Annotated in this window: 207 protein-coding genes, 1 tRNA gene and 3 riboswitches (1 of these 211 cut by a window edge); of the genes, 86 read left to right on the forward strand and 122 right to left on the reverse strand. The window is 62.2% G+C overall.

Annotation, left to right across the window (positions count from 1 at the left end; all coding sequences use genetic code 11):
- Positions 1–27 precede the first annotated feature (27 nt).
- The 4 genes from ACQ4LH_RS00005 to ACQ4LH_RS00020 all read left to right on the forward strand — a co-directional run bounded on the left by ACQ4LH_RS00005 (position 28) and on the right by ACQ4LH_RS00020 (position 4,545).
- Complete coding sequence (locus ACQ4LH_RS00005; RefSeq protein WP_430695742.1) at positions 28–315, forward strand: DUF3304 domain-containing protein; 288 nt, start codon at positions 28–30, stop codon at positions 313–315.
- Between the two features lie 97 nt (positions 316–412).
- The gene (locus ACQ4LH_RS00010; RefSeq protein WP_430695259.1) at positions 413–937 is read left to right on the forward strand and encodes a DUF3304 domain-containing protein; all 525 of its coding nucleotides are present in this window, start codon (positions 413–415) and stop codon (positions 935–937) included.
- Entirely contained in the window at positions 922–3,540 is a 2,619-nt protein-coding gene (locus tag ACQ4LH_RS00015; RefSeq protein WP_430695260.1) for a T6SS phospholipase effector Tle1-like catalytic domain-containing protein, read from the forward strand. The genes ACQ4LH_RS00010 and ACQ4LH_RS00015 overlap by 16 nt, the downstream gene beginning before the upstream one ends.
- A 159-nt stretch (positions 3,541–3,699) precedes the next feature.
- The gene (locus ACQ4LH_RS00020; RefSeq protein WP_430695261.1) at positions 3,700–4,545 is read left to right on the forward strand and encodes a hypothetical protein; all 846 of its coding nucleotides are present in this window, start codon (positions 3,700–3,702) and stop codon (positions 4,543–4,545) included.
- Positions 4,546–4,548: 3 nt separating this feature from the next.
- Here ACQ4LH_RS00020 and ACQ4LH_RS00025 read toward each other — a convergent pair whose 3' ends face one another.
- From ACQ4LH_RS00025 to purE, 5 genes are all read right to left on the reverse strand, one after another.
- Positions 4,549–5,082, reverse strand: coding sequence for a DUF3299 domain-containing protein (locus ACQ4LH_RS00025; protein WP_430695262.1), 534 nt, complete (start codon positions 5,080–5,082; stop codon positions 4,549–4,551).
- 33 nt (positions 5,083–5,115) lie between these two features.
- Positions 5,116–5,361: a GlsB/YeaQ/YmgE family stress response membrane protein gene (locus tag ACQ4LH_RS00030; RefSeq protein WP_304867435.1), complete on the reverse strand. Its 246-nt coding sequence runs from the start codon at positions 5,359–5,361 to the stop codon at positions 5,116–5,118.
- Between the two features lie 68 nt (positions 5,362–5,429).
- Positions 5,430–6,188, reverse strand: coding sequence for a substrate-binding periplasmic protein (locus ACQ4LH_RS00035; protein WP_430695264.1), 759 nt, complete (start codon positions 6,186–6,188; stop codon positions 5,430–5,432).
- A 51-nt stretch (positions 6,189–6,239) separates the two neighbouring features.
- Positions 6,240–7,325 (reverse strand): 5-(carboxyamino)imidazole ribonucleotide synthase, encoded by a 1,086-nt coding sequence (locus tag ACQ4LH_RS00040; protein WP_430695265.1) that lies wholly within the window; start codon positions 7,323–7,325, stop codon positions 6,240–6,242.
- A complete protein-coding gene (gene purE / locus ACQ4LH_RS00045; RefSeq protein WP_170049809.1) occupies positions 7,325–7,816 on the reverse strand; it encodes a 5-(carboxyamino)imidazole ribonucleotide mutase in 492 nt (163 codons plus the stop codon). The genes ACQ4LH_RS00040 and purE overlap by 1 nt, the downstream gene beginning before the upstream one ends.
- A 305-nt stretch (positions 7,817–8,121) precedes the next feature.
- Here purE and ACQ4LH_RS00050 point away from each other — a divergent pair, with 305 nt between their 5' ends.
- From ACQ4LH_RS00050 to ACQ4LH_RS00065, 4 genes are all read left to right on the forward strand, one after another.
- Positions 8,122–8,916, forward strand: coding sequence for a hypothetical protein (locus ACQ4LH_RS00050; RefSeq protein ID WP_430695266.1), 795 nt, complete (start codon positions 8,122–8,124; stop codon positions 8,914–8,916).
- 101 nt (positions 8,917–9,017) lie between these two features.
- On the forward strand, positions 9,018–10,010 hold the full coding sequence (locus ACQ4LH_RS00055; protein ID WP_430695267.1) for an AraC family transcriptional regulator: 993 nt from the start codon (positions 9,018–9,020) through the stop codon (positions 10,008–10,010).
- Positions 10,011–10,291: 281 nt separating this feature from the next.
- Positions 10,292–11,320, forward strand: coding sequence for a histone deacetylase family protein (locus tag ACQ4LH_RS00060; protein WP_430695268.1), 1,029 nt, complete (start codon positions 10,292–10,294; stop codon positions 11,318–11,320).
- A 31-nt stretch (positions 11,321–11,351) separates the two neighbouring features.
- Positions 11,352–12,464 carry a polyamine ABC transporter substrate-binding protein gene (locus ACQ4LH_RS00065; RefSeq protein ID WP_430695269.1) on the forward strand — a complete coding sequence of 371 codons (1,113 nt, stop codon included), beginning with the start codon at positions 11,352–11,354 and terminating at the stop codon, positions 12,462–12,464.
- A gap of 55 nt (positions 12,465–12,519) precedes the next feature.
- On the opposite strand, the gene ACQ4LH_RS00070 is transcribed toward ACQ4LH_RS00065, so the two are convergent.
- Positions 12,520–13,425, reverse strand: coding sequence for a LysR substrate-binding domain-containing protein (locus tag ACQ4LH_RS00070; protein ID WP_275960146.1), 906 nt, complete (start codon positions 13,423–13,425; stop codon positions 12,520–12,522).
- Positions 13,426–13,594: 169 nt separating this feature from the next.
- Here ACQ4LH_RS00070 and ACQ4LH_RS00075 point away from each other — a divergent pair, with 169 nt between their 5' ends.
- The 4 genes from ACQ4LH_RS00075 (at position 13,595) to ACQ4LH_RS00090 (ending at position 19,171) form a co-directional block, all read left to right on the forward strand.
- Positions 13,595–15,022 carry an aspartate ammonia-lyase gene (locus tag ACQ4LH_RS00075; protein ID WP_430695270.1) on the forward strand — a complete coding sequence of 476 codons (1,428 nt, stop codon included), beginning with the start codon at positions 13,595–13,597 and terminating at the stop codon, positions 15,020–15,022.
- A 158-nt stretch (positions 15,023–15,180) separates the two neighbouring features.
- Positions 15,181–16,434: a dicarboxylate/amino acid:cation symporter gene (locus ACQ4LH_RS00080; RefSeq protein WP_430695271.1), complete on the forward strand. Its 1,254-nt coding sequence runs from the start codon at positions 15,181–15,183 to the stop codon at positions 16,432–16,434.
- A gap of 450 nt (positions 16,435–16,884) precedes the next feature.
- Entirely contained in the window at positions 16,885–18,309 is a 1,425-nt protein-coding gene (locus ACQ4LH_RS00085; RefSeq protein ID WP_430695272.1) for an alanine/glycine:cation symporter family protein, read from the forward strand.
- Between the two features lie 106 nt (positions 18,310–18,415).
- Positions 18,416–19,171, forward strand: coding sequence for a substrate-binding periplasmic protein (locus ACQ4LH_RS00090; RefSeq protein WP_430695273.1), 756 nt, complete (start codon positions 18,416–18,418; stop codon positions 19,169–19,171).
- A gap of 19 nt (positions 19,172–19,190) precedes the next feature.
- Here ACQ4LH_RS00090 and ACQ4LH_RS00095 read toward each other — a convergent pair whose 3' ends face one another.
- Entirely contained in the window at positions 19,191–20,678 is a 1,488-nt protein-coding gene (locus ACQ4LH_RS00095; RefSeq protein ID WP_430695274.1) for a PLP-dependent aminotransferase family protein, read from the reverse strand.
- Positions 20,679–20,769: 91 nt separating this feature from the next.
- Here ACQ4LH_RS00095 and ACQ4LH_RS00100 point away from each other — a divergent pair, with 91 nt between their 5' ends.
- Genes ACQ4LH_RS00100 through ACQ4LH_RS00110 form a run of 3 tightly spaced genes read left to right on the forward strand, consistent with a single transcriptional unit; the run spans position 20,770 to position 22,555 of the window.
- Positions 20,770–21,402, forward strand: a complete 633-nt coding sequence (locus tag ACQ4LH_RS00100) for an FMN-binding negative transcriptional regulator (protein ID WP_430695275.1) — start codon at positions 20,770–20,772, stop codon at positions 21,400–21,402.
- A gap of 14 nt (positions 21,403–21,416) precedes the next feature.
- Entirely contained in the window at positions 21,417–21,860 is a 444-nt protein-coding gene (locus tag ACQ4LH_RS00105) for an N-acetyltransferase family protein (protein ID WP_430695276.1), read from the forward strand.
- Positions 21,861–21,874: 14 nt separating this feature from the next.
- Positions 21,875–22,555, forward strand: coding sequence for a GNAT family N-acetyltransferase (locus tag ACQ4LH_RS00110; RefSeq protein ID WP_430695278.1), 681 nt, complete (start codon positions 21,875–21,877; stop codon positions 22,553–22,555).
- A gap of 9 nt (positions 22,556–22,564) precedes the next feature.
- On the opposite strand, the gene ACQ4LH_RS00115 is transcribed toward ACQ4LH_RS00110, so the two are convergent.
- On the reverse strand, positions 22,565–23,383 hold the full coding sequence (locus ACQ4LH_RS00115; protein WP_430695280.1) for a helix-turn-helix domain-containing protein: 819 nt from the start codon (positions 23,381–23,383) through the stop codon (positions 22,565–22,567).
- A gap of 162 nt (positions 23,384–23,545) precedes the next feature.
- On the opposite strand from ACQ4LH_RS00115, the gene ACQ4LH_RS00120 reads away from it, so the two are divergent.
- From ACQ4LH_RS00120 to ACQ4LH_RS00140, 5 genes are all read left to right on the forward strand, one after another.
- On the forward strand, positions 23,546–24,988 hold the full coding sequence (locus ACQ4LH_RS00120) for an alanine/glycine:cation symporter family protein (protein WP_430695281.1): 1,443 nt from the start codon (positions 23,546–23,548) through the stop codon (positions 24,986–24,988).
- Between the two features lie 80 nt (positions 24,989–25,068).
- A complete protein-coding gene (locus tag ACQ4LH_RS00125; RefSeq protein ID WP_430695283.1) occupies positions 25,069–26,055 on the forward strand; it encodes an asparaginase in 987 nt (328 codons plus the stop codon).
- A gap of 65 nt (positions 26,056–26,120) precedes the next feature.
- Complete coding sequence (locus ACQ4LH_RS00130) at positions 26,121–26,576, forward strand: N-acetyltransferase family protein (protein WP_430695284.1); 456 nt, start codon at positions 26,121–26,123, stop codon at positions 26,574–26,576.
- 314 nt (positions 26,577–26,890) lie between these two features.
- Complete coding sequence (locus ACQ4LH_RS00135; RefSeq protein WP_430695285.1) at positions 26,891–28,246, forward strand: 8-oxoguanine deaminase; 1,356 nt, start codon at positions 26,891–26,893, stop codon at positions 28,244–28,246.
- Between the two features lie 130 nt (positions 28,247–28,376).
- A complete protein-coding gene (locus ACQ4LH_RS00140) occupies positions 28,377–28,727 on the forward strand; it encodes a hypothetical protein (RefSeq protein WP_430695286.1) in 351 nt (116 codons plus the stop codon).
- Positions 28,728–28,748: 21 nt separating this feature from the next.
- Here the strand turns inward: ACQ4LH_RS00140 and glsB are convergent, their stop codons facing one another.
- From glsB to ACQ4LH_RS00165, 5 genes are all read right to left on the reverse strand, one after another.
- The gene (gene glsB / locus ACQ4LH_RS00145) at positions 28,749–29,657 is read right to left on the reverse strand and encodes a glutaminase B (protein ID WP_430695287.1); all 909 of its coding nucleotides are present in this window, start codon (positions 29,655–29,657) and stop codon (positions 28,749–28,751) included.
- A gap of 78 nt (positions 29,658–29,735) precedes the next feature.
- The gene (locus tag ACQ4LH_RS00150) at positions 29,736–30,038 is read right to left on the reverse strand and encodes a P-II family nitrogen regulator (protein ID WP_430695288.1); all 303 of its coding nucleotides are present in this window, start codon (positions 30,036–30,038) and stop codon (positions 29,736–29,738) included.
- A 1-nt stretch (position 30,039) separates the two neighbouring features.
- The gene (locus tag ACQ4LH_RS00155; protein ID WP_430695289.1) at positions 30,040–30,981 is read right to left on the reverse strand and encodes a sodium-dependent bicarbonate transport family permease; all 942 of its coding nucleotides are present in this window, start codon (positions 30,979–30,981) and stop codon (positions 30,040–30,042) included.
- A gap of 447 nt (positions 30,982–31,428) precedes the next feature.
- Positions 31,429–33,237, reverse strand: a complete 1,809-nt coding sequence (gene oadA / locus ACQ4LH_RS00160) for a sodium-extruding oxaloacetate decarboxylase subunit alpha (RefSeq protein WP_430695290.1) — start codon at positions 33,235–33,237, stop codon at positions 31,429–31,431.
- A gap of 16 nt (positions 33,238–33,253) precedes the next feature.
- Positions 33,254–34,672 carry an acetyl-CoA carboxylase biotin carboxylase subunit gene (locus tag ACQ4LH_RS00165; protein WP_430695291.1) on the reverse strand — a complete coding sequence of 473 codons (1,419 nt, stop codon included), beginning with the start codon at positions 34,670–34,672 and terminating at the stop codon, positions 33,254–33,256.
- 189 nt (positions 34,673–34,861) lie between these two features.
- Between ACQ4LH_RS00165 and ACQ4LH_RS00170 the strand changes: the two genes are divergently transcribed.
- A complete protein-coding gene (locus ACQ4LH_RS00170) occupies positions 34,862–35,842 on the forward strand; it encodes a LysR family transcriptional regulator (RefSeq protein ID WP_430695293.1) in 981 nt (326 codons plus the stop codon).
- On the opposite strand, the gene ACQ4LH_RS00175 is transcribed toward ACQ4LH_RS00170, so the two are convergent.
- The gene (locus ACQ4LH_RS00175; protein ID WP_430695294.1) at positions 35,808–36,278 is read right to left on the reverse strand and encodes a hypothetical protein; all 471 of its coding nucleotides are present in this window, start codon (positions 36,276–36,278) and stop codon (positions 35,808–35,810) included. The genes ACQ4LH_RS00170 and ACQ4LH_RS00175 overlap by 35 nt on opposite strands.
- Before the next feature lie 330 nt (positions 36,279–36,608).
- Here ACQ4LH_RS00175 and ACQ4LH_RS00180 point away from each other — a divergent pair, with 330 nt between their 5' ends.
- Positions 36,609–38,798 (forward strand): M14 family zinc carboxypeptidase, encoded by a 2,190-nt coding sequence (locus tag ACQ4LH_RS00180; protein ID WP_430695295.1) that lies wholly within the window; start codon positions 36,609–36,611, stop codon positions 38,796–38,798.
- A 59-nt stretch (positions 38,799–38,857) separates the two neighbouring features.
- Here ACQ4LH_RS00180 and ACQ4LH_RS00185 read toward each other — a convergent pair whose 3' ends face one another.
- Positions 38,858–39,085, reverse strand: coding sequence for a PA3496 family putative envelope integrity protein (locus ACQ4LH_RS00185; RefSeq protein ID WP_430695296.1), 228 nt, complete (start codon positions 39,083–39,085; stop codon positions 38,858–38,860).
- A gap of 242 nt (positions 39,086–39,327) precedes the next feature.
- Complete coding sequence (gene hexR, locus ACQ4LH_RS00190) at positions 39,328–40,194, reverse strand: transcriptional regulator HexR (RefSeq protein WP_430695297.1); 867 nt, start codon at positions 40,192–40,194, stop codon at positions 39,328–39,330.
- 111 nt (positions 40,195–40,305) lie between these two features.
- On the opposite strand from hexR, the gene zwf reads away from it, so the two are divergent.
- Positions 40,306–41,793, forward strand: a complete 1,488-nt coding sequence (zwf, locus tag ACQ4LH_RS00195) for a glucose-6-phosphate dehydrogenase (RefSeq protein ID WP_430695298.1) — start codon at positions 40,306–40,308, stop codon at positions 41,791–41,793.
- Here zwf and ACQ4LH_RS00200 read toward each other — a convergent pair whose 3' ends face one another.
- From ACQ4LH_RS00200 to ACQ4LH_RS00210, 3 genes are all read right to left on the reverse strand, one after another.
- The gene (locus tag ACQ4LH_RS00200; protein WP_430695299.1) at positions 41,794–42,468 is read right to left on the reverse strand and encodes a hypothetical protein; all 675 of its coding nucleotides are present in this window, start codon (positions 42,466–42,468) and stop codon (positions 41,794–41,796) included.
- Positions 42,469–42,617: 149 nt separating this feature from the next.
- Positions 42,618–43,886: an MFS transporter gene (locus ACQ4LH_RS00205; protein ID WP_430695300.1), complete on the reverse strand. Its 1,269-nt coding sequence runs from the start codon at positions 43,884–43,886 to the stop codon at positions 42,618–42,620.
- A gap of 74 nt (positions 43,887–43,960) precedes the next feature.
- Positions 43,961–46,843, reverse strand: a complete 2,883-nt coding sequence (locus ACQ4LH_RS00210) for a putative bifunctional diguanylate cyclase/phosphodiesterase (protein ID WP_430695301.1) — start codon at positions 46,841–46,843, stop codon at positions 43,961–43,963.
- A gap of 235 nt (positions 46,844–47,078) precedes the next feature.
- On the opposite strand from ACQ4LH_RS00210, the gene uvrD reads away from it, so the two are divergent.
- The 5 genes from uvrD to ACQ4LH_RS00235 all read left to right on the forward strand — a co-directional run bounded on the left by uvrD (position 47,079) and on the right by ACQ4LH_RS00235 (position 52,561).
- Positions 47,079–49,283 (forward strand): DNA helicase II, encoded by a 2,205-nt coding sequence (uvrD, locus tag ACQ4LH_RS00215; RefSeq protein ID WP_430695302.1) that lies wholly within the window; start codon positions 47,079–47,081, stop codon positions 49,281–49,283.
- A gap of 32 nt (positions 49,284–49,315) precedes the next feature.
- Positions 49,316–50,422 carry a TRAP transporter substrate-binding protein gene (locus ACQ4LH_RS00220; protein ID WP_430695303.1) on the forward strand — a complete coding sequence of 369 codons (1,107 nt, stop codon included), beginning with the start codon at positions 49,316–49,318 and terminating at the stop codon, positions 50,420–50,422.
- A gap of 102 nt (positions 50,423–50,524) precedes the next feature.
- Positions 50,525–51,103, forward strand: coding sequence for a TetR/AcrR family transcriptional regulator (locus tag ACQ4LH_RS00225; protein ID WP_430695304.1), 579 nt, complete (start codon positions 50,525–50,527; stop codon positions 51,101–51,103).
- A 104-nt stretch (positions 51,104–51,207) separates the two neighbouring features.
- Positions 51,208–52,059, forward strand: a complete 852-nt coding sequence (locus ACQ4LH_RS00230) for a Tim44 domain-containing protein (RefSeq protein WP_305591086.1) — start codon at positions 51,208–51,210, stop codon at positions 52,057–52,059.
- Between the two features lie 133 nt (positions 52,060–52,192).
- The gene (locus ACQ4LH_RS00235) at positions 52,193–52,561 is read left to right on the forward strand and encodes a VOC family protein (RefSeq protein ID WP_430695305.1); all 369 of its coding nucleotides are present in this window, start codon (positions 52,193–52,195) and stop codon (positions 52,559–52,561) included.
- Positions 52,562–52,707: 146 nt separating this feature from the next.
- Here the strand turns inward: ACQ4LH_RS00235 and ACQ4LH_RS00240 are convergent, their stop codons facing one another.
- Positions 52,708–53,301, reverse strand: coding sequence for a hypothetical protein (locus ACQ4LH_RS00240; RefSeq protein ID WP_430695306.1), 594 nt, complete (start codon positions 53,299–53,301; stop codon positions 52,708–52,710).
- Positions 53,302–53,435: 134 nt separating this feature from the next.
- Here ACQ4LH_RS00240 and ACQ4LH_RS00245 point away from each other — a divergent pair, with 134 nt between their 5' ends.
- A complete protein-coding gene (locus ACQ4LH_RS00245; protein WP_296218922.1) occupies positions 53,436–53,846 on the forward strand; it encodes an SMI1/KNR4 family protein in 411 nt (136 codons plus the stop codon).
- Positions 53,847–54,013: 167 nt separating this feature from the next.
- Here ACQ4LH_RS00245 and ACQ4LH_RS00250 read toward each other — a convergent pair whose 3' ends face one another.
- The 4 genes from ACQ4LH_RS00250 to ACQ4LH_RS00265 all read right to left on the reverse strand — a co-directional run bounded on the left by ACQ4LH_RS00250 (position 54,014) and on the right by ACQ4LH_RS00265 (position 57,922).
- Positions 54,014–54,706 carry a sensor histidine kinase gene (locus ACQ4LH_RS00250; RefSeq protein ID WP_430695307.1) on the reverse strand — a complete coding sequence of 231 codons (693 nt, stop codon included), beginning with the start codon at positions 54,704–54,706 and terminating at the stop codon, positions 54,014–54,016.
- Positions 54,703–56,307, reverse strand: a complete 1,605-nt coding sequence (locus tag ACQ4LH_RS00255) for a response regulator (protein ID WP_430695308.1) — start codon at positions 56,305–56,307, stop codon at positions 54,703–54,705. Before ACQ4LH_RS00255 ends, ACQ4LH_RS00250 begins: the two co-directional genes overlap by 4 nt.
- Before the next feature lie 70 nt (positions 56,308–56,377).
- On the reverse strand, positions 56,378–57,031 hold the full coding sequence (locus ACQ4LH_RS00260; protein WP_430695309.1) for a GntR family transcriptional regulator: 654 nt from the start codon (positions 57,029–57,031) through the stop codon (positions 56,378–56,380).
- 120 nt (positions 57,032–57,151) lie between these two features.
- On the reverse strand, positions 57,152–57,922 hold the full coding sequence (locus ACQ4LH_RS00265; RefSeq protein WP_430695310.1) for an SDR family NAD(P)-dependent oxidoreductase: 771 nt from the start codon (positions 57,920–57,922) through the stop codon (positions 57,152–57,154).
- Between the two features lie 122 nt (positions 57,923–58,044).
- Between ACQ4LH_RS00265 and ACQ4LH_RS00270 the strand changes: the two genes are divergently transcribed.
- The 4 genes from ACQ4LH_RS00270 to ACQ4LH_RS00285 all read left to right on the forward strand — a co-directional run bounded on the left by ACQ4LH_RS00270 (position 58,045) and on the right by ACQ4LH_RS00285 (position 62,249).
- Positions 58,045–59,436 carry an aspartate aminotransferase family protein gene (locus tag ACQ4LH_RS00270; RefSeq protein WP_430695311.1) on the forward strand — a complete coding sequence of 464 codons (1,392 nt, stop codon included), beginning with the start codon at positions 58,045–58,047 and terminating at the stop codon, positions 59,434–59,436.
- A 90-nt stretch (positions 59,437–59,526) separates the two neighbouring features.
- Complete coding sequence (locus ACQ4LH_RS00275; protein WP_430695312.1) at positions 59,527–60,894, forward strand: glutamine synthetase family protein; 1,368 nt, start codon at positions 59,527–59,529, stop codon at positions 60,892–60,894.
- 56 nt (positions 60,895–60,950) lie between these two features.
- Positions 60,951–61,682, forward strand: a complete 732-nt coding sequence (locus ACQ4LH_RS00280) for a substrate-binding periplasmic protein (RefSeq protein ID WP_430695313.1) — start codon at positions 60,951–60,953, stop codon at positions 61,680–61,682.
- A gap of 81 nt (positions 61,683–61,763) precedes the next feature.
- Positions 61,764–62,249, forward strand: coding sequence for an acyl-CoA thioesterase (locus ACQ4LH_RS00285; RefSeq protein WP_392539189.1), 486 nt, complete (start codon positions 61,764–61,766; stop codon positions 62,247–62,249).
- A 133-nt stretch (positions 62,250–62,382) separates the two neighbouring features.
- Here ACQ4LH_RS00285 and ACQ4LH_RS00290 read toward each other — a convergent pair whose 3' ends face one another.
- Together ACQ4LH_RS00290 and ACQ4LH_RS00295 are read right to left on the reverse strand one after the other, a co-directional pair.
- A complete protein-coding gene (locus ACQ4LH_RS00290) occupies positions 62,383–63,594 on the reverse strand; it encodes a hypothetical protein (RefSeq protein WP_430695314.1) in 1,212 nt (403 codons plus the stop codon).
- Between the two features lie 60 nt (positions 63,595–63,654).
- Complete coding sequence (locus ACQ4LH_RS00295; protein WP_430695315.1) at positions 63,655–64,188, reverse strand: zf-TFIIB domain-containing protein; 534 nt, start codon at positions 64,186–64,188, stop codon at positions 63,655–63,657.
- 120 nt (positions 64,189–64,308) lie between these two features.
- Between ACQ4LH_RS00295 and ACQ4LH_RS00300 the strand changes: the two genes are divergently transcribed.
- On the forward strand, positions 64,309–64,710 hold the full coding sequence (locus ACQ4LH_RS00300; protein WP_430695316.1) for a DUF3301 domain-containing protein: 402 nt from the start codon (positions 64,309–64,311) through the stop codon (positions 64,708–64,710).
- Between the two features lie 6 nt (positions 64,711–64,716).
- On the opposite strand, the gene ACQ4LH_RS00305 is transcribed toward ACQ4LH_RS00300, so the two are convergent.
- The 3 genes from ACQ4LH_RS00305 to ACQ4LH_RS00315 all read right to left on the reverse strand — a co-directional run bounded on the left by ACQ4LH_RS00305 (position 64,717) and on the right by ACQ4LH_RS00315 (position 66,985).
- Positions 64,717–65,076 (reverse strand): DUF7079 family protein, encoded by a 360-nt coding sequence (locus ACQ4LH_RS00305; protein ID WP_430695317.1) that lies wholly within the window; start codon positions 65,074–65,076, stop codon positions 64,717–64,719.
- Between the two features lie 5 nt (positions 65,077–65,081).
- A complete protein-coding gene (locus ACQ4LH_RS00310) occupies positions 65,082–65,960 on the reverse strand; it encodes an alpha/beta fold hydrolase (protein WP_430695318.1) in 879 nt (292 codons plus the stop codon).
- Positions 65,961–66,202: 242 nt separating this feature from the next.
- A complete protein-coding gene (locus tag ACQ4LH_RS00315; RefSeq protein ID WP_430695319.1) occupies positions 66,203–66,985 on the reverse strand; it encodes an alpha/beta fold hydrolase in 783 nt (260 codons plus the stop codon).
- Between the two features lie 179 nt (positions 66,986–67,164).
- Here ACQ4LH_RS00315 and ACQ4LH_RS00320 point away from each other — a divergent pair, with 179 nt between their 5' ends.
- Positions 67,165–67,785: a TetR/AcrR family transcriptional regulator gene (locus ACQ4LH_RS00320; protein WP_430695320.1), complete on the forward strand. Its 621-nt coding sequence runs from the start codon at positions 67,165–67,167 to the stop codon at positions 67,783–67,785.
- On the opposite strand, the gene ACQ4LH_RS00325 is transcribed toward ACQ4LH_RS00320, so the two are convergent.
- Both ACQ4LH_RS00325 and ACQ4LH_RS00330 read right to left on the reverse strand, forming a co-directional pair.
- Positions 67,782–69,143: a DUF1329 domain-containing protein gene (locus tag ACQ4LH_RS00325; protein ID WP_430695321.1), complete on the reverse strand. Its 1,362-nt coding sequence runs from the start codon at positions 69,141–69,143 to the stop codon at positions 67,782–67,784. The two genes, ACQ4LH_RS00320 and ACQ4LH_RS00325, sit on opposite strands and share 4 nt — an antisense overlap.
- Before the next feature lie 12 nt (positions 69,144–69,155).
- Positions 69,156–70,910, reverse strand: coding sequence for a DUF1302 domain-containing protein (locus ACQ4LH_RS00330; protein WP_430695322.1), 1,755 nt, complete (start codon positions 70,908–70,910; stop codon positions 69,156–69,158).
- 352 nt (positions 70,911–71,262) lie between these two features.
- Here ACQ4LH_RS00330 and ACQ4LH_RS00335 point away from each other — a divergent pair, with 352 nt between their 5' ends.
- Together ACQ4LH_RS00335 and ACQ4LH_RS00340 are read left to right on the forward strand one after the other, a co-directional pair.
- On the forward strand, positions 71,263–72,120 hold the full coding sequence (locus tag ACQ4LH_RS00335) for an extracellular medium-chain-length polyhydroxyalkanoate depolymerase (RefSeq protein ID WP_430695324.1): 858 nt from the start codon (positions 71,263–71,265) through the stop codon (positions 72,118–72,120).
- A gap of 51 nt (positions 72,121–72,171) precedes the next feature.
- Positions 72,172–72,948: a hypothetical protein gene (locus ACQ4LH_RS00340; RefSeq protein ID WP_430695325.1), complete on the forward strand. Its 777-nt coding sequence runs from the start codon at positions 72,172–72,174 to the stop codon at positions 72,946–72,948.
- 22 nt (positions 72,949–72,970) lie between these two features.
- Here ACQ4LH_RS00340 and ACQ4LH_RS00345 read toward each other — a convergent pair whose 3' ends face one another.
- On the reverse strand, positions 72,971–73,933 hold the full coding sequence (locus ACQ4LH_RS00345; protein ID WP_430695326.1) for a CobW family GTP-binding protein: 963 nt from the start codon (positions 73,931–73,933) through the stop codon (positions 72,971–72,973).
- 144 nt (positions 73,934–74,077) lie between these two features.
- Between ACQ4LH_RS00345 and ACQ4LH_RS00350 the strand changes: the two genes are divergently transcribed.
- Positions 74,078–74,431, forward strand: a complete 354-nt coding sequence (locus ACQ4LH_RS00350) for an NADH:ubiquinone oxidoreductase (protein ID WP_430695327.1) — start codon at positions 74,078–74,080, stop codon at positions 74,429–74,431.
- A gap of 134 nt (positions 74,432–74,565) precedes the next feature.
- On the opposite strand, the gene ACQ4LH_RS00355 is transcribed toward ACQ4LH_RS00350, so the two are convergent.
- Positions 74,566–75,210, reverse strand: coding sequence for a DUF1826 domain-containing protein (locus tag ACQ4LH_RS00355; RefSeq protein WP_430695328.1), 645 nt, complete (start codon positions 75,208–75,210; stop codon positions 74,566–74,568).
- Positions 75,210–76,415 (reverse strand): zinc metallochaperone GTPase ZigA, encoded by a 1,206-nt coding sequence (gene zigA, locus ACQ4LH_RS00360; RefSeq protein ID WP_430695329.1) that lies wholly within the window; start codon positions 76,413–76,415, stop codon positions 75,210–75,212. The genes ACQ4LH_RS00355 and zigA overlap by 1 nt, the downstream gene beginning before the upstream one ends.
- A gap of 279 nt (positions 76,416–76,694) precedes the next feature.
- Between zigA and ACQ4LH_RS00365 the strand changes: the two genes are divergently transcribed.
- Positions 76,695–77,180, forward strand: a complete 486-nt coding sequence (locus ACQ4LH_RS00365) for a GNAT family N-acetyltransferase (RefSeq protein ID WP_430695330.1) — start codon at positions 76,695–76,697, stop codon at positions 77,178–77,180.
- On the forward strand, positions 77,177–77,413 hold the full coding sequence (locus ACQ4LH_RS00370) for a hypothetical protein (protein WP_430695331.1): 237 nt from the start codon (positions 77,177–77,179) through the stop codon (positions 77,411–77,413). The genes ACQ4LH_RS00365 and ACQ4LH_RS00370 overlap by 4 nt, the downstream gene beginning before the upstream one ends.
- A 138-nt stretch (positions 77,414–77,551) precedes the next feature.
- Here ACQ4LH_RS00370 and ACQ4LH_RS00375 read toward each other — a convergent pair whose 3' ends face one another.
- Positions 77,552–79,483, reverse strand: coding sequence for a DUF2207 domain-containing protein (locus ACQ4LH_RS00375; protein WP_430695332.1), 1,932 nt, complete (start codon positions 79,481–79,483; stop codon positions 77,552–77,554).
- A 1-nt stretch (position 79,484) separates the two neighbouring features.
- Positions 79,485–80,051 carry a LemA family protein gene (locus ACQ4LH_RS00380; protein WP_430695333.1) on the reverse strand — a complete coding sequence of 189 codons (567 nt, stop codon included), beginning with the start codon at positions 80,049–80,051 and terminating at the stop codon, positions 79,485–79,487.
- A 165-nt stretch (positions 80,052–80,216) separates the two neighbouring features.
- Between ACQ4LH_RS00380 and ACQ4LH_RS00385 the strand changes: the two genes are divergently transcribed.
- The 8 genes from ACQ4LH_RS00385 to ACQ4LH_RS00420 all read left to right on the forward strand — a co-directional run bounded on the left by ACQ4LH_RS00385 (position 80,217) and on the right by ACQ4LH_RS00420 (position 86,702).
- Positions 80,217–82,091, forward strand: coding sequence for a DUF294 nucleotidyltransferase-like domain-containing protein (locus tag ACQ4LH_RS00385; protein WP_430695334.1), 1,875 nt, complete (start codon positions 80,217–80,219; stop codon positions 82,089–82,091).
- Positions 82,088–82,798 (forward strand): 3'-5' exonuclease, encoded by a 711-nt coding sequence (locus ACQ4LH_RS00390; RefSeq protein ID WP_430695335.1) that lies wholly within the window; start codon positions 82,088–82,090, stop codon positions 82,796–82,798. The genes ACQ4LH_RS00385 and ACQ4LH_RS00390 overlap by 4 nt, the downstream gene beginning before the upstream one ends.
- A 633-nt stretch (positions 82,799–83,431) precedes the next feature.
- Complete coding sequence (locus tag ACQ4LH_RS00395) at positions 83,432–83,920, forward strand: YfbU family protein (RefSeq protein WP_430695336.1); 489 nt, start codon at positions 83,432–83,434, stop codon at positions 83,918–83,920.
- The gene (locus ACQ4LH_RS00400) at positions 83,921–84,421 is read left to right on the forward strand and encodes a hypothetical protein (RefSeq protein WP_430695337.1); all 501 of its coding nucleotides are present in this window, start codon (positions 83,921–83,923) and stop codon (positions 84,419–84,421) included. It abuts the gene before it with no gap.
- A gap of 90 nt (positions 84,422–84,511) precedes the next feature.
- Positions 84,512–85,381, forward strand: a complete 870-nt coding sequence (locus tag ACQ4LH_RS00405; protein ID WP_430695338.1) for a hypothetical protein — start codon at positions 84,512–84,514, stop codon at positions 85,379–85,381.
- Positions 85,382–85,472: 91 nt separating this feature from the next.
- Positions 85,473–85,721 carry a pentapeptide repeat-containing protein gene (locus tag ACQ4LH_RS00410; RefSeq protein WP_430695339.1) on the forward strand — a complete coding sequence of 83 codons (249 nt, stop codon included), beginning with the start codon at positions 85,473–85,475 and terminating at the stop codon, positions 85,719–85,721.
- 87 nt (positions 85,722–85,808) lie between these two features.
- On the forward strand, positions 85,809–86,366 hold the full coding sequence (locus ACQ4LH_RS00415) for a hypothetical protein (RefSeq protein WP_430695340.1): 558 nt from the start codon (positions 85,809–85,811) through the stop codon (positions 86,364–86,366).
- 75 nt (positions 86,367–86,441) lie between these two features.
- Positions 86,442–86,702: a hypothetical protein gene (locus ACQ4LH_RS00420; RefSeq protein ID WP_430695341.1), complete on the forward strand. Its 261-nt coding sequence runs from the start codon at positions 86,442–86,444 to the stop codon at positions 86,700–86,702.
- Between the two features lie 600 nt (positions 86,703–87,302).
- Here the strand turns inward: ACQ4LH_RS00420 and ACQ4LH_RS00425 are convergent.
- Positions 87,303–88,970 carry a BCCT family transporter gene (locus tag ACQ4LH_RS00425; protein WP_430695342.1) on the reverse strand — a complete coding sequence of 556 codons (1,668 nt, stop codon included), beginning with the start codon at positions 88,968–88,970 and terminating at the stop codon, positions 87,303–87,305.
- A 275-nt stretch (positions 88,971–89,245) separates the two neighbouring features.
- Between ACQ4LH_RS00425 and ACQ4LH_RS00430 the strand changes: the two genes are divergently transcribed.
- Positions 89,246–89,992, forward strand: coding sequence for a substrate-binding periplasmic protein (locus ACQ4LH_RS00430; protein WP_430695343.1), 747 nt, complete (start codon positions 89,246–89,248; stop codon positions 89,990–89,992).
- A 14-nt stretch (positions 89,993–90,006) separates the two neighbouring features.
- On the opposite strand, the gene ACQ4LH_RS00435 is transcribed toward ACQ4LH_RS00430, so the two are convergent.
- The 14 genes from ACQ4LH_RS00435 to cbiE all read right to left on the reverse strand — a co-directional run bounded on the left by ACQ4LH_RS00435 (position 90,007) and on the right by cbiE (position 106,527).
- On the reverse strand, positions 90,007–90,522 hold the full coding sequence (locus ACQ4LH_RS00435; protein ID WP_430695344.1) for a DUF3617 domain-containing protein: 516 nt from the start codon (positions 90,520–90,522) through the stop codon (positions 90,007–90,009).
- Between the two features lie 46 nt (positions 90,523–90,568).
- Positions 90,569–91,069, reverse strand: coding sequence for a GNAT family N-acetyltransferase (locus ACQ4LH_RS00440; RefSeq protein ID WP_430695345.1), 501 nt, complete (start codon positions 91,067–91,069; stop codon positions 90,569–90,571).
- 131 nt (positions 91,070–91,200) lie between these two features.
- On the reverse strand, positions 91,201–91,623 hold the full coding sequence (locus ACQ4LH_RS00445; protein WP_090250993.1) for a DUF1850 domain-containing protein: 423 nt from the start codon (positions 91,621–91,623) through the stop codon (positions 91,201–91,203).
- Complete coding sequence (locus ACQ4LH_RS00450) at positions 91,620–93,647, reverse strand: TRAP transporter permease (RefSeq protein ID WP_430695346.1); 2,028 nt, start codon at positions 93,645–93,647, stop codon at positions 91,620–91,622. Before ACQ4LH_RS00450 ends, ACQ4LH_RS00445 begins: the two co-directional genes overlap by 4 nt.
- Before the next feature lie 155 nt (positions 93,648–93,802).
- Complete coding sequence (locus ACQ4LH_RS00455; protein ID WP_430695347.1) at positions 93,803–94,756, reverse strand: TAXI family TRAP transporter solute-binding subunit; 954 nt, start codon at positions 94,754–94,756, stop codon at positions 93,803–93,805.
- Between the two features lie 402 nt (positions 94,757–95,158).
- Positions 95,159–96,511, reverse strand: coding sequence for a sigma-54-dependent transcriptional regulator (locus tag ACQ4LH_RS00460; protein WP_430695348.1), 1,353 nt, complete (start codon positions 96,509–96,511; stop codon positions 95,159–95,161).
- A gap of 60 nt (positions 96,512–96,571) precedes the next feature.
- A complete protein-coding gene (locus tag ACQ4LH_RS00465; protein WP_430695349.1) occupies positions 96,572–98,326 on the reverse strand; it encodes a sensor histidine kinase in 1,755 nt (584 codons plus the stop codon).
- 57 nt (positions 98,327–98,383) lie between these two features.
- Positions 98,384–99,403 carry a FecCD family ABC transporter permease gene (locus tag ACQ4LH_RS00470; protein WP_430695350.1) on the reverse strand — a complete coding sequence of 340 codons (1,020 nt, stop codon included), beginning with the start codon at positions 99,401–99,403 and terminating at the stop codon, positions 98,384–98,386.
- Complete coding sequence (locus tag ACQ4LH_RS00475; protein WP_430695351.1) at positions 99,400–100,353, reverse strand: ABC transporter substrate-binding protein; 954 nt, start codon at positions 100,351–100,353, stop codon at positions 99,400–99,402. The genes ACQ4LH_RS00470 and ACQ4LH_RS00475 overlap by 4 nt, the downstream gene beginning before the upstream one ends.
- Positions 100,350–101,120 carry an ABC transporter ATP-binding protein gene (locus ACQ4LH_RS00480; protein WP_430695352.1) on the reverse strand — a complete coding sequence of 257 codons (771 nt, stop codon included), beginning with the start codon at positions 101,118–101,120 and terminating at the stop codon, positions 100,350–100,352. The genes ACQ4LH_RS00475 and ACQ4LH_RS00480 overlap by 4 nt, the downstream gene beginning before the upstream one ends.
- Positions 101,120–103,231, reverse strand: coding sequence for a TonB-dependent receptor (locus ACQ4LH_RS00485; RefSeq protein WP_430695353.1), 2,112 nt, complete (start codon positions 103,229–103,231; stop codon positions 101,120–101,122). Before ACQ4LH_RS00485 ends, ACQ4LH_RS00480 begins: the two co-directional genes overlap by 1 nt.
- Before the next feature lie 315 nt (positions 103,232–103,546).
- Positions 103,547–103,751: riboswitch (cobalamin riboswitch) on the reverse strand.
- A gap of 62 nt (positions 103,752–103,813) precedes the next feature.
- Positions 103,814–104,530, reverse strand: coding sequence for a (2Fe-2S) ferredoxin domain-containing protein (locus tag ACQ4LH_RS00490; protein WP_430695354.1), 717 nt, complete (start codon positions 104,528–104,530; stop codon positions 103,814–103,816).
- A 78-nt stretch (positions 104,531–104,608) separates the two neighbouring features.
- Entirely contained in the window at positions 104,609–105,328 is a 720-nt protein-coding gene (locus tag ACQ4LH_RS00495; RefSeq protein ID WP_430695355.1) for a cobalt-precorrin-6A reductase, read from the reverse strand.
- Positions 105,325–106,527 carry a precorrin-6y C5,15-methyltransferase (decarboxylating) subunit CbiE gene (gene cbiE, locus ACQ4LH_RS00500; RefSeq protein WP_430695356.1) on the reverse strand — a complete coding sequence of 401 codons (1,203 nt, stop codon included), beginning with the start codon at positions 106,525–106,527 and terminating at the stop codon, positions 105,325–105,327. Before cbiE ends, ACQ4LH_RS00495 begins: the two co-directional genes overlap by 4 nt.
- Before the next feature lie 58 nt (positions 106,528–106,585).
- A riboswitch (cobalamin riboswitch) is annotated at positions 106,586–106,786 on the forward strand.
- Positions 106,787–106,881: 95 nt separating this feature from the next.
- Between cbiE and cobG the strand changes: the two genes are divergently transcribed.
- The 5 genes from cobG to ACQ4LH_RS00525 all read left to right on the forward strand — a co-directional run bounded on the left by cobG (position 106,882) and on the right by ACQ4LH_RS00525 (position 111,901).
- A complete protein-coding gene (cobG, locus tag ACQ4LH_RS00505) occupies positions 106,882–108,237 on the forward strand; it encodes a precorrin-3B synthase (protein WP_430695357.1) in 1,356 nt (451 codons plus the stop codon).
- Positions 108,230–108,856: a precorrin-8X methylmutase gene (locus ACQ4LH_RS00510; protein ID WP_090251038.1), complete on the forward strand. Its 627-nt coding sequence runs from the start codon at positions 108,230–108,232 to the stop codon at positions 108,854–108,856. The genes cobG and ACQ4LH_RS00510 overlap by 8 nt, the downstream gene beginning before the upstream one ends.
- Positions 108,853–109,605, forward strand: coding sequence for a precorrin-2 C(20)-methyltransferase (locus ACQ4LH_RS00515; protein WP_430695358.1), 753 nt, complete (start codon positions 108,853–108,855; stop codon positions 109,603–109,605). The genes ACQ4LH_RS00510 and ACQ4LH_RS00515 overlap by 4 nt, the downstream gene beginning before the upstream one ends.
- 37 nt (positions 109,606–109,642) lie before the next feature.
- Positions 109,643–111,304, forward strand: a complete 1,662-nt coding sequence (gene cobJ, locus ACQ4LH_RS00520) for a precorrin-3B C(17)-methyltransferase (protein ID WP_430695359.1) — start codon at positions 109,643–109,645, stop codon at positions 111,302–111,304.
- 153 nt (positions 111,305–111,457) lie between these two features.
- A complete protein-coding gene (locus ACQ4LH_RS00525; protein ID WP_430695360.1) occupies positions 111,458–111,901 on the forward strand; it encodes a DUF2846 domain-containing protein in 444 nt (147 codons plus the stop codon).
- A 151-nt stretch (positions 111,902–112,052) separates the two neighbouring features.
- Here ACQ4LH_RS00525 and ACQ4LH_RS00530 read toward each other — a convergent pair whose 3' ends face one another.
- From ACQ4LH_RS00530 to cobW, 7 genes are all read right to left on the reverse strand, one after another.
- The gene (locus ACQ4LH_RS00530; RefSeq protein ID WP_430695361.1) at positions 112,053–113,498 is read right to left on the reverse strand and encodes a SulP family inorganic anion transporter; all 1,446 of its coding nucleotides are present in this window, start codon (positions 113,496–113,498) and stop codon (positions 112,053–112,055) included.
- A 127-nt stretch (positions 113,499–113,625) separates the two neighbouring features.
- A complete protein-coding gene (cobF, locus tag ACQ4LH_RS00535) occupies positions 113,626–114,390 on the reverse strand; it encodes a precorrin-6A synthase (deacetylating) (RefSeq protein WP_430695362.1) in 765 nt (254 codons plus the stop codon).
- Entirely contained in the window at positions 114,387–115,073 is a 687-nt protein-coding gene (locus tag ACQ4LH_RS00540; RefSeq protein ID WP_430695743.1) for a vWA domain-containing protein, read from the reverse strand. The genes cobF and ACQ4LH_RS00540 overlap by 4 nt, the downstream gene beginning before the upstream one ends.
- A gap of 2 nt (positions 115,074–115,075) precedes the next feature.
- Positions 115,076–116,092, reverse strand: coding sequence for an ATP-binding protein (locus ACQ4LH_RS00545; protein ID WP_430695363.1), 1,017 nt, complete (start codon positions 116,090–116,092; stop codon positions 115,076–115,078).
- Between the two features lie 31 nt (positions 116,093–116,123).
- Entirely contained in the window at positions 116,124–116,426 is a 303-nt protein-coding gene (locus ACQ4LH_RS00550; protein ID WP_430695364.1) for a hypothetical protein, read from the reverse strand.
- On the reverse strand, positions 116,423–120,157 hold the full coding sequence (gene cobN, locus ACQ4LH_RS00555) for a cobaltochelatase subunit CobN (RefSeq protein WP_430695365.1): 3,735 nt from the start codon (positions 120,155–120,157) through the stop codon (positions 116,423–116,425). Before cobN ends, ACQ4LH_RS00550 begins: the two co-directional genes overlap by 4 nt.
- A 6-nt stretch (positions 120,158–120,163) precedes the next feature.
- Positions 120,164–121,219: a cobalamin biosynthesis protein CobW gene (cobW, locus tag ACQ4LH_RS00560; RefSeq protein ID WP_430695366.1), complete on the reverse strand. Its 1,056-nt coding sequence runs from the start codon at positions 121,217–121,219 to the stop codon at positions 120,164–120,166.
- A 99-nt stretch (positions 121,220–121,318) separates the two neighbouring features.
- A riboswitch (cobalamin riboswitch) is annotated at positions 121,319–121,555 on the reverse strand.
- On the opposite strand from cobW, the gene ACQ4LH_RS00565 reads away from it, so the two are divergent.
- Complete coding sequence (locus ACQ4LH_RS00565) at positions 121,522–122,085, forward strand: cobalamin biosynthesis protein (RefSeq protein ID WP_430695367.1); 564 nt, start codon at positions 121,522–121,524, stop codon at positions 122,083–122,085. (Overlaps the previous riboswitch by 34 nt.)
- Positions 122,082–122,837 carry a precorrin-4 C(11)-methyltransferase gene (gene cobM / locus ACQ4LH_RS00570; RefSeq protein ID WP_430695368.1) on the forward strand — a complete coding sequence of 252 codons (756 nt, stop codon included), beginning with the start codon at positions 122,082–122,084 and terminating at the stop codon, positions 122,835–122,837. The genes ACQ4LH_RS00565 and cobM overlap by 4 nt, the downstream gene beginning before the upstream one ends.
- An 8-nt stretch (positions 122,838–122,845) precedes the next feature.
- Here cobM and ACQ4LH_RS00575 read toward each other — a convergent pair whose 3' ends face one another.
- The 23 genes from ACQ4LH_RS00575 to rpmH form a co-directional block, all read right to left on the reverse strand.
- A complete protein-coding gene (locus tag ACQ4LH_RS00575) occupies positions 122,846–123,076 on the reverse strand; it encodes a hypothetical protein (RefSeq protein WP_275960039.1) in 231 nt (76 codons plus the stop codon).
- A gap of 14 nt (positions 123,077–123,090) precedes the next feature.
- Positions 123,091–124,941 carry a glutamine--fructose-6-phosphate transaminase (isomerizing) gene (gene glmS, locus ACQ4LH_RS00580; RefSeq protein ID WP_430695369.1) on the reverse strand — a complete coding sequence of 617 codons (1,851 nt, stop codon included), beginning with the start codon at positions 124,939–124,941 and terminating at the stop codon, positions 123,091–123,093.
- A gap of 10 nt (positions 124,942–124,951) precedes the next feature.
- Positions 124,952–125,719, reverse strand: a complete 768-nt coding sequence (locus ACQ4LH_RS00585; protein ID WP_430695371.1) for a DeoR/GlpR family DNA-binding transcription regulator — start codon at positions 125,717–125,719, stop codon at positions 124,952–124,954.
- Between the two features lie 98 nt (positions 125,720–125,817).
- The gene (locus ACQ4LH_RS00590; RefSeq protein ID WP_430695373.1) at positions 125,818–126,327 is read right to left on the reverse strand and encodes a M23 family metallopeptidase; all 510 of its coding nucleotides are present in this window, start codon (positions 126,325–126,327) and stop codon (positions 125,818–125,820) included.
- A 14-nt stretch (positions 126,328–126,341) separates the two neighbouring features.
- On the reverse strand, positions 126,342–127,703 hold the full coding sequence (gene glmU, locus ACQ4LH_RS00595) for a bifunctional UDP-N-acetylglucosamine diphosphorylase/glucosamine-1-phosphate N-acetyltransferase GlmU (protein WP_430695374.1): 1,362 nt from the start codon (positions 127,701–127,703) through the stop codon (positions 126,342–126,344).
- Between the two features lie 129 nt (positions 127,704–127,832).
- Positions 127,833–128,258 carry a F0F1 ATP synthase subunit epsilon gene (locus tag ACQ4LH_RS00600; RefSeq protein ID WP_090254171.1) on the reverse strand — a complete coding sequence of 142 codons (426 nt, stop codon included), beginning with the start codon at positions 128,256–128,258 and terminating at the stop codon, positions 127,833–127,835.
- An 82-nt stretch (positions 128,259–128,340) separates the two neighbouring features.
- Positions 128,341–129,717: a F0F1 ATP synthase subunit beta gene (gene atpD / locus ACQ4LH_RS00605; protein ID WP_304869722.1), complete on the reverse strand. Its 1,377-nt coding sequence runs from the start codon at positions 129,715–129,717 to the stop codon at positions 128,341–128,343.
- Between the two features lie 30 nt (positions 129,718–129,747).
- Entirely contained in the window at positions 129,748–130,608 is an 861-nt protein-coding gene (atpG, locus tag ACQ4LH_RS00610) for a F0F1 ATP synthase subunit gamma (RefSeq protein WP_430695376.1), read from the reverse strand.
- 50 nt (positions 130,609–130,658) lie between these two features.
- A complete protein-coding gene (gene atpA, locus ACQ4LH_RS00615) occupies positions 130,659–132,203 on the reverse strand; it encodes a F0F1 ATP synthase subunit alpha (protein WP_090254179.1) in 1,545 nt (514 codons plus the stop codon).
- 21 nt (positions 132,204–132,224) lie between these two features.
- Entirely contained in the window at positions 132,225–132,761 is a 537-nt protein-coding gene (locus tag ACQ4LH_RS00620) for a F0F1 ATP synthase subunit delta (protein ID WP_430695377.1), read from the reverse strand.
- A gap of 15 nt (positions 132,762–132,776) precedes the next feature.
- Entirely contained in the window at positions 132,777–133,247 is a 471-nt protein-coding gene (locus ACQ4LH_RS00625) for a F0F1 ATP synthase subunit B (protein WP_275960033.1), read from the reverse strand.
- 54 nt (positions 133,248–133,301) lie between these two features.
- Positions 133,302–133,559 (reverse strand): F0F1 ATP synthase subunit C, encoded by a 258-nt coding sequence (gene atpE, locus ACQ4LH_RS00630; protein WP_430695378.1) that lies wholly within the window; start codon positions 133,557–133,559, stop codon positions 133,302–133,304.
- Positions 133,560–133,675: 116 nt separating this feature from the next.
- Complete coding sequence (atpB, locus tag ACQ4LH_RS00635; RefSeq protein WP_430695379.1) at positions 133,676–134,545, reverse strand: F0F1 ATP synthase subunit A; 870 nt, start codon at positions 134,543–134,545, stop codon at positions 133,676–133,678.
- Positions 134,546–134,559: 14 nt separating this feature from the next.
- Positions 134,560–134,967 (reverse strand): F0F1 ATP synthase subunit I, encoded by a 408-nt coding sequence (locus ACQ4LH_RS00640; protein ID WP_275960031.1) that lies wholly within the window; start codon positions 134,965–134,967, stop codon positions 134,560–134,562.
- 157 nt (positions 134,968–135,124) lie between these two features.
- Positions 135,125–135,997, reverse strand: coding sequence for a ParB/RepB/Spo0J family partition protein (locus ACQ4LH_RS00645; RefSeq protein WP_090378678.1), 873 nt, complete (start codon positions 135,995–135,997; stop codon positions 135,125–135,127).
- A 10-nt stretch (positions 135,998–136,007) separates the two neighbouring features.
- Positions 136,008–136,796 carry a ParA family protein gene (locus tag ACQ4LH_RS00650; RefSeq protein ID WP_430695380.1) on the reverse strand — a complete coding sequence of 263 codons (789 nt, stop codon included), beginning with the start codon at positions 136,794–136,796 and terminating at the stop codon, positions 136,008–136,010.
- Between the two features lie 12 nt (positions 136,797–136,808).
- Positions 136,809–137,456 (reverse strand): 16S rRNA (guanine(527)-N(7))-methyltransferase RsmG, encoded by a 648-nt coding sequence (gene rsmG / locus ACQ4LH_RS00655; RefSeq protein WP_430695381.1) that lies wholly within the window; start codon positions 137,454–137,456, stop codon positions 136,809–136,811.
- Positions 137,456–139,348 (reverse strand): tRNA uridine-5-carboxymethylaminomethyl(34) synthesis enzyme MnmG, encoded by a 1,893-nt coding sequence (gene mnmG / locus ACQ4LH_RS00660; RefSeq protein ID WP_430695383.1) that lies wholly within the window; start codon positions 139,346–139,348, stop codon positions 137,456–137,458. Before mnmG ends, rsmG begins: the two co-directional genes overlap by 1 nt.
- Before the next feature lie 567 nt (positions 139,349–139,915).
- The gene (mnmE, locus tag ACQ4LH_RS00665) at positions 139,916–141,283 is read right to left on the reverse strand and encodes a tRNA uridine-5-carboxymethylaminomethyl(34) synthesis GTPase MnmE (RefSeq protein ID WP_430695385.1); all 1,368 of its coding nucleotides are present in this window, start codon (positions 141,281–141,283) and stop codon (positions 139,916–139,918) included.
- 75 nt (positions 141,284–141,358) lie between these two features.
- Positions 141,359–143,110, reverse strand: coding sequence for a membrane protein insertase YidC (gene yidC, locus ACQ4LH_RS00670; protein WP_430695386.1), 1,752 nt, complete (start codon positions 143,108–143,110; stop codon positions 141,359–141,361).
- A 2-nt stretch (positions 143,111–143,112) separates the two neighbouring features.
- The gene (yidD, locus tag ACQ4LH_RS00675; protein ID WP_430695387.1) at positions 143,113–143,358 is read right to left on the reverse strand and encodes a membrane protein insertion efficiency factor YidD; all 246 of its coding nucleotides are present in this window, start codon (positions 143,356–143,358) and stop codon (positions 143,113–143,115) included.
- Complete coding sequence (gene rnpA / locus ACQ4LH_RS00680; RefSeq protein ID WP_430695388.1) at positions 143,351–143,755, reverse strand: ribonuclease P protein component; 405 nt, start codon at positions 143,753–143,755, stop codon at positions 143,351–143,353. The genes yidD and rnpA overlap by 8 nt, the downstream gene beginning before the upstream one ends.
- Positions 143,756–143,766: 11 nt before the next feature.
- Complete coding sequence (gene rpmH / locus ACQ4LH_RS00685; RefSeq protein WP_002551315.1) at positions 143,767–143,901, reverse strand: 50S ribosomal protein L34; 135 nt, start codon at positions 143,899–143,901, stop codon at positions 143,767–143,769.
- Between the two features lie 522 nt (positions 143,902–144,423).
- On the opposite strand from rpmH, the gene dnaA reads away from it, so the two are divergent.
- Genes dnaA through gyrB form a run of 4 tightly spaced genes read left to right on the forward strand, consistent with a single transcriptional unit; the run spans position 144,424 to position 150,561 of the window.
- On the forward strand, positions 144,424–145,893 hold the full coding sequence (dnaA, locus tag ACQ4LH_RS00690; RefSeq protein WP_430695389.1) for a chromosomal replication initiator protein DnaA: 1,470 nt from the start codon (positions 144,424–144,426) through the stop codon (positions 145,891–145,893).
- Positions 145,894–145,924: 31 nt separating this feature from the next.
- Positions 145,925–147,028 (forward strand): DNA polymerase III subunit beta, encoded by a 1,104-nt coding sequence (dnaN, locus tag ACQ4LH_RS00695; RefSeq protein ID WP_090254206.1) that lies wholly within the window; start codon positions 145,925–145,927, stop codon positions 147,026–147,028.
- Positions 147,029–147,035: 7 nt separating this feature from the next.
- Positions 147,036–148,139, forward strand: a complete 1,104-nt coding sequence (gene recF / locus ACQ4LH_RS00700; RefSeq protein ID WP_160086338.1) for a DNA replication/repair protein RecF — start codon at positions 147,036–147,038, stop codon at positions 148,137–148,139.
- Positions 148,140–148,143: 4 nt separating this feature from the next.
- Positions 148,144–150,561 carry a DNA topoisomerase (ATP-hydrolyzing) subunit B gene (gene gyrB, locus ACQ4LH_RS00705; RefSeq protein WP_430695390.1) on the forward strand — a complete coding sequence of 806 codons (2,418 nt, stop codon included), beginning with the start codon at positions 148,144–148,146 and terminating at the stop codon, positions 150,559–150,561.
- Between the two features lie 67 nt (positions 150,562–150,628).
- Here the strand turns inward: gyrB and ACQ4LH_RS00710 are convergent, their stop codons facing one another.
- From ACQ4LH_RS00710 to glyQ, 10 genes are all read right to left on the reverse strand, one after another.
- Positions 150,629–151,570, reverse strand: a complete 942-nt coding sequence (locus ACQ4LH_RS00710) for a phosphatidate cytidylyltransferase (RefSeq protein ID WP_430695391.1) — start codon at positions 151,568–151,570, stop codon at positions 150,629–150,631.
- 1 nt (position 151,571) lies between these two features.
- Positions 151,572–152,192, reverse strand: coding sequence for a lysophospholipid acyltransferase family protein (locus ACQ4LH_RS00715; protein ID WP_430695392.1), 621 nt, complete (start codon positions 152,190–152,192; stop codon positions 151,572–151,574).
- Positions 152,193–152,202: 10 nt separating this feature from the next.
- Positions 152,203–152,658, reverse strand: a complete 456-nt coding sequence (locus tag ACQ4LH_RS00720) for a hypothetical protein (RefSeq protein ID WP_430695394.1) — start codon at positions 152,656–152,658, stop codon at positions 152,203–152,205.
- The gene (locus ACQ4LH_RS00725) at positions 152,648–154,003 is read right to left on the reverse strand and encodes a phosphatase PAP2/dual specificity phosphatase family protein (RefSeq protein ID WP_430695395.1); all 1,356 of its coding nucleotides are present in this window, start codon (positions 154,001–154,003) and stop codon (positions 152,648–152,650) included. The genes ACQ4LH_RS00720 and ACQ4LH_RS00725 overlap by 11 nt, the downstream gene beginning before the upstream one ends.
- Complete coding sequence (locus ACQ4LH_RS00730; protein ID WP_430695396.1) at positions 154,003–155,760, reverse strand: bifunctional alpha/beta hydrolase/class I SAM-dependent methyltransferase; 1,758 nt, start codon at positions 155,758–155,760, stop codon at positions 154,003–154,005. The genes ACQ4LH_RS00725 and ACQ4LH_RS00730 overlap by 1 nt, the downstream gene beginning before the upstream one ends.
- Positions 155,761–155,770: 10 nt before the next feature.
- Entirely contained in the window at positions 155,771–156,394 is a 624-nt protein-coding gene (locus ACQ4LH_RS00735; RefSeq protein ID WP_430695397.1) for a CDP-alcohol phosphatidyltransferase family protein, read from the reverse strand.
- 247 nt (positions 156,395–156,641) lie between these two features.
- Positions 156,642–157,415, reverse strand: a complete 774-nt coding sequence (locus ACQ4LH_RS00740) for a lysophospholipid acyltransferase family protein (protein WP_430695398.1) — start codon at positions 157,413–157,415, stop codon at positions 156,642–156,644.
- A gap of 32 nt (positions 157,416–157,447) precedes the next feature.
- A complete protein-coding gene (gmhB, locus tag ACQ4LH_RS00745; protein ID WP_430695399.1) occupies positions 157,448–157,981 on the reverse strand; it encodes a D-glycero-beta-D-manno-heptose 1,7-bisphosphate 7-phosphatase in 534 nt (177 codons plus the stop codon).
- A gap of 90 nt (positions 157,982–158,071) precedes the next feature.
- Complete coding sequence (gene glyS, locus ACQ4LH_RS00750; RefSeq protein WP_430695400.1) at positions 158,072–160,126, reverse strand: glycine--tRNA ligase subunit beta; 2,055 nt, start codon at positions 160,124–160,126, stop codon at positions 158,072–158,074.
- Positions 160,123–161,070 (reverse strand): glycine--tRNA ligase subunit alpha, encoded by a 948-nt coding sequence (glyQ, locus tag ACQ4LH_RS00755; protein WP_170050290.1) that lies wholly within the window; start codon positions 161,068–161,070, stop codon positions 160,123–160,125. The genes glyS and glyQ overlap by 4 nt, the downstream gene beginning before the upstream one ends.
- A gap of 66 nt (positions 161,071–161,136) precedes the next feature.
- Between glyQ and ACQ4LH_RS00760 the strand changes: the two genes are divergently transcribed.
- From ACQ4LH_RS00760 to ACQ4LH_RS00770, 3 genes are all read left to right on the forward strand, one after another.
- Positions 161,137–161,694 carry a DNA-3-methyladenine glycosylase I gene (locus ACQ4LH_RS00760; RefSeq protein ID WP_430695402.1) on the forward strand — a complete coding sequence of 186 codons (558 nt, stop codon included), beginning with the start codon at positions 161,137–161,139 and terminating at the stop codon, positions 161,692–161,694.
- 45 nt (positions 161,695–161,739) lie between these two features.
- On the forward strand, positions 161,740–162,627 hold the full coding sequence (locus tag ACQ4LH_RS00765) for a lysophospholipid acyltransferase (RefSeq protein ID WP_430695404.1): 888 nt from the start codon (positions 161,740–161,742) through the stop codon (positions 162,625–162,627).
- Positions 162,628–162,695: 68 nt separating this feature from the next.
- Positions 162,696–162,968 (forward strand): PilZ domain-containing protein, encoded by a 273-nt coding sequence (locus ACQ4LH_RS00770; protein WP_275960014.1) that lies wholly within the window; start codon positions 162,696–162,698, stop codon positions 162,966–162,968.
- 20 nt (positions 162,969–162,988) lie between these two features.
- Here the strand turns inward: ACQ4LH_RS00770 and ACQ4LH_RS00775 are convergent, their stop codons facing one another.
- The 5 genes from ACQ4LH_RS00775 to def are packed head-to-tail and all read right to left on the reverse strand — an operon-like array spanning position 162,989 to position 167,516.
- A complete protein-coding gene (locus ACQ4LH_RS00775) occupies positions 162,989–163,306 on the reverse strand; it encodes a hypothetical protein (RefSeq protein ID WP_304865019.1) in 318 nt (105 codons plus the stop codon).
- 9 nt (positions 163,307–163,315) lie between these two features.
- Positions 163,316–164,689 (reverse strand): Trk system potassium transporter TrkA, encoded by a 1,374-nt coding sequence (gene trkA, locus ACQ4LH_RS00780; protein WP_304865021.1) that lies wholly within the window; start codon positions 164,687–164,689, stop codon positions 163,316–163,318.
- A gap of 12 nt (positions 164,690–164,701) precedes the next feature.
- A complete protein-coding gene (gene rsmB / locus ACQ4LH_RS00785) occupies positions 164,702–166,015 on the reverse strand; it encodes a 16S rRNA (cytosine(967)-C(5))-methyltransferase RsmB (protein ID WP_430695406.1) in 1,314 nt (437 codons plus the stop codon).
- Positions 166,012–166,956, reverse strand: a complete 945-nt coding sequence (fmt, locus tag ACQ4LH_RS00790) for a methionyl-tRNA formyltransferase (protein ID WP_430695407.1) — start codon at positions 166,954–166,956, stop codon at positions 166,012–166,014. Before fmt ends, rsmB begins: the two co-directional genes overlap by 4 nt.
- 53 nt (positions 166,957–167,009) lie before the next feature.
- Positions 167,010–167,516 (reverse strand): peptide deformylase, encoded by a 507-nt coding sequence (def, locus tag ACQ4LH_RS00795; RefSeq protein WP_430695409.1) that lies wholly within the window; start codon positions 167,514–167,516, stop codon positions 167,010–167,012.
- A gap of 152 nt (positions 167,517–167,668) precedes the next feature.
- Between def and ACQ4LH_RS00800 the strand changes: the two genes are divergently transcribed.
- The 3 genes from ACQ4LH_RS00800 (at position 167,669) to ACQ4LH_RS00810 (ending at position 170,498) form a co-directional block, all read left to right on the forward strand.
- On the forward strand, positions 167,669–168,694 hold the full coding sequence (locus tag ACQ4LH_RS00800; RefSeq protein ID WP_430695410.1) for a LysM peptidoglycan-binding domain-containing protein: 1,026 nt from the start codon (positions 167,669–167,671) through the stop codon (positions 168,692–168,694).
- A gap of 89 nt (positions 168,695–168,783) precedes the next feature.
- Positions 168,784–169,899, forward strand: a complete 1,116-nt coding sequence (gene dprA / locus ACQ4LH_RS00805) for a DNA-processing protein DprA (RefSeq protein WP_430695411.1) — start codon at positions 168,784–168,786, stop codon at positions 169,897–169,899.
- A gap of 41 nt (positions 169,900–169,940) precedes the next feature.
- On the forward strand, positions 169,941–170,498 hold the full coding sequence (locus ACQ4LH_RS00810) for an L-threonylcarbamoyladenylate synthase (protein WP_430695412.1): 558 nt from the start codon (positions 169,941–169,943) through the stop codon (positions 170,496–170,498).
- Positions 170,499–170,513: 15 nt separating this feature from the next.
- Here the strand turns inward: ACQ4LH_RS00810 and ACQ4LH_RS00815 are convergent, their stop codons facing one another.
- The gene (locus tag ACQ4LH_RS00815; protein ID WP_430695414.1) at positions 170,514–171,491 is read right to left on the reverse strand and encodes an NADPH:quinone reductase; all 978 of its coding nucleotides are present in this window, start codon (positions 171,489–171,491) and stop codon (positions 170,514–170,516) included.
- A 217-nt stretch (positions 171,492–171,708) separates the two neighbouring features.
- On the opposite strand from ACQ4LH_RS00815, the gene hemF reads away from it, so the two are divergent.
- From hemF to ACQ4LH_RS00830, 3 genes are all read left to right on the forward strand, one after another.
- Positions 171,709–172,626: an oxygen-dependent coproporphyrinogen oxidase gene (gene hemF, locus ACQ4LH_RS00820; protein WP_430695416.1), complete on the forward strand. Its 918-nt coding sequence runs from the start codon at positions 171,709–171,711 to the stop codon at positions 172,624–172,626.
- A gap of 199 nt (positions 172,627–172,825) precedes the next feature.
- The gene (gene aroE, locus ACQ4LH_RS00825) at positions 172,826–173,650 is read left to right on the forward strand and encodes a shikimate dehydrogenase (RefSeq protein WP_430695417.1); all 825 of its coding nucleotides are present in this window, start codon (positions 172,826–172,828) and stop codon (positions 173,648–173,650) included.
- Between the two features lie 6 nt (positions 173,651–173,656).
- Positions 173,657–174,283 (forward strand): class I SAM-dependent methyltransferase, encoded by a 627-nt coding sequence (locus tag ACQ4LH_RS00830; protein WP_430695419.1) that lies wholly within the window; start codon positions 173,657–173,659, stop codon positions 174,281–174,283.
- A 4-nt stretch (positions 174,284–174,287) separates the two neighbouring features.
- On the opposite strand, the gene ACQ4LH_RS00835 is transcribed toward ACQ4LH_RS00830, so the two are convergent.
- Positions 174,288–178,358: a molybdopterin-dependent oxidoreductase gene (locus ACQ4LH_RS00835; RefSeq protein ID WP_430695420.1), complete on the reverse strand. Its 4,071-nt coding sequence runs from the start codon at positions 178,356–178,358 to the stop codon at positions 174,288–174,290.
- Between the two features lie 543 nt (positions 178,359–178,901).
- Between ACQ4LH_RS00835 and nirB the strand changes: the two genes are divergently transcribed.
- From nirB to modC, 5 genes are all read left to right on the forward strand, one after another.
- Positions 178,902–181,457 (forward strand): nitrite reductase large subunit NirB, encoded by a 2,556-nt coding sequence (gene nirB, locus ACQ4LH_RS00840; RefSeq protein WP_430695422.1) that lies wholly within the window; start codon positions 178,902–178,904, stop codon positions 181,455–181,457.
- Positions 181,457–181,834, forward strand: a complete 378-nt coding sequence (gene nirD / locus ACQ4LH_RS00845) for a nitrite reductase small subunit NirD (RefSeq protein ID WP_430695423.1) — start codon at positions 181,457–181,459, stop codon at positions 181,832–181,834. The genes nirB and nirD overlap by 1 nt, the downstream gene beginning before the upstream one ends.
- A gap of 286 nt (positions 181,835–182,120) precedes the next feature.
- Positions 182,121–182,867, forward strand: a complete 747-nt coding sequence (modA, locus tag ACQ4LH_RS00850; RefSeq protein ID WP_430695424.1) for a molybdate ABC transporter substrate-binding protein — start codon at positions 182,121–182,123, stop codon at positions 182,865–182,867.
- A gap of 13 nt (positions 182,868–182,880) precedes the next feature.
- The gene (modB, locus tag ACQ4LH_RS00855; RefSeq protein WP_430695425.1) at positions 182,881–183,561 is read left to right on the forward strand and encodes a molybdate ABC transporter permease subunit; all 681 of its coding nucleotides are present in this window, start codon (positions 182,881–182,883) and stop codon (positions 183,559–183,561) included.
- Positions 183,558–184,700, forward strand: a complete 1,143-nt coding sequence (modC, locus tag ACQ4LH_RS00860; RefSeq protein WP_430695426.1) for a molybdenum ABC transporter ATP-binding protein — start codon at positions 183,558–183,560, stop codon at positions 184,698–184,700. Before modB ends, modC begins: the two co-directional genes overlap by 4 nt.
- On the opposite strand, the gene ACQ4LH_RS00865 is transcribed toward modC, so the two are convergent.
- Positions 184,683–185,114: a hypothetical protein gene (locus ACQ4LH_RS00865; protein WP_430695427.1), complete on the reverse strand. Its 432-nt coding sequence runs from the start codon at positions 185,112–185,114 to the stop codon at positions 184,683–184,685. The two genes, modC and ACQ4LH_RS00865, sit on opposite strands and share 18 nt — an antisense overlap.
- 125 nt (positions 185,115–185,239) lie before the next feature.
- Between ACQ4LH_RS00865 and ACQ4LH_RS00870 the strand changes: the two genes are divergently transcribed.
- Together ACQ4LH_RS00870 and ACQ4LH_RS00875 are read left to right on the forward strand one after the other, a co-directional pair.
- Complete coding sequence (locus tag ACQ4LH_RS00870; protein WP_430695428.1) at positions 185,240–186,052, forward strand: helix-turn-helix domain-containing protein; 813 nt, start codon at positions 185,240–185,242, stop codon at positions 186,050–186,052.
- Between the two features lie 102 nt (positions 186,053–186,154).
- Positions 186,155–186,898 carry a hypothetical protein gene (locus ACQ4LH_RS00875; protein ID WP_430695429.1) on the forward strand — a complete coding sequence of 248 codons (744 nt, stop codon included), beginning with the start codon at positions 186,155–186,157 and terminating at the stop codon, positions 186,896–186,898.
- A gap of 194 nt (positions 186,899–187,092) precedes the next feature.
- On the opposite strand, the gene ACQ4LH_RS00880 is transcribed toward ACQ4LH_RS00875, so the two are convergent.
- Complete coding sequence (locus tag ACQ4LH_RS00880) at positions 187,093–187,617, reverse strand: DUF962 domain-containing protein (protein ID WP_430695430.1); 525 nt, start codon at positions 187,615–187,617, stop codon at positions 187,093–187,095.
- Between the two features lie 92 nt (positions 187,618–187,709).
- Between ACQ4LH_RS00880 and ACQ4LH_RS00885 the strand changes: the two genes are divergently transcribed.
- Positions 187,710–188,393, forward strand: coding sequence for a Crp/Fnr family transcriptional regulator (locus tag ACQ4LH_RS00885; protein ID WP_430695431.1), 684 nt, complete (start codon positions 187,710–187,712; stop codon positions 188,391–188,393).
- A 93-nt stretch (positions 188,394–188,486) separates the two neighbouring features.
- The gene (locus ACQ4LH_RS00890) at positions 188,487–190,481 is read left to right on the forward strand and encodes an alkaline phosphatase D family protein (protein WP_430695432.1); all 1,995 of its coding nucleotides are present in this window, start codon (positions 188,487–188,489) and stop codon (positions 190,479–190,481) included.
- Here the strand turns inward: ACQ4LH_RS00890 and ACQ4LH_RS00895 are convergent.
- From ACQ4LH_RS00895 to ACQ4LH_RS00910, 4 genes are all read right to left on the reverse strand, one after another.
- The gene (locus ACQ4LH_RS00895; RefSeq protein ID WP_430695433.1) at positions 190,478–191,791 is read right to left on the reverse strand and encodes an NAD(P)/FAD-dependent oxidoreductase; all 1,314 of its coding nucleotides are present in this window, start codon (positions 191,789–191,791) and stop codon (positions 190,478–190,480) included. The genes ACQ4LH_RS00890 and ACQ4LH_RS00895 overlap by 4 nt on opposite strands.
- 107 nt (positions 191,792–191,898) lie before the next feature.
- Complete coding sequence (locus ACQ4LH_RS00900; protein WP_430695434.1) at positions 191,899–192,072, reverse strand: hypothetical protein; 174 nt, start codon at positions 192,070–192,072, stop codon at positions 191,899–191,901.
- A gap of 95 nt (positions 192,073–192,167) precedes the next feature.
- A complete protein-coding gene (locus ACQ4LH_RS00905) occupies positions 192,168–193,139 on the reverse strand; it encodes a hypothetical protein (RefSeq protein WP_430695435.1) in 972 nt (323 codons plus the stop codon).
- A 124-nt stretch (positions 193,140–193,263) separates the two neighbouring features.
- Positions 193,264–193,680: a MerR family transcriptional regulator gene (locus ACQ4LH_RS00910; RefSeq protein ID WP_430695744.1), complete on the reverse strand. Its 417-nt coding sequence runs from the start codon at positions 193,678–193,680 to the stop codon at positions 193,264–193,266.
- Positions 193,681–193,757: 77 nt separating this feature from the next.
- On the opposite strand from ACQ4LH_RS00910, the gene ACQ4LH_RS00915 reads away from it, so the two are divergent.
- Positions 193,758–194,984, forward strand: a complete 1,227-nt coding sequence (locus tag ACQ4LH_RS00915; RefSeq protein ID WP_430695436.1) for an NADH:flavin oxidoreductase/NADH oxidase family protein — start codon at positions 193,758–193,760, stop codon at positions 194,982–194,984.
- A gap of 24 nt (positions 194,985–195,008) precedes the next feature.
- Here ACQ4LH_RS00915 and ACQ4LH_RS00920 read toward each other — a convergent pair whose 3' ends face one another.
- Positions 195,009–195,854, reverse strand: a complete 846-nt coding sequence (locus tag ACQ4LH_RS00920; RefSeq protein WP_430695437.1) for a type 1 glutamine amidotransferase domain-containing protein — start codon at positions 195,852–195,854, stop codon at positions 195,009–195,011.
- Between the two features lie 132 nt (positions 195,855–195,986).
- On the opposite strand from ACQ4LH_RS00920, the gene ACQ4LH_RS00925 reads away from it, so the two are divergent.
- Positions 195,987–196,928 carry a LysR substrate-binding domain-containing protein gene (locus tag ACQ4LH_RS00925; protein ID WP_430695438.1) on the forward strand — a complete coding sequence of 314 codons (942 nt, stop codon included), beginning with the start codon at positions 195,987–195,989 and terminating at the stop codon, positions 196,926–196,928.
- Here ACQ4LH_RS00925 and ACQ4LH_RS00930 read toward each other — a convergent pair.
- The 6 genes from ACQ4LH_RS00930 to speB form a co-directional block, all read right to left on the reverse strand.
- Positions 196,910–198,712, reverse strand: a complete 1,803-nt coding sequence (locus tag ACQ4LH_RS00930; RefSeq protein WP_430695439.1) for a methyl-accepting chemotaxis protein — start codon at positions 198,710–198,712, stop codon at positions 196,910–196,912. The two genes, ACQ4LH_RS00925 and ACQ4LH_RS00930, sit on opposite strands and share 19 nt — an antisense overlap.
- 27 nt (positions 198,713–198,739) lie before the next feature.
- Positions 198,740–199,813 (reverse strand): FAD-dependent oxidoreductase, encoded by a 1,074-nt coding sequence (locus ACQ4LH_RS00935; protein ID WP_430695440.1) that lies wholly within the window; start codon positions 199,811–199,813, stop codon positions 198,740–198,742.
- Positions 199,814–199,898: 85 nt separating this feature from the next.
- Positions 199,899–201,338 (reverse strand): aldehyde dehydrogenase family protein, encoded by a 1,440-nt coding sequence (locus ACQ4LH_RS00940; protein WP_430695441.1) that lies wholly within the window; start codon positions 201,336–201,338, stop codon positions 199,899–199,901.
- Positions 201,335–202,954 carry a 5-guanidino-2-oxopentanoate decarboxylase gene (locus ACQ4LH_RS00945; protein ID WP_430695442.1) on the reverse strand — a complete coding sequence of 540 codons (1,620 nt, stop codon included), beginning with the start codon at positions 202,952–202,954 and terminating at the stop codon, positions 201,335–201,337. Before ACQ4LH_RS00945 ends, ACQ4LH_RS00940 begins: the two co-directional genes overlap by 4 nt.
- Positions 202,955–203,067: 113 nt before the next feature.
- A complete protein-coding gene (locus tag ACQ4LH_RS00950; protein WP_430695443.1) occupies positions 203,068–204,462 on the reverse strand; it encodes a YjiH family protein in 1,395 nt (464 codons plus the stop codon).
- 77 nt (positions 204,463–204,539) lie between these two features.
- Positions 204,540–205,499: an agmatinase gene (speB, locus tag ACQ4LH_RS00955; RefSeq protein ID WP_430695444.1), complete on the reverse strand. Its 960-nt coding sequence runs from the start codon at positions 205,497–205,499 to the stop codon at positions 204,540–204,542.
- A gap of 188 nt (positions 205,500–205,687) precedes the next feature.
- Here speB and ACQ4LH_RS00960 point away from each other — a divergent pair, with 188 nt between their 5' ends.
- On the forward strand, positions 205,688–206,581 hold the full coding sequence (locus ACQ4LH_RS00960; RefSeq protein WP_170050257.1) for a LysR family transcriptional regulator: 894 nt from the start codon (positions 205,688–205,690) through the stop codon (positions 206,579–206,581).
- A 7-nt stretch (positions 206,582–206,588) separates the two neighbouring features.
- On the opposite strand, the gene ACQ4LH_RS00965 is transcribed toward ACQ4LH_RS00960, so the two are convergent.
- From ACQ4LH_RS00965 to arsS, 5 genes are read right to left on the reverse strand one after another with little or no spacing between them, the layout of a single operon-like run.
- Positions 206,589–207,302: a DUF3047 domain-containing protein gene (locus ACQ4LH_RS00965; protein WP_430695445.1), complete on the reverse strand. Its 714-nt coding sequence runs from the start codon at positions 207,300–207,302 to the stop codon at positions 206,589–206,591.
- Complete coding sequence (locus ACQ4LH_RS00970) at positions 207,302–209,443, reverse strand: FAD-dependent oxidoreductase (RefSeq protein WP_430695446.1); 2,142 nt, start codon at positions 209,441–209,443, stop codon at positions 207,302–207,304. The genes ACQ4LH_RS00965 and ACQ4LH_RS00970 overlap by 1 nt, the downstream gene beginning before the upstream one ends.
- Positions 209,436–210,404 carry a hypothetical protein gene (locus ACQ4LH_RS00975; RefSeq protein ID WP_430695447.1) on the reverse strand — a complete coding sequence of 323 codons (969 nt, stop codon included), beginning with the start codon at positions 210,402–210,404 and terminating at the stop codon, positions 209,436–209,438. The genes ACQ4LH_RS00970 and ACQ4LH_RS00975 overlap by 8 nt, the downstream gene beginning before the upstream one ends.
- Positions 210,404–211,795: a sodium:solute symporter gene (locus ACQ4LH_RS00980; RefSeq protein WP_430695448.1), complete on the reverse strand. Its 1,392-nt coding sequence runs from the start codon at positions 211,793–211,795 to the stop codon at positions 210,404–210,406. The genes ACQ4LH_RS00975 and ACQ4LH_RS00980 overlap by 1 nt, the downstream gene beginning before the upstream one ends.
- A gap of 10 nt (positions 211,796–211,805) precedes the next feature.
- Positions 211,806–212,771: an arsenosugar biosynthesis radical SAM (seleno)protein ArsS gene (gene arsS, locus ACQ4LH_RS00985; protein WP_186343828.1), complete on the reverse strand. Its 966-nt coding sequence runs from the start codon at positions 212,769–212,771 to the stop codon at positions 211,806–211,808.
- A gap of 200 nt (positions 212,772–212,971) precedes the next feature.
- Here arsS and ACQ4LH_RS00990 point away from each other — a divergent pair, with 200 nt between their 5' ends.
- Complete coding sequence (locus tag ACQ4LH_RS00990) at positions 212,972–213,406, forward strand: BLUF domain-containing protein (protein ID WP_430695449.1); 435 nt, start codon at positions 212,972–212,974, stop codon at positions 213,404–213,406.
- Positions 213,407–213,490: 84 nt separating this feature from the next.
- The gene (locus ACQ4LH_RS00995) at positions 213,491–216,382 is read left to right on the forward strand and encodes an EAL domain-containing protein (RefSeq protein ID WP_430695450.1); all 2,892 of its coding nucleotides are present in this window, start codon (positions 213,491–213,493) and stop codon (positions 216,380–216,382) included.
- A gap of 7 nt (positions 216,383–216,389) precedes the next feature.
- Here ACQ4LH_RS00995 and ACQ4LH_RS01000 read toward each other — a convergent pair whose 3' ends face one another.
- The 3 genes from ACQ4LH_RS01000 to ACQ4LH_RS01010 form a co-directional block, all read right to left on the reverse strand.
- A complete protein-coding gene (locus tag ACQ4LH_RS01000; RefSeq protein ID WP_430695451.1) occupies positions 216,390–216,881 on the reverse strand; it encodes a DUF4189 domain-containing protein in 492 nt (163 codons plus the stop codon).
- Positions 216,882–216,978: 97 nt separating this feature from the next.
- Entirely contained in the window at positions 216,979–217,353 is a 375-nt protein-coding gene (locus ACQ4LH_RS01005; RefSeq protein WP_430695452.1) for a hypothetical protein, read from the reverse strand.
- 96 nt (positions 217,354–217,449) lie between these two features.
- Positions 217,450–218,163: a class I SAM-dependent methyltransferase gene (locus tag ACQ4LH_RS01010; RefSeq protein ID WP_430695453.1), complete on the reverse strand. Its 714-nt coding sequence runs from the start codon at positions 218,161–218,163 to the stop codon at positions 217,450–217,452.
- A 112-nt stretch (positions 218,164–218,275) separates the two neighbouring features.
- Here ACQ4LH_RS01010 and ACQ4LH_RS01015 point away from each other — a divergent pair, with 112 nt between their 5' ends.
- Positions 218,276–219,148 carry a LysR family transcriptional regulator gene (locus ACQ4LH_RS01015; RefSeq protein ID WP_430695454.1) on the forward strand — a complete coding sequence of 291 codons (873 nt, stop codon included), beginning with the start codon at positions 218,276–218,278 and terminating at the stop codon, positions 219,146–219,148.
- Between the two features lie 22 nt (positions 219,149–219,170).
- On the opposite strand, the gene ACQ4LH_RS01020 is transcribed toward ACQ4LH_RS01015, so the two are convergent.
- The 3 genes from ACQ4LH_RS01020 to gabD all read right to left on the reverse strand — a co-directional run bounded on the left by ACQ4LH_RS01020 (position 219,171) and on the right by gabD (position 223,628).
- Positions 219,171–220,382, reverse strand: a complete 1,212-nt coding sequence (locus tag ACQ4LH_RS01020; RefSeq protein WP_430695455.1) for an HDOD domain-containing protein — start codon at positions 220,380–220,382, stop codon at positions 219,171–219,173.
- Positions 220,383–220,722: 340 nt separating this feature from the next.
- Positions 220,723–222,003: a 4-aminobutyrate--2-oxoglutarate transaminase gene (gabT, locus tag ACQ4LH_RS01025; protein ID WP_305588828.1), complete on the reverse strand. Its 1,281-nt coding sequence runs from the start codon at positions 222,001–222,003 to the stop codon at positions 220,723–220,725.
- A 176-nt stretch (positions 222,004–222,179) separates the two neighbouring features.
- Positions 222,180–223,628 (reverse strand): NADP-dependent succinate-semialdehyde dehydrogenase, encoded by a 1,449-nt coding sequence (gabD, locus tag ACQ4LH_RS01030; protein WP_430695456.1) that lies wholly within the window; start codon positions 223,626–223,628, stop codon positions 222,180–222,182.
- A gap of 348 nt (positions 223,629–223,976) precedes the next feature.
- Here gabD and ACQ4LH_RS01035 point away from each other — a divergent pair.
- Both ACQ4LH_RS01035 and ACQ4LH_RS01040 read left to right on the forward strand, forming a co-directional pair.
- Positions 223,977–224,053: transfer RNA gene (locus ACQ4LH_RS01035), tRNA-Arg, on the forward strand.
- Positions 224,054–224,847: 794 nt separating this feature from the next.
- Positions 224,848–226,321: the 5' portion of a M66 family metalloprotease gene (locus ACQ4LH_RS01040; protein ID WP_430695457.1), read on the forward strand. 1,109 nt of this gene lie beyond the right edge of the window; only the first 1,474 of its 2,583 coding nucleotides appear in the window; its start codon is at positions 224,848–224,850; its stop codon lies beyond the right edge, outside the window.

The raw sequence follows: 226,321 nt of genomic DNA on the forward strand, positions 1-226,321 counted from the left end.
TTAAAAAGACAGGGGATTAAAGASCWTTTGGGAAGMGGRAAAAGGCTNCCCACACCCCCCCCCCCCCCCCCCCCTCCCCCCCTCTGGCCCCGGAGGAKTAAAGAGCCKCCNWAAAAAAAACCCCCCCCANAACCYNCCCCCCGCCATAGCGCCACAGTGGCGATACCACGTTACGACGGGCCAGGCCCTATCGTTGTGCACTTTCTGCCCTGCAACCAGGTTCGTGTGGCTGCGTCAGGAATTGGCTTTGGTTACCCCGGCTACCCCTATAACCACCCACGGAGAATGGAGGATACGGAATGTCCGAAGCCCTAATAAAAAGATGTGACTCCACCCAGGCAAACGTACTGCCATTGGCCCGTTTTACCCGCACGGACCAATGGCAAAACTGCACTCAAAAAGGGCTTTAGCCATGACTAAACCACTCTATCGCCTATCTACCCTGCTACTTAGCCTGCTTTTAGTTAGCGGCTGCATGGCCAAGGAATCCGACATGCTTGGCGGCCCGGTAGAGGGCTATAACCACACTTCAGCCGCCATCAATCGCTTTACCATCAACGGTGCCGGCGGCCCACGCATCGGTCCATACGGAGAAGGGGGACAAGTCTGCTGCGGCTCGGTGCCACGTTACTGGCGACCGGGATTAAGGGCCATTGTGGAGTGGGAGAAAGACCCAAATCCTTCTCCATCAGTGCCATTAAAGCGAAACCAATACGGTTCTATTGATCCGGAAGACTATAAAAGGCACGCAGCCAACTACACCCGCCATAGCGCGACAGTGGAGATACCTCAGTACCAAACAGCCGGGACCATAAAAGTTCACTTCTTACCCTGCAATCAGGTTCGAGTCTCGGCCAACAATATGTTTATCGGCGATCCTCGCTACCCCTACAACTACCCCCGCAAGATGGAGGATACGGAATGTCCGAAGCCCTGATACAAGGATGTGATCCCACTCCGGCAAGCGTACTGCCAGCGCCCCGCTTTACTCGTACGGGCCTGCCACTCAGTACGGGGGAAGTTGCCGGCAATATTCGTAAGCAAAAGCGCGATGAGCGGCTTGCAGGTAGCCGCCTTACAGCGACTGCAGCAGCCAAGGGCGACGAAGCCCCCGCACCTTGCTGCAAGACCCTGCATCTCAGTCTGTGCTTTGACGGCACCAATAACCATGAGCCTTCAGATAAGGGGAATCCGCTCTCTACCAGCAATGTCGCAAGGCTTTTCCATGCGTCTATTAACAAGAGGGACGACGGATATTTCAGCTATTACAGTCCGGGCGTGGGTACTGTCTTCGAAGAGATTAAAGAATATCTGCCTAATGGCATGGGGCTGATTGGTGCCCAAGGCGGTGAGAACCGCATCAACTGGGGCCTAACTCGCTTGGTCGATGCCCTAAAAAACACTTTAAAGAGTTCAGGGCAAGAACCCCTATCTTTTGATCAAACATACTCCCTCGTCGAAGCCATGAGCACCAATTGGGCCGCCAATGTGCTTAGCGGTGGCCTGCTGGAAAATGGCGCACGCAAACGCGAGGCAGCGATACGCCCCTACGAGCTGGAACTAAAAACCCTGCTGGAGCAGCGTCAGGCAGCTGAAGAAAAGCCCGAACTTCTTGCTCTGCGTCTATATGTCTACGGCTTTTCTCGTGGTGCAGCCCAGGCCCGTACCTTTAGCAACTGGCTGGCCGAGCTGACCCGGAGCCAGGGCGACAACAGCAATGAATACCGCTTTGCCGGCCTGCCCATCACCATCGAATTTCTCGGCCTGTTCGACACCGTGGCCGCCGTCGGCTTAGCCGATAGCGCGCCCTTTGCCGCCGGCCATATGAGCTGGGCCGACGACACCATGCGCCTGCCTGATGAGGAAAGCATACAAGCCTGCATGCCCACAGAACTGCCGGAAGACCGTCATTTTCTCAAGCGTTGCGTGCACCTGGTGTCCGCCCATGAGCAACGCGCCAGCTTCCCGCTGGACTCTATCCGCCGCCGCGAGAAGACGGCTGATGGCAAGCGCAATAACCAGCTGCCCTCCCGTTATCGCGCCGGCACCAGAGAATATTTCTATCCTGGCATGCACTCGGATGTCGGCGGTGGCTATCCGGCAAAGGATCAGGGCAAGGCCATGGGCGGCCCGAATGAACTGCTATCGCAAGTGCCCCTGCATCATATGTATCGTGAAGCCTTTACTGTCGGAGCTCCCTTACAGGTGCCGGAAACGGTAATAGGCGAGCATGAGCCATGGCGGAAAATGGATCCGACAACAGAATTTGAATTTTCAATTTCTGAGGTACTCGTCTCCCGATTTAACGCTTGGCAGGCCAACGCCAAAGGCGGCCCACTGGAAACGGTAATCGAGCGCGAAACCGCCCTGATCACCGGCTGGCGTATCGACCGTTATGCCGGTGGTATCGACAAGCAAGGCTTCTATAGCCATGTTCGCGACCAGGACATGACCAAAGAGCAGCAGAAAGCTCACAAACGCCTGCACGAGAAAAAGACCAAGGACAACACCGCCGCTCGAGAGGGCAAGCCTCCACGCGAACTGACGGCAGCACAGCAGGCCCAATACGAGAAGGACCTTGAAACCATCGGCGGCCAGGATGCCTATCAACGCATCAATACCAACAAGGCTTTCGAACCCGCGCTGGACGACCAGCAACTGCGCCGTGCCGCAGCCGAGTTCGAACAGGATTACAAGCGTACCTGGGGCGTTACCGAAGACACCCTTTCCGTTGGCGGGATCATCAATATCCTGCTGGGCGGTACCGTCTTTCTAATCAACGAGGAAGACGAAGCAGAGGAATACGCGAAAGTCTACAAACATGGCACTGAGTGCTACAACCAGCTATTCGTCACACCCGGTGTGCCGGCACCAGGCAAAGAGCTGCTGGTAAAGCTGTTCGATGAGCAAATACATGACTCACGCGCCTGGTTTATGAATTCTTCAGGCCTTGGTGAACGCGAGCCTTTCACCGACTACTTCCGCTTTCGTTTGGCGCATTTCGACAATGAGTCGAATAAGAGCTTGTCCGTGCTGGCCACTGCCGGCCGCGTCGTTGGCGTAGGTATCGCCCTGGCCAGCGTTGGCTTGAGCATCAAAAAGCGCAACCCGCGCTACCTGCTAGGCCTGTTCTTGCCCTCTCTGGCCACTCCCGTACTGACTGGCAAGGTGGGTATGCCACAGCTACCTGAAATCAGTGCTTTCGACCCCCTTACCGGTATTGCCCTACCTATGCTGCAAGGTGTTGACGCGCTGCGCGCTTTTACCCGACAGCCCGGCGATATTGTCAGCCTGCTCAATGCCATGCCACTGCCCGAGCCACTCAACGAAGCAACCGCAAAAACTCCAGAACTGCAAAGCATCCTCAAAGCCGCAGATGCGGCCAAGGCCCTGCAAGAGGCGAAGGAGAGCAAGAACATCAGCGGCCTCTTAGGTCAGACCTTGGCGGCAGTAGATGCCGAAGACGGCAAGCGGCCAACAGACAAGCCAGGCTGGCTGGATATGGTCACCGAGGCAGTGGGAGAGGAAATCAGCAGCTAAGCCATACTCACGGAGGCTCCCGTGAACTCATATCTAGGCCAGAAAGCGGATCTACCCTGGCCCTGATGGATCGCACTGCCGATATACCAGCATTTCAGGCTATGTGGAGGAGCTTGAAAAACTACCTTTTGATAAATCGTTCGCTACCGAAGATGAAGCGTGCATAGCGCATTGAAACACGACATCGTTTTTGCTGATGGAGCCGTCGCTTTGCCCTACGTTATTCCAATAACCTTACTGCTAATGCTTGTGCTGGCCACCCCTGCACAAGCACAGGCAAAGCCCCTCACATTCGATAGAGGCGGCAGCATTGAAACCTACCGTGCGGATATGAAATTCGGTGAGTTGACGATCAGTTGGGGAACGGAAACCAAGGTAATCGCAGACATCGTTGGCTACGCAGGCCAGACCTCCAGAACTCTGATCTCGTTCAACGGTGCTCCCACGCTGACTTACAGAAACGCCGGATCAAACACATCTTTTGAGGTGTTCTATACCCTCACGATCAAGGACAACGTCCCGGTGATCAATTGCGTATACGGCAATATCCGCAATGGACAGAATGGCGCATCCATTCGCAAGGCCGTATGCAACCTGGATAAACCACTATCTGATTTCCAAGTACCCGGACAAGTGGATCGAAGCCTCCAATACCGTGTCTCTGCAGTCCGTGATGGCCGAGCCCTCTCAAGCGGCCGACGTCCCCCTTGCCGACTGGGCGAGGTTGACGTAGTGCTACGTTACGACTCGCTCGACGTACTGCTGGGTGCGACCCCGAAAACCATAGCGACTGCGAGTGGGAAAACTCATGAAGTGAGCAGCGGCAATGCCTATTTCGTGTATGACGCAGACGGCACCACGCCACTGGCGCTGGATGTGGAGACGGACCCCGCCACGCACACGCTGAAACGCCTGACAGCGGCGGAGCTGCTACGCGCCATCGAGGCCAACCAAAACGACTATCAGCTGGCGCGCGTGATGTGCCGGAAGACCGCCGGCACATGACCGTTAAAGATCGCTTTCCTCCACCACCCTCACCAACTCCGCCTCCAACGCATACGCAGCATCCGCCAGTTCGTTATTGACCTGTTCGATCTTCAGCGTGCCGCTGACCCAGAGTGGGGCGTAGATGTCTTCGAGTTCGATGCCTTTGGGGTAGCGCACCAGCACCAGCTGGTTCGGTGGTGGTGGTGGGACGTGGATGCAGGCGCCGGGGTAGGGAACCAGGAAGAACAGCGTGCTGCGGCCTTCTGCATCAGTTTCCAGCGGCACCGGATAGCCGCCGAGACGGATGGGTTTGCCGTCGAAGGCAGCAACGGTTTTCGTCGAGTACATCACCGCTGGCAGGTTTTGGTCCTGCTGCTTGAGGCCGCCGGGGTTGTAGAAACCGCTGTCCTGCTCGAGGCCCTGGTGGCTGATCTCGGGCATGTCTTCCAGGGCCTGGCGGTCTTCCGGGGGCATCAGCTCAAGCCAATCGGTTTCCGGCAGTTCGGCGTAGGCCATGGTGCTGATCAACAACAGGGGTAACAGCAGATAACGCATCGGGGGCTCACCAAGCAGCGGAGTGAAAGGACATCAGTCCTTTCTAACAGCGGCGTAGATTACCAGCAGCACCACTGCGCCGATCACTGCGCCGATAAAGCCAGCGGACTCGCCCACTTTGTAGATGCCCAGTGCCTGGCCGCCATAGGTAGCGGCAACTGAGCCGCCGACGCCCAGCAGGATGGTCATGATCCAACCCATGCTGTCGTTGCCAGGTTTGATAAAGCGCGCGATCAGACCGACGATCAGGCCGATAAAAATGATGCCAATAATGCTCATGCGAGCCTCCTGAATGGACGGTGGGATTTACGACCGTTGATCTGACCACGGGAAAAGCTGGCAGTTCGTTACTCTTCGGTCTCTGGCGGTGCGACGCCATAGCGGTGGTAGATGCGGGCAATCTCGCCGCTTTCGCGCATGCCACGCAGCGCCTGGCCTAGCTGCTCGTAGAGGGCCTTTTTCTCGCCCCGATAGTGGCGCATCGACGCACCGTAATAATTACCGACGGATTGCTCGTACTGGTATTCGGCATAGCTGTAGTCGCTGAAGCCAATCTTGTGGAACTGCGCCTCAATGGCTTCGGCGTCCAGCACTACCATCACATCCAGGCGCCCGGCGCGAAACATCCCGGCCAGCAGGTAGTCGTCAGTCGCCAGGCTTTTTGTCAGAGCACTGTCGCCGTCGAACTGATCGAAATAGGCGGTACCGCGTTTGACTCCGATCACCTTGCCCTGCAGATCGGCATAGTTGCGCAGGCTGGCCTGCTGACCGGTCTTGACGATAAAGCGGATGCTTTTGCGCTGGGTGCCGATCGACGGCAGAAAGTGCACGTAGTCCTTGCGCTCGGCGGTGAACAGCACGCGCGGCACCAAGTCGATACGTCCGGACTTGAGGTCTTCCAGGCTGCGCACAAAGGGCGCGTAACGCCATTCGATGCGCGCGCCGACGCGTTGCGCGGCGCTATCAAGCACCTCGATCAGCGGGCCGACGGGGAGTGAATCGAGGGCCTGCATCTCTGGCGGGCGCTCGCGGTAATCGGCGCGCAACACCTGGTCGGCATGGCAAAGCGGCAGGTACAGCAAAGACAGCAGCAACAGACACTTCATGACGAGGCTCTTGTGTATGGCCTACGCAAGAGCTTAGTCATAAAGCAGGCTTCAGGCCTTGGCGATCAGCGCCTCGACCACGGCGATCTGCTTATCCAAGGTGGCGCGATCCGCGCAGCGCAGAGTGGCGTGACCGACCTTGCGGCCAACCTTGAACGCCTTGCCGTAGTGATGCAGACGGCAATCGGCGACGGCGATAACCTGCTCCACCGGCGGAACCACACCGATAAAGTTGAGCATCGCGCTCTCACCTACCTTGGCAGTCGAACCCAGCGGCAGGCCGGCGACGGCGCGCAGGTGGTTTTCGAACTGGCTGCACTCGGCGCCTTCGATGGTCCAGTGCCCGGAGTTGTGCACGCGCGGAGCGATTTCGTTGGCTTTCAGGCCGCCATCGACTTCGAAGAACTCGAAGGCCAGCACGCCGACGTAATCGAGCTTGGTCAGCACGCGGCTGACGTAATCTTCTGCCAGTGCCTGCAGCGGGTGATCGGTGCTGGCGATGGACAGCGCCAACACACCGCTGTCGTGACGGTTATGCACCAGCGGGTAGAAGCGCGTTTCACCATCACGGGCACGCACCGCCACCAGCGACACTTCGCCGGTAAAGGGCACAAAGCCTTCGAGAATGCACGGCACGCTGCCCAGCTCGGCAAAGGCGCCGACGACATCTTCTGGCTTGCGCAGGACCTTCTGGCCCTTGCCGTCGTAACCCAGGGTGCGGGTCTTCATCACCGCCGGCAGGCCGATGCTGGCCACGGCTGCGTCGAGGTCAGCCTGCGACTGGATATCGGCGAAATCCGGGGTCGGAATGCCGAGGTCCTTGAACATGGATTTTTCGAACCAGCGATCACGAGCGATACGCAGGGCTTCGGCGCTCGGGTACACCGGGACGAACTGCGAGAGGAAGGCCACGGTCTCGGCCGGCACGCTTTCGAACTCGAAGGTCACCAGATCGACTTCATCGGCCAGCTGACGCAGGTGGTCCTGATCGCCGTAATCGGCGCGGATATGCTCGCCCAGCGCTTGCGCACAGGCATCCGGCGCCGGGTCGAGGAAGGCGAAATTCATCCCCAGCGGCGTGCCTGCCAGGGCCAACATGCGGCCCAGCTGGCCGCCACCGATTACGCCGATCTTCATTACGCGTCCCTCGGGTCCGGATTTTCCAGTACGGATTCAGTTTGCTCGGTACGGAACGCTTTCAAGCGCTCGTGAAACTGCGGGTGCTGGTGACCGAGGATGCTCGCCGCGAGCAGTGCGGCATTGATTGCGCCAGCCTTGCCGATGGCCAGGGTGGCGACCGGAATACCGGCCGGCATCTGCACGATCGACAGCAGCGAATCGACGCCCGAGAGCACCGCCGATTGCACGGGTACGCCGAGGACCGGAAGGTGGGTCTTGGCTGCACACATGCCCGGCAGATGCGCCGCGCCGCCGGCACCGGCGATGATCACCTGAATGCCGCGCTCTTCAGCCTGTTCGGCGTACTGGAACAGCAGGTCCGGGGTGCGGTGGGCGGAAACCACCTTCACTTCGTACGGAATGCCCAGCTTGTCCAGCATCTCGGCGGTGTGGCTAAGGGTGGACCAATCGGACTTGGAGCCCATGATCACGCCAACCAGTGCGCTCATCGTCGTGCCTCTTCTTCATCAAGTGCCCGTAGGCGCTGCAGAAACTAACAAGCCACGCTGGAAACCAGGCGTGGCTTGTTAGGGAATGAATTATGGCGGTGCGGACCGCCAAAGGCCGCGCAGTATACCGTAAAGCCTGGTCTGGCGTGCACACCGGCGCACCGTTTGTCGCGGACCGCCCGCCGCGATGCCAGGCGACACACCAACACGGCTCCAGGCCAACGTCACGAGCAGACCTGGCGCACAAATCGCAGCTTGTTGCCTGGCTATACTGGGCGTTCTTTTTATCCACCAAGGACACAACCATGACAAGGCTGTCACTGCTACTCGCCGCTTCACTGTTCACCCTCAACGCCAGCGCCCTCGAACTGGCCAAATACCCACAAGTGTTCAATGCCGGCAAAGGCATCAGCGTGACCGTCGCGCCCAGCAGCGACGGCAAGCAGGCGCTGATCCAGGTCAGCGGTATCAATCACCCGCTGGATGAAGTGGTGCTGCTGAGCACGGTCAACGAGCGCGGCAACGATGAGCGCGATTACACCACCAGCCTCGATGGCAGCGCCTACAACATGCTGATCAAGCGTCAGGGCTGGGGCGGCGAGCAATATCAGCTGTACCTGCCGAGCACCGACGGCTTCGAGCTGGGCTTCGATGAAACCAAGAGCAAAGAGACCAAACCGGCCAACCTGCTGGCGCTTTATGAGCAGCAGAAGAAAAAGGGCATTCAGGACAAGCTGAGCAGCTTTGACCGGGAAAAGCGCGTGGCCGACTTCACCCAGCAGCTGCAGCAGATCGACCAGGACGCCTCGAAAGCTTGTGACACACCGCTGGCCACTCAGGTCGAGTGGAGCGCCATCGACGACGACAAGCTCAAGCGCCTCAGCGTGCCGAGTTTCTGCGGTGAAGTGGTCAGCCAGCTGGCCAATCTGTGCCAGAACGGCGATGAGCATAAAGCTGCAGCCAAGGGCCTGAAAACCGTGCAGTGCAGCTTTGCGCAGAAGCTCCAGCTGCGCGAAAACGAGGCGAGCCTGACCTTCACCACTCATGAAGAAGCCCCCAATCAGGGCGACTTTATCAACGCCTTCCTGCGTAATCGCTAAATCTGCCTGGACCGCAGCGGCCTGGATCACGCCCGGCCGCTACGGGGCCGCGGCATAGTTCTTGCGTCACTCGGGCATTCTGAACTGTTGCGGTTGCCCCGATGTTGCACGCCCACCTGACCACCCTGCATGTGGTTTCACTGATCCTGGAAATCTTTGCCGCGCAACCCGAACTGACCGAGCAGCTATTGGCCGGCAGCGGCATTGCTGCGGCTGATCTGGACTGTGCCGACACGCGTATCACACGTACCCAGGAGTTGCAGGTCTGCGCCAATGCCCTGCAGCTACGCAGTGATCTGGGCCTGGAACTGGGCCGGCGCATGCATGTGTCGGCTTATGGCATGGTCGGTTACGCCGCACTCTCCAGTGCCACCTTTGGTGACGCCTGGCGGCTGATGCTGCAGTACCCGGCGCTGCTCGGTACCTACTTCAAACTTGATATGCACCTTGAGGGCGAGCTGGCCTGGGTCAGCGCCAGCGACTACCAGCACCGCCCAGAACTTGAGGTGTTCAACCTGGAGATGTGCCTGGCCTCGCTCAAGCTGATCAGCGATGACCTGCTCGGCCAGCCTCTGCCGCTCAGCGCCGCGCAGTTTCGCTATGGCGAACCCGACTACAGCGTGCGCTACCCGCACAGCTTCGCCTGCCCGCTGCAGTTTGATGCCGCGCGTAACGCCTTCGCCTTCCCCGCCAGCTGGCTGCAACAACCACTGCCGCTGGCCGATGCGGTGACCCACCGGGAAATGCTCGAACGCTGCCGCAAGCAGAATAGCGAGTTCAACAGCCGCCAAGCCTGGCTCGCGCGCATCCGCCAGCTCCTGGCCGACCAGCTGACCGCGCCACCCGGCCTGGAACAGCTGGCGCAGCAGATGCACTGCTCGCCGCGCACCCTGCGTCGGCACCTGCAGGAACTTGGCACCCACTACCAGGAACTGCTCGACGAGCTGCGTTTCGAGCGGGCTAAAACCCTGCTCGGCCAGGAAGACTGGCCGATCTGCCGGATTGCCGAATACCTCGGTTTTAGCGAAACGGCCAGTTTTCGCCATGCCTTCCAGCGCTGGAGCGGCGTACCGCCGAGCCGCTTTCGCGCTTGAGGCGCGGCATAGGCTTTTGTAGGAGCGGGCCATGCCCGCGAAACCCATCGCGGCCATGGGCCGCTCCTACAGGGTGTGGGCCTGCCAGATGGCGACCGGCCGCGCAATTTATGGCCCAGCCATCCCTGGCGGCCACCCCACGGGCCATCGCTGTGTGACATCAAAAATCGCTGTCGCCGATTTTTGGCCACTTCGATCCCCTTTTGGCCGTTGTCAGCGTTCTCCATCCGGGTGTGCAGGCGAACAATGCAGGCACAACAACACGCCTGGAGCCGCTTCACATGCTCACCTTTTACAGCGACGACCATCACCTGCACCACGGCAGCTGCGAGCTGATCGACGGCCAGCTGATGCCCTGTTTCGAGAAGCCACAACGCGCCGACCATATCCTCCAGCGGGTTAAAGATCGCCAGCTGGGTGAGATCCGCCCGCCTCAGGACTTTGGCCTGGCGCCAATCGAGCGCATTCACAGCGGCGCTTATCTGGACTTCTTCAAGGGCGCCTGGGATCGCTGGCTGGCGCAGAACGGCAGCGGCGATTTGCTGCCTTTCACTTGGCCGGCGCGGACGTTGCGTCAGGTCATCCCCAGGGATTTGCACGGCCAGCTCGGCTATTACAGCTTCGACGGTGGCGCACCGATCACCGCCGGCACCTGGCAGGCCGCTTACAGCGCTGCACAAGTGGCGCTTAGCGGCCAGGCCGTAATCTCTGCCGGCGCGCATAGCGCCTTTGCCCTGTGCCGCCCGCCGGGCCATCACGCCGCTGGCGAGCTGATGGGCGGTTACTGCTACCTGAACAATGCCGCCATCGCCGCCCAGGCGTTTCTCGACCAGGGCAAGCAGCGCGTGGCGATCCTCGATGTCGACTACCACCACGGCAACGGCACCCAGGACATCTTCTACACCCGCAATGACGTGCTGTTCGCCTCGATCCACGGCGACCCGGCCGACGAGTTTCCGTTCTTCCTCGGCTATGCCGATGAACGCGGCGAGGGTGCCGGCGAAGGCTGCAACTTCAACTACCCGCTGGCCATGGGCAGCCCCTGGGCGGTGTGGAGCGCGGCGCTGGGTGAGGCCTGCCAGCGCATCGCCGAATTTGATGCCGAAGTGATCGTGGTGTCGCTGGGCGTCGACACCTTCAAGGACGACCCAATTTCCCAGTTCAAGCTCGACAGCCCGGATTACCTGGCCATGGGCAAACGCATCGCCGCCCTCGGCAAGCCGACCCTGTTTGTGATGGAAGGCGGCTATGCGGTCGAGGCGATCGGCGTCAACGCGGTCAACGTGCTGGAAGGTTTCGAAGGCGCATAGGTTCTTTTTTAATCACTCAGGGTGAAGAACGATGAAAACAATCAAACACCTACTCGCCGTCGCCATCTGCGGCGCAACCCTGCTGGCCACTGCGGCCCAGGCGCAAACGTCAGAGAAGCCGCGCGAGCTGCGCGTGTACAACTGGGCCGACTATATGCTGCCGGCGGTGCCCAAGGAGTTTCAGGAAAAAAGCGGCATCAAGCTGACCTGGGACGTGTTCGACACCAACGAAGCGCTGGAAGCCAAGCTGCTTACCGGCAACTCCGGCTATGACCTGGTGGTGCCGACCAACACCTTCCTCGACACCCAGATCAAAGCCGGGGTGTTCCAGAAACTCGACAAGAGCAAGCTGCCCAACTGGCAGCACCTCGACCCCGGCCTGCTGCAGCTGATGACCGCCAACGACCCCGGCAACCAGTACGCCGTGCCCTACATGTACGGCACCGTGCTGATCGGCTTCAACCCGGACAAGGTCAAGGCCGTGCTGGGTGCCGATGCGCCGGTGGACAGCTGGGACCTGATTTTCAAGGAAGAGAACATCAGTAAGCTCAAGCAGTGCGGTGTGGCCATGCTGGATTCGCCCGGCGACATCCTGCCGATCGCCCTGCACTACCTGGGCCTCGACCCCAACAGCAGCAAGCCTGAAGACTATGAAAAGGCCAGCGCGCTGATGCTGAAGATTCGCCCCAACGTCGCCTACTTCCACTCCGCCAAGTACATGACCGATATCGCCAACGGCGACATCTGTGTGGCCATCGGCTACTCGGGCAGCTTCTACCAGTTCGCCAACCGCGCCAAGGAAGCCGGCAACGGTGTGGTGGTCGACTGGCGTCTGCCGAAGGAAGGCGCGCCGCTGTGGTACGACTCCTTCGCCATCCCGAAAAGCGCGCAGAACGTCGCTGAAGCCCATGAGTTCCTCAACAACCTGCTCGAACCTAAAGTGGTAGCGCCGATCAGCGACTTCCTCGGCTACCCCAACCCGAACAAGGACGCCATGCCACTGGTGGGCGCGGAAATCCGCGACAACCCCGGCCTGACCCCAACCGCCGAAGCGCAGAAGACCCTCTACGTGCTGCAACCGCTGCCGCAGAAGATCGAACGCGTGCGCACCCGGGTGTGGAACACCATCAAGTCGGGCACCTGATGGCAGCACGGCGCAGCGGGCAATCCGCTGCGCCGGTTTTATTCAACACAAGGCTTTAGCGGCCCACTTCGCCACTTTCCAGTTTGCGCCAGAGCAGGCGTACCGAGGCTTTGCGCACCAGGGCGCAGCGGTACAGGCGGATTTCCAGCGGCGCTTGCCACTGCTCATCGCCGCACACCACCAACTCGCCACGGGCCAGTTCGGCGGTCACGCTCAAGCGCGGTACCCAGGCCACACCCATGCCCTGCAAGGCCATGCTTTTCAGGCTGTCGGCCATCGCCGTTTCATACACCGTGGTCGAGCGCAGCGCGCGTTGGCGCAGCAGCAGATTGACCGAGCGACCGAGAAAAGCCCCGGCGCTGTAGGCCAGTAGCGGCACACTCTGGCCACTGTTGAGGTCGAACAGCGGCGCGCCGTCTTCGCCCACCGCGCACACCGGGAGCATTTCCGTGCGGCCCAGGTGCAGCGAGGGGAAGATTTCCGGGTCCATCTGCAGCGCAGCGTCCGGGTCGTAGTAAGCGAGGATCAGGTCGCAGGCGCCTTCACGCAGCGCATGCACCGCTTCGCCGACGTTGGTCGCCACCAGACGAGTGGTCAACGGCAGCCCTTCACGGCGCAGGCGGGCGATCCACTCGGGGAAAAAGCCCAGGGTCAGCGAGTGCGCGGCAGCAATCTGCATCACCTCGCCCTGCTGGCCTTCGAGGTTATGCAGGTGACGCACCACCTCGCCGAGCTGCTCGACCATGCTCCGTGCCGTGACCAGGAACAGCTGGCCGGATTCGGTCAGCTCAATGGGCGTGCAGGCGCGGTTGACCAGCGTCAGGCCGAGCATGTTCTCCAGGCTGCGGATCCGCCGACTAAACGCCGGCTGGGTAACAAAGCGCTTTTGCGCCGCCTGGGAGAAACTGCGGGTAGCGGCCAGGGTGACAAAGTCTTCCAGCCATTTGCTTTCGAGGTTCATGGATCAGCCCTTGTGCATGCGAACACGTCGGTCGACGTTGAGCGGTCACGCCAACGTTATGCCGATTATGCATGACCCAGTGCTTAACAGCATTGGCCAGTATCAAGCTGCAGCCCCTAATCTACGGGCCATCGCGGCATATGCCGTATTTCCTGAGATGACCTTGATCATGTCCGCTGCTGCATCCACTCGCCTCGAAAAAGACCTGCTCGGCACCCTCGACGTTCCTGCTGACGCCTATTACGGCATCCAGACCCTGCGCGCCGTGCAGAACTTCCGCCTGTCCGGCGTGACGCTGTCGCACTACCCGAAACTGGTGGTTGCCCTGGCCATGGTCAAGCAGGCCGCCGCCGACGCCAACCGCGAGCTGGGCCACCTGTCCGCCGCCAAGCACACGGCGATCAGCACCGCTTGCGCACGCATCATTCAGGGCGAATTCCACGACCAGTTCGTGGTCGACATGATTCAGGGCGGGGCCGGCACCTCGACCAATATGAATGCCAACGAAGTCATCGCCAATATTGCCCTCGAAGCCATGGGTTTCGAGAAGGGTGACTACAAGCACCTGCACCCGAACAACGACGTGAACATGGCGCAATCGACCAACGACGCCTACCCCACCGCCATCCGCCTGGGCCTGCTGCTCGGCCACGAGAGCCTGCTGACCGCGCTGGACAAACTGATTCAGTCGCTGTCGAAAAAACACCTGGAGTTCAGCCACGTGCTGAAGATGGGCCGCACCCAACTGCAGGACGCCGTGCCGATGACCCTAGGTCAGGAATTCCGCGCCTTCGCCACCACCCTTGGCGAAGACCTGCAGCACCTCAAACTGCTCGCCCCGACCCTGCTCACCGAAGTGAACCTGGGCGGCACCGCGATTGGCACCGGGATCAACGCCGACCCGCAGTACCAGCTGATGGCGGTCAAGCGCCTGGCGATTATCAGCGGCCAGCCGCTGACCCCGGCCGCCGACCTGATCGAAGCCACCAGTGACATGGGCGCCTTTGTGCTGTTCTCCGGCATGCTCAAGCGTACCGCAGTCAAGCTGTCTAAGATGTGCAACGACCTGCGCCTGCTGTCCAGCGGCCCACGCACCGGCATCAATGAAATCAACCTGCCGCCGCGCCAGCCGGGCAGCTCGATCATGCCCGGCAAGGTCAACCCGGTAATCCCGGAAGCGGTCAACCAGGTGGCCTTCGAAGTGATCGGCAACGATCTGGCGCTGACCATGGCAGCCGAAGGCGGCCAGCTGCAGTTGAACGTGATGGAGCCGCTGATCGCCTACAAGATCTTCGACTCGATCCGCCTGCTGACCCGCGCCATGGATATGCTGCGCGAGCTGTGCATCGACGGCATCACCGCCAACGAAGCGCGCTGCCGTGAACTGATGGAAAACTCCATCGGCCTGATCACCGCACTCAACCCCTATATCGGCTACGAAAACGCCACGCGCATCGCCAAGGTGGCGCTGGAAAGTGGCCGCGGCGTACTGGAGCTGGTGCGCGAGGAGAAGCTGCTGGGCGACGCCGAGCTGGCTGACATCCTGCGCCCCGAGAACATGATTGCGCCGCGCCTGGTGCCGCTGCTGCCGGGCTGATCCCGAAAAAACCATACGCGCCGTCTCCGCAAGGAACGGCGCGTTTTTTTCACCAGCACCCAGCTCATGGGTAGCTGGTTTTCCGCCCTCGCCTGCCGGGCGGCACCGCTCAAGGCCGCATAGACGGCCCCACAAAAACGATAATCCGGGTGATAACCATGAGTCAGAGCAGTACTTCTTCCCTAGGCTTTTTGCGGCGCATGCCGCTGTGGCAGCAAATCCTTATCGGCCTCGGCCTCGGCGTGCTCACCGGCGTGCTGTTCAAGGCCGACGCCCTGGTGCTGGCGCCCATCGGCACGCTGTTCCTCAACGCGATCAAGATGCTCATCGTGCCGCTGGTGTTCGTCTCCCTGGTGGCCGGTATTACCGCTATGAGCGACAGCGCCAAGCTCGGCCGCATCAGCGTCAAGACCATTGCCATCTACCTGATCACCACCGCCTTTGCGGTGAGTATCGGCCTGCTGTTCGGCGCCCTGTTCACCCCGGGTGAAGGCATGAACATGGTGGCCAGCGCCGCGCAGGAAACCAAGCAGGCACCATCGCTGGTGCAGATTCTGGTCGGCCTGGTGCCGACCAATCCGGTAGCTGCTTTTGCCGAGGGCAATATCCTGCAGATCATCGTGTTCGCCATTGCCCTGGGCGTGAGCATGAACCTGATCGGCGAAAAAGCCGCCCCGGCAGTCAAGCTGTTCGACAGCCTGGCCGAGGTGTTCTACAAGCTCACCGACCTGGTGATGCGCTGCGCGCCGATTGGCGTATTTGCGCTGATCGCCGGCGTGGTGGCCTCCCACGGCATCGAAGTACTGCTGCCGTTGGCGAGCGTGATCGGGGTGATCTACCTGGCCAGCATCACCCATATGCTGCTGGTGTATGGCGGCCTGGTCAGCGTGCTGGCACGGCTTAGCCCGCTGCGTTTCTTCAAGGGTGTGGCGCCGGCATTGGCCGTGGCCTTCAGTACTTCAAGCAGCGCCGGCACCCTGCCGGTGTCGATTGAGTGCGCGCGCAAGAACCTCGGCGTGTCCCAGGGCGTGGCCGGTTTCGTGCTGCCGGTGGGCGCCACCATCAATATGGACGGCACTGCCATCTACCAAGGCGTACTGGCGCTGTTTATCGCCCAGGCCTTCGGTATTGATCTGAATGCCGGCCAGTACCTGATGATCATCCTCACCGCGACCCTGGCCTCGATCGGCACCGCCGGTGTACCTGGCGCCGGCCTGATCATGCTCGGCCTGGTGCTGACGTCGGTCGGCCTGCCCCTGGAAGGCGTAGCGCTGATCGCCGGTATCGACCGCATTCTCGACATGGCGCGCACCACGGTGAACGTCGCCGGCGACCTGATGACCACCACGCTGGTGGGCAGCAGCGAGAAAGAGCTGGATCGCGACATCTACAACAGCGACAACGCGCAATAACGCGGCGCTGCTCACGGGCAACACCCGCACAAGGATGTGCGGGGCTTTTGCGCCAACCCGGCGCAGCGGCACTGCCGGCAGGACCCGGCAGCCAACGAGATGTCCATCGACATCCAGGGCATACCAATAAAAACAACCACACAGGGTGACCCCATGAACGCATTCGACCCCGGTCGTCTCTCTCCGCCAGGCAGCAGGCGATCCCCGCTGCCCTAGTGCCTGAATAGCCCGTTCAGTCGGTTCGGCGGCGAATCCTCCTGCGGCGGTTTATGGCATGCCATCAGCCATCGCAGGGTTTCTGTGTCGGCGCACAACCCTCGCCACCGACCGACTGCACAGGCTCCCAGCACACGGAACACCCGTGCCGTCCGCCAGCGTCGCCCTACCCGGGCGGCGCTGCGGCGTCATCACCATTAATCCCCCGATAAATACAAAAAAGGGAGAGACCCCATGCTCGATATTCTCAATGACCTGATCTGGAGCAAGCTGCTGATCGTGATGCTGATCGGCCTTGGTCTGTACTTCACCATCGCCTCGCGTTTCGTCCAGTTTCGCTACTTCGGCAGCATGTTCCGCATCTTCGCCGAAGCCTTTCAGCGCCAGCCTGGCCAGCTCAGCTCGTTCCAGGCGCTGATGCTGTCCGTCGCCGGGCGCGTCGGTGCCGGCAACATCGCCGGGGTCTCGGTGGCGATCATGCTCGGTGGCCCGGGCGCGATCTTCTGGATGTGGGTCGTGGCACTGGTCGGTATGGCCACCAGCTACTTCGAATGTTCCCTGGCGCAACTGTACAAGCGCCGTGAAGACGACGGCACCTACCGCGGTGGTCCGGCCTTCTATATTCAGCACGGCCTCGGCCAGCGCTGGCTGGGCATCGTCGTATCGATCCTGCTGCTGGTGACCTTCGGCTTCGGCTTCAACGCCGTGCAGTCGTTCACCGTGGCCAGCTCGATGCATGACACCTTTGGTCTGCCGACCTATGCCAGCGGCGCGATTCTGACCGTGGTAATGGGGCTGATCATCTTCGGTGGCATCAAACGCATCGCCAAGTTCGCCGACGTGCTGGTGCCAGTGATGGCCTTCTCTTATATCGGCATGGCGCTGTTCGTGATCGGCAGCAATGTCGATGCAATCCCGGCCACCCTGGTGCTGATCTTCAAGAGCGCTTTCGGTCTGGAACCTGCCTTTGCCGGCGGTATCGGCGCAGCGATCCTGATGGGCGTAAAACGCGGCCTGTTCTCCAACGAAGCCGGTCTGGGCAGTGCACCAAACGTCGCCGCCGTTGCCGAGGTCAAGCACCCGGTGGCTCAGGGTATCGTGCAGTCGCTCAGCGTGTTTATCGACACCATCATCCTGTGCAGCTGCACCGCGCTGATCATCCTGCTGTCGGGCGTGTATCAACCAGGCACCGAGATGGCCGGCGTAGTGCTGACCCAAACCGCCGTCGCCAGCGTGGTGGGTGAGTGGGGCCGGGTGTTCGTTACCGTGGCGCTGCTGCTGTTTGTGTTCACCACCCTGATCTACAACTACTACCTCGGCGAAAACGCCCTGGGCTTCTTCAGCAAGAAGCGCGGCCCAGTGGTGGTCTACCGTGTGCTGGTAGTGGCGCTGGTCCTCTGGGGCTCGGTGCAGGATCTCGGTACGGTGTTCGCCTTTGCCGACGTGACCATGGGCCTGCTGGCCATCTGCAACCTGATCGCCCTGGTGCTGCTGTTCAAGGTCGGCCTGCGTTTGATGCGCGACTACGACAGCCAGATCAAGGCCGGTGTGGAATCGCCGGTATTTGATGCGAAGAACTTCGCCGATCTGGATCTCGACCCCGCTGTATGGCAGCACACGCCAAACCAGCCCCCGATCAACGCGCAACAACAGCGCTGATCTGAATACGCCCAGGCCCTTGGCCTGGGCGTTGTTGTTTATGTCATAGGCCCCGCGCGGCCAGTTGGCAGGCGCGGGACTCTCCGTACAAGTGGAGTGCCAGACCATGCGTCATATTCTTTGCACCGCGCTGTTGTCCTGCCTGCTGTTCAGCCCCCTGAGCCAGGCGCAGTTGCCGCCTGACTACAAGGTGGTGCTGCTGACGGAAAACTTCCCACCCTTCAACATGGCCGACCACGGCAAGAACTTCGCGCGCGACGCCAATATCACCGGCATCAGCGCAGATATCGTGCGTGAGATGTTCAAGCGCGCCGCCATCGACTACAGCCTGACCCTGCGCTTCCCCTGGGATCGCATCTACCAACAGACCATGACCAAGGCCAACCACGGCCTGTTTTCCACCTCCATGAGCGAGGCGCGCAAGCCGCTGTTCAAGTGGGTCGGGCCTATCGCCCAGTACCAGAGCGTGCTGGTCGGCCGCAAAGGTAGCCACCCGCAACTGAGCACTCTGGAACAGGCCAAGGCCTACCGCATCGGCGCCTACCAGAGCGCGGCGGTCAGCCAGCATCTGGAGCGCCTGGGCTTTACCCCGCAAAACGCCCTGCGCGACCAGGAAAATATCCGCAAGCTGCAACGCGGGCAGATCGACCTGTGGGCCACCTCCGACCCGGTCTGGCGCTTCTATGCCAAAGCGCAGGGCGCCAATGATCTAGACACCGTACTCAGCTTCGAAACCTCGCAGCTGTACCTGGCGCTGAACAAGGACACCCCCGACGAGGTAGTCGAGCGCCTGCAGGCAGCACTGGAACAGATGCGCAGCGAAGGCTACGGCAGCTGCGCGAAAAACCCCGAGCTGTGTTGAAGCCAACCGCGCCTGGCGGTTATATCTGCCAGGCGCGACGCAACGCCTCCAGGGCTTGGGTGATTTGCGCTTCGGGCACCGCAGCAAAGCCCAGCACCAGCCCGGCGCGCTGATCTTCCGGCGTGCTGCTGTCGGGCAGCCAGTAACTGCTGAGCGCGGTCATCTCCACGCCAACCCGTTCGGCGGCGCTGATCAGCTCACGCTCGCGGGCCAGACTGTTCACCCGCACACACAGGTGCAAACCCGCCTCCACCACCGGCAGAGGCGCACAACCCGGCACCGACTCAGGCCAACCAGCCAGTAGTGCATCGCGACGACTGCGCGCAGCGCTGCGCATACGGCGGATATGCCGCTGGAAGTGCCCGGCGGCGATAAATTCGGCCATCACCGCCTGGGTGCCAATTTCCGAATGGCGCATATCCAGGGCGCGGCGTTGAGCGAAGGCTTCGGCCAACGCCGACGGCAATACCAGATAGCCCAGGCGCAGCGCCGGAAAGGCGATCTTGCAGAAGGTGCCGACGTAGAGCACCCGCCCCTGGCGGTCGAGGGCCGCCAGCGGCGCTAGCGGCGTGCCGCTGTAGCGGTACTCGCCGTCGTAATCGTCCTCGATAATCAGACCGCTATTGCGCTCGGCCCATTCCAATAACTGCAGGCGCCGCGCCAGCGACAGGGTGACGCCGGTCGGGTATTGATGCGATGGCGTCAGGTAAACCAGCCTACAGTCCTCAAGCTGCGCCAACGCCGGAACATCTAAGCCTTCGCCATCCACCGCCACGCCGCACAGTTGCGCTCCAGCTATCGCCAGCGCATGCCCGGCGGCGCGGTAGCCGGGGTTCTCCACGGCCACCCGCGCGCCAGGGGTAACCAGCAACTGCGCGCACAGGCTGATGGCCTGCTGCGCGCCATTGGTGACGACAATCTGCGCCGGATCGCAGTGCAGGCCACGGCTGTTGCGCAGGTAGGCGGCGATCAACTCGCGCAATTGCAGATCGCCGGCCGGGTCGCCATAGCCCAGGCGGGCCGGCGAGGGCTTGCGCCAGAAACGTGCGGACAAACGCGCCCAGGTCTCGAAGGGAAACAGATCAAAGGCCGGCACACCGACGCGAAACGCCCGCGGCGCGCCGCTCAATGGCGGGTTCAGATGGTGCGTCTGCAACAGCTGCAGAGCCGCACTCTGCGGGCTGACGGTCGGCTGCGTCAGGGACGCGGCCGTTGGGGCCGGCCGCGTCGCCCCGCTTAACTCGGCCACATAAGTGCCGGCACCGATGCGCCCCTCGATATAGCCCTCGGCGTACAGCTGATCGAAGGCGCGGGTCACGGTGTTGCGCGAGATGCCCAGCAGGCTGGCCAGATCACGGCTGGCCGGCAGCCGTGTGCGGCGTTGCAGGCGGCCATCGAGGATACGTTCGCGCAGCGCCTGATACAGCTGACGCGCCAGGCCCTGCTGCGGGTCGAGCTGGATGCCGGACAGATCGACCGGGAGCGGCGGAGCAGACGGAATGGCCATGCAGATTGGCTCCATAAAAGTCGCAGAAAGTGGATCTTACAACAGACCAATACGCTGCCTAGTATGGCTCCATCAGTTCAGGAGCCCGCCCATGTACACGCCCGCCGCCTTCCGCCAGGACGACCTCGTCACGCTGCACCAGCAGGTACTCGCCACCCGCCTGCCTACGCTGGTCAGCCACGGTACCCAGGGCCTGCTCGCCAGCCATCTGCCGTTGCTGCTGGATGCCGATGAAGGTCCCTACGGCACGCTGTACGGCCACTTCGCCCGGGCCAACCCGCAGTGGCGCGACCTCGCCGAAGGCAGCCCGGCGCTGGTGATTTTCCAGGGCGCGGAGGCCTATATCAGCCCGTCCTGGTACGCCGCCAAGGCCGAGCACGGCAAGGTGGTGCCGACCTGGAACTACATCAGCGTGCAGGCCCATGGCCGCGCCGAGGTGTTCGATGACGCCGAGCGCCTGCTGCAGCTGGTCAGCCGCCTCAGCGCGCTACACGAAGCCGAGCGCGCACAACCCTGGGCAGTCAGCGATGCACCGCGCGATTACATCGACAGCATGCTGCGTGCCATCGTCGGTTTCGCCCTGCCCATCGAACGCCTGGAGGGCAAATGGAAGCTCGGGCAGAACCGTAGCCAGGCCGATCAAACCGGCGTGCGCGAGGGCCTGCACGCCAGCCATGACCCACGCGACCGTGAACTGGCCACACGAATAAACGACAGTCACTAACCCAAGGAAGAACCATGTCTATCGACATCCGACCTGTCACTCCTGCCGATCACGCCGTCTGGTTACCGCTGTGGCAGGGCTATCTGCACTTTTACCAAAGCGAACTGCCCGCCGAGGTCAGCGCCATGACCTGGCAGCGCTTTCTCGACCCAAGCGAGCCAACCCATGCCGCCATCGCCTGGCGCGACGGCCAGGCCGTGGGGCTGGTGCAGTGGATCTTTCATCGCACTAATTGGTCGGTGGAGCACAGCTGCTACCTGCAGGATCTGTTTGTCGACGCCGATCAGCGCGGCGGCGGCATCGGGCGGCGGCTGATTGAGCACGTCTATGCCCAAGCCCAGGCGGCCGGCTGCAGCCGCGTGCATTGGCTGACCCAGGAAACCAACTACCCAGGCCGTCAGCTCTACGACCGCATCGCCGAGCGCTCGGGCTTTATCCAATACCGCAAACAGTTCTAAGCAGGAGCCGCAGCATGCCCCAACAACCGCTACTCGACTGGCAGCCCGTGCCTACACCTGCCCATCAACCCTTGGACGGCCAGTATGTGCGCCTCGAACCGCTCGACCCGGCGCTCCATGGCGACGACCTTTGGCAGGCGCTGCAAGGCCCGGCTAGCGACCCGGCACTCTGGGATTACCTGCCCTACGGCCCATTCAGCGAGCGAGCCGCGTTCGATAGCTGGTTAAGCGGCCATGCCGCCAGCCGCGACCCGCTGTTCTTTAGCGTGATCGACCTGCGCCAGCAGCGCGCAGTTGGCCTGTTGAGCTATCTGCGCATTGCGCCCAAGGATGGTTGTATCGAGATCGGCCATATCGCCTTTGGCCGCGCCATGCAGCGCAGCCCGGCGTCGACCGAGGCGGTGTATCTGCTGGCCAAGCTGGCCTTGGGCGAGCTCGGCTACCGCCGCCTGGAATGGAAGTGCAACGCCGACAATGCCCGCTCGATGCGCGCCGCCAAGCGCCTGGGCTTCAGCTACGAAGGGCTGTTTCGCCAGCATATGGTGGTCAAGGGCCGTAACCGCGACACCGCCTGGTTCTCCATCCTCGACAGCGAATGGCCGGCCTGCAACGCGGCCTTCGCGCTCTGGCTGGCGGCGGACAACTTCGATGCCGAAGGACGGCAGCAGCAGCGCCTGGAAGATTTGCGGCAATAGGCCTGCGGCTTATTCGATCTCGAACAGGCCGTTGCGGATCTGCGCGCCACTCAGGCGCTGGCGGATATCGGCGTCGATACGCGGGTCATCCGGGTTGTAGAGCATCACCTGGCGGTAGGCGTTGACCCGGTTGATGTCGTTGCCGAGAAACTCCCAGACCACCCGAGTGCAAGCCGGAGTGCGCAGATCGCCACTCGACACCCCGGTTTTCAGGCCGTTAAGCCGGCCGATACGGCTTTTGAAGCTGGGAATCAGGATGGTCTGGGTCATCTCGTTGCCGGTCAGCGACTCGTAGTCGATCAGAAACAGCCGGTCCTGCAGGTAGAACGCCGCCCCCAGGTAGCGGCAGCGCACCCAGTCTTCGGCCTTGCCGCTGTCGGCACGTGACGGCTCCTGACGCTCCTGGCGCTCGAACAGGTAGCTGCCGCGCTCCTCGCGCAGCTGCACCAGCGACAGCAGAACCTGCCCCGGTACCGACATGCAGTTGGCGTATTCGAAGTAGTAACCGCAGTAACGCGACAGGCTGCTGGAATGCTCGCCGAGGGGCTGGAACAGCTCAAGCAGCGGATCACCCTGTACCCGCGTCTCATGGCTGCCGCTGCGCGCACCGATCAGGTCGGCAAACTGCTCGCACGGCAGGCTCAGTTCGTAGGCTTCCACCCCAAAAAAATCGCAGATCCGCTTGAGGTTGTAGGCCGTCGGTCGGCTCTGTCCGCTCAGGTATTTATTGAACTGGGCGCGATTGATCGCGAGCTTGCGGCAAACCTCGGCGATCGACCGGTAATGGCTGCACAACAGCTTTAGATTGGGCCCTAGATGGTCGGACATGCGGATTTCCTGGTGATGCGAGCGGCGCGATTCTAGCATCAACTCGCATCAGTTCGCCGCCATCCGCGAAATTGCACGGCACGCGCGTCTGCTCAACCATGCCGGGGCCGCACGGTGGCGCGGTGTCAATCCGTCTAAAACAACAAGAGAGGCAACCTCATCATGCTCGATCTGCTCAATGACCTGCTCTGGAGCAAGGTCCTCATCGTCGCCCTGGTCGGGCTCGGTCTGTACTTCTCGATTCGCTCGCGTTTCGTCCAATTCCGTTACTTCGGCGACATGTTCCGCATCTTCGCCGAAGCCTTTGAGCGCCAGCCAGGCCAGCTCAGCTCGTTCCAGGCACTGATGCTCTCGGTCGCCGGCCGCGTGGGCGCCGGCAACATCGCCGGCGTCGCAGTAGCAATCATGCTCGGCGGCCCTGGCGCCGTATTCTGGATGTGGCTGGTGGCGCTGCTCGGTATGGCCACTAGCTATTTCGAATGTTCCCTGGCGCAGCTGTACAAACGCCGCGAGGCCGACGGCACCTACCGTGGTGGCCCGGCTTTCTACATCCTGCACGGCCTGGGCCAGCGCTGGATGGCGGTGGTGTTCTCGGTCCTGCTGCTGGTGACCTTCGGCTTCGGCTTTAACGCCGTACAGTCCTACACCGTCGCCACTTCGCTGCATGACACCTTCGGTCTGCCGACCTATGTCAGCGGCCTGGTACTGGTAGCGGTCATCGGCCTGATCATCTTCGGCGGCATCAAGCGCATCGCCAGCATGGCTGACGTGCTGGTACCAATCATGGCGTTCTCCTACATCGGCATGGCGCTGGTGGTACTGGGCATGAACATCACCGAAGTACCAGAAACCCTGGCCTTGATCGTGCGTAGCGCCTTCGGTCTGGAGCCAGCCTTCGCCGGTGGTATCGGCGCGGCCATCATCATGGGCGTGAAGCGTGGCCTGTTCTCCAACGAAGCAGGCCTGGGTAGTGCACCCAACGTTGCTGCCGTGGCGGAGGTCAAGCACCCGGCCGCTCAAGGTATCGTGCAGTCGCTCAGCGTGTTTATCGACACCATTTTGGTGTGCACCAGCACCGCGCTGATCATCCTGCTGTCCGGTGTGTATCAGCCGGGTAGCGAGATGGCGGGCGTAGTCCTGACCCAGACCGCTCTGGCCGCCGAAGTCGGCGAATGGGGCCGCGTGTTCGTGAGCATGGCGCTGCTGCTCTTCGTCTTCACCACCCTGGTGTACAACTACTACCTGGGTGAGAACGCCCTGAGCTTCTTCAGCAAGAAGCGCTGGTTGTTGCAGCTGTACCGTGTGATGGTGATTGCCTTGGTGCTGTGGGGCTCGATGCAGGACCTGTCGACCGTATTCGGCTTCGCCGACGTGACCATGGGTCTGCTGGCATTGGTCAACCTGACCGCCATGTTCCTGCTGTTCAAGACTGGCCTGCGCCTGATGCGCGACTATGACGACCAGCGCAAAGCCGGTGTAGAGTCCCCAGTATTCGATGCGAAAAACTTCGCCGACCTGGACCTCGACCCAGCCGCCTGGCCAAACGCGACGCAAAACGCCCCGGCCAACCATGCGGAAATCGGCAACAGTGTTCACCAGCGCTAAGCCGCTGCAATAGCTGTAATAAACAGGGGGCTTGGCCCCCTGTTTTCTTATAAGAACAATGAAAATACGGAGACCCTCTGATGGGTTGTAAAAAACTTCTGGTGCTCTACACCGGTGGCACCATCGGTATGCAAATGAGCGCCACGGGCCTGGCCCCGGCGTCCGGCTTCGATGAGCGCCTGCGCCGTCAGCAAGCGCTGGAGTCCCAGCCGCTGCCGCAATGGACCTTCAGCGAGCTGCTGCCGCCAATCGACAGCGCCAATATGAACCAGAGCAACTGGCTGGCGATGGTCGCGGCGATTCGCGCCGGCATCGAGCAGGATGGCTGCGACGGCGTACTGCTGCTGCACGGCACCGACACCCTGGCTTACAGCGCTGCCGCCCTAAGCTTTCTGCTGCTCGGTTTGCCAGTACCAGTGATTCTCAGCGGTTCGATGCTGCCGGCAGGCGCCGAGGGCAGCGATGCCTGGGGCAACCTGTTCGGTGCCATGCGCGCGCTGCAAGCCGGCGTCGCCACGGGTGTGCACCTGTATTTCAATGGCGCGCTGCTGCATGGCGCGCGGGTGAGCAAGCTGCGCAGCGATGCCTTCGACGCCTTCCACGTGCTGCCGCGCCAGCGCCAGAGCCCACGTGCCGAGAGCATCCCGGCAAGCATCGACTACCGCCAACCGCGCCAGCCGGTCAATCTGGCCGTGCTGCCGTTTTACCCCGGCATCCAGGCAAGCCACGTGCGCGCACTGCTGGACAGCGGCGTCCAGGGCCTGCTGCTGGAATGCTACGGCAGCGGCACGGGCCCGGCGGACGACACCGAACTGCTCGGCGTACTCAAGGCTGCGCATGAGCGTGGCGTGGTGCTGGCCGCGATCAGCCAGTGCCCGCACGGCCATGTCGAATTCGGCGTGTATGCCGCCGGTAGCCAATTGGCCAGCGCCGGGCTGGTTTCCGCCGGCGGCATGACCCGTGAAGCGGCTCTGGGCAAGCTGTTCGCCCTGCTCGGCGCCGGTCTGAGCCAGGCCGAGGTGGAACACTGGTTTGCCTTGGATGTCTGTGGTGAACGCGCAGATTGAAGGCTATTACCTTGCAGCTAGGCTGTAGGGGTTAAGGATGATTGACTGCCAGAGGAGATACCGCCATGCCCGTTCGCATTCCCGTCGAAATCCGCCCGATCAGCGACGCTGATCACGCTGCCTGGCTGCCGCTGTGGCAGGGCTATCAGCGTTTCTATATGACCGAGATTGCCGCCGCGACCAGCGACATCACCTGGCAGCGCTTCCTCGATCCTGCCGAGCCGATGCACGCGGCGCTGGCCTGGCATGAAGGCCAGGCGATTGGCCTGGTGCACTGGATCTACCACCGCTCGACCTGGACCACCGGCGACTACTGCTACCTGCAGGACCTGTTTATCGCCAAGGACATCCGCAGCAGCGGCGCCGGCCGTCAGCTGATCGAGCACGTCTACCGCGAAGCCCAGGCCCAGGGCTGCTCGCGCACCTACTGGCTGACCCACGAAAGCAATAGCAAGGCCATGCTGCTGTATGAGCGCCTCGCCGAGCGCTCGGGATTTGTGCAGTACCGTAAAGTCTTCTGAGAACCTGCTTACGATCTGCTGCGCGTCGGCCCTGCTGCGTTAAAAACCGGCTCGGAATGCTCATTTACAGCTCGTAAACTCCGCTTCCTCGCCAGTTTTTGCCTGGCATGGCTCTAGCTCGCGAGATCGTAAACAGGCTCTTCGCCCGCTGACCTTCTGGTCAGAAATTCCGCCCTGTGGTCTTGCCGCACGTACATTCCGGCGTTATCTTTTGCGCCACGCCCGGCCACCTGCGCCGGCCGCGCACCTGGATCAGCAGACAGGGTAAACACTGAGCTGGCTAACCTGAACCCAACTTCAGAGGAGCCAACTCAATGGCTGCTACACGTATCTGGATCAAAAGCCCCCTCGCCATCTTCACTGCCAACAACCTCGACGCCGCCGGCGGCCTGGTGATCGAAGACGGTGTAATCAGCGAACTGCTCAAGGCCGGCCAGCAGCCGAGCCAACCCTGCAATCGAGCCTTCGATGCCCGCGAGCATGTGGTGCTGCCGGGACTGATCAACACTCACCACCACTTCTATCAAACCCTCACCCGCGCCTGGGGCCCGGTGGTCAATCAGCCGTTGTTTCCCTGGCTGAAGACCCTGTACCCGGTATGGGCTCGCCTGACTCCAGAGAAGCTCGCCCTGGCCAGTAAAGTGGCCCTGGCCGAACTGCTGCTGTCCGGCTGCAGTACCGCAGCAGATCACCATTACCTGTTCCCCGGCGGCCTGGAAAACGCCATCGACGTGCAGGTCGAAGCAGTGCGCGAACTGGGCATGCGCGCCATGCTTACCCGCGGCTCGATGAGCCTGGGCGAAGCCGATGGCGGCCTGCCACCGCAACAGACCGTGCAACAGGGCGAGGTGATCCTGGCCGACAGCCAACGGCTGATCCATGACTACCACCAGCGCGGCGACGGCGCTCAGGTGCAGATCGCCCTGGCGCCCTGCTCGCCGTTCTCGGTGACTCAGGAAATCATGCGCCAGAGCGCCGAACTGGCCGAAGAGCTGGACGTGCGCCTGCACACCCACCTGGCGGAAACCCTCGACGAAGAAGACTTCTGCCTGCAGCGCTTCGGCCTGCGTACCGTGGATTATCTGGACAGTGTCGGCTGGCTCAGCTCGCGCACCTGGCTGGCCCACGGCATCCACTTCAACCCGGATGAAATCGCCCGCCTGGGCCAGGCCGGAACCGGCATCTGCCATTGCCCAAGTTCGAATATGCGCCTGGCCTCCGGCATCTGTCCGACCCTTGATCTAGAAGCCGCCGGCGCACCGATCGGCCTCGGCGTGGATGGCTCGGCCTCCAACGATGCCTCGAACATGATCCTCGAAGCGCGCCAGGCTTTGTATATCCAGCGCCTGCGCTACGGCGCCGAGAAGATCACCCCGGAACTGGTACTGGGCTGGGCCAGCAAAGGCTCGGCCAAACTGTTGGGGCGCAGCGATATTGGCGAACTGGCGGTGGGCAAGCAGGCCGACCTGGCCTTCTTCAAACTGGATGAGCTGCGCTTCTCCGGCAGCCACGACCCGATTTCCGCGCTGCTGCTGTGCGGCGCCGACAAGGCCGACCGGATGATGATCGGCGGCCAGTGGCGAGTCATCGACGGACAAATCGAAGGCCTGGATGTGGCCAAACTGATCGCCGATCACCGTCAGGCGGCCAAGGAACTGATAGCCGGGTGATAACTGGCTAGGCAGCTGATCGGGCAAACACCGCAACGGTTGGACAAGGCTACGGGCGGCTGCTTAGTTGATTATTCGGGTCGCCAGTGAACGAGGCGGCCCAGACCCGCCTCCCTGCCTGGAGCCACACATGAACAAACTGCCAATCACCATCGCCCTGTTAACCGCCAGCGGCATGGCCCACGCCGCCAATCTGCCGGCATTCGAGGTCACTTGCCCGACCGACCTGAGCGTGCGCGCCGAGGCCGGCGGCCCGGTTTATATCAACGACAAACCGATCGTCCTGCACAAGCTCAGCGAGCAGTTCTTCGAAGCCAAGGGCGAGGGAATAACCCTCTCCATCAGCCTGAATGCCGCCGGCGCGCCGACGGTGTCTTACACCGGCAAACAGGGCGCCAACGGCATCTGTGAAAAGACCGAGGAAGAGCCGCTGGAAGAAGAGCCGGCGACTGACGAATCAGCGGAGCCAATGGCCGATTGATCCGTCTTAGGCGTGGAGCTGTCAGAACACCGACCAGCCAATCCGCTCGCTCAGCAGTTCCAGCGCCTTGATCCCAGCCAGGGAGTTGCCGGCGGCGTTCAGCTCCGGCGACCACACGCACACGCTGAAACGTCCCGGCACCACGGCGACGATGCCACCACCGACGCCGCTCTTGCCTGGAAGGCCGACGCGGTAGGCGAAGTTGCCCGCCTCGTCGTACAGGCCGCTGGTGGCCATGATCGCGTTAACCTGCTTGCTCTGCCGCGCGCTGATAATCTGCGCGCCGCTGTGTTTGCAGAAGCCGTCGTTGGCCAGAAAGCAGAACGCCCGCGCCAGGTCGACGCAGCTCATGCGCAGCGCGCAGTAACTGAAGTAGCTGCGCAGCACCGCCTCCACGTCGTTGTGAAAATTGCCGAAGGACTGCATCAGATATGCCGCCGCGGCGTTACGCGCGCGATGCTGATACTCCGACTCGGCCACCCGGCGGTCCACCACCACCTCAAGGTTGCCAGCCAGACGGCGGACGAAATCGCGCATCGACAACACCGGCGCGGCAAAGCGCGACTGGTTGATATCGCAGATCACCAGGGCACCGGCGTTGATAAACGGATTGCGCGGGCGGCCACGCTCGAACTCCAACTGCACCAGCGAATTGAACGGCTGGCCAGACGGCTCGTGGCCCAGGCGCTGCCAGATATCCTCGCCGGAATGCTGAATCGCCTGCACCAGGCTGAACACCTTGGAAATGCTCTGCACGGAAAACGCCGTATCCGCATCACCGGCGCAGTACAGCTCGCCGTCGTTGCTGTACACCGCAATACCCAGTTGCTGCGCCGGCACATCGGCAAGCGCCGGGATGTAATCGGCCACTTTGCCCTGACCGATCAACGGGCGGACTTGATCAAGAATTTCATTCAACAACGCTTGCATGCTCAGGCTCACCCCAAGGCCCGAGCGCACCTCGGACGATGGCAGGTAGACGCTTGCCTGACGACGCTGATCACACCCTTAGAACTTTTCCGCGCGCAGCACTTCAACCTGGGCCAGGTAGCAGACCATGGCGAAGTTGGCGTAGTAGCGCGCCTGCAGATGGGTGGCGATGCGTTCGGCGACATCGCGGGTGCAGATGATCTCCACGCGGATATTGCCTTCGGTGTCCCAGCCGGCGCTGCGCACGCCGCGACCACCACGGCCGCGGGCGTCGGAGATGGTCCAGCCCGGCGCACCCAGCTGCTCCAGGTCAGCCACCAGCTTTTTCTCCAGCGCGGCTTCGCAGATCACGGTGAGCAGGGTGCGGATATGTGCGTCCATTTCAGAGCCCCCAGGTCATCAGCTGTTCAGCCAGCATCAGATATAACGGGATGCCGACGATGATATTGAAAGGAAAGGTGATGCCCAGTGACGCCGTCAGCGACAGCGACGGGTTGGCCTCGGGCAAGGCCAGGCGCAAGGCCGCCGGCACGGCGATATAGGACGCCGACGCCGCCAGCGTGGCCAGCACCGCCGTGCCGCCCAAGCTCAGGCCCATAAAGCGGCCGAGCAAGGCGCCGATCAGCGCACCCAGCAAGGGCATCAGTAAAGCAAAACCGAGCAAGCGCAGGCCGAACTGTTTGAGCGACCCCAGCTGGCCGGAGGCGATCAACCCCATCTCCAGCAGAAACAGCGCCAGCACCGGCTTGAACATGCTGGTGTAGAACGGCTCCAGCGGCTTGATCGCCTCCTTGCCGGCAATCGCACCGATGATCAGGCCACCGAGCAGCAGCATGATGCTTTTGCCGAGAAAGATCTCCCGGCCCAGTTCGCCCCAATCGGTATCGCGAGCAATACCCTTGGCCAATAAAATGCCGACCAGAATCGCCGGGATTTCCAGAATGGCGACAAACAGCGGCATATAGCTTTCGAACTCGATGCCCTTGGCCAGCATGTAAGCCACCACCACGGCGAAGGTCCCGGCGCTGACCGAACCATAGTGCGCCGCCACTGCCGCGGCGTTGACCCGGTCGAACCCCAGGCCGCGCAGCACAGCAAAAGCAAGCAGTGGCAACGCCACACCCAGACCCAGCACCCAGGCCGCCTGACCGAGCAACTGCCAGCTGGCTTGCTCGGCCAACTCCACACCACCGTGCAGACCAATTGCTAGCAGCAGAATGATCGAGAGGGTTTCATACAGCGCGGGCGGCAGTTTCAGTTCGCTTTTCAGCAGACCGGCCAACAGGCCGAACACAAAGAACAGCACCACCGGATCCAGACTCACCGCGCATTGCTCCCGTATTGAACTGCCATTAAGACGCCTGTCGCGTCACCACCTGCCCGAATAAAAGGTCATGCCCCCACCACGCGTTGTGCTGATACCCGCAGTTTTGCCCAGTCTCCTGCTGAGAACAGCAGAACCCTGCACAGCGGGGCATAACCGAAAAAAAGGAGCCGTACGGCTCCCAGGGGACTCAGGCACTAAGTACCTGGACAACGTCTGCTGCGCGTCGGCCCTGCTGCGTTGAAAGCAGGCTCGGATGCTCATGTACAACTCGTACAGTCCGCGTCCTCGCCTGCTTTCGCCTTGCATGGCTCTAGCTCGCGAGACTTGCTCAGGCACTTGGCCCAAAACCCTTGCCAGCGCGGCTAAAAAGCCGCGCCGGCGGTGTAAAAAGAAGCCCCAAAAAAGCCATTCAAATGCCTGTTCAAACAGCCGGGGCTTCCGAGGTTAACCTTCGATTTCCACCAGTACGTCGCCCGGGTTGACCCGGTCGCCCTTGGCCACGTGCACCGCTTTCACGGTGCCGGCAATCGGCGCCTGCACTTCGGTTTCCATCTTCATCGCTTCGCTGATCAGCACCGCCTGGCCGGCCTTGACCGTGTCGCCGACCTTGACCAGCACATCGACGATATTGCCCGGCATGCTGGTGCTGACATCGCCCGGCGCGCTGGCCTGTTTGCGCTTGCCACCGCTGCCGGCAACGAAGTCGTTAAGCGGCTCGAACACCACTTCTTCCGGCATGCCGTCGATCGACAGGTAGAAGTGACGCTTGCCGTCGCTCTTCACGCCGACACCGGTGATATCCACGCGGTAGCTCTCGCCGTGCACGTCCACCACAAACTCCGTGGGTACGCCTTCCCCACCCGCTGGGGCCACGCCGCCGGCCTCGGGAATCGGCAGCAGCACTTCCGGCGTCAGGGTGCCGGCAGCGCGCTCCTCAAGGAACTTGCGCCCGATATCAGGGAACATGGCGTAAGTCAGCACGTCTTCTTCGGACTTGGCCAGGCTGCCGATTTCCTCGCGCAGTTTGGCCATCTCCGGCTTGATCAGGTCGGCCGGACGCACTTCGATGACTTCTTCGCTGCCAATCGCCTGCTTGCGCAGCTGCTCGTTGACCTTGCCCGGCGCCAGACCGTAGCGGCCTTGCAGATACAGCTTCACCTCGTTGGTGATGGTCTTGTAGCGCTCACCGGCGAGCACGTTGAATACCGCCTGAGTGCCGACAATCTGCGAGGTCGGTGTGACCAGCGGCGGGAAGCCGAGGTCCTCACGCACCCGCGGGATTTCCGCAAACACTTCGTTGATGCGGTTCAGCGCGCCCTGCTCTTTCAGCTGGTTGGCCAGGTTAGACATCATCCCGCCCGGCACTTGGTTGACCTGCACGCGGGTATCCACAGCGGTGAACTCGCTTTCGAACTGGTGGTACTTCTTGCGCACGGCGTGGAAGTACAGGCCGATCTCCTGGATCAGCGCCAGGTCCAGGCCAGTGTCGTATTCACTGCCCTTGAGCGCGGCGACCATCGACTCGGTGCCCGGATGGCTGGTGCCCCAGGCGAAGCTGGAGATGGCGGTGTCGATATGGTCGGCGCCGGCTTCAATCGCCTTGAGCTGGCACATCGAACCCATGCCGGCGGTATCGTGGCTGTGGATAAACACCGGCAGATCGACTTCTGCCTTCAACGCCCGCACCAGGTCGGCGGTGGCGTACGGCGTCAGCAGGCCAGCCATGTCCTTGATCGCGATGGAGTCAATACCCATCGCTTGCATGGCCTTGGCCTGCTTCACGAAGGCCTCGACGGTGTGCACCGGGCTGGTGGTGTAGGCGATGGTGCCCTGGGCATGTTTGCCAGCAGCTTTCACCGCCTCGATGGACACACGCAGGTTACGCACATCGTTCATCGCATCGAAGATGCGGAACACGTCGATGCCGTTGACCGCCGCCTTGGCCACAAAGGCACGCACCACGTCATCGCTGTAATGGCGATAACCGAGCAGGTTCTGCCCGCGCAGGAGCATCTGCAGACGGGTATTGGGCAGGCCGGCCTTGAGTTTGCGCAGGCGCTCCCAGGGGTCTTCCTTCAAGAAGCGCACGCAGGAATCGAACGTCGCGCCGCCCCAGACTTCCAACGACCAGTAGCCAACCTGGTCGAGCTTGGCGCAGATCGGCAGCATGTCGTCCAGGCGCATGCGCGTGGCGATGATCGATTGGTGAGCATCGCGCAGGATTGTATCGGTGACGGTGATTTTCTTATTCATGATCTGAATCCTTCCCCTACAGGCCGGCGTGGGCAGCAATGGCGGTGGCGATGGCGATGGCCAGGTGCGACGGGTTGCGCTTGATCGAGTACTCGGTCAGTTCCGGGTGCGCCTCGACGAAGCTGGTGTTGAACTGACCGCTGCGAAACTCCGGGTTACGCAGAATTTCCTGGTAATAGGCGGCGGTGGTTTTCACCCCCTGCACGCGCATGTCGTCCAGGGCGCGCAGGCCGCGAGCCAGCGCCTCTTCCCAGGTCAGCGCCCAGACCACCAGCTTCAGGCACATGGAGTCGTAGTACGGCGGAATGGTGTAGCCGGTGTAGATCGCCGTGTCGGTGCGCACGCCGGGGCCGCCGGGGGCGTAGTAGCGGGTGATCTTGCCGAACGAGGGCAGGAAGTTGTTCTTCGGGTCTTCGGCGTTGATGCGGAACTGCAGGGCATAACCACGGTGGATGATGTCTTCCTGCTTGACCGACAGCTCCAGGCCCGAAGCGATGCGGATCTGCTCGCGAACGATATCGATACCGGTGATTTCCTCGGTGATGGTGTGCTCAACCTGCACCCGGGTGTTCATCTCCATAAAGTACAGCTCGCCATCCTCGGCCAGCAGAAACTCCACGGTTCCCGCATTCTCATAACCGACGGCCTTGGCCGCGCGCACCGACAGGTCGCCGATATAGGCACGCTGCTCAGGAGTCAGCTGCGGGCTGGGGGCGATCTCGATAAGTTTCTGGTTACGCCGCTGGATCGAGCAGTCGCGCTCGAACAGGTGCACGGTGTTGCCGAAGCTGTCGGCGAGAACCTGCGCCTCGATATGCTTGGGATTGACGATGCATTTTTCCAGAAACACTTCGGCGCGGCCAAAGGCCTTGGTCGCCTCGGAGATCACCCTTGGGTAGGCCTGTTCGAGCTCATCGCGGCTGTTGCAGCGGCGGATACCGCGACCGCCACCGCCATTGGTGGCCTTGAGCATCACCGGGTAGCCGATACGGTCACCCTCACTCAACGCTTCGGCGATATCCGCCACGTTGCCTTCGGTGCCGGGGGTGCAAGGCACGCCGGCGGCGATCATGCTGCGGCGCGCCTCGGTCTTGTCGCCCATGCGGCGGATCACTTCCGCCGACGGGCCGATAAACTTGATCCCGCGCTCGGCGCAGATATCCGCCAGCTCAGCGTTCTCGGAAAGAAAGCCATAACCGGGATGCAGCGCATCACAACCGGTTTCCACCGCCAGGTTGACCAGCTTACGCGGGTTCAGATAACCGGCCAGCGGATCGGCACCAATACCGTGGGCTTCGTCAGCGCGTTTGACGTGCAACGCATGGCGATCGGCATCGGAATACACCGCCACCGAGCGAATGCCCATTTCGGCACAGGCCCGCACGATGCGCACGGCAATCTCACCGCGGTTGGCTATCAGGATTTTCTTGATCACGAGCCAGCTTCCTCGATCACGTGAGCAGGCAACCGACAAAACCGGTCGACGTGTGACCGCAGCAGCAGAAGCGGTCAGGCACTCACGCTACGCCGGCTTGGTGATTAACCAAAATCAATAATTATTGGGCTATGTATTAGCTAGAGCTTATAGTTGAGCCTGAGCGACTCATAAACACAGGTGCAAATCGTGCGTAAGTCTTTGCTGCGTATGACATTTCGTCAGTTCCAGGTGTTTCGCTCGGTGTGCAGCCATCTCTCCTACAGCCGCGCGGCGGAGGAAATGGCCCTGACCCAACCGGCGGTCAGCCTGCAGATTCGCCAGCTGGAGGAGCTGATTGGCCAGCCGCTGTTCGACTATGTCGGCAAAAAGCTCTACCTGACCGAGGCCGCCGAAGCCCTGCTGCGCGCCAGCGCGGATATTTTCGGCCGCCTGGAAAGCCTCGATATGCAGCTCGCCGACCTGCAAGGCTCGCTGCAGGGGCAGCTAAGCCTGGCCATAGAATCCAGCGCCAAGTACTTCGTTCCGCACCTGTTTGCCGCTTTTCGCCAGCAATACCCAGAAGTCAACTTGCAGCTGGTGGTCACCAATCACAGCCAGGCGCTGAAACGCCTGAACGCCAATCGCGATGACCTGCTGATCATGTCGCGGGTGCCAACGGACATGAATCTGGAATTTTTGCCCTTCCTTAATAACCCGATTATCGCCGTCGCCCCACCCGATCACCCGTTGTGCACACAGGGCCCTCTGAGCCTGCAGGACCTCACAGCGTTCCCGCTGTTGATCCGCGAAGCGGGCTCCGGCACTCGCCAGGCCTGCGAGGACTATTGCCACCAGAAACGCGCGCACTTCGCCCAGACCCTGGAAGTCGGTTCCATGGAAGGCCAGTGCGAAGGGGTCATCGCCGGTCTCGGCCTGGCCCTGCTACCACGCCACGCCGTGCGCCGCGAGCTGGAGTGCGGCGCCTTGCGCGAACTGCCTGTGGCCGAGCTGCCGCTGCTGCGCAGCTGGTGCCTGGTGCACCCGCGCAGCAAATACCTGTCCCCGGTGGCCCAGGCGTTTTTCGCCTTCGTGCGCGATCAACGCAGCCTGATCAACTCCCTGGCTGAGCGTTTTGCCGAGCCCATCGGCGACACTACTCCCAGGCATATAACCAACCCACCGCACTGACCCGCCCCTCGCTGAATGCCACCAGCAGCTGATCATGCTGGCCGCGCCAGTGATAACTCCACAGCAGCGGCCCCGGACTGCCTTGCCAATCCGCGCGGCGCTGCCAGTCGGCGTAGTCCGCCTGATCGGCCGTGACCTTGGTATCCGGCTCGCCCAGCAGCGCCAGCACAGCCGACGTATCGCTATGCGTAGCCAGCACCTCTGCGGCCAGCCCCTGCATCAGCTGATGCTTGCGCCCCTGCCAGGCATCCAGATCCTGCTGCCACTCGCCACCGGCAAAATGCCCCTTGGCCTGCCTCAGCTGGGTCCACTCGGCCGCCATCGCGCGCCTCTCATCAGCGCTCTCCTGCTGCTGGGCTCCGCCTGAGGTACAGCCCAGAGCTAGCCCGAGGGTCAGCAGCAGCATGCCAACGCGCACCCCGTTGATCCCTTGCATAAATCCCTCCTTATAAGGTTGCCATACATAGCCAGTAGCCATCATTTAGGTCGGCATCGTGTCGGCTATATGTCGTGAAAATACGAAAAACGACAGCGATCTACGAAGAAATTGACAGGCTTTAAAGCGCCTTCTAAGTTCCTTTGCACTCTTGTACCAGATCGGCCTGCCTCTCATAACAAGATGTTCAGCGGCATGCAGTAGCGCCAACGCATTCGGCATCAAGAGCTTCCACTGCCAAACATCCCTCGCCCTCCACAAGGGGGCAAAAAACACACCGTTCCTTATCGGGGGCGGATAAACAATAAGTGAAGGATAGGAATCTCAAGAATGAGAAAGCGGAAGTTAACCCTCGCCATCAGTGCCAGCATCACCGCGCTTTGCATGCTCAACACGGTTCAGGCACAGGCCAACCCCCAAGAAGACTTTATGCTGCTGGAGCAGGAAAAAGCCGCCAACCAGGTGTACAAGGCGTTTTTCCCCAACGAAGACATTGCCCGCAAAGCGGCCATCAGCTTCCACGGTCAATTGCTTGAGTCGCACTATGAACAGGGCTACCTGATCATGGAGCTGACCGAAGAAGAGCAGGAAAAACTCGCGGCCTTTGGCTTTACCTTCGAAACCGCCAACGAGTTTATTGCCAAGCGCAATGAAGTCCTCACGCTGATCCAGAATCGCCTGCAACAGCGCAGCCTGAAAAGCGCGACAGCGATGAGCGACGCAAGCCTGGCCAGCATCCCCGGCTACGCCTGCTATGAAACCCTAGAAAGCACCTACAGCGTGGCCAGCGGCATGGCCAGCCAGTTCCCCGGTATTGCCGAATGGCTGCTGGTTGGCCAGTCCTGGGAAAAGCTCAACGGCCAGGGCGGGCACGACATCGGCGTGCTCAAGCTGACCAACAAAGCTATTACCGGCAATAAGCCCAAGCTGTTTATCAACAGCGCCATCCATGCCCGCGAGTACACCACGGCCCCACTGGTGCTGGATTTCGCCCGCTGGCTGGTCAACGGCTACGGCACCGATGCCGACGCCACCTGGATTCTCGATCACCACGAGGTCCATCTGATGCTGCAAACCAACCCAGACGGCCGCAAAAAAGCCGAAACCGGGCTGTCCTGGCGCAAGAATGCCAACCAGAGCTACTGCGGCGCCAACAGCAACAGCCGTGGTGCCGACCTCAACCGCAACTTCACCTTCGGCTGGAACAGCACCAACGGCCAAGGCTCCAGCGGCAGTGCCTGCAATGACACCTACCGCGGCCCAAGCGCGGGCTCCGAGCCGGAAATCCAGACCCTGGAAGCTTATGTGCGCAGCCTCTGGCCGGATCGTCGCGGCCCCGGCAAGAATGATGCAGCGCCAAGCGATACCAGCGGCATCCACCTGGATATCCACAGTTACAGCGAACTGGTGCTATGGCCGTGGGGCGATACCAGCCAGGCCGCGCCGAATGGCACCGCACTGCAGACCCTGGGACGCAAGTTCGCCCTGTTCAATGGCTACGCGCCGCAGCAGTCCATCGGGCTCTACCCGACCGACGGCACCAGTGATGGGGTCAGCTATGGCGAGCTGGGCGTTGCCGCTTACACCTTCGAGCTGGGCACACAGTTCTTCCAGACCTGTACGGTCTACCAGAACACCGTCAAACCGAAGAACCTGCCGGCCCTGATCTACGCGGCCAAGGTGGTGCGTACGCCCTACGTCACCCCAGGCGGCCCGGATATCAGCAACCTTGCGCTGAGTGGCAATGCGTCCAGCGGCGTGCCGGCCGGCACCCTGGTCACCCTGAGTGCCACCGCGAGTGACCTGCGCTTCAGCACCCGCAATGGCACCGAACCCACGCAAAACGTCACCGCCGCCGAGTACTACATCGACAAGGCGCCCTGGGAGTCAGGCGCTCAGGCGATGCCATTGCAGCCACTGGACGGCAGCTTCAATGGTAAGACCGAAGGTCTGACCGGCAGCATCGCCACCACCGGGCTACAGCCTGGCAAGCACACCGTGTATGTCCGCGCGCGGGATGCGTCCGGCACCTGGGGCGCAGTCTCGGCGGCATTTCTGGTGATCGGCACCGGTACGCCGCAGCCGAACTACTGCAGCGCAGCCAGCGGTAACGCCAACGATGAGTGGATCAGCCAGGTCAGCTTCGGCAGCTTCACCCGCAGCTCAGGCGCCAGCACCTACAGCGACTTCACTGAACCGCGCATTGGCCAGGTGGTTAACCTGCAACGGGGCAGCAACAGCCTGCGCCTGACGCCGCAGTTTGCCGGCTCGGCTTATAACGAGTACTGGAAGGTATGGGTCGACCTGAACAAAGACGGCGACTTCACCGACGCGGGTGAAGAGCTGTTCACCTCCGCGCGCGCGCTCAGCACGGCGGTGAATGGCAATCTGGTGCTCCCCGCTGGCGCCGCTACCGGGAAAACTCGCATGCGGGTGGCCATGCGCTACAACACCGCGCCCGTGCCGTGTGGCACCTTCAATTACGGTGAAGTGGAGGATTACACCGTCAATATCGAGTAAGGCCTAGCAGCCTGGAGCCGCCTTAAACGGCTCCAGGTTCGCTACCCACCCTCGCCTATTCAGCACGCAGCCGCTGATGCGTCTTTCTTGCTGGCAGCCTGCAGGCCGTGCAGGTAGCTGGTCGCGATCAACTCCGGAAAATCGATCAACTCATGCTGCAGCTGACGCCGCTCGGCATAGCTTTCAATCGCGCGGCGATATTCCATGCGGCGCTGATCCAGCAGCTTGCGCCGGGCCTTGGCGTCGCTGCTTTCGTGAGACTGCGGTTTATCCAGATAGCCAGACATAGGGTGCAACTCCCAAGCTGAATAAGGGGAGTACCAGCATCGACCCTGGATATGACGCTTTGATGGCCACGCGATAACGTGGCGATGAAATTAGCGGCGCAGAAACCTGATTCAAGATCTCGCGAGCTAGAGCGAGACAAGGCAAAAACGGCCGAGGACGCGGAGTTTACGGTTTGTAAATGAGCAGTTCGAGGCCGTTTTTAACGCAGGATCGCCGACGCGCAGCAGATCCTGAACAGGTTTCAGTCTTCGCTGCTCTTATGCGCTTTTGGCGACAGGCGCAGGCTGCGCAAACTGCGTTTGACGCTCTTAAGGTGGTTAACCAGGCCTGGGCCACGAGCCATGGCCACGCCCATGGCGAGCACGTCGATCACCACCAGGTGGGCGATACGCGAGGTCAGCGGGGTGTAGATCTCGGTGTCTTCCTGCACGTCGATGGCCAGGTTGACGGTGGCCAGGTCGGCCAGCGGCGTTTGGCTCGGGCACAGAGTGATCAGCGTCGCGCCGGCTTCACGCACCAGGTTGGCGGTGATCAGCAGGTCCTTGGAGCGACCGGATTGCGAGATGCAGATGGCCACGTCAGTGGGCTTCAAGGTCACCGCACTCATCGCCTGCATATGCGGGTCGGAATAGGCCGCTGCCGTGAGTAGCAGACGGAAGAACTTGTGCTGGGCATCCGCCGCCACCGCGCCGGATGCGCCAAAACCGTAAAACTCCACGCGCTGGGCGTTGGCGATGGCCGCAATGGCCTGCTGCAGGGCCTGGGTGTCGAGCTTCTCGCGCACCTCGATCAGGGTGTGCAGCGTGGTGTCGAAGATCTTCAGGCTGAAGTCCGCCACCGAATCGTCTTCATGAATCGCGAACTGGCCGAAACTGGCGCCTGCGGCCAAGCTCTGCGCCAGTTTCAGCTTGAGGTCCTGAAAGCCGGTGCAGCCAATCGCCCGACAGAAACGCACGATGGTCGGTTCGCTGATACCGACGCTGTGCGCCAGCTCGGCCATGGAGCTGTGCATGACCGACGCCGGGTCGAGCAGAACATGGTCGGCAACCTTGAGTTCCGATTTGCGGAGTAGATGACGCGACTGGGCAATGTGCTGCAACAGGTTCACAGGTTTAGGCTCGACATTTGGCTAACGAATCCATCTAGCACGCCGCATAGGAGTCATGACTCGGTTATGATCGGCGAAAGACAGGTTGTAGTGGTCTTGTAGTTATACTACATGGCCGCCGCCGCCGCACTGCTAAACCGAGTCGGAGTTCCCACCTTGAGCATTCCCTGCGACATGCTGGTGTTTGGCGGCACCGGCGACCTGGCACTGCATAAACTGCTGCCAGCACTCTATCACCTGCATCGCGCAGGTCGCCTGCATGGCGACACGCGCATTCTTGCCCTGGCGCGCAGCGCCCATAGCCGTACAGCCTTTCAGGCCCTGGCCGAGCGACACTGCCGCGCTCAGGTGGCGCGCAACGACTTCGACAACGACACCTGGGCCAGCTTCGCCGCGCGCCTCGATTACTTCGCCATGGACGCCAGCCAGAGCGCCGACTTCGGCCGCCTGGGCAAACGCCTGGGGGAAGACCATGAGCGGGTACGCATCTATTACCTGGCCACCGCGCCGGATCTGTTCGAAGACATCGCCTCGCACCTGAAGGTCGCCAGCCTGGCCGGGCCGAAGGCGCGCATCGTGCTGGAAAAGCCGATTGGCCATTCGCTGCAGTCGGCGCAGGCGATCAACGCCGCCATCGGCGCGGTGTTCGATGAGTCGCGGGTGTTCCGCATCGACCATTACCTCGGCAAGGAGACAGTGCAGAACCTGATGGCGCTGCGCTTCGCCAACGCGCTGTTCGAGCCGATCTGGCGCGCCGGGCATATCGACCACGTGCAGATCAGCGTGTGCGAAACCCTTGGCGTGGAAAACCGTGGCGCCTACTACGAAAAAGCCGGCGCCATGCGCGACATGATCCAGAACCACCTGCTGCAGCTGCTATGCCTGGTGGCCATGGAAGCGCCGGTACGTTTCGACGCCGAGGCGGTGCGCAACGAGAAGGTGAAAATCCTCGAAGCGCTGAAGCCCATCACCGGCCTCGACGTGCAGGACAAGACTGTGCGCGGCCAGTACACCGCCGGCAAGATCGGCGGCCAGGAAGTGCCGGCCTACTACTTCGAGAAGAACGTCGATAACGACAGCGACACCGAAACCTTTGTCGCCGTGCAGGCCGAGATCGACAACTGGCGCTGGGCCGGCGTGCCGTTCTACCTGCGCACCGGCAAACGCCTGGGGCACAAGACTTCGGAAATCCTGATCCAGTTCAAGCCGGTGCCGCACCAGCTGTTCGGCGGCGGCGAAGCCAATCGCCTGCTGATTCGCCTGCAGCCGGAAGAACGCATCAGCCTGCAATTGATGGGCAAGAGCCCAGGCAAGGGCATGCACCTGCAACCGGTGGAACTCGACCTAAACCTGGCCGATGCCTTCCACAAACAGCGCCGCTGGGACGCCTACGAGCGCCTGCTGCTCGACGTGATCGAAGGCGATTCGACGCTGTTTATGCGCCGCGACGAAGTCGAAGCGGCCTGGAACTGGGTCGACCCGATCATCAAGGGCTGGCACCAGCACTACCAGAGCCCGCGCCCCTACGCGGCCGGCAGCGATGGCCCGGAACAGGCCAGTAATCTGCTGGAACGCCACGAACGGCAGTGGATGGAATAACTAGGCCCACTGCTGCTCAAAAACCTGCAGCACCGCCTCCGGTAGCTGCTTGCGCAAGCCATCACCGCTGATCAGCAATAGCAGCGGTAACAGTTTGCGCAGGGTTACCGGTTCCAGGCCGGCGCAGACATCCGCCTGCCGCGCCAGTGACAAGCCACCCAACACCTGAGCGGCCACCGGCAGATTGCGATCCAGCACCGCAGCTTCGGTGAGTTTGCACAGGTAGCCGGTGGAGAAACTGCGCAGGCTCTCGCTGATCAGCGGCATATCGACGATATGCCGGGCAATCTGCAGCACATGGTCGACATCGTTGATGCCGTAGATCAGCACCTTGATCTGTTTGGCCGACAGGCATTCGGCATACAGCGCCGCCGTGGCAAACGCACCATCGGCGCAGAGCTGGCGCGCCACTTCCAGGTGCAGGCTATCCGGCAGGCTCAGGTAAGTATCGAGGATCAGCCGCGGGTCGAGGCGCGTGGTCACCGCCGCGGCAAATTCGATGGGCATGGCCATGATCAGCTCACGCAACTGCCCAGGCGGCATATGCGGCGCCAGCAGCGCGGCCTTCTCGGCCCCCAGTTGCTGCACCAGCCCCAGCTTGACGCTTAACGGGGCCATGGCCTGGGACGCCAACAGCAGGCGCAGGCCAACACTCAGGCTCGCGGGTTTGCGCATACGCACCTCTATTCAATCCGGACAGGCCCGCAGGATTGCCCGCGCGAGGCGCAAAGGCAGCCATCTTTGATCCGGTTGAGCGTCTGCCGGACAACTAGCGCCCGGCACAGGTGGGAATAGAGGAAACACCCTGGCGAAAAGCCGGCGACTTATACCGCGCTGACCGCCGGCCGTGCGCTACGCCAGAAGTACAACAGCACGATGGGCAGCGCCAGCAGCCCCAGCACGCCGGCACTGATAAACAGATTGGCAAAACCCAGCTGCTCGGCTAGCCAGCCGCTGGTGGCACCCACCAGCCCAGCCAGCAACAGTTGCACACTGGCCTGCAGGGTAAAGTCCGCACCCTCATGCTCGGGCCGGCACTGGCGCATCATCACCGCAAACAGCGCCACCGTAGACATGCTATCGGCGGTCTGCTCGAACAACGCCACCAGATAGACCAGACCGATGCTGCCGCCGGCATTCACCAGCACAGCCATGGCGGCGATCCCGCAAGCCTGCAACAGACCGAACAGCAACAGCGCGCGCAACGCGCCGATGCGCGCATACAACAGGCCGCCGAGAAACGCCCCGGCGATGCCGGCCAGGCTGCTGATCAGGGTCAGCTGGCCCAGCTCGGCATTGCTCCAGCCCTGATCCACCAGCATCGGTTTGATCATCGGCGAGCCCAGCGCATCGCCCAGCTTGAAACTCAGCAGCACCGCCAGCCAGAACAGCATGCCGGGCTGCAGCAGCAAACCGCGGTAATGCCGCAGCAGCAGCCCAGGTCCGGCCGGCTCCGCCTGCGCCGGCTGAAATGGCAGCTCGCGCCGCTCGTTAAAGCGCCAGATCGGCAGCGTCATCAGCACCAGCAACACCGCCACCAACGCCACACTCAGGTTCCAGCCCAGCGCATCCATCGCCAGCAGTAGACCACTGCCGCTGACCAGCATGCCGACCTTGTAGCCGCCCACCTGCAAGCTGTTGCCCAGCCCGCGCCAGCGCTCCGGCAAAAGGCGTACGGCCAGGCCATCGGTGGCAATGTCCTGGGTCGAGGCAGCCAGGTTGACCAGCAGCAACAGGCCGATCAGCAAGAGGAAGTGACTGTCGAACAGCCGCTCCGGATTCATCAGCGCCAAGGCCGCAACAACGCTAATAACGCCGAGCTGCAATGGCAGAATCCAGCCACGATGATGGCCCAGACGCGGTGATGCCAGCCGATCCACCCACGGCGCCCAGAGCACCTTGAGCAACCAGGGCAACGCCAGCAATTTGAGCAAGCCGATCAGCGCCAGATCAACGCCGTGCTGACGCAGCAACACCGGTAGCGAATGGGCCAGCAGCCCCGAGGGCAAGCCCTGGGCGCAATACAGCGAGGCCAGCAGGATCAGGGTGGCATTGGCCGGGCGAGCCGCGGCGGCGGAAGAAGTGGGCTGCATGGAGCATCCTGCGAATCAGCGAAAGCGCGACAGTAGCGGCCAGCCCGGCGGCAGACAAGCCGCCGGCCGGCCAATCAGAACTTGCTGGCCTGCTCGCGCAGCAACTGAGCGAACTGTTCGGCCGGCACCGGTTTGCTGATCAGGTAGCCCTGGATCTCGTCGCAGCGCTGGCTCTTGAGGAAGTCCATCTGCGCCTGGGTTTCCACACCCTCGGCGACCACCTTGAGCTCCAGGCTGTGGGCCATGGCGATAATCGCGCGGGTGATCGCGGCGTCTTCGCTGCCAGGGGTGAGGTCGCGGATAAAGGTCTGGTCGATCTTCACGTAGTCCACCGGGAAGCGCTTGAGGTAGCTCAGCGAGGAATAGCCGGTGCCAAAGTCATCGATCGCCAGTTTGACGCCCAGTTCGCGCAGTTGCTGGAAGGTGCTGATCACGCTTTCGACGTTATCCAGCAGCTGGCTTTCAGTCAGTTCCAGTTCGAGGAACTGCGCGGCCAGGCCGGTTTCATCAAGCACCTGGCGCACCAGGCTAAGCAGGTTGCCCTGACGCAGCTGATGCACCGAGAGGTTCACCGACACGCGAATCTGCGCCAGCCCCTGCACCTGCCACGCGCGCGCCTGCAGGCAGGCCTGACGCAGAACGAATTCGCCGATGGCGCCGATCAGCCCGGTTTCTTCGGCCAGGCCGATAAAGTCGCTCGGCGGCACCAGGCCCAGCTCCGGGTGGCGCCAACGCACCAGCGCCTCGGCGGCATTCAGGCTGTCGGAAACCAGGCACAGCTTGGGCTGGTAGAAGACTTCCAGCTGGCCTTCGTTGATGCCTTTGCGCAGCTGGTTTTCCAGTTGCAGGCGCTCCAGGGTGCAGGCCTGCAGGTTGTCGGTGAAGAATTGGAAGGTGTTGCCGCCCAGGTGTTTGGCGTGCTGCATGGCCATATTGGCCTGGCTGACCAGGGCGGAAATCTCCCTCGCGTTATCCGGCAGCAGGCTGATGCCCAGGGAGGCGCTGACCACCAACTCATGGCCGCCCACGGTCATCGGCACACGCAGTTTGCTCAGCAGACGGCTGGCCAGGCGCGCCAGGCTGGAGAGGCTGCCGTAGGAGTCGATCAGGATGGCGAACTCGTCACCGGACAGGCGCGCCAGAGTATCGGCTTCCGGCACCGCCTGGGTCAGACGGCGGCTGACCTGACGCAGCAGCTGGTCGGCCACTTCATGGCCGAGGCTGTCGTTAAGCAGTTTGAAGCGGTCCAGATCGACATGCAGCAGGGCAATGCTGCGCCCGCCCTGCCGCGCGCGCTGGCTGGCCTCGTGCAAACGCTCCTTGAACAGGCTGCGGTTGGCCAAGCCGGTGAGCTCGTCGTAATGCGACAGGTAGCGTAAACGCTCTTCGGCCTCGCGCCGCGACGACAGATCGGCGAAGAAGCCGACGATATGGCTAACGCTACCCCGCGCATCGCGCACCACGTTGAGCTGCAGCCACTGCGGGTACAGCTCGCCGTTCTTGCGCGTCTCGATCAGCTCGCCGCGCCAGGTGCCACTGTTTTCCAGCTCCAGGCGGATCATCTGGTACTGCCGGCGGCTGTCGCCACTGCTGATCAGGCTGATCACGCTTTTGCCGACCACTTCGTCCTGGCGATAACCAGTCACGTCGCTGAAGGCCTGGTTGACCGACAGTAGGCGGTAGTCGGGGTCGAGAATCACGATGCCTTCGCTGGCGGCCTCGAACACCGTGGCGGCCAGCTGTTGCTGCTGTTCCTGCACCTTGCGCGCACTGATATCGCGACGGGTGCCGAGCATGCGCAGCACGCGGCCCTCGGCGTCGCGCTCGACCGCACGGCCACGGTCTTCGATCCACACCCAGTGGCCGGCGGCGTGCTTGATGCGGTATTCGACCTGATAGTCGTCGCTGCGGCCCTTCATATGCTCGACCAAGGCGCGACGCAGCACCGGCAGATCATCCGGGTGCAGGCGCGGCTTGAGGTCGCGCAGCATCACCTGCACGGCCTGCGGCTCCAGGCCGAAAATTTCCTTGAGGCGCGAGTGATGCACTTCATCGCTCTGCAGGTCCCAGTCCCACAGGCCCAGCTCACTGGCTTCGATGGCCAAGGTCAGGCGCGCGCGGCTCTTGCTCAGGGCGTAGGTGGTTTCATCCAGTTCCAGGGTGCGTTCGGCCACGCGCATTTCCAGCTCGCCATGGGCCAGACGCAACTCGCGCTCGGCGCGGCGGCGCTGCTCCACTTCATGGGCCAGCTCACCGTTGAGCCCTTCGGCCTGCATCTTGGCGTGCTCCAGGTTGCTGATCAGCGCCTGGTTGTGAAAACGCTGCAGCAAGCTGCGCTGCACCAGGCGGTTGACCTGCCAGGCCACCACCAGCAGGGCCAGCAACAGAATGCTGCCAAGCAGGCCCCAGCCCTGTTGCAGGGGGTTATCGCTGAGCAGCAGATAGCCCACCGAAGGCAGCAGGCAGGGCAAGGCAAAACTGAGAAAGGCGGTAAAGCTGATGGCATAAGCCACGCTGGCCGAGAGGATCGCCGCAGCAATCAGGCCATAGACTACTGCCTGCAGGTAGAACACATCCGCCGGCACCAGAGCGATGGCGGCAAACGCCAGGGTCAGCCCGGAAGCGCTCGCGCCAAGCAGAAACAGGCGGCGCCAATGGCGTTCGGCCTGACGGCTGGGCAAGGCATTGTTGAAGGCGCGTACCTGCACCAGGCGCAGCACGGCGAGGATCACCAGCCAGACCGACCAGCTGACCAGCAGCACTGGTGGCAGCGCGCCCCACAACAGGAAGGCACACACCACGCCGCTGAGCAGCATAAACAGGGTCGGCACCTGCGAGCCCTGATAGAGCATGCGGGTGCGTTCGGCGGCGATGTCTGTCGCGAATAGCTGAGCCACTTCCCGCCCGGGAGTCGGCCTGAAGCCATTGGCGCCAGCGGATGAAGTCGATGCGGTCATAGGCGATTTTCTTATAAGTGGTTGCCTAAACGTCGGCGCAGCATACGCGAGCTAGACGCATCGCCCAAGCCAGATGTGCGCTAATTCACAGTACAAATACCTAACTTTCGGCGAGTGCAGGCGCGGCCCATCTGCGCCCGCAGGGCTGACTCACCAGTCGTCCACTAAAACCCCTGGGCCGACCCAGGTCATACCCTGGTTTGCCCTGCCTGGCGCAGCCCCCTAGAATGCCGCGATGCAAAATGACCCCGAACTCCTGATTGCCTCTCTTAATGATGCCCAACGCCAGGCTGTAGCCGCGCGCGTGGGCCGCCAACTGGTGCTGGCCGGCGCTGGCTCCGGTAAAACCCGCGTGCTGGTGCACCGCATCGCCTGGTTGATCCAGATCGAGAATGCCTCGCCGCACAGCATTCTGTCGGTGACCTTCACCAACAAGGCCGCTGCCGAAATGCGCCACCGCATCGAGCAGATGCTCGGGCAGAGCCCGGCCGGCATGTGGGTGGGCACCTTCCACGGTCTGGCCCATCGCCTGTTGCGCGCGCACTGGCAGGAGGCCGGCCTGGCCGAGAACTTCCAGATTCTCGATTCCGATGACCAGCAGCGCATCGTCAAACGGGTGATCCGCGACCTCGGCCTGGATGAACAGCGCTGGCCGCCTAAGCAGGCGCAGTGGTTTATCAACGGGCAGAAAGACGAAGGCCTGCGGCCGAAGAATATCCAGCCCGGCGGCGACCTGTTTCTCGCCACCATGCTGAAGATCTACGAAGCCTACGAAGCGGCCTGCGCCCGCGCCGGGGTGATCGACTTCTCCGAGCTGCTGCTGCGCGCCCTCGACTTGTGGCGTGATAAGCCCGGCCTGCTGGAGCATTACCAGCGGCGCTTCCGGCATATCCTGGTCGACGAGTTCCAGGACACCAACGCCGTGCAATACGCCTGGCTGCGCATGCTCGCCAAGGGCGGCGACAGCCTGATGGTGGTGGGCGACGACGATCAGTCGATCTACGGCTGGCGCGGGGCGAAGATCGAGAACATCCAGCAGTTCTCCGACGACTTTAGCGATGCCGAAGTGATCCGCCTGGAGCAGAACTACCGCTCCACCGCCGGCATCCTCAAGGCCGCCAACGCGCTGATCGCCAATAACCAGGGCCGTCTGGGCAAGGAACTGTGGACCGAAGATGGCGACGGCGAGCCGATCAACCTGTATTCGGCGTTCAACGAGCACGACGAAGCGCGCTACGTGGTCGAGACAATCGAGGACGCCCTGCGCAAGGACGGCCTCAAGCGCAGCGAAATCGCCATCCTCTACCGCTCCAACGCCCAGTCGCGGGTGCTCGAAGAAGCCCTGCTGCGCGAGAAGATTCCCTATCGCATCTACGGCGGCCAGCGCTTCTTCGAGCGCGCGGAAATCAAGAACGCCATGGCCTACCTGCGCCTGCTCGACGGCCGCGGCAACGACGCCGCGCTGGAGCGCGTGATCAACGTGCCGGCACGTGGCATCGGCGAGAAGAGCGTCGAGACCATCCGCGAATACGCCCGCGCCCATGATGTATCGATGTGGGAAGCCATTCGCCTGATGGTCGCCGCCAAGACCCTGCCTGGCCGGGCTTCGAGCGCGCTGGCCGGGTTTATCGAACTGATCGAAAACCTCGCCGCCAAGGCGCTGAGCATGTCGCTGCACCTGATGACCCAGACGGTGATCGAGCAAAGCGGCCTGATCGCCTATCACAAGGCCGAGAAAGGCGAAAAAGCCCAGGCACGCATCGAAAACTTGGAAGAACTGGTCAGCGCCGCGCGCACCTTCGAGAACAACGAAGACGACGAACTAAGCCCGCTGCAAGCCTTCCTCAGCCACGCCTCGCTGGAAGCCGGCGACACCCAGGCCGCGGAAAACGAAGACAGCGTGCAGCTGATGACCCTGCACAGCGCTAAGGGCCTGGAGTTCCCCCAGGTGTTTCTGGTGGGCATGGAAGAAGGCCTGTTCCCGCACAAGATGAGCCTGGAAGAGCCCGGCCGCCTGGAAGAAGAGCGCCGCCTGGCCTACGTCGGCATCACCCGCGCCATGAGCAAGCTGGTGATCACCTATGCCGAGACGCGCCGCCTGTACGGCAGCGAGACCTATAACAAGGTGTCGCGCTTCGTCCGCGAGATTCCGCCGCAGCTGATTCAGGAAGTGCGCCTGTCCAATAGCGTCAGCCGGCCGTTCGGTGCGGTCAGCCGCAATATGGGCGGCAACAGCATGAGCGGCGACAGCATGTTCGCCGGCAGCGCCGTACCAGACACCGGCTTCAACCTCGGCCAGCGCGTGCAGCATTCGCTGTTCGGCGAAGGCACCATCCTCAACTTCGAAGGCTCCGGCGCCCAGGCGCGGGTGCAGGTGAATTTCGAGAGCGAAGGCAGCAAGTGGCTGATGCTGAGTTACGCCAAGCTGCAGGCGCTGTGATCGACCGTCTATTCAAACAATAAGGAGCCTCCATGATCCGCCGCCCTCTGCTGCTTGCCAGCGCCCTGCTCGCCGCCATCGGTCTGAGCGGTTGCAAGGAAGAACCTGCCGCACCGCAGGCAACTGCCACGCCTGCTGCAGGAACGCCTGCCGCAGAAAGCTTTCACTGGAAGATGGTCACCGCCTGGCCGAAGAACTACCCCGGCCTGGGCACCGCGGCCGAACGCCTGGCCGAGCGGGTCAAGACCATGAGCAACGGCCGCCTGACCATCAAGGTGTATGCCGGTGGCGAACTGGTGCCGCCACTTGAAGTGTTTGACGCGGTGTCGCGCGGCACCGCCGAGCTGGGCCATGGCGCCGCCTATTACTGGAAGGGCAAGGTGCCGGCGGCACAGTTCTTCACCGCCGTGCCGTTCGGCCTGTCCACCAGCGAGATGAATGCCTGGCTGAGCAAGGGCGGCGGTCAGGCATTGTGGGACGAAGCCTATGCCCCCTATGGCGTAAAACCCATGGTGGTGGGCAACACCGGCATGCAGATGGGCGGCTGGTACAACAAGGAAATCAACTCGCTGGATGACCTCAAGGGTCTGAAAATCCGCATGCCGGGCCTGGGCGGCGAGGTGCTGAGCAAACTCGGCGCCACCACCGTCAACCTGCCCGGCGGCGAAGTGTTTACCGCGCTGCAGAGCAACGCCATCGACGCTACCGACTGGGTCAGCCCTTACAACGACCTGGCCTTCGGCCTGCATAAAGCCGCCAAGTTCTACTACTACCCCGGCTGGCAGGAACCCCAGGCGGTGCTCGAACTGCTGATCAACCAGAAGGCCCTCGACAGCCTGCCGGCCGATCTGCAGGCGATTCTCACGGAAGCCGCCCGCGCCGCCAGCCAGGATATGCTGGATGACTACGTCTATCACAACGCCATGGCCCTGGATGAGCTGAAGCAGCAGGGCACCCTGCTCAAGCGCTTCCCCGACGAAGTGCTGACCGCCATGCAGCGCGAATCGGAAGTGGTGCTCGGCGAACTGGCCGCGCAGAGCGAGCTGAACGGCCGCATCTGGGCCTCGATGCAGGCCTTCCAGGCTCAGGTCAGCCAGATGCACCAGCTGTCGGAGAAAGAGTTGTACAACTGGCGCTGACACCCGGCTGCAATCAGTACAAACGGAACCTTCGGGTTCCGTTTGTCGTTTCAGGCAGGCCCGACTGCGCTCGCCGCCCATACTGCTTGGCGAGGTGAGCCGATGAAACGCACAACTGTTTCCGCGTCACAGATACTCGATAGCGCCCTGCAACTGGCCGATGCTTGCGGCTGGGAGCGGCTGCATCTGTTCGATGTGGCCGCCGACCTGGGTGTGGGGCTGGATGCCATCGCCGCGCATTACCGCGAGAAGGATCAGCTGGTCGAAGCTTGGTTCGACCGCGCCGACCAGGCCCTGCTGGCCCGTGGCACTGGCGCAGACCTGCTGACGTTGGAGCCGGCCAAACGCCTGGAGGAGCTGCTGATCGCCTGGCTCGATAGCCTGGCCGCGCACCGTGCCGTCAGTGGGCAGATGCTGCTGTACAAGCTCGAACCGGGGCATATCCACCTGCAGATTGGCGGCCTGCTGCGCATCAGCCGCACCGTGCAGTGGTGGCGCGAGTCGGCCCGACGGGAAACCCTGCACCTGTGCCGCATCGCCGAGGAAAGCCTGCTGACCGGCGTGTACCTGCGCTGCTTTATCCACTGGTTGCGCCACCCCGAGGAAGACCCCGCCGACTTCCGCGCCTTGCTGCGCAGACAGTTACGCTGCGGCCCGCTGCTGGTGCTACTGCGCCGCTGACTCAGTCGCATGGGCAAAAGCCGGAAACATTCTATGTCTAGCCAGCGGCGGCTACGCCGGGCAAGATGCCGCGCGTAGATCCAATCACCAAGAGACAGCTAACCATGCAGCGTTTCCTTAGCATCGCCCTGGCCATGTTCCTCAGCCTGGGACTGACCACCATGAGTTTCGACGCCGAAGCCAAGCGACTGGGCGGCGGCAAATCCTTCGGTTCCGCGCCAAGCCACCAGGCTCGCCAGGCACCGGCCCAGCAAACCGCTGCACCGGCTACCGCCGGTCGTCAACCTGCCGCTGCCAGCGGCGCCTCGCGCTGGTTGGGCCCATTGGCCGGCCTGGCCGCGGGTGGTCTGCTGGCCTCGATGTTTATGGGTGACGGCTTCGAAGGCCTGCAGATCATGGACATGTTGATCTTCGGCCTGATCGCCTTCCTTCTGTTCCGCTTCCTCGCTGCACGTCGTCGCCAGGCCCAGCCGGCTGCCGCCGGTGGTGTGCCGTATCAGCGCGAAATGCCGACCCAGGCTGCACCTAGCTCGATTTTCGGTGGCAGCAGCGCCGCAGCCGTTATCAAGCCGGTGATCAACGCCCCAGCCTGGTTCAACGAGCAGAGCTTTATCAACGCCGGTCGTGAGCACTTCCTCAGTCTGCAACAGCACTGGGATGCCAACGAGATGGACAAGATCGGCGAGTTCGTCACCCCGCAGCTGCTGGAATTCCTCAGCCGCGAACGTGCCGACCTGGGTGATGGCTTCCAGTCCACCTACGTCGACAACCTCGATGTTCAGCTGGATGGCGTCGATGACCTCAGCGACAAGACCGTCGCCACCCTGACCTTTACCGGTGTGGCCAAGACCTCGCGCTTCGACCAAGGCGAAGTGTTCAGCGAAAGCTGGCGCCTGGAGCGTGCCGTTGGTGACAACCAGCCGTGGCTGGTTGCCGGCATCCGCCAGAACGGTTAATACCTGCTGCAATAAAGAAAACCCGGGCAAGCCCCGGGTTTTCTTTGTCCATCATTCAGCAAACGCATGGGCTGGCGCCCGCCCCACTCAAGGTGCAATCTGCCCCTAGCTTAACCACCACGAGGACTGAGCAATGATCGGATACACCACGGTTGGCACCACTGACATGGAAAAAGCCAAGGCGTTCTACACCCCTTTGCTGGCTGAAATGGGTGCCAAGATGGTCATGGATATGGGCCGCATCGCCTTCTACGGCATCGCCAAAGGTCAGCCGATGTTTGCCGTCTGCCTGCCCTATGACAAGCAAGCGCCTACCCCGGGCAATGGCCAAATGATCGCCCTGCCCGGCGGCTCACGCGAAGGTGTGGACAAGCTCTACGCCAAGGCCATCGAGCTCGGTGCAAGCTGCGAAGGCAAACCTGGCGAGCGCATACCGGGGTTCTACGGCGCCTATTTCCGCGATCTGGATGGCAACAAGCTGGCCTTCTACCAAATGGGCTAAGAACCTGCTTACGATCTGCTGCGCGTCGGCCCTGCTGCGTTAAAAACAGGCTCGGATGCTCATGTACAACTCGTACACTCCGCGTCCTCGCCTGTTTTAGCCTTGCATGGCTCTAGCTCGCAAGATCGTAAACAGATTCCAAGGCATTAGCCCGGATCTACGCTGGTACCCGGCGGTTTGGCCGCCGGGGCAGGCTGCTGGGCCTTGTCGCTCCATGCCTGGATATCCTCGCTGCGCTGCCGGCTGTTGAGCTGGGCGCGATCAATCGCTTCCTCGTAATGCGCCAGCCAGCTGCGCGAGCCCGGCAGCATATTGGCCAGATCACGCATACCGGCCTTCAGGCCCTGCATCACCTGCTGATAATCGCGCTCCTGGGCCTGCAGCACCTTGCTCACTTCGGCGATGCTGTCCGGGTTCTCCACGCGCTCGAACATTCCGGTCAGCTGCGATGCCTGCTGGCTGGCCAGCACTTCCTCCTGATTGCTCAACGCGGTCTGCTGCACCACCAGTTGCTGCTCAAGCCGTAGCACCTGCTTTTCTAGCGCCTGGATACGCGGCTCGTCGCCGGCGCTGAACGCGCTGTAGATATTCATCGCCACCGAGGCCAGCATCAGACTGCCCAGCACCCCGGCCAGCGCCAGGATAAACAGACGGTTGCGCTTGCCAGCGGTGGTCAGCAACTGCAGCCGCTCTTCCTCGCTGAGTGCACCACCTTCGGATTCTTGCGTTTGGCTTTTCATGACCCAACCACTTTATGACGTTCAAAAATTGACGCACTGCTCAGCTGCACAATAGCACTGTGCCGGCTTTTTGCTTAGACCCGTCTAGGGTATAAGACGCTCCCGTATACCCCGTAATAAATGAGGCAGACACCGTGGAAGAAGTCATCGAACAGTTGCGCGAACTCAACGAGCCGGTGCCCGTCCCGCTGGAGTTGCCGGAAGAAGAAACCCTGGTGGAGATTCAGGAGCAGATCCTTATCCATCTGCCCTTCGCCCTGCGTGAGTACCTGCTGCAGGTCAGCGATGTGGTTTACGGCCGCCTGGAGCCGGTTACCGCCAGCGACCCGCAATCGCACACCTACCTGCCGGAAGTCGCCGCTACCGCCTGGTCCCTGGGTGTACCGCGTGAATTTGTGCCGCTGTGCGAAGACCACGGCAACTACTACGTGGTGGAAGAAGACGGCACCGTGCTGCTGTGGGAAGCGGAAACCGGCGAAGTCAACGAAGACGAAACCTGGGAGTCGGTCTGGCACTGGGTGCGTGACGTCTGGCTGGAAAGCTAAAGACCTTTACGATCTGCTGCGCGTCGGCCCTGCGGCGTTAAAAACCGGCTCGGAATGCTCATGTACAACAGTACACTCCGCTTCCTCGCCGGTTTTTGCCTTGCAGGACTCTAGCTCGCGAGATCGTGAACACCTGATGAGCGACAACGCAGAGCCGCAGTAGCCCCTCAAGGCAGATAAATCCGAAACACCCCGCCACCCAGCGGCGCGCCGTTGGCCAGTTCGATATAGCCGCGCACACCGTGGCGTTCGTGCAGCTCGGCGATGCGACCGGCGAAGTAGAGGCCCAAGCCGGTGCTGCCGGTGCTGTGCTTGAGGCCAAGCACGTAGTTGGATTGCTGGCTGAGCATCTCTTGCGGGTAGCCCTGGCCATCGTCACAGATCGCCAGCACCAGTTTGCCGTTTTCCTCCCAGGCCCGAATCAACAGGGCGCTGTGGGCGTAGCGGATGGAGTTGGTAACGATATTGGCGACCACCGAGCCGAGCAGCTCCTCATCGAAAAAACCCATCAGGTCGAAGCTTTCCACCTCGCAGCGGGCGCTGATCTGCCGGCTTTGCAGCACCTCGAAATGCCGCGCCAGCTGGGCCTGGAGGAAATCCTCGACCTCGTGATAACCGGGGCGCATCGGCAGCTGGTTGACGCCGAGCTTATACAGGCCGAGCAGCTGCACCAGCATGCCGTTGAGGCGGGCGAACTCGTACTCGATCACCCCCTGCTCGCTGGCCTGCTGCTGTTCCGGCGGCAGCTGCGCCTGCCAATGCGCATGGGCGCGGGTGAGCATGGCCAGGGAGTTTTTCATGTCGTGCACGGTGGAGGCGATCACCGTGGAGAAATCCAGCCCGCCGGGGGAATCACTCATTGGCCGGACGCCCGACGCTGCAACTGCAAATAACGCGCATGCCGGGCATCGGTCTCGGGCATCTGGCTGACCACCTCCAGACAGCGCTGGCATTCTTCCAGCAGAGCCGCCGACATCTCTCCCCCAGCCGATTGCAGAAGCGATTGCACGGTATTGAGGGCGATGCTGATGTTCTTCGGCTGCAGAGCAAAGGCCTGACGGAATAGCTTGAGCGCCTCGTCGTACTGCTTCTGCTGATAGCAGCGTACGCCCTGACGGTTGAGCTCCACGGCCTCTTTGCCGCCGGAGAGAATCTCGGCGTTGTCGGTCTGCCGGGCCACGCCCTGCATCACCTGTGGGTCGTCGCCGTAAACCTCGACACAGGTTTTCAGCAGCGCATCGCTGGCTGCCGTCTGGCCCAGCGCGCGCAGCTGGCTGGCGACGCTGAGGGCGGTATCGGCGGCAAACAGCTGCGGCAGCTGTTCCATCGCAGCAGCGGCTTCGGCGGCCAGTTGCGCGGCGCGCTTGGGTTCCCCGGATTTATTCAGGCTGCTGGCCAGGGCCAGGCGTGAACGCACTTGCACATTGGGGTCATTGGCGTAGGTCTTATCCAGCTCACCGAGAGCCTGGCTGACTTCGATCTGCAGGCGCTTGTCCAGCGTGCCATCGCCGGCCTGGGCAGTGATCGCCTGGGCCAGGCCGAGGTAGTTTTCCGGGCTCTTGAACTTGGAGGTACGGCCCTGCTCCATGGCCTGTCGATAAGCCTTGCCGGCGCTGTCAAAGTCCTGGTTATCCAGCGCCAGCTTGCCCAGTTGCATCTGCCGGCGAATCGCCAGCGGAGCCAATTTGACCGCATCTTCCAACGCCTGCTGAGCGCGCTGGCTCTCGCCCTGAGCCAGCAGCACGGCGGCCAGGCCGTCGTACAGCGCCGGCATCATCGGGAACAGCTGCAAACCCTTCTCGTAGAGGCTCTGCGCGCGACTCAGCTCACCGCGTTTGTGCATCAGGCTGGCCAGCGCCACCTGCGCCCAGGGCAACGGTCGCTCGGCCAGTACGCCATTGAGCAGCTGCTCCAGCTCATCCAGCCGGCCCAACTCGCGCAGCGCCGTGGCCTGGTAGCGCTGGCACAAGGGCAGGTAGCGTTTGTCCTGCTGGCTGAGGCTCTTGCAGGCATCCAGCACGGCGGCCGGGTCCTGTTTGTCGAGGCCCTGGAGAATGCCCTTGAGCGCGCTCTTGCGCTCCACCAGCTTGTCCAGGCGCTGATCGAGGCTAGCGCGGTTGAACGGCTTGGTCAGGTAGGCATCAGGCTCGTGTTCGAGGGCGCTGAGCACCATGGCCTGGCTGCTTTCGGCGGTAACCATGACGAAGATGCACTGGTGGCTGATCAGCTTGCCGGCGATCAACTCTTCCAACACCTGCTGACCGTTCTTGCCGCCGCCCAGGTTGTAGTCATGCAGGATGATGTCGTAGCGCTTGTTGCGGCACATGCTCAGGGCTTCTTCGCCGCGGTCGGCGGTGTCCACATCACGCGCGCCCATATCGCGCAGCATGGCCTTCAACGAGCTGCGAAAGTCGGTGAAGTCATCGACGATCAGGATGCGCTTGCTGCCGTAATCCAGCATTGAAGAAGTCCTTGTACTGCAGCCTCAGAGTCGCATCAGTGTAGTTGTCGGCCATCGCGCTGCCAGTGCGTCAACGCTGGTCCGGCTCCAGGTCGAGCAGGTTGAGGAGAAAGCGCGCGAAGTAGGTCAGGTCCTGTTCCATCGCCTGGCGCGCGGCCTTGGCGTCACCGGCTTCGATGGCGGCAAAAGCATCCTCGTGGAAGTCGTTGAGGCGCAGCGACAGATCGGCGTCGGTGAACAGCCGGTTGAAAAACGGCCCGACCTGCAACCACAGCGACTCGATTGAACGCAGCAACACCGGGTTGCCGCAGGCGCTGTAGAGGTGCAGGTGGAACTGGCTGTTGGCATCCAGATAAGCCTGCACCTGGCGCTGCTCGATGGCCTGATCCATGCGCGCCAAGCAGTCGCGCAACTCGGCCAGATCGGCCAGGGTCAGGCGCGGCGTGGCCAATTCCACGGCGAGGCCTTCGAGGCCTAATCGCACCTGAAAGATATTCTGGTAACGCTCGCGGGTCATCGGCGGTACGCGCACCGAGCGCTGCGGCTCGCCTTCCAGCGCGCCTTCGGCCACCAGGCGCTGCAGAGCGGCGCGCACCGGCATCGGGCTGGTACCCCATTCGGCCGCCAGATCACGAATTTTCAAACGCTCGCCGGGCTGGAAGCGCCCCGCCAGCAGGCTTTCACGAATACGTTGGTAGAGCTGGTCCTGCAGGTTATCGGCCATGGTCGTTCAGCCCCGTAGCGGTGGCGCGGGGAGTTGGGCGAGGGTCAGCGAGCAGTTGCGCATGGACATTCCTTATATTGAAGAAGGCCGCTTTAGAGCGGCGCAATGAATTCAAATGGCTCACGGAGCCTTGTTCTCAATTAGGCAATTACCGCCATCCACCACCAGCACTTCGCCGGTGATATAGCTGGCCTCGGGCGACGCGAGAAAGGCCACGGCGGCCGCGACTTCTTCTGGCCGGCCGGCGCGGCGCATCGGCGTGTATTGCGCCGCATGGCGCTCTTCTTCGGTACTCGAACCCGTAGCAATCCAGCCCGGTGCCACGCTGTTGACCGTGATGCCTTGTTTGGCCACTTCCAGCGCCAGGCCCATGGACAGGCCGAGCATACCGGCCTTGGCTGCACTGTAGGCCGCCTCGCCGGGGTTACTGCCGCGGGTGCCGGTAGTCGAGCTGATATTGACGATGCGCCCGTAGCCGCGCGCACGCATACCCGGCAGCACCGCACGGGTGAGCAGGAAAGCGGTGCCGAGGTTGCGCGCGATGGACAGGTTCCAGGTCTCCAGGTCCATGTCCGCCAGCTCGGCGAACGGCTCGGGGCTGCCTTGCATGGCCATGCCGGCGTTGTTGACCAGAATGTCGATCTGCCCCCACTGCGCCTGCGCCCAGTCGAGCAATTCAGCGACCTGCTGTTCATCGGTCAGGTCAGCGGCGCGACCACGTGCTTGAATACCTTCAGCGCATAACTCGGCGACGCGTTGCTCAACCCGCGCACTGCTGGCAGTCAGCAGTACCCGCGCTCCGGCACGACCCAGACGACGGGCAATCGCCAGGCCGATACCCGATTCACTGCCCGCGCCGCTGATCAGAGCCACCTGCTGCTGAAATACCATTACGCAACATCCTGTGATCACAAATATGGCAATAATCTAGCAATAAAGCCGGATCAAACCAATGCTTGAGTTTTCTGTGATCACAAAATAGCATGTGCAGATATTCGAACGAGGTGTTCAACATGACTGCCAGTGGTATCAGCCCATCCGCCGTAGCAACCTTCGCCAGCCGCGAGCGCGAACGCTTTATTGCGCGCAACCCGAAATCCGTGGCCCTGGCCGAACGCGCACGCAACTCCCTATACGGCGGCGTACCGATGCACTGGATGGCCGACTGGTCTACCCCGGTGCCGCTGTTTGTCGAACGGGCCAAGGGCGCACGCTTCTATGACGTCGACGGCCACGAATATATCGACTTCTGCCTGGGCGACACCGGCACCATGTTCGGCCACTCGCCGGACCCGATCGCCAAGGCCATCGCCGAGCAGGGCAACAACGGCCTGACCACCATGCTGCCGGGCGAGGACGCGGTGATCTGCGGCGAGCTGCTGGCCGCGCGCTTTGGCCTGCCGTTCTGGCAGGTCACCGCCACAGCCACGGATTCGAACCGCTACGTGCTGCGCTGGGCCCGCGCGATTACTCAGCGCAAGACCCTGCTGGTGTTCGACGGCTGCTACCACGGCACCGTGGACGACGTGATGGTGCGCTGCATCGACGGCGAAACCGTGCCGCGTTCCGGCCTGGTCGGCCAGGCCTACGACCTGACCGAGTACAGCCGCTCGATCCCCTTCAACGACGTCGCCGCACTGGAAGCCGCGCTGGCTAAGGGCGACGTCTGCGCACTGCTGTGCGAGCCGGCAATGACCAATATCGGCATGGTCCTGCCCGAGCCGGGCTTTATGCAGCAATGCCGCGAGCTGACCCGTAAATACGGCGCACTGCTGATTATCGACGAGACCCACACCATCTCCACCGATATGGGTGGCTGCACTAAATTGTGGGACCTCGACCCGGACTTCTTTGTGGTCGGCAAGCCGATTGCCGGCGGCGTGCCGTGCGGCATCTTCGGTTGCAGCGCGGCGATGGCCGAGGCCATGACCGCAGCGCGCAAACGCGCCAGCGAAGGCAGCCATGGCCACGGTCACAGCGGCATGGGCACCACCCTGTCGGCCAACGCCTTGGCCATGCACTGCATGCGCGCCAACCTGGAACAGGTGATGACCGAGGCCGCCTACGCGCACATGCTGCCGCTGGCCAAGCGCCTGGCCGATGGCTTCCGCACGCTGATCGGCAAGCACGACCTCAAGTGGTCGGTGACCGAGCTGGGCGCGCGCAGCGAGTTCCAGTTCTGCCCGGTATCGCCGAAGACCGGCGCCGAGGCCGAGGCGGCGTTCCACGACGAGCTGCAGATGGCCCTGCACCTTTACCTGATCAACCGCGGCATCCTGATCACCCCGTTCCACAATATGACCCTGTGCTGCCCGAGCACCACGGCGGACGATGTGGACCAGCTGATCGGCATGCTCGACCAGGCCCTGACCGAGCTGCTGGCCATCCCCGGCGCCCGCGAATAACTCATCGATCAGCCTGTGGGAGGGGCTTCAGCCGCGAGAATCGCCGCTAAAGCGCCTCCCACGAAATGACGACTCACTGTGAGAATCACCATGCAATTTGCTAATCCCCAGGAAGCTCGCGACTTTCTTGAGCAGCACCCGGAAGTGCGCAGCATCGAACTGATGCTGATCGACGCCAACGGCATCCCACGCGGCAAGCTGCTGCACCGCGACGAGCTGCTGGCCATCTACGAGAACGGCCGGCCGCTGCCCAGCTCGATCCTGGCGCTGACCATCCAGGGCGAGGACGTGGAAGAAAGCGGTCTGGTCTGGGAAGTCGCCGACGCCGACTGCTGGACCTACCCGCTGCCCGGTAGCCTGACCCTGCAACCCTGGCGCACCACGCCTACCGGCCAGCTGCAGGTGAGCATGCACCCGACCCAGGGCCTGCCAGCCGCCCCGGCCGATCCGCGGCATGTACTGGTACGCGCCATCGACCGGCTCAAGGCCGACGGTTACCACCCGGTAATGGCGGTGGAGCTGGAGTTCTACCTGCTGGATAAACAGCGCGACGCCAACGGTCGCCCACAGCCGGCACTGCAGAGCAACGGCGTGCGCCCGCAGGCGCCGCAGGTGTATGGCGTGTACGAGTTGGAGCAGCTGCAGCCGTTCCTCGACGACCTCTACGCCGCCTGCGAAGTTCAGGGCCTGCCGGTGCGCACGGCGATTTCCGAATACGCCCCCGGCCAGGTCGAGTTGACCCTCGAGCACCGCTTCGACGCGCTGCAGGCCATCGACGAAGGCGTGCGCTACAAGCGCCTGGTCAAGGGCGTGGCCAACAAGCACGGGCTGCAGGCCTGCTTTATGGCCAAGCCGTTTGGCGATCTGGCCGGCAGCGGCCTGCATATGCACGTGAGTTTGGCGGATGAAAACGGCAACAACCTGATGGCCTCCGAAGACCCGCATGGCACGCCGCTGTTGAAATATGCGATTGGCGGGATGATGGCCACGCTGAATGACACCCTGGCGATCTTCTGCCCTAACGCCAACTCCTTCCGCCGCTTCCAAGCCAACAGCTACGCGCCGCTGGCCAAGAGCTGGGGAGTGAACAACCGCACCGTGTCGTTCCGCGTACCGGGCGGCCCGGCCAACAGCCGGCATGTGGAACACCGCATCTGCGGCGCCGACGCCAACCCTTATCTCGCAGCGGCGGCAATCCTCTCCGGTATCCATCACGGCATCAAAAACCAGATCGATCCGGGCGAGGAAATCATCGGCAACGGCTACGAGCAGGCCCGCGAGACCCTGCCCACCGACTGGCTGACCGCCCTGCGCGCCCTGGAAAACTCAACTTGGGCCAAGCAGGCCCTGGGCGAGGAGTTCCTCAAGGTGTTTCTGGCGATCAAATGGAACGAGTTCCGCCAGTTTATGGGCGAAGTCGGCGAGCAGGACTGGCGCTGGTACCTGACCCACGCCTGACGGTGCAGTGCGTAACCGGCTAAGCTGTACAAAATCTGCACACCCTGGAGTGGCCCATGCGCCTCTGCCTTATCCTGGCCTGCTGGCTGTACAGCACACTCGCAACGGCCGAACCGTTGCGCGTGGGCCTGGAAAATCACGACTACTACCCCTACTACAGCGCGGTAGAGGGCCAGGGTTTCGATGGTTACTGCATTGCCCTGCTGCAGGCCTTTGCCAAGCGCGAAGGCCTAGAGTTGGAACTACGCCCGCAACCGGTCAACCGCCTATACCGCAATTTGCTCAACGGGCAGAACCTCGACCTGCTGTTCCCCGATAACCTCGCCTGGGCGCGCGAAGCCCGCGACGGCCAGACGCTGTATTACAGCCAGCCGGTGGTGCAGGTTGTCGACGCCACCCTAGTCCGCCCTGAGCGACTGGGCAAGGGCCTGGCTGCGGTCAAACGCCTGGGCATCGTCCGTGGCTTTACCGCCGAGGCCTGGCAGCCTCTCCTGGCCAAGGGCGGCGTTGAACTGGTGGAAGTTCAGGATATTCACAGCCTGATCCGCATGCTCGAGCGCAGCCGCCTGGATGCCATCTACGCCAACCCGCAGGTGGTGCAGCACCAGCTGCGCCAACTGGGCCTCGACGCCACGCACGTACAGCTCGACCCACAGCTACCGCAGGTCAACACCAGCTTCCACCTGAGCAGCTACAAACACCCCGAACTGATCAAACGCTTTGACCGTTTTCTGCTTGAGGACGCCGCGCAGTTAAGCCAGCTGCGCCAGCAGTTCAACCTGCCCTAAAGCAGCGCCAAGCTGCCTTAAACGCAGCCAAGGGCCAGCGCCAGCTGCTATGGTTGGGCAAATCCCTGTACAGAGTCTGCTATGGAACCCGGAAACGCCCAGCTGTCGATGACCGTACTGATGACCCCGGACATGGCCAACTTCTCCGGCAATGTGCACGGCGGCACCCTGCTCAAATACCTCGACGAAGTCGCCTATGCCTGCGCAAGCCGCTATGCCGGCTGCTACGTGGTGACCCTGTCGGTGGACCAGGTGATCTTCCGCGAGCCGATCCACGTCGGCGAGCTGGTGACCTTTCTCGCCTCGGTCAACTACTCCGGGCGCACCTCAATGGAAGTCGGCATCAAAGTGATCACGGAAAACATCCGCGAACGCTCGGTGCGCCACACCAACAGCTGCTTCTTCACCATGGTCGCGGTGGATGAACAGGGCAAACCTGCGCCGATCCCTGCTCTGGAGCCAAGCACCGCCGACGCCGAACGCCGCCAGCGCCAGGCCCTGCAGCGCCGGCAGATCCGCCACGAACTGCAACAGCGCTACCAGGCCCTGAACGAAGAAAAAAGCTGAGCTAGCAGACACTCTCGGCATCGGCATGCGCCCAACCCGGACAAGCTACAACAGCTGCTGCAACGCGCGGACGCCCAGCTATACAACGCCAAAGCGCAGGGGCGGAACCGTATTTGCGTGGATGGGTGAGGCGCTAAAAGGGCTGGTTAGCGGGTAGACAACGTACCTGCTTAGCGTCCGGCAGCGGGCCGTTAAAGCACATACGTTGGTGCTTATCATCCCAAACCGGCTGCTCGTTGGGCTGGTAGGGATTACCGCCCACCCGTGCCGGCCGACCTAGGCGATTGAACAATACAAGCTTGGCGTCTAAGTCATGCAGTCGGGCCAGATAAGGCCTGAAATCAGGGATCGCCACACCAACCAGAATACGCCCCACAGGGTTGCGCACGCGCCGCCAAGTCGAAACGACAGAGGGCGCCGGCTCACTCAAAGCCCCGACAAAAGCCTCTGCATCCAAAAGAGAATCACGGGCCAAACGGGCATAGGCCGGCAAGCTGTCATTGATACTCATCTGTGGCTTGTAGACCCACTGCAGGCGCCAAGCACTGACACCCAACTCCTGCTCGAGATTTGCCTGATATCTGAGCTCCGTTAGACCAGTAGCCACCATGGCGAACTCACGCTGCATGGAGCGCAACAACGAGCGCTCCTCACCGCTCAAAGGCTGTTGAATGTCAGGCGGAGGAATCAGACCGGCTTGATACAGCACCGCTAACGCATCCAGGTTTTGCGCGATGAGCGTTACGGTGGTCATTTTCATGATCAGGTTATCGGCATTCGACAGCCACACGCGCAGCAGACGAACATCCTCCTGCAGCAAAGCCAGAGCATCTTCACCTTGGCCTTCTTCGGCCAATTGCAGCGCCTGCAACGCACGCAATCGATTACCCCACAGTACCGCTGCATAGTTGGGTATCGGCTCATCCAGACCAGGCCGTGCCACGGTATGCGGCGCATCAAGCATCAACAACTGCTGATAGCGCTGCAGCAGTTCACGGTGCTGGCTGAACCACGCTTGCCGTTGCGCAGGCTCTAGCCGCAACCGCTGCAAACAGCCCTGCGCACCGAGCACGCACAACGCCTGCCCCGGCATCGCCAGCGTGGATATGTCTGCACCAAGTTGTGGCTCCTGGCTAAGCAAACGCTGGTGATAGAGCGCCACACGCTTACGACCTTCAATCTGCGGGTCGCGACCAGCAAGCGCATCTATCCCCATAAGCTGGTAATAGGCGGGGCTTTCACCCGCATCGGCAGCCGCCTGCTCAAGCCAATCCTTGGCCTTTGGGCTTAACGCTTCATCGCGCGACCACAACCAACCAACGGTAACCAACAACGTCAGGCCCAACAGCGCCGAAACAGCCCACTTATTCATATGCAGCGTCCTGCTCCACGAACAGCCTCAGGGTTACTCGTGACCGATATAGAACAGCAGCTCGCGGCGCTGCGGATGATCTTTCAGCCAGCTGCGAATATCGTCCGCGCGGGCAATGGCTTCATCCCCGACCAGGCGGGTGAAGCGTTGCCGCCGTGCTTCCTCGGAAGCTTGCTGGCGTACCTTGCGCTGCCAGGCTTCGGTGAAGATGCTCGGCATCTTGTGACTGAGTTCCAGCGCCTTGAGCAGCTGCCACTCGCCGTTATCCAGCCAGGCTTCATCACAGCTGCCGCACAGATCCAGACGGTTACCGTGGGTGCCGCTGATCTGGAACTTGCTCATCAGCTTGGCGCATTTGGGGCAGCTCAGGGCCTGCTGGCTTTCGCTAGCGGCCTCAGCTGCAACCTGCGTCTGCGGCTCATCATTCTGCGGCTGGCGCTCAGCCCAGTCGCGGTAATACAACAAGGCCACCAAAGCGCCGGAACACTGCGGGCAGCCGTGAGCCAGCAGGCCGTCATCCAGCTTGGTTGGTTGCAACGTGGTGGTACGGCAGGCAGGACAATGCATAGGAATTCCTTTTCGGGTTGGAGTGCGCGGACGCTAAAGCAACTGCTCAACGGCGACAAGCCCAGCGCCAAGAACTGTGCGGCAATCGGTTAAGCTCTGCACTCTGCCGCCGGAGCCGCCATGATCGACCTCTTCGATATATTTCTGCTGATGCTGTTCGCCACCGCCTGTGCCTGGCTGTGGCATGCCCATGGCCTACGCGAACGTGCGTTGACCCTGGTACAGCAGCACTGCGCCAAGGCCGATGTGGAATTGCTCGATGGTAATGTCGCCCTGCGCCGGCTCGCCTTGCTACCCGATGCACGCGGGCGCAAGCGGCTGGCGCGGGTGTATGGCTTCGAATTCACGGTCACCGGCGAACAGCGGCATATCGGCAGCATCACCCTGTTTGGCAAACAGCTGGGGCGCATCGAGCTGGCTCCGCATCCTTTTCGCGAACCGCCGGCGCCCAGCGCTAAGGTGATTGAAATGCAGCAGTGGCGCAGTCAGCGTCAGGATTCGGATAACAGCACGCAGCATTAAGGCCGACTAGTCGACGTCCGGATCAGCCAGAAATGCCAGGATCTGCTGCCATTCGGCGCGGCAGCCGTAGGTCATCGGGCGGCGCAGCAAACGGCATTTCAACCGGTGCCAGCGCCCGCCCAACTGATTGCTCCGGCACCCGGCAAACAGCCATTGCGGCTCGAAACCTTCCCACACCCCGGCAACCGCCCAGTGGTTAAGCCAGACCTGCGGCGCCACCTCATAGCCGTAGATCTGCTGCAACTCATCCAGACTCAAGCCACTGACGCGCAGCCGCGTGGCGATATGCCGGAGCGCCAACTGATCCAGCTCAGTGTCCAGCCACAGCTCGGAGAGCGCCAGCCAGACATCCTCGCGGCAGCTCATCGGGCTTAGTCGCGCTGCAACAGAAAGTGCACCACACGTGCGGCGCTGTCAGCCGGGTGCTCCTGCATAAAACAGTGCCCGCCTGGCACCACATGGGCGCTGACCTGAGCATTGCTGGCGCACCAGCGCGCCACCGACTTGGCAACAAAGGGGTAGCTGCGCTGCCCGTAAAGTACCTGAGTCGGCGTGGTCACCTTGGCCAGCGACGGCCATAGGCGCTTGGGAAAGGAGCTGAAGATGTCGGCTTCACGGCTCGGCCGGCAACGCAGCTCGGCACCCTTGTCGCTGTCTTTCAGCGCGTGTTGGATATAGGCGGCAAACGCCTCTTCGGTCCAGCCGCGGAACATCCCACGGCCATGCAGTGCAGCGTGGGCGGCGGCGCGGTCCGGCCAGCTGCTGCGGCGCTTGAGCGCCTTGCTGGCCAGGGTGGTGCGGCGAATTAAACCGACCACATCGGACAGCGCCATCACTCCAATCATCGCCGGGCTGAACAGCACTGGATCGAGCAATACCGCGCGGCTAAACAGCTGCGGCTGCTGGGCCAACATCAGGCTGGTCAGCACCCCGCCAAAGCTGTGGCCCAGAGCAAACACCGGCGCATCGGCAAAGCGCTCACGGCCAGCAGCAAACGCCTCCAGCGCCAGCTCGGCACTGCGATTCCAGCCATGGAAGCGCCCGCCGTGATCACTCTCACCATGGCCTTGCACATCGCACAGCCACAGATCGAAATCCTCGGCCAACAGCGCCAGCATCGGCGTATACACCCGCCCGCAATAGCCGTTGCCATGCAGAAAATGCAACACGGGCTTGCCCGAAGGCGGCGTATGCCAGCCACGCAGGGTAAAGCCAGCGCTGCTGTCGTGGGACCAGGGTTGAAGATTCATAACCGGCTCGCTGTCATCTGGCTCGCCAGTTTACTGCGCGCGCACCACAAAAAATTGCCTGGCGTAATTTTTGACTTCGCTCAGCAATGGCCCGCAGGGGGCCCGCCAACAATGGCAGGGCACAAAAACGCCGGGAGCGTTTTTGCGCGTAAGCCCCAAAGGGGTGAAGCACATGGATGTGCTGAACACAAAAAAATGGGCACCTGTAGGTGCCCGAATGTCCACACTCACCTTTTGCCCGACTACTGGCCGCGAATAAAGCGCTCCAGCAGGGCATTCAATTGCTCTGGCTGATCCAGCGGCGTGGCGTGCCCGGAATCGCTCACCACCTGCAATTCGGCATTACGCAGCGCCGCGACATAAGCCTGTTTGTAGGCCAGGGGCGTGTAATCACGGTCGCCGGCCACAATCAACATCGGGGTGTCGACGCCATTAACGGCCGGCAACGCCGACCAGCCGAGAATCGCGCGGATCGCATGCAGGTAAGACACAGGATCGTTCGCGCCGATACGCATAGCAGTACGCCGGCGCAGCTCGCTCTGCTCGGCATAGGGGAACAACTTGCGCGCCAGCAGACGACCCATGGCCTTTAAGCCGAACAGGCGGATCAGCGCCAGACGCAACAGCACCTTGCCGCGCAACGCCCAGGAATCCAGGGGGAAACTCGGCGCACTGTTGATCGCCACCAGACGCCCGACCAACTCTGGCTGCTGCGCCAGTAACTGGAAGCCGACCATGCCGCCCATGGAGATACCCACCAGCACACAGCCCTGAATATTCTGAATGCGAATAAACTCGCCAACATCCTCCGCCAGCTCGGCCACGCTGACCGGCCCGCGTAGAGGTTCGCTGGCGCCATGACCACGCAGATCGAGAGCGAACACTTCAGCAAAGCGCGACAGCGCCTCGATTTGCGGCTGCCAGTCCTGCCAGGATGAACCCAGGCCATGCAGCAACAGCACTGGCATACCCTGGCCTTTGCGAATATAAGCACAACGACCACTTTTCAATTGAATATAGTGCACAACTAAACTCCCTTTAATAATAACTATGGGGCACTAATAAACCTGTCCTCCTGAACCGCCGTGGTAATCAGGAAACAACTAATAAATATATTCAGATTGCCAACTTAGTTATTGCGTTGGTGTTTGCCTTATCCTGCCGAAAAACCTAGAATCGGCCTGCTTCGTATAGAGAGCTCCTTATGTACAGCATTTCCAGCCCGACTCAGGCTCGTAGTAAAAAAGCCTTGGAACGCTTCCTCAACGCGGCTGCCGAACTGCTTGCGGACAATCGCTTCGAAGACACCGGCATTTCCCAGATTGCGCAACTGGCCGAATCCTCGGTCGGCACCTTCTATCGCCTGCTGGGCGACAAGGACGTGCTGCTCTACGCCGTGCATGAGCGCTTCGTCGAGGAAGGCCGCAGCGCCATTGATGCGCTGGTCGCCGACCTCAGCCACAGCAACCTGTCGCTGGCCGAGCAAATCGAGGTGTTTATCCAAGGCATGATCGATCTGTTCGCCGGTCGCGAAGGCCTGCTGCGCGCCCTGGTTCGCCGCAGCTCGGCTGACCTGCAATTTCGCCAGCGCTTCCACCAGCTCAATGCCTATATTGGCCAGACCTTCTGCCGCATCGTCCTGGCCCGCCAGAGCGAACTCGGCCACCCGCAACCGCAACATGCCGCCGATCTTTCCGCGCATATGCTGCTGGCCAGCATGAATTACTTCACCATGGTCGGCACACTTGGTGAAACTCCCCGGGAAGTTATTCCCGGAGAACTTTCCAAGCTCATCTGCAATTATCTGGAAGTTGCCAAGCATTAACGTCGGCTGTCCCGGCGTAATTGTGCTGGGGTGAAGTCAGACGGTTTCAAGGCAATATCAAACTGATTGGCCGGCTCTTCATTGGACAACACGCCGATGACATAGCGGCCGCCGATCAAGTCATATACCGCATCGCCTTTGGTCCAGATCAGCGGCTGGTCATACAGGTTGATGGTGTAGGACTCGCCGACCCGCCACAGGGTGTCGCGATTGTCGTAGTGATCGACCACCAGGATTTGATAGCTGTCTTCATCGAAATACATATCGCGCTGTTTGTACTGATGGCGCAGGCCCGTCTTCAGCGTGGCGCGTACATGCCAGACACGGTGCAGCTCGTAGCGCAGCAGATCCGGATTGATGTGCCCGCGTTTGACGATGTCGCTGTACTTGTTGCTCTTGGCCGCCAGGCGATAGCTGTTGTAGGGCACGATGAGTTCTTTCTTGCCCATCAGCTGCCAGTCGTACTTGTCCGGCGCGCCGGAAAACATGTCGAAGTTATCCGTGGTGCGCATGCCGTCCGACGAGGTGCCGGGGGAGTCATAGGCCACGTTCGGCGCGCGCCGCACACGGCGCTGACCCGAGGCGTAGAGCCAGGCCAGGCGTGGTTCTTTAACCTGGTTGACGGTCTCGTGCACCAGCAGCTCGGTGCCGGCCAGACGCGCAGGAGCCAGAACCGACTGACGGAAGTAGAACAGCACATTGCCGTTGCTCTGGCTGTGATCGCCAGCGGCTTCGTTGAACAGGAACAGGTCCTCGATCTTGGTCATAAAGTAATCGCCGCCCGCTTGTGGCACCGCCTGGGCGTAGTAGCGTTTGACGCTGTCACCGCGATACCGCACCAGGTGGTTCCACAGTACCTCCAGCCCCGATTGCGGCAGCGGGAACGGCGTGGCCAGCTTGAAGTCGGCGATGCCGTTGCCGCCTTCGATCAGCTTGGCCGACGTCGCATTGTGCTTGGCCGCGGCATACACCTTGTCCGGGTAGGAGGCCGAGCGCCGAGTCGGGTATACGTTGAGTTTCCAGCTGTCGCTAAAGCGCGTGAGCATGGCCAACTGGCCGGGGCTGAGCTGCTCACGGTACTGCTCGGCATTCGCCGCCGTGATGCTGAACAGCGGTTGATCGGCGGCGTAGGGGTCGCGATAGCCTAGGACCGGATCATAGGCATTGGCATCACGGGGCAGGCCACCGTCCCAGGCCGGGATGGTGCCGGCGGCATTGCCGGCTTTCTCGGCACCGATGGGGGTCAAGTTCTGGCCGAGCTGCGCAGCCTTGGCTGCATCCACCTCGGCCTGGGCTTGCGCAGCGGTCAGCAGCAGAGCGCCGAACAGGCTGGCGCGCAACAATCCTGAAGTCTTCATGATGATCTCGTCCTAGAAACTGTATTTGATGTTGAAGCCGAGGTAGTCGCGGTCGCTGAGCTTGTTGGCCAAATCGCCGCCGCTGTAGCCGACATATTTGACGCCGACGGTCAGGGACTCCTGATAGATCGCGTCGACACCCAGCGAATAGCTTTTACGCTCTTCCAGCAGGCCGTTGGTCAGCTGCGGCGCGACGCCATTGATGCCGTACTGATAGCTGACGCTGGGCACCAGATTGACCACGTTGAACACGTTGCTGTAGGTCAGCGACAGGCTGCTTTGCGCGCCCCAGGCACTGGACGTGGCGCCGTAGTAGTCGACATCCGACTCCAGCCCCTGCACCCGGCTGCCGACCACCTCGCTCATCAACGTGGCAGAGTCGGCACCGAGCAGACCGTTAAAGCTGTAAATACCAACCAGCGAGGCTTGCCACATGGCCTTCTCGCGGAAGCCATCGAGACGAGTGCCGGGGGCGATGCCTTGGGCCATGCCAGTCAATGCAGTCGGTAGATACTCACCCAGGCCCAGAGCAATCGGCGCATTCGGCCGATAGCTGAGTTCACCAGCTACCGAGAGACCGTTGAGGAAGCTGTCGCCGCCGATGCTGGTGTTAAAACTCATGCCATAGAGGTGGCGCTTTTCCAGATATTCAGCGTAATAGTTGGCGCTATTGGCCACGGGCAGAATCGTAGGGCCGAGCCCCGGCAGATTGACCAGCCCCAGCTGCGCTACGCTCATGCCAAGCATCGGCACGTTCATGTTGTAACGCAGATAATAGAAACCCAATTCGCTGTCGTTCAGCTCTGGCACCATCCAACGCATGGCCACGCCGAACTGCGCGGCATCATCGGCTTTTACATCTTTACCGCGAGGCATATAGGTGGTCGGCAAGTAAGCGCGTGCATCAGCAAAGATTGGCAGCGCTGGCAAGCCGTTGGCAAAGGCCTGAGCCGCTGCCGGGCTATCGAAAGCTATGCCACCGGTTAAGGGCTCCTGCAGCGGCGGCAACATCAGATAGTCACAACCGCCGCCCAGCACATCCAAGGTGGAGAAGTAGGTGCCGCAGGGGTCGATCTTGGTCTCTTCCCAGGCACTGCCCGGCTGCCAATAACCCTCAATCGACAGGCCTTCACTCAGCTCGAATGAGGCATAGCCCATCAGGGTCGGCATATAGGCTTCTTTCAGCTCGGAACCCGGCGCTCGCAGGGCGTTGAGGTCGACCGGGTTGGTTGCGCCGATACCGTTCTGATAGAACAGCCCTTCGCCCCAGTTGATCACCTGGCGGCCCAGGCGGACGTTGAGCGCGCGGTCGGCGACTGTCCAGCTGCCGTAGACGAATGCATCCAGCAGGTCGACGCTGGAGCCGGCATCGTCCAGGCCCTTGTTGGGAATCTCGCGGTGGCGGCGATCATCGTCCTTCAGCTCGAAATCGTAGAAGCCACGGGCGCGCAGAAAGATGCCGTAGTTGTCCTGAAAATTCAGGTCCATCTCGGTGACCACCTTAGTCACTTCCGAGAACAACTCACCTTTCTTGAAGTTGAGATTGCCGTCATCGGAGTTGATCAGGCCGCTGTTATCGCCCCTGCCACCGTTGGCGCGGGCGATCAGGCGGCGGTCCTGACTCTCCATGCGGTAATTCACCCCGTAAGACAGGGTGGTATCCAACGACAACGCCCAATCCCCCGAGCGCGCCTGAAAGGCATCTGCCTGGCTGGCCGCCAGCAATGCCAAGCAACCTGCCGTCCATGCTGATCTCTGTGTCGCCACGACGATCTCCTGCTGTATTGTCTTTATCGGAACCGGAACATCGGTTCCGATAAAGTAGTAGCAAACACGCCTTTTGGCAAGCCCAGAAAAAATTGTCTGGAGCAATTTTTAACCTCGCGCAGCGACGGCCCGCAGGGTGGCCGCCATGGATGGCAGGCCATAAAAGATTTTTTCTTCTCGTAGATGGCCTGCGCTAGACAGATCGCCGCGCTGCAGCAGGCAGATTGCGTGACTTCGTCAACTTGACGGAATCGGAATTCAGGTTTCTATTTACTTCGCGAATGCAGGGAATCACCCATCACCGTCAGGAGGACGCCCCTATAAAAAACCAATAAGAAACTGGAGAAAGCACATGTTTACTGCCAAGCAAAATGTGCGTCGGCTGGGCCTGATCGCCCTGTTGACGTGCCTGTTTACAAGCCCAAGCTGGGCAGACTCACCCTGCAGCGAGCGCAAGAAGACCCTGCTGCTGCCCGGCAAGATCAGCTGCAGCCACCAATCCACCTGGATCAATTCGGGCGTGCTGGCGACCCGCAAGGTGATCTACCAACGCCCTTCCGGCACCCCGCCGCCAGGTGGTTGGCCGGTAGTGGTGTTCTACCAGGGCTCGTTCTTTGCGCTAGATAATTTTGTTTATTACAGCAATGCCTGGCTGGGCAAGCTGTACAACGAAGGCAAGACCATCAAGACCCTGCTCGATAACGGCTACGCGGTGATTGCCCCCAGCGCGCCAGCAGACCTGTTCTGGCACACCAATATCCCCGGCCTGTCCGGGGCGCTCTATGAAACCAGCAGCGACTTCACCTTCCTGACCAACCTGTTTCAGGCCATCGACAACGGCCATTTCGGCCCCTTGAACGGCCAGCGCAAGTACGCCACCGGCATCTCCAGCGGCGGCTACAACACCAGCCGCATGGCCGTCAGTTTCCCCGGCCAGTTCAAGGCGCTGGTGGTGCACTCCGGCTCCTACGCGACGTGCAGCGGACCCATCTGTTCGGTGCCGGACAGCCTGCCAGCCGATCATCCACCGACCTACTTTATCCACGGTTTTGCCGATGCCGTGGTGCCTTGGTGGAGCATGGACATGTACTACGACCGCCTGCTTTATCAAGGCATCCCCACCGGTCGTTACACCGAGCCACTCGGCCAGCATGAGTGGTTCGACGCATCGCCCGGCAAGACGCTGGCCTGGTTCAATGCCTACCCCTGACCCCTCACCATGCGGCCGGGTAGATGCCCGGCCGCCCCTCAGGAAAACCCTATGAATCACCCATACCTGCGCCTGCTTTACGCGCTGGCAGGCCTGCTCGCCTGCTTCAACAGCTACGCGGCAAGCACCCAACCAGCCATACAACTGCAGCAGATACGCCTTGATCTCAGTGGCTCATTGGGCGACTTCTACCTGCTCTATGGAGTCGACAGCGACCCGGCGCACCTGGCGTCGGTGCAGCAGCGCGTGACCCAGACCGAACAACGGCTTAACCAGCTTGCTGCACCAGCGGACAGCGGCGGACTGAATACCCTGCAGCAGCTACGCCAGCAATGGCCGGCGTATCGCACGCTGCTGCAGGAGATGGCGCACAGCCTGCAGCAACAGCAGACCCCAAGCGGCGGGGCGATTGCCGAACTGATCCAGTTAAACCGCCTGCTGACGCGCCTGAGCGACACCTTGAGCGTCTATTACCCAGCGCCGTCAGACTCGCTGGCGACAACCAGCCAAGCGCTGGCCATGCAGCTGCAAACCCTTACTACCGATTACCTCGCACACAGTGTCGGAGCCAATGCCCTGGGCGGCGACAACCCGGCGCTGGATGTGCAGAGCAAGACCTTTAGCCAAGGTCTGCAGCAAGTGCAAAAGATGCACACAAGCCCCGAGGCACAGGCGCTGCTGCAGAGCATTGAACGCAAATGGCGTTATATCGAGCCGTCGCTGCAGCATTACCAGCAGGACAACGTGCCCACGCTGGTCAATCGCTACAGCCGGCGGATCATCGACGACCTGCAGCAGTTGCCCACACTTGGCAAAACCGCCCCCTAAGAATCTGACCAGCAGAGCCTTATCACAGCAGACAGGCCGCGAACCCAGCCTGCAACGCCGGCACATCCTGCGCCTCGCTGAAGATCAGCTCCAGCCGCGAGTCATTGCGCCATTCGCTGTTTTGCCAGTGCAGCGCCTGGCCATTCAGGGCATTGGCTGATAGCCAGCCGGCGTTGGTGTGCAGCACTAGCTTGGCGCGGCGCCAGGGCAAACTGCTCAGCCACTGTTGTACGCGCATCAGCTCGAACTGCTGGCTGGGATGCCAGCGCCAACCGATGCTCCAGCCTTCTGCCTGCTGTTGCACCTGGCAGATCGGCTCGCGTGGGCTGCGCCACAGTTGTGGCAATGGCGCAGCTGCCGTGGGCAGGTTATCCGGCGTAGCGTCGCCATCGGCCTGGGCGCTAAAGCCGGGCAGCGCTGCGAGCGGCAATGCACCCTGACTGGTCCAGTAAATCGGGCGCGCGGGCAGCTGCGCCTGAATGCGGGCCTTGGTTGCTTCATCCAGGTCTTCGGCCTTATTCAATAGAAGCAGCCCGGCGCGGCTAAGCGTCGCCTGCTGGCTCTCCGGCAGCGCTTCACCCGCAGCAAGGGCCTGAGAATCCAGCACCAGCAACGGCTCCTGCACCGCCAATACCCCGGCCCAGGGCATTTCGCGCAGCTGTTCGAGCAGTACCAGAGGATGGCCGAGGCCGGATGGTTCGATCAGCAGGCGATCGGGTTTGGCTTGGCGCAGCAGGCGGCTGAGGCCGACCTGGAACGGTACGCCGTTAACGCAACACAGGCAGCCACCCGCCACTTCGCCCAAGGCAATGCCGTCGTCATCAGTGGTCAGCAGCGCAGCGTCCAGGCCAACCAGGCCGAACTCGTTGATCAGCACTGCCCAGCGTTCATCAGCCGGGCGCTGCGCCAGCAGATTACGGATCAGGCTGGTCTTGCCGGCGCCGAGCGGCCCAGCAATTACATGGGTGGGGATATTTTTCAGCATGATCGGCGCTTGCCACTGTCCATCGAGAAGGAGATTTCGGCTGCGGCCATTCTAACGGCGTACAGCATCGGAGAATGCGGCCCTACACAGACTGATTAAAAACAGCATGCTAGAGTCGCCGACATATTTTCAGAGGGTCAATTGATGCGCGTTTTTCTGCTGCTAAGCCTGTTCACATTGTCCGGCCTGGCCTGGGGAGAAGCCTGTGTGGTTCATAGCCAGGCCGAGCGCCTGGATGTGAAGGTCTGCCAGCAGAACCGCAGCATTCCGCCCAACCTGTTCCGCACCGGCTTCTGCCAACCGCAGCTGAAAGGGCAGAAGGTCGAAGTGGAGTTTGTCGAGCAGTGCCCGATGGGCTCGTTTGGCGTATGCCGCAACGCCACGGTCGGCGGCACACCCTATAAGCAGGATGTGCACTACTACGGCGTTGCCAGCGACGCCACCTACCTCAAGCCCTTCTGCGAGCAGCAGAGCAAGGGTGTATGGATGGCGCGCTAACCGTCATCAAAGCGTAACCCTGTCTATGTTCTAGTGGCCTTGGGTACCTCACCCCTGCATACCGGGTCACGCGCCGGTGTGCCTTTCTGGTGCTTAAGGCTGCTTTCCCCGCAGCCTATTTTTTTGCCTGAAATTCAAGCCAGCCAGTCCAGGGTCAAGAGCAATCGACGCTCACCGGCCGGTGGTTGCGGCGAGCGGTGGATCAAGCCGCCGCCCTCATTGCCGATCCATTTCTCGCCCTTGGCCAGCAGTACATGGCCGGCTTGGGCGCGTTCGATCAGCGCGGCATCGCTGGGTTCGGCGGCCGGGTCGCCGAGACGACGACGCGCCATTACGCCCTCCTGCAGCCACTCACTGCCAACCCCGGCGTAGCTGGTAATCAGCCGTACCGGCACATGATCAACGTGAAAACGCGGGCATATGGCCTTGTCGAGAATGCGTAGGCGCAGGCCGATGCGTTTGGCGTCGAACAGGCAGGCAAAAGCGCTGACCAGCCAGCTGACATCCTGCAGAAAGGCCGCCTGGCCTGGCAGATCGCTGTAGCCATCGACCAGGCCACTGAGGTTCGCCTCGCTCTCCGGACTGGCCAATTCCAGCACCATGGACTGGCCCAGCGGCCCGCCCTGAGCTAACAGAACGTTGGCGAAATCGCTGATCTGCGCCGGCAACTGACGCTGCCAGACAGCCAAATTGACCTCGTCGCGCAGCACCTCGCCGAGCACATCGATCTGCTCGCTGCTGACCTGTTGCAATGGCTGACGCAGCAAAGGCGCCAGCATCAGGCGGCCTCCTCATGCCAGGGGCCGAAGGGGTCGGGCAGCGCCTGCCAGGCGTCCACGCCCAGTGCCATTTCCGCATCGGTCAGCAGGCAGGCATCCAGTTCGGCGGTCAGCTGGGTGAAGTCGATGTTCTGGCCGATAAACACCAACTCCTGGCGGCAGTCACCGGTCTGCGTCTGCCAGTTTTTCATGATCGCCTGCAGGCCTTCCTCATCCTGCGGCCACTGACTTTTCGGCACGAAGCGCCACCAGCGCCCGGCAAAACCGTGGCGCATCAAACCGCCAGCCTGAGACCAGCTGCCGGCCTCCTGGTACTTGCTGGCCAGCCAGAAGAAGCCCTTGCTGCGCAGCAAGCGGCCATTGGTCCATTCGCGATTAATAAAGTTGAAGAAGCGCTCGGGGTGCAGCGGCTTGCGCGCTCGGTAAGCCGTGGAAGCAATGCCGTATTCCTCGGTTTCCGGGATGTGCTCGCCGCGCAGCTCCTTGAGCCAACCCGGTGCCTGGGCGGCGCGTTCGAAGTCGAAGCGGCCGGTGTTGAGGATTTTCTCCAGCGGCACGGCGCCCATGGCCATCGGCACGATTTCGGCGTGGGTATTGAGGCCCTTGAGGATGGCCATCAACTCTTCGCGCTCGTGGCTGCTGATCAGGTCGATCTTGCTCACCAGCAGCACATCGGCGAATTCCACCTGCTCGATCAGCAGGTCGGTGATTGAGCGCTCATCTTCTTCGCCGAGGGTTTCGCCACGGCTGGCCAGGCTTTCGGCTTCGTGGAAATCGCGCAGAAAGTTCACCCCGTCGACCACCGTCACCATGCAGTCCAGACGCGCCACATCGGCCAGGCTCTGGCCGTCTTCGCCGCGAAAGGTGAAGGTCTCGGCCACCGGCAGCGGTTCGGAAATGCCGGTGGATTCGATCAGCAGATAGTCGAAGCGGCCATCGCGGGCCAGGCGGCCGACTTCTTCCAGCAGGTCTTCGCGCAAGGTGCAGCAGATGCAACCGTTGCTCATCTCCACGAGTTTTTCTTCGGCGCGATTCAGGCTGACATCACGCTGAACTTCGCTGCCATCGATATTGATCTCGCTCATATCGTTGACGATTACCGCCACTTTCAATCCCTGACGGTTTTTCAGGATGGCGTTGAGCAGGGTGCTTTTACCGGCACCGAGAAAGCCGGACAGCACAGTGACAGGAAGACGGTTGGGCATAACAGGTGACTCCAGCATTGATCAGACACGGCAAGCAATGCGTTATAACATAACACTTAATTTGTTTAACGGAAGATCGGTTGCCGCTGAATGACCTGCCCTGCTCACGCACCAAGCGTGCGAAAACAGGCTGAGAGCCAGCATCCATAGGGGTTTCACGTGGAACCGCTGAATATGCCTGGGCATTTCCGCCTGCCTAGCTGGCAGTGGCTTAGTCGCAACAGCCTGGCGAACCTGGCAAGCTTGTCGGCATAGCTCACTGCCTTTTCGATGCCAGCCATGCCAACGCCAAACCTTAGCTTGCGCGCCTACCAAGCCCAGGACCTGCCAGCCATAGTTGCGCTGTTTCAGGCCTCGGTAAGCCAACTGACCGCGCAGCACTACGACGCAACGCAGCGACAAGCATGGGCGCCGGCGACTGCGGATATGCCTGCCTGGCAAACACGTTTAGCGTCACTTGAACTGCTTATCGCCGAAGATGGCCAAGCTATCGCCGGTTTTATCGGCTTTAGTTTTGATGGTCATATCGATCTGCTATTCACCGCACCCGGCTTTGCCCGCCAAGGTGTCGCCAGCGCCTTGTATGCCGCAGCCGAACAGCGTCTGCAGATGGCGGGTGTGCGTGAGCTGCATACCGAGGCCAGCCTGGTGGCCCAGGCGTTTTTTGCTCGTCAGGGATTTTCTGTGCTGCAGGCACAGACGGTGACGCGCGGCGCTGTTAACTTGCCGCGCATGCTGATGCGCAAAACTCTGGAGCCGCGATGAACACCCTGACGATTATCGTGCTGGTAGCCGTGGTGCTGGCCGCCTGCGCCCTGGCCCTGTGGAGCTGGCACAACCAGCGCAAGCTGGAGAAGCTGGATGAACGGATCAACCGGCAGAGCGAGCTGATCGAACAGCTCGACAGCGTGCTGGAAAACCCGCAACTCAGCGAAGCCGAGCAGCTGGCGAAAAGCGAAGCCTTGCTGGCCAAGCTGCAGGAAACTCGCAAGCCGTAAGCCCGAACGCTTGGCCGCGATCAGACGACGCTAATCCATCCTCGTAGGAGCGGCCTTGGCCGCGATGTTGTTGCATTGACCGTGATCGCGGGCAAGCCCGCTCCTACAAAAGCATGCGCCACCGAGCCGAACCGCGCTCTACCAACCACCGCCCCCCCCGCCACCACCGCCTCCGCCGGACGAACCTCCCCCGGATGAACCACCGCCACCGCCCGATGAACTGCTCGATGGCGGCGATGAGGCCAGTGCCGTGGCGCTGCTCAGGCCAGCCGCCAGAGCGGCGCTCATGGCCAGCGGGGTGCTGAAGCTACTGCGGCTGTGGTACCACTCCGGTTGATAGTCACGCTGCGCCGGGTCGATCAGGCCGCTGGCCAGCGCCGCGCTAAAGCGTGCACTCCACTTGTCTTCCACACCCAAAGCCATGGCGTAAGGCAGGTGTTTTTCGTACAGCGCGATGCTCATCGCCGGGGCATTGCCGGCCAGCGCCAGGGCATCGCTTTCCGCCAGTTGCAGGTAGTCGCGATAGCCTTCCAGCTGATCGAGCAAACGCCGCCCTTCGACCGATGGCGCCGGCAGCAGGTAATAAAACAGCACCACCACCAGCACATACATGCAGAGCAGCAGCAAGGCCGGCACGGACGCCGCCTCGCTGAGCATCCACAAGCCAATCGGTACCGGCCAGATAAACATCAAACCTGCCAGGCTCAGGCCGATCTTCTTACCCCAAGTGGGTTGTTGCCAGGCCATGCGCAGCACAAACAGCGACGGCACGCCAAAGCCCAAGGTAAACATCACACCCGCAAATCCGCCGGCCATCTCGTCCGCGCCGCGGGCCCCGGCAAACACCATCAACAGACAGGCGACAATCGCCCAGAACAGCCCCCAAGCCCAGATGCCGCGGTTATGGCTGAACCAGTGCTTGCCCTCGCTCTTAAGGTGGTTGATCACATGCTCTTGAGCCGCCACCAGTCGGCGCTCGTAGCGAGCGCCAAGGACCAGTGGCTTGCTGTCCTGACCTTTGGGAAACAACAAAGCCAAAGGCTCACGCTCATTGGCCGGCGGCTGATCAGGCTGCGCAGCGCCCAGGGTGACCACAAAGCCATCGGCCCTGGGCCTGTCCTTCAGTTGAATCAGCCGGCGTATGGCCCAATCGGTGAAGCACACACTGAGCACTCGCGCCGAGTCGTAGTCGCCACGCAACCCGCGATGCCAGAGGTAGCCAGCCTGCACCGCGCTCATGCCCTGCGGCGCATCGAACAGTGGAATGATCAGACCTTTTTTAGGGTCGCGGCCAACCCGATCCCAGGCGCGCAGATAGAAAATCACCAGGCCGACCAACAGCAGCGCGCCCAGGCACAGACCGAGGTTATCCAGCAGCAGATAACCCAGGCGCTGCACCGCACCTGGCCGCGCTACCAGGCCCGCCGGCCAATCCACGGCAACCGTCAGGCCGTTATAGGCCGGCAAGGCTTGCGTAGTGACCAGGCGCAGGTAGTCGTCGCGCTGCTCGACCACCTCGTACGCCTTGCCCTGCTCACCGTCTGCTCCGGTATAGGCGGCCAAATCGCCAATCCGCGCGCCCGGCGGCAGCTGGACCTCCACCGAGGCCTGAAGAATCGGGAACACCCACTGATTACCGGTGACGTTCCAGTACAGCTCGTCTCTGTTGGCGTGATGCAACAGCTGCCGTTCGACCCGATAACGCAGCTCGTACTGATAGCGCCCCGGCTGCAGCAGGTGGTCCGCCGAACCAATGTAATAGCGCACCCAGGCGCCGTTGCGCTCGGTGGTCACGTTCTCCACCTGGCCGTCACGGGTCACGCCCAGCAACGTGATCGGCCCACTCTTGTGCAAGCCCAGCGCCATCTCATAACTGACCGGCAGATCACGGTAGATACCGCGCTTGATCTGCTCGCCCTCGGCCTGCACGGTAAGCCGCTCGGTCACCAACAGATTTCCATCCGCCTGCACCTGCAGGGTCACGGCAAAGTCTTCAATCACCTCGGCGGCAGTTGCCCACAGCGGCAGCAAGCACAGACTCAAAAGGGCAAAACGCAGCACTCGCAGCATGTCAAAACTCCATTTTTGGCGACTGGGCGTCACGCGGGTCATCCAGGCTGAAGTACTCCGCCTGGGTAAAAGCAAAGGGCCGCGCCACCAGATTGCTCGGCACCGACTCAACCAGCACATTCAGCTCGCGCACTGCGCCGTTGTAGTAACGCCGGGCCATCTGGATATGGTTCTCGACGTCAGTGATATTGCGCTGCAGGTCGAGGAACTGGCCGTCGGCCTTGAGCGCCGGGTAATCCTCGACCAGGGCAAACAGCTGGCGCAGTTGAGTGCCCAGATGCGCCTCCACCGGTGCCCGCTCGCCCAGTGGCGAATCGGCCAGCTGCACCGCGCGCATGCGCTCCTGCACCAACGCCTGCAGGGTGTCCTGCTCGTAGTTCATGTACCCGCGCACGCACTCGACCAACGCCGGAATCAGGCTGGCGCGGCGCTTGAGCTGCACGTCGATACCGCTCCAGGCCTCGGCCACCCGCGCGCGGTTGAACACCAGGCGGTTGTAGTAATAAATCGTCAAACCAGCGAGCGCCAACAGCAGCGCCAGCACTGCCCAGAATCCCACCCCTTGCATAGCCACTCCTTGATAAAAACCCGCTGATCGCCTGCGCTATCCGCTTACCACCTCACACCATAGCCGCCACCGACCGCGCCTGCCGGCACACCCAGTAACGCCAGCAGGGCGGACAGCCCCTGGCAATCGCCGTATCCTCTAGTGCCTGTTACTGCGAGGCACCCCATGCAAATCGAGTTACTGGAGATCCGCGACCACCTGCAGCGCTTCCCGCCCTTCGATGCGCTGCCCGAGGACAACCTCGACGCCATCGCCCGGCAGGTCGAGGTGGCCTACTTCAAGGCCGGCAGCGACATTCTCCAGTACGGTGCGGCGATTCATGAGCTGCACTATGTGCGCAGCGGCGCGGTGGAAATCTACCGGCGCAACGGCGAGCTGTACAACCGCCTGAGCGAGGGCGATATCTTCGGCCAGGCCGGCCTGCTGCGCAGCAACAAGGTGCGCTTTCCGGCGCGGGCGATTGAAGACAGTCTGATCTACTTTATCCCCGCCACCCTGTTCGCCCAGCTGTGCGAAGAGCACGACGGCTTTGCCGAATTCGTAGAGGCCGAAGGCCAGTCGCGGCTGAAATCCGCGGTGGAAAGCCAGGGCCAGGCCAGCGAGCTGATCCAGCTCAAGGTGCGCAAACTGATCTCGCGTCCGCCGGTCTGCGTCAGCCTGGATACACCGGTGCAGCAGGCGGCCCAGCTGATGACCGAACAGAGCGTGTCCTCGCTGGTGATTGTCGAAGGCGATGCGCCCGGTGCGGCGATGGTCGGCATCCTCACCGACCGCGACCTGCGCACCCGCGTGCTCGCCGCCGGGCTTGCAAGCAGCACCGCGGTCAGCCAGGTGATGACCCCCGAGCCCTTCACCGTGCAGGCCGATGACAGCGTGTTCGAGGCCATGCTGTGCATGCTGCGCCACAACATCCATCACCTGCCGGTGGTGCAGCGCCGCCGGCCGATTGGCCTGATCAACCTCAGCGACATCATCCGCTACGAGTCGCAGAGCAGCCTGTACCTGGTCAACTCGATCTTCAACCAGCCGAATGTCGCCGGCCTGCAGAGCCTGCTGGCGGATCTGCGCGGAACCTTTGTGCGCATGGTCAACGAGCACGCCACCGCGCATATGGTCGGCAGCGCCATGGCCGGCATCGGCCGCGCCTTTACCCAACGCCTGCTGGAACTGGCCGAACAGAAACTCGGCCCGCCGCCGGTGCCCTACTGCTTTATGGTCGCCGGCTCCATGGCCCGCGACGAACAGCTGCTGGTCACCGATCAGGACAACGCTCTGGTGCTCGATGACCGCTTCGACCCGGCGCAGCATGACGGCTACTTCGCCGCCCTCGCCCAATTTGTCAGCGACGGCCTGGCCGCCTGCGGCTACAGCTACTGCAAGGGCGGCATCATGGCCAGCAACGCCCAGTGGCGGCAGCCGCTGAGCGTCTGGCGCGGCTATTTCAGCCAGTGGATCGACCAGCCCAAGCCGCAAACCCTGCTGCACAGCTGCATCTTCTTCGACCTCGACGGCGTGTATGGCGAGATCGAACTGGTGGAAAACCTCAAAGACCTGCTCGCGCAGAAGGCCAGCAGCAACCCGGCCTTCCTCGCCGCCCTGGCGCGCAACGCCCTCAACCGCACGCCTCCGCTGGGCTTCTTCCGCACCTTTGTGATGGAAACCGACGGCCAGCAGAAGAACATCATCAACCTCAAGGGCCGTGGCACCGCGACGCTCACCGACCTGATCCGCGTGCACGCCCTGGCCTGCGGCAGCAAGGCGCAGAACTCCCTGGAGCGCCTCGACGCCATCGGCAAAACCAAACTGCTGCAGCCCGAAGCCATCAGCCAGCTGCGCTACGCCCTGGAATTTCTCAGCCTGGTACGCGCCCGCCACCAGGCCATGGCCGCCGCCGACGGCGCGCAGCCAAACAACTACATCGAGCCGGAAAAAGTCTCCGCCAGTGATCGGCACAACCTCAAGGAAGCCTTTCAGGTGATTAGCAATGCGCAGAAATTCCTGCGTTTCCGCTACCCCGCGCAACCGGGCCAAAGCCTGTGACGGCGCCCACCGCGCCACTGGACTGGGCCGCGCGCTTTACTGAACTTGCCGCCAACGCCCGCGACCCACGCCTGCAAGCCTTCTACCAGGCCGGCTGCGTAACCGCCGATACCCCGCTGGAGCAGGTGCCGCTGCTGGCCCTGGACGTGGAAACCACCGGCCTGGACGCCAATCAGCACGCCATCGTCAGCCTCGGCCTGCTGCCTTTCAGCCTGCAACGCATCCGCTGCGGCGCCGCGCGCTACTGGGTGGTCAAACCGGCCAGCGAGCTGAGCGGCGAATCGGTGACCTTCCACCACATCACCCACTCGGACATCCGCCATGCGCCGCGCCTGGGGCAGATACTCGACGAGCTGCTGACCGCCATGGCCGGCAAGGTGATGGTGGTGCATTACCGCAATATCGAGCGCAGCTTTCTCGACCAGGCGCTGCGTCAGCAATTGGGTGAGGGTTTGCAGTTCCCGGTGATCGACACCATGCAGCTAGAGGCGCGCCTGTATCCCAAGCGCCAGCCGGGCTGGTTGGGCCGCTTGTTGGGCCGCCAGCCGGTGTCGATCCGTTTGGCTGACAGTCGCCTGCGTTACAACCTGCCGATGTACCAGGCGCACCATGCGTTGACTGATGCGCTGGCAACGGCTGAGTTGCTGCAGGCGCAGGTGGCGACACGGTATTCGGGGGATACGCCGGTGGGGGAATTGTGGAGTTGAGGCCGCTTTGCTCCCCTCTCCCGTTCACGGGGCGAAAGCGGGAAAAGCGAAGCACTGCTTCGCCCGCTAGAGCGGGGGCCGGGGGAGAGGGCGCTTTTCGTGTTCGGCATTACAGCGCGTGTGCTGATGGTTCGTGTTGCGCCCCCTCGGGCGCGTCACTTTCTCTTGCTGCGCACAAGAGAAAGTAACCAAAGAGAATGCGCCCCTGCATCCGGGTTTCGCTGCGCTCAACTTCCCTCTCTCCGGTGCCGCTCCGGGGGCCGGCGTACATGGACCATCCTTGGCCCATTACGCCTCTCGCCGCATCCATGCGGCTCGTCCCCCTACGCAACACCTCCGCTCGGCCTCCTGACGGGGACTTGGCGCGCGGCTGGTGTTTTGGTGGGTGACGGAAAAAGCCAAGGCAAAGCGTGTCCGCATTCCCGCCATGGACAGCCTCAGCATGAATGAACTAGCTTCTGGCTCATGCCTGCCAGCATTTCGCCAGTAGCTCGGGCTGTCGCGTTTACCTCTAAGTACTGTCGCGTTGCTAAGAACACCCAGCACAGAATCAGCAGATGACCAAGAAATTTATGCGAAACATACCGCGACATGCGCGTCGCATAATTACTATTTAAATTATCAAGAGAAACCATGGACAAGCTTAAGAGATACGAATTAATAAATCAGTTGCTTATCTTAGAAAAATTATACCCTGAAGAGGCTGACTACTATTCAAGAAATAGAAAAGCTCTTGAGAATGGGTATGAGCTTCATTATTCCTGGCTAACAGAAAATATCAATGACGGATTGTCAGAAGAGCAATGTAAGGAAGTTCTGGACATCCTTGATATGTATCGGTCAATCACTTTTTCATGGCAACGATTGCATGACGGCGAAGAAATTCCTGAAAATCTTAAGTTCCGCGGCTTCGATGGAAATAATGAAACAGAGTTAATGGGGTACGTTCAATACTTTATTATAGAGCTTGATCGATTTGAAGAGCTAAAGTATGGAAAAGAACACCCTTACTTTAATAGCCACCACCCCACACTTGAAATGTACAGAAGAATGCTCACGATTTGGAAGGAATATGATTTCGACCTAACGAATGAGCAAATCGCCTCAATAATGGAGGCATAAATGGATATTGCAATGGCAGCACTGTCCATAATAGGAACAATTGCATCTTTCTATGGCGCATGGATCGCGTGGAAACAAGCAGGTATATCTAAGTCAGCAGCTGAGTTGGCGAAAAGAATCAAAGACCAGCTAATAAATCATCGCAAAACTTCAGAGCTTTCTGAGCTTCAAGTTTACATAGAGTCGACTAAAAGAACATTCCTCAAGTACGGCTCATCCAAACCGTCTAGCCTTGCAGGAATAAATCATAGCGCTGATGCTGAAGTGGCTTTAGAATTTATTCATAAGCTAAAGTCACTGCGAGATTACTTTTCCGCCACAGAAGGAAACGCCGCAGACGATGCATTTGAAGAAATTAACAGCGAACTCGTTAGTTTCCGCTCTGCGAAAAGCACAAGAGACATTTCGGATATTGGCGCATCTATATTAAACAAGGTTGTAGCATTTTCACCAATACTGAAAAAAGAATTTACTGAGCAGAAGGAAAGCTCGGTTGATTGAATGTAACAACTGGTTCAAACCAGCTCGCTGGGACGGGCTAAAGCCCGGCCCTTAACCAAACGCTATGAACACAATCAAAATTGGTGAATCATGATCCTCTCCACCAAAACACTCGAAAACCTGAGAGACATGATCAATGAACGCACTGAATATCGATCAGGGCCAAAGATAGTTCAATTTTTCAATCAATTCGGTTTCAGCGACACCTATGGCCAAGGTTTCCCATCTCGCTGGATGTATACCGACGAGCGACTGTCTAGAATCAATGGAACACCGGAGCTTGATAAGTGCATTAAGCAGCTTTTTGCGCCAATAAATTTTATCGACCGCATTCAGGAGCTGAACGACCTTATAAATGAATTCAACAAGTACCTTGCCTTCGACAAATGGCGCATCATCCGAGATGGCGCAGAAATCTCATTCAAACGCTTAGATAAAGTAGAAGTCGAAGAACCCGCAGCGCCAGACCAAGAAAACACTTTTCTTAACCGAGAATTTTCAAATATATCTGTCCAAGGCCTAGGACTGGAAGGCCCAGTAGTAACTGTACTAGAACACAGAGTTAGAGAAATCGAAAAATGCTTTTCGGCCTCATCACCGCTTGCCGTTATCCTTTTAGCAGGCAGCTCGTTAGAAGGTATTCTTCTTGGCTTGGCAATTCAATATCCACGTCACTTCAATATTTCTAAGGCTGCGCCAAAAGATAGCTCAGGAAAGGTAAAGCAGTTCCAGGATTGGAGCCTAAGCAACTTTATTTATGTTGCAAAAGAGCTATCCATTCTGCAGCATGACACTTATAAATTTAGCCATTGCCTTCGAGACTTCCGGAACTACATTCACCCTTTTGAGCAAATGTCATCTGGCTTCACTCCGCGCGAAAACACTGCAAAAATTTGCCTACAGGTACTAAAAGCAGCAATACACGATATACATGAAAATATCGGCGTGCTGCGCACATAACAACTTATTCAAATAGTTCGCTTCGCTCACTGGGACGGGCTAAAGCCCGGCCAATAATCAAACGTTAAACACCAAGCATGGAGAGCTAACAGTGACTATAAACTCATCGAAATTTGAGGCCTCTTCACTAACGGAGGCGAGCTTTAAAGACGTCAACCTGGAACTTGCTAAATTCACTGACGTTAACCTTGCCGGTTCGTCGTTCGCCGACGTTTCGTTAGCAGGGGCCACATTCCACAATGTCGACTTAAGCAACGTTGCAATCACTGACGCCAATCTAGATGGCATGCTGATTAACGGTATTCTTGTGACTGAATTGCTTCGCGTATATGGCGCATAACAAGTCGTATAGGCTTTATCGCCCTGGCCATTCTGTAGTTCACGCAGCGGGGGCCAACCAAACGTTAGGCATCACTGGAGCGTGCTGATGCATAGAGGCCTTGCTAAGGGCATAAAAACTTCATTGTCTATTAAGCTTGGGCTGGCCTTTGTGGCTGGACTTCTTGCCTGGGCAGTTGGTCCGTTAGGCCTTCTTGATAAAGATGTTGTATCGGAAATTCCTGCCTGGATCTTGCCGGGGATTATCTTCGGTGCCTTGCTTCTCGTTCCCCATAGTCGTTGGGTCAGTCCCGGTCGCGCAGTGGCTGCGCTCGGCATAGGCGTGTTCGCGTGGGTTGCTGCATTCGCTGTCGGAGGCTTTGGCTGGTGGATCGGCGGTTGGCTTTCCTTTGTCGCCGCGGGATCGATAAGCGGGGCGATACTTGGGCTTCTCGTTCCACGCCTCATCCAGCCTCGGCAATATTTTCGCTACTTCATGCTGCTTTCTTTTGCAGGGTTTCTAGGCAGCATTCCGTTCGCAATGTGCTTCAGAACAATGGACTGGAAAGACGCACTGTTCGCGCCACAGTGGGTTATCCCGTCGTACATTTTCTGGAACATGGTCATCGCAATAGCACTACACCTCAGTGCCACTCGAGACGACTAACCATTCCATCGAGCGTATGCCCAACCAGCGGTGCCGTTCACGTCAACATTATGTGTAATTCGAGGCTTGAGGGTTATGCCAAGAAACAGAAGAGAATATGGTTTAAGCCCTGAAGATAGAGACTGGGTAATCAATAAAAAATTTGGCCCTCTCTATAGAGAAAAGGCAGAAGAGATCCTGCAAAAATCGACGGATAAATCGGACAAAATTCTGGGCGCTATTCTGTTTTTGTCCCGGCCAGGAAATCTGGACGATCTCGCGAGCAACGTAGACTTAGCGAATGAGAGCCTACAAAAGCTACTTGATGCCGCGACTGTAAAAGATGAGCGCACGTAAAGAAGGCCGTTAAGGGACGGATTTGCTTTTGTTCTGCGAATAACAATAAACGTCTCTTTCCCGTTCGCTTTTTAGTTCTTTCCAGCTCAGAAACCACACACTTTCAGCCGCGCGCACAATCCCCCGTCAGGAGGGTGAACAGAATCATTGCGGAGGGGGTTGAGCGACATGGATGCCGCGAGAGCTGAGATGGGCCAGGGATGGCCCTTCGTCAGTGGGCCGCATCCGGTCGGGCCCCTGGAGCAATGATGGCGTGAACGTACCCTGCCGCAGGCGGGGCCGGATGCCGGGGCGTGTTTCTTTTGCTTACTTTTCTTTGTACCGGCCGGCGCTCCGGGAGCAAAGAAAAGTGAGGCGCCCGAGGGGGCGCAACACAAGCCATCAGCGCATGCGGTGCAATGCCGAACAGCAAAGCATCGCGGCTAAAGCGGAGTGCCGCCCAGCCCCTCCCACAAATATGCCGCGCACACGATATGTGGGATGCGGAAAAGCATCGCGGGCAAGCCCGCTCCTACAAGTGGCCAGCGTAAGCCCACCTAAACTCCGCGCATAAAAAAAGCGCGCCCAAAGGCGCGCTCTTGTCCTACTCAAAAGCAATGGTCAGCGCGGTTCGCTCATCAAGCCTTTGACGATCGACACACAACCCACCAACAACACGATGGTAAACGGCAAGCCGGTCGACACCGCCATGGCCTGCAAGGCCACCAGCCCGCCGCCAAGCAGCAGGGCGATGGCGATGATGCCCTCGATAATCACCCAGAACACCCGCTGCGGCACGGGCGCATTGACCTTGCCGCCGGCGGTGATGGTATCGATCACCAGCGAGCCGGAGTCCGACGAGGTGACGAAGAACACGATCACCAGCACGATGCCGATAAACGAACTGAGCTCCGCCAATGGCAGTTCCGCCAGCATGGCAAACAGCTTCAGCTCCAGCGCGGCGTCCTGCACGCCGGTAAAGCCATCGCCGACCAGCTGACTGATGCCGGTGCCACCGAAGGCGGTCATCCACAGCACCGACACCAGCGACGGCACCAGCAGCACGGCAATCAGAAACTCACGCACGGTGCGGCCACGGCTGACGCGGGCGATAAACATGCCCACGAACGGCGACCAGCTGATCCACCAGGCCCAGTAGAAGGCCGTCCAGCCTTGGCTGAAGTTGGCGTCTTCACGGGCAATCGGGTTGGACAGCGCCGGCAGATGCTGCAGGTAGGCGCCGAGGTTGCTGAAGAAGCCGGTGAGGATGGCCAGGGTCGGCCCGGCGATGATCACGAACAGCAACAGCAGAATGGCCAGGCCCATGTTCAGCTCGGACAGGCGTTTGACGCCCTTGTCCAAACCCGCCAGCACCGACAGCAGGGCGATGGCGGTGATGCCGATAATCAGCAGCACCTTGCTCGCGTCCGTGGCGGCGATGCCGAACAGTTTGTCCAGGCCGGCCGCTGCCTGTTCCGCACCCAGGCCGAGGGAGGTGGCCAGGCCGAACAGGGTGGCGAACACCGCGAGGATATCGATGATATGCCCCGGCCAGCCCCACACCCGTTCACCGAGAATCGGGTAGAAAATCGAGCGGATCGACAGCGGCAGGCCCTTGTTGAAGGAGAACAGCGCCAGCGCCAAAGCGACGATGGCGTAGATCGCCCAGGGGTGCAGGCCCCAGTGGAAGATGGTCGCAGCCATGCCCAAACGCGCAGCGGCTTCGGCATCACCGGCAGCGCCAGCCAGAGGCGCCCAGTCGGTGCGTATGCCGTCTTCACCCACGCTAACCCCGCCCATGGCCGCCGAGAAGTGCGACATCGGCTCGGCCACGCCGTAGAACATCAGGCCGATGCCCATACCGGCGGCGAACAACATGGAGAACCAGCCGGTATAGCTGTAGTCCGCGGTGGCATCCATACCACCGAGGCGCACCTTGCCTAGCGGCGAGACGATCAGGCCGAGGCAGAGCAGTACGAAGATGTTGGCCGAGCCGAGAAAGAACCAGGCCAGGTGATGGGTGAGCCAGCCGCGCATGGCACTGAACAACGGCTCTACATGGTTTTGCAAGGCCAGGGTCAGCACCACAAACAGCACGATGGTCAGTGCGGAAATGCTGAAGACTTTGCCGTGAATGTCGAGGGCGAAAGAGAACTGCCCTTTGATGTTGTCCTGACCGATCACGTAGTCGGTATCGATCAAATTTGCCTCGCCCGAGGGGGCGGGGATGCCGTCCAGAATTACCGCTTCTGGTTGCGGGGTCGTGTCAGACGAAGGGTCTTTTCCCATATGGAATGCTCCTTTGGCGTGTGGCACGCATTACGCGCACGAGGACGGATTGCCCTACTCGTACAGCCGCCCAAACCGGCGGCTGCGGGGCATAGGGTAACAGCCATAGCCCATGCGTGCAGGCGCAAGGCCAGTATTGGCGGCCATTGCAGCCTTTTTATGGGCGAGTTTTTTGCGTATCTGGTCAGATTTTCTCTGCGCTAAAACTCCCGCTTTGCCGAGCTATTAGCTATGGTTTGGCTAAGGCCTTAGGGTCGCTGTACGAGATGTCGTCCATGAGACTCCTGCTGCCCTTGCTGGCATGCCTGTTACTCCAGCTGTTGTCGCCGGCACAGGCTGAGACCTTCAAGATCGGGGTCGAACTGCAGCCCTATATGCCCTACTCCAACGTGCAGGATGGCCAATACCTGGGTTATGGCCGCGACCTGCTCGACGCCTTTGCGGCGCACCAGGGCCATGAATTTATCTACCAGCCACTGCCGGTGCGGCGCCTGCTCAGCGACTTTCTCAACGGCCGTGTGGATTTCAAATACCCGGACAACCCGCGCTGGAATGCCGACATCAAGCGCAACTACAAACTGCACTTCAGCCAGGCAGCGGCGCCGGCCATCGATGGTGTGCTGGTCAAACCGCAATTTCTCGGCAAAGGCAAAGAACGCCTGCGCCGCCTCGGCACCCAGCGCGGCTTTACCCCCTGGCCTTACTTGAACGACATCAAGGCCGGCAAGATCCTGCTGATCCAGGCCAACCAGATCGACTCGCTGCTGGCCATGGCCATGAGTGACCGGGTCGACGGCGTTTACCTCAACCCGCAAGTAGTGCGTCATCAGCTCTACAACAGCGCGGGAAGCGGCCTGGTGTTCGACCCCAGCCTGGCCTATCAGGATGATCACTACTTCCTCTCGAGCATCAAACACCCCGAAGTGATCAAACAGTTCGACGCCTTCCTCACCAGCCAAGCCGAGCTGGTGCAAACACTAAAAGACCGCCACGGCATCAGTGACCCGCTTAACGGGCAGTGACTCACCTAGGCTGCTTATTGCGGCTGCAACGTCCCGCAATCCGCCGCCACCCAGCGCGCGTGGCTTTGCATGCTGCTGCTCTGGCCGTCGAAGGTGCCGTTGACCGTTGAGGTGAACTCCTTGTCGCTGACAAAGCGCGTCTCGCCTTCGCCCTCACCGTTGGGGCAGCTAAAGCGGAATTTCCACAGTTCGTCGCTGCGTTCGGTGACTTCATTGCTGCAGCCGGACTCGGGGTCTTGCATGGGGATCTGTTGGGCCTTGATCTGCGCTTCGCTCATGCAGATACGCACGCCCTTGTCGCCCAGCTGAACGCCCTGCTGGGCCATCATCTGCTCCATCATTTGCCGCTGCTCAGGCGGCAGATTTTTCATCTGTTCAAGCATCTGTTCCATCCCCGGCACCGCCTGGCCGCCGACCTGCATATTGTTCGAGCTGATTTCCCAGAGGCCGGGCTGGATATCCACCGCGCTGGCCAGGGCGGGCAGCAGGCAGAGGCTGAGTAACAGGGGTTTGCTAAGAACGCGGCGCATAAGCGGCTCCTGAAATAAGTGGGCGACCCTGCAAGCGTAGACCCTCTTAGGAAGCGTCCGCCTCGACCTCTTCACGATAGATACGCAGGCCGCGCGCCTGGTAGTTGGCCAGGGCGCTGGGGTGATCCAGGCTGCAGGTATGCACCCAGACCCGCGTGGTGCCGGGCCAGGCCCAGGCGGATTGCAGCGCGTGAGTCAGCAGCGGGCCGCCAAAGCCCTGACCGAAGAACGCCTCGGCCAGGCCGAAATAGAGAATCTCCACCGCACCGTCAGCATCGCGCAGCAGCTCGTAATACCCGGCGATGGCGCCCTGGTGATAGGCCACCCAGGTGCGGTGATTGGGCTGCTCGATCAGCTCGCGCCACTGCGCGTCCGTCCAGCTGAGTTTGTCGGTCCACTGCCAGGGCTCGCCGACTAGCTGGTAGAGAAAACGGTTGAGCTGAAACTGCTTGAGCTCACATTCGACCACTCTCAAATCCGTTGGCATCGGCTTGGCGCGGATCTGCTCGGGGTGCTGCATGTCCAGGTAATAGGTGATGGTGCTCATAACATCCTGCTTGTCAGTCAATTTGCTGAAGCTAACCGTTACTGCAAACGAACAAAACCCCCACCGGCCGGGCCAAATGGGGGTTCTCCTCTACAACAACCAAGGCTTGTGGCCCGGGAGCAGACGCAGCCTTAGCCGTCGTCCTGGCCTGCCGCCGAGGCGGCCGGGGAGCTTTGCTCACAGCTCCAGAGTTCCAACGCCGGCTGGGTCGCTTGTGGCGGGCCGAGCCATTCACTCATCGAGTGGCAACGCTGGTTGAAACACAGTTGATAATCCCCTGCCTCGGGGGTTCGCCCCAAACGCAGTGGCTGCAAGGGTGGTAGCTGACGCTGGTAATGCCAGCTGCCCTCGCGCAGTTCGGCGCCGTCTGGAATCTCCATACCGGCCCCGGAACCCTTGACCCGCGCCTCGCCGAGGAGCAATCCCTCAGGCGTCACGCGGTAATCCTCTTCCCAACGAATCTTCTCAATCGTGTGTGTCCAGGCCAGGGTAAAGCTGGGCGTGGGCACTTCTGCCCACACCGCGCCCGCCAGACCCAGGCACAGGCCGATCACGCAGTGGCCAGCTGAGCGCGACGAGCACGCCAGACGTGCTGGGCGATAAACAGCGCCGCCAGGGCGAAGCCGATTTCGTCACTCATCGGCGTGGCCAGAATCAGGCTGGCACCGGCGGCAAAGCCCAGCGCGCGCTCCCACCAGCTCAGTTTGGCCTGCAGGTAACCGGTAAACACCGCGCCCCAGATGCCGATGGCCAGCAGCGCTTTAGCCACCACATAGAGCGTGGCCAGCAGGCTATCGCCCTGCAGCATCAGCGCTGGTTCGTACACCGCCATAAACGGCACCACGAACCCGGCCACCGCGATGCGAATCGCCCACAGGCTGATCTTCAGGCCACTCTCCTTGGCAATCGGTGCGGCCGCGAAACAGGCCAGCGCCACCGGCGGCGTGAGGTCGGCCATGATGCCGAAATAGAACACGAACATATGTGACACGATCAGCGGCACGCCCAGCTCCAGCAACGCCGGCGCGGCAATCGAGCTGGTGATGATGTAGTTGGGAATGGTCGGAATGCCCATGCCCAGCACCAGGCAGGTGAGCATGGTCAGCACCAGCGAAAGGAACAGGTTGTCCTGGCCGATGGCAAGGATGTAACCGGCGAAGGTCGAGGCCACCCCGGTCAGCGAGACCACGCCGATGATCACCCCCACCAAGGCGCAGGCGATGCCCACCGGCACGGCATGCCGTGCACCTTCCACCAGCGCGTGCAGGCAAATCACCAGGGTGTCGCGGCCGCCTTTGATAAACCAGCACACCGCCACCAGCAGCGCCACCACGCCGAACACCACGCCGATGCCGAGCTGGAAGAAGCCGGCGCAGAGCACGCCCAGGGCAATCCAGAAGGCGAAACGCATGACCTTGGACGACACCCGCAGGATGATCGCCGAGCCGAGAATCACGATGGCGGTCAGGGCCAGACCAACCATGCCGGAGAACAGCGGCGTGCGCCCGGAGAACAGCAGGTAGATGAGGATGAACAGCGGAATCAGCAGGTACCAGCGCTCTTTGATCGCCGTCCAGGGATTCGGGCACTGGTCTTTCGGCAGGCCCTGCAGGTTGGCGCGCTTGGCTTCCAGGTGAACCATCCAGAACACCGAGCCGAAGTACAGCAGCGCCGGAATCAACGCGGCCTTGGCCACCTCGAAGAACGGCACGTTGATCGTCTCGGCCATGATAAAGGCCACCGCGCCCATGATCGGCGGCATGATCTGGCTGCCCATCGACGAGGTCGCTTCCACGCCGCCGGCAAACGCCGGTTTGTAGCCGAAGCGCTTCATCAGCGGGATGGTGAACTGGCCGGTGGTGACCACGTTGGCCACGCCCGAACCGGTGATGGTGCCCATCAGCGCCGACGACACCACGGACACCTTGGCCGGGCCGCCGAGCTTGTGGCCGAACAGGCCCATGGCGAAATCGGTAAACAGCTTGATCATGCCGGCCTGTTCGAGGAACGCGCCAAACAGGATAAACAGGAAGATATAGGTGGCCGATACGTAGGTCGGCGTGCCGTACAGCCCCTCGGTGCCGAAGGCCAACTGGTTGACCAGCTGATCGATGGCGTAGCCACGGTGCATCAGGTCGCCCGGCAGGTACTGGCCGAACAGACCGTAGACCAGAAACAGCGCGCAGATCAGCGGCAGGGCAATGCCCATCACCCGCCGTGCGGCTTCGAACACCAGCACGATCAGCACCAGGCCGACGACCATGTCGCTCTGAGTCAGATCACCGGAACGTTGAATCAGATCGGCTTCGAAATACCACTGGTAGAACGCCGTGGCCATGCCGGCCAGGCCCAGTAACCAGGCCAGCGGCTGCCAGGGCTGCTCCTTGCCACGGGCGGGAAAGCAGAGAAACACCACCAGCAGCAGAAAGCCCACATGCACCGCACGCAGAATCTGGCTGGATACCGGGTGGAAGGCCGCGGTGATGATCTGGAAAATCGAAAACAGCAGCGCGACATAAAACAGCGCTTTCGGCCAATCGCTGGGGTTAGCGGCGAGGCCTTGGTTTTGCTCACTCATGAAGGTCACACCCTCGTTACAACGTCGATAGCGCAAGAGTCGCCAACAAAACCTGCCGTGCCCTGCACGCCGGTTTTATTCGCAGCTCTAGCTCGTGTCCGGAGAGGTTGGCGCTGCGCACAGCGCCAACCTACACCTGCAACCCTTCAGCAGCCTTACAGTGCGCCGGCTTCCTTGTAGAAGCGCTCGGCACCTGGATGCAGCGGAATCGGCAGGCCCTTGGCGGCGCCTTCCAGCTTGATGTCCTTGGCCGCCGAGTGGGCGTTGCCCAGGCGCTCGAGGTTGTCGAACATCAGTTTGGTCATCTGGTAGGCCACTTCCTCGGACACGCCGTCATGGCTGACCAGGATGTTGTTGATGGCCACGGTCGCTACATCGCTGTCCTGACCGTCGTAGGTGCCGGCCGGGATCGCGGCAGCCTGGTAGGCGGCGTTGTCGATCTTCGCGGTGATCTCCGCCGGGATGGCGACGAAGGTGATCGGCAGGGTCGCGGCCAGGTCGCGAATCGCTGCCATGCCCAGGCCCGAAGACTGCAGGGTGGCATCCAGCTGACGGTTCTTGATCAGCTCGACCGACTCGGCGTACGGCAGAAACTCGACCTTGCCCATGTCTTCATAACTCAGACCGGCGGCCTTGAAGATGGCGCGGGCGTTCAGCTCGGTACCGGATTTCGGCGCGCCGACGGAGATGCGCTTGCCCTTCAGGTCAGCCAGGGTGGTGATGCCGGATTCCTTGCTGGCGACGATCTGGATGTAGTTCGGGTAGGTGCCGGCAATCGCCCGCAGCTTTTTCAGCGGCGCCTTGAAGCCGGCGTCTTCCACGCCATTCCAGGCATCGGCCACAGAGTCGCCCAGGGCCAGGGCCAGCTCACCACGACCGGCTTGCAGCAGGTTGAGGTTTTCCACCGAGGCTTTGGTCGCTTGTACCGAGGTCTTCGAGCCTTCGATGCCGTTGCTGTACAGCTGCGACAGGCCCACACCAATCGGGTAGTACACACCGCTGGTGCCGCCAGTGAGGATATTGATAAAGGTCGGGGCGGCGAGTACCGCGGTGCTCGCGGTAAAGGCTGCGGCAGCAGCAAACAGGCTGAATCGTTTGGTCATTCGCATGGAAGAATCTCCGTCGTTGTTATGGCTTTATGCAGAGGTTTTCACTGTAGACGCTGCGCGCCACCCAGGCAGCGGTGCAGCGCCGGGACTAACGCAATGGCGAAAAGGAGCAGAGGCTCACGCGAGGCCTGAGCCGAGCGCACAGAGATGGGCGGTTGATGCCGGACGCGGCAAGCGCGCAGATGATGCTGGGCAGTGCATGGGATTCACCTCTTGTCTTTCTTATAGAGACCGAGGCAATCGAGTGCCCGGCTGACAAGAGCTATAGCAGATGCCGTGCCAGTGAGAGAAAAGCCCGCGCTAGAGCCTTTACTCCAATCAGCACTGCCAGCCTGGCGGCTGTAGTAAGCGGAAATCCGCCAGTGAAAAAACTCAGATAAGCGAAATTCCGCCGACTAGTTCTCACTCGTCATCAGCACTGCCGGCCGGCCGATAGCTGCTGCGCTGCAAGCCGTGGCGCTGCATCTTCTCGTTGAGGGTGCGGCGCGGCAGCTGCAGCAGTGCCATCACCTCGGCGATATTGCCCTGGCAGTGCTGCAGGGCGCGATGCAGGCATTGCGCCTCGAAGGCTTCCATCTGCTCGGCCAGCGATTGCACCGGCAGCCCCTCGCCACGCTCCACTTCGCCACTCAAGCCCAGGGCATGGCGTTCGGCGGCGTTGATCAGCTCGCGCACGTTGCCCGGCCAGTCATGCCCGAGCAGCCGGGTCAGCTCGCTGGGTGGCAGGCTCGGCGTCTCACGGCCATGGCGTTGCGCGGCCTGGTTGGCGAAGTGTTCGAACAGCAGCGGAATGTCTTCACGGCGTTCACGCAGCGGCGGAATCCGCAGGGTGGCGACATTCAGCCGGTAGTACAGATCCTCACGGAAACGCCCCGCCTTGACCTCATCGAGCAGGTCCGGCTTGACCGCGCTGATCACCCGCAGGTCGACCTGAATGCTGCGATTGGAACCGAGGCGCTCGAGGGTTTTCTCCTGCAGCACGCGCAGCAGTTTGACCTGCTGGGCCAACGGCAGGCTTTCCACCTCATCGAGAAACAGCGTGCCGCCGTCGGCATGTTCGATGCGACCGATACGCTTGCCCTGGGCGCCGGTAAAGGCGCCGCTTTCATGGCCGAACAGCTCGCTTTCGAACAGGTGCTCGGGAATCGCCGCGCAGTTCAGCGCGACAAACGGCTTGCCGGCGCGGTTGCTGAAATCATGCAGGCAACGGGCAACCCGCTCCTTGCCGCTGCCGGTGTCGCCACGCAGGAGGATATTCACCGAGGTGCCGGCCAGTTCGAGGATCTGCCGACGCAAGGTTTCCATCGGCCGCGAGACGCCGAGCAGCTGCGCCTCGATATGGTCCTTGAGGGCGAACTGCTGACGCAGCTGGCGGTTCTCACAAACTAGGCGGCGCTTGTCCAACGCGCGGCGCACGCTGTCGAGCAGGCGTTCGGGGGTAAAGGGCTTTTCGATAAAGTCATACGCGCCCTGGCGCAGCGCCTGCACCGCCATCGGCACATCGCCATGCCCGGTGATCAGAATCACCGGCAGGTCGCGGTCGCGCTCCAGCACGCTGTCGAGCAGCTGCAGGCCATCGGTGCCGGGCATGCGCACATCGCTGATGATGATGCCGGGGTAGTCACGGTCGACCAGCGCCAGCGCGGCCTGCGCCGTGGCGCAGCTGTGCACGCGAAAGCCGGACAGCTCCAGCCACTGCTGCACCGCCTCGCGGATGGCTGCTTCATCGTCGACGACTATTACGTGCCCGGTCATATCACCTCCTGATCAATCGGCGGCAGTGTAGCCCGGATAAAATCCGGGAAATAACCCGCACTACGCATTCGGCGCTGTCGGCAGGCGCAGGGTAAATACCGCGCCCTGCTCGCCATTGGCCGCCTCCAGGCTGCCGCCCAGTTCACGGACGATGCCGTAGGACACCGCCAAGCCGAGGCCCAATCCGGCACCCACCGGCTTGGTGGTAAAGAACGGCTCGAACACATGGCCCAGCGCCTCGCTGGCGATCCCGCCGCCGCTGTCGGCGATGCTTAGCAGGCACTGTTCAGCCTGGCGCTCGATGCGGATCTGCAACTGCCGCGACTCGCTGGAGGCCATGGCATCCAGGGCGTTATTCAGCAAATTGAGCAGCACCTGCTCCAGGCGAATCGCATCACCCAGCACCCGCGCCTCGGTGTCGATCTCGCTGTGCAGCTGCACCTGTTCGCTGCGCAGGCGCGGCGCCAGCAGCTGCAGCGCCTGCTCCAGCACATCGCTCAAACGCAGGCGCTCACTGAGGCCCGCCGGGCTTTTGCGGGCAAAGGTTTTCAGGTGGCCGGTGAGCCCGGCGATACGTTGCAGCAGGCCATCGATGCGTTGCAGCCCCTCGCGCACATCGTCCTGGCGACCGCTATCGAGCAGCAGACGCAAGCTGCCCAACTGCATCTGCATGGCAGTCAGCGGCTGGTTGATTTCATGGGCCATGGCCGCCGACATCTGCCCCAGCGCGGCCATCTTTGCCGCGTGCACCAGGCCTTCCTGAGCCTCGCGCAATTCGGCGGTACGCAGCGCCACTTCACGCTCCAGGCGTTCACGAATGCCGGCCTGCAGACGCTGAGTCTTACGCCGCTGGGCCAGGTAGAGCAGCAGAAACGCCAGGGTCATCCACACCCCGGCGGCGGCCAGGCGGTAGCTGCGTACGCTGTCGACCAGGGTTTTCGGCTCGTGCAGCAGGTGCAGGGTCCAGCCTTCATCACCCAGGGCCTGGCGCTGCCAGAGGTAGTCACGCGGGCCATCCGGGCCTTCCACTCGGCGCCACTGGCTGTCGCTGTCGATCTGCCGACGCAGCGTGCTGGGCAGCGGCTGCAGCGCCTGTTCGGCGTATTTGCGCACCTCCACCAGCTCGGCGCGGGCCTGCTCGCTCAAGCTGTCGAGGGCGAGAAAGCGCCAGGCCGGGCGGTTGCTGAGGATCACCACCGAGTAGCTGTCCGCCACCAGCAGCACGCCGGGCTGGCTGGCCCATTCGCGTTGCAGCTCTTCCAGCTCCAGCTTGACCACCAGTACGCCGAGCACCGCGCCGTTGTCGTCGCGCACCGCGTGGGAGAGGAAGTAACCGGGGATGCCGGTGGTCACCCCCACCGCAAAATAACGCCCGGAGGACTGGCGTACGGCATCCTGAAAATACGGGCGGAAGGCGTAGTTGTTGCCGACGAAACTGCTCCAGTCGCGCCAGTTACTGGCCACCAGGGTTTCGCCTTGGTCGTTGAGCAGATACAGCACGTTGGAACCGGCGGCGCTGTTGAGTTGTTCCAACCGTTCATTGAGTTTGCTGCGCAGAAGGCTGTCAGTTGGCGCACGCAGCAGCGACTTGATATCGCTGTCCAGCGCCAGCACCTCGGGCACCGAACGGAAGCGCTCGACCAGGGTGTGGATCGACTGCGCATACAGCTGCAACTGCCCACGCGCCTCCACACTGCGCTCCTGCCAGGCACGCTGCTCGGCATAGCGCCCAGCCAGCCAGATGCTCGCCAGCAGGCCGAGTAGAATCAGCAGGACGATCAGGGCAACGCGGTAACGCAGCAGAAAGGCAGACATGCGCGGCTCGCAATGGGGCAGAGCCGGCATGGTAAGACAAAAGCCTGGGGGATGGGCTCAACGCCGCCTCAAGAGCATGACGAAAAACACCCCGCCAATCGCCGCCGTGGCGATGCCGATGGGCAGGTCCTGCGGCGCCAGCAGGGTGCGCGCGGCGACATCCACCCAGACCAGAAACAGCGCGCCAAGCAGCGCACTTACCGGCAGCAGGCGGCGGTGTTCGGCGCCCACCAGAAAGCGCGCGACATGCGGCAGGATCAGCCCGACAAAACCGATAGCGCCACTGAGCGACACCAGCACCCCGGTCAGCAGCGAAGAGCAGACAAACACCAGCAAACGCACCCGCCGTGGCTCCAGGCCGAGGCTGACCGCACTGTGCTCGCCAGCCATCAGCGCATTCAACGCCCGCGCCAAACCGAGCAACAGCAGCAAGGCCAGCGCCAGGCACAGCGCCGGCAGCCATAGCAGTTCCCAGCGCGCCAGACCGAGGCCGCCGAGCATCCAGAAAATCACCGAACTGGCGGCATGGTGATCGCCAAGAAACAGCAACAGGTTGCTCGCCGCCATCATCACAAACGACACCGCCACCCCGGCCAGCAGCAGGCGGTCGCTCTCCAGCCGACCGCCGCGACTGGCAATCGCCAGCACCAGCAGCATGCTCACCAGCGCGCCGACAAAAGCCGCAAGCGGCAGGCTGAGCAGGCCGATAAATTCACCGAGGTACAGCACCACAATCACCGCACCCAGCGCCGCGCCAGAACTCACACCGAGCAGATGTGGGTCGGCCAGCGGGTTGCGGGTGACCGCCTGCAGCGCCGTGCCGACCAGCGCCAACCCGGTACCGACCAGCGCGCCGAGCACCACCCGTGGCGCGCGGATCAGCCAGACGATGCTGTCCTGAGCGCTGCTTACTGCCTGCGCCGGCTGCAGATCAAACAGGCGCTTACCAAGAATCTCCAGCACGCGCGGCAAGGGCACTGGCGCAGCGCCAAAACCCAGCGAAGCAGCGCAGGACAACGCCAAAGCCAAGGCCAGCAACAGCAGCAACAGGCGGTAGGCGCGCGGGCTGCGAATCATCGGGCAAACGCCTGCGGATGCAGCGCGGCGGCCAGGGTTTCGATGGCGGCGGCGTTGTCCAGGCTCGGCGTGACAGCCAGGTACGGCAGCACCACAAAGCGCTGTTCACGAATCGCCGTCAGCCCCTGCAAGGCCGGATGCTGCAGCAGAAAGTCACGCTTCTGCGCCGCGCTGCGCTCGCCGTAATCGACGATCAGAATCACCTCGGGGTCGCTGCTGATCACCGCCTCCCAGCCCACCCGCACCCAACTCGCGGCCAGCTCATCCATCACATTGCGTCCACCCGCGGCCTCGATCAGCGCCTGTGGCATGGCCAGGCGGCCGGCGGTAAACGGGCTTTCCTCGCCGCTGTCGTAGAGAAACACCCGTGGCGCCGGGCCACTGTCGGCCAGGCGCTCACGCACCGCCGCCACCCGTTGTTGCATGCCCTGCACCAGCGCTTCGGCGCGCGGCTCAACGGCGAAGATGCGGCCGAGGTTGTGCAGGTCGTTGTAGACATCCTCCAGGCTGGCCACCCGGCGTGGCATGACATGGGCACAGGACTCGCTCAGCTCGTACACCGGGATGTCGAATCGCGCGAGGCTCGCCGGGGTGACTTCACCGCCGACGCGCATGCCGTAGTTCCAGCCGGCAAAGAAGAAATCCGCCTCGGCGTTGAGCAGGTTTTCCAGCGACGGGTGCCGCGCGGCCAGCTCAGGCAAATCAGCCAGCTGCGCCATCAGCTCGGGGTTGGGGGTTTTCCAGGCGCTGATGCCGCTGTAACCGACCATCCGCGATTTCAGCCCAAGGGCCAGCAGCATGCCGGTCAGGTTGATGTCCTGACTGACTGCGCGCTGCGGCGGTTGCTCGATGGTCAGCTGACGGTCGCAGCTGGTGACGGTAACCGCCTGGGCGGACAGGGCCGCGCCCAGCAACGGCAGGCACAGGGCGTAACGCAGAAGACTGTTCATGGATTGATCCAGGTAATACGCGGGTGCCCCGCGAGGGGATGACGGTCGACCAGCGCCTGCACGCCATACACCTCGGCCAGCAGCGCTTCAGTCAGCACTTCGGCGGGGGTGCCGCTGGCCACTACGCGGCCGTGGTCGAGCACATACAGGCGGTCGCAGAAGGCCGCCGCCAAATTGAGGTCGTGGAAGCTGGCCAGAGTCGCCAGGCCGAGGGTCTTGATCAGCCGCAGCAGCTCCAGCTGATAACGCGGGTCGAGGTGGTTGGTCGGCTCGTCGAGGATCAACAGCGTCGGCTGCTGCACCAGGGCGCGGGCCAAAAGCACGCGCTGCTTCTCGCCGCCAGAGAGATGGGCGAAAGCCTGGCGCTTGTGATCAGTCAGGCCGACCCGCGCCAGGGCCTGCTCGACCAGAGCAAAATCGGCCTGGTCATCACCATCGAACAGGCCCTTGTGCGGCGTGCGGCCCATGGCGGCGACTTCGGCCACGGTCAGGCCGAAGTCCTGGGGAAACTCCTGCAGCACCACCGCCACCCGTTGCGCACACCAGCGCGGCGAACGGCTCCACAGCGCTTCGCCGTCCAGCTCGACACGGCCCTGATCGGGCCGCTGAAAGCGATAGGCGCAGCGCAGCAGGCTGGTCTTGCCGCTGCCATTGGGGCCAATCAGGCCGACCAACTGGCCATCGCCGACCGCCAGTTCGATGCCTGCGAGCAGCGCCTGCTCGCCATTGGGCGACCAGGCCAGCTCGCTGATCTGCAAGCGCGGCATCAGAAACGGTAATCAGCAGTGACGAACAACGAACGCGGTGCGCCCAGGTACCACTGCTGGCCATCGCTGCTGCTGGTAGTGGCGTACTGGCGGTCGAACAGGTTGTTCAGCTCCAGGCCCAGACGCACATCCGCCTGCACCTGCCAGCCGATATTGGCATCGACCACGGTGTAGCTCGGCAGCGCCACGGTGTTCGCCGTGTCGGCGTAGCGCGAATCGACATAACGCGCGCCGATCCCGGCCTGCACCTGCTCGCTCAGCGCTTTGCTCAGCCACAGGTTGGCGGTGCGCCGTGGCACATTGGTCGGCCGATTGCCGCTGCGGTCACCCCCGGCCTCGCGGAAGTCGTCGTACTCGGCGCGCACCAACGCGGCGTTGGCCGACACCTGCCAACCATGCCCCAGCGCTAGCTCCAATGTGGCTTCCAGACCATCGGAAGACTGCTGGCCGATCTGTTCGGTCGGCGCGGTCAGGGTGGCGCGGCTGAGCAGCTTCTCCTTGACGATATGGTAAGCGGCTAGTGTCCATTCGCCCTGGCCATTCCAGAACGCCTGCTTGAGGCCGATCTCGGTCTGCTTGGCCTCGCTCAGGTCGAACTGCTGCTGACTCGGATTGAGCGTGAGCAGGTTGCTGACGCCCTCGGTGCTGGTGGCGTACTGGCCGTACAGTGACAGCTCGGGCGTGACCTCGAAGACCAACCCGGCGCGCCAGTTATCGCCGCTCAGGCTGCGGTCCGTACGCGAGTCATCGACCAGGTTGCTGCGGTCGATATGTACCTGATCGCGGCGCAAGCCAGTGACCAGCGACAGGCGCTCAGTCAGCTGAGTACGGTTCTCGGCGAACAGCGAGAACTGCCGGGCCAGATTGCGCTCACGCGGGCCGTAACCCAATGGATCGGTGCTCTGGTACTGACCGCCACCTGAGCCGGCGAGCGGCACGCTGTCGCTGAAACTGCTACCGAAATCATGCGGGCGGGCGAAGTGAATGCGGTTGTAGTCGGCACCGACTACGGTGCGGCTATCCAGGCCGAACAGGGCGTGCTCAAGGGTGAAGATCTGGCGGTCGCCGACCTGCTCCTGGGTGTGCTTGATCTCGTAGAAGTCGCTGCGCTCGACCTGATCACCCGGCTGCCAGCGGTAGGTCTCGGCATTGCGCCAGTAGCGCTGGGTTTTGATGTAGTACAGCTGGTTGCTGGCGGTCAGTGCGTCGTTGATCCGCCAGTCACTGACCAGCCGGGTGATCTGGTCGTTGTAGCGAATATCGGCGTTATCGACGTTGTAATTGCGCTCGCGCAGGCTTTCGCGGTACTTGCCGGCGACCAGCGGCGTGCCCAGGTAACGCTGCGGGTCCTGATCACCCTGATCATGGGACAGGGTAAAACTTAGCGCATCGCTGGCATCCCAGCGCAGGGCCGCGCTCAGCGCCTGGCTCTGCGACTCGCCGTGATCGACCCAGCCATTGCTGGCCTGCTGATTGAGGTTGAGGCGGTAGCTCAGCGTATCGCTTAGCGAACCACCGCTGTCCAGCGCGGCCTGGCGGCGGTCGTCGCTGCCGTAGCCGAAGCGCAGCTGGTTGCTGATGGCGCCGCTGAACGGCTTTTTCGGCACCACGTTGATCACCGCGCCGGTCGCGCCTTCACCGTAAAGCACCGAGGCCGGGCCGCGCAGCACGTCAACGCGCTCCACCGACCAGGTGTCGACCGGGAAGGTCACCGTGCCGGCACCGATGTACTGGCGGGTGCCGTCGTACAGCTGCATGACGGCCGAGTGCCCGGTAAAGCCGCGCGCCGACAGTGCGGTGCCGCCATTGCCAGGGCTGCCGATGCTGCTGATGCCGGGGGTGCGGGTGACCGCGTCCTGCACGCTGAGGTTGTTGCGCCCGCGCACCTGCGCGCCGCTCAGGCTACTGGTGCTGGCCGGGGTTTGCAGGGCGCTCAGGCCCAGGCGCGAACCACTGCTGGTGGGCGTATGCAGATCGCTTTCGCCCTCCGCAGCCGCCTTGGCCTGCACGGTCGTGGCCGGCAGATTGACCGGAGACTCGCCCGCCACAGCCGTACCGGCCAGGCACAGGGCAAGGGAAACAGAGAGTTGAGACAGGGGATAGCGCGCCATGATGCTTCCATCGCAAAAGGGATAGGCACGGCAATCCCGATGGAAACGCGCAACAGCAAAACACGGGCGCGCAGGCACCCACGATCGGCGTCAACGCCCGCCCACCGCGGGTTGCCAAACAGTTGGGGGTTGCCGCAGCGTGGTAAACGCAGCGGCCAACATCCCTAAGAACCTGTTTACGATTCCGCGAGCTAGAGCAATGCAAGGCAAAAAGAGGCAAGGAAGCGGACTGGGCTCGCACACGAGTGTACTTTTGTACATGAGCATTCCGAGCCTGTTTTTAACGCAGCAGTGCCGACGCGCAGCAGATCGTAAACAGGTTCTAAGAATCAGGCCGGTCTCCGGGCTTGCGAGGGTCATGAAGCCATCGCCTTCCCATGCAGAAACTGCACAGTGGCATCGTGATGACTTCGCTCGCTTACCGTTGCGGGGGCAGCGTCGGACTGGCCAAAAGGGCGCACCGACTTCCCGTTTAATCTTACGCACGGCGGCGTAAGACACCTGAAACGGCGCGGATATGACCATTCAGGCCGATCCGCGTCAAGTTTTTAGCTGTTACCGAATGGCTCTACAGCGGTCTTTTCAGCCCTGATCGATACGCAGCTCGGGCACGGCGCGGCCGGCCACCAGACGCTCGTCGACCAGGCGGATCAGCTCGGCTTCGTCGCGCACGCGAAACCACTCGCCGGCCGGGTAGAGACTGGCGGTCGGACCCAGATCACAGGGGAACTGGCACTGCGTACGGGTGATATGCACCCCGCCTTCGCACTCCAGTTTGCCGGCGGCCTTGAGGCGTTGGCGCAGGGTTTTCCACAGGTCCAGCGCGCCACGCCGGGTGCAGCGCGGGCCGTTGCACAGCAGCAGGCGCTGCGCGTGCGGCGGAATCTGCGACCAGGCGTGATGCCCGGGCACAGGGGCCACACCGACACAGGGCAGGTGCAGCTCAGGGCGCTCGATCAGCGCGCAGGCGGCCTCCACCGGCAAGCCCTCGGCCTGGCCAATCGCGCTGGCGACAAACAACTGCTCAGGGTTGGCCTGCTGGCAAAGTTCGCTGCGCAGCCAATCGAGATGCGGGCTGCTGCTCTGCGGCTCCAGGTCGATGACCAGCAACGGCCGCTCGCCCTCGGCCACACGCTGCCAGAGCGGCGCATAGCCTGCGCTGGTATCAACGATATCGGCCAGCGCCGCTTCCCCGCGCAGCTCAGCCAGGCGCCTGCGCAGCAGCTCGGCAAACGAGCCCTCGGCCAGGTCGGGGCCGACAAACAGAATGCGGGCGTAGGGCGAAACGGGCGTGGTCATGGCGGCCTCCAAAGCGGGGCGGCAGTCTAACAGGGGATTTTTTGCCTTGGGGGGCAACCGCTCGGCGGCCAACTCGCCCTACAACTGCAGCGCCTCGGCCAGCGCTTCAAGACTGAGAAACTCGCGCTCCACACTCGGTAAACTCGGCCGGCGCAGCAGCAGCACCGGTAGGCCCAGCTCCCGCGCCACCTGCAATTTCGGCTCGGTGGACTGGCTGCCGCTGTTCTTGCTGATCAGCACATCGGTGCCCAGACGAACGAATAACGCGCGTTCCTCATCCAGCGCGAATGGCCCGCGCGCACCGATAATCTCCGCACGCGGCACGCCTTGCTGGGCCGTCAGGCAGCGCACGGTCCAGTGCTGATGCAGGGGAATCTCGTGCAAGTGCTCCAGCGGCTCGCGGCCCAGGGTAAACAGCGGGCGCTGGAAGTCGTTTAGCGCGGCAATCAGACCGGCCCAATCGTCCACTTCGCGCCAGTCATCGCCGGCGCCGGCCTGCCAACCAGGGCGGCGCAGCGCCCAGCAGGCAATCCCGCTCAACTCGGCGGCTCGGGCGGCATTGGTGCTGATCTGCGCGGCATAGGGGTGGGTCAGATCGAGCAGCAGTTCGATGCCCTGCTCGCGGATATACCCCGCCAATCCTTCCGCCCCGCCAAAGCCGCCAACGCGCACCTGGCAGGGCAAGTCATCCGGCACCCGGCCCAGCCCGGCCAGGCTGTAGATGGCTTCGGAGCTTAAACGGCGCGCCAGACGCAGGGCCTCGGTGGTGCCGCCGAGCAGCAAGATGCGCGGGCTCACGGCTTGCGCACCGCCAGCAGAGTGATCGGCAAGGCGCTGCGCCAGGTGTCGAAACCGCCCAGCGGCTGCGCCTGGGCCACGCTGATACGGGTCAGCTCGCCACCCACCTGCTCGCGCCAGGCCACCAGCGCCGCTTCGCTTTGCAGGGTCACGGCATTGGCCACCAAACGCCCGCCCGGTTTCAGGCTGGTCCAGCACTGTTCCAGCACACCGGGGATGGTCACCCCGCCGCCAATAAAGATCGCATCCGGCGCAGCCAATCCGGCCAAGGCTTCAGGCGCGCGGCCGGCCACCAATTGCAAGCTGGGTACGCCGAGGGCATCGCGGTTGTGCTGAATATGCGCCTGACGACCGGCATCGGCCTCGATGGCCAGCGCCCGGCAGCTGGGGTGTGCGCGCATCCACTCGATACCGATGGAGCCACAGCCCGCGCCGACATCCCAGAGCAGCTCATCGGGTTGCGGGGCCAGACGGGCCAGGGTGATGGCGCGCACGTCGCGCTTGGTCAGCTGGCCATCGTGCTGATAGGCGTCGTCCGGCAAACCCGGCGTCAGCGGCAGCAGGCGCGCATCGGCGCCCGCCACACAGTCGATTGCCAGCAGATTGAGATCGGCCGCGCGCGGCAATGCCCAATCGCTGGCCAGACCATCAATGCGCCGTTCCTGATCTCCGCCCAAATGTTCCAAAACGGTCAAACGGCTGGGACCAAAACCGCGTTCACGCAGCAGCTCGGCCACCACCGCCGGGCTGTCGCCGTCATTGCTCAACACCAGCAGCCGCGCACCGGGGAAAATCTGCGCCTGCAGCGCCGCCAACGGCCGCGCCACCAGCGACAACACCGTCACCTCCTGCAGCGGCCAGCCCAGGCAAGCGGCAGCCAGCGACACCGACGAAGGCGACGAAAACACCCGCAATTGCTCGGCCGGCAGCTGCCGCGCCAGGCTTGCGCCAACCCCGTAGAACAGCGGGTCGCCGCTGGCCAGCACGCACACCGGCGTACCGCGCCGCTCCAGTACCGGCTCCAGGTTAAAGGGGCTGGGCCACAGCTCGTGCTGCCCCGGCAGATCGCTGGGCAATAGCGCCAGCTGCCGTGGGCTACCAACGATCCACTGCGCCTCGCCCAGCGCCCGGCGCGCCGCCTCACCCAGGCCGGCATAGCCGTCTTCACCGATACCCACCAGGGTTAACCAGGCCGTCATACCTACTCCTCTGCGCCCGCCCGACGAGCAAGGGTGTCTGCACGTCAAACAAAGCGGGCATAATAGCGCCTTCGTCGGTGCCCGCCGCCATTGTGCATAGGGCCTAAGAGGGAATCCGGAGCGATCCGCTGATCGTGACCGAGCTGCCCCCGCAACTGTAAACAGCGAGTCTGCCGCAACTGTGCCACTGGGTAACCGGGAAGGCCGCGGCAGATAACGACCTGTCAGCCAGGAGACCTGCCGACGACGCTAGTCGCGAGTGCCAACATCGGGCGGGGTGTACCGATGCCATGAAATCCCCTGTGGGCGGATTTCGCTGGTTCGGTCGCCGCGTCTTTGTTGCTGGTGAAACCGTTGCGCGACCTTGCCACCACTGTCGAGATACCTGCCCCACGCCCCGAAAAACCGGGATCGGCGTGCCCTGGCCTGCTGCGTATCGTTCCGGCGCTGGACGGTGGCATCTGCCGGGTCAAGCTGGCCGGCGGCGTACTTAGCAGCCAACAGGCTCGAGCCATCGCCGAGGCCGCCGAGCGCTGCGCCAGCGGCGTGCTGGAGCTGACCAACCGCAGCAATCTGCAGATTCGTGGCGTACTGCCAGGCCAGCAGGCCGAGTTGATCGAGCGCCTGCTGGCCGCCGGCCTGGGCCCGAGCAACCCGGCTGCCGACGATGTGCGCAACCTGCTGCTTAGCCCCGCCGCCGGCCTCGACCCGCACGCACGGCTCGACACCCGCCCGCTGGCCGCCGCGCTGCTCGACCTGCTGCAAACCACCCCGGCGCTGCATGGTTTGTCGGCCAAGTTCGCCATTCAGCTGGACGGCGGCGAAACCCTGGCCATGCTCGAACATCCCCACGATATCTGGCTTAGCGCCCTACCCGGCTCGCCAGCCCGACTGGCCTTTGGCCTGGCCGGTTGCCCGGGTGATCAACCGCTGGGGGTGGTCGACGTTGAGCAAGCCGTGCCGCTGGTGGAACAGCTGCTGCAGCTGTTTCTCCAGCTGGCGGGTAATGAACATAGCCGGATGCGCCAACTGCTCGCCGTAATTGCCCCCAACCAACTGCTGCAACAACTGCAAGCGCGCCTGCCCTTTGCCGTGCAAGCGCCGCCGACCGACTGGCAACGCAAACCAGTCAGCCAACGCGCACCCATTGGTATTTATCCGCAGCAGCAAAGCGGCCTGCGCATGGTCGCCGCCGCCTCGCGCCTCGGGCGAATCGACGCCACGCAACTCAAAGCACTGGCCGATCTAGCTGAGCACCACGGCGATACCAGCCTGCGTCTAACGCCCTGGCAGGGTCTGTTGCTGCCGAATATCCCCGCGCACTCGGCCGACCGGCTGCTGCACGCGTTGGTCGAACTCGGCCTGCTGACCGATGCGCAGGAACCCTTGAGTAATCTGATCGCCTGCACCGGCTCAGCCGCCTGCGGCAAAGGCCTGGCAGACAGCAAGGCTGACGCTCTGCGCTTGGCCGAGCGCCTGCGCGCCAGCACGGCGCGCCCGCATGTACACCTAAGCGCCTGCCCACGCTCCTGCGCCGCCGCACATACCGCGCCCTTTACCCTGCTGGCCAGCAGCGCCGGGCATTACCAGCTTTATCAACGCACGCCCGAGGCGGCCGGTTTCGGTCAACTGCAGGCCAGCGCCATGACCATCGACGAGGCCGGCGACTGGTTCGCCGCCCACTGCGCAACAGGAAACAGCGATGCTTGAGTACATCCGCGACGGCCAGGAAATCTACCGCCAGTCGTTTGCCACCATCCGCGCCGAGGCTGACCTAAGCGCCATTCCGGCAGATCTGGAAAAGCTCGCCGTGCGGGTTATCCACGCCTGCGGCATGGTCGATGTGGTGCAGGACCTGCGCTTCTCCCCCGGTGCCGGTGCCGCCGGCCGCGCCGCGCTGGCCAAGGGCGCGGCGATTCTCTGCGATGCGCGGATGGTCGCCGAAGGCATCACCCGTCCGCGCCTGGCAGCCAACAACCCGGTGATCTGCACCCTGCATAACGACGGCGTGATTGAGCAGGCCCGCGCACTGGGTAATACCCGTTCGGCAGTCGCATTGGAACATTGGCGCGAGCATCTGGAAGGCAGCGTGGTGGTGATCGGCAACGCCCCTACCGCGCTGTTTTACCTACTGGAAATGCTCGACGCCGGCGCGCCAAAACCGGCGCTGATTATCGGCATGCCGGTGGGCTTTATCGGCGCGGCGGAATCCAAGGACGCCCTCGCTGCCGACAGCCGCGGCGTGCCCTATGTGATCGTGCGCGGCCGCCGCGGCGGCAGCGCCATGGCGGTGGCGGCGGTCAACGCCCTGGCCACGGAGGTGGAGTGATGAGTGTGCAAAAAGGCCGCTTGCTCGGCATCGGCGTCGGCCCTGGCGACCCCGAACTGATCACCCTCAAGGCCCTGCGCCTACTGCAATCGGCGGCGGTGGTTGGCTACTTTGTCGCCAAGGCCAAAGCCAACAAAGGCCAGGGCGGCAACGCCTTCGGCATTATCGAACAGCACCTGACCGACACCCAGCAGCGCCTGCCGCTGGTGTACCCGGTGACCACGGAAAAACTCGCCGCGCCGCTTTCCTATGAAGATGTGATCAGCGATTTCTACGACACCTGCGCGGTGCAGATCGCCGCCCGGCTCGACGCCGGCCAGGACGTGGCGGTGATCTGCGAGGGCGACCCGTTCTTCTACGGCTCCTATATGTACCTGCACGACCGCCTGGCCGCGCAGTACCAGGTGGAAGTGGTGCCCGGCGTCTGCTCCATGCTCGGCTGCGCCTCGGTGCTCGGCACCCCGCTGGTGTACCGAAACCAGAGCTTGAGCGTGCTCTCCGGCGTGCTGCCCGAAGCCGAACTCAAGCAGCGCCTGCACAGCGCCGAGGCCGCCGTGATCATGAAACTCGGGCGCAACTTCGAGAAAGTCCGCCGCGTGCTGCAGGAACTGGGCATCGACCAGCGCGCCCACTACGTCGAACGCGCAACCATGGGCAACCAACGCATTGTGCCGCTGGATGAAGTGGAGCCAATGTCTTCGCCGTACTTCTCGATGATCGTAATTCCCGGCGAGAAATGGCGCGGTTGATCCGCCAACCGCGCCCCCTCCCACTATGGAACACCTTATGACCGCCGCTCCCGCCATCATCATCCTCGGCCCCTCCGCCCTGCCCTGCGCCCGGCGCATCCAGACGCTGTATTCACAGGCCGACATCCACGGTCTGGGCAGCCGAGTGACGGACGTTGAGCGCACTTATGAGGACTTTGGCGACACCCTGCGCACGCTGTACCGCGCCGGCACGCCGCTGATCGTGCTGTGCGCCGCCGGCATAGCCATTCGCAGCTTGGCCGCCGTGCTCGGCGAGAAAGACAGCGAACCGCCCGTACTGGCCGTGGCCGAAGACGGCAGCGCCGTGGTGCCGCTGCTTGGCGGCCTGGGCGGGGTCAACCGGATGGCGCGGGAGCTGGCTGCGCACCTGGGCGTCAACGCCGCGATTACCACCAGCGGTGAATTGCGTTTTGGCACCTGCCTGCTGGAGCCACCGGCCGGCTATGTGCTGGCCGATCTTGAGCAGGGCAAAGGTTTTGTCAGCGACCTGCTCGGCGGCCAGGCGGTACGTATCGAGGGTGACGCGCCCTGGTTGGCCCAGGCCAAACTGCCGGTGGATAACCACGCCAATCGGGTGATCCATATCAGCCCACATAGCCGCGCGGCCAACGCCGATGAACTGCTGATCCACCCACAACAAGTGGCCGTTTGGGTCGAGCGCGCCAGCGCCGATTTACTCAGCGAACTGCAACAGGCGCTAGATAGCAGCAGCCTTGCTCCGCAGAGCCTGGCCTGCCTGCTGGCCGCGCCAGCGCTGATGGCCAACGCCGACCTGCACCACGCCGCTGCACAGCTCAAATTGCCGCTGCGCTTTGTCGACGACACCCAGCAACTGCCGCCGCTGCACAGCCAGCATGCCAACCTGCGCCTGCTACTGGGCGCTGCGCCGATCGATGCCAGCCAGCTCGGCCGCCCCCGTGGCCGCCTGACGGTGATTGGCCTCGGCCCCGGTGCTGCCGAATTTATGGTGCCCGCCGCGCGCCAGGCGCTGGATGAAGCGCAGGACCTGCTCGGCTACGAAGCCTATATCAATATGGCCGGCCCACTGCGCCCGGAGCAGGTGCGCCACTGCACCGATAACCGTGAAGAAATGCAGCGCGCCCGCCATGCCTTTGAGCTGGCCGCCAGCGGTCGGCGCGTGGTGGTGGTGTCGTCCGGCGACCCCGGCGTATTTGCCATGGCCGCCGCCGTGCTGGAAGCCCTGCACGAGTCCACCGACGCCGAATGGCAACGGGTCGATCTACAGGTATTCCCCGGCGTTTCCGCCGCACTGGCCACCGCCGCCAAGGCTGGCGCGCCGCTGGGCCACGACTTCTGCCTGATCTCCCTGTCGGACAACCTCAAGCCCTGGGCCATTATCGAAAAGCGCCTGGCCCACGCCGCCGCCGCCGACCTGGTAATGGCCTTCTACAACCCCATCTCCAAAGCCCGCCCCTGGCAGCTCGGCTCTGCCCTGGACATCGTCCGCCAGCAACGCATGCCGGAAACTCTGGTGGTCCTAGGCCGCGATATCGGCCGCCCCGGCGAAACCCTGCGCAGCCTTACCCTAGGCGAACTCACCCCGGAAATGGTCGATATGCGCACCCTGGTCATCATCGGCTCCAGCCAGACCTGCCGCTTCCCCCGTGCCGAAGGTGGGGAGTGGGTATATACGCCGCGGAGTTATCCACAGGAGTGAAACTCCGGGTGCGCCCATGGCGTGCGAAGCGCTTAAACAGGTGCCCTTAACTGACATCGCAAACAATGATGGCTATCTGACATAATCGCGCCGCCAAGGCCTATAGGCCTGGTTGTCTAAAGCTATTCACTCTGACCCTGAAAAGGATTTCCCATGCAAAACCGCTTCAAGCTGTTTATCGCCGCACTCGGCATTGCCGTTCTTTCCGGTTGCGCTTCCGTGCCGATGGACACCCCTTCGGCAGACGCCGCACTGAAGTCCTTCCCCGCACCACCAGCGGATCAAGCCGGGCTGTATATCTATCGCGACAGCTTTGCCGGCCAAGGGCTGAAAAAAACCCTCAAGATCGATGGCGAAGTGATTGGTGAAACGGCCAACCGCACCTACTTCTACCGCCTGGTCAACCCAGGTAACCGCGTTCTCGCCACCGAGTCCGAGTTCAGCGACAACACCATCAACCTGATGGCCGTCGCCGGGCAGAACCACTATGTGCGTCAGTCCATCAAGATGGGTCTATTCGTAGGTGGCGCCAAGCTGGAAGTGATCCCGGAAGCAACCGCCCAAGCGCACCTGCAGAAGTGCGAACTGGCGAAGTAATCGAAACTGTCAGCACCTCGTAGCCTGTGCGGTTAACCAACCTGCAGGCTACTCATCTAAGCGTTAAAGGTGGATAAGGCTCTGCTTGTCCCCCTCAGATCAAACGTACTTCCCCTCTTGCACCGCCCCACCACAACCCCTTGCTTCGCCCTCAATCGTGATGCGCACCCGAGCGTTTAAGCAGTTGTTTGCAGCGCTCGGACAGGTGCAGCACGCGCAGGTGTTTGCCGGCTTTGCTGTAGCGCTCGCGCAGGGTTTTTAGCGCGGCGATGGCCGAGTAGTCGACGAAGCTCAGATGGCGGCAGTCGAGGGTCACGTGGGCGGGGTCGCCAGCCGGGTCGAACTGGTTGAGAAAGGGCGTGGTCGAGGCGAAGAACAGCGTGCCATGCAGGCTGTAGAGCTTGCTGCCGTCGTCCTGCAGATGGCTCTCGGCGTACAGCTCGCGGGCGTGCTGCCAGGCGAAGTTGAGCGCGGCGATGATGATGCCGCAGAGCACGGCGGTGGCCAGGTCGGTGAACACGGTGATGGTGGTCACGGCGATGATCACCAGCACATCGTTGCGCGGCACCTTGTTCAGCACCCGCAGCGAGGCCCAGGCGAAGGTCTGCTGCGACACCACGAACATCACCCCGACCAACGCGGCCAGCGGGATAAGCTCGATCAGCGGCGAGAGAAACAGCACAAACAGCAGGATCATCACCCCGGCGACCACACCGGAAAGGCGCCCGCGACCGCCGGAGCTGAGGTTGATTACGGTCTGCCCGATCATCGCGCAGCCGCCCATGCCGCCGAACAACCCGGAGGCCATATTGGCCGCGCCCAGGGTCACGCACTCGCGGTCTGGATAGCCACGGCTCTCGGTGATCTCGTCGGTCAGGTTTAGGGTCAGCAGGGTTTCCAGCAGGCCGACCAGGGCCATCAATATCGCGTAGGGCGCGATGATGCGTAGGGTTTCCAGGGTCCAGGGCACCTGCGGCAGGGCAAATTCCGGCAGGCCGCCAGCGATGTGCGCCATATCGCCCAGGGTGTGGGTCGGCAGGCCCAGCAGGTACACCGCCAGGCCTACGCCGAGGATCGCCACCAGCGCCGGCGGCACGCTGCGGGTCAGGCGCGGCAGCAGGTAGACGATGGCCATGGTCAGCGCCACCAGCCCGAGCATCAGGTACAGCGCATTACCGCTGAGCCAGGCCTCGCCATCCTTGAAGTGCTCCAGCTGGGCCAGGGCGATGATGATCGCCAGGCCGTTGACGAAGCCAAGCATCACCGAGTGCGGCACCATGCGGATCAGCTTGCCCAGGCGCAGCAGGCCGAAGGCGGTCATCAGCAATCCGCCGAGCAACACGGTGGCGAGCAGGTACTGCGCGCCGTGTTGCACCACCAGCGCGACTATCACCACCGCCATCGACCCGGCGGCACCGGACACCATGCCCGGGCGCCCGCCGAACAGAGCGGTCAGGGTGCAGATGATAAAGGCCCCATAGAGCCCCATCAGCGGATTGAGCTGGGCCACCAGGGCGAAGGCGATGCACTCGGGCACCAGGGCAAACGAGGTGGTAAGCCCGGCCAGAACATCGGCGCGTAGACGTTTTGCTTTCATAAATGGCCCAAAAGCCATGCCCTGTGGGGCGTGGCGAGATAACGAGGGCCGCGGATATTACGGCCTTGGGGATAATCCAGCCAGTTGCGACTGGAACGCAGGACAGACGGCGCGTTTATCGTCCGAGTTAAGGAGCGAGCTTGCGCAGCAGATAGCTATCCATAATCCAGCCATGCTGCTCACGCAGCTCGGCGCGGCGGCTGCGGATAGTCTCAGCCACTTCGGCCAGCGGGCCGGCAATCAGCACTTCATCTGGGGTGCCGATATAGGCGCCCCAGTAGATATGCATGGGCTGGTCAACAAAGCGCTGGTAGGTGTCCTGGGCGTCGAGCATGACCAACACGCTGTCAAACCCGTCTGGAAAGCCGCCTTCGGCCAGGCGGCGGGCCGGGGTGATCTGGAAGGCCTGGCCGATGCTGTTAAAGCAGACCTTATGCTTGGCCGCCAGGGCTTGCAGACTGGTGATACCGGGGATCACTTCGTACGCAATCTGTTCGCTGCTGTTGGCCACGATCTGTTCGACGATGCGCAGGGTACTGTCGTACAGCGCCGGGTCGCCCCAGACCAGAAAGGCGCCGGTTTCGCCCTCGCTCATCTGCTCGCGAATCATGCCTTCGAACACCTGCTGCTTGTCCTGATTCAGATCGACCACACTGCCGCGATAGTCCGGCACATCGCGCACCCGCTCCGGGCAGTCGGCGCTGACAAAGCGGTAGTCGCGGCCCTGGATAAAGCGCTCGCAGATGGTCTTGCGCAGGCCGATCAGGCTGTCCTTTGTGCTGCCCTTGTCCATCAGGAAGAACACGTCCGTGCGGTTGAGCGCGTTGATCGCCTGCACGGTCAGGTAGTCCGGGTCGCCGGCGCCGATGCCGATTATCAACAGGGTTTTCATAAGGCTGTCTCCAGGCTGCCGGCCAGTGTCGGCAGCGAATCGATATGTCGGTAATCGGCACCTAACTCGGCGGCCAATTGGCGGGCGCGGCCGAGGCGGATCGGTGCACTTTCGATATCCACCAGCAGCGCCGGGCAGGCGCTCGGGGTTAACGCCGGCCAATCGCGCAAGCGGCCATCGGTGATGATCAACACACGCTGACGCTCGGTCGGATGCAGCCGCTGTCGCCGCGCCTGCCAGTCGGCGGCCTGCTGCACGGCCGCCAGCAACGGCGTGCCGCCACCCGCGCCCAGTTCGGTCAGCCACTGCTGCAAGGCCTGGGAGGCTTTCTGCCCCTGCCAGAGCCATTGCGCCTGGCGGCCGGTGGCGTGCAGCAATGCCAAGCGCGCGCGTTGCCGGCGCGCCTGTTCGAATACTTCACTGAGCAGCCCCTTGGCCTTGCTTAGCGCACCATGGCGGCGAGTCGAGGCCGAGGCATCGACTATCACCAGCCAGAGTTCAGCCGACTTGGCGCTGCGTGGACGCAGCAGCAAATCCTTCCGAGTGCGCGGACGGCCTTTAAGCAGGCTCGCCGGCCAGTCGATACGACCCGTCGCGCCACTGCGACTGGCGCCATTACGACCATTGCCGAGTGTGCCGGGAGCGGCCCGGGCATCCGCGCCTGGGGCTGTGCGCGGGCGGATGCCTAGGGCTTTTTTGCCCAGCGCGGCGGTTCACGCCGTACGCCGAAGCTCTGCGCCTGAGCGGGTAATTCACCCCACTGGCCTTCGCCTTGCGGCGCTTGTGGCTGCTCGCTGGTGGCGCTGTTGTCGGATTGCGCTTGCGGCTGCGGCGGCTGCGCGGCAGGCGGCGGATTGTGCCGGCGACGATGACGCAGCACAAAATCGGCCACCGCATCGATATCCACCGACTCAATACATTCGGCACCGCGCCAGGCGGCATGCGCACGGGCGGCGCGCAGCCAGACCAGATCGGCACGCAGGCCATCGACGGCGGCGGCAAAACAGCGCTGGCTGATCTGCTCCAGCGCGGCGTCATCCAGCGGAATCGCCGCCAGGCGCTGACGGGCGCTCTGGCAGCGTTCGCGCAGTTCATCCTGCTGCGCTTGCCAGCGCTGCAGAAAGGCCTGCGGGTCTGCATCAAAGGCCAGCCGGCGGCGGACGATCTCGGCGCGCTGGGCCGGTTGCGGCTGGGCGTCCAGGGCCAGGTTAAGGCCGAAGCGATCCAGCAGTTGCGGGCGCAGCTCGCCCTCCTCGCCGTTCATGGTGCCGATCAGCACAAAGCGCGCGGCGTGCCGATGGGAGATGCCGTCGCGCTCGATATGGTTGACCCCGCTGGCGGCAGCATCCAGCAGCAGGTCGACCAGATGATCGGGCAGCAGATTGACCTCATCGACATACAGCACGCCGCCATTGGCCTTGGCCAGCAAGCCCGGAGAAAACTGCGCGCGACCTTCGCCCAGGGCAGCGTCAAGATCGAGGGTGCCGACGATGCGCTCCTCGCTCGCACCCAGCGGCAGGGTGACAAAGGTGCCGCTGGCCAGCAGATCAGCCAGGCCACGGGCCAGGGTCGATTTGGCCATGCCGCGTGGGCCTTCGATCAGCACGCCGCCAATCGCCGGATCGATGGCCGCCAGGCACAGCGCCAGTTTCAGGTCATCGGCGGCGACCACGGCGGCGAGGGGAAAGTGGCTATCGGTCATGGCAGAGTCCGTTTCGCTAAAAGATGAAGGGTCACTGGCCGATGCCGAACACGGCAAAGGGCAGCAAGACGATGCCAATAACTTTTGGCCAGATGGCGCCCAGCACCGCACCGACGCAGGCACCGAGCCCTGCCCAGATAAACAGGTCAACCAGCGGAGTTGGCAGCGGGCCGAGAACCAGGCCAGCCAGCAGGCCCAGCCAGAAACCACCAAACAGGCCGATACCGGCGGCGCCGATGCGCTCCTTGCGGGTAACTGGCCTGCGCCACCAACTCACCAAGCGATGTCGCAAGCGTTGCGACATCGCTTGGTGTGGCTGTTTGCTCTCGCTCATGCTTCCTCACTATCGATCAGCAGGTTTTCCAGGGCTTCGCGGTACTCGCCAGGGTGCTGCCAGAGGCCACGTTGCTGGGCTTCGAGCAGGCGTTCGAGGATATCCTGCAGGGCGCCGGGGTTGTGCTGCTGGATAAAGTCGCGGGTGCTTTTGTCGAGCAGATAGGCATCGGTGAGCAGTGCGTACTGATGATCGTCGACCAGTTCGCTGGTGGCATCGAAGGCGAACAGGTAGTCGATGGTCGCCGCCAACTCGAACGCGCCCTTGTAGCCATGGCGCTTCATGCCGTCGATCCACTTGGGATTGGCCGCACGGGCGCGCACCACGCGGTTGAGTTCTTCCTTCAGGGTGCGAATACGTGGGGTGTCGGGCTGGCTGTTGTCGCCGTGATAGCTGGCCACCTTGGCGCCGCGCAGGGTTTCCACCGCCGCGAGCATGCCGCCCTGGAACTGGTAGTAGTCGTTGGAATCGAGGATGTCGTGCTCGCGGTTGTCCTGGTTGTGCAGCACCGCCTGCATCTGCTCCAGGCGCTCGGCGAACTGCGCGCGCGCCGGGGTGCCTTCACTGTGGGTGCCGTAGGCGTAACCGCCCCAGTTCAGGTAGACCTCGGCGAGGTCCTCGCGGGTTTGCCACAGGCGTTCTTCGATGGCGTTCTGCACGCCCGCGCCATAGGCACCTGGCTTGGAACCGAACACTCGCCAACCGGCCTGCTTACGCGCCTCGGCTTCATCCAGGCCGCTGTCCTGCAGGGTCAGGGATTCGCGCCAGACCCGCGCCGACAGTGGGTTCATGTCTTCTGGCTCATCGAGATCCACCACCGCCTGCACCGCGTCATCGAACAGACGGATCAGGTTGCTAAAGGCATCACGGAAGAACCCGGACACGCGCAGGGTCACGTCCACGCGCGGGCGGCCGAGCTGCGCCAGCGGCAACACCTCAAAGCGCTCGACGCGCTGGCTGCCCGCCTGCCACACCGGGCGCACGCCCATCAGCGCCAGGGCCTGGGCCATATCGTCGCCGCCGGTGCGCATGGTCGCCGTGCCCCACATCGACAGGCCGAGCTGACGCAGGTGGTCACCGTGGTCCTGCAGATGCCGCTCCAGCAGGCGATCCGCCGCCTGCACGCCGATACGCCAGGCGGTTGGCGTGGGCAAGTTGCGCACATCGACGCTGTAGAAATTGCGCCCGGTGGGCAGCACATCCAGCCGCCCGCGACTGGGTGCGCCACTCGGCCCAGCCGGGACAAAACGCCCGCTTAGCGCCGCGAGCAACCCGTGCATTTCGGCCGGGCCGCAGGCATCCAGCAGTGGCGCGATCTGCTCACGCAGGCGTTGCAGCACCTGGGTGCTTTCAATGCCAACGGATGCAAAATTCGCCGCGCCGATCAGCTGCAAGGCCAGCAACTCCAGACGTTCACGGGTATCGCCCGCGCTGCGCCAGCTGTCATCGCTCAGCTCTGCCAGCACGGCCGGACGCGGACCCAGCCAGGGCGCGGCCATTTCGCAATCGAGGGGATCAAAATCCAGCTGAAGGTCGCGGGCCAGGACGCGCAGCAGGCTGGCATTGCCGCCCTGGCCGTCGCCCCGGGGAATGCGCAGCAGGGCCAGCAGGGTGTCGCGGCGTAGCGTTCCAGCGGGTGATTCGCCAAATACGTGCAAGCCATCGCGGATCTGCGATTCCTTGAGGTCGCACAGGTAGGCATCCAGCTGCGGCAGCCAGCTATTGGGGTCTGCGTTGAGTTGCAGGCCCAGCTCACGGTCGAGACTGGCCTCGCGCACCTTGAGCAGGATCTCGCCGCGCAGCTCGGCGGCGCGGCGCAGGTCGAGTTGGCTGGCTTCGTAGTATTCGTCGGCCAGGCGCTCCAGATCGCGCAATGGGCCGTAGCTTTCCGCGCGGGTCAGCGGCGGCATCAGGTGGTCGATAATCACCGCCTGGGTACGCCGTTTGGCCTGGGCGCCCTCGCCCGGATCGTTGACGATAAAGGGGTAGATATTCGGCAGCGGGCCGAGAATCGCGCTCGGCCAGCATTGTTCGGAAAGACCGACGCTCTTGCCCGGCAGCCATTCCAGATTGCCGTGTTTGCCGACATGGATCACCGCATCACAAGCAAAGGCCCGGCGCAGCCAGCAGTAGAACGCCAGGTAGCCGTGCGGCGGCACCAAATCCGGGTCGTGATACACCGCCGCCGCATCCAGCTGATAACCGCGCGCCGGCTGGATGCCGACAAAGGTCAAACCAAAACGCAGGCCGGCGATCATCAGCCGACCGCTGCGGAACATAGGGTCCTGCTGCGGCTCGCCCCAGCGCTCGCGCACCGCCTGCTGATTGGCTTGCGGCAGGCTGTGGAAGAACGCCAGATACTCATCCAGCGCCAGGCTCTGGGCGCAGGGGCGCGCGTCGCGGCTGTCCAGCTCATTGGTCACGCCGCCGAGCAACTGGTGGATCAGCGCGGTGCCGCTGTCGGGCAACCCTGCAACCGGGTAGTCCTGCTGTTGCAGCGCCTTGAGGATATTTAGCGCCGCCGCCGGGGTATCCAGGCCAACGCCATTACCGATGCGCCCATCGCGAGTCGGGTAGTTGGCCAGCACCAAGGCGATGCGCTTGTCGGCATTGTGTTTGCGCGCCAGAGCAATCCAGTTGCGCGCCAGCTCGGCGACGAAATCCATCCCCGGTAGATGGGGCTGGTAACAGACCACATCGCTCTGGCTGCGCTCGCTGCGCCAGGCCAGACCCTTGAAGCTAATCGGCTGAGTGATCAGCCGGCCGTCCAGCTCAGGCAGCACGATATGCATGGCCAGGTCACGGGACCCCAGGCCCTGGGCATTGGCTTGCCACTGTTCATGGTTATCCAGCGAGCAGATGGCTTGCAGCACCGGGATATCGCGGCGAAAAGGCCGTGCGCTCGGCGCTTCCGGGTTGGACAGTGCAAAGGCCGTGGTGTTGATAATCAGGCGGGCATCGGCTTGGTCCAGCCAGTCTTCAACCTGGGCCAGGCAGGCAGCCTCCTTAAGGCTGGCCACGGCAATCGGCAGCGGATTAAGACCCTGGGCCTGCAAGCGCTGGCAGAACACATCGATAAACCCGGTATTCGCCGCCTGCACCTGGGTGCGGTAGAACAACAGCGCCGCCACCGGCGCATCAACCTGCCAGCTGGCTTGCCAATCGGCCAGGCTCGGATTGGCCAAGTGCGGGTGATACAGGCCAACGCGTGGCAGCGGCTGCGGTTCTGCCCAAGAATAATCGCGCTGCAACCACTGGCTGGCGATGCAATTGAACAGCTGCAGCGCATTGCCCGCGCCGCCCTGCCGCAGAAACTGCCAAAGCCGCTCGGCCTCGGTCACTGGCACAGTGCTCAAGGCCATCAGCTCCGGATCAGGGTTGTCGCAACCCGGCACCATAATCACCTGCGCACCGCGCTCGGCCAGTTCTACCAACCGCTCGATGCCGTAGCGCCAGTAACTGACGCCGCCGTGCACGGAAATCAGTATGACCTTGGCGTGCTGCAACACCTGCTCGACGTAGAGATCCACCGAGGCGTGATTGCTCAGCTGTGCCGGGCTGGCCAGACGCAGGCTCGGGTAATCCGCCGGCAACTGCCGCGCCACTTCGGCCAGCAACGACAGGTGCGAATCGCCGGTGCACAGAATCACCAGCTCGGCCGGGGTCTGGCCGAGGTCGGCAATGCTGTCGACCGGCAGCTGGCTGCCGGGCTGGGTACGCAGCAGGTGCATGCGGGCTTAACCTGCCAGCGCGGCGTTAAGCTCGGCTTCGATAGTGGCCTGATTCAACGTCTGGCCAATCACCACCAGGCGAGTGATACGCGGCTCATCCGCCTGCCAGGCGCGGTCGAAGTGTTTGTCGAAACGTTGACCGACGCCTTGCAGCAGCAGGCGCATCGGCTTGCCGGGAATCGCCGCAAAACCCTTGATGCGCAAAATGCCGTGTTTGCTGACCGCATCCTTCAGCACTTGCAGCAGACGGGCTTCCTCGGCTTCAGGCAGTTCCAGGTGGAACGAGGCGAACTCGTCGTGATCGTGGTCTTCATGGCCTTCCAGGTCATGGTGGGTCTTGCAGCCCTCGATATGCAGCTCGGTCTCGCAGTTCAGGCCCAGCAGCACGTCCAGCGGCAGCTCGCCGCCATGGGCTTCGATGATTTTCACTGCGGGCGGCAGCTCCTCGGCCACTTCGGCACGCACGGCAGCCAAAGCGGCGGCGTCGAGCAGGTCGGCCTTGTTGAGGATTACCAGGTCGGCGCTGGCCAGCTGATCGGCGAACAGCTCGTGCAGCGGCGATTCGTGGTCGAGATTGGGGTCGAGCTTGCGCTGCGCATCGACCTGATCAGGGAAGGCGGCGAAGGTGCCTGCGGCCACGGCCGGGCTGTCGACCACGGTGATTACCGCGTCCACTGTGCAGGCGTTGCGGATTTCCGGCCAGTTAAAGGCCTGTACCAGCGGCTTGGGCAGGGCCAGGCCGGAGGTTTCAATGAGGATATGGTCCAGCTCACCGCGACGCGCCACCAGCTCGCGCATCACCGGGAAGAACTCTTCCTGCACGGTGCAGCACAGGCAGCCGTTGGCCAGTTCGAAGATGCGGCCGTTGGCTTCTTCTTCGCTGCAACCGATGGAGCACTGCTTGAGGATTTCGCCGTCGATGCCCAGCTCGCCGAACTCGTTGACGATCACCGCGATGCGCCGCCCGTCGGCGTGGCCGAGCATATGCCGCAGCAAGGTGGTTTTGCCGGCGCCGAGAAAGCCGGTAACGATGGTGACGGGAAGTTTGGCGAGGGTTTGCATGGCGAGTCCTGCGTGACGTCGAAAGAAAGACGAGCAGGAGGCGGCACAGACATGACAGCCACGGGGCGTCAGCCAACACCACCGGATCACCCCGCCCGGTTGTCGAAAGCGTGACGAGGCAGGTCTCCTGGCTCACGACCGGGCTGGCGTAGATACGCCGGCTAATCCCTTCGCCTTCCCGCGCTTACGCAGTGGCTGTTGTGCTGCAGCGCTTGGGCGGCAGAACAACGCAAGGGGACGAGTCGTTTACAGTTGCGGGGGCAGCCAAGGCATTCACCTTGTTCCCTCTTAGCTTCATGGGCATGCCCACGAAGAACCTCGAACGCGACAAGGCTACGCAGGCCATGGCGGCCGGTCAATCGCGGTTGACCGGTGCCGGCCGCCATGTTGAGCTACGCCGCCGCACACACCGAGCGCCGCAGATGATCCCCAGCCACGCCCCTCGCCCCCCCGCTGCCGCCGTTCAGGTGGTTGCCGGATTGGGCTGCCGCAGTGGCTGCAGTGTGGAGGACTTGCTCAGCCTGCTGCTGCACAGCCTGCAGGCGCATGGCCTGACTGTGGATAACCTGGCGGGGCTGGCCAGCATCGCGCATAAACGCGACGAGCCGGGCCTGCTGGCATTGGCCCAGCGCCTTAGTCTACAGCTGAGCTGCTTTAGCGCAGCCGAACTGCAGCCTTATCAGCACGATATTCAAGGCTCGCCGCTCACCCTGGCCGCCACCGGCAGCCCGGCCGTCGCGGAACCCAGCGCCCTGGCCCTGGCTGAACGCGTGGGCGGCCAACCGGCCCGTCTACTCGGCGAGAAAACCCGCAACGCCAGCGCCACCTGCGCCCTGGCGTCGATTGCACCCAAGGATTTGTCATGACCGTCTACTTTATCGGCGCCGGCCCCGGCGACCCCGAGCTGATCACCGTCAAAGGCCAGCGCCTGCTGCGTAGCTGTCCGGTGATTCTCTACGCCGGCTCGCTGGTGCCGGCAGCGGTACTCGAAGGCCATAGCGCCGAGCAGGTGATCAACACCGCCGAGCTGCATCTGGATGAAATCATCGAGCTGATCCGCCAGGCCCAAGACAAAGGCCAGGATGTGGCCCGCGTGCATTCCGGCGACCCGTCGCTGTATGGCGCGATTGGCGAGCAGATCCGTCACCTGCGCCGGCTGGGCATTGCCTTCGAGATCATCCCTGGGGTGACTGCCACTGCGGCCTGCGCCGCCCTGCTGGAAAGCGAACTGACCCTGCCCGAGGTGTCGCAGACACTGATTCTCACGCGCTACGCGAGCAAGTCGAACATGCCCGAGGGCGAGGCACTGGGCGACTTGGCGCGCCACGGCGCGACCATGGCCATCCACCTGGGTGTGGTACATCTGAGCAAGATAGTCACTGAGCTGCTGCCGCATTACGGCGCGGATTGCCCGATTGCCGTGGTGCATCGCGCCAGCTGGCCGGACCAGGATTGGGTCAGCGGCACCCTGGCCACCATCGAAGAACAAGTGCGCGCCAAAGGCTTTCGCCGTACCGCGCTGATCCTCGTCGGCCGCGTGCTGCACGCCGAACAGTTCGCCGACTCGGCGCTATACAACGCCGAGCATCGTCACCTGTTCAGGTCAGCGGACGACTAACTGTCTGCTTAAAGATGAATCTCCGCGCCCTTGATACCGAGTAGGCGCAGCTCTTCGATCAGGCCATTAAGGTCGGCGAAGGACTCCACCTGCTCCTGGTCATCGACCAGAAAGAAGCTGGTGCCTGCGCCTTTCTTCAACAGCACGATCCATTCCCGGGTGTTGGCCGGGTTGGCGATGATATGGGTATCAAAGAGCACGCCCTGCGCCTGCTTACTCTTTATATCTTCACGCCGCATCGGCCCGCCCCTGCTTACTCAACCGTTACGCTCTTGGCAAGGTTGCGCGGCTGGTCGACGTCGGTGCCTTTGAGCACGGCGACGTAGTACGACAGCAGCTGCAGCGGAATGGTGTAGAGGATCGGCGCGAGGGCGTCGTGGATATGCGGCATGTTCACCACGTGGGTGCCCTCACCATTGCTCATGCCCGCCTGCTCGTCGGCAAACACCACCAGCTCGCCGCCACGGGCGCGCACTTCCTGCAGGTTGGATTTGAGCTTTTCCAGCAGCTCGTTGTTCGGCGCCACGGTGACCACCGGCATATCGCTGTCCACCAGGGCCAACGGGCCGTGCTTGAGCTCGCCGGCCGGGTAGGCTTCGGCGTGGATATAGGAGATTTCCTTGAGCTTGAGCGCGCCTTCCATCGCCACCGGGTACTGCGCGCCACGACCGAGGAACAGGCTGTGGTGCTTCTCGGCGAACAGTTCGGAGACCTTCTCAACCACGCTGTCCATGGCCAGGGCTTCGCCCAGACGGGTTGGCAGGCGACGCAGTTCGTCGACCAGCTCGGCTTCGAGACCTTTATCCAGGGTGCCACGCACCTGGCCGAGGGACAGGGTCAGCAGCATCAGCGCGACCAGCTGGGTGGTGAAGGCCTTGGTCGAAGCCACGCCGATTTCCGGGCCGGCCTGAGTCAGCAGGGTCAGGTCAGATTCGCGCACCAGGGAGCTGATACCGACGTTGCAGATGGCCAGGCTGGCCAGGTAGCCACCCTTCTCCGGTGCATTTTCCTTGGCGTTGCGCAGGGCGGCCAGGGTATCGGCAGTTTCGCCGGACTGGGAGATGCTGACAAACAGGGTGTCCGGCTGCACCACCACCTTGCGGTAGCGGAACTCGCTGGCCACTTCGATCTGGCAGGGGATACCGGCCAGGCCTTCCAGCCAGTAACGGGCAACCATGCCGGCGTGGTAACTGGTGCCGCAGGCGACGATCTGCACGTTGCGCACCTTGGCGAACAGCTCGGCAGCCTGCGGGCCGAAAGCCTGAACCAGCACGTGGTCAGTGCCCAGACGACCTTCCAGGGTGCGTTGCACGACCTTGGGCTGCTCAAAGATTTCCTTGAGCATAAAGTGGCGGTACTCACCCTTGTCGGCGGCTTCCGCACCTTCGTGGTATTGCACGCTCTCACGCGTCACCGGCTGGCCGTCGACGCTCCAGATCTGCACGCTTTCGCGCTGGATCTCGGCAATATCGCCTTCTTCCAGGTACATAAAGCGGTCGGTGACCTGACGCAGAGCCAGCTGGTCGGAGGCGAGGAAGTTCTCGCCCAGACCCAGGCCGATCACCAGCGGGCTGCCGCTGCGGGCGGCGAGCAGGCGATCCGGCTGCTTAGCGCTGATCACCGCCAGGCCGTAGGCGCCGTGCAGTTCCTTGACCGCCTCTTTCAACGCTGCGGTCAGGTCCGGCTGGGTTTTCAGCTTGTGGTCGAGCAGGTGCACGATCACTTCAGTGTCGGTATCGGAGCTGAACACGTAACCCAGGCCCTTGAGCTGGGCACGAAGCTCTTCGTGGTTCTCGATAATGCCGTTGTGCACCACCGCCAGATCATGGCTGGAGAAATGCGGGTGGGCGTTACGCTCGCTCGGCGCACCGTGGGTGGCCCAGCGGGTGTGGGCGATACCCAGGCGGCCGGCCAGCGGTTCGGCACTTAGCGCGCTTTCCAGCTCACTGACCTTGCCGACGCGGCGGCGGCGGTCGAGGCCGTTATGATCCGTCAGCAACGCCACGCCGGCGCTGTCGTAACCGCGGTATTCCAGGCGTTTGAGGCCTTCAACCAGCACGGCAGTGATATTACGTTCGGCGACTGCACCAACGATTCCACACATAGTCTTCTCCTTAAGCTTCAACAGCCGCGCAGATCAGCTTGATCCCACGCGCAGTCAATTGTTCACGGGCCTCAGGGCTGAGGCGTTCGTCGGTTATCAGGGTATGGATGCCGCTCCAGGGCAGCTCCAGGTTGGGAATCTTGCGGCCGATCTTGTCGCTCTCAACCATTACCACCACTTCGCGGGCTACATCTGCCATCACCCGGCTAAGCCCGAGCAATTCATTGAAGGTGGTGGTGCCACGGTTCAGGTCGATGCCATCGGCGCCAATAAACAGCTGGTCGAAATCATAGGAACGCAACACCTGCTCGGCGACCTGGCCCTGAAACGACTCGGAATGCGGGTCCCAGGTGCCGCCGGTCATCAGCAACACCGGCTCATGCTCCAGCTCGCTGATCGCGCGGGCCACATTGAGCGAGTTGGTCATCACCACCAGGCCTGGCTTGTGGCCGAGTTGCGGAATCATTGCCGCCGTGGTGGTGCCGCTGTCGATAATGATCCGCGCATGCTCACGGATGCGCGCCACACCGGCGCGGGCGATGGCCTGCTTGTACTGGGAGATCGGCTGGATATCGCTGATCAGTTCCTGCGGCATGGGCACCGCACCGCCGTAGCGACGCAGCAGCAGGCCGCTCTTTTCCAGGGCGGCGAGGTCTTTGCGAATGGTCACTTCGGAGGTGGCGAACGCCTTCGACAACTCATCCACACTCACCTCGCCTTGCTCGGCGAGCAGGGCAAGAATGGTGTGGCGACGTTGCGGAGTGTTGCGTTTCGACATGCTAAGTTTCGATTCGAAAGATAATGGCGCGAATCAAAACCTAACCGAAGTTTTTCGTCAAGCGGAAATAGACATCTGGCAGGTGTGCCCAGGCCAATTCAGCGCGTATTCAGAAACTGGTTGGGGTCCAGATAAAACATCTTCTTCCAACCTTGGGTCGACTCGTCGGCACGCCAAGGCAACGGCAGCAGGCTGACAATCGAGTAATGCAAGTGCGCCGGTTTGCCTTGCGCGTTACCTGTATCGCCAACCGTGCCCAGCAGGCTGCCGGCCAGCAGCGGTTGGCCTGGGTAGGCGTCGATGGTTTGCAGATGGGCGTAATAATGAATGCGCCATTTCGGCCCCAGGGCGACCACCACCTTGCCGCCCTGCGCGATTTCACCGCGAAACAGCACCACCCCATAGCTGCTGGAGCGCACCGGCGTGCCGCGTTTGGCGAAGATATCGATGCCCTTGTGCACGCCGGAGCGGCCCCAGGGTTCAAACCAGAAGGTGCGCGGATTCCAGTCCCGGGCACTGGCTCCCTGCACCGGAATCTGCGGCCACTCAGGCAGCAAGGCCCAGATGAGAAACAGCGCCGGTATTATCCAGCGTTTGCGTAAAGGCATCCTTGCCAACTCCATCAGGTCTTCTTGGTCGGGCGCTTCCAGCCTTCGATATTGCGCTGCTTGGCACGGCCGACGGCCAGGGTGTTATTCGGGACATCGCCGGTAATCACCGAACCCGCGCCGGTGGTGGCGCGGTCGCCCAGAGTCACCGGGGCGACCAGGGCGCTGTTGGAGCCGATAAACACGTCCTCACCCAGCACCGTCTTGAACTTGTTGGCACCGTCGTAATTGCAGGTGATGGTGCCCGCGCCGATATTGCTCCGCGCACCGATTTCGGCGTCGCCCAGGTAGCTCAAATGGCCAGCCTTGGCGCCGTCTCCCAGCTTGGCGTTCTTCAGCTCGACGAAGTTACCCACATGGGCGCGGGCACCGAGCACCGAACCCGGACGCAGGCGAGCGAACGGACCGCAATCGGCGCCCTCGCCCACTTCGGCACCTTCCAGATGGCTGTTGGCTTTGACGATGGCACCTTTGCGCAGGATCGAGTTTTTGATCACGCAGTTCGGACCGATCTGTACGTCGTCCTCGATCACCACCTTGCCTTCGAGGATCACGTTGATATCGATGGTGATGTCACGGCCGACGCTGACCTCGCCGCGCACATCAAAGCGGAACGGGTCGATCAGGGTGACGCCTTGCGCCATCAGACGGTTGGCAAAGCGCTGCTGATAGTGGCCCTCAAGCTGGGAGAGCTGGATACGGTCATTGGCGCCCAGCACTTCCATCTCGTCAGTCGCTTGCTCGGTGGCGACTACCAGGCCGTCGGCCACGGCCATGGCGATCACGTCAGTCAGGTAGTACTCGCCCTGGGCGTTGCTGTTGGACAGGCGGCCTAGCCAGTCGCCCAGTTTTTTCCCCGGTACGGCGAGAATGCCGGTGTTGCCTTCACTGATCAGGCGCTGCTCGGTGCTGGCGTCCTTGTGCTCGACGATGGCTTTCACCACGCCGCTGTCATCGCGAACGATGCGACCATAACCGGTCGGGTCTTTCAGATTGACCGTCAACAGCCCCAGCTGCTGCTCGCTGACTTGTTGCAGCAGGCGTTGCAAGGTTTCCACTTCGATCAGCGGCACATCACCGTAGAGAATCAGCACGCGCTCGGCGCTCAATTCCGGCAGTGCCTGGGCTACGGCATGACCGGTGCCCAGTTGCTCGCTCTGCAGCACGAAATTCAGGTCATCCGCCGCCAGTCGCTCGCGCACCAGTTCCGCACCATGGCCGATTACCACATGAATGCCTTGCGGTTTAAGCAGGCGGGCGGTGTCGATCACATGGCCAAGCATGGCTTTGCCGGCAACCGGGTGCAGGACTTTCGGCAAGGCGGAACGCATGCGGGTGCCTTGGCCGGCGGCGAGGATAACGATATCGAGCGACATAAGAGCGGATTCCAGGCAGACGAAGGCGGGCTAAATCCCTAGCCCGGCCAACTGAAAAGGTAAAACAGCAGGCAAAGAAAAAGGGTAGCCAAGGCTACCCTTTTACTCGTTTGCGATGAAGCGCCGGAATTAACCGCCGAACTTCTTGCGCAACTGCTGAACGGTACGCAGCTGAGCCGCGACCTCAGCCAGGTGAGCGGCTGCGGAACCGTAATCGAACTCCGCGCCCTTCTCATTCAAGGCATTCTCGGCAGCCCGGAGGGCTTCCTGAGCAGCAGCTTCATCGATATCGGCAGCACGCTGCACGGTATCGGCGAGAACTTTCACCACACTCGGCTGAACTTCGAGGAAGCCACCAGAGATGTAGAACACCTCGGTTTCGCCACCCAGCTTGACCAGACGAATCGGACCCGGTTTGAGGTCGGTGATCAGCGGCGCGTGGCCTGGAGCGATACCGATATCACCCAGGTTGCCGTGCGCAATCACCATCTCGACCAGACCGGAGAAGATCTCGCCTTCTGCGCTGACGATGTCGCAATGGACTGTCATAGCCATGTCTAACCTCACGTATCGATCTGCTTACACACTACTCGCGGATAAACAGACCGTAAGCGCCCGTTGCCGGGCGCACGGGTGATTACAGTTTCTTCGCTTTCTCAACAGCTTCTTCGATGCTGCCAACCATGTAGAACGCCTGCTCTGGCAGGTGATCGTAGTCACCTTTCAGAATGCCGCTGAAGCCGGCAATGGTGTCCTTCAGGGAAACGTACTTGCCTGGCGAACCGGTGAAGACTTCGGCCACGAAGAACGGCTGGGACAGGAAGCGCTGGATCTTACGAGCACGGGATACCAGCTGCTTGTCTGCTTCGGACAGTTCGTCCATACCCAGAATCGCGATGATGTCCTTCAGCTCTTTGTAACGCTGCAATACGTACTGCACGCCGCGAGCGGTGTCGTAGTGCTCCTGGCCGATAACCATCGGGTCCAGCTGGCGCGACGTCGAGTCGAGTGGATCGACCGCTGGGTAGATACCCAGGGAGGCGATGTCACGGGACAGTACAACGGTGGCGTCCAAGTGGGCGAAGGTGGTCGCCGGGCTTGGGTCGGTCAGGTCGTCCGCAGGTACGTATACGGCCTGGATCGAGGTGATCGAACCGGTCTTGGTCGAAGTAATACGCTCTTGCAGAACGCCCATTTCTTCGGCCAGGGTCGGCTGATAACCCACTGCCGACGGCATACGGCCGAGCAGTGCGGATACTTCAGTACCGGCCAGGGTGTAACGGTAGATGTTGTCCACGAAGAACAGAACATCACGGCCTTCGTCACGGAACTTCTCGGCCATGGTCAGGCCGGTCAGTGCTACGCGCAGACGGTTGCCTGGTGGCTCGTTCATCTGACCGTAAACCAGGGCTACCTTGTCGAGAACGTTGGAGTCCTTCATCTCGTGGTAGAAGTCGTTACCCTCACGAGTACGCTCACCCACACCGGCGAACACGGAATAACCGCTGTGCTCGATGGCGATGTTACGGATCAGTTCCATCATGTTTACGGTTTTGCCTACACCGGCACCACCGAACAGACCGACTTTACCGCCTTTGGCGAACGGGCAAACCAGGTCGATAACCTTGATGCCGGTTTCCAGCAGCTCGTTGGAGCCAGCTTGTTCAGCGTAGGAAGGCGCAGGACGGTGAATGCCCCAACGCTCTTCTTCGCCAATCGGACCAGCTTCGTCGATTGGGTTGCCCAGCACGTCCATGATACGGCCCAGGGTTTTCACCCCAACCGGTACCTGGATACCTGCGCCAGTGCTGCCAACGCTCAGGCCACGCTTGAGGCCCTCGGTCGAACCCATTGCAATGGTACGTACCACGCCGTCGCCCAGCTGCTGCTGAACTTCCAGGGTGGTTTCGGCGCCGACTACTTTCAGCGCTTCATAAACACTCGGCACTTGATCACGCGGGAATTCCACGTCGATAACGGCGCCGATGATTTGAACGATACGTCCGCTACTCATCTTTGGTTCCTCTGAATATTTGAACCGTGCTTAAACCGCGGCAGCGCCGCCGACGATTTCCGAAATTTCCTGGGTGATCGCGGCCTGACGTGCCTTGTTGTAAACCAACTGCAGGTCTTTGATGATATCGCCAGCGTTGTCGGTGGCGTTCTTCATCGCGATCATCCGGGCCGCTTGTTCAGCCGCGTTGTTCTCAACCACTGCCTGGTAAACCTGCGACTCCACGTAACGCACCATCAAGCCGTCGAGCAGCTCTTTGGCGTCGGGTTCGTACAGGTAGTCCCAGTGGTGCTTGAGTTCTTTATCCGGATCGGCCACCAGCGGAATCAACTGCTCCACTGTCGGCTTTTGCGTCATGGTATTGATGAACTTGTTCGAGACCACGGACAAACGATCGATGCGACCATCGAGGTAGGCATCGAGCATTACCTTGACGCTACCGATCAGATCATTGATCGACGGTTCTTCGCCCAGGTGGCTGATCGCAGCAACGATGTTGCCACCAAAGTTGCGGAAGAATGCCGCGCCTTTGCTGCCAACTACGCAGAGATCAATCTCCACGCCTTGCTCGCGATTGCTCGCCATGTCTTTGACCAGAGCCTTGAACAGGTTGGTGTTCAGACCACCACACAGACCACGGTCCGAGCTCACCACGACATAACCAATGCGCTTAACTTCGCGCTCGATCATGAACGGATGACGGTATTCCGGGTTGGCGTTGGCCAGATGACCAATAACCTGGCGGATACGCTCCGCGTAGGGACGGCTAGCAACCATGCGCATTTGTGCTCTGCGCATTTTGCTGACCGCCACCTTTTCCATGGCGCTGGTGATCTTCTGCGTGCTTTTGATGCTCGCAATCTTGCTGCGAATCTCTTTTGCGCCTGCCATTTGACACCTATCGGGTTAGCAAGCGGGGGCCTCGCGGCCCCCGCTGCGGCTTACCAGGTTTGGGTGGCCTTGAACTTCTCGATACCGGCCTTCAGGCCAGCGTCGATTTCGTCATTAAAGTCACCCTTCTCGTTGATCTTCGCCAGCAGTGCGGCGTGATCCCGGTTGAAGTAAGCAATCAGGGCCTGCTCGAATGCACCAATTTTGGCGACTTCGATATCGACCAGGAAACCACGCTCGGCGGCATACAGCGACAGCGACATGTCAGCGATCGACATTGGCGCATATTGCTTCTGCTTCATCAGCTCGGTAACGCGCTGACCGTGCTCAAGTTGCTTACGGGTGGCTTCGTCCAGGTCAGAAGCGAACTGGGCGAATGCCGCCAGTTCACGGTACTGAGCCAGAGCGGTACGGATACCACCGGAGAGCTTCTTGATGATCTTGGTCTGTGCAGCACCACCCACGCGGGATACCGAGATACCGGCGTTGACCGCAGGACGGATGCCCGAGTTGAACATGGCCGATTCCAGGAAGATCTGACCGTCGGTGATCGAGATCACGTTGGTCGGAACGAACGCGGAAACGTCGCCAGCCTGGGTTTCGATGATCGGCAGAGCGGTCAGGGAACCGGTTTTGCCAGTCACAGCGCCATTGGTGAACTTCTCAACGTACTCTTCGGAAACGCGGGAAGCGCGCTCCAGCAGACGGCTGTGGAGATAGAACACGTCGCCTGGGTAGGCTTCACGGCCTGGTGGACGGCGCAGCAGCAGGGAAATCTGGCGGTAAGCCACTGCTTGCTTGGACAGATCGTCATAAACGATCAGCGCGTCTTCACCGCGGTCGCGGAAGTATTCGCCCATGGTGCAACCGGCGTACGGTGCAATGAACTGCAGAGCAGCGGATTCGGAAGCGGAAGCCGCGACAACGATGGTGTTAGCCAGCGCGCCGTTTTCTTCCAGCTTGCGTACCACGTTGGCGATGGTCGATTGCTTCTGACCAATGGCTACGTAGACGCACTTAATGCCGCTGTTCTTCTGGTTGATGATGGCGTCGATGGCCAGAGCGGTTTTACCGATCTGACGGTCACCGATGATCAGCTCACGCTGGCCACGGCCAACCGGGATCATGGCATCGACCGACTTGTAACCGGTTTGCACCGGCTGGTCGACCGACTTACGCCAGATCACGCCCGGCGCAACCTTCTCAACAGCGTCGGTAGCGACGTTGTTCAGCGGGCCTTTGCCGTCAATTGGGTTACCCAGTGCGTCGACAACGCGACCCAGCAGTTCCGGACCAACCGGAACTTCCAGGATACGGCCGGTGCACTTGGCGCTCATGCCTTCGGCAAGGCTGGTGTAAGCACCCAGCACAACAGCACCGACGGAGTCTTGCTCCAGGTTCAGTGCCATACCGTAGACGCCGCCCGGGAACTCGATCATTTCGCCGTACATCACATCGGCGAGACCGTGAATACGCACGATACCGTCAGATACGCTGACGACAGTGCCTTCGTTACGGGCTTGAGAGGCGACATCGAGATTCTCGATACGCCCCTTGATGATTTCACTTATTTCGGAAGGATTGAGTTGCTGCATAGCTCTGCTGCCCCTTCAAACTCAAGATTTCAATGCTTCGGCCAGCTTCGCGAGTTTGCCACGAACTGAGCCATCGATAACCAGGTCGCCGGCGCGGATCACGACACCACCGATCAGGGTGGCATCCTCCGCGGCGTGCAGACGCACTTCTCGGCCGAGCCGTGCACTGAGAACCTTGGCGAGTTTGTCTTGCTGTTCATCGCTCAATGCGAAGGCACTGGTAACGTCCACGTCGATCGACTTTTCCTGCTCGGCTTTGTAAAGCTCGAACAGTTCAACGATCTGTGGCAACAGGGCCAGACGATCGTTTTCAGCGACGATGTGAATGAAATTGCGTACCTGGGCGTCGAACTTGTCACCACACACGTCAATAAACGTGGTGGCCTTGTCTGTACTCGTCAAACGCGGAGCCTTGAGCACGCTCTGCATGGTGCCGTCTTGCGACACCGCTGCAGCCAGGCCGAGCATGGCTGACCAATTGGCCAGCTGCTGGTGGGCCTGGGCATGCTCAAAGGCAGCCTTAGCGTAAGGTCGGGCCAGCGTGGTCAGTTCTGCCATGATCGCGCCCCTCGCTTAAATTTCGGCTGCCAGTTTGGAAACCAGCTCCGCATGCGCGTTTTGGTCGATAGATGCGCCCAGGATCTTCTCGGCACCACTAACGGCCAGGCTACCCAGTTGGGCACGCAGCGCGTCTTTGACACCATTCAGTTCCTGCTCGATCTCGGCCAGAGCCTGGGCCTTCACACGGTCAGCTTCGACACGGGCCTGTTCACGGGCTTCGTCGACGATCTGGGTACCGCGTTTCTTGGCTTGCTCAATGATCTCGGCTGCTTGGCCTTTGGCTTCGCGCAGTTGCTGACCCGCTTTCTCTTGGGCCAACTCCAGGTCACGAGCCGCACGGCTAGCAGCGTCCAGGCCGTCTGCAATCTTCTTCTGACGTTCTTGCAAAGCCGTAATGACCGGAGGCCACACGTACTTCATGCAGAACAGCACGAAGATGAAGAAGGCAACGGACTGGCCAATCAGGGTTGCATTAATGTTCACGCCAACACCTCGCTCGTTCGTTGTCTATCCAGCTAATCAACTCGGAAGAGTTGATTAGACTGGGATTTGACCGATGAACGGGTTAGCGAAGGTGAAGAACAGTGCGATACCAACACCGATCATGGTCACGGCGTCGAGCAGACCAGCGACGATGAACATTTTCACTTGCAGCATCGGAACCATTTCCGGCTGACGCGCAGCGCCTTCCAGGAACTTGCCGCCCAGCAGGCCGAAACCGATTGCGGTACCCAGGGCACCCAGGCCAATCAGCAGTGCTACAGCGATAGCGGTCAGACCAACTACAGTTTCCATCTTTCCTCCCGACTTTTTATGTCGTATTGGTTAAGGTTTTCTAAGGTAAAGCGGTAAAGCAAAATCGGTACTTCTGGTTGCCCTTGCGGGCGTCCACTGCAAGCGCCTAAGCGCTCTTAGTGGTTGTCTTCGTGCGCCATCGACAGGTAGACGATGGTCAGCATCATGAAGATGAACGCCTGCAGCACGATGATCAGGATGTGGAACACAGCCCACGCCCACTGCAGGGCAACACCCAGCGCGCCCAGCAGCAAACCGCCGCCAAACATGATCGCGATGAGGATAAAGATCAGCTCGCCGGCATACAGGTTGCCGAACAGACGCAGAGCCAGGGAAATCGGCTTGGCGATCAGGGTCACGAACTCAAGCAGGAAGTTGACCGGAATCAGCAGCGCCTGAACCACGATGTTCTTGCTACCGAACGGGTGCAGAGTCAGCTCACCGATAAAGCCGCCGAGGCCTTTGACCTTGATGCTGTAGAACAGGATCAGGGCAAATACCGACAGGGCCAGGCCCACAGTAGCGTTTGGATCGGTAGTCGGCACGACGCGGAAGTACAGGTGCGGGTCGCCGGAGATTTTTGCCGCCAGCATTGGCAGCCAATCTACCGGGATCAGGTCCATGAAGTTCATCAGGAAGACCCAGACGAAGATGGTCAGAGCCAGCGGCGCGATCAGGGCGTTGCGGCCATGGAAGGTGTCCTTGACGCTGCCGTCAACGAACTCGACCAGGACTTCAACGAAGTTCTGCAGCTTTCCCGGTTGTCCGGAAGTGGCGCGTTTAGCAGCGGCACGGAACAGCAGGATAAAGAACAGGCCCAGCACGACGGACACCGCGAGGGTGTCTACGTGAAATGCCCAGAAGCCCATTTCCTGAGCTTCTTTTGCGTTGTGGGCGAAACTCCAGCCGTTGACCGGGTGCTGACCGTAGGTCAGGTTGGTCAAGTGGTGCTGGATATAACCCGAAGCGGTTTGTGCTGCTGCCATATATCCCTCGAGCGCTAAGGTCTTAAAAGTCTTGTTTTCATCAGCAGGGGTGAAAACCAATTGACCAACTGGGTCAGGAAGAACACGCCAAATACCGCCAGCGGTTCCAGAGGCTTAACACCTGCAAAGGTCAGTGCAAACAACACTGCCGTTAAAACCAGTTTGCCCGCCTCACCGGCATAAAAAGACCGGACGATGGCTTGAGCAGCCCGCGCTCCACTGAAACGGAACGCTTTGTGGGCGAAGTACACGTTCGGTAGCCAGGCAATCAGGCCACCACACAACCCGGAGTAACCTGCCACTGCACCTTGCCACTGCCACAAAACCAGGGCCAGCAACAGCAGTACCAGCAGTTGCACCAGCAGTACCGGGAAAACAGCCAGACGATGGAAGGGCAGGCGATTCGGCGTGCGAACGTCCATCTTGTTTTCCTGAAAGCTGAACTCGGGCGTCGGCACCTGAAATCAATAACTTGGCATACTTTGTGCCGACGAAATGCGCGCAGAGTATAGGGGCGCTTCCCCCCCCATTCAACTGCCGGGTAGTGATTTCCGACTAGTCGCTACACGCGCAATTGTTTCAACGAATGTGGGCGAGCACACCCTGCAGTTCATCCAGGGAGCTGTAGCTGATCACCAACTGGCCTTTGCCTTTCTGCCCATGCTTGATCTGCACCGGCGAGCCCAGGCGCTCAGCCAGGCGCTGTTCCAGCCGGGTAATGTCCGGATCGGCTTTGACCACTGCCGCCGGCTTCTCTTTGCTGTTCAACCACTGACGTACCAGTGCTTCGGTTTGGCGCACGGTGAGGCCGCGTGCGACAACATGTCGCGCACCTTCGGTCTGCTGTTCGGCCGGCAAACCGAGCAAGGCGCGGGCATGGCCCATTTCCAGATCGCCATGGGACAGCAGGGTTTTGATCTCTTCCGGCAGGGCAATCAGGCGCAGCAGGTTGCTGATGGTCACCCGCGACTTACCCACAGCATCGGCGACCTGCTGCTGAGTCAGCTGGAACTCCTGCTGCAGGCGTTGCAAGGCCATGGCTTCTTCGATGGGGTTGAGGTCTTCGCGCTGGATGTTCTCGATCAGCGCCATGGCGATGGCGGCTTCATCCGGCAATTCGCGGACCATGGCCGGGATCTTGTCCAGGCCGGCTTGCTGACTGGCACGCCAGCGGCGTTCACCGGCGACGATCTCGAAACGTCCTTCGCCAATCGGCCGCACCACGATCGGCTGCATCACGCCGTGGGCCTTGATCGACTGCGCCAGTTCTTCCAGGGCAGTGGCGTCCATGTCACGGCGCGGCTGGTATTTGCCGCGCTGGATCAGGTCCAGGGGCACATATTGCAGTTCACGGCTGTCGACCTGCGCGGCCTCTTCCTGCAAGGCGCTGACACTGGTGCCGCCCAACAGGGCATCCAGACCGCGTCCGAGTCCTCGTTTTTTCACAGCCATGGGTATTTCCTTATGCGGTTGCGGTGTGGGCACTTGCGCGCTGGCGGCGTACCAATTCGCCGGCCAGCGCCAGGTAGGCAATGGCACCACGGGATTGCTTGTCATACACCAGCGCCGGCATGCCGAAGCTCGGCGCCTCGGCCAGACGCACGTTACGCGGGATGACCACGTCATACAGCTGGTCAGGGAAATGCTGCTTGAGCTGAGCCGAAACGTCGTTGGTCAGGCTGATGCGCGGGTCGTACATGGTGCGCAGCAGGCCTTCGATCTTCAGCTTGGGATTGAGGATCTCGGCGATGCGCTGAATGCTGTTGACCAGGTCGCTCAAACCCTCCAGCGCGTAGTACTCGCACTGCATCGGGATAATCACCCCATCGGCAGCCACCAGGGCGTTGACCGTGAGCATCGACAGCGCCGGCGGGCAGTCGATGAGGATGTAATCGTAATTCTCGCGGATCGGCGCCAGTGCATAACGCAGGCGGCTTTCCTTCATTTTCATTTCCAGCAGCGATACTTCGGCAGCGGTCAGGTCGCGGTTGGCCGGCAACAGCTGGTAGCCGCCGTGCTCGGAGAACTGCATGGCATCGACCAGGTTGCATTCGCCGATCAGCACGTCGTAGATCGAATGCTCAAGGCCGTGTTTATCCACACCGCTGCCCATGGTTGCGTTGCCCTGGGGGTCGAGGTCGATCAGCAGCACACGGCGCTTGGTCGCCACCAGCGAGGCAGCCAGATTGATGCAGGTGGTGGTTTTGCCCACGCCGCCTTTCTGGTTAGCGATTGCGAATACCTTAGCCATGCTGCGTTCCCCCTAAACCGAGCGACGCAGTATCAACAGATGGCGCTGACCTTGGCAACCGGGAACCTTGAGTACATGAGTGGCGGTGAGACGAAAGTCCGTTGGCAGGGCCTGCAGCTCGTCATCCGGGTGTACGCCTTTCATCGCCAGCCACTGCGTGTGGTCGTCGCCGAGATGGCGAGTCCAGTTGCTGAAATCTTCCAGTGAGCTGAATGCCCGTGAGCAAATACCGCTGAACGGCACAGCCGGGGTGAACTCTTCGACACGGCTGTGGATAACTTGCAGGTTGGCCAGTTTCAACTCCAGCTTCACCTGAGTCAGGAAGCGAGTCTTCTTACCGTTGGAATCAAGCAAGGTGAATTGCCGCTCAGGGAACAGGATGGCCAGGGGAATACCGGGCATGCCGCCGCCGCTGCCGACGTCCAGCCAATTATCCCCAGCCTCGGTGACGAAGGGCACTACTGACAGGCTGTCGAGCAAATGGCGCGAAACCATTTCATTGGGATCACGCACTGCGGTGAGGTTGTAGGCCTTGTTCCACTTGATCAGCAGGGCCAGGTAGGCCAGCAACTGTTCGTGCTGCTGCGCGCTGAGTTCGACACCCAGCTCCAGAGCACCCTGGCTCAGTTCTTCGGCGTGACGTGCAGTGACCAACGACATCAGGCGCTGTGCTCCAACTGCTGACCGGCAGTGCGCTTTTTCAAATGGATCAGCAGCAGGGAAATCGCTGCGGGGGTAACGCCGGGAATCCGCGAGGCCTGGCCAAGGGTTTCCGGACGGCTGTTGCCGAGCTTATGTTGGATTTCCTTGGACAACCCGGAAATGCCTGCGTAGTCGATATCGAGCGGCAGCTTGGTGTCTTCACTGGCGCGCAGGCGGGCGATTTCATCCTGCTGGCGGTCGATATAACCGGCGTACTTGGTCTTGATCTCGACCTGCTCGGCCACTTGCGGGTCCTGCGCACCACCACCGGTGATGGTTACCAGCCCGGCGTAATCGATTTCCGGGCGGGCCAGCAGGTTGAGCAGGTTGTATTCGTGGGTCAACGGTGTACCGAAGTGCGCGGCAATCGCATCGCCCTGGGGCGTACCAGGGCGTACCCAGGTGCTTTTCAGGCGCTGTTCTTCCTGCACGATGGCTTCACGCTTGGTTTCGAACGCAGCCCAGCGCACGTCATCGACCAGGCCCAGCTCACGGCCTTTCTCGGTCAGACGCAGGTCGGCGTTGTCTTCACGCAGGATCAGCCGGTATTCGGCGCGCGAAGTGAACATGCGGTACGGCTCCTGGGTACCCAAGGTAATCAGGTCGTCGACCAGTACGCCGATGTAGGCCTCGTCGCGACGCGGGCACCAGCTGTCCTTACCCTGAGCGCGCAATGCGGCGTTAGCACCGGCGAGCAAGCCTTGCGCACCGGCTTCTTCGTAACCGGTGGTGCCGTTGATCTGCCCGGCGAAGAACAGCCCGGCGATCACCTTGGTTTCCAGGCTGTACTTGAGATCACGCGGGTCGAAGTAGTCGTACTCGATGGCATAACCGGGACGGACGATATGCGCGTTCTCCATGCCACGGATGCTGCGCACGATCTGCAATTGCACATCGAACGGCAACGAGGTGGAGATGCCATTCGGATACAGCTCATGGGTATTCAGGCCTTCTGGCTCGATAAATACCTGATGGCTGTCCTTGTCGGCGAAGCGGTGGATCTTGTCTTCGATCGACGGGCAATAGCGCGGGCCGACGCCTTCAATGACCCCGGAATACATCGGCGAACGATCAAGGTTGGCCGCAATGATTTCGTGGGTACGCGCGTTGGTATGGGTAATCCAGCAGCTGACCTGACGCGGTTGCTGCTCGGAACGACCGAGGAAGGACATCAGCGGCGTTGGCGTATCGCCCGGCTGCTCGGTCATCACCGAAAAATCCACCGAACGTCCGTCGATGCGTGGCGGCGTACCGGTTTTCAGGCGACCGACGCGCAGCGGCAGCTCTCGTAGACGTTGCGCCAGGGCAATCGAAGGTGGATCACCGGCGCGACCGCCGGAGTAGTTCTGCAGACCAATGTGGATAAGTCCACCGAGGAAGGTGCCTGTGGTCAACACCACGGAATCCGCGAGGAAACGCAGGCCCATCTGGGTGACTACGCCTTTGACTTCGTCGTTTTCGACGATCAGGTCATCGGCAGCCTGCTGAAATATCCACAGGTTGGCCTGGTTTTCCAATGTTTCGCGAATCGCGGCTTTGTACAGCACGCGATCGGCCTGGGCGCGAGTGGCACGTACCGCAGGGCCCTTGCGGCTGTTCAGTACACGGAACTGAATACCACCTTTGTCGGTGGCTTCAGCCATGGCGCCGCCGAGGGCATCGATTTCCTTGACCAGGTGGCTCTTGCCGATCCCGCCAATCGCAGGGTTGCAGCTCATCTGCCCGAGTGTTTCCACGTTGTGGGTCAGCAGCAGGGTTTTTACCCCCATGCGTGCAGCTGCCAATGCAGCTTCGGTACCGGCATGACCGCCGCCGATGACGATCACCTGAAAACGGGAAGGGAAATCCACCACGCACCTCGTGCCTGTTGAGAAATGGGGGGCTTTTTGGGTTGAAAAGCGGGAAAGGCGGCAAGTATAGGGATTTAGCCGGTGTGAAAGAAGCCTTTTGCACAAAAAATAGCCAGCTCGCTTGGGCGCTGTTCGGCCGTGTCGGTTAATAAAGAATAAAAGAGAGAATTTTTATAAAGCCTTGTTTATATGTTTATTACTTAGCAACGGCTTTTCTGTGGATAGATTGCTACAGACCAATAGATTCATGGCCTACAGCGTTTAAAAACTCTGTGCTGATCCTGCCATCTGCCTGTTCAGTTGCCGTATGCAAGCTGTGGATGAAATGCATGGTTATCCACAGGGGGCGTTATCCTCAGTTTTATCACCGGGTTATAGGCAGGGCTTAGGCTCGGTTTTCCACAGGGCTTAGCCGCGAGAATAAGTCTGCAGATAGCTCTATTTCGTCCAGGCGAATGCCTGCCTGAATGGCATAAGTTGAAATTTCAGGCGGTACGAAGGATTAGGTGCAGGCAGGAGCAGATCAGGTAGGCGGTAACCCGTCGGGAATGGGTTACCGCATATGGGTCACTTGCCGATACAGAAGCTGGAGAAGATCCGCCCCAGTAGATCATCGGAGCTGAAGGCCCCGGTGATTTCGCCCAGGGCTTGCTGGGCCATGCGCAGGTCTTCAGCCAGCAACTCGCCAGCGCCGGCCAGGGTCAGCTGAGCATGGCCGTGTTCCAGATGTGTGGAGGCCTGACGTAGCGCTTCCAGGTGGCGTCGGCGCGCACTGAAGCTGCTCTCTGAAGTCTGTTCATAACCCATACAGGCCTTGAGGTGTTCCCTCAGCAGGTCCAGGCCCTCGGTGGATTTGGCCGACAGGCTGATGGTGACGTGGCCGTCATTGCAGACTTCCAGCACCACCGACTCGCCGGACAGATCAGCCTTGTTGCGAATCAGGGTGACCTTGGCCGGATCAGGGCGTTGGTCGAGAAACTCCGGCCACAGAGCAAAAGGGTCGTCGGCTTCGGGGGCTGTGGCATCCACCACCAGCAGGATGCGGTCGGCTTCACCAATGGCTTTCAGCGCACGCTCGACGCCGATGCGTTCGACCTGATCCTCGGTATCACGCAGGCCGGCGGTATCCACCACGTGCAACGGCATGCCATCGATGTGGATATGTTCGCGCAGTACGTCGCGGGTGGTGCCGGCGATTTCGGTAACGATGGCTGCCTCGCGACCGGCCAGTGCATTGAGCAGGCTGGATTTACCCGCGTTGGGCCGGCCGGCGATCACTACAGTCATGCCATCGCGCAGCAGGGCCCCTTGGCCGGCCTCACGCAGCACACCGGCAAGGTCGGCACGCACGCCATCGAGCAGGTTGAGTACATGGCCATCGGCGAGAAAGTCGATTTCCTCTTCGGGGAAGTCGATGGCTGCTTCAACGTAGATGCGCAGGCTGATCAGCCGCTCGGTCAAGCCATGTACGCGGCGCGAGAACTCGCCCTGCAGCGAGCGCAGTGCATTGCGCGCGGCCTGCTCGGAGCTGGCTTCGATCAGGTCGGCAATCGCCTCGGCCTGGGCCAGGTCGAGTTTGTCATTGAGAAACGCACGCTCGCTGAATTCACCAGGACGTGCCAGGCGTGCCCCGAGTTGTACACAGCGGCGCAGCAGCAGATCGAGCACCACCGGGCCGCCATGGCCCTGCAGTTCCAGCACGTCTTCGCCGGTAAAGGAGTTGGGACCGGGGAAGTACAGGGCCAGGCCTTCATCCAGCACCTGCTTGGCGTCGGCGAAGAACGGCCCGTAGTGGGCGTAGCGTGGTTGCAACTCGCGTTGGCAGATCGCCTGCGCCAATGTGCCGGCCAGCGGCCCGGAAACACGCACGATGCCAACGCCACCCCGGCCCTGGGCGGTGGCAACGGCGGCAATGGTTTCAGCAACGGGTGGCATGCGCTTCTCCTGAATACGACATAGCAAAACGCCCCTGAAAAGGGGCGTTTGTTACAGCTTAGAAGCAATCACTGCTTAGGCGTCTGCGGCCTTGGCTGCTGCTTCGATCTTGCGCGTAATGTACCACTGCTGGGCGATGGACAAGACGTTGTTGACCACCCAGTACAGCACCAGACCAGCCGGGAACCAGAGGAAGAAGAAGGTGAAGATGATCGGCATCATCTTCAGTACCTTGGCTTGCATCGGGTCCGGCGGCGTTGGGTTGAGCTGCTGCTGGATAAACATGGTCGCGCCCATGATGATCGGCAGGATAAAGAACGGATCCTTGATCGCCAGGTCGGTTATCCACAGCAGCCACGGCGCTTGGCGCATTTCCACGGATTCCAGCAGCACCCAGTAGAGCGCGAGGAATACCGGCATCTGCACCAGGATCGGCAAACAGCCGCCCAGCGGGTTGATCTTCTCTTTCTTGTACAGCTCCATCATCGCCTGGGACATCTTCTGGCGATCATCACCGTGCTGCTCTTTCAGCTGAGCGAGTTTCGGTGCAACGGCACGCATGCGCGCCATGGATTTGTAGCTAGCAGCGGACAATGGGAAGAAGATCAGCTTGATGATCACGGTCAACATGATGATCGACCAACCCCAGTTGCCGAGCAGGTTGTGGATAACTTCCAGAAGCCAGAAGATCGGCTGAGCCAGGAACCACAGAATGCCGTAGTCGACAGTCAGCTCAAGACCTGGAGACAGAGTCTTCAGATGGCCTTGTAGCTTCGGGCCGGCATACAGAATTGCACTGGTTTCGCCTTGAGCGCCGGCAGCAACCTGAATGGCCGGGCCGGTAAAGCCGACAATGTAGTTGCCTTGGCTGTCTTTACGGGTCTGTACTTGGTTAGTGCTGTCTTTGCTTGGAATCCAGGCAGTGACGAAGTAATGCTGTAGCCAGGCAACCCAGCCTCCTTGAACGGTTTCTTTGAAGGCTTGTTTGTCGATGTCTTTCATCGACACTTTTTTGTACGGCTCTTCGGTGGTCCACAGTGCGCCACCGAGGTAGGTCGCAGTGCCGGTGGCAGTGGTGGAGGACGGATCGTCGCTGCCATCACGCTTGAGCTGGGCAAACATGTTGCCGCTCCAGGCCTGACCACTCTGGTTGTCGATCAGATAGCTGACAGTCACCTGATAGGACGATGGATCAACGCAGCCGGGTTTCTTCTGCTGTTGGTCCTTGGCCGCACATTCAGCGTTCAGACCACGCTTGAAGGTGAAGCGCTTGATGTAGTTGACGCCGTCTTCGCTGAGTTTGAGGTCAACCTGCAGCTGATCCTGACCGTCAGCCAGTTCATAGCTCTTCTGCTCGCTGCTCCACAGAGCACGACCGCTGGATTTGTCCGGCGCATTGCTGCCGATCAAACCGCTCTGCGCCAGGTAGGTACGCTCGCCGCCGTTGTCGAACAGCTGGAAAGGTACATCCGGACGATCCTGACGACGTGGGTACTGCGGCAAACGCAGTTGCACCACATCACCACCGCGCGGATCGATGGCCAGATCCAGCACATCGGTCTTCACGCGAATCAGCTCATCGCTGGCAGCAGCCGGTGCGGCACTGATGGCGCTGGGCTCAACGGCAGTGGTGGCGCTCGGAATATCATCGCCGCCTGCTGGGGTTGAGGTCGCGGCAGTGGTATCCGGCAAGCCGGGTACAGTGCTGCTGGTCGCGGCAATTTCTGTCGGCAGGGCAGCTTGACCGTAGTCCTGGTTCCACTGGAGAACCATCATATAGGACACGATTGCCAGGGCGACGATCAGGATCGAGCGTTGAATATCCATGATTATTCGGCCATCGAAGAGGAACGGGAGGTTTTCACGCAGGGAACCGGGTCGTAGCCACCGGGGTTCCACGGGTGACAGCGGCCAAGCCGACGTAGGGTCAGCCAGCCACCGCGCATGACGCCATGATGTTCAATGGCTTCAAGCGCGTAGCAAGAACAGCTTGGGTAGAAACGACAGTGACTGGCCATCAAGGGGCTGATGGCGTAGCGGTAGAACTGGATGGGAACCAAAGCCAGTTTACGCATGGGGACTGTCGTTCACCCCGGGTGTTGCGACGGTTTCCGGGCTTGGCTTGCTGCGTTCGAGGCGTTTCCAGAGTTTGCCAAACTGGCGAGCCAGTTCAACGTTCTCCAGATCGCCGAGGCCTTTACGCGCAACCACCACGATGTCCCATCCCACCAGGTTGTCCTGATTGAGACGGAACGATTCGCGGATCTGGCGTTTCAGGCGATTGCGCTCAACCGAGAGCTTGACGCTCTTCTTGCCGATCACCAATCCCAGACGGGGGTGATCAAGTTCGTTGTTGCGCGCCAGCAGCAGGACATTTTTGCCCGGAGCTTTGCCGCTAGGGGAGTCGAAGACTGCCTTGAATTGCCGGGGGGTTAGCAGACGCTTTTCCCGACTGAAGTCTCGACTCACCACAAGACCGAAATTTAGACGGCGAGACGCTTACGGCCCTTGGCGCGGCGACGCGACAGGACAGCACGGCCGTTCTTGGTGGCCATACGAGCACGGAAACCGTGGGTGCGAGCGCGTTTGATAGTGCTGGGTTGGAAAGTACGTTTCATGGTGCGGTACCTGGGTGGTCGACTACGGGCCGGAATGGCCCCCGTTTTAAGAGACCGGCAATTCTAGAGAAACCCGAGGGTCAGGTCAATTTCCAACCAGGCTTTTCCTGCATAAAGAAATATAAAGAAGAGAATATTTAAAGATGTTTAGTAATGTTAGTAGCTATTAGCTAGTCATTCATCTGTGCATAAGTGCCTGAAGGCCAACAGATTAGAGCCGTTCAGCCAAGGGTAAGTCTGTCGAAAAGGCGTGCTGCAACTGTGTGGAAGCAGCGCACAAGCTGAGGATGGAATGCCATTTTACCCACAGCAGGGTTTTCCACCGGTTTTTACCCTGGTTTATCCAATGAGCTTGCGGGTGGTTATCCACAGCCCTTATCCCATCTGCCTTATAAGCCTCGAACGCGATTAACACGTTGATTTTCCTTGCGCATAAGCAAGCTTACGTGTGGATAACTCAAGCCTCGGCGGCTACAATGACGGCTGTTTTTTGCCTCGCGCCTTGCGATTTAGGGGATGTCCGTGTCTGTGGAACTTTGGCAGCAGTGCGTCGAGCTTCTGCGCGATGAGCTGCCTGCTCAGCAATTCAACACCTGGATCCGTCCACTGCAGGTCGAAGCCGAAGGCGACGAGCTCCGCGTCTATGCGCCGAATCGTTTTGTCCTCGACTGGGTTAATGAAAAGTACCTCAGCCGGTTGCTCGAGTTACTCACCGAACGGACCAACGGTCTGGTTCCGGCGCTCTCCTTATTAATAGGTAGCAAACGCAGCTCTGCACCGCGTGCCGCAGCTGTCAGTACCCCGTCCGCTGCGCCGAGCACGCCAGCACCTGCTGCGGTCACAACAGCAGCAACCGCTACCGCGCAGGCAGAACCCTCGCGCGCGAGCTTTGACCCCATGGCCGGTGCGGCGAGCCAGCAGGCGCCGGCGCGTACTGAGCGTTCGGTGCAGGTTGAAGGCGGGTTGAAACACACCAGTTACCTGAATCGCACCTTTACCTTTGATAACTTCGTCGAAGGTAAATCCAACCAGCTGGCCCGCGCAGCGGCCTGGCAGGTAGCGGACAATCCCAAGCACGGTTACAACCCGCTGTTCCTTTATGGCGGCGTGGGCTTGGGTAAGACTCACTTGATGCATGCAGTGGGTAACCATCTGCTGGCGAAGAACCCGAATGCCAAGGTGGTGTACCTGCATTCCGAGCGTTTCGTCGCGGACATGGTCAAGGCCTTGCAGCTGAACGCCATCAACGAGTTCAAGCGCTTCTACCGTTCGGTGGACGCACTGCTGATCGATGACATTCAATTCTTCGCCAAGAAAGAGCGTTCCCAGGAAGAGTTCTTCCACACCTTCAACGCCTTGCTTGAAGGTGGTCAGCAGGTGATTCTCACCAGCGACCGTTACCCGAAAGAAATCGAAGGCCTGGAAGAGCGTCTCAAGTCACGTTTCGGTTGGGGCCTGACGGTAGCTGTCGAGCCGCCTGAACTGGAAACCCGCGTGGCGATTCTGATGAAAAAGGCCGATCAGGCCAAAGTCGACCTGCCGCATGATGCTGCCTTCTTTATTGCCCAGCGCATTCGTTCCAACGTACGTGAGCTGGAAGGTGCGTTGAAGCGCGTTATCGCCCACTCGCACTTCATGGGGCGTGACATTACCATCGAGCTGATCCGCGAATCGCTCAAGGACCTGTTGGCCCTGCAGGACAAGCTGGTCAGCATCGACAATATTCAGCGCACGGTCGCCGAGTACTACAAGATCAAGATTTCTGATCTGCTGTCCAAGCGCCGCTCGCGTTCAGTCGCGCGCCCGCGTCAGGTAGCCATGGCGTTGTCGAAAGAGCTGACTAACCACAGCCTGCCAGAAATTGGTGATGCCTTCGGCGGCCGCGATCACACAACGGTATTGCATGCATGCCGTAAGATTGCTGAACTTAAGGAATCCGACGCGGACATCCGCGAGGACTATAAGAATTTGCTGCGTACGCTTACAACCTAATACGCAACTCCACTAGGCAAGGGACTAGACCATGCATTTCACCATTCAACGCGAAGCCTTGTTGAAACCTCTGCAACTGGTCGCCGGCGTCGTGGAACGCCGTCAGACCTTGCCGGTTCTCTCTAACGTTCTGCTGGTGGTCGAAGGCCAGCAGCTGTCGCTGACCGGTACCGACCTGGAAGTCGAGCTGGTTGGTCGCGTCACCCTGGAAGAGCCAGCGGAATCCGGTGAGATCACCGTGCCGGCGCGCAAGCTGATGGACATCTGCAAAAGCCTGCCAGCGGACGCCCTGATCGATATCCGTATCGACGAGCAGAAGCTGCTGGTCAAAGCCGGCCGCAGCCGCTTCAGTCTGTCCACCCTCCCCGCCAATGATTTCCCCACTGTTGAAGAAGGCCCAGGTTCGCTGACCTTCAGCCTGGTACAAAGCAGACTGCGTCGCCTGATCGAACGCACCAGCTTTGCCATGGCCCAGCAGGACGTGCGTTATTACCTCAACGGCATGCTGTTGGAAGTACAGACCGGCATCCTCCGCGCGGTGGCCACCGACGGTCACCGTCTGGCCATGTGTTCGATGGAAGCGGCGATTGAGCAGGTTGAACGCCACCAGGTCATCGTGCCGCGCAAAGGTATTCTCGAACTGGCTCGTCTGCTCACCGAGCAGGACGGCAGCGTCAGCATCGTTCTTGGCCAGCACCATATTCGCGCCACCACCGGCGAGTTCACCTTCACCTCGAAACTGGTAGACGGCAAGTTCCCGGATTACGAGCGTGTGTTGCCGCGTGGTGGTGACAAGCTGGTGGTTGCCGATCGTCAGGGCCTGCGTGAAGCGTTCAGCCGTACCGCGATTTTGTCCAACGAGAAGTACCGCGGTATTCGCCTGCAACTGGAATCTGGCTTGCTGAAAATTCAGGCCAACAACCCGGAGCAGGAAGAAGCGGAAGAAGAGATCGCCGTGGACTACAACGGTAGCTCGTTGGAAATCGGTTTCAACGTCAGCTACCTGCTCGACGTGCTGAGCGTGATGACCACCGACCAGGTGCGTCTGATTCTCTCCGATGCCAATAGCAGTGCCCTGGTGCAGGAAGCTGACAACGACGACTCTTCCTATGTCGTTATGCCGATGCGTCTGTAACAGCTGAATGTCCCTTACTCGCTTTACCGTCACCGCGGTGCGTAATCTGCACCCGGTGACCCTCTCCCCCTCCCCGCGTATCAACATCCTTTCCGGCGACAATGGCAGCGGCAAAACCAGCCTGCTCGAAGCCATTCATCTGTTGGGTTTGGCTCGCTCCTTTCGCAGTACCCGCCTGCTTCCGGTCATTCAATACGATCAGCTTGCCTGCACGATTTTCGGTCAGGTGCAGATGTCTGATGGTCGGCAAAGCAATCTGGGCATTTCGCGGGATCGTCAGGGTGAGTTTCAGATTCGTATCGATGGGCAGAATGCGCGCAGCGCTGCACAACTGGCCGAGACCTTGCCGCTGCAACTGATCAATCCGGACAGCTTCCGTCTACTTGAAGGTGCGCCGAAGATTCGTAGGCAGTTTCTCGATTGGGGAGTGTTCCACGTGGAACCTCGGTTTCTGCCGGCTTGGCAGCGCCTGCAGAAGGCCCTGCGTCAGCGGAACTCATGGCTGCGGCATGGTACACTTGACGCCGCTTCGCAGGCGGCCTGGGACCGAGAGTTGTGCCTGGCCAGCGACGAAATTGACGGTTATCGGCGCGCCTACATCCAGGCCCTGAAACCGGTTTTCGAACGCACCCTGAATGAGCTGGTTGAGCTGCAAGGTTTGACCCTCAGTTACTACCGCGGTTGGGATAAAGAGCGTGAGCTCAATACAGTGCTCGCCTCCACCCTCGCCCGCGATCAGCAACTGGGTCACACCCAGGCAGGTCCGCAGCGCGCCGATTTAAGGCTGCGTTTAGGGGCACACAATGCCGCAGAGATACTCTCGCGCGGCCAGCAAAAATTAGTTGTATGTGCCCTGCGCATTGCGCAGGGCCATTTAGTCAATCAGGCCAAGCACGGCCAATGTATCTATCTGGTGGATGACCTGCCGTCAGAACTGGATGAACAGCACCGTCGTGCGTTGTGCCGATTGTTGGAAGACTTGCACTGCCAGGTGTTTATCACCTGTGTAGACCATGAATTGTTGAGGGAAGGCTGGCGCACGGATACGCCAGTTGCCATGTTCCACGTGGAACATGGTGGCATTACCCAGACCCACGACCACCGGGAGTGAAGGCATGAGCGAAAACCAAACGTACGACTCCAATAACATTAAGGTCCTCAAGGGCCTGGATGCCGTACGCAAGCGGCCTGGTATGTACATCGGCGATACCGACGATGGCAGCGGTCTGCACCACATGGTGTTCGAGGTGGTCGACAACTCGATTGACGAGGCGTTGGCTGGGCATTGCAGCGAAATCACCATCACCATCCACCCGGATGAGTCGATCAGCGTGCGCGATAACGGCCGTGGTATTCCGGTCGATATGCACAAGGAAGAAGGCGTTTCCGCTGCTGAAGTGATCATGACCGTGCTGCACGCAGGCGGTAAGTTCGACGACAACAGCTACAAGGTTTCCGGTGGTTTGCACGGCGTGGGCGTTTCTGTGGTTAACGCCCTGTCCAAGGAACTGATCCTGACCATCCGCCGTAGCGGCAAGATCTGGGAACAGACCTACGTGCACGGCGTGCCTCAGGCACCGATTGCAGCGGTCGGCGACAGCGATGTCACCGGCACGCAGATCCACTTCAAACCGTCCGAAGACACCTTCGCCAATATCCATTTCAGCTGGGATATTCTGGCCAAGCGTCTGCGCGAACTGTCGTTCCTCAACTCCGGCGTGGGCATCCTGCTGAAGGATGAACGCAGCGGCAAGGAAGAGCTGTTCAAGTACGAAGGTGGTCTGCGTGCCTTCGTTGAATACCTCAACCACAACAAAACCCCGGTCAATCAGGTGTTCCACTTCACTGTGCAGCGTGAAGACGGTGTCGGCGTAGAAGTCGCCCTGCAGTGGAATGACAGCTTCAACGAGAACCTGTTGTGCTTCACCAACAACATCCCCCAGCGCGACGGCGGTACCCACCTGGCCGGCTTCCGCTCGGCGCTGACACGTAACCTGAATACCTATATCGAGCAGGAAGGTCTGGCCAAGAAGCACAAGATCGCCACCACCGGTGACGATGCCCGTGAAGGTCTGACCGCGATTATTTCGGTAAAAGTACCGGATCCTAAATTCAGCTCGCAGACCAAAGACAAGCTGGTTTCCAGCGAAGTGAAAACTGCGGTCGAGCAGGAAATGGGCAAGTACTTCTCCGACTTCCTGCTGGAGAACCCCAACGAAGCCAAGGCCGTAGTCGGCAAGATGATCGACGCCGCGCGTGCCCGTGAAGCGGCGCGTAAAGCCCGTGAAATGACTCGCCGTAAAGGCGCGCTGGATATCGCCGGGCTGCCGGGTAAACTGGCCGACTGCCAGGAGAAAGACCCTGCCCTTTCCGAACTCTATATCGTGGAAGGGGACTCCGCGGGCGGTTCTGCTAAGCAGGGCCGTAACCGCAAGACCCAGGCGATCCTGCCGTTGAAGGGCAAGATCCTCAACGTCGAGAAAGCGCGTTTCGACAAGATGATTTCCTCCCAGGAAGTCGGCACCCTGATCACCGCCCTGGGCTGTGGTATCGGCCGCGATGAGTACAACATCGACAAGCTGCGCTACCACAACATCATCATCATGACCGACGCCGACGTCGACGGTTCGCACATCCGTACCCTGCTACTGACCTTCTTCTTCCGTCAGCTGCCGGAGCTGGTTGAGCGGGGCTACATCTACATCGCTCAGCCGCCGCTGTACAAGGTCAAGAAGGGCAAGCAGGAGCAGTACATCAAGGACGACGAGGCCATGGATGAATACATGACCCAGTCGGCTCTGGAAGATGCCAGCCTGCACGTCAACGAAAGCGCGCCAGGCCTGTCTGGCGAGGCGCTGGAGCGTCTGGTCAACGATTACCGTCTGGTAATGAAGACCCTCAACCGTTTGTCGCGCCTGTACCCGCTGGAGCTCACCGAGCACTTCGTCTACATCCCGCGGGTGGAAACTGAGCAACTGGCGGACAAGGCAGCCATGGAGCAATGGCTGGGCCTGCTGGATGCGCGTCTCAAGGGTATGGAGAAGTCCGGCCTGGTGTACAAAACCAGCCTGCACGAAGACCAGGAACGTCACCTCTGGCTGCCGCAGGTGGAACTGGTATCCCATGGGGTTTCCAGCTACATCATCTTCAACCGCGACTTCTTCGCCAGTAACGACTACAAGACCGTTACCACCCTGGGCGATCAGCTCAACAGCCTGCTTGAAGAAGGTGCCTTCGTGCAGCGCGGCGAGCGCAAGAAGCACGTCAGTACCTTCAAGGATGCACTGGCCTGGCTGATGGCCGAAAGCACCAAGCGCCATAGCATCCAACGCTATAAGGGTCTCGGTGAAATGAACCCGGATCAACTCTGGGAAACCACCATGGACCCAGAAGTGCGCCGCATGCTCAAGGTGCGTATCGAAGACGCGATCGCTGCCGATCAGATCTTCAACACCCTGATGGGCGATGCCGTTGAGCCGCGTCGTGACTTTATCGAGACCAACGCGCTGGCAGTGTCCAACCTGGACTTCTGATCCGCTGCAGCTCGTATCAGCCACAAAAAATGCCCCGGATATCCGGGGCATTTTTATTCCGCTCGACTTAAGCCAACGGCACCCACCAGTAGCGCACGAAGTGGAAGAAGATCGGTGCGGCGAAACACACTGAGTCGAGGCGGTCGAGCATGCCGCCGTGGCCTTCGATCATATGGCCCCAGTCCTTTACCCCGCGGTCGCGTTTGATCGCTGACATCACCAGTCCACCGGCAAAGCCCAGCAGGTTGACGGTCAGGGCCATCAAGGCGGCCTGCCAGAAGTTGAACGGGGTAATCCAGCACAGCAGCGCGCCGACCAGGCAGGACAGGCTGACGCCGCCGACAAAGCCTTCAACGGTTTTCGACGGTGACAAACGCGGCGCGATCTTGTGCTTGCCGAACAACTTGCCGCAGACGTACTGCAGCACATCGGACAGTTGCACCACGATGATCAGCCAGGCAATCAGCAGCAGATTGCGCCCTTCATAGCCGGGTATGTCCAGGGTCAGCAGCGCGGGCACTGAGGAGATGCAGTACACCGCGATCATCAGGCCCCACTGCACCTTTGACGCGCGTTCGAGAAAGCGTGTGGTATCGCCGCCCAGGGACGCCAGGATCGGCAGCAGCAGGAACAGATACACCGGGATAAAGATCGCGAACAGGCCGTACCAGTCCAGGGCAATCAGCAGGTACTGCATGGGTAGGGCAAAGTAGAAGGCCGCCACCAGTGCCGGGTAGTCGCTGCGCCGCGTGGGCGTGAGGGTCATAAACTCGCGTAGGGCGTAGAACGAGACAAAGTAGAACAGCAGAATCACGCCCAGATTGCCGAACAGAAAGGCGATGCCGATTACCAGCACCATGACCCACCAGGCGTTGATCCGCGCATTGAGGTTGTCGATTACCGGGTTGGGGCTGCCGCCACTGCGCCACTTGAGGAAATAGCCGATGGCCGAGGCGAGCAGCAACAGCGCGCCGATACCGGCGAACAGCAACAGGGTGTTGTTATCCATATCAAGCCTCCTCGGGTGCTAGGGCCAATAAGGCGTTACGGGCGCGTTCGAGGAACGCCTGCTTGTTTTCATCTTGCAGATGTTCCAGCGGCGTGCCGAAACTCAGGGTGCACAGCAGCGGCAACGGCAACGCCCTGCCCTTGGGCATGACCCGGTTGAGGTTGGCGATCCACACCGGTACCAGTTCGATGTCGGGACGTAGCCGGGTCAGGTGATACAGGCCGCTCTTGAACGGCAGCAGACCGTCCTCCAGATTGCGTGTGCCCTCGGGAAAGAGGATCAGTGAGTCGCCTTGATCCAGGGCATCAAGCATTGGCTGCAGTGGATTGGTTTCAGGTGTGGCGCGCTCGCGGTCGATCAGGACGCCGTTGAATACTTTGTTGATCAGATAGCGGCGCAGGCCGTCACGCTGCCAGTAATCGGCACCGGCCACGGGCCGGGTTCTGCGGCGCAGTTCATCCGGTAGCGATGCCCAGAGCAGGACGAAATCGCCGTGGCTGCTGTGGTTGGCGTAATACAGCCGCTGCACCGGCTGGGGCGTGCAACCGAGCCACAGCGCGCGGGCGCCGGTAAGCAGGCGCGCAGCCGAGGTGATGACGAACGCGGTGAGGGACGCGAGCATGGACGACTCCTTATCCAGTGATTGCAAGCCAGGGCAGGCCCAGCACGATCAACACGGCTAACAGCAGTTGCGCCAGTAGCCAGAGCACTTGCTGGCGCAATAGGCGCAACGCACCGAGGCTGCGTTCCTCCCAGCTGCGCGCAGGCGTGTTAGCTGGTTGCAGCTTGAGCTGGGCCAGGGTCTGGTCGAGATCGACGGTGTGTGCGGCTAACTGATCTGTCCGACTGGCAAGTTGCTGGAACAGTTCGGCATCCAAGGCCACACGCAGCGCCCAGTATTTCTGCCCCAGACCCAGTATCAGCAGCAGCGCGCAGAACAACGCCGTCAGTGGCTGTGCTTTGATGCCGAGCAGCGGTGCTAGACCGATCAGCAGGGCAAGCAGGCTGAGCGCGCTGGACAGCTGATCCAGCGCCCTGCCCCGGCGCAGCAGACAGGCCACGGTGAACAGCCGCATTTCAGTAGCCATGGGCAGCCCCCGCAGGCATGCAGCTATTGCTGAGTTCCAGCATGCCCTGAAGCGCTTGTTGATGAGCGTCGCTCAAGACCACCTGAGGTCGCGCCCGGCGCAGATGTGCCAGCGCTTCGGCTACATCCTTGCAGCGCCCGCTGTGCAGTAACCAGGCCGCTACCGCCGTGGCGCTGCGTGAATAGCCCAGGGCGCAATAGACCAGCAGGTTGCCGTGGCTGCGCAGCGCCTCAATGGCTTGCGCGGCTTCCAGGCACTCGGCTGGGCTGGGCGCACAGAGGTCGAGCAGCTGCAGTGAGCGATAGGTCTTGGCTTGTGTTCTGGCCGGAAGCTCGGCGCACAGATCGAGCTGGGCCTGGAACTGCTCGGCCTGCCCTGGCGCCGGAATGCGCCCCAGCCAAATACCCGGTTCGACCTCATCAGCGTGCGGGTGCGCCCGAGTCCAGAGCCGTGAATTGAGCCAGGCGGCGGCCAGGTAGGGCGCGAGCAACCAGGTCGCGGCGCTGCTCAGTCGACCATCAGCCGCCTTCTGAAAACCCGCGGCGCCGAACAACAGGTAGTTGAGCGCCACCAGCAGTAAGGAGAACGCCGGCCAGAGCAGCCATAGCCAGGCACCACCGATATTCACCGCCAGGGCGCTGAGCAGCGCCGCACCCAGGCTGTAGCGCAGCGCCAGGCGCAGCCGTTGTGGCTCGCGGCTCAGCTGCCAGGCCAGCAGTGGGCTACGGCCTTGCAGCGGCCACAGCCAGACGCACAGCCAGCCGGCCAGTATCCCGGTGGGCACATCGATAAAGTGATGCTGCCAGGTGGTCAGCACCGATACGCCGATCAGGGCCATCCAGCCGTGCAGCAGTCCGCGCAGCCACAGGCCATGGGTATGCCGGGCGAACATCACCCAGATCACCACCAGCAGGGCGATGTGCAGGGATGGCGCCTGGTTAAAGGGTTTGTCGAAGCCCATCAGCACATCGAACATGCCGCCGAACAGGCCATCCAGTTCGGGCCGCTCGAAGGTAAAGCGCAGCGGCCAGAGCAGAAAGCAGGCAATGCACAGCACTTGCACGCTAAGCAGGCGCAGGCCATGGCGATCCATTTCCCGTCGCGTGGCCGGCAGCAGAAAGGACAACCCATAAAGCAGGTCAATTGACCAGTAAGGCACGATAGTCCACGGCCATAGCGGCATCTGGCTTTCCCAGGCAAATACCAGAGTGCCGACGTCGTCGCGTTGCGCACTCAGCCAGTTGGCGAAGCTGTAGCTGGCGAAGAACAGCGGCGCCAAGAGCAGCAACCAGAGCACGCCGCGCTTCCATAACCCTGCTTCGCGGCTAAGGCTAACTTCCGCCATCAGGACACCCGCTGCGCCAGGGAGACGCTGAAGATGCCCCACTCGTCGATGCGCTGGGTGATCTTGCGAAAGCCTGCGGCCTCGACCAGCTGATCCATCTCTGCCTGGTTACGTCGGCGCATCACCCAGGCTTCGCCGCCGCGGTGGCTGGTCAGGGCGCGGGCGATCAGTTCCAGCTGTGGGTGCCAGGGTTGTCCGGTGTACACCAGATAACCACCCTCCTCGACGGCTGCCGCCAGCCCGGCGAGCGAGTCGCCAACCATCTGGTTGCTGCCGAACAGCTCATACAAACCGGAGACCACCGCCAGAGTCGGTTTAGGCTCAAGCGCGGCGAGATCGGCGCGGTCGAAGGCATCACCTTTGACGAAGCGGGCGATGTCGCTCAGGCCCTTCTGTTCGATCAGTGCGCCGCCGTCGCGCACGTTGATATCGCTGTAATCGCGCAACAGGATCGAGTCCGGCTTCTGCTCCATGCCTTCCAGGGCTTCGAGGATGTAGCGGCCATGGCCGGCGGCGATATCGACGATGCGCACGCCACGGCCCTGCTCGCGCAGCTTGCCCATGGCCAGGCGCAGCAGCTCTTCGGCGTGCAGCTTGCGTTGGCGAATGCCGCGCCAGCCGATGGAGTTGAGGTAGTTCTGATCGATCAGCCGGCCGATAGGCGACTTGCCGCTAGGCTGATTGCGGTAGACGTAATCCAGGGTGCTGCCGGAGTCGAAGCCGGTGTCGAAACCCAGTTTCACCCCGTCGGCCAGGCTGCTGCCGAGCCGCAGACTGGCCCGGGTGGCGCGCCAGTAAAGGTCGCCCAGGGAGTTATGCGGCAGCGGTGCGGCGAGGCTTTCCGATTCGGCGCAGGTCACGCCCAGGCGGTCGGCATCAAGCAAGGAAGGGCGCGTTACCGGCTCTTCAAAACAGCGCAGCAGAAAGCGCTGGGCGCGTTTCAGGGCGTGGCTGCGGTCGCGTTCGCCGAGGGTGTCGTGGAAGAAGCCGGGAAGGATGTGCATCTCCTTGCGCAGGCTGCCCAGGCGTTCGAAGAACTGCTGCTGGGGTTTGCGGTGCACCACGAAGTCGGCGCCGGAGATCAGTAACTGAGTGGGAATCTGGATCGCCTGAGCATCGGCGACCACGCGCTCGGCGGCGTCATACAGGCCCAGCAGCATATTCACCGAGATTGGCCGGGCGATCAGCGGGTCGCTATTGAAGGAGGCAATCCGCTCCGGGTCATGGCTGAGGTACTTGGCCTTCACATAGCTGTTGACGAAGAAGTTGCCGCGCAGCGCGCGCATCAACTTGAGGCCTGGGCGGGCAAAGGGCACGTAGAGTTTGACCTTGAACGCCGGCGAGGCGAGCACCAGGGCGCGGATCTTCGGCGCATAGTCGTGCGCCCAGGTGGCGACCACCACCGCGCCGACGCTTTGCGCCAGTACGGCAATATCCTCCACCGCCAGGCCGTGGTGGCTGACGATATGATCGATAAAGGTCTGCACATCGCGCACGCTGGTGGCGAAGCTCGGGCTGTCGCCGCGCTCGCCTGGCGACAGGCCATGGCCGCGCGCGTCCCAGGCGAAAAAGTCGAAATCCGCCATCTGCAGTTCATCGACCAGATGGGCCATGCGCCCGCCGTGTTCGTGGCCGCGGTGGAACATCACCACTGCGCGCTTTGGCGCGGCCGTGTCAGGGTTACTGGCTGGCCAGTGGCGGTAGAACAGCTCTACGCCGTCATGGGTGGTAAAGCTGAATTCTTGGGCTTCGCGCATCGAGACATCCTTATTTCGAGTCAGTGGGCTGCGCCGCTTCGGCCAGGCCCTGGCGTACGCGGTTATAGAGGGTGTAGAGCAACAGGGCGAGAATCACCGCGAGCAGGCCGTTGAGCCAGGCGGCAGGCAGCAACCCGCAGGCCACGCCGGCTCCCAGCACACCGAAGCAGAAGGCGCGGTCGCTTTTGCCCATGGGCCCGTCGTAACGCCGCGAGGCACCGACCATAGGTCCGAGTACGCCGGCGTATTCGCTGATCAGGGCCAGCAGCACCACTAGCACGACCAGCATCGGCGAAACCCCGGGGAGCAGGGCGAAGGGCAGAAACAGCGCGCTGTCGGCGATCAGGTCGCTGAGTTCATTGAGGTAGGCGCCGAGCCGCGATTGTTGGCCGAACTCGCGGGCGAGCATGCCGTCGACGGCATTCAGCGCCATGCGCAGAATCATCCACAGCGGGATCAGGGCGAACAGCCAGGTGTGCTGGGGCAAGGCCAGCAGCAGGGTGCCGAGCAGCACGGAAACTACGGCGGCGAACAGGGTGACCTGATTGGCCGTCACGCCTCTGTCGTAGAGGCGCTTGACCCCCGGGCGCAGGAGGTTCTGAAAAGCCGGCTTGAGCTGGTAAATGGAGAGCATGGCGAAGAATTCCTTTTCGCTGCTTGGGCACGTCGATCCAGCTTAGCCGCTTTGCCTGGCGCGCAGACTGATAAGACTGTGCGCAAACACCCGGATTTGCTGGTTGGCAGCTGCCTAGGCGTTATGGGGGAAACTTATCCCCCATCGCCTGATATTCCGTTTCAGGCGTTAATTATCGTTAAATCAATTGCTTGCGACGCGTAATAGCACTTTGACGCTATTCGGTGCACAGCTTATCCACAATTGCTCAGGCCGGCGCTTGGGTCTCCAGCGGCTGGCTTTGCGCATCCAGCGAGCCGATATCGCGTTGCGCCTGGCTGACCCAGGCAAAGGCACGGTCGTTCAGTTCGGCGATCGCGCGTGGGCCTGTGCCTTCGGCATACATTGGCGGGCCGATAATCACCTGAACGGTGCCAGGGGTCTTGCGCCAGCCCTGTTTGGGCCAGAACTCACCGGCGTTGTGGGCAATCGGCAGCACCGGCAGGTTGGCATTCACTGCCAGGGAGGCGCCGCCACGGCTGAATTTGCCGATCTGGCCTGGCGGAATGCGCGTGCCTTCCGGGAATACCAGTACCCAGGCGCCCTGCCCCAGGCGTTTGTGGCCGAGTTTGGCCAGCTGCTTGAGCGCTGCCTTGGGGTTGCTGCGGTCAATTGCGATGGGCTTGAGCATGGCCATCGCCCAGCCGAAGAACGGCACATACAGCAGCTCGCGCTTGACCACCTGGCTGAGCGGCTCGAAATAGCCGCAAAGGAAGAAGGTTTCCCAGGTGCTCTGGTGTTTGGCGAGGATCACGCAGGGCTTATCGGGGATATTCTCCAGGCCCTTGATCTCGTAGTTGATGCCGACCACCACCTTGGCCAACCAGGTGGCGCAGCGGCACCAGTTCTGCACGACAAAGCGGTAGCGTGCACGAAACGGCAGAAAGGGCGCGACGAAGACGCTGAGGGTGCACCAGAAGAAGGAGGTGGAAGCCAGCAGCAGGTAGAAGAGGAAGGTTCTGAGGGTCTGCACTGTCGACATGGGAGCTTTTACCGTCGCAGGCAGCGCCTGCTTTATAAGTGGAGAAGCTGATCGGCAACCGCCGCCAGATCATCGAATACCAGGGTGCCCGCTGGCAATCCTTTCGCCAGGGTGCGTTCGCCCTTGCCGGTCTTTACCAAAACAGGCTGACAATCGACGGCGCCGGCCGCTGTCAGGTCACCGCTGCTGTCTCCGACAAACCACACGCCCTTAAGTGCTACGCCATAGTACGCAGCAATCTGCTTGAGCATGCCGGGTTTCGGTTTGCGGCAGGCGCAGCCCTCATCCGGGCCGTGGATGCAGTGCACGATCAGGCCCAGCTCACCGCCCTGCGCCGCCACCAGTTCACGCAGGCGCGCGTGCATAGCTTCCAGCGTGGCCAGGTCGTAATAGCCGCGGGCGACCCCGGACTGATTGGTGGCCACGGCGACCGTCCAGCCGGCTTGCGACAGGCGCGCGATGGCTTCAATGGCACCGGGCAGCGGAAGCCACTCGTCGAGGTTTTTGATATAGGCGTCGGAGTCGTAATTGATGACGCCGTCGCGGTCGAGAATCAGCAGTTTCATGCGGTAATCCGTAACCGGCCGGCGGTGATGGCCGCCAGCCGGTAAAGGTGATGATGGGCTGCGCGCAGCCCACCGGACTCTCGGTTGGTGTTAGCCGAGTACCGAGATATCAGCCACGCCGAGGAACAGGCCACGCAGCTTGGCCAGCAGCGCATAGCGGTTGGCCCGCACGGCAGGGTCTTCGGCGTTGACCAGTACGGCCTCGAAGAAGGCGTCTACCGGCTCACGCAGGTTGGCTAGCTGGCTCAGCGCCAGGTTGTACTGACGGCCTGCGGCCAGCGGCTGCACCGCATGCTCGGCCTGCTGGATGGCGGCGTTGAGGGCGAACTCGCTGGGGTTGTCAAAATGATGCGCTTCGACGCTCGCCGCGACCTGGCCTTCGGCCTTGCTCAGCAGGTTGGACACGCGCTTGTTCGCTGCAGCCAGAGCGGCCGCCTGCGGCAATGCACGGAAGGCTTGCACGGCCTGCACGCGCTGATCGAAGTCCAGCGGCGAGGTTGGGCTGACCGCACGCACGGCCTGGTACACGGCCACTTCGACACCTTCGTCCTCATAACGGGCGCGCAGACGGTCGAAGATAAAGTCCTGCACCTGAGGGGCCAGGCCATCGGCCTTGATCTTGTCGCCGAACTGGCCGATGGCGAAGCCGACGGCTTCAACCAGGTCCAGATCCAGCTGCTTCTCAATCAGGATGCGCAGCACGCCGAGGGCAGCGCGACGCAGGGCGTAGGGGTCCTTGCTGCCGGTGGGCAGCATGCCGATGCCGAAGATGCCGACCAGGGTATCCAGCTTGTCGGCCAGAGCCACGGCAGCACCGGTGAGCGTGCTTGGCAGCTCGGCGCCGGCGCCGCGCGGCATGTACTGCTCGTTCAGCGCCAGGGCGACGTCTTCGGCTTCGCCGTCGTGCTTGGCGTAGTAGTAGCCGGCGATGCCCTGCATTTCCGGGAACTCGCCGACCATCTCGCTGGCCAGGTCGCACTTGCAGAGGATGCCGGCACGCGCGGCGCGGGTGGCGTCGCCACCGATGCGCTGGGCGATAAAACCGGCCAGGGCGGAGACGCGCTGGGCCTTGTCGTAGACCGAGCCCAGCTGGGCCTGGAACACCACGTTGGCCAGGCGCTGGTTGAAGCTTTCCAGCTTCTGCTTCTTGTCCTGCTTGAAGAAGAACTCGGCGTCAGTCAGGCGTGGACGCACCACCTTCTCGTTGCCGGAAATGATCTGCGCCGGGTCCTTGCTCTCGACGTTGGCCACGGTGATAAAGCGCGGCAGCAGCTTGCCGTTGCCATCGAGCAGGCAGAAGTACTTCTGGTTGTCCTGCATGGTGGTGATCAGCGCTTCCTGCGGCACCTCGAGGAAGCGTTCCTCGAAGGAGCAGACCAGCGGCACTGGCCATTCGACCAGGGCGCTGACTTCATCCAGCAACGCGGGCGGCACTATGGCGCTGCCCTGCTCTGCTGCAGCCAGTTCATTGACCCGGGCGATGATCTGCGCGCGGCGCTCGGCGAAGTCGGCAATCACATAGGCGCTGCGCAGGTCTTCGGCGTAGTTGGCCGGCGCGCTGATGCGCACTTCGTGGTTGGCGTGGAAGCGGTGGCCACGGGATACGCGGCCGGCTTGCTGGGCGAGGATTTCGCAGTCGATTACTTCATCACCGAACAGCATCACCAGCCACTGGCTCGGACGCACGAATTCGGTCTTGCGTGCGCCCCAGCGCATGCGCTTGGGAATCGGCAGCTCGTTCAGCGAGGTTTCGACAATAGCGGGCAGCAGGCCAGCAGCAGCCTGGCCTGGGATGCTCTGGCTGAACTTGAGCTTGGGGCCACTCTGGTCGATCTGGCTGAGCTCAACCCCGCACTTCTTGGCGAAGCCCAGCGCTGCTTGAGTTGGGTTGCCATCTTTGTCGAACGCCGCCTGGACGGGCGGGCCATCGAGGTTCTGGGTGCGATCGGCTTGCTGCTCTTCAAGCTGCTCGATTAGCACGGCCAGACGCCGTGGCGCAGCGTAATAGCGCACGTGGCCATAGTTCAGGCCGGCGCTTTTGAGGCCTTTCTCGATACCGGCGAGGAAGGCCTCACCGAGGGTTTTCAGGGCTTTGGGTGGCAGTTCTTCGGTGCCCAGCTCTACCAGGAAATCACGAGCACTCATTCTGCTGCCTCCAGCTTGGCTAGTACTTCATCACGCAGGTCGGGTGCGGCGAGCGGGAAGCCGAGTTTGCGCCGCGCTTGCAGGTAGCTCTGCGCCACCGAACGGGCTAGGGCGCGCACACGCAGGATGTATTGCTGGCGTGCAGTCACCGAGATGGCCCGGCGCGCATCCAGCAGGTTGAAGGTGTGCGAGGCCTTGAGCACCATCTCGTAGGTTGGCAGCGGCAGCTCCAGCTCGATCAGGCGGTTGGCTTCGCTTTCATAGAAATCGAACAGCTCGAAGAGTTTCTCGACGTTGGCGTGCTCGAAGTTGTAGGTCGACTGCTCCACCTCGTTCTGGTGGAACACGTCGCCATAAGTGACCTTGCCGAACTGGCCGTCGGTCCACACCAGGTCGTACACCGAATCGACGCCCTGCAGGTACATGGCCAGGCGTTCCAGGCCGTAGGTGATCTCGCCGGTTACCGGGTAGCACTCGATGCCGCCGACTTGCTGGAAGTAGGTGAACTGGGTGACTTCCATGCCGTTCAGCCAGATTTCCCAGCCCAGACCCCAGGCGCCGAGGGTCGGCGATTCCCAGTTGTCTTCGACGAAGCGGATGTCGTGCACCAGCGGATCAATACCGATGGCTTTCAGCGAGCCTAAGTACAGCTCCTGGAAGTTTTCCGGGTTCGGCTTGAGTACCACCTGGAACTGGTAGTAGTGCTGCAGGCGGTTGGGGTTCTCGCCGTAGCGGCCGTCAGCCGGACGACGGGAAGGCTGCACGTAGGCGGCGTTCCAGGTCTCTGGGCCGATGGCACGGAGAAACGTGGCGGTGTGGAAGGTGCCCGCGCCAACTTCCATATCGTAGGGCTGCAACACCACACAGCCCTGCTCGGCCCAGTACTGTTGCAGGGCGAGGATCAAGTCTTGGAAGGTGCGCACGGCAGGCGTAGTCTGGCTCACAAATTTCACCCGTACTTTGGCGGCTTCAGAAAGTCCGCGAGTATACCGAAGCTCAGGAAAACCCGCATGCCACGCTGCTCTTGGTGCTCCGACGACCCGCTGTATATCACCTACCACGACCAGGAATGGGGCGTGCCGCAACGCGACCCCAAGGTGCTGTTCGAGTTGCTGCTGCTCGAAGCCTTTCAGGCCGGCCTGTCGTGGATCACCGTGCTGAAGAAGCGCGAGCGTTACCGCGAGGTGCTATTCGGCTTCGATGTGCAGCGCCTGGCTGCACTTACCGACGAGTACATCGAAGAAACCCTGATGCAGGACCCTGGCATCATTCGTAATCGCCTCAAGCTTAAGGCCGTACGCAAGAACGCCCAGGCCTGGCTCAAGCTGGAAGACCCGGTGACGCTGCTCTGGTCGTTTGTTGGCGGCATGCCGAAGATCAATCACTTCAGCGAGCGCGGCCAGGTGCCGGCGGTTACCGCCGAGGCCGAGGCGATGAGCAAGGCGCTGAAAAAGGCCGGCTTTACCTTTGTCGGCCCGACCATTTGCTACGCCTATATGCAGGCCACCGGCATGGTCATGGATCACACCGTTGATTGTGACCGCTACGCGCAACTGACCACTCGCTAGCCCGGGTGGTTACAATAAGCGCCTTTTGATCGGCTGGAGTTGCCTGTGGAAAAGCTCAAAGGTGCCCTGGTGGTGGGCTTTCTGCGTTTGTTTGCCTTGCTGCCGTGGCGCGCCGTACAGGGCGTGGGTGCTGCGATTGGCTGGTTGATGTGGAAGCTGCCGAACAGCTCACGCGAAGTTGCCAGCATCAACCTGCGCAAGTGCTTTCCCGAGCTGGATGAGGCCGCGCACCAGCGTCTGCTGGGCCAATCGCTGATGGATATCGGCAGAACCCTGACCGAAAGCGCCTGTGCGTGGATCTGGCCGGCGCAGAAATCCATCGGCCTGGTGCGTGAGGTCGAAGGCCTGGATGTGCTCAAGGACGCCCTGGCCAGCGGCAAAGGCGTGGTCGGCATCACCAGCCATCTGGGCAACTGGGAAGTGCTTAACCACTTCTATTGCGCGCAGTGCAAACCGATCATCTTCTATCGCCCGCCCAAGCTGAAAGCCGTTGACGACCTGCTGCGCCAGCAGCGTGTACAGCTGGGTAACCGCGTTGCGCCGTCGACCAAGGAAGGCATCCTCAGCGTGATCAAGGAAGTGCGCAAAGGCGGTGCGGTAGGTATTCCGGCTGATCCTGAGCCGAGCTTGTCTTCCGGGGTATTCGTGCCCTTTCTCGGCACTGAGGCGCTGACCAGCAAGTTTGTTGCCGGCATGTTGAGCGGCGGCAAGGCCTGCGGAGTGTTTCTGCATGCGTTGCGTCTGCCGGATGGCTCGGGCTTCAAGGTCATCCTCGAAGCTGCGCCGGAAGACATGTACAGCACCGATACGCCAACCGCCGTTGCGGCGATGAGCACCGTTATCGAGCGGTATGTGCGTACTTACCCGAGCCAGTACATGTGGAGCATGAAGCGCTTCAAGAAGCGTCCTGCTGGCGAGGCCAAGTGGTATTGACGCGGGCCGAGTTGCAGGCTGAGCCTGCTCTCGACTAGGCTGGGGAAACTCACTCTGACGGACGGCGCATGAGCAATAGTCGAAAGAATGTCCGCACACCCCTCAAGGTACGCCTGCGTATCGACCATCCGGTGCACGGCGAGCTGCTGGTCACCACCCGGGATATTTCCGAATGCGGCGTCTATGTGCTGATGGACCAGGCGCAGAATATGCTCAGCATGGGTGAGCAGGTGCAGGGCCAGGTGCAGGGTTTGCCGATGGAAGCGCCGATTCTCACGCTCGAAGTGGTACGCGTCGAAGCTCTGGGCGTTGGCCTGCGCTTTGTGCAGACCGAAGAGTAGCCCGGGCGAGCTTACTTAGATTACTGAGCGAGCTTGTCCAGACGCTTAAGAAACACGCTGATTTCCTTGCCCGCCTGTTTGTCACCCTTCTCTTCTGCCGCCCGCAAGCCTTGCGTCCAGGCCGCCCGTGCCTCGGCGCTGAGCCCCTGCTTATTCAGCGCCTGGCCGAGCAGCTTCCAGGCGGCTGAATACTGCGCATCGAACTCAACGCAGCGCTGTAAATGCTCCGCCGCCCTGGCGAACTCAGCCGCATCCAGGTAGCCCTTGCCCAGGCCAAAACGCAGCAGGGCGTTGTCCATTCCCTTGGCCAGCATTTTTTCCAGGGCTTCAGTGCTCATCGGTGATTCCTAGAAGAAGGTGAGACCGACCTGGAACAGGCGCTCGGCATCGCGGATGTACTTTTTGTCGACCAGGAACAGGATCACATGGTCGCCCGTCTCGATCACCGTGTTGTCATGGGCGATCAACACCTCTTCGTTGCGGATGATCGCGCCGATGGTAGTGCCCGGCGGCAGGTCAATATCGGCGATGGCGCGGCCGACCACCTTGCTCGATTTGGCGTCACCATGGGCAATCGCTTCGATGGCTTCGGCGGCACCGCGGCGCAGGCTGTGTACGCTTTCGATATCGCCACGGCGCACGTGGGTCAGCAGGGTGCCGATGGTGGCCATCTGCGGGCTGATGGCGATGTCGATTTCGCCGCCCTGCACCAGGTCGACGTAGGCCGGGTTGTTGATGATGGTCATCACCTTGCGCGCGCCGAGGCGCTTGGCCAGCAAGGACGACATGATATTGGCCTCGTCGTCGTTGGTTAGGGCCAGGAAGATATCGGCGTCGCTGATATTCTCTTCCACCAGCAGGTCACGGTCCGAGGCGCTGCCCTGCAGCACGATGGTGCTGTCGAGGGTTTCCGAGAGGTAGCGGCAGCGCGCCGGGTTCATCTCGATGATCTTTACCTGATAGCGGCTTTCGATGGCCTCGGCCAGGCGTTCGCCGATATGCCCGCCGCCAGCGATCACCACCTTCTTGTAGCTGTCTTCCATGCGGCGCATTTCGCTCATCACCGCGCGGATATGCGCCTTGGCGGCGATAAAGAACACTTCGTCATCGGCTTCGATCACGGTGTCGCCTTGCGGCATGATCGCCCGATTACGGCGGAAGATCGCCGCCACCCGGGTGTCGACATTCGGCATGTGCTCGCGCAACTGACGCAACTGCTGGCCGACCAGTGGGCCGCCGTAGTAAGCCTTGACCGCCACCAGCTGGGCCTTACCTTCGGCGAAGTCGATTACCTGCAGGGCACCGGGGTATTCGATCAGGCGCTTGATGTAGTTGGTCACCACCTGCTCGGGGCTGATCAGTACGTCGACCGGGATCGATTCGTTGCTGAACAGGCCGCTGCGGGTCAGGTAAGCCGCTTCACGCACCCGGGCAATCTTGGTCGGGGTGTGGAACAGGCTGTAGGCGACCTGGCAGGCGATCATGTTGATTTCATCGCTGTTGGTCACCGCCACCAGCATATCGGCATCGTCTGCGCCGGCCTGACGCAGCACCGTTGGGAATGAGCCACGGCCCTGTACGGTGCGGATATCCAGGCGGTCGCCGAGGTCACGCAGGCGTTCGCCGTCGGTGTCGACCACGGTGATGTCGTTGGCTTCGCTGGCCAGGTGTTCCGCCAGGGTGCCGCCAACCTGGCCTGCACCGAGAATGATGATCTTCATGCAGTCTGTTCCTCAGCCGCGCGGAGCGGCAGCGATTTTCATCAGCTTGGCATAGTAGAAGCCATCGTGGCCGTCTACTTGCGGGAATAGCTGGCGACCGTGGGCGGTTTTATGGCCGAAGGCGCCGGCAATATCCAGCTCACGGGCGCCCGGGGTGCGCGCCAGGAAGGCGGCGATATTCTCGCTGTTCTCCGCCGGCATTACCGAGCAGGTGGCGTAGAGCAGGATGCCGCCGACCTCCAGGGCCTGCCACAGGCTATCCAGCAGCTCGCCCTGCAGCTTGGCCAGCGCGGGGATGTCATCGGCCTGGCGGGTCAGTTTGATATCCGGGTGACGGCGGATCACCCCGGTGGCCGAGCAGGGCGCGTCGAGCAGAATGCGCTGGAACGGCTTGCCGTCCCACCAGGCGGCCAGATCACGGCCATCTGCGGCGATTAGCTCGGCCTCCAGGCCCAGGCGCTTGAGGTTCTCGCGTACGCGCATCAGGCGTTTTTCTTCCAGATCCACCGCCACAACGCCGGCCAGTGCGGGCTCGGCTTCCAGCAAGTGGCAGGTCTTGCCGCCCGGTGCGGCGCAGGCGTCCAGCACGCGCTGGCCTGGGGCCAGATCGAGCAGTTCGGCCGCCAGTTGCGCCGCTTCGTCCTGCACGCTGACGCGGCCTTCGGCAAAACCCGGCAGGGTGGTGACATCGCAGGCCTGCAGCAGGCGAATGCCGTCACGGCTAAAGGTGCAAGGCTCCGCCTCAAAGCCTACGCGGCGCAGTTCCACCAGGTAGTCATCGCGACTGCCGAGGCGGCGGTTGATCCGCAGAATCAGCGGCGGGTGGGCGTTGTTGGCCGCGCAGATGACCTCCCATTGATCCGGCCACTGGGCTTTAAGGGCTTTTTGCAGCCAGCGCGGGTGAGCGGTATGTAACACCGGATCGCGATCCAGCTCGGTCAGCAGCGACTCATGCTCGCGCTGGGCATTGCGCAGCACGGCATTGAGCAGGCCCTTGAGCGAAGGCTTCTTCAGCTTGTCGACACAGGCCACGGTTTCGCCAATGGCGGCGTGGGCCGGAATACGTGTGTAGAACAGTTGATAAAGACCAATCAGCAGCAGCGCCTCGACATCGCGGTCGGCGGCTTTGAAGGGTTTTTGCAGCAGCTTCTCGGCGATCAATGCCAGGCGTGGCTGCCAGCGCGCGGTGCCAAAGGCCAGATCTTGAGCCAGGCCACGGTCGCGTTGTTCGACCTTGTCCAGCAACGGCGGCAGGCTGCTACCCAGCGACGCCTTGCCGGCCAGCACGCTGGCCAGAGCGCGGGCGGCGGCGAGACGTGGGTTCATGCTCCGAGTACCAGGCCAACGGCGAACTGCTCGCGGCGGCTGTTGTACAGATCACTGAAATTCAGTGCCTTGCCGCCGGGCAACTGCAGACGCGTCAAGCGCAGCGCGCCTTCGCCGCAGGCCACAGTCAGACCGGATTTATCGGCGGCGAGAATAGTGCCTGGGGCGCCACTGCCATCGCCCAGCTCTGCCGCGTGTACTTTCAATGCCTCGCCGCCTAGCGTGCTATGGCAGATCGGCCAGGGGTGAAAGGCGCGTACCAGGCGTTCCAGCTCAATGGCCGGGCGGCTCCAGTCCAGGCGCGCTTCATCCTTGTTCAGTTTGTGCGCGTAGGTGGCCAGGCTGTCGTCCTGCACTTCGCCAACCAGGTTGCCGGCGGCCAGGCCGCTGATGGCGGCGATCACGGCCTGTGGGCCGAGTGTGGCCAGGCGGTCGTGCAGGCTGCCACCGGTATCTTCGCTAGAAATTGGCGTGCTGACCTTGAGCAACATCGGCCCAGTATCCAGGCCGGCTTCCATCTGCATCACCGTTACCCCGGATTCAGCATCACCGGCTTCGACCGCACGCTGAATTGGCGCGGCACCACGCCAACGCGGCAGCAAGGACGCGTGACTGTTGATGCAGCCCAGGCGCGGCGTATCCAGCACCACTTGCGGCAGGATCAGGCCGTAAGCCACCACCACCATCAGATCGGGCTTGAGTGCCGCCAGCTCGGCTTGGGCTGCGGGGTCGCGCAGGGTCTGCGGCTGGTACACCGGAATATCGTGCTGCAGGGCGAGCTGCTTGACCGGGCTCGGCGTGAGCTTCTGCCCACGGCCGGCTGGGCGATCTGGCTGGCTGTAGACGGCAATGATCTGGTGTGGCGTGTCGAGCAAGGCCTTGAGGTGCTCGGCGGCGAATTCCGGGGTGCCGGCAAAGACAATACGCAGTGCTTCAGTCATGGGTGCTCGCTAAAGAAAAAGGCTTGCCGCAGCAAGCCTTTGAAAGGTGTGGCTCAAGCCTGCTGGCGATGTTGCTTTTCCAGCTTCTTCTTGATGCGGTCGCGTTTGAGATTAGACAGGTAATCAACAAACAGCTTGCCGTTGAGGTGGTCGCACTCATGCTGGATGCACACGGCAAGCAGGCCCTCGGCGATCAGCTCATAGTGCTGGCCATCGCGGTCCAGCGCCTTGATCTTGACCTTCTGCGGGCGGTCGACGTTTTCGTAGAAGCCCGGCACCGACAGGCAGCCTTCCTGGTACTGATCCATTTCATCAGTCAGCGGCTCGAACTCGGGGTTGATAAACACCCGTGGTTCGGACTTGTCTTCGGACAGATCCATCACCACCAGACGCTTGTGCACGTTGACCTGCGTCGCGGCCAGGCCGATGCCCGGTGCGTCGTACATGGTTTCAAACATGTCATCGATCAGCTGACGCAAGGCGTCATCGACTACGTCCACCGGCTTGGCGATGGTGCGCAGGCGCGGATCGGGAAATTCGAGGATATTCAGGATCGCCATATGCGTTTGTGATGCACTTGTGGAATAAAGTCAAAATCCGCTGCTAAGATGATGAGCAGCATTGAAAAACGGCTTCACGCCGCAGCACGACTGGGTTTTGTCGCGGCGCTAGGGCGCTCCACGTGAAGACACATAATAAAGGGATTCACCGCATGAGGAAATCACTACTCGCCCTGCTGCTGCTTGCGGCAAGTGGCTTGGCCCAGGCCGAAGTGCAACTCAAGGACGGTCACCCAGACCGTTATACCGTGGTCAAGGGCGATACCCTCTGGGATATCTCCGGCAAATTTCTCAGCCAGCCGTGGAAGTGGCCAGAAATCTGGCACGCCAATCCACAGGTGGAAAACCCCCATCTGATCTACCCAGGTGACCAACTCAGCCTGGTGTACATCGATGGTCAGCCACGTCTGATGCTTAACCGCGGCGAGTCGCGCGGCACCATCAAGCTGTCGCCACAGGTGCGTAGCACGCCTATGGCCGAAGCCATTCCGGCGATTCCGCTTGAGGCGATTAACAGCTTTCTGCTGAGCAACCGCATCGTCGATACCCCAGAGCAGTTCCAAGGCGCGCCTTATATCGTTGCCGGTAATGCCGAGCGCGTTGTTAGCGGTGCTGGTGATCGTGTGTATGCCCGTGGTGCCTTTGATGAGTCGGCGCCGGCTTACGGTATCTTCCGTCAGGGTAAAACCTACACCGACCCGGACACTCAAGAATTCCTTGGGATCAACGCCGATGATATCGGCTCGGGTGAGATCGTTGCCGAGGAAGGCGATGTCGGCACTATGTTGCTGAGCCGCTCGACTCAGGAAGTACGTCTCGGTGATCGCCTGTTCCCCACCGAAGAGCGTGCGATCAACTCGTCCTTTATGCCGAGTGAACCGGCTGGCGAGATCAACGGTGTGATCCTTGATGTGCCGCGCGGTGTGACCCAAGTTGGTCAGTTTGATGTGGTGACGATCAACAAAGGTGCCCGTGATGGCCTCAGCGAAGGCAACGTGCTGGCGATCTACAAAACCGGTGAAACCGTGCGCGACCGCGTAACCGGCGAATCGGTGAAGATTCCGGACGAGCGTTCCGGTTTGTTGATGGTATTCCGCACCTACGACAAACTTAGCTATGGCCTGGTGCTTGGGGCTTCTCGCTCGCTTGAACTGATGGACAAAGTGCGTAACCCGTAACACCGAAAAGCCCCGCAAATGCGGGGCTTTTTTATTCCCGTCTGAATTTCCTGCCGCCCGTGCGGCGCGACCGATCAAGGATGATCCGCATGTCGCAACCTTCTGCTATTTCCCCTGCTATTTCTCCCGCTGAGCTGGAAGCCCGTCTGCGCCTGCATTGCTTGCCGGAGTTGGGCCCTCGGCGCTTTCGCAAACTTCTCAGTGCTTTCGACAATGCTTCTGCTGCGCTCAGCGCGCCGGCCAGTGCCTGGCGTTCTCTGGGTTTACCGCAGGCGTGCAGTGACGCGCGGCGCAGCGTCGAGGTACGTGAACGCGCCGCGCAAAGCCTGGCTTGGCTGGACGCCGATACACATCATCTGCTGATGTGGGATGACGTGATTTATCCAGGGTTGCTGGCCGAGTTGGCGGATGCGCCGCCGCTGCTGTTTATTGAGGGTGACCCCGCGCTGCTGGAGCAGCCGCAACTGGCCATGGTCGGCAGTCGGCGCGCATCGCGGCCAGGTTTGGATACTGCGCAGAGCTTTGCTCGCAGCCTGGCCGGTGGCGGCTTTGTGATTACTAGTGGCTTGGCTTTGGGCATCGATGGCGCGGCTCATCAGGGCGCACTGGATGCCGGCGGCAAGACGGTCGCTGTGCTTGGTACGGGTTTGCAGTGCCTGTATCCGGCGCGGCATAAGCAGTTGGCGGCGACGATTGTCGCTCAGGGAGGCGCGCTTGTTTCTGAGTTACCGCTGGATTGCCCGCCTCAGGCGAGCAACTTTCCCCGGCGTAATCGCATCATCAGCGGTCTATCAGTTGGCGTGCTGGTGGTGGAAGCCAGCCCGTCCAGCGGCTCGCTGATCACTGCACGTCTGGCAGCCGAACAGGGACGTGAGGTCTATGCGATTCCCGGTTCGATCCATCATCCCGGCGCGCGCGGCTGCCATCAGTTGATCCGCGAAGGGGCGACGCTGGTGGAAAGTATCGAAGACATTCTCCAGGCCTTGCGCGGCTGGCAGGCGCAGCCACCCACCAACGCCGCGCGCAGGCCAGAGCCGCCCAGTCACCCATTACTGGCCCTGTTGCATGCTGCGCCGCATAGCAGCGAAGCGTTGGTGGTGGCCAGTGGCTTACCGCTGGCCGAGGTGCTGGCGGCGCTGACTGAATTGGAGCTGGACGGCCAGGTGGCCTGTGAAAACGGCCGCTGGGTGGGCCGCGCGCTTTAGCTTGGATACACTGCCCGTCAGGCCTTAGTGGAGAGCAGTGAATGGTCAGCAACTGGCAGATACAGCAAGCCGCACGGGTGGTGCGCAATGGCGGAGTGATTGCCTATCCGACCGAAGCGGTATGGGGGCTGGGTTGTGATCCCTGGCATGACGAGGCGGTGGAGCGCTTGCTGGCGCTGAAGGATCGCCCGGTGCACAAGGGGCTGATTCTGGTGGCTGCAGATATCGAGCAGTTCGATTTTCTTCTCGAAGACCTGCCGGACATCTGGCTGGCACGCTTGGCCGGCAGCTGGCCGGGACCCAACACTTGGCTGGTGCCGCACCAGAACCGTTTGCCCGAGTGGATCAGCGGTCAGCACAGCAGTGTGGCCCTGCGCGTCAGTGATCATCCGCAGGTGCGTGCGCTCTGTCGCCTGACCGGGCCGCTGGTGTCGACTTCGGCCAATCCGGCAGGTCGCCCGTCTGCGCGCAGTCGTTTGCGTGTCGAGCAGTACTTCCCCGGCCAGTTGGATGCTGTGCTTGGTGGGGCTTTGGGCGGACGCAAGAACCCCAGCCTGATCCGTGATCTGATCAGCGGCGACGTGGTCAGGGCGTCCTGATCCCGGCCCAACCGCCTAGGGCAGCAGAATGCTCGAGCCGGTGGTCTGCCGCGCGCTCAGGGCTGTTTGTGCCAGCGGCGCATCCTTGAGCGCATAGCGGTTGCTGATCTCCACCTGCAGCTGGCCGCTGGCGATCATGGCGAACAGTTCATCAGCCATGGTCTGCAGCCGGCAAGGCGTATCGGCGTAGCCGGCCAGGGTTGGGCGGGTGACGAACAGCGAGCCCTTCTGCGCCAGGATGCCCAGGTTGACTCCGCTGACTGCGCCAGAGGCATTGCCGAAGCTGACCAGCAGGCCGCGCGGCGCCACGCAATCTAGCGAGGTTTCCCAGGTGTCCTTGCCGACGCCGTCGTAGACCACCAGGCACTTCTTGCCGTCAGTCAGTTCCAGTACGCGCTGGGCAACGTTTTCATGGCTGTAGTCGATGGTCGCCCAGGCGCCCTGCTCTTTGGCCCGTGCGGCTTTTTCGGCCGAGCTGACCGTGCCGATCAGCTTGACCCCAAGCGCCCTGCCCCACTGGCAAGCGAAGGAACCAACCCCGCCGGCGGCGGCATGAAACAGAATGGTTTCGCCGCCCTGCAGTGGATAGGTCTGGCGTAGCAGGTACTGCACCGTCAGGCCCTTGAGCATCACTGCGGCGGCTTGTTCGAAGCTGATTGCATCCGGCAGTTTCACCAGCTTCTCGGCCGGCAGCACGTGCAGTTCGCTGTAAGCGCCTAGTGGTCCGGTGGCATAGGCCACGCGGTCACCCACCTGAAAGCCGCTGACCGCCGCCCCCACCGCCTCGACGATGCCCGCACCTTCGGTGCCCAGGCCGGACGGCAGCGCTGGCGGCGCATACAGGCCGCTGCGGAAATAGGTGTCGATAAAATTCAGGCCAATCGCCTGGTTCTGCACCCGCACTTCATTAGGGCCTGGGGCAGCGGGTGTGTAGTCGGTGTAGTCGAGAACGTCCGGGCCGCCGTGACGGTTGAATTGGATACGCATGGCCATTTTCAGAGTCTTCCGCAATTGGATGCCTGGATGATGCCCGCAGGGGCGTAAAAGTGCCGTTATCCAATCGTCTGCATTGACCGCCGTCAACTGCGGCGCGGCGACGATCCGGAGGGTGGCCGCCATGGATGGCAGGCCATAATGTTATGCTTGCCGCCGATTTCGCCGCTCGGTCATCCCCTTGCCGAACGGCCTTACCCGCTTTCAAGGTGCCGCCGTGAGTGACCGTACTGAGGCCGTCAAAGCCTACCTGCTGGATCTGCAAGACCGTATCTGCACTGCCCTGCAAGCCGAAGATGGTGGTGCCGAATTCTTCGAGGATGCCTGGCAGCGGCCAGCCGGTGGTGGCGGGCGCACGCGGGTAATGGAGAACGGCGCGCTGATCGAAAAGGGCGGGGTGAACTTCTCCCATGTGTTCGGCGACAGCCTGCCGCCTTCGGCCAGTGCGCACCGGCCGGAACTGGCCGGGCGCGGTTTCGAGGCCCTTGGCGTATCGCTGGTGATCCACCCGGAAAACCCCTATGTGCCGACCTCCCACGCCAACGTGCGCTTCTTCAGCGCCGAGAAAGCCGGTGAAGAGCCGGTCTGGTGGTTCGGCGGCGGCTTCGACCTGACGCCTTACTACGGCAATGAAGAAGACTGCCGGCACTGGCACCAGGTCGCCCATGACGCCTGCGCGCCCTTCGGTGCCGAGGTCTATCCGAAGTTCAAGGCGTGGTGTGATCGCTACTTCCACCTCAAGCACCGCGGCGAGCCGCGCGGCATTGGCGGGCTGTTTTTCGATGACCTGAATCAGTGGGATTTCGACACCAGCTTCGCCTTTATGCGCGCCATCGGCGATGCCTACATCGCGGCCTATCTGCCCATCGTGCAGCGCCGCAAGCTGACCCCCTATGGTGAGCGCGAGCGTGAGTTCCAGGCCTTCCGCCGGGGCCGCTATGTCGAGTTCAACCTGGTGTTCGACCGTGGCACGCTGTTCGGCCTGCAGTCCGGTGGGCGTACAGAGTCGATCCTGATGTCGCTGCCGCCGCATGTACGCTGGGGTTACGACTGGAAGCCGGAGCCGGGCAGTGAAGAGGCGCGGTTGACCGAATACTTCCTAACCGATCGCGATTGGCTCGCAAATTTGCCTTGATCGCTGCTGCGCTAGGCCATGCTGCGTTGAGAGCAGGCTCGGCAAGCCGCTTGCGGCTAACGCGCATTAGCGCGACCCGAAGGGCGAGTGGAACGAGTAATCTCATTTACAGCTCGTAAACTCCGCTTCCTCGCCTGCTCTCGCCTTGCCTGACCGTCGCTCGCGACGCGCTGAAGGCAAATTTCAAAGAGGATTATTGATGGACCGCTACGGCGTATTCGGCAACCCCATCGGCCATAGCAAGTCGCCGCTGATTCATCGCTTGTTTGCCCAGCAGACTGGCGAGCAGCTGAGTTATGAAGCCCTGCTCGCGCCACTGGACGACTTCCCCGGATTTGCCCGCAGTTTCTTCGCTGAGGGTTTGGGTGCCAATGTCACGGTGCCGTTCAAGGAACAGGCGTTTGCTCTTGCCGATCAGCTCAGCGCCCGCGCTCAACGCGCCGGTGCGGTAAATACCCTGAAGAAGCTCGCCGACGGCAGCCTGCTTGGCGATAACACCGACGGCGCAGGCCTGGTGCGTGATCTGACGGTGAATGCCGGGGTAACCCTCAAGGGCAAACGCATCCTGCTGCTCGGCGCCGGCGGTGCGGTGCGCGGGGTGTTGGAGCCGCTGCTGGCCGAGCAACCGGCAGCGCTGGTGATTGCCAACCGTACGGTCGAGAAAGCCGAGCAACTGGCCCGCGAATTTGCCGACCTGGGCCCAGTGGTTGCCAGCGGTTATGACTGGATTGATGCGCCGGTGGACCTGATCATAAATGGCACCTCGGCCAGCCTGGCCGGCGAGTTGCCGCCGATTGCCCCAAGCCTGATCCAGCCTGGCCATACCCTGTGCTACGACATGATGTACGGCAAGGAGCTGACCGCCTTTAACCGCTGGGCCGCCGAGCACGGTGCGGCGCGTACCCTGGATGGCCTGGGCATGCTGGTGGAACAAGCCGCCGAAGCCTTCGCCCTATGGCGCGACGTACGCCCTGCCAGCGCCCCGGTGTTGGCCGAACTGCGCCGCCTGCTGGCCGAGGGTTAAGCGCGTATGCCGCTGAGCCCGACTGAACTGGCGCAGATCAGCGCACTGACCCTGCGCCATTATCAGGGCTGCGCCGAAGACTTTCGTGACGGCACCCGCGACCACGATGTCAGCCAGAATATCGCCGCCCTGCTCGCGCATATTCAGGCCACGACGCCCTACCAGATTCTCGATTTCGGCTGCGGCCCGGGGCGCGATCTGCGCACCTTTAGCGCCATGGGCCATACGGCCGTCGGTTTGGACGGCTGCTCGCGCTTTGTCGAAATGGCTCGCGCCGACAGTGGCTGCGAGGCCTGGCAGCAGGACTTTCTTGCCCTCGATCTGCCGCCTGAGCGCTTCGATGGCGTGTTTGCCAATGCCTCGCTGTTTCATATTCCCCGCCAGGAACTGCCACGGGTGCTGAAGCAGCTGCATGCCACCCTTAAACCCGGCGGCGTGCTGTTTAGCTCCAACCCCCGTGGTGAGAATCAGGAAGGTTGGAATGGCGAGCGCTACGGTGCCTATCACGATCTGGCCAACTGGCGCGTATTGCTCATCGCCGCCGGCTTTAGCGAACTGCAGCATTACTACCGCCCGGCAGGCTTGCCGCGTGACCAGCAGCCCTGGCTAGCCAGTGTCTGGCGCAAACTTTGAGCCTTCAGTACACGTCGCGCAGATAACGCTTCTGTTCGGCCAAACGGCGAATATGTTCGGCGGCTTTTTCCTCGCTCAAACCACCGTGCTCGCGCGCCACATCCCGTAGTGCCTGTTCGACATCCTTGGCCATGCGGTTGGCGTCGCCGCAGACATACAGCTGCGCACCCTCCTCCAGCCAGCGCCACAGCTCGCCGCCCTGCTCGCGAATACGATCCTGCACGTAAATCTTCTGCGCCTGATCGCGGGAGAAGGCCAGGCTGAGGTTGGTCAACAGGCTGTCGTGCTGCATCGCCGTGAGCTCGTCGCGGTAGTAGAAGTCGCTGGCCGCATGCTGCTCGCCGAAGAACAGCCAGTTCTTGCCGGCATCGCCGCGCGCACGGCGTTCGTGGAGGAAGCCGCGAAACGGCGCCACGCCGGTGCCGGGGCCGATCATGATCATCGGCACGTCGCCATCTTGCGGCACGCGGAAGTATTTGTTGCTCTGCACAAACAGCGGCACCTCGCCGTTACCCACACGGTCGGCGAGAAAGGTCGAGGCCACGCCCTTGCGCTTGCCGTAGCGCACGGCGGAAACGGTCAGGTGCACTTCGCCGGCATGTGCCTTGGGGCTTGATGAGATGGAATACAGGCGCGGTTGCAAACGCTTGAGGCTGCCCAGCAGCTCGCCTGCCGTGTGTTCGGCCGGATAGGCCTGCAGCACGTCGGCCAGTTGGCGGCCCCACAGCCAGTCCTTCAGCTCGGCCTTGCGCTCACCAAGCAGGCTGCGTAATTCGCTGCTGGCGCTGCGTTCGGCGACCAGGGCGAGGGCCTCGTTGCTCGGCCGGGCGATTTCGAAATGGCTGGTCAGCGCCTCGCGCAGCGGCAGCTCGCCGACCTTGGCCACGTTGACCAGTTGTTCGCCGTCCAGGCGCGTCAGTTCGAGCACTTCCTCGACCAGCTCCGGGCAGTTGCGCGGCCATACGCCGAGGGCATCGCCCGCTTCGTAGGTCAGGCCGGCGTCGCCCAGGGCGAAGGCGAACTGGCGGGTGTCCTTGCTCGTGCCCTCTGCGTTCAGGCGCAGGTTCAGCGCCAGGCGCGCCGGCAGCGGCTGGGTCTTGCTGACTAACTGTGTGCTGACGGGTTCAGTTGCGACTGTGCTATGTGCAGGAACTGTTGTTTCAGCCGGGCGCAGCAACGGCAGCAGCTCGCTCAGCCAGGCCGCCGCTGCGTCGTCGAAGTCGCTGTCGCAATCCAGGCAGGGCCGTAGCGGTGTGGCGCCGAGTTCGGCCAGGCGGCGGTCGAGGTTTTTGCCGTGCTGGCAGAACTGCTCGTAGTTGGGGTCGCCGAGGGCCAGTACCGCATAACGCAGATTTTCCAGGCGCAGGTCGCTGGTCTGCAGGGCGCTCCAGAAGGCCTGGCCGTTGTCCGGCGCATCGCCGTCGCCGAAGGTGCTGCTGAGCAGCAACACCGAGCCGGCGCTGGCCAGTTGCTGCGGCGGATAATCGGCCATACAGCTCAGCGCCACGGCCACCCCGGCTTCGCTCAGGTGCGCTGCCAGGCGTTCGGCCAGTGCTTCGGCATTGCCGGTTTGCGAGGCCCACAGCAGGGTTACCGCTGGGCTCGCTGCCAGCGCCGCGGGTGCGATGCGGCTGAATATTCCGGCGAGCATGCCGTCGAGCCACAGGCGGGTCGGCTCCGCCAGGGGCGCCTGGCTTGGCAGGCTGGGCACGCCGCCGCCGGGGTTGCTGCGCAAGCCGCTGATATAGCCGGCCATATAGGTGCGCTCGCTTTCGCTGAGTGGCGGCGGCGCGCTGCAATCTACGCCGACCAGGGCCGCAAAGGTTTCGATGCTCGACATCGCGAGTTCCTCGGGCTGGTGAGATAGACGAGTGCTGTCGACTGCCTCGGCGGCGGGCGAGTCGAGGCGTTGATGGGCGATCAGCTCGATACGCCGCAGGCTGACGGCGCAGAACTTGAATTCCGGCTGCTGCGAGATGGGGTCGATGGCGTCGCTGGTTACCGCGTTGATCGCCAGGTTGTCGCCGTACACATCGTTCCAGTGGAACGGCGCAAAGCAGCCGCCGGGCAGCACGCGGTCGCTGATCTGCACCGGCAGCACGGCGTGGCCACGCCGCGAGCGGACTTCCAGCTGGTCGCGGTCGCGCACGCCGAGGGCGGCGGCGTCCTGCGGGTGCACTTCGATAAAGGGGCCCGGATTGAGCTTGTTCAGTGTGGCTACCTTGCCGGTCTTGGTCAGGGTGTGCCACTGGTGCTGCAGGCGCCCGGTATTGAGTACGAATGGGAAGTCGGCATCGGGCATTTCCGCCGGGTCGAGGTGCGGGCGCGGGAAAAACTGCGCCTTGCCGCTGGGAGTGGCAAAGGCCAGGCGCGGCATGCTGCCGTCTGCGTGGGTGTGCAGCGTCTGGCTGATTCCGTCGTTGATGTAGCGCAGCGGCATACGCCCGTCGCCTTCTTCGCTGGCGCAGGGCCATTGCAGCGGCGTTTGGCGCAGGCGCGGGTAGCTGGCGCCGCGCAGGTCATAGCCGGTTTTGCGGTTGTGGAAGCGTTTGATTTCCTCGAATACCTGCTCGGCCGAGCTGTAGCTGAAACCGTCGGCAAAGCCCATGGCGCAGGCCACCTCGGCGATGATGCGCCAGTCGGCCATGGCCTCGCCGGGCGGCTCGACGGCTTGCGGCATCAGGGTCAGGTTGCGTTCGGAGTTGATCATCACCCCTTCGGCTTCGGCCCACAGCGCGCCGGGCAGGAGGATGTCGGCGTAGCGATTGGTTTCGGTGTCGAGAAAAGCGTCCTGGGCGATTACCAGTTCGGCGGCCTTTAGCCCTTCGATTACCTTGCTACGGTTGGCCATGCTCGCCACCGGATTGGTGCAGATGATCCAGCAGGCCTTGACCTTGCCGGCTGCCAGGTCCTCGAACAACGTCACGCTGCCGCCGCCCAGGCGGGTGTGCAGGGTGCCGGCCGGCACGCCCCAGATCTGCTCGACAAAGGCGCGGTCGTCGTCCACCAGCACGCTGCGCTGGCCCGGCAGACCGGGGCCCATATAGCCCATTTCGCGGCCGCCCATGGCGTTGGGTTGGCCGGTGAGGGAGAACGGCCCACTGCCGGGGCGGCAGATCTTGCCGGTGGCCAGGTGCAGGTTGCACAGGGCGTTGGTGTTCCAGGTGCCGTGGGTGCTCTGGTTGAGGCCCATGGTCCAGCAGCTCATCCACTCGCCGGCTTCGCCGATCCAGCGTGCGGCCTGGCGGATCGCTGCTTCGCTCAGCCCGGTGTGGGCGGCGACGTATTCGGGGGTGTAGCTCTCAAGGAAGTCCGGCATGACCTGCCAGCCTTCGGTGAACTCGGCAATAAAGGCCGGATCGGTATGACCGTTCTTGTGCAGCAAGTGCAATAGGCCGTTGAGCAGCAGCAGGTCGCTGCCCGGTTTGATCTGCAGAAACAGGTCGGCCTTGTCCGCCGTGGCATTGCGCCGGGGGTCGACGACGATCAGCTTGGCGCCGGCCTTGACCCGCGCCATCAGGCGTAGAAACAGGATCGGATGACAGTCGGCCATATTCGCGCCGATCACCAGCAGCACATCCGCGCGGTCGAAATCCTGGTATGAGCCGGGTGGGCCGTCGGCACCCAGCGACAACTTGTAGCCGCTGCCGGCGCTGGCCATGCACAGGCGCGAGTTGGATTCGATCTGGTTGCTGCCCAGGTAGCCCTTGACCAGCTTGTTGGCCAGGTACTGCGCCTCCAGCGACATCTGCCCGGAGACATACAGGGCGATGGCGTCCGGGCCATGTTCGTCGAGGATCGCGCGCAGGCGGGCGGCGGCGGCACTGATCGCGGCGTCCATGGCGATTTGCCCAGGGTCACGGTTACGTTCGCTGCGCAGGTAGGCGTGCTGCATGCGGCCGGATTCGTTCAGCGGCTGGGCGCAGGTGCTGCCCTTGGTGCACAGGCGGCCGAAGTTGCTCGGATGCTGCGCATCGCCGGTGACCTTGGCGATCTTGCCGTTTTCCACGTGCATGACGATGCCGCAGCCAACGCCGCAATATGGACAGACACTCCGAACCGTTTTGTTCGCCACACCCCTCTCCTGCACCTGAAACGCAAAACGCCATGCAACCCTCCGTCGAAACGGGAGTGGCACGGCGTCTTTGTCGTGGATGGGCAATCAGCGTTGATTACCTGGGTTGGTCTATAGCAAGGCACGCGCCAGGGTCCGTCAGGGCGGCTTGAACGCCCGCGCGGCAAGGCCTGGCGAGGTGTATGCGGGGCTGCTGGGCGGGTTTTGCGCGACTCATAATGGGGCGCAGGGTGCTCTGCTCGCCTCTTTTTGGGTCTTTATCGCGCCGGTCAGGTGAGCCTGCAACGGCGCCTGCAGCCCGCTGCAATGCGGGCCGCAGGCTGCTGCGGGGAAACTGGCACAGGCGCTGCATGAGCCCCAGCGAGCCCGCCACATTCGGGCCGCCCATTCGATCAATGGCGATCGCCAGCCTCTATAGGCAATGGGTATCAGGTGCCACTCGCAGGCACCTCACAGAACAGGCAAAGGCGCCTGAAACCGCAAGGTTTCAGGCGCTTTTTTATTGCCGCAGAAAAACCTGATGAGCTTCGGCCGGGAAATGCCATGAACAGCACAGATACCTCCACAGACCAGCAACGGCTGATCATCATCGGCAACGGCATGGTCGGCCATCACTGCGTCGAGCAACTGATCGAGCGTGGCGCGCTGGCGCAGTACCGCGTGCAGGTATTCAGCGAAGAGCCGCTGCGTGCCTATGACCGCGTGCACCTCTCCGAGTATTTCACCGGCCGCGATGCTGAGTCCCTGGCCCTCAGCGGTGCCGAGCTGTACCAGACGCCGGGCGTGACCTTGCACCTCGGCGTACCGGTGCTGGAGATCGACCGCGAACGCCGCGAAGTGATCACCGCCGAAGGCAGCTTCCCCTACGACCAGCTGGTGCTGGCCAGCGGCTCCTACCCCTTCGTGCCGCCGATTGAAGGCGCCGAGGGTGATTCGCGCCTGGTCTACCGCACCCTGGCCGACCTCGACACCATTCAGGCCGCTGCCAAGAGTGCGCGCCGTGGTGTGGTGGTCGGTGGCGGCTTGCTCGGCCTGGAAGCGGCCAACGCGCTGAAGTCCCTGGGCCTGGAAGCCCATGTGGTGGAATTCGCCCCGCGCCTGATGCCGGTGCAGCTGGATGACCACGGCGGCCTGGCGCTCAAAGCCCAGATCGAGGCCCTGGGCGTTAGCGTGCACCTGTCGCGCGGCACCCAGTCGATCACCCCGGGCAGCGAATACCGCTACCGGATGAACTTTGCCGGTGACGAATTCCTTGAGACTGACCTGATCGTGTTCTCCGCCGGCATCCGCCCGCAGGACGCCATTGCCAAGCAGTGCGGCCTGGAACTCGGCCCGCGCGGTGGCGTTGCCATCGACAGCCAGTGCCGCACCAGCGATCCGGCCATCTACGCCATCGGCGAATGCGCGGCGTGGAACGGCGGGATCTTCGGCCTGGTCGCGCCGGGCTACCAGATGGCCCGCAGCGTCGCCACCCAGCTGTGCGGCGAAGACAGCGAGCCCTTCATGGGCGCGGACATGTCGACCAAGCTCAAGCTGCTCGGCGTCGACGTCGGCTCCATCGGCGATGCCCACGGTGCTACCGCCGGCTCGCGCAGCTACCGCTTTATCGATGAAGCCAGCGCCAGCTACCGCCGCCTGGTCGTATCGGCCGACGGTAAGCAGGCCATCGGTGCCGTGCTGGTCGGCGACAACAGCTATTACGACACCCTGCTGCAGTACGTGCAGAACGGCATCAAGCTGCCGGCCGATCCGTCCTGCCTGATCCTGCCGCAAGGCGAAGGCGCCCCGGCGCTGGGTGCCGATGCCCTGCCGGACACCGCGACCATCTGTTCCTGCCACAACGTCAGCAAAGGCGCGATCTGCGCCGCCATCGACGGCGGTTGCGGCGACCTGGCCGGACTCAAGGCTTGCACCAAAGCTGCTACCGGTTGCGGCGGCTGTTCGGCGCTGCTCAAGCAGGTGTTCGAGCACGAGCTGACTGCGCGCGGCGTGGTGGTGGACAAGAGCCTGTGCGAGCACTTCGCCTACACCCGTCAGGAGCTGTACGGCATCGTCCGCGTGGAAGGCATCGAGAGCTTCGAGGCGCTGCTGGCCAAGCACGGCCGCGGTCATGTCGGCTGCGACATCTGCAAGCCGGCGGTGGGTTCGATCCTCGCCTCCTGCTGGAACCGCTCGATCACCGATCCGGCGCTGGTGCCTCTGCAGGACACCAACGACACCTTTATGGCCAACATGCAGAAGAACGGCACCTACTCGGTGGTGCCGCGTATTCCTGGCGGCGAGATCACCCCGGACGGCCTGCTGGCCATCGGCGCAGTGGCGAAAAAGTACGACCTCTACACCAAGATCACCGGCGGCCAGCGCATCGACCTGTTCGGCGCGCAGCTGCACGAGCTGCCGGATATCTGGGCCGAACTGATCGCCGCCGGTTTCGAAACCGGCCACGCCTACGGCAAGTCGCTGCGCACGGTTAAGTCCTGCGTCGGCAGCACCTGGTGCCGCTACGGCGTGCAGGACAGCGTGGCCATGGCGCTGCTGCTGGAGGATCGCTACAAGGGCCTGCGCTCGCCGCACAAGATCAAGTTCGCCGTCTCCGGCTGCACCCGCGAATGCGCCGAGGCGCAGAGCAAGGACGTTGGCGTGATCGCCACCGAGAACGGCTGGAACCTGTATGTCGCCGGCAACGGCGGCATGCGCCCACGCCACGCCGAGCTGTTCGCCACCGATCTGGATGACGAAACCCTGATCCGCTACATCGACCGCTTCCTGATGTTCTACGTGCGCACCGCCGACCGTCTGCAACGCACCTCGGTATGGCGCGAGTCGCTGGAAGGCGGCCTGGATTACCTCAAGGAAGTGATCATCGACGACAGCCTGAATCTTGCCGCCGAACTGGAAGCGCAGATGCAGTTGGTGATTGAGCGCTACGAGTGCGAATGGGCCAACGCCCTGAAGGACCCAGAGAAGCTCAAGCGCTTCCGCACCTTCGTCAACCAGCAGGGCGGCGATCCGGATATCCAGTTTGTCGAGGAACGCGGCCAGCGTCGCCCAATCAGCGCCGCCGAACTGCAACGTATTCCAGCTGAGGAGGTGGTCTGATGGACCAGTCGAGCGCAACCGCAACAGTCGAACAAACCAGCGTGCAATGGCGCGCCCTGTGCAGCCGTGCCGATCTGGTGGCCAACTCCGGCGTGGTCGCCTGGGTCGATGGCGCCCAGGTCGCGCTGTTCTACCTGCCTGACGAGACCAGCGGCAAACAGCTGTATGCCGTGGACAACCGCGACCCGAAGTCCGGCGCCAACGTTATCGGTCGCGGCATTGTCGGCAGCCTGGCCGGCGACCTGGTGATCGCCGCGCCGCTGTACAAACAGCACTATCGCCTGGAAGACGGCAGCTGCCTGGAGTATCCCGAGCAGCAGCTGCGTACCTGGCCGGTACGCTTGCAGGGTGACCGGGTGGAAATTGGCCTGATCTAAGGCGATGGGTGAACGGGGCTGACGCCAGTCAGCCTCGGCATGCGAGCTGAATAGGGCGCTACTTGACTATTGAGTCAGTAATTGGCTTTATGCAGCTCAGCCCGCAGCGCTGATGCCTGCGTAACAGGGCTGTCGATCCTCTCGGCAGCCCTGTTTTTGTTTCTCTGCCAAGTCCTTATTGCGCAAATCGCTGTATATCGCGAGATATAGCGAAGGTAGAGTAGCCAGGCGAATCAACGGCGGCAGAACAGCCGTTGCCCTGCAGCCGCACACCCAGGAGTTATCCATGCACGCTTGTATCGCGGCGCTGTTCGCCGCCTTGGTATTCAGTAGCCAGGCCCTGGCTGAGCAGGTGCAGGTTGCGGTGGCCGCCAACTTCACCGCGCCGCTGCAGGCGATTGCCAGCGAGTTCGAAAAAGACACTGGGCACAGCGTACTCGCCTCCTTCGGCGCCACTGGCCAGCTGTATGCGCAGATTCAGCATGGCGCGCCATTCGAGGTGTTGCTCAGTGCTGATGAAAGCACCCCGGCCAAGCTCGACAGCGAAGGCCTGGGCGTCAGTGGCTCGCGCTTTACCTACGCAGTTGGCAGCCTGGTGCTGTGGTCGGCCACGCCGGGTTATCTGGATGGCAGCGACGCGGCGCTCAAGGCCAACCAGTACCGGTACTTGGCGATTGCTGATCCAAAAACCGCGCCCTATGGCCTGGCGGCAACCCAGGTGCTGGCTAAGCTCGGCTTGACCGAAGCGATGCAGGGCAAGCTGGTGACCGGGCAAAGCATTGCCAAGGCATTGCACTTTATCGCCACCGGAAACGCCGAGCTGGGCTTTGTCGCGCTGTCGCAGGTGTATCAGGATGGCCAGCTCAGCAGTGGTTCGGCCTGGATCGTGCCGGCCGAGCTGCACACGCCGATCAGGCAGGATGCCCTGATCCTCAAGCAGGGCGAGCACAACCCAGCTGCTGCGGCTTTCACCGCGTACCTGAAGGGTGAAAAAGCGGCCGCTATCATCAAGTCCTACGGCTACCAACTTTGAAAAGGCGGTTGCGATGCCACTGACTAAAGCCGATCTCGCCGCCGTACTGCTGACATTTGAGCTGGCATCGCTGACCACCCTGTTGCTGCTGCTGATCGGTACGCCGATTGCCTGGTGGCTGGCGCGCACTCAATCCAAATGGAAGCAGCCGATTGGCGCGATCGTCGCCCTGCCGCTGGTGCTGCCGCCGACGGTGATCGGTTTCTATCTGCTGGTAAGCATGGGACCGCACGGCTTTATCGGCCAGCTGACCCAGAGCCTCGGCCTCGGCACCCTGACGTTTACCTTTACTGGGCTGGTGATCGGCTCGGTGTTCTATTCCCTGCCCTTTGTTGTGCAGCCGCTGCAGAACGCCTTCGAGGTGATTGGTCGTGTCCCGCTGGAGGCGGCGGCGACGCTGCGCGCCGGACCTTGGGATGCGTTCTTCACCGTGGTGCTACCGCTGGCCAAACCGGGCTTTGTCACCGCGGCGATTCTCGGTTTCGCCCATACCGTGGGCGAGTTCGGTGTGGTGCTGATGATTGGCGGCAATATCCCCGGGAAGACCCAGGTGGCTTCGGTGCAGATCTACAACCACGTGGAAACCATGCAGTACGCCCAGGCCCACTGGCTGGCGGGCGGCATGGTGCTGTTCTCCTTTATCGTGCTGCTGGCGCTCTACTCTGGTCGAAGCAGCGGGCGGGTGTGGCAATGATCTGGCCATTGGCGCGGCGCAATTCGGCAATTCGCATAGTCGCCGGGTCGGGCGAAATTCAGGCGCGTTTCAAGGTGGCGCACGCTGGTTTCACCCTGGATGTTGAACTCAACCTGCCCGGTCGCGGGGTCAGCGCCCTGTTCGGTCATTCCGGCTCGGGCAAGACCAGCTGCTTGCGCTGTTTTGCCGGGCTGGATCAGCCGAGCCAAGGCTACCTGCAGGTCAACGGCGAGCTGTGGCAGGACAGCGCCCAGGGTATCTTCGTCCCGGCGCATCAACGCGCCGTGGGTTACGTGTTTCAGGATGCCAACCTGTTTGCCCATCTCACGGTGCGGCGCAATCTGCAGTACGGGCTGAAACGCATCCCCGCAGTGCAGCGGCGGATTGCCCTGGAGCAGGCGGTGGAACTGCTCGGCATTGAGCATCTACTGGAGCGCTTGCCGGGCAAGCTGTCCGGCGGCGAGCAGCAGCGCGTCGGCATCGCCCGCGCCCTGCTGACCAGCCCACGCCTGCTGCTGCTGGACGAGCCGCTGGCGTCCCTCGATCTCAAGCGCAAGCAGGAGGTGCTGCCCTATCTGGAGCGCCTGCATCAGGAGCTGGAGATTCCGGTTGTCTATGTCAGCCACTCGCCGGATGAGGTGGCGCGCCTGGCCGATCATCTGGTGTTGCTGGAAGACGGCAAGGTCAGCGCCAGTGGCCCCTTGAAGGAAACCCTGTTGCGCGCCGACCTGCCGTTTGTCTTCGAGGACGATGCCGAGGCGGTGGTTGATGGTCAGGTCAGCGGCCATGATCCGGCCTACGGGCTGCTCTCGCTGCAACTGCCCGGTAGCAATATCACCCTGCGCTTGCCCCATGGGCCGCTGCCGCTGGGCCAGTCGGTGCGGATCAAGATCAAGGCGCGCGATGTCAGCCTGAGCCTGCAGCAGGCCGAGGACAGCAGCGTGCTCAACCTGCTGCCGGCGCGGGTGCTGGACTGGATCAATGTCGCCGAGCAGGCCCACGTGCTGGTGCGCGTGCAGGTGGGTGGCGAGCAACTAATAGCCCGCATCACCCGTTACTCCTTCGACCGCCTGCAGATCCAGCGCGAGCAATCGCTGTGGGCGCAGGTCAAGTCGGTGTCATTACTGAGCACCAACTGATGCCTGGGCAAACGCGCCGGGCACGACCTGCGAGCGTTTAAGGCCGATCAGCTCCAGCTCGATAAACACCAGCACGGCTACGGCCTGGACGATCACGAAGGCGTAGCCGAGCAGGTTCGGCGTGACCCAGCCGCTGAGCAGCAACAGCAGGCTGTGCACCACCCACAGCGCGTTCAGGCCAATCACCGTATAAACCGCCGCCCGCGCCATGCTTTCGCGGCGCGACAGCCAGAGCAGAAAAGCCGCTAGCGGCAGCAGCACCAGGCCGACGCCGAGTAGCAATTCACGCGGCAGAGCCAGTAAACCGCTAAGCCAGTCGGCCAGCAGCAGGAGTTGCGCGGCAGTGGCCACACCGACCAGCCCATCGGCGAGCAGGGCGCGGCGCAGTAACAGCGAAGGTTGCAAGGTGGTCATGGCAAAGTCTCCACAAAGGACCGCCGAAATGGCGGGTTGCCCTTAGATTTCGCCGATCCACACGCCGCGTCGATTACCTCGCAGGTAATGGCCGCAATGACCTCGCTGGTCTATCGTCGATGCCCATGAACAGTCAAATACAGCCCGTCGGGGCCCTGCTGCGCCAATGGCGTCAGCACCGTCGTCTTAGCCAGCTCGACCTCGCCTGCGAGGCCGATATCTCCACCCGCCACCTGAGTTTCGTCGAAACAGGGCGCGCGCAACCCAGCCGCGAGATGTTGCTGTTGCTCGCCGAGCAACTGGATATTCCGCTGCGCGAACGCAATCGCCTGCTTAGCGCCGCCGGCTATGCGCCGCTGTTTACTCAGCACGCGCTGTCCGAGCCGGCCATGGCCGCCGCGCGCACCGCCATCGAACTGCTGCTCAAGGCCCACGAGCCCTACCCGGCGCTGACCATCGACCGCCACTGGAACCTTCTGGCGGCCAACAGTGCCATCGAACCTTTTCTGGTCGGCATTGCCCCGGAGCTGCTGGTGCCGCCGATCAATGTCATGCGCCTGAGTCTGCATCCCGGCGGGCTGGCCCCGCGTATCGTCAATCTGGGGCCGTGGCGCGCTTACCTGCTGGCGCGTTTGCAGCGCGATATTCAGGCCAGCGGCGATGCTCAGCTGCAGATGTTGTGGGATGAACTGAACGCCTATCCGGGGCCAGCGGCGCCCGCGCAGTTCGACAGCGATACAGTGCTGATGCCGCTGCAGTTTGCCAGCGAGCAGGGTGTGGTCAGCCTGATCGGCACCACCACGGTGTTTGGCACCGCCAACGACATCACCCTGGCGGAGCTGGCGCTGGAAACCTTCTTCCCGGCCGATGCCTTCAGCGCGCAGTACTTGCGTGACCTGGCCGAACAGGTGCATCTTTCCGATGAAATCACTCTTTAGGCTGCTTTTCTCCAGTATTCAGTGCAGTACCCTGTTGCCCGCGATTGTATAAGCTGACCTGGTTCAGCACTGCTCACAAAAATAATAAGGAGCACCCCTCGTATGCGTTCTACAACGCTGACTCGCTCGCTATTGCTCGCGGTTATCGGGCTGTTGGCCGGCCTCTCGCCGCTGACTTTTGCCCAGGCCGTTACCCCCCAGGAACAGGTTCAGGTGCAGGCCAGCCGGGTTACCAGCAGCCTGATGCTGTTACGTGGCGAGGGTTTCCAAAAGAAACACCAGGAGGCCCTGGAAACCGATCTGCAGGCCCTGGCCGCTGCGGTGCAGAGCCTGCCGCAAAACAGCGATGCCCTGCGCAGCGCCCATCAGGAACTGGTGGTGCAGATTCGTCGTGGCGTGGCCTTTGGCCCGAGCGAAGATGACATGCCCTGGCGCTACCCCGAAGAACTCAGCAAGGCCCTGCTCGGCGTGCTCGAGGAAACCCGCAAGCTGGCCGGCCCGGATGACAGCGAACTGTCCGCCAAGCTCGAATACCTCTCGGTGCAGTACCTCAGCCGCGCCTACTTCGGCAATTTCGAAACCGCCCGCGAACAGCCTGACACCTACCTCGGTCAGGATGAACGCAAGATCGTGCCGTCGGTGGATGCGCAGCTGGCTGCGCTGGATAGCAAGGCCGACCCACAGGTCGGCAAACTGAAAACCCGCTGGGATTACCTCAAGGCCGCGCTGGTCGACCTCAACAGCCAGAGCAGCGCGCTACAGAGCGCTTCGGGCAGGCCGTTTGCGCCGATCACTGTGTATCGCCATACCCGCTCGCTGACCACGCAATGGATGGCGATGTACTAAGTCCGTCTTCGATCTGCTGCGCGTCGGCCCTGCTGCGTTAAAAACAGGCTCGGAATGCTCATGTACAAAAGTACACTCGCGTGCGAGCCCAGTCCGCTTCCTCGCTTGTTTTGACCAGCGGGAGGCTGTTACTACGTAGCGCCTTGCAGGACTCTAGCTCGCAAGAGCTTGATTACGTTCTAGGCGTGAATCGATCAAGCAGTCGCTTTTTTCTCGCGAATACAGGTCGGGCCGGCGCGTTCGACGATGGCCTGTTCAACCTCTTTGCGCAGGCCCAGCATGAAGGCCGCTTCGGCGGCGACGAACAGTGGGCCGATCACCAGGCCCATGACGTCATCGACAAACGCCGGTTTGCGCCCTTCGTAGTAATGGCCGACAAACTGGATGATCCAGCCGATCACAAACAGGCCGATGCCGCTGCTTAGCCACACCGCCGTCGACTGCACGGCCAGGCCCGCTGCCGCCCACAGACTGAGTACCAGCAGTAGCGCCATCAGCAGGCCAAAGCGCAGGTCCAGGCGCAGGTAGAACACCCCTGCCGCCACGGCCACCAGCAGCGCGGGGGAAAGCCACAGGCCAAGCAGCTCGAAGCCGGGGCGCGATAGCAGCACGGCAACCGCCACAACGATCAGTGGAATACCGATAAAGTGGCTGAGAATATTGCGTTGGTCGCGGTGATAGGCCGCGTATTGAGCCAGATGATCAACCAGGGTTTTCATTATTATTTTCCTCATGCAAGACAGGTGGCCAGCATGAACCCTCGCCCGCGCAGCGCTCTGTCAGCTAGCCGACAAACCTCTTGGAGCCGTCGATGAACAGCGGCCACAGCTATCAGGCGCGCCTGCGCCAGGGGCATTGGTTTAACGCCCTGCCCGCTGCATTGCAGGAGGCGCTGCTGGCCTCCGCCCAGGTGCAACAGCTGGCACCCGGGCAGGTGCTGTTTCGCCGCGGCGACAAACCCTGCGGCCTGTATGCGGTGGTCGAGGGCGGCATGCGCATCGGTGCGGTCAGCGCCACCGGCAAGGAAGCGCTGCTGACCCTGGTCGAACCGCCCTACTGGTTTGGCGAAATTTCCCTGTTCGACGGTCAGCCGCGCACCCACGACGCCTTTGCCGAAGGCCCCGCCACTTTGCTGCTGGTGCCGCAGGCGCCGCTGTTGGCGCTGCTCGAACAGCAGCCGCAGTACTGGCGTGACTTCGCCCTGCTGATGAGCCACAAGTTGCGCTTGGCGTTTATCGCCCTGGAAGAGATGAGCCTGCTGCCCGCCGCCCCGCGCCTGGCTCGGCGCCTGCTGCTGATCGCGGAAAACTACGGCGAAGGCGAGCCACGCCGCGTGCTGCACCTGCCCCAGGAACAGCTGGCGCTGATGCTGGCGATCTCCCGGCAGACCACTAACCAGATCCTCAAGGAACTGGAAGGCCAAGGCATTCTGCGCCTGACCTATGGCGAGATCGAAATCCTCGATCTGCCGCGCCTGCGCCAGGCGGCGCAGTGAGCCAAACCGGCCGGGCAGGCTGCAAAGACTGAACCTGTGGCGCAGAATGGCGCTCTATTGCCGACCTGCATGCCACCAGAGCCCGATGTCCTGATGCCGATAACCGCTGCCACCCCCACTGTCGCCCACGCTGACCTGCCCCTGGTGTTGGCCGGCCCGCTGCTGCGCCGCATGGAGCCGCAGCGCCTGGTGCTCTGGCTGGTCGGCAGCCGGCCGCTGACCCTTACCCTGCAGCTGAGCCATGGAGAGGCGCCCGAGCCACAGCGCTTGCCGCTGACTGGCGACAGCTGTCAGGTCATCCAGATCGGTGAGCAGGCGTTTATCCATCTGATTGATCTGGCTCTCGACGCCCCGCTGCCCTGCGATGTGCAGATTGATTACGACCTGCTGATCGAACAGCCGGATCAGGCCGCGCTGGGCATCGCCGACTGGGCGCCGCACTTGCTGTACTACGGCGCGACCCAGGCGAATTTCGTACTGCGTGCGCAGCTGGATCATCTGCTTCACGGCTCCTGCCGCAAGCCGCATCACCCGGCGGCCGATGGCCTGCTTTGCGCCGACCGTCTGCTGGCCGAAGCGCATGCCCCCGAACAGCGCCCGGCGCTGCTGCTGATGAGCGGCGACCAGATCTACGCCGATGATGTCAGCGGGCCGATGCTGCGGGCGATTCATCAGGTGATCGAGCGTCTCGGCCTGTTCGGCGAGCACCTGGAAGGCGCAGTGGTCGCCGACAGCACGGCGTTGTACCAGCACCCGGCCAGCTACTACCAACGCGCCGAGTTGCTGCCGGCGCTAAAGAGCAACGAAACCCTGCGCGAGCGCTTTTTCGGCGGCGTGGAGAAGCCGGTGTTCACCACCAGCAGCGCCGACAACCACCTGGTGACCTGCGCCGAAGTGCTGGCCATGTACCTGCTGGTCTGGTCGCCCGTGCCCTGGACGTTGCTGGATGCGGAAATGCCGGCACTCAGCGCCGAGGAAGTGCCGCGCTACCAGGCCGAACGTGGGCGCATCGAAGCGTTTCGCGGCGGCCTGGGCCAAGTCGCCCGCGCCCTCGCCCACTTGCCAACGCTGATGATCTTCGATGATCACGACATCACCGATGACTGGAACCTCTCCGCGCAGTGGGAAGAGACGGCCTACGGCCACCCGTTTTCCAAACGCATCATCGGCAATGCGCTGATCGCCTACCTGCTGTGCCAGGGCTGGGGCAATAACCCCGATGTGTTTGCTGAGCCGCTGCAGATAATCCGTGCGATGACTGAGGGCCGCGATGCTGCCAACCATATGGACAGTCAGCCGCAGGACGCGCTGATCGACGAGCTGCTGAGCTTTCACCAGTGGCAGTTCGTCCTGCCGAGCACCCCGGCGCTGGTGGTGCTGGACACCCGCACGCGGCGCTGGCGCAGCGAGCGCAACCTCAAGCGGTCGTCTGGTCTGCTGGACTGGGAAGCGCTGTGCGAATTTCAGCAAGAGCTGCTTGATCATCCGTCGGCGATCATCGTCTCCCCCGCGCCGATATTCGGCGTCAAGCTGATCGAGACCATCCAGAAGGTCTTCAGCTGGGCCGGCCATCCGCTGATGGTCGATGCGGAAAACTGGATGGCCCACCGTGGTGCGGCGCAGGTGATGCTGAATATTTTCCGCCACTCGCGCACGCCGGGTAACTACGTGATTCTCTCCGGCGATGTGCATTACTCGTTTGTCTACGAGGTGCTGATCCGCCAGCGCAAACGCGGCCCGCAGCTCTGGCAGATCACCAGCAGCGGCCTGAAAAACGAATTCCCGCCGCGCCTGCTCGACTGGTTTGACCGCCTCAACCGCTGGCTGTATGCGCCCTGGTCGCCGCTCAACTGGCTAACCACGCGCCGTCGTATGCAGGTCAAACCGCGCATCCCCTCGCGCAGCAAGGCCGGCGAGCGTCTGTGGAATGGCGCGGGGCTGGGTCAGGTGTTCTTCAACGAGCAAGGCCAGCCGAGCGCGATCTATCAGCTGAATGCCGATGGCTCGCCAGCGGTGGCCTTTGTCGGTGATCGCGATGAGGCGCCTGCCACCCAGACGGCGAGCAGTCGCTCAGAAGCCGCGTCTTAACGCAGCTTTTCCAGCATTTGGTAGTACCACATACCGGCGGCCAGCATCGGGTTGCCGAACACGTCGCCGAGCGGCACCTTGATCTGTGAGCAGGCGGCGAAGGTGTCGTAGTGGCCCATGGTGCCGGTCAGGGCGTTGGCCATGATCTCGCCCATGATATGGGTGGTGGCGATGCCGTGGCCGGAGTAGCCCTGGCAGTACCAGACGTTGTCCGAGAGCTTACCCAGCTGCGGAATGCGGTTGATCACGATGCCCATGGCGCAGCTCCACTGGAAATCAATGGCCACCCCCTTGAGCTGCGGGAAGGTCTGTTCGATGCCGGGGCGCAGCTCGGCGGCGATATCCCGCGAATCCCGCCCGGAGTAGTTGCAGCCACCGCCGAACAGCAGGCGGCCGTCGGCGGTCATGCGGTAGTAATCGAGGACGAAGCGGCAGTCGTACACGGCCAGGTCCTGCGGGTTGATTTCCTTCGCCAGCTCACCGAGTGGCGCGGTGGTGACGATGCCGCCCATGGCCGGGAAGATCATGCCCTTGAGCTTTTTCGGCTCCAGCTTGTGGTACACGTCGCCGGCCAGCAGCACCTGTTTGGCGTTGATCCTGCCTTGGGCAGTGACTACCGCCGGGTTGTTGCCATGCACAATTTCCAGCACTTCGGAGTGCTCGAAAATCAGCGCGCCGAGGCTGGCGGCGGCCTTGGCTTCGCCGATGCACAGGTTCAGCGGGTGCAGGTGCATATTGCGGGTGTTCTTCAGCGCGCCGCTGTACAGGTCGCTGGCCAGGTGGCTGCGCACGCCATCGCGGTCGAGCAGGGTCACGTCAGCGCCCATGCCTCGGCGCTGCGCTTCGGCGTAGGTGGCCTGCAGTTCCTGCATATGCACCGACTTCATCGCCGCGTGCAGGTGGCCGTGCTTGAGGTCGCACTGGATACCGTACTTCTCCACCCGCTGCTTGATGATTTCGTGGCCGCGCCAGCGCAGGTGCCAGATAAAGTCTTCCACCTCTTCGCCGAGGGTGTTGCGCATCTGCTTGGTCATCGCCGCATCGCCAGACAGGCTGCCGGTGACCTGGCCGCCGTTGCGCCCGGTGGCGCCCCAGCCGATCTTGTTGGCTTCGACAATCGCCACCTTGATGCCGCGCTCGGCCAGCTCCACGGCAGACGCCACGCCGGTAAAGCCGCCACCGATGATCACCACATCGACGCTGACCTCGCCTTGCAGGGTCGGGTAGTCGGTTTCCTCATTGAGGCTGGCGCTGTAATAGGACGGGCAGCGCTCGGCGGCGGGCGTTACAGGTTTGATGGCGGCGTTCATAAGGCGGTTCCTGGAATCGGGTAACGGGTGCTGTCGCGAGCAGACGGCTCAGCGGTTCGCGTCAGGGCAGGCGCGTGCAGCACACAATAGGCAGACGGCTGAAGCGATCAGCGCGGAAGGCTCAGGGCATCCGGCGGGCGCGCGTGGCGGCAATGCCACAGGGCCCAGAAGGCGAGGATTTCCGGTAACAGTGGACTGAGCCGATCAATACCAAAACGCTTCTCGGCCTTGCACAGGCAGAAGCGGAAGACGCGGCGCAGATCGGCTATCGGTTCACTCATACCGGCAGACTCGCACGCTGGCGACAGTTGGTTAAATCGTGTTTTTCACATATTCAGATTGCTTCTGGCTAAACAATCAGGGGCTCGGACCAGGCTTATGGTTGATAGCGAAACGGCACCCTGAGGCCGCTTTCGATCTGCCCGGACAGCTGATGCACACCGGCCAGCACACCATGCTCGGTGCTGCGCATCAGCCCCAGCCACTCATCATCGAAGGCGGCGTTGAGATTCTTGCGCAGCTGCGCCTCGCTGGCTGGGCGCGCACTTTCCCGCGAGACGGCGGTAAACAGCGCCACGCCGAGGGATACCGTGGTCCCGGCCGGGCCGCCGATCAGCGCCGATAAGGCGCCGGCCGCACCGCTGACCGCGAGGTCGTCCACCAGGCGCTCGCTGGTATGTTGCGCCACGGCGGAGATGCCTGGGTCCGCCGACCAGTCGCCGAGGCCGCGCGGGGCATTGCGAATGCGCTCGATAAAGGCGCTATAGGCCGGCAACTCGGTGAGCGGTTCGGCGTGCAGCAGCTCATACAGCGATGCGCCGGGTGCCTGGGTGATGGCTGGAATGGCCTGCAGGCGCTGGTGGAACTGCTCGCGCGGCACGTCATATTGCTGGGCAATTCGCGGCAGGTTTTCATCGAGATGTTGGAGGTAGATCCAGGTGCTGCGCGCCATGATCTGCTGCGGATCGTCGGTCTCGGCGACCGGTTCCAGCACGCGCTCGCGGTATTGCTCTTGCAGGTACAGGGCCAGGCGTTTGACGCTGGGGTCCTTCGCGCCACCGCTGCTGAGGCGGTACCAGGAAACCTTGACGCTCATCCACTGCTGGGTCCAATAGCCGGAAAACCAGGGGATAAATTCCTCGTCGGTCTGTTGGTACACCAGGTCCATCCACTGCTCCATCGACAGCAGGGCATGTTCGCGCGCCTGTTGCGCGGCGCTGCGTGAAAGGGTGGTGATGTCGCGGTCAACCTGCTGCCAGGTGCTCGCCGTAACCGGCACCGGCGGATCGCTGGCGCAACTCGCCACTGCCAGCAGCAGGGCGAGCAGAACGACGCGCGGACTCGACATGGCAAGCCTCCGCCTGCTGAGTGCCAGCCCCTACTCCAATGGAGTGCTGAAGTTATTCCCCCTGTGGCTTGAGTATAGGCGCGCGTCTAGCAGCTTCCGCTGGCAGCAGACGGCAGGTATAGACCTACTGGCTGGCGTGCGTGTCACGCAGATTGGCCAGCACCCGCTCGGCGTTTTCCGTGCAGGGCATGCCTTCCGGTTTGCTCTCGATGGTGGCGATGATGGTGAGCAGCTGCGTCTTGTTCTGCGCCAGACGTTGTTGCATCGCCTCAATCTCGATGACCTTGCGTTGCAGGCTGTCGAGCATCTGCTCATGCGCCCAGCCCTGTGGGTTGGCATCGGGCAGCAGGCGGCGAATCTCATCCAGGCTGAAACCGGCCTGCTGCGCGCAGCTGATAATGCCCAGGGTCTGCAGTGTCTGCTCCGTGTAGCTGCGATAGCCGTTGGCCTGACGCTGGGCGTTGATCAGCCCGCTGGCCTCGTAGAAGCGAATGCGCGAGGCGGCCAGACCGCTGCGGGTGGCCAGTTCACCAATTTTCATCATCTGTGCTCCGGGCTATTGACCTTAAAGTTGACTTTAACCTTAGGCTTGCTCCATCTGCTACCCCGGAGTACGCCATGACTGCCTTCCAACCGCTGCAACTGCCCAACGGTACGACCATCACCAACCGCATCGCCAAGGCGGCGATGGAAGAGAACCTCGCTGACGCCAGCCAGGGCCCGTCCGCCGAACTGTTGCGCCTGTACCAGGCCTGGGCCGAGGGCGGTGCTGGCTTGTTGCTCAGCGGTAACGTGATGGTCGACCGCCGCGCGATGACCGGCCCCGGCGGCGTGGTGCTGGAAGATGAGCGTCAGCTGGACAAGTTCCGTGAGTGGGCGCGCATCGGCCGTGCCCAGGGCGCGCAGTTCTGGATGCAGATCAACCATCCCGGCCGGCAGATGCAGGCCAACCTCGGCCAGCAGACCGTCGCGCCCTCGGCCGTGGCCCTGGAGCTGGGCGGCCTGTCGAAGATGTTCCCCGTGCCCAAGGCGCTGGATGAAGCGGAAATCCACGAGCTGATTCAGCGTTTCGCGCGTACCGCGCAACTGGCCGAACAGGCCGGCTTTAGCGGTGTGCAGATCCACGCGGCGCACGGTTACCTGCTGAGCCAGTTCCTTTCGCCCATCAGCAACAAGCGCACGGACAGCTGGGGCGGCACGCCGGAAAACCGCGCGCGTCTGCTGCTGGAGGTGGTCAAGGCGGTGCGTGCATTGGTGGCCCCGAGCTTCTGCGTGGCAGTAAAGCTCAACTCGGCGGACTTCCAGCGCGGCGGCTTCGATGCGGCCGACGCCAAGCGCGTGGTGCAGCTGCTCAATGAGCTGGATGTTGATCTGGTCGAACTGTCCGGCGGCAGCTATGAAGCCCCGGCCATGCAGGGCGATGCCCGCGACGGCCGAACCCTTGCGCGTGAGGCGTACTTTCTCGAGTTTGCCGGTGAGATCGCCGCAGCGGCAACGATGCCGGTGATGGTCACCGGCGGTATTCGCCGTTTGCCGGTGGTCGAGCAGGTATTGGCCAGTGGTGTGGCCATGGCCGGCATCGCCACAGCCTTGGCGATCAACCCAGGGCTGCCGAAACAGTGGCAGGCCGGACAGCACAACAGCGCCGAGCTGGCGCCGATCCGCTGGAAGCACAAGGCCCTGGCATCCCTGGCCTATATGGCGGTGGTGAAATTCCAGCTGCGCCAGCTCAGCCTGGGCAAGCACACCCACGCCGGAGTGTCGCCACTGCGCGCACTGCTGCTGGAGCAACTGAAAAGCGCGCGGCGCACCCGCCAGTACAAACGCCTGATGGCGGCGGGCTAAGCCGCACCGCCTGCGCGCAGCAGCTTATTGCTGCGCGTTCAGCGCCTCGATCAGGGTCTTGGCCAGCAGGTGGTCGGAGAACGGGTTCTGCCCGGTGATCAGCTCACGATCGACCACCACCTTGGGCTGCCAGGCCTCTGCGTACTGCAGCTCACCACCCGCCGCGCTCATCGCCTGGCCGGGGTAGTAGCGAATCTTGTCGCCCTTAAGCGACGACTCGAAGATCACTTCTTCCGGCGTGGAGAAGATGGTCATGCGGTAGCCCTGGTAGGTCCAGTCCTGTGCCGCTGGTTGTTCGCCGCGCGCCAGCGCCGCTTCGTAGCTTTGCGGGTCGGCCTGCGCCGAGAGCAGCGCAATGGGCCCGTGGCAGATGGCGGCGGTGGGTTTGCCGGCCTGGTTGAAGTGCTTGAGCAGCGTGCCGACCTGCGGGTTGTTGGCCAGGTCGATCAGCGGCGCGTGGCCGCCAGGGATCAGCAGACCTTCGTACTGGTCGAGGCCGCCGGCCAACACTTCCTGCAATGACAGGCTGTCGTCAATCCCGGGGAGGCCGGAGACCACCTGCTGAATACGCTGCATTTCGGCGGCATCTCCGGCGAAATACATAGGATCAAGTGAAGTCTTGTCCACGCTCGGCGCATTGCCCTTGGGCGTGACCAGCACCAGCTCGTAGCCGGCCTTGAGCAACTGATCGGCCGGCACGCCGAACTCATTGAGGTAATAACCGGTCGGGTAGCTTTTGCCGTCCTTGAGCGCCAGCTGGTTTTCGCTGGAGAGCAGCACCAGCACCTGACCTTTGGGTTCGGCGGCGTGGCTGGTGGCGGCGCTCAGCAGGCCGAGCAGGCTCAGGGTAATCAGGTTGAAGGTCTTCATCGTCAGTCCTCGGGGGGCAGGTTCAGCGTTATGCGCCAAGCCTGAACGCTGGCGAATGACGCGCTGGTGACCAGCTTAGAGACACCGCTATGATTCGATAATTCGAAAGCTTCTATTTCTGGTATCCAAATAGTGAATATCGCCAACAAGGACTTCAACCTGCTGCTGGTCTTTCATGTGGTCTACCAAGAGCGCAACGCCTCGGTGGCTGCTGCCCGCATGGCCCTCAGCCAGCCGGCGCTGAGCCATAAGCTGAACAAGCTGCGCCATGAATTCGCTGACCCGCTGTTTGTCCGCGCGCCGCGTGGCCTGACGCCGACGCCCAAGGCGCATGAGTTGGCACCGCTGGTGCAGCGCCTGATCAGCGAGATGGAGGCCTTCTATGAGCAGTGCGAGGGCCGCGATTTCCTCGCCCGCGCCGAACGCATTCACCTCTACAGCACCGACTATATCGAGCAGATCCTGTTACCGCGCCTGCTGCCGAGGCTGCGCGAGCACGCGCCAAATCTGCAATTGATCACCCACAACACCCGTGGCCTGCTGCCGCGCGAGGAGCTGGAAAAAGGCACCTGCGACCTGGCCATTGCCGGTTTCTTCGCCGACCTGCCGGATACCTTCAGGCAACAACGCCTGCTCAGTGAGGACTTTGTGGTGCTGGCTTCGCAGAGCAACCCGCAGCTGCAGGCGGGGCTCGATCTGCAAGGTTTTCTCGCCTGCGAGCACCTGCTGACCACCCTCACCGGCGACCTCAATGGCCTGGTCGACCGCGCCCTCGCCGCCCAGGGGCAAGTGCGCAAGGTAGCTGCCGGGTTATCCAGTTTTATCGCGCCGCCGCGTTTGCTGCGCGGCACCGATTTGCTGCTGACTTGCCTGCGTTCAGTCGCCGAGGAGGCTGTGGCACATGACGGCGACCTGCGCATCCATGCGCTGCCCTTGGCGTTGCCACGGGTCGAAGTGATGCAGATTTGGCATGAGCGCACCGAGGCCGATCGCCTGCGCCGTTGGTTGCGCCAGCAGATCCAGCAGGTCGCAGAGGAGCTGCAAGGCGCTCTGGATCAGGGCTCTGGCTTGTAACCCAGGCGTAAGCCACCCCAATGCCGCCCCTGGAGCATGATCGGCACCGACAGGTCGTGCATCAGCTCGCCGGTATCGCGCATATAGGTCTGTAGCAGCAGCGGCTTCTGATGGCTGCCACAGCGGATGCCGGTGCGGTCGTTGAACAGGCGCTTGCTGCGGCTTTTCAGGGTGTCCACGGCGCGGTCGCCGCAGGGTGGGTGGTTAAAGGCGTTGTTGTGCGTTGGTACGTAGCCTTCGGCGGTGCAGGCGATGGCGAAGACCAGGCCTTCGTGCTGGCTCAGCAGTGGCTCCTGAATGGCTGGCAGCACCTGATCGGCGTAGCTGTCGAAGCGCGTCTTGTACTTGGCCGGGAAGCTGCCGGCAATCGGTTGGTAGTGACGGTCAAACAGGTCGCTGGCGCTGATCCGGCCGCTTTGCAGGTCTGCTTCAAACTGCGCGGCAATCTGCGCCGCGGCGCTGCGGGCGAGGTCATAGATGCGTTGGTGGTAGTCATCCAGGCCGACTTCGGCGAGCTGTTCGCTGACGCTTTCCGCCTGGCCGACTAAACGTTCGGCGGCGCTGCTGAGCTGGCGCGTCTGCCCTTCGCTGTCGCCGACATCGCCGCGCAACTGGCCGACTGCTACCGAGAGCTCGGCCAGACGTTCGTGGTTTTGTCGGGTGCCCGTGTCGATCTGGCTGACCTGGCTTTCCACATCCACCGCCAGTTCGGCAATGCCCTGCAGCTGTTCGCCAGTGTGCTCAACCTGCTGTGCGGCCAGGGTCAGTTGCTCGGCCTGCTGCTGCATATGGCTGACCACCGCTGCGCTCTGCTGGCGGATATCGCTGACGATCTGCCCGACTTCCTCGGTGGCGCTGCTGGTGCGTCCGGCGAGGTTGCGCACCTCATCGGCGACCACGGCAAAGCCCCGGCCGAGCTCACCGGCGCGGGCTGCTTCGATGGCGGCATTCAGCGCCAGCAGGTTGGTCTGGCTGGCGATGGACTGGATCACCAGGGTAACTTTCTCGATCTGCTCTGTGCGGGCGCTAAGGCCGTCGATCAGCTCGCGGCTGGTGGCGGTCTGTGCGCTCAGGTGCTGCATGGTCTCGATGGCCTGACGCAGTTCCTGCTGCCCGCTGCTGCTGTTCTGCCGCACGCTCTGCGCCGCCAGCAGGGTTTGCTCGGCGCGCTGGGCGTTGTCCTGTTCGGTATGGGTGATGGCCTCGGCGGCCAGGTTGATCTGCTCGGTGGCGCTCAGCTGCGATTGCAGTTTGCCGGCCAGCTGCTGCGCCGCATGCGCCACTTCGGCGGCGGCCAGGGCGTTGTGACAGGTGTGTCGCGACAGGCTCTGGCTCAGGTTGCTGAACGTATCGTGCTGCGCATTGGCGGGCGCCGGATGGTCTTCATGCTGGCGCTGCCAGGGCCCTAGCCAAGGCCACAGGGCCAGCAGCAGAAAGGACGGAATGCTGATAAACCACGGCAGCTGGATCTGCTGGTACGTCACCATCAACCCGGCCAGCCCGATGGCATGCAGCAGGCAGGCCTTGGGATAGGTAATAAACGCAGAGCGCATGACAAACCTCATTATTTTTATTCTGGTCGAACCAACACCAGAAACTGCCTGTGGCGCGCCGCTGTGGAGTGGGCGGGCCATGCCTGCTGGAACCGGAATGCGTGCAGCTGGATGTGGCTGGGTAGGCAATCGGCCGTTGTCGGCGAATCTATAGACCATAGCGGGTGACGCTCCCTGCGGCCAACCTTTGGTGGGAGGTTGATTCGAGCACCCATGGCGGTTGAGGGCCATGGCACTTTGGTCGCAGGTGATTCGTGTTTAGAGTCGATGGCGCTGAATAAAACCCTTATCTAGAAAATCCTTCCAACGCCCGTAGAAGCGCCCGCCAGCACTGTGCCCATGCCAGTCCAGCAGCGCCCCACCGTCGCCCGTGGCGAGCAGCGCCAGGCTCTGGCGTTGCGGGCGGTAGCGCTTGAGCGTCAGGCCGCGTAGCGCGGCGTTGAGGTTGGTGGCCAGCACCGGGCCCTGGCGTACCGAGTACACCCCGCTCTTGCGTGCGCCGGGCAGGCTGGCGCAGTCGCCCACAGCGAAAATCGTCGGGTGGGTGTAGCTCTGCAGCGTCGGTGCAATCAGTACAAAGCCCTGCTCATCGCAGCCCAGGCCGCTATGCGCCGGCCAGGCAAAGGCCTTGGCGCCGCTGGCCAGCAACAGCCGTTGACCACGCCAGACCGGCTCGTCGCCGCTGAACAGGCAGTCGTCCTCGATGCGGTTGATCGGGCAATCCTCGCGCACCCACACACCGCGCTGGCGCAGATGGCCGAGGGCGCGCAGACGTACCCCGGCAGACAATCCATCGAGCAGATGGCCGGCGCAGAACACCGCCAGCTGCGGCACTTTTCCGGCCACGGACAGTGCCAGCTCAACCCCTGCCGCGCCACCACCGAGAATCGCCAGGGGTTGCGGCTCGGCCTGCCAGCGCTGCCAACCCTCAAGAAATTCCGCAAAGGGTTTTACCGCCAGCAGCTGCATGGCCCCGCCCTGCTGCGCTGGTGCAGAAACTTGCGCGCCTACATTTAGCGACAGCCAGCTGGCGTTAAGGGTTCGGCCATCGGCCAGCTGCACCTGCTGCTGGGCGGCGGACAGGCTCTCCACCGGACTGATGATCAACTCGACCTTGGCCGCCCGGCATAACGCCTGCAGCTCGACCTGACAATCCTCCGGCCGATGCCGCCCGGCTAGCAGCCCCGGCAGCATGCCGGAATACCAGGCCACCGGCCCGGCACTGAGCAAGGCAATACGCCCCGGCGGCCGCTCGACCAACGCCCAACGCCGCAGCACGCCGAGGTGGGCGTGGCCGGCACCGATCAACAGCAGGTCATAGTGATGAGTCACGCAGGGCTTCCATGGGTTGCGCTGAGACAGAGCCCGCATGGTAAAGACTTAAGCGCGCGGTTGTCGCCCATCAGGTTGTTGCGATTTAGCTATCTGCGCTGGGCACGGTGATGTGCTTGACCTGCTGAAAGGCTGACAGCCCCCACGGCCCCAGCTCGCGGCCGATGCCGCTGGCCTTGCCGCCGCCCCAGGAGGTGTGCGGGTAGATCACCTGCGCCGAGTTGATCCACACATGCCCGGCTTCCAGCGCCGCGGCCACGCGCAGGGCGCGGTTGCGGTCGGCGCTGGCCACGCTGGCGGCCAGGGCAAAGTCGCAGTTATTGGCTTGCTGCAGCGCATCCGCCTCATCGCTAAAGCGTCGGCTGCAGAGTACCGGGCCGAAAATTTCCTCACGCCACAGGCGGCTGTCTTCCGGCACATCGGCGTACAGCGTGGGTGCGACAAACCAGCCGGGCCTCGGCAGTTGCCGCGCGCCGCCGAGACAATGCAGGCCTTCCTGTTCGGCGATAGCGAAATACTCCAGCACCTTGTGCAGCTGCGCTTGGCTGGTCATCGGGCCCATTTCACAGCCTTCTCTGTGCGGGTCGCTGACCTTGAGCGCGGCCATGGCGCCGGCCAGCTTGTCCAGCAAGGCGTCGGCGATGCTGTCCTCAACCAGCAGGCGCGAGGTGGCTGAGCACATCTGCCCGGCGTTCCAGCAGATGCCGGCGATAATCCACTGCACCGCCTGGTCCAGATCGCTATCTGCGAAGACCAGGATCGGTGATTTACCGCCCAGCTCCAGAGCTACCGGTATTGTGCGTGCGCTAGCGGCCTGCATCACTTTGCGCCCCACCGCATTGCTGCCGGTAAACGACAGCTTGGCGATCTGCAGATGCTCGACCAGGGCCGCGCCAGTGGCGGCATCGCCCGGCAGCAGATTGAACACCCCCGCCGGTAGGCCGATGGCGCTGGCGATCTCGCCCAGTTGCAGCTCGATCAGCGGGGTCAGTTCGGACGGTTTAAGCACTACGCAGCAACCCGCCGCCAGGGCCGGGGCGAGCTTCCAGGCGCTGGTGACCAGGGGGAAATTCCACGGCACGATCAGCCCGACCACGCCGAGCGGCTCCAGGCGGGTAAAGGATTGGTAGCTGCTGTCCGGCAGGGCCACGGCGGCGTTCTGGCTGGCATCCAGGCCGTCGGCCAGTTCGGCGTAATAGACGAAGGTGGCGATGGCATCGCTGATATCCAGCTCGGCCTCATGCCGTGGCTTGCCGCTGTTGCGCATCTGCAACTCGATCAGCTGCGGGCTGCGTGCCTCTATTTCTGCAGCGAAGGCGCGCAGATAGCCCGCGCGCTCATGAGCCGGGCGTTGGCTCCAGGCCGGGAAGGCGCGGCGCGCGGCCTGCACCGCCAGCTCGACATCGGCTTCTGAGGCGCAGGCCACGCTGGCGATCTGCTCGCCGGTGCTGGGGTTGAACACCGGCAGTTGGCTGGCGCCGCTGGCGGCTTGCCAGCTGCCATCGATAAACAGTTGTGCGCTCATGCATCACCTTCAACGGAAGGATGGAACGGCGCTTGCTCCAACACTTCGATAATCAACGGTCGGTCGCTCGGCGCACTGCGCAGCAGCTCAGCCAGGTGCGCGTGGTCGCGGGCGCGTTCGGCGGAGCAGCCGAAGCCGCGGGCGATGGCGAGCAGGTCCGGGGTGTAGATATCCACGCCAATCGGGGTGATATCGCGCCTTTCCATATAGCGCTTGATCTCGCCGTAGCCGGCGTTATTCCACAGCAAGACGATGATGCCGACCTTGGCTTCCACCGCGCTGGCGAGCTCCGGCAGGGTGAACTGGATACCGCCGTCGCCCATCAGGCTGATCACCGGCCGCAAGGGCTCGGCCAGCTTGGCACCGATGGCCGCCGGCAAGCCGTAGCCCAGGGTGCCGTAGCCGGTGGAGGCGTTAAACCAGCGCCGCGCGCCGTCCAGTTCCACCAGATGGTTGCCGCTGTACACGGTCTGGGTCGAGTCGCCGACAAAGCGCGCCTCCGGCAGTACCTCAAGCACTGTGTCGAACAGCTGGCGGTAATGCGCCCAGCCGCTAAAGTCCTCGGCCAGATGCGCCTGCACGGCGGCGGTGCGCATGGCCCCGGGGCTGTTGTCGCGTTGTTCACCGGGGTCGAATTCGGCCAGCAGCATGCGCATGGCCAGGCGCGCGTCGCCCTGGATGGCCAGGGTTGGTGCGAAGTTGCGCTGCAGTTGTTGGGCGTCGATATCGATGCGAATCAGCGCGCCGCCTAGCTTGAAGTTGCCATCGAACACCACGTCGTAGTCGGTCTCGCCCAGCTCGGTGCCGATCGCCAGCACCACATCGGCGGCCAGCGCCAGTTCGCGTACCGGCACCAGCGACTGGTTGCTGCCCAACAGCAGTGGATGACCCGGCGGCAGCAGGCCTTTGGCATTGATGGTTTGTGCGGTCGGCGCATCCAGGGCCACGGCCAGAGCTCGGGCTTCGGCCTGGGCCGTGACGCAGCCACCACCGAGCAGCAGCAGCGGGCGCTTGGCGTTTTTCAGCATGGCCGCCGCTTCGCGGATCAGCGTGCGGTTGGGCGAGGGGCGCTGGATGCTCGGCTTGGTGGCCAGGCGCATATGGCTGGCATCGGCGGTGATGATGTCCAGCGGCAGCTCGATATGCACCGGCCGCGGCCGTTCCCCTTCGAATACGGCGAAGGCACGGGCCAGCACGCCGGGCAGCTCATCGACGCTCATCAATGTATGGCTGAACGCGGTCACGCCGGCGGTCATCGCCCGCTGATTGGGCAGCTCATGCAGATAGCCCTTGCCCAGGCCGAGGCGGTCGCGTTCGTTGACGCTGGAGATCACCAGCATCGGAATCGAATCGGCGTAGGCCTGGCCCATGGCGGTGAGGATATTGGTCATCCCCGGGCCGGTGATGATAAAGCACACCCCCGGCTTGCCCGAGACGCGGGCATAGCCGTCGGCCATAAAGCCGGCGCCCTGCTCGTGGCGCGGGGTGATATGGCGGATGTTGCTGTGCGGCAGGCCGCGGTACAGCTCGACGGTGTGTACGCCGGGAATGCCGAATACGGTGTCGACGCCCCAGGCTTCGAGTTGTTTGACGAGAAATTCGCCGCAGGTGGTCATGTCATCTAATCCTGTGCTGTCGTTGTAGGAGCGGGGGGACGCCGAGTCCCATGCCCGCGAACCGCTGGTGCTAAGAGCATCGCGGGCATGGCCCGCTCCTACGTCAGAGGTTTTTAACCGACGATCCAGTGCGCCATCAGCGCGATGATCGGCAGGGTGATCAGGGTGCGGATGATAAAGATGGCGAACAGTTCGAGGATGTTCAGCGGCAGCTTGGCCTTGATGATCAGCACGCCGACTTCCGACATATAGATCAGCTGGGTCAGCGACACGCAGGCCACCACGAAGCGGGTCAGTTCACTCTCGATACCCTTACCCAGCACCGCCGGCAGGAACATATCGGCAAAGCCCACCAGCATGGCCGGCGCGGCCTTGGCGGCTTCCGGCAGTTGCAGCAGTTCCAGCAGCGGCACGATCGGCGCGGACAACCAGTTGAAGATCGGGGTGTACTCGGCAATCGCCAGGGAAACGGTGCCGATGGCCATTACCAGCGGCAGCAGGCCGAGCCAGATATCTACCACGTTATGCACGCCGACCTTGACCATCTGCGCGGGCGAGGGGTTGCTGTTGGCGCGTTTCACCGCCTGCAGCACGCCCCAGCGCAGCAGCGAGGTGCCGGCCGGTACGTCTTCCTTGATCTGCTTGCCGACGCCGGCAACGTAGTCGTCTTTCTTCCACGACAGCGGCGGAATGCGCGGGGTGATGATCGCCGCGGCCAGACCCGCTACCACCACGGTCAGGTAGAAGGGCACGAACAGGTGGTCGAGCTTCATAAAGCTGGTGATCAGCAGGCTGAAGGCGATCGAGGCGACCGAGAAGTTGGTGGCGATTACCGCCGCTTCCCGGGCGCTGTAGAAACCCTTCTGGTACTGCTGCGCGGTGATCAACACACCGACGGTGCCGGAGCCGAGCCAGCTGGCGATGGCGTCGATGGCCGAGCGGCCCGGCAGGCCGAACACCTTGCGGAACACGTTACGCACCAGGGTGCCGCAGAACTCCATCAGGCCGAAATCGGTGAGCAGCGGCAAGATCAACCCGGCCACCAGGAAGAAAGTGATCAGCACCGGGGCCAGGTCTTTCAGCACCACGCCGCCGGTGTTGGCGTTCCACACCCATTCCGGGCCGAACTGCCAGAAGGTCATGGCGGCAAACACCGCACCGAGCACGCGCAGGCTGAGCCATAGCGGGCTGAGGTTAAACATCTCGTTAAGTGTCGGGCGTGTGGTCAGCCACTTGGGCTTGAGCAGGCTGGCGAACAGACCGAGGGCGGCGGAAAACAGCAGCAGGCCGGTGGCGATGGCCGGCAACCAGGCGCTTAGCGCGGCTTTCAAGGCGTCGGCCATTACGCCCAAGCCTATGGTGACCTTGTCGTCATAGACGATGGGGGTGAGAAACAGTAGGACGCCGAGCAGCGAGGGGATCAGAAAGATCAGCAGCTGGCGCAGGTTGTAGGAGCTGTGAGCGGGCGGCTGGTCGTCCAGCAGCGGCATGCTTTGGTCGTGGTTCATCGTGGCACCCTATTTATTGTTGTAGTGCACGGGCACCGCACGAGGTGCCCGATCAGTATAAAAAAGCCGGGCCCGCTTCAGCGGTGCTGAACACCCGGCAACACGCAGAGCATTTCGTAGAGCAGGTTTGCCCCTAGCAACGAGGTATTGCCGGTGGTGTCGTAGGGCGGGGAGACCTCAACCAGATCACCGCCAATCAGCTGCAGGCCCTGGCAGCCACGGATGATTTCCATGGCCTGGATGGTGGTCAGGCCGCCAATTTCCGGGGTGCCGGTGCCAGGCGCCCAGGCCGGGTCGATGCCGTCGATATCGAAGCTCAGGTACACCGGGCCGCCGCCGACCTTGGCGCGCACTTCTTCCATCAGCGGGGTCAGGGATTTGTGCCAGCACTCTTCGGCCTGGACCACACGAAAGCCCTGCTTGCGGCTCCAGTTGAAGTCCTCGGCGGTGTAGCCCTGGGCGCGAAGGCCGATCTGCACCACGCGGTCGCAATCGAGCAGGTCTTCCTCGACGGCGCGGCGGAAGGTGGTGCCGTGGGCGATCTTCTCGCCGAACATATGGTCATTCACATCGGCGTGGGCGTCGATATGCACCAGGCCGACCTTGCCGTGTTTCTTCTTGATCGCGCGAAGAATCGGCAATGTGATGGTGTGATCACCGCCCAGGGTCAGGGGGATGATGCCCAGTTCGAGGATCTCGTCGTAGGCTTCCTCGATGATGCGGATGGCCTCGGCCATATTGAAGGTGTTGATCGGCACATCGCCGATATCGGCGATATTCAGCGAGTCGAACGGTGCGGCGCCGGTGGCCATGTTGTAGGGGCGGATCATTACCGACTGGGCGCGGATCTCGCGCGGGCCGAAGCGGGTGCCGGAGCGCAGCGAGGTGCCGATATCCAGGGGCACGCCGACAAAGCCGACATCCAGTTCGCGTTTCTCTTCAGTCTTCTGGATATGCGGCAAGCGCATCATGGTGGCGATGCCACCGAAGCGCGGCATCTCGTTGCCGCCCAGGGGCTGGTGCAGGATCTTGTCCACGGCTAGGCCTCAGCATTGTTGTGGTTATTAGTGGGGCCGATTCTTGGTCAGGCTGCGCTTGCGACAAATCGCTGCAGGCAAAAACTTAGTTCAGAAATTTCTAAACTAATACGCGCCTCTGTAGGATGGGTCGGGCCGCGCAGGTTGGCGGCGCCGAACCGCGTAACCCATCCGAGGAGCCCGCGTCGATGAGCCAAGCCCTGCCCGATCTGAAACTGCTGCGCATCTTCGTCTCGGTGGTGCGTCACCAGGGTTTTGCCGCCGCGCAGCAGGAGCTGAACCTGTCCACCTCGGCGATCAGCACCTACATGAGCCAGCTGGAAAGCCAGCTGGGTTTGAGTCTTTGTCACCGTGGTCGCGGCGGCTTTAGCCTGACCAGCAAGGGCGAGCTGTTCCATCAGGAAACCCTGCGCCTGCTCGGTGAGCTGGAAGGTTTCGAGCGTTACTCGGCGGCGCTCAAGGGCGAGCTGCGCGGCACCCTCAACCTCGGCGTACTGGATTCCACGGTGAGCGACCCGGCCCTACCCCTGGCCGAGGTAATCGGCGCATACAGCCAGGAGCACCCGGCTGTGCACCTGCATCTGTCGGTGGTCAGCCCTTACGAGCTGCAACTGGCGGTGCTGGATAACCGCCTGGACCTGGCCATCGGTGCGTTCTCCACGCGGATGAACGGCCTGGTTTACCAGCCGCTGTACCGCGAGCAGCACTGGCTGTATTGCAGCGAGCGGCATTCGCTATTTACCGAGCGGCGCATCCCCGAGGAAGTGATCGCCCAGCAGCGTATGGTCGGCCGTGGCTACTGGAGCCAGGCCGAGCTGGCCCGGCACGGCTTCAAGCACAGCGCGGCGACGGTGGAGTCGATGGAGGCGCAGCTTATTCTGGTGCTGTCCGGCGCCTATATCGGCTACTTGCCGGAGCACTACGCCCAGCCCTGGGTCGAACAGGGTCGGCTAAAAGTGCTGCTACCGGCGACCTTCGGCTACCAGGCGCCCTTCTCCCTAATTTTGCGCCGTGGCCGTTCGCGGGAAGCGCTGATCCAGACCTTCCGCGACCTGCTTAAGGCCCAACTTAATCAGGGGTAGAGCCTCTTTAGGGCGTCGCACTGCGCAACTGCGGGGCGGCGAAATAGCTTTCCACCGACTCGCCGGTGTTGTCGCTATCGGCGGCGAAGACTACGCCGAGGATCTTGCGTGGCGCGCTGCCAAAGGCGGCGATGGCGTCGGCGTGCAGATCGCGGGACTCGCTTAGCCATTGCCCAAGTGGCGCTTCCGGGCCGCGTAGCACGTACATTTCCACCGTTTCGGTATAGGCGCTGCGGGCATGGGTGCCGGGTGCGGCGCGGTTGTCCCAGACGTAGCTGAGGGTCGCCGCCGGCAGCTCGGGATCGAAGAAGGTTCGCGCCAGGCGCAGCTTCTGTCGGGTGACAAAGCTTAGCGAGTCCAGCGGGTAATCCAGCAGCACATAGACCCGCGCCGCGTAGTCGTCGCCTTCGCGGGTGGCGAAGCGTGCCTGCTCTAGCTTCTGCTCAGTGCGCCATTGCCAGCTCAGTTGCCAGGGCTGATCGCCGGGTAGATCCAGCGGATGCAGCAGTCCACCGGCGGCGGCATCGGCCTTGATGCGCAGCACCTGCTGTCCGTCTTGCTCGACCAAGCTGCGCTCGGACGGTTTGAGCTTGGGGATATCCGCCAGCCGCCAGGGCGTCGACCACTCGCCGTTGGGCGGGCCGTCCGTCCAGGGCGTCAGTTGGTTATCGGCTTGCGCCAGCGGCGCCAGTACCAGCAGCGCCAGCAGTAACCCGCGCATCAGCTTCTGCGCCAGGTATGGAAACGCTCGACTAACCGCAGCAGCCCTTGCGGGGCATGCGCGCGTTTCCATTCGCCGGCCGCGTACTTGTTGGCCTCGGCCATAGTTGGGTAGCTGTGGATGGTGCCGAGAATCTTGTTCAGACCCAGGTTGTATTTCATCGCCAGCACGTATTCGGCGAGCAGCTCCCCCGCGTGTTCGCCGACGATGGTCACGCCGAGGATCTGGTCCTTGCCTGGTACGGTCAGCACTTTGACAAAGCCGTGGGCAGCCTCGTCGGCAATCGCCCGGTCGAGGTCATCGATGCCGTAGCGGGTCACCTCGTAGGCAATGTTCTGCGCCTTGGCTTCGCCTTCGGAGAGGCCGACGCGGGCGACTTCGGGGTCGGTAAAGGTGCAGGCAGGAATCACCCGGTAATCCACCTTGAAGCGCTTGAAACCTGAGAACAGCGCGTTGACCGCCGCATACCAGGCTTGGTGCGCCGCCACATGCGTGAACTGGTACGGCCCGGTGACATCGCCCACCGCGTAGATATTGGGAAAGCGCGTGGCCAGGTATTCGTCGGTTTCCAGGGTGCCGTTAGGCCGCACCGTTAGGCCCAGTTCCTCGACGCCGTAGCCGCTGACATTGGCCACCCGGCCGAGGGCCAGCAGCAGGCCATCGAAGGCGATGGTCACCTCCTCGCCGGTGTCCACGCGGCGGGCGACCATGCGTTGTTCGCCATTGACCACTTCAAAGCGTTCGGCACGGTGTTGCAGGCGCACATCCACGCCGTCGGCACGCAGGCTATTCAGTACCAACTCGCTGGCGTCGGCATCCTCGCGCGGCAGCAGGCGCTCGGCCAGCTCCACCTGAATCACCTGGCTGCCGAGGCGCTGAAAGGCCTGGGCCAGCTCACAGCCAATCGGCCCGCCGCCGAGCACCAGTAGCCAGCGCGGCTGTTCACGCAGGCTCCAGATGCTGTCTGATGTGTAACTCTGCACCTGCTCCAGGCCAGGAATCTTCGGCACCAGCGGCCGCGCCCCGGCAGCGATGATCAGGTTGCGGCTGGTCAGGGTCTGACCATTCACTTCCACGCTCCAGGGCGAGAGGATCTTTGCTTCGCCCTGAATCACTTCGACGCCCAGGCCGGTGTAACGCTCCACCGAATCATGCGGTTCGATATCGGCAATCACCCGCTGGATGCGCTGCATCACGGCCGGGAAATCCACCGTGCCCTGCACGCCGGTAAAGCCCAATGCCGGGCCCTTTTTCAGTTCATTGGCCAGCTTGGCCGAACGCAGCAGCGCCTTGGACGGCACGCAGCCGGTGTTCAGGCAGTCGCCGCCCATCTGGTGTTTTTCGATCAAGCTGACCTTGGCCTTCACCGCTGCCGCGATATAGGCGCTGACCAAGCCACCGGCCCCCGCGCCGATCACCAGCAGGTTGCGGTCGAAGGTTTTCGGTTTATGCCAACCGGCATAAACCCGCCGCGCCTGAATCAGGCCGAGCAGCTTGCGCGCGATCAGCGGGAATACCCCGAGCAGCACGAAGGCACCCAGTAGCCCCGGCGAGAGGATGCCAGCCAGAGAGTCCAGCTGGCCCAGCTCGCGGCCGGCATTTACGAAGACCAGTGTGCCCGGCAGCATGCCGAGCTGGCTGACCCACCAGTAGGTGCGCGCCGGTAGGCGGGTCAGGCCCATGGCCAGGTTGATCAAAAAGAACGGAAACAGCGGCACCAGGCGCAGGGCGAACAGGTAGAACGCGCCTTCACGTTCGATGCCCGCATCAATACCGGCCAGGCGCTGGCCGAAGCGGCTTTGCACCCAATCGCGCAGCAGAAAACGGCTGCTGAGCATGGCCAGGGTCGCGCCCAGCGTCGAGGCGAATGACACCAGCACAAAGCCTTCGAGCAGACCGAACAGTGCGCCGGCCAGCAAGGTCATCAAGGCCGCGCCGGGCAGCGACAGCGCCGTGACCGCGACGTAAGCGATAAAGAACAGCCCCGCCGCTAGCCAGGGCTGCGCGGCCACTTGAGCATTCAGCGCCGCTTGCTGCGCCTTGAGTGCTTCCAGGTTGAGGTACTGGCCGATGTCGAAGACAAAGAAGCTGCCCAGCAGCGCGAGGATCAGGCCCATCAGGGCGAGTTTGCGGCTATTCATCAGTCAGCGCCTCCAAGGCGCAAAGGCTTTGGCACAGGCTAAAACCGGCCAGCAGAGCAGTCTCTGGGCGGTCGGTCAGTTGGCCGAGCACCCGCGAACGATAGGACAACGCCGCCGGGCTATGGGCAGGCCACTGGCGGTCGAAGTCGGCGAGAAAAGCAGTGTGGTCGTAGTTCAGCGGCAGCGCTTCGATAAACAGGCCGTCACGCTGGCAACGGTAAAGCGCCGCCGGGTGTGGCGTGGTGGCGATGCGACTGAGCAGGCCATAGCGGCCGCCGGCAAAGTTCGGCAGTCCGGCCGCGCCGTTATTGATCAGCGCGCCGTGCTCAAGATTCAAGGCCACCGCCGAGCAGGTATGGCTGGTGGCGAGCACCTGCACCCTGTTGGAGGTAAACCAGGCATCCAGTTGCTCCTGGCGCTCCGGCTCGCTGAGCGATTCCCGCGAGCAGCTCCAACCGGCCAGGGATTGATCGTCGCCATGGCTGATAGCCACGCGCTGGCCGGCCACGCTGACTATCGCGGTGCTCGGCCGCGTGGCCAAGCGTTCGGCTAAACCGGGCAAACCCTGCACGGTTTTATTCAACTCAAGCTGGATGGCATTGGAACGCTCGACCACTGCCTCATCCACCGTCATCGGGTAGGCGCAGCCGCAGCCTGCACCGCTGTCGTTGGCACGACCGAGTTCGGTTTCGACATTGCCGCGCAGGGCCAGATGGGCGCTGATGCCCTGCTCAATCTGCTGGAAAATCTGCGGGTCGCGGTCAAACCAGTGCGCGTCGCCGTTAAACACCACGTGTGCATTTGGCTCGGCGGCCAAGCGTCGTTGCACGGTCGCCAGGGCCTGGCGATTGCCATACAGGCCGCCGACCACATAGAGGGTGTCGCACTCGAATAGCGGCTCGCCGCTAAAGGCATCCCGCGTCAGGCGATAGTCCAGCGGGCAGTCGCGGCCGGCGCGCATCAGGCTGTACCTGCTTTGCGCTGCTGCAACCAACCTGGCAATAGATAACCCAGCACGCAGAGCCCCAGGCCGTAGAGGTTAGTGCCGAGCAGCAGCGCGTATTTACCGTCGCCGATGGCCCAGCTCTGCGGAATCCAGTTCAAGGTCAGGGCAACGCCCAGACCCAGGCCAGTCCAGAAGCTCAGGTGAAAGCCCAATCGCGTCGGAGTGGTCAGGCCGTGCAGGACGAATACCGGGGCCAGGCCGATGACCATGGTGCCGCTGATGGTGGTGGCCTTGAGGATGTCAGTGCCGGCGATCATCGGCAGGTTACCGAGCAGGGCGAACACCACCATCACCGCCATGCCGACGCCAATGGCTTTCTGTCCGAGGTCGCGCCCGGCCAGCTTCGGCAACTCGCGTCCGGCCAGTTTGGCCAGGCTGGAGAAGGTCGAATCCAGGGTCGAACCAGCAGCGGAAACCATCACCACGGTCATCACCAGCAGCGCGCCGATGCCCAGGCTCTTGGCCAGTGCGGCGGGTACGTTGTCGGAAGCGGCCAGGCCGGTAAGTTGGGCGTGCACGCCGATCAGGCTAAAGGCGAGGATGGCGATAAAACCCAGCACCCCGGCAATCACGAAGGAGCGGCGCATGGCCTTCTCTTCGCTGATAAAGCCACGGTCGGTCAGCACCGGGTCATGGAAGCCGTAGCTGAAGGCTTGCAGGCCGGCGACCAGGAGCAGGTCGACGCCGGCATTCAGCGCCCAGTTGCTGGTGCTGGCTAGCTCGCTGGGCGAATGCTGCGGCAGCACCAGGCCGAGCACCCAGACCAAGGCAATCACGAAGATCGCCGCTTGCGCCGCGTCGGTTAGGATCGAGCTGCGCAGCCCGCCGCGCAGGCTGTAGGCCAGGGTCACGGCGGTAAACAGCAAGGCCGAGGCAATAAACTCGATACTGCCCGAGTCGCCGTAATAACCGCCAACCACCGCGGTGTTGCTCCACACCTCGTTAAACAGGCGAATCAGAATCGCGGCGGAAAACGCCAGCGCTGCGCCACGGCCATAATGGCTGCTTAGAAAGCTGACCAGGCCGGTCGCCGCAAAGCGCCGACGCAGGCGGTAGATGACAAAGCCGGTGAGCGGAATCGACAGCCAGTACATGGCATAGGCCAAGCCGCCGACCAGGCCATAAGTGGCACCCAGATTGGCGGCGTTGGTCACCGATTTGGCGAAGATCCAGCTGATAAAGATGCTGGAGGTGATCAACCACGGGCTGGCGCTGCGGCCTTGGTTGTCCTCGCCATTAAAGAACCCGCCTAGGGTTACGGCGCGTGGCGACAAGGCCAGCATCAGCGCGCCATAGACCACAAGAAAGCCCCAGAAGAACAGCCCGGTGAGACTGGTTGGTTGCATGGATTGATCCTTAGGAAGTTAACGAGCCGCCGCAGCTGGAGCCCTGGCCGGCGGTGCAGGCATAACAATGATCACGGGTCACGATGGGGTTGCCGGCCAGCGTTGCATCGAGCAGATCGCGCAGGTGCGGCCGGTCACGGCCGATCACCTCTGGCAGTTGCAGCGGCAGATCGAGCATCTGGTTGAAATCGCAGTCGTACAGGTAGCCCTGCCAATCGACGCTGACCAGGCTGCGGCACATCAAGGGTTCGAGGTTTTCCGGCCGGTAGCTGTCGCGCAACAGCTGCATATAGCCGTTGAACTGGCCCTTGCTGACCAGGGTGCTGCCAAAGCGCGCAATCGGCTGATTGGTGATGGTCAGCAGGTGGTTGAAGACGATGCCGAAGTCCTCGACCAGGTGGCGTTTGTAGTCGGCTTCCAGCGCCGCTTGCGGTGGCGGCAGGCTCGGCCCTTGTGGGTTGTACACCAAGTTGAGGATCAGGCCGCTACCCGGCTGGCCGTAGCCCAGGGCATTGAGCTGTTGCAGGCCCTTGATGCTGGCATCAAACACGCCGTCGCCGCGCTGCTTGTCGACGTTATCGCGCGAGTAACAAGGCAGCGAAGCACTGATTTCCACGCCCTGGTCGGCGAGAAACTGCGCCAGGTCTTCATAGCCCGGTTCACTGAGGATGGTCAGGTTACAGCGGTCGATTACCCGCAGGCCTTCGCGCCGCGCGTGGCTGACGATCTCGCGAAAACGCGGGTGCATCTCCGGCGCGCCGCCGGTGAGGTCGAGGGTGTGCACAGGGTGGGCGTCGATCACCTGATGCAGCAGGGCCAGGCTTTCATCGGTCATGGCCTCGGTGCGGGTCGGCCCGGCATTGACGTGGCAATGCAGGCAGCGCTGGTTGCAGCGGTAGGTCAGGTTGATCTGCAGCGCTTCCAGCTGGCCACGGCGGATAGCCGGAAAGGCCAGTTGGTCGAGCAAGGGCAACATTGCATGCACGGTGTTGGGTTCCTTGATGCTGACGCGCCGGCTGATCGTGTCAGCCGCTAAGTAGCCACTATAGAGAGTGCCCGAGGGTTTTTGTTACGCGCGCAGGTAGAAGAATGTTGCGTAATTAGTTATACAAATCTTATACAGATAATGCAGAATCTGCAGCTATTGCCCTGCCCGCTGCCTGCGAGGATCTGTTTATGTTAGTCCGCCTTACCTATGCCAGCCGCGCCAGTCATTCGGTTTCGGCCGAGCTGATCCGCGAGATTCTCGACAGTTCACAGCGCAACAACCCAGGTAAAGGGCTGACCGGGATACTTTGCTGCAACGCCGATATCTTTCTGCAGGCACTCGAAGGGCCGCGTGCGGAGGTGAACGCCTTGTACAACCGCTTGGCCGATGACAGCCGGCACAAGGACCTGACTATCCTCGACTACGCCGAAATCAGCATGCGCTGTTACAGCAATTGGAGCATGGGCTGGGCCGGGGCCAAGCAGGCCAACCGCGAGTTGTTCCTGAAGTACTCGGCCAGCGACCGCTTCGACCCGTTCAGCATGAGTGCCGAGCAAATTACCGGCCTGCTGCTGGAGCTGAGTGAGACAGTCAGCGCAATCAAATCGCCAGTTCTCAGCTAGAATTCCTCAGCGTCAACTCGTCTAGCAGGCGGGCTGTGTTCACCCTGAGCCTTGGCGCACCTCGCAGTTCATTGAGGCGCCAGGATGCTCCGTCTGCTCAACCTTCCACTGCTGGCTGTGCTGCTCTGCTTTGCTCTGGGCAGCGCCCAGGCGTTTGCCGAACTGCCATTGCTGGTGCTGAGCAGTGAGCAGCTCAAGCAGCCGGTGGAGGTTCCCGCCAGCCTGGTGCTGGAAGACCCTAGCGGCACCCTGACCGCCGCCGAGGTGCAGCAGCGCATTACCCGTGAGGGCCAACGAGTCGATGGCATCCCGCGTCTGGGTTACTCGGCCAGCGCCTGGTGGTTGGCATTTCGCCTTGATGCGCCGGTGGCCGAACGCCTCGATCTGATTATCGACCGGCCCTTTCTCGACGATATCGAAGTCTGGCTGTATGACCGCGAACGGCTGATCGCGCCTTTCTATAGCGGCGATCACCGCGACTTCCTGCAGCGTGGCGTGCCATCGCCGCACTTTCTGCTCAACCTGCCGCGCCTTGGCGAAGGCCCGCACACCCTGCTGTTGCGGGTGCAAAGTGGCTCGGCAGTGAGTGTGCCGATGCAACTGGTGGCCGCAGAGCAGAGCCCCTTACTGCTGGCCGAGCATTGGATGCGCAGCGGTCTGCTGCTGGGTGCGTTGCTCAGCCTGACGCTGTTCTTTCTGGTGAAGTTCAGCACCCTGCGTGAGCGGCAGCTGGTGTGGTTCTGCCTGACGGTGGCCAGCGTGGCGCTGTACAACGCCAGCCTGCATGGCATCACCAGCCTGCTCGGCCCGCAGTGGGTGTGGCTGTCGACCCAGCTGGCCAATCTGGCCAACCCCGGCATGCTGATCTTCAGCAGCCTGTTTCTGGCCGACTCACTGAAGCTCGAACTGGGCCGCGTGCGCCATCTGCGCAACGCACTGTTTGCCGTAACCCTGCTGGTGTGTGGCTGGACCATGGTCAGCTATGGCCACTTCCGCTCCTACCAGACGCTGAACGTGCTGATTCTGCTCAACGGGGCGTTCCAGCTGTTGCTGCTGATCCTCGGCGTGCGCCAGCGCCGGCCTTACGCCATCGGCTACCTGCTGTGCTGGAGCTCGGCCCTGCTGCTGATGTTGCTGGTGCCGCTGGGGCGCAGCGGGGTGATTCCGCTGCCGCCGGGCTTCAACTACATGCACGCCTACCTGCCGGTGCTGAGCATGCTGCTGTTCGGCGGCATTCTCGATAAACAGCTGGAGCAGATCCGCCGCGCCCTGCTGCACAGCAAGGCCCAGGCACTGGGCAATCTGGAGCAATACCAGGCGCTGTTCAGCAGCAGCGGTGAGGGGATTTTCCGCTGTACCCGCAGCGGCGCACTGATCGAAGCCAACCCGAGTTTTGCCGCCTTGCTCGGGCTTAATCCTGGCAGCACCGAGCTGTCCATGCAGCAACTACTGGGCGCCGAGCCATGGGCCAAGCATGTAGCGCAGTTGCATAACGAGCAGCCGGCGCTCAGCCAGGAGTGCCAGATCCATGGGCTCGACGGGCAGAGTCACTGGGTCTACCTGTCGCTGCATCTGCGCCCGACCCAGGATTGCATCGAAGGCATCGTGGTCGACCTCAGCGAGCGCCGCGCCCTGGAAGAACGCCTGCAGTACCTGGCTGCGCATGACTCGCTGACCGGGCTGCTTAACCGCCGCGAACTGGAGCGCTTGCTGCGCGATAGCCTCAAGGGTTTGGGTAAGCCGCGCTACAGCCATTTGTTGTGCCTGGACCTGGATCAGTTCAAGCAGGTCAACGACCTTTGCGGGCATTCGGCGGGCGATCAGTTGCTGCGCCAGCTGTCCGGCCACCTGCTGCACCACCTGCCACGTCATGCCGAACTGGCGCGTATTGGTGGCGACGAATTTGCTGTGTTGCTACGTGAGATCAACGATGAAGCGGCGCTGGAGCATGCGGAAAGCCTGCGCCACTGTGTCGAGCAATTCGTCTTCAGCTGGCAGGGCCGGCCGTTCCGCGTGCAGGCCAGCATCGGTCTGCTGGAGCTGGACAGCGGCGTCAGCGACTGGGAAACCGCGCTGAACTGGGCCGACAGCGCCAGCCAGCTGGCCAAGCACCTGGGGCGTAACCGCGTGCAGCAGTTCAACCCCGCCGATGGCGTGCTGCTGGAACATCAACGCCAGCTGCAATGGATCACCCGTTTGCGCGAGGCCATCGAGCTGGGCCACTTCGAGTTGTTCTATCAGCCGGTGGTGGCGCTGCAGGGCAACAGCGAAGGCCTGCGTTATGAAGTGCTGCTGCGCTACCACGACCCGCTCAGCGGCGAGTGGGTCAGCCCTGGGCAATTTCTCGGCGCGGCGGAGCGCTATGGCTTTCTCGGCGCCATCGACCGCTGGGTGGTGATGCGCCTGCTGCAATGGCTGGCGGATAACCCGCGGCATGTGCAGCAACTGCAACAGGTGAATTTCAACCTGACCGCCAGCTCGTTGCTTAACGCGCACTTCCACGAGATGCTGCACAGCGAATTGCTGCGACACAACCTGCCGGCGCACAAGCTATGCATCGAGGTGACCGAGATGGTCGCCCTGGGCGAGCTGGGGGTGTCATCGCAGTGGATCAAGCAGCTGCGCAGCCTGGGCCTGAAAGTGGCGCTGGACGACTTCGGCAGCGGCTTCGCCTCCTACGCTTACCTGCGACATTTGCCGCTGGATATCGTGAAGATCGACGGCAGCTTTATTAGCGGGCTGGAGAACGACCCGATCAACCAGGCCATGGTCGGCTCGATGCAGCAGATTGCCAGCCAGCTGGGCCTGAGCACCGTGGCCGAGTTCGTCGAAAGCCAGGCCACCCTGGACTGCGTGCGCGGGCTGGGCCTCGATTATGCCCAGGGCTACTTCCTCGGTCACCCGCAGCCGCTGACTCAGTTGGCCGACAGCGCCCAGGGTGAAGTGCAGATGCAGCTGGTTCTTGACCGCCCGTGATAGTGCATCACTGCACGCGCTCGGCATAACTGCAGGCGGAGTAGTAGATGTCGCAGTTAGTGGTTTTCTGCTGGCAATTACTCAGCGCCATCTCTTCCGCATCATATGGGTCGGGGGAGCGTGCCCAAAGACTGCCTGCATCGCCCCAGGCGACTGCGACGCACTGGTTGTAGTAAGCGACTTGGAGCTTGCAGGTCTTGTCGCGGGACTGGGCCTGGCAGTCGGACATCGCGTGCTGCTCCGCACTGTCTTGCGAATCCATTCCCGCTGAAACACCAAGGGCACCATTAGCAGTCGCCACCGCGCCCCAGCGTGTTTCCAGCTGGGGTTCCGGTTCTTGCGCGCCATCGGCTCCTGGCCCCATCGGCGCACAGCCTTCCCAGCCGGCGCTACCGCCACCAATCGGGAAATAGCCATCCGGGCAGCGCCCTTCGGCGCGGGCATCTGCATGCATCAGCAGAACCAATAGCAGAGGGAGGTGAGGGAGCAGTTTTTTCATGGCATCAACACCCCGATAAGTGACCGCGCAAATCATCAGCGCGGTCGAGTGTAGTGAGCGCAATTCCCGGCCAGGGCTGACCGGGAAACCCGGGCAATCAGCAGCGTCCGGCTGCCTGCAGCAGGGCATTGCAGGTGCTGCCTGAATTATTGCTGCGTTGCCCGCTAGCGGCTGGCGTACCTGCCATGGCAGTGCAGACGGCGTCCGAATGTGGCGTCTGGCCAAAGCTCATGGCCTTCTGGAAGCCGGTGGCCGAATACATGTAGCAGCGGTAAGTGCCGCCGTCCTTGGTGTTGACGTTGTAGTTGATGCGCCCGCCGGTTTCCTCGGTGCGCTCGGTGATGGTGAACTGCCCGGTGGGTTGGCCGATGGCCTGGGCCGTGCGTTGTTCCAGACCACTTTGGTTGATGGTGGCGGCGCAGCCGGACAGTAGTAAAACGGTGGTCAGTGCGGTGATTGGGCGAAGGTACATGGCAAGCTCCAATGTTTTTTGGGGTGCAACATAGGGACGGACCAGCAGGTCCGGGTGGTGAAAGTCGTCAGTTAGGGCGAGGTATGCAGGCGTTGATCAGGCTGCCAGCGGCGGGCTATCGGGCTTGCGCGCCACGATAAACACCCGCCAATCTTTGCCCTTGCTGCCATGGCGCTCGACGGCCAGGATTTGCAGACCTTGCGCGGTCATGGCCGCCTGTAACTGGTGGGCGTCGAAACACAGCACCGGCGGCGCCTTGCCGATGGCGCGCATCAGCGGCAGGGCCAGCTTGGGGATCAGTGGGTTCATCTCATTCAGGCACGGCGTCTTTGAGATCAGCAAGCCGCCTGGTTTCAAGGCGTTGCTGGCTGAATTCAGCGCCTGCGGCAGGTCTGCCACGAGATGCAGCAGGTTGAACGCCAGCACGGCATCGTAGGTGCCCTGTTCGGCCGCAGGTGCGTCGGCGTCGGCCAGCTTGAAGTGCAGCTGCGGCAGTGCTTGGCTGGCGAGCTTTTCGCCTGCGATGGCAATCATTTGTTCGGATACATCGGTGGCCACCAGCCGCCGCGTAGCGGGAGCCAGACGCAGGGCGGTAGTGCCCGTGCCACAACCGATTTCCAGCACCTCATGTTCCTTAGACAGCAAGGCTTGTACGCGCTGCAACGTCCGCTCGTAACCGGCCAGGTCGGCAATCGGATCGTTCGCGTATTTACGTGCAATCCGGTTCCAGAAGCGTGCCTTGTCGGCCATGGCCGCCGGTGTTGCAGCTGCAGAGCAGTGGCCGCTGGCAGAGGTGATGGATGAGTGCATGGTGCGCGTCCTGTGCATGGATGTAAGGCGAAAGCCAACACAGTGCGGATGCTATCCTTGCGAATCACCACGGGGTATTGCGATAAATTGCAGACAACATATGCATTTACGTATGGATAAGGTCGACTGGAACCAGTTGCGCGCCTTTCTCGAGACGGCAGAGACCGGCTCGCTGTCAGCGGCCGCGCGTAAGCTCGGGCAGTCGCAACCGACCCTCAGTCGCCAGGTCGCAGCCCTGGAGCTGGCGCTAGGGGTGACGCTGTTTGAGCGGGTTGGCAAAGCCATGGCGCTGACCACTACCGGGCAGGAGCTGTTGGGGCATGCCCGGGTGATGGGTGCGGCGGCGCACGAACTGGGTCTGGCCGCGACCGGGCGCTCAGAAGAGGTGGCGGGTGTGGTGTCCGTGGCCACCAGCGACGCGGTGGCGGCGTACCTGATGCCGAAGATTCTCCTGCATATCCGCCAGGCGGCACCCGGCATCCAGGTCGAGGTGGTCGCTTCGGACGGTTTCAGCGACCTGCTACGCCGTGAGGCCGACATCGCCATCCGCCATGTGCGCCCCGAACAACCGGAGCTGATTGGCCGCTTGGTACGGCACAGTTCCGCCTGTTTTTATGCGTCCGAAAGCTGGGTACGCGAGCATGGCCTGCCGCGTACCGCCGAGGAGGCGGTACAACACGACTTTATTGGTATGGACCGCGCCGGCCATTACCTGCAGCACATGCGTTCTAAGGGCCTGCAGCTCAGCAGCGCGAACTTTCGCAGCTATGCAGATAACTCCGTCACCTACTGGGAAATGGTCCGCCAGGGCCTTGGCATCGGCGCAATCATGGAGGAGATCGCGCGGGAAACCCCGGGCATGGTTCGCGTGCTGGAGGATGTCAGCCCCTTCCAACTGCCGATCTGGCTGGTCACCCACCGCGAGCTGCGCACAGCGCGGCGTATTCGCATCGTCTTCGATCTGCTGGCCGAGATTCTGGCCTGATCCGTGATCGCGACGGCTGCTGTCAGGCTGCGGCAGCCAGAGGCATGCGTTCCAGCAGGCTGAGGTCCAAGCGCAGCATGCGCACACAGCGTTCATCGCGTAGCTCTTTGGGCGACTGGTTACTGCGCAGGCGCAGCACCTGGCAGACCAGATTGAGCACCAGCGCCTCGCGACTAAACACCCCGCTGCCGAGGTTGTAGAACGCCGCGATCAGCTCTCGTAGGCCGAACGGCAGACGCCAGCGGATGCGCAGCGCAGAGCCGAAGCTGGCGGCGCGTTGCTGGAAGCTCTGGTGAATATCCTCATCGCGCAACACGCCGCCGGCGTCCTGCCAATCCTGCAGGCTGCGCAGCAGGGCCAGCTCACCGATGTTGTGCAGCAGCGCGGCGGTAAAGCACAGCTCGGCATCTAGTTGCAGCTCGTCTGCCAGCCAGCGCGCCAGTTCGGCGCTGCGCTGTGCGCTGTCCCAGGCGCTGCTGGCCAGCTCGGCGAGGCGCGGATCACTGAGCAGTGCATTGCGTTGCACGGCCATGCCCAATACCAGATTCAGCGTACGCGCCAGGCCCAGGCGCGGCAGTGCCTGGCTGAGGGTCTGGCAGGGTGCGCCCTGGTGCTGGGCGGCGCTATTGGCGGCGGCGATCAGTCGCGCGGTGATCTGCGGATCACGGGCGAACACCTCTTCCAGCTCACGCAGGTCGCTGTCATCGCCGTTCAGGCACTGGCTGACCGAGTCGCGTACCGAGGCCAGCAACGGCGCGCCCTGGCCTTCTTCACGCACCGCATTGAGGTAGTCATCCAGGCTGTCGACCAGCAGAGGAGCGGCAAGCGCTGTTTCGTTGGCGGCGGCGCGGCCGAGGATGCCGAGCAGGCGCTGGCGCAGTTGTTCGGCATTGAACGGCTTGGCCAGGTAGGCCGCCGGTGTCAGTGGTCGTGCCGCGCGCACGCTGCTGGCATCCAGGCGGCTGCTGATCAGGATAAATGGCAGCGCCGGGGTGCGCGGATGGCGGCGTAGCTGACGCAACAGCTCCAGGCCATCGAGCCCGGGTAGATCGCCGTCGGCAATCACCAGGGCGGGCAGGCGGCGTTTGCATTTGGCCAGCGCCGCCTCGCCGTCGGTGACTCGGATAACCCGCGCATCGGCGCGTACATCGAGTACCAGTTGCACGAGCAGATCGGCAGTCCAGGGGTCTGCTTCGGCGATCAGAATCTCCGGAGCGTTGGCCAGGGCAGTCATGAAAACCTCAGGGGAAAGCGTGATGGCAAAATAATGGCGTCAGCGATGTGACGGCGGGCAGTGTACGGGCTGGCCACTTTAAAACCAGCGTCGGCCGACGAAGTGCTGAACAACTCGTCAACTTTCTTATGCGGCCTGAATGGGCCGTGATAGAGCGGTCTGGTTGTCCTACAAAGCGCTGTAGAGGCCGTGAGTAAGGTTGTGTCGGGCGGCATGATGCAGGCTATGGATTGTTGCCTGCCAATAACACCTGGCTATCAAATCGATGCCCTACTTAATCGCCGAAAGCAAAAGACCCGCCGAAGCGGGTCTTTTTTATTGCCGGGCTAACGCCCCGTGCTTATGCCAGTTCGGCGAAGCACTCGGCGATGATCGCCAGGCCCTTGTCGAGCAGAGCATCTTCGGCGGTCAGCGGTACCAGCACGCGCAACACGTTGCCGTAGGTGCCGCAGGACAGCAGGATCAGGCCCTTGTCGCGCGCCTTGGCCACCACCGCGGCGGTCAGGGCGGCGTTTGGCTTGTGCAGGTCGCCGCCTTCGAACAGCTCGACGGCGATCATCGCACCGAGGGCGCGCACATCACCGATGGCCTTGTGCTTGGCCTGGATGGCTTTGAGGCCAGTAACCAGACGCTCGCCAACGGCCTTGCAGCGATCCAGCAGCTTCTCTTCTTCGAACACTTGCATCACCGCCAGGGCCGCTGCGCAGGCGATCGGGCTGCCGGCGTAGGTGCCGCCCAAACCGCCTGGGGCGATGGCGTCCATGTATTCAGCCTTGCCGCACACACCGGCCACTGGGAAACCGCCGGCGATGGATTTGGCGAAGGTGGTCAGGTCGGCGGCGACGCCCATCTGTTCCATGGCGAAGAAGGTGCCAGTACGGCCGGCGCCGGTTTGCACTTCGTCGGCGATCAGTAGGATGCCGTGCTGATCGCAGAGGGCGCGCAGGCGCAGCATGAAGTCTTTCGGCGCGACGTAGAAACCGCCCTCGCCTTGCACCGGCTCGATGATGATCGCGGCGATATCGCGCGGCTCGGCGTCGTTCTTGAAGATGCGCTCGATGCTGGCAATCGCGTCATCCGTGCTGACGCCGTGCAGCTCGCACGGGTACTGGGCGCGGAAGATGCCGCCGGGCATCAGACCCATGCCGGCCGAGTAGGGTACGACCTTGCCGGTCAGACCCAGGGTCATCATGGTGCGACCGTGGTAACCGCCGGTGAAGGCAATCACGCCAGCACGGCCAGTGGCGGCGCGGGCGATCTTCACGGCGTTTTCCACCGCTTCGGAGCCGGTGGTGACCAGCAGGGTCTTCTTGGCGAAGTCGCCCGGTACCTTGGCGTTGACCTTCTCACACAGCTCGACGTAAGGCTCGTAGGCCAGTACCTGGAAGCAGGTGTGGGTCAGCTTGGTCAGCTGTTCCTGCACCGCAGCAATCACTTTCGGGTGCAGGTGGCCGGTGTTGAGCACCGCGATGCCGCCGGCGAAGTCGATAAACTCGCGACCTTCAACGTCGGTGACGGTGGCGTTCTTCGCCGACTCGGCGAAGATCGGGTGGATCTGGCCCACGCCGCGCGGAACGGCAGCGGTGCGGCGTTGCATCAAAGATTCGTTGGTCTTGCTCATGATGTCCTCATTCGCCGGTTAATCTCGGCGTGGTTCAAGGATGTGTCACCGGCGGCGGCTTGGCAGTATTCGATGATCGACTGTCACAGCACGCCCGGCCACAGCTATGTCCATATAAAGCCGAAGGCGCAGCGCTCTCGTGCGTCTTCGGCGGGGTTACTGCTACTTCGCCAGGATTAAATACCCAGGCAGAGGTATTTGATTTCCAGGTAATCCTCAATGCCGTACTTCGAGCCTTCGCGGCCGAGGCCCGAGGCTTTTACGCCGCCGAACGGCGCGACTTCATTGGAGATCAACCCGGTGTTGACGCCGACCATACCGTATTCCAGGGCTTCCGCCACACGGAACACGCGACCCAGGTCACGGGCATAGAAATACGAGGCCAGGCCGAACTCGGTGTCGTTGGACATGGCGATCACTTCGGCCTCGTCCTTGAAGCGGAACAGCGGCGCCAGCGGGCCAAAGGTTTCTTCCTTGGCCACGGCGGCGTTCTTCGGCACGTCGACCAGAATGGTCGGCTCGAAGAAGCTGCCGCCCAGGGCGTGCGGCTTGCCGCCAGCGAGCAGGCGCGCGCCTTTGCTCAGGGCGTCGGCGATATGCTCCTGCACCTTGGCCACGGCCTTGTCGTCGATCAGCGGGCCGGTGGTGGTGCCTTCATCCAGACCGTTGCCGATCTGCAGCTTGGCCACGGCGGCGGCCAGTTTTTCGGCGAAGGCGTCGTACACGCCGTCCTGAATGTACAGGCGGTTGGCGCACACGCAGGTCTGGCCGTTGTTGCGGTATTTGGAGATCAGCGCGCCTTCGACGGCCTTATCCAGATCGGCATCGTCGAACACGATAAACGGCGCGTTGCCGCCCAGTTCCAGCGAGACCTTCTTGATGTCCTTGGCGCATTCGGCCATCAACTGGCGACCGATTTCGGTCGAGCCGGTGAAGCTCAGCTTGCGCACGATCGGGTTGCTGGTCAGCTCACCGCCGACTTCGCCGGCGCTGCCGGTAACCACGCTCAGCACGCCTTTTGGAATGCCGGCGCGCTCGGCCAGAGCAACCAGGGCCAGGGCGGAGAACGGGGTCTGCGAGGCCGGCTTGATCACCATGGTGCAGCCAGCGGCCAGGGCCGGGCCGGCTTTACGGGTGATCATCGCCGCTGGGAAGTTCCACGGGGTGATGGCCGCGGTCACGCCGATTGGCTGCTTGATCACGATCAGGCGTTTGTCTGGCTGGTGGCCTGGAATCACGTCGCCATATACGCGCTTGGCTTCTTCGGCGAACCACTCGATAAAGGAAGCGGCGTAGACAATCTCGCCCTTGGCTTCGGCCAGCGGCTTGCCCTGCTCCAGAGTCATCAGGCGACCGAGGTCGTCCTGGTTCTCGATCAACAATTCAAACCAGCGGCGCAGCTTGTTCGAGCGCTCCTTGGCGGTCAGGGCACGCCAGGCTGGCAGCGCACGGTCGGCCGCTTCGATGGCGCGACGGGTTTCCGCTGCGCCCATCTTTGGCACGCTGCCGATAATTTCGCCGGTGGCCGGGTTGTTGACCTTGATGGTCTGGCCGCTGTCGGCGTCCAGCCAAGTGCCGTCGATATAAGCCTGCTGACGGAACAGCTGGGTGTCTTTCAGTTGCATGGCAGTCTCCTAAATTCCGACACCCTGGTATCGGCACTTGCGCTGGGTGCGCCGCCAAGCGGCGCGTGTAGGTTCGGTGTGTGCACCCTGGCTGCTGATGTGCGCCTCGCGGATGACCAATCACCCGGAATTGCACACAGTTTTAGCAAGAGCGTTTGAAATCTCAAACGAATCCTAGGGTCACGAGGGGTAAAGGGCAATAGCCTGTTCGAAAAAATTAACGGAATATTGTACGTATTCACCCGCTTTATATGGCTAGACAGCTAGCCAGCCGCTGCCGTGCAGAATTGCGAACAAGGCAGCAGCATGGACGCCCGCCAGCGACATGCGTATGATTGCGCCCGCGCTGCACCAGTAGCTCAGCTGGATAGAGTACTGCCCTCCGAAGGCAGGGGTCGTGGGTTCGAATCCCGCCTGGTGCGCCATATATAAACGAAAGCCCCAGGTGAAAACCTGGGGCTTTTTTGTTTGCTGTCCACCCTGCGTCCTGCATAAGCCTTAGTCGGTGCCGCGCCTTTTGCGGGCTGACTTCAACAAGGCCCCTCCCCCTCGATCCTCGTCACGTCGTCCTCTGAGAAAAGGACGTTTCGGCTCCCCGGTATCCGACTCAGTAGCTGCTCAGCTTCTTGAGATTTCCGGCGCTCCCCGCACACCTACGGTGTAGCCATTGGCCGGGTTGAATGTGTGAGAACTATCACAGCGATCATTCAGCAAACTGACCGACTTAGCAGCTTTAATTATGCTCGCGCGCTCTCTTATGCCGGTTTCCATTTCAAGGTGACGGCGCATAGAAAAATCATCGAGTGCATGGACGCGCGAAACCATATCGAGCCGCTCGCATGTTTCGAATTTTTCAGGGGTTACCGCTCCCGCGTGTTTTAGCCCGCTACTTCTGCCTGTTCCATGGCGATTACCCACATGTCGAACTGCCTCCGCGCGGCCTGGGTAATTGTGCGGCCGTTATTACGACTTTCCAGGATAAGGTTGAGAAATCATGCTTCGTGTAAGCCTGTTGTTGCTGGCGCTGTTTAATCTGACAGGCTGTCTGGATCTGGGTGGCGGCGGTGGTGGAAGCAGTAGTGGCGGCGGTAATAACACTGGCAGTCGTCCGCCGGCGACTGAGCCTCCCGTGGTTACGCCGCCAGTTGCGCCGCCCGTCGAACCCCCGGTTGTGGAGCCGCCCGTCACGCCGCCAGTGACTCCTCCAGTAGAGCCGCCGGTGGTTGCGCCACCGCCTGGTGAGGCCTTTCCCGAGCCGTCCGCGGCGGTGGTTGATGAGGTCAATGCGCAGGGCTTTTACGATGTTGCGGCAGACGGCCAGCCGCGCCCGGTGCGCAATGATCTGACGGGTGATCTGGCGGCCATGCTGCAGTTCGTGCAGAGCCATTCGGTCGATCCGCAGGGCAACGAGGCGAAGAACATGCCGCGCCTAACCAGCGAGCGTGAGGCGCTTTTGCTGGTAACCCCGCTGCCGACAGAGCCACTGCCGCAACAGTTGCGTGTGCAGGTGACGGTGGACGGTGATCTCAAGGGCGAACTGGTATTGAGTGAGCCGGACAGGCTGCCCAGTGCGGATCGCACCGGGGCGGATAGTCGCCCTGATGTGGTTTATTCACGGCGCGCCTGGTCTGCGGTGTTGCCTTGGGACTGGGTCCGGCCGGGGATGAGCTTGCAGGTTATCGATGAGCGCGGGCGGCGTGGCGAGCGCAGCGCCGCGGCTTTCGATTTTGCCGCGCCGGCCGAGTTGGTGGTGCAGTCGATTCGCTTGGGCATGCTCACAGAGCCACCTGTCAGTGATGGGCACTGGATGCTCAACCGGGCGGCGCAGGCGGCCACCGAATACTTCCAGACCGTGCCGGTTGCACGGCTGTTGGTCAGCCAGTATGAGGACGTCAAACTGGATCGGGTAATGGTCGGCAGTGGCGTTATCTATGACACGGCAAGTGCCGGAGAAGGTGGGGTTTACAGCGGCGACATGCGCGAGAACACCGCCAAGTCCACCTTCAGCACCGGCATCAACCTGGCCAACTGGGGCATCACCAGCGCTGGGATGGTCAGCCAGCAGCAACCCCAACTCACGCAAACGGCGGTGATTCATCATGCCGCCGGCACCTACAGCAACGGCCGGCAAACTCACGGGCTGAGTGGCGGCAACGGCATCCTCACGCTGTATAACGCGGTGGGCAATGAGTTCAGCCACGAGATTGGTCATCACTATGGCATTGGCCATTATCCCGGTGAGGTAAACGGCAACTATTTCTGGGCGGTTCACCACCACGACAGCGGCTGGGGCTATATCGCTTACCGCAAACGCATGCGCGCCAACCTGCTCTGGGCACGCAACAAGACGGCTGCCATGAGTGGTACGCCGGTATTTGCCGACGCCTATGCATTTGCGCCTGATGCCATGTCGGGCGGTGACTTCACCAGTGCGTTGTCCAGCTATACCCATTACACCGGCTACAGCACCAAGAACTGGATTCAGCCCAACCTGAATAACCGTGCAGTCTGGGCGACCGACTCGCCCACCGGCTACCGCAAGTGGGACGCTGACACGCGCAAGATGGAGACCATCCAGCCCAAGGTGCCGAGCTCGAATCAGGTCTGGTACAACAGCGCCGATGGCAACTACCGCAAACCACGACTGTTCGGGGTGCCGGTTTTTACTCTCCTCGGCGGCTATGACCCGGTGG

Origin of the sequence: Pseudomonas peli (assembly GCF_050563605.1) — a bacterium.
GTDB lineage: Bacteria > Pseudomonadota > Gammaproteobacteria > Pseudomonadales > Pseudomonadaceae > Aquipseudomonas > Aquipseudomonas peli_A.

What these genes read in the sequence shown, in the direction of transcription:
- ACQ4LH_RS00010 (WP_430695259.1), top strand. Translation starts at nt 413, where the DNA reads ATGACTAAACCACTCTATCGCCTATCTACCCTGCTACTTAGCCTGCTT.
- ACQ4LH_RS00015 (WP_430695260.1), top strand. Translation starts at nt 922, where the DNA reads ATGTCCGAAGCCCTGATACAAGGATGTGATCCCACTCCGGCAAGCGTA.
- ACQ4LH_RS00025 (WP_430695262.1), bottom strand. Translation starts at nt 5,082, where the DNA reads ATGCGTTATCTGCTGTTACCCCTGTTGTTGATCAGCACCATGGCCTAC.
- ACQ4LH_RS00030 (WP_304867435.1), bottom strand. Translation starts at nt 5,361, where the DNA reads ATGAGCATTATTGGCATCATTTTTATCGGCCTGATCGTCGGTCTGATC.
- ACQ4LH_RS00035 (WP_430695264.1), bottom strand. Translation starts at nt 6,188, where the DNA reads ATGAAGTGTCTGTTGCTGCTGTCTTTGCTGTACCTGCCGCTTTGCCAT.
- ACQ4LH_RS00040 (WP_430695265.1), bottom strand. Translation starts at nt 7,325, where the DNA reads ATGAAGATCGGCGTAATCGGTGGCGGCCAGCTGGGCCGCATGTTGGCC.
- purE (WP_170049809.1), bottom strand. Translation starts at nt 7,816, where the DNA reads ATGAGCGCACTGGTTGGCGTGATCATGGGCTCCAAGTCCGATTGGTCC.
- ACQ4LH_RS00050 (WP_430695266.1), top strand. Translation starts at nt 8,122, where the DNA reads ATGACAAGGCTGTCACTGCTACTCGCCGCTTCACTGTTCACCCTCAAC.
- ACQ4LH_RS00055 (WP_430695267.1), top strand. Translation starts at nt 9,018, where the DNA reads ATGTTGCACGCCCACCTGACCACCCTGCATGTGGTTTCACTGATCCTG.
- ACQ4LH_RS00060 (WP_430695268.1), top strand. Translation starts at nt 10,292, where the DNA reads ATGCTCACCTTTTACAGCGACGACCATCACCTGCACCACGGCAGCTGC.
- ACQ4LH_RS00065 (WP_430695269.1), top strand. Translation starts at nt 11,352, where the DNA reads ATGAAAACAATCAAACACCTACTCGCCGTCGCCATCTGCGGCGCAACC.
- ACQ4LH_RS00070 (WP_275960146.1), bottom strand. Translation starts at nt 13,425, where the DNA reads ATGAACCTCGAAAGCAAATGGCTGGAAGACTTTGTCACCCTGGCCGCT.
- ACQ4LH_RS00075 (WP_430695270.1), top strand. Translation starts at nt 13,595, where the DNA reads ATGTCCGCTGCTGCATCCACTCGCCTCGAAAAAGACCTGCTCGGCACC.
- ACQ4LH_RS00080 (WP_430695271.1), top strand. Translation starts at nt 15,181, where the DNA reads ATGAGTCAGAGCAGTACTTCTTCCCTAGGCTTTTTGCGGCGCATGCCG.
- ACQ4LH_RS00085 (WP_430695272.1), top strand. Translation starts at nt 16,885, where the DNA reads ATGCTCGATATTCTCAATGACCTGATCTGGAGCAAGCTGCTGATCGTG.
- ACQ4LH_RS00090 (WP_430695273.1), top strand. Translation starts at nt 18,416, where the DNA reads ATGCGTCATATTCTTTGCACCGCGCTGTTGTCCTGCCTGCTGTTCAGC.
- ACQ4LH_RS00095 (WP_430695274.1), bottom strand. Translation starts at nt 20,678, where the DNA reads ATGGCCATTCCGTCTGCTCCGCCGCTCCCGGTCGATCTGTCCGGCATC.
- ACQ4LH_RS00100 (WP_430695275.1), top strand. Translation starts at nt 20,770, where the DNA reads ATGTACACGCCCGCCGCCTTCCGCCAGGACGACCTCGTCACGCTGCAC.
- ACQ4LH_RS00105 (WP_430695276.1), top strand. Translation starts at nt 21,417, where the DNA reads ATGTCTATCGACATCCGACCTGTCACTCCTGCCGATCACGCCGTCTGG.
- ACQ4LH_RS00110 (WP_430695278.1), top strand. Translation starts at nt 21,875, where the DNA reads ATGCCCCAACAACCGCTACTCGACTGGCAGCCCGTGCCTACACCTGCC.
- ACQ4LH_RS00115 (WP_430695280.1), bottom strand. Translation starts at nt 23,383, where the DNA reads ATGTCCGACCATCTAGGGCCCAATCTAAAGCTGTTGTGCAGCCATTAC.
- ACQ4LH_RS00120 (WP_430695281.1), top strand. Translation starts at nt 23,546, where the DNA reads ATGCTCGATCTGCTCAATGACCTGCTCTGGAGCAAGGTCCTCATCGTC.
- ACQ4LH_RS00125 (WP_430695283.1), top strand. Translation starts at nt 25,069, where the DNA reads ATGGGTTGTAAAAAACTTCTGGTGCTCTACACCGGTGGCACCATCGGT.
- ACQ4LH_RS00130 (WP_430695284.1), top strand. Translation starts at nt 26,121, where the DNA reads ATGCCCGTTCGCATTCCCGTCGAAATCCGCCCGATCAGCGACGCTGAT.
- ACQ4LH_RS00135 (WP_430695285.1), top strand. Translation starts at nt 26,891, where the DNA reads ATGGCTGCTACACGTATCTGGATCAAAAGCCCCCTCGCCATCTTCACT.
- ACQ4LH_RS00140 (WP_430695286.1), top strand. Translation starts at nt 28,377, where the DNA reads ATGAACAAACTGCCAATCACCATCGCCCTGTTAACCGCCAGCGGCATG.
- glsB (WP_430695287.1), bottom strand. Translation starts at nt 29,657, where the DNA reads ATGCAAGCGTTGTTGAATGAAATTCTTGATCAAGTCCGCCCGTTGATC.
- ACQ4LH_RS00150 (WP_430695288.1), bottom strand. Translation starts at nt 30,038, where the DNA reads ATGGACGCACATATCCGCACCCTGCTCACCGTGATCTGCGAAGCCGCG.
- oadA (WP_430695290.1), bottom strand. Translation starts at nt 33,237, where the DNA reads ATGAATAAGAAAATCACCGTCACCGATACAATCCTGCGCGATGCTCAC.
- ACQ4LH_RS00175 (WP_430695294.1), bottom strand. Translation starts at nt 36,278, where the DNA reads ATGCAAGGGATCAACGGGGTGCGCGTTGGCATGCTGCTGCTGACCCTC.
- ACQ4LH_RS00180 (WP_430695295.1), top strand. Translation starts at nt 36,609, where the DNA reads ATGAGAAAGCGGAAGTTAACCCTCGCCATCAGTGCCAGCATCACCGCG.
- ACQ4LH_RS00185 (WP_430695296.1), bottom strand. Translation starts at nt 39,085, where the DNA reads ATGTCTGGCTATCTGGATAAACCGCAGTCTCACGAAAGCAGCGACGCC.
- zwf (WP_430695298.1), top strand. Translation starts at nt 40,306, where the DNA reads ATGGCCGCCGCCGCCGCACTGCTAAACCGAGTCGGAGTTCCCACCTTG.
- ACQ4LH_RS00200 (WP_430695299.1), bottom strand. Translation starts at nt 42,468, where the DNA reads ATGCGCAAACCCGCGAGCCTGAGTGTTGGCCTGCGCCTGCTGTTGGCG.
- ACQ4LH_RS00205 (WP_430695300.1), bottom strand. Translation starts at nt 43,886, where the DNA reads ATGCAGCCCACTTCTTCCGCCGCCGCGGCTCGCCCGGCCAATGCCACC.
- ACQ4LH_RS00210 (WP_430695301.1), bottom strand. Translation starts at nt 46,843, where the DNA reads ATGACCGCATCGACTTCATCCGCTGGCGCCAATGGCTTCAGGCCGACT.
- uvrD (WP_430695302.1), top strand. Translation starts at nt 47,079, where the DNA reads ATGCAAAATGACCCCGAACTCCTGATTGCCTCTCTTAATGATGCCCAA.
- ACQ4LH_RS00220 (WP_430695303.1), top strand. Translation starts at nt 49,316, where the DNA reads ATGATCCGCCGCCCTCTGCTGCTTGCCAGCGCCCTGCTCGCCGCCATC.
- ACQ4LH_RS00225 (WP_430695304.1), top strand. Translation starts at nt 50,525, where the DNA reads ATGAAACGCACAACTGTTTCCGCGTCACAGATACTCGATAGCGCCCTG.
- ACQ4LH_RS00230 (WP_305591086.1), top strand. Translation starts at nt 51,208, where the DNA reads ATGCAGCGTTTCCTTAGCATCGCCCTGGCCATGTTCCTCAGCCTGGGA.
- ACQ4LH_RS00235 (WP_430695305.1), top strand. Translation starts at nt 52,193, where the DNA reads ATGATCGGATACACCACGGTTGGCACCACTGACATGGAAAAAGCCAAG.
- ACQ4LH_RS00240 (WP_430695306.1), bottom strand. Translation starts at nt 53,301, where the DNA reads ATGAAAAGCCAAACGCAAGAATCCGAAGGTGGTGCACTCAGCGAGGAA.
- ACQ4LH_RS00250 (WP_430695307.1), bottom strand. Translation starts at nt 54,706, where the DNA reads ATGAGTGATTCCCCCGGCGGGCTGGATTTCTCCACGGTGATCGCCTCC.
- ACQ4LH_RS00255 (WP_430695308.1), bottom strand. Translation starts at nt 56,307, where the DNA reads ATGCTGGATTACGGCAGCAAGCGCATCCTGATCGTCGATGACTTCACC.
- ACQ4LH_RS00260 (WP_430695309.1), bottom strand. Translation starts at nt 57,031, where the DNA reads ATGGCCGATAACCTGCAGGACCAGCTCTACCAACGTATTCGTGAAAGC.
- ACQ4LH_RS00265 (WP_430695310.1), bottom strand. Translation starts at nt 57,922, where the DNA reads ATGGTATTTCAGCAGCAGGTGGCTCTGATCAGCGGCGCGGGCAGTGAA.
- ACQ4LH_RS00270 (WP_430695311.1), top strand. Translation starts at nt 58,045, where the DNA reads ATGACTGCCAGTGGTATCAGCCCATCCGCCGTAGCAACCTTCGCCAGC.
- ACQ4LH_RS00275 (WP_430695312.1), top strand. Translation starts at nt 59,527, where the DNA reads ATGCAATTTGCTAATCCCCAGGAAGCTCGCGACTTTCTTGAGCAGCAC.
- ACQ4LH_RS00280 (WP_430695313.1), top strand. Translation starts at nt 60,951, where the DNA reads ATGCGCCTCTGCCTTATCCTGGCCTGCTGGCTGTACAGCACACTCGCA.
- ACQ4LH_RS00285 (WP_392539189.1), top strand. Translation starts at nt 61,764, where the DNA reads ATGGAACCCGGAAACGCCCAGCTGTCGATGACCGTACTGATGACCCCG.
- ACQ4LH_RS00295 (WP_430695315.1), bottom strand. Translation starts at nt 64,188, where the DNA reads ATGCATTGTCCTGCCTGCCGTACCACCACGTTGCAACCAACCAAGCTG.
- ACQ4LH_RS00300 (WP_430695316.1), top strand. Translation starts at nt 64,309, where the DNA reads ATGATCGACCTCTTCGATATATTTCTGCTGATGCTGTTCGCCACCGCC.
- ACQ4LH_RS00305 (WP_430695317.1), bottom strand. Translation starts at nt 65,076, where the DNA reads ATGAGCTGCCGCGAGGATGTCTGGCTGGCGCTCTCCGAGCTGTGGCTG.
- ACQ4LH_RS00310 (WP_430695318.1), bottom strand. Translation starts at nt 65,960, where the DNA reads ATGAATCTTCAACCCTGGTCCCACGACAGCAGCGCTGGCTTTACCCTG.
- ACQ4LH_RS00320 (WP_430695320.1), top strand. Translation starts at nt 67,165, where the DNA reads ATGTACAGCATTTCCAGCCCGACTCAGGCTCGTAGTAAAAAAGCCTTG.
- ACQ4LH_RS00325 (WP_430695321.1), bottom strand. Translation starts at nt 69,143, where the DNA reads ATGAAGACTTCAGGATTGTTGCGCGCCAGCCTGTTCGGCGCTCTGCTG.
- ACQ4LH_RS00335 (WP_430695324.1), top strand. Translation starts at nt 71,263, where the DNA reads ATGTTTACTGCCAAGCAAAATGTGCGTCGGCTGGGCCTGATCGCCCTG.
- ACQ4LH_RS00340 (WP_430695325.1), top strand. Translation starts at nt 72,172, where the DNA reads ATGAATCACCCATACCTGCGCCTGCTTTACGCGCTGGCAGGCCTGCTC.
- ACQ4LH_RS00345 (WP_430695326.1), bottom strand. Translation starts at nt 73,933, where the DNA reads ATGCTGAAAAATATCCCCACCCATGTAATTGCTGGGCCGCTCGGCGCC.
- ACQ4LH_RS00350 (WP_430695327.1), top strand. Translation starts at nt 74,078, where the DNA reads ATGCGCGTTTTTCTGCTGCTAAGCCTGTTCACATTGTCCGGCCTGGCC.
- ACQ4LH_RS00355 (WP_430695328.1), bottom strand. Translation starts at nt 75,210, where the DNA reads ATGCTGGCGCCTTTGCTGCGTCAGCCATTGCAACAGGTCAGCAGCGAG.
- zigA (WP_430695329.1), bottom strand. Translation starts at nt 76,415, where the DNA reads ATGCCCAACCGTCTTCCTGTCACTGTGCTGTCCGGCTTTCTCGGTGCC.
- ACQ4LH_RS00365 (WP_430695330.1), top strand. Translation starts at nt 76,695, where the DNA reads ATGCCAACGCCAAACCTTAGCTTGCGCGCCTACCAAGCCCAGGACCTG.
- ACQ4LH_RS00370 (WP_430695331.1), top strand. Translation starts at nt 77,177, where the DNA reads ATGAACACCCTGACGATTATCGTGCTGGTAGCCGTGGTGCTGGCCGCC.
- ACQ4LH_RS00375 (WP_430695332.1), bottom strand. Translation starts at nt 79,483, where the DNA reads ATGCTGCGAGTGCTGCGTTTTGCCCTTTTGAGTCTGTGCTTGCTGCCG.
- ACQ4LH_RS00380 (WP_430695333.1), bottom strand. Translation starts at nt 80,051, where the DNA reads ATGCAAGGGGTGGGATTCTGGGCAGTGCTGGCGCTGCTGTTGGCGCTC.
- ACQ4LH_RS00385 (WP_430695334.1), top strand. Translation starts at nt 80,217, where the DNA reads ATGCAAATCGAGTTACTGGAGATCCGCGACCACCTGCAGCGCTTCCCG.
- ACQ4LH_RS00395 (WP_430695336.1), top strand. Translation starts at nt 83,432, where the DNA reads ATGGACAAGCTTAAGAGATACGAATTAATAAATCAGTTGCTTATCTTA.
- ACQ4LH_RS00400 (WP_430695337.1), top strand. Translation starts at nt 83,921, where the DNA reads ATGGATATTGCAATGGCAGCACTGTCCATAATAGGAACAATTGCATCT.
- ACQ4LH_RS00405 (WP_430695338.1), top strand. Translation starts at nt 84,512, where the DNA reads ATGATCCTCTCCACCAAAACACTCGAAAACCTGAGAGACATGATCAAT.
- ACQ4LH_RS00415 (WP_430695340.1), top strand. Translation starts at nt 85,809, where the DNA reads ATGCATAGAGGCCTTGCTAAGGGCATAAAAACTTCATTGTCTATTAAG.
- ACQ4LH_RS00420 (WP_430695341.1), top strand. Translation starts at nt 86,442, where the DNA reads ATGCCAAGAAACAGAAGAGAATATGGTTTAAGCCCTGAAGATAGAGAC.
- ACQ4LH_RS00425 (WP_430695342.1), bottom strand. Translation starts at nt 88,970, where the DNA reads ATGGGAAAAGACCCTTCGTCTGACACGACCCCGCAACCAGAAGCGGTA.
- ACQ4LH_RS00430 (WP_430695343.1), top strand. Translation starts at nt 89,246, where the DNA reads ATGAGACTCCTGCTGCCCTTGCTGGCATGCCTGTTACTCCAGCTGTTG.
- ACQ4LH_RS00435 (WP_430695344.1), bottom strand. Translation starts at nt 90,522, where the DNA reads ATGCGCCGCGTTCTTAGCAAACCCCTGTTACTCAGCCTCTGCCTGCTG.
- ACQ4LH_RS00440 (WP_430695345.1), bottom strand. Translation starts at nt 91,069, where the DNA reads ATGAGCACCATCACCTATTACCTGGACATGCAGCACCCCGAGCAGATC.
- ACQ4LH_RS00450 (WP_430695346.1), bottom strand. Translation starts at nt 93,647, where the DNA reads ATGAGTGAGCAAAACCAAGGCCTCGCCGCTAACCCCAGCGATTGGCCG.
- ACQ4LH_RS00455 (WP_430695347.1), bottom strand. Translation starts at nt 94,756, where the DNA reads ATGCGAATGACCAAACGATTCAGCCTGTTTGCTGCTGCCGCAGCCTTT.
- ACQ4LH_RS00460 (WP_430695348.1), bottom strand. Translation starts at nt 96,511, where the DNA reads ATGACCGGGCACGTAATAGTCGTCGACGATGAAGCAGCCATCCGCGAG.
- ACQ4LH_RS00465 (WP_430695349.1), bottom strand. Translation starts at nt 98,326, where the DNA reads ATGTCTGCCTTTCTGCTGCGTTACCGCGTTGCCCTGATCGTCCTGCTG.
- ACQ4LH_RS00470 (WP_430695350.1), bottom strand. Translation starts at nt 99,403, where the DNA reads ATGATTCGCAGCCCGCGCGCCTACCGCCTGTTGCTGCTGTTGCTGGCC.
- ACQ4LH_RS00475 (WP_430695351.1), bottom strand. Translation starts at nt 100,353, where the DNA reads ATGAACAGTCTTCTGCGTTACGCCCTGTGCCTGCCGTTGCTGGGCGCG.
- ACQ4LH_RS00480 (WP_430695352.1), bottom strand. Translation starts at nt 101,120, where the DNA reads ATGCCGCGCTTGCAGATCAGCGAGCTGGCCTGGTCGCCCAATGGCGAG.
- ACQ4LH_RS00485 (WP_430695353.1), bottom strand. Translation starts at nt 103,231, where the DNA reads ATGGCGCGCTATCCCCTGTCTCAACTCTCTGTTTCCCTTGCCCTGTGC.
- ACQ4LH_RS00490 (WP_430695354.1), bottom strand. Translation starts at nt 104,530, where the DNA reads ATGACCACGCCCGTTTCGCCCTACGCCCGCATTCTGTTTGTCGGCCCC.
- cbiE (WP_430695356.1), bottom strand. Translation starts at nt 106,527, where the DNA reads ATGACGGCCTGGTTAACCCTGGTGGGTATCGGTGAAGACGGCTATGCC.
- ACQ4LH_RS00510 (WP_090251038.1), top strand. Translation starts at nt 108,230, where the DNA reads ATGCTTGAGTACATCCGCGACGGCCAGGAAATCTACCGCCAGTCGTTT.
- cobJ (WP_430695359.1), top strand. Translation starts at nt 109,643, where the DNA reads ATGACCGCCGCTCCCGCCATCATCATCCTCGGCCCCTCCGCCCTGCCC.
- ACQ4LH_RS00525 (WP_430695360.1), top strand. Translation starts at nt 111,458, where the DNA reads ATGCAAAACCGCTTCAAGCTGTTTATCGCCGCACTCGGCATTGCCGTT.
- ACQ4LH_RS00530 (WP_430695361.1), bottom strand. Translation starts at nt 113,498, where the DNA reads ATGAAAGCAAAACGTCTACGCGCCGATGTTCTGGCCGGGCTTACCACC.
- cobF (WP_430695362.1), bottom strand. Translation starts at nt 114,390, where the DNA reads ATGAAAACCCTGTTGATAATCGGCATCGGCGCCGGCGACCCGGACTAC.
- ACQ4LH_RS00545 (WP_430695363.1), bottom strand. Translation starts at nt 116,092, where the DNA reads ATGACCGATAGCCACTTTCCCCTCGCCGCCGTGGTCGCCGCCGATGAC.
- ACQ4LH_RS00550 (WP_430695364.1), bottom strand. Translation starts at nt 116,426, where the DNA reads ATGAGCGAGAGCAAACAGCCACACCAAGCGATGTCGCAACGCTTGCGA.
- cobN (WP_430695365.1), bottom strand. Translation starts at nt 120,157, where the DNA reads ATGCACCTGCTGCGTACCCAGCCCGGCAGCCAGCTGCCGGTCGACAGC.
- cobW (WP_430695366.1), bottom strand. Translation starts at nt 121,219, where the DNA reads ATGCAAACCCTCGCCAAACTTCCCGTCACCATCGTTACCGGCTTTCTC.
- ACQ4LH_RS00565 (WP_430695367.1), top strand. Translation starts at nt 121,522, where the DNA reads ATGCCCACGAAGAACCTCGAACGCGACAAGGCTACGCAGGCCATGGCG.
- cobM (WP_430695368.1), top strand. Translation starts at nt 122,082, where the DNA reads ATGACCGTCTACTTTATCGGCGCCGGCCCCGGCGACCCCGAGCTGATC.
- ACQ4LH_RS00575 (WP_275960039.1), bottom strand. Translation starts at nt 123,076, where the DNA reads ATGCGGCGTGAAGATATAAAGAGTAAGCAGGCGCAGGGCGTGCTCTTT.
- glmS (WP_430695369.1), bottom strand. Translation starts at nt 124,941, where the DNA reads ATGTGTGGAATCGTTGGTGCAGTCGCCGAACGTAATATCACTGCCGTG.
- ACQ4LH_RS00585 (WP_430695371.1), bottom strand. Translation starts at nt 125,719, where the DNA reads ATGTCGAAACGCAACACTCCGCAACGTCGCCACACCATTCTTGCCCTG.
- ACQ4LH_RS00590 (WP_430695373.1), bottom strand. Translation starts at nt 126,327, where the DNA reads ATGCCTTTACGCAAACGCTGGATAATACCGGCGCTGTTTCTCATCTGG.
- glmU (WP_430695374.1), bottom strand. Translation starts at nt 127,703, where the DNA reads ATGTCGCTCGATATCGTTATCCTCGCCGCCGGCCAAGGCACCCGCATG.
- ACQ4LH_RS00600 (WP_090254171.1), bottom strand. Translation starts at nt 128,258, where the DNA reads ATGGCTATGACAGTCCATTGCGACATCGTCAGCGCAGAAGGCGAGATC.
- atpD (WP_304869722.1), bottom strand. Translation starts at nt 129,717, where the DNA reads ATGAGTAGCGGACGTATCGTTCAAATCATCGGCGCCGTTATCGACGTG.
- atpG (WP_430695376.1), bottom strand. Translation starts at nt 130,608, where the DNA reads ATGGCAGGCGCAAAAGAGATTCGCAGCAAGATTGCGAGCATCAAAAGC.
- atpA (WP_090254179.1), bottom strand. Translation starts at nt 132,203, where the DNA reads ATGCAGCAACTCAATCCTTCCGAAATAAGTGAAATCATCAAGGGGCGT.
- ACQ4LH_RS00620 (WP_430695377.1), bottom strand. Translation starts at nt 132,761, where the DNA reads ATGGCAGAACTGACCACGCTGGCCCGACCTTACGCTAAGGCTGCCTTT.
- atpE (WP_430695378.1), bottom strand. Translation starts at nt 133,559, where the DNA reads ATGGAAACTGTAGTTGGTCTGACCGCTATCGCTGTAGCACTGCTGATT.
- atpB (WP_430695379.1), bottom strand. Translation starts at nt 134,545, where the DNA reads ATGGCAGCAGCACAAACCGCTTCGGGTTATATCCAGCACCACTTGACC.
- ACQ4LH_RS00640 (WP_275960031.1), bottom strand. Translation starts at nt 134,967, where the DNA reads ATGGACGTTCGCACGCCGAATCGCCTGCCCTTCCATCGTCTGGCTGTT.
- ACQ4LH_RS00645 (WP_090378678.1), bottom strand. Translation starts at nt 135,997, where the DNA reads ATGGCTGTGAAAAAACGAGGACTCGGACGCGGTCTGGATGCCCTGTTG.
- ACQ4LH_RS00650 (WP_430695380.1), bottom strand. Translation starts at nt 136,796, where the DNA reads ATGGCTAAGGTATTCGCAATCGCTAACCAGAAAGGCGGCGTGGGCAAA.
- rsmG (WP_430695381.1), bottom strand. Translation starts at nt 137,456, where the DNA reads ATGTCGTTGGTCACTGCACGTCACGCCGAAGAACTGAGCCAGGGTGCT.
- mnmE (WP_430695385.1), bottom strand. Translation starts at nt 141,283, where the DNA reads ATGCCACCCGTTGCTGAAACCATTGCCGCCGTTGCCACCGCCCAGGGC.
- yidC (WP_430695386.1), bottom strand. Translation starts at nt 143,110, where the DNA reads ATGGATATTCAACGCTCGATCCTGATCGTCGCCCTGGCAATCGTGTCC.
- yidD (WP_430695387.1), bottom strand. Translation starts at nt 143,358, where the DNA reads ATGCGTAAACTGGCTTTGGTTCCCATCCAGTTCTACCGCTACGCCATC.
- rpmH (WP_002551315.1), bottom strand. Translation starts at nt 143,901, where the DNA reads ATGAAACGTACTTTCCAACCCAGCACTATCAAACGCGCTCGCACCCAC.
- dnaN (WP_090254206.1), top strand. Translation starts at nt 145,925, where the DNA reads ATGCATTTCACCATTCAACGCGAAGCCTTGTTGAAACCTCTGCAACTG.
- recF (WP_160086338.1), top strand. Translation starts at nt 147,036, where the DNA reads ATGTCCCTTACTCGCTTTACCGTCACCGCGGTGCGTAATCTGCACCCG.
- gyrB (WP_430695390.1), top strand. Translation starts at nt 148,144, where the DNA reads ATGAGCGAAAACCAAACGTACGACTCCAATAACATTAAGGTCCTCAAG.
- ACQ4LH_RS00710 (WP_430695391.1), bottom strand. Translation starts at nt 151,570, where the DNA reads ATGGATAACAACACCCTGTTGCTGTTCGCCGGTATCGGCGCGCTGTTG.
- ACQ4LH_RS00715 (WP_430695392.1), bottom strand. Translation starts at nt 152,192, where the DNA reads ATGCTCGCGTCCCTCACCGCGTTCGTCATCACCTCGGCTGCGCGCCTG.
- ACQ4LH_RS00720 (WP_430695394.1), bottom strand. Translation starts at nt 152,658, where the DNA reads ATGGCTACTGAAATGCGGCTGTTCACCGTGGCCTGTCTGCTGCGCCGG.
- ACQ4LH_RS00725 (WP_430695395.1), bottom strand. Translation starts at nt 154,003, where the DNA reads ATGGCGGAAGTTAGCCTTAGCCGCGAAGCAGGGTTATGGAAGCGCGGC.
- ACQ4LH_RS00730 (WP_430695396.1), bottom strand. Translation starts at nt 155,760, where the DNA reads ATGCGCGAAGCCCAAGAATTCAGCTTTACCACCCATGACGGCGTAGAG.
- ACQ4LH_RS00735 (WP_430695397.1), bottom strand. Translation starts at nt 156,394, where the DNA reads ATGCTCTCCATTTACCAGCTCAAGCCGGCTTTTCAGAACCTCCTGCGC.
- ACQ4LH_RS00740 (WP_430695398.1), bottom strand. Translation starts at nt 157,415, where the DNA reads ATGTCGACAGTGCAGACCCTCAGAACCTTCCTCTTCTACCTGCTGCTG.
- gmhB (WP_430695399.1), bottom strand. Translation starts at nt 157,981, where the DNA reads ATGAAACTGCTGATTCTCGACCGCGACGGCGTCATCAATTACGACTCC.
- glyS (WP_430695400.1), bottom strand. Translation starts at nt 160,126, where the DNA reads ATGAGTGCTCGTGATTTCCTGGTAGAGCTGGGCACCGAAGAACTGCCA.
- ACQ4LH_RS00760 (WP_430695402.1), top strand. Translation starts at nt 161,137, where the DNA reads ATGCCACGCTGCTCTTGGTGCTCCGACGACCCGCTGTATATCACCTAC.
- ACQ4LH_RS00770 (WP_275960014.1), top strand. Translation starts at nt 162,696, where the DNA reads ATGAGCAATAGTCGAAAGAATGTCCGCACACCCCTCAAGGTACGCCTG.
- ACQ4LH_RS00775 (WP_304865019.1), bottom strand. Translation starts at nt 163,306, where the DNA reads ATGAGCACTGAAGCCCTGGAAAAAATGCTGGCCAAGGGAATGGACAAC.
- trkA (WP_304865021.1), bottom strand. Translation starts at nt 164,689, where the DNA reads ATGAAGATCATCATTCTCGGTGCAGGCCAGGTTGGCGGCACCCTGGCG.
- rsmB (WP_430695406.1), bottom strand. Translation starts at nt 166,015, where the DNA reads ATGAACCCACGTCTCGCCGCCGCCCGCGCTCTGGCCAGCGTGCTGGCC.
- fmt (WP_430695407.1), bottom strand. Translation starts at nt 166,956, where the DNA reads ATGACTGAAGCACTGCGTATTGTCTTTGCCGGCACCCCGGAATTCGCC.
- def (WP_430695409.1), bottom strand. Translation starts at nt 167,516, where the DNA reads ATGGCGATCCTGAATATCCTCGAATTTCCCGATCCGCGCCTGCGCACC.
- ACQ4LH_RS00800 (WP_430695410.1), top strand. Translation starts at nt 167,669, where the DNA reads ATGAGGAAATCACTACTCGCCCTGCTGCTGCTTGCGGCAAGTGGCTTG.
- dprA (WP_430695411.1), top strand. Translation starts at nt 168,784, where the DNA reads ATGTCGCAACCTTCTGCTATTTCCCCTGCTATTTCTCCCGCTGAGCTG.
- ACQ4LH_RS00810 (WP_430695412.1), top strand. Translation starts at nt 169,941, where the DNA reads ATGGTCAGCAACTGGCAGATACAGCAAGCCGCACGGGTGGTGCGCAAT.
- ACQ4LH_RS00815 (WP_430695414.1), bottom strand. Translation starts at nt 171,491, where the DNA reads ATGGCCATGCGTATCCAATTCAACCGTCACGGCGGCCCGGACGTTCTC.
- aroE (WP_430695417.1), top strand. Translation starts at nt 172,826, where the DNA reads ATGGACCGCTACGGCGTATTCGGCAACCCCATCGGCCATAGCAAGTCG.
- ACQ4LH_RS00830 (WP_430695419.1), top strand. Translation starts at nt 173,657, where the DNA reads ATGCCGCTGAGCCCGACTGAACTGGCGCAGATCAGCGCACTGACCCTG.
- nirB (WP_430695422.1), top strand. Translation starts at nt 178,902, where the DNA reads ATGAACAGCACAGATACCTCCACAGACCAGCAACGGCTGATCATCATC.
- nirD (WP_430695423.1), top strand. Translation starts at nt 181,457, where the DNA reads ATGGACCAGTCGAGCGCAACCGCAACAGTCGAACAAACCAGCGTGCAA.
- modA (WP_430695424.1), top strand. Translation starts at nt 182,121, where the DNA reads ATGCACGCTTGTATCGCGGCGCTGTTCGCCGCCTTGGTATTCAGTAGC.
- modB (WP_430695425.1), top strand. Translation starts at nt 182,881, where the DNA reads ATGCCACTGACTAAAGCCGATCTCGCCGCCGTACTGCTGACATTTGAG.
- modC (WP_430695426.1), top strand. Translation starts at nt 183,558, where the DNA reads ATGATCTGGCCATTGGCGCGGCGCAATTCGGCAATTCGCATAGTCGCC.
- ACQ4LH_RS00865 (WP_430695427.1), bottom strand. Translation starts at nt 185,114, where the DNA reads ATGACCACCTTGCAACCTTCGCTGTTACTGCGCCGCGCCCTGCTCGCC.
- ACQ4LH_RS00870 (WP_430695428.1), top strand. Translation starts at nt 185,240, where the DNA reads ATGAACAGTCAAATACAGCCCGTCGGGGCCCTGCTGCGCCAATGGCGT.
- ACQ4LH_RS00875 (WP_430695429.1), top strand. Translation starts at nt 186,155, where the DNA reads ATGCGTTCTACAACGCTGACTCGCTCGCTATTGCTCGCGGTTATCGGG.
- ACQ4LH_RS00880 (WP_430695430.1), bottom strand. Translation starts at nt 187,617, where the DNA reads ATGAAAACCCTGGTTGATCATCTGGCTCAATACGCGGCCTATCACCGC.
- ACQ4LH_RS00885 (WP_430695431.1), top strand. Translation starts at nt 187,710, where the DNA reads ATGAACAGCGGCCACAGCTATCAGGCGCGCCTGCGCCAGGGGCATTGG.
- ACQ4LH_RS00890 (WP_430695432.1), top strand. Translation starts at nt 188,487, where the DNA reads ATGCCGATAACCGCTGCCACCCCCACTGTCGCCCACGCTGACCTGCCC.
- ACQ4LH_RS00895 (WP_430695433.1), bottom strand. Translation starts at nt 191,791, where the DNA reads ATGAACGCCGCCATCAAACCTGTAACGCCCGCCGCCGAGCGCTGCCCG.
- ACQ4LH_RS00900 (WP_430695434.1), bottom strand. Translation starts at nt 192,072, where the DNA reads ATGAGTGAACCGATAGCCGATCTGCGCCGCGTCTTCCGCTTCTGCCTG.
- ACQ4LH_RS00905 (WP_430695435.1), bottom strand. Translation starts at nt 193,139, where the DNA reads ATGTCGAGTCCGCGCGTCGTTCTGCTCGCCCTGCTGCTGGCAGTGGCG.
- ACQ4LH_RS00910 (WP_430695744.1), bottom strand. Translation starts at nt 193,680, where the DNA reads ATGAAAATTGGTGAACTGGCCACCCGCAGCGGTCTGGCCGCCTCGCGC.
- ACQ4LH_RS00915 (WP_430695436.1), top strand. Translation starts at nt 193,758, where the DNA reads ATGACTGCCTTCCAACCGCTGCAACTGCCCAACGGTACGACCATCACC.
- ACQ4LH_RS00920 (WP_430695437.1), bottom strand. Translation starts at nt 195,854, where the DNA reads ATGAAGACCTTCAACCTGATTACCCTGAGCCTGCTCGGCCTGCTGAGC.
- ACQ4LH_RS00930 (WP_430695439.1), bottom strand. Translation starts at nt 198,712, where the DNA reads ATGGCCCTCAACCGCCATGGGTGCTCGAATCAACCTCCCACCAAAGGT.
- ACQ4LH_RS00940 (WP_430695441.1), bottom strand. Translation starts at nt 201,338, where the DNA reads ATGAGCGCACAACTGTTTATCGATGGCAGCTGGCAAGCCGCCAGCGGC.
- ACQ4LH_RS00945 (WP_430695442.1), bottom strand. Translation starts at nt 202,954, where the DNA reads ATGACCACCTGCGGCGAATTTCTCGTCAAACAACTCGAAGCCTGGGGC.
- ACQ4LH_RS00950 (WP_430695443.1), bottom strand. Translation starts at nt 204,462, where the DNA reads ATGAACCACGACCAAAGCATGCCGCTGCTGGACGACCAGCCGCCCGCT.
- ACQ4LH_RS00960 (WP_170050257.1), top strand. Translation starts at nt 205,688, where the DNA reads ATGAGCCAAGCCCTGCCCGATCTGAAACTGCTGCGCATCTTCGTCTCG.
- ACQ4LH_RS00965 (WP_430695445.1), bottom strand. Translation starts at nt 207,302, where the DNA reads ATGCGCGGGTTACTGCTGGCGCTGCTGGTACTGGCGCCGCTGGCGCAA.
- ACQ4LH_RS00970 (WP_430695446.1), bottom strand. Translation starts at nt 209,443, where the DNA reads ATGAATAGCCGCAAACTCGCCCTGATGGGCCTGATCCTCGCGCTGCTG.
- ACQ4LH_RS00975 (WP_430695447.1), bottom strand. Translation starts at nt 210,404, where the DNA reads ATGCGCGCCGGCCGCGACTGCCCGCTGGACTATCGCCTGACGCGGGAT.
- ACQ4LH_RS00980 (WP_430695448.1), bottom strand. Translation starts at nt 211,795, where the DNA reads ATGCAACCAACCAGTCTCACCGGGCTGTTCTTCTGGGGCTTTCTTGTG.
- arsS (WP_186343828.1), bottom strand. Translation starts at nt 212,771, where the DNA reads ATGTTGCCCTTGCTCGACCAACTGGCCTTTCCGGCTATCCGCCGTGGC.
- ACQ4LH_RS00990 (WP_430695449.1), top strand. Translation starts at nt 212,972, where the DNA reads ATGTTAGTCCGCCTTACCTATGCCAGCCGCGCCAGTCATTCGGTTTCG.
- ACQ4LH_RS00995 (WP_430695450.1), top strand. Translation starts at nt 213,491, where the DNA reads ATGCTCCGTCTGCTCAACCTTCCACTGCTGGCTGTGCTGCTCTGCTTT.
- ACQ4LH_RS01000 (WP_430695451.1), bottom strand. Translation starts at nt 216,881, where the DNA reads ATGAAAAAACTGCTCCCTCACCTCCCTCTGCTATTGGTTCTGCTGATG.
- ACQ4LH_RS01005 (WP_430695452.1), bottom strand. Translation starts at nt 217,353, where the DNA reads ATGTACCTTCGCCCAATCACCGCACTGACCACCGTTTTACTACTGTCC.
- ACQ4LH_RS01010 (WP_430695453.1), bottom strand. Translation starts at nt 218,163, where the DNA reads ATGCACTCATCCATCACCTCTGCCAGCGGCCACTGCTCTGCAGCTGCA.
- ACQ4LH_RS01015 (WP_430695454.1), top strand. Translation starts at nt 218,276, where the DNA reads ATGGATAAGGTCGACTGGAACCAGTTGCGCGCCTTTCTCGAGACGGCA.
- ACQ4LH_RS01020 (WP_430695455.1), bottom strand. Translation starts at nt 220,382, where the DNA reads ATGACTGCCCTGGCCAACGCTCCGGAGATTCTGATCGCCGAAGCAGAC.
- gabT (WP_305588828.1), bottom strand. Translation starts at nt 222,003, where the DNA reads ATGAGCAAGACCAACGAATCTTTGATGCAACGCCGCACCGCTGCCGTT.
- gabD (WP_430695456.1), bottom strand. Translation starts at nt 223,628, where the DNA reads ATGCAACTGAAAGACACCCAGCTGTTCCGTCAGCAGGCTTATATCGAC.